General features: G+C 60.5%; 208 protein-coding genes, 5 tRNA genes, 1 other RNA gene and 1 pseudogene (1 of these 215 cut by a window edge). 80 read left to right on the forward strand and 135 right to left on the reverse strand.

What is annotated here, in order from left to right:
• Nucleotides 1-3 precede the first annotated feature (3 nt).
• A complete protein-coding gene (locus GV819_RS02375) occupies nt 4-2,682 on the forward strand; it encodes a DEAD/DEAH box helicase (RefSeq protein WP_256667338.1) in 2,679 nt (892 codons plus the stop codon).
• Between the two features lie 142 nt (nt 2,683-2,824).
• Here GV819_RS02375 and nagZ read toward each other — a convergent pair whose 3' ends face one another.
• Nucleotides 2,825-3,823: a beta-N-acetylhexosaminidase gene (nagZ, locus tag GV819_RS02380; RefSeq protein WP_178125928.1), complete on the reverse strand. Its 999-nt coding sequence runs from the start codon at nt 3,821-3,823 to the stop codon at nt 2,825-2,827.
• Between the two features lie 203 nt (nt 3,824-4,026).
• Nucleotides 4,027-4,734, reverse strand: coding sequence for a TetR/AcrR family transcriptional regulator (locus GV819_RS02385; protein WP_161753135.1), 708 nt, complete (start codon nt 4,732-4,734; stop codon nt 4,027-4,029).
• A 251-nt stretch (nt 4,735-4,985) separates the two neighbouring features.
• On the opposite strand from GV819_RS02385, the gene lexA reads away from it, so the two are divergent.
• Together lexA and sulA are read left to right on the forward strand one after the other, a co-directional pair.
• Nucleotides 4,986-5,591, forward strand: a complete 606-nt coding sequence (gene lexA / locus GV819_RS02390) for a transcriptional repressor LexA (protein WP_161753137.1) — start codon at nt 4,986-4,988, stop codon at nt 5,589-5,591.
• A gap of 10 nt (nt 5,592-5,601) precedes the next feature.
• Nucleotides 5,602-6,075 (forward strand): SOS-induced cell division inhibitor SulA, encoded by a 474-nt coding sequence (gene sulA / locus GV819_RS02395; RefSeq protein ID WP_161753139.1) that lies wholly within the window; start codon nt 5,602-5,604, stop codon nt 6,073-6,075.
• 106 nt (nt 6,076-6,181) lie between these two features.
• Here the strand turns inward: sulA and GV819_RS02400 are convergent, their stop codons facing one another.
• The 8 genes from GV819_RS02400 to GV819_RS02435 all read right to left on the reverse strand — a co-directional run bounded on the left by GV819_RS02400 (nt 6,182) and on the right by GV819_RS02435 (nt 15,694).
• A complete protein-coding gene (locus tag GV819_RS02400; protein WP_011060267.1) occupies nt 6,182-6,415 on the reverse strand; it encodes a hypothetical protein in 234 nt (77 codons plus the stop codon).
• A gap of 142 nt (nt 6,416-6,557) precedes the next feature.
• Nucleotides 6,558-7,577: a hypothetical protein gene (locus GV819_RS02405; RefSeq protein WP_161753141.1), complete on the reverse strand. Its 1,020-nt coding sequence runs from the start codon at nt 7,575-7,577 to the stop codon at nt 6,558-6,560.
• Between the two features lie 50 nt (nt 7,578-7,627).
• A complete protein-coding gene (locus GV819_RS02410) occupies nt 7,628-8,152 on the reverse strand; it encodes a DUF6586 family protein (RefSeq protein ID WP_161753143.1) in 525 nt (174 codons plus the stop codon).
• Nucleotides 8,153-8,310: 158 nt separating this feature from the next.
• On the reverse strand, nt 8,311-10,929 hold the full coding sequence (gene topA / locus GV819_RS02415; protein ID WP_161753145.1) for a type I DNA topoisomerase: 2,619 nt from the start codon (nt 10,927-10,929) through the stop codon (nt 8,311-8,313).
• Nucleotides 10,930-11,043: 114 nt separating this feature from the next.
• Nucleotides 11,044-11,280 (reverse strand): DUF1653 domain-containing protein, encoded by a 237-nt coding sequence (locus tag GV819_RS02420; protein ID WP_161753147.1) that lies wholly within the window; start codon nt 11,278-11,280, stop codon nt 11,044-11,046.
• Nucleotides 11,281-11,376: 96 nt separating this feature from the next.
• Complete coding sequence (gene fadA / locus GV819_RS02425) at nt 11,377-12,552, reverse strand: acetyl-CoA C-acyltransferase FadA (RefSeq protein WP_161753149.1); 1,176 nt, start codon at nt 12,550-12,552, stop codon at nt 11,377-11,379.
• A gap of 28 nt (nt 12,553-12,580) precedes the next feature.
• Nucleotides 12,581-14,728: a fatty acid oxidation complex subunit alpha FadB gene (gene fadB, locus GV819_RS02430; protein ID WP_161753151.1), complete on the reverse strand. Its 2,148-nt coding sequence runs from the start codon at nt 14,726-14,728 to the stop codon at nt 12,581-12,583.
• 561 nt (nt 14,729-15,289) lie between these two features.
• The gene (locus GV819_RS02435; RefSeq protein WP_368668868.1) at nt 15,290-15,694 is read right to left on the reverse strand and encodes a hypothetical protein; all 405 of its coding nucleotides are present in this window, start codon (nt 15,692-15,694) and stop codon (nt 15,290-15,292) included.
• On the opposite strand from GV819_RS02435, the gene GV819_RS33070 reads away from it, so the two are divergent.
• Both GV819_RS33070 and GV819_RS02440 read left to right on the forward strand, forming a co-directional pair.
• Nucleotides 15,600-15,797, forward strand: a complete 198-nt coding sequence (locus GV819_RS33070) for a hypothetical protein (protein ID WP_256667351.1) — start codon at nt 15,600-15,602, stop codon at nt 15,795-15,797. The genes GV819_RS02435 and GV819_RS33070 overlap by 95 nt on opposite strands.
• A 30-nt stretch (nt 15,798-15,827) precedes the next feature.
• Nucleotides 15,828-16,265 carry a universal stress protein gene (locus tag GV819_RS02440; protein WP_161753155.1) on the forward strand — a complete coding sequence of 146 codons (438 nt, stop codon included), beginning with the start codon at nt 15,828-15,830 and terminating at the stop codon, nt 16,263-16,265.
• A gap of 96 nt (nt 16,266-16,361) precedes the next feature.
• On the opposite strand, the gene GV819_RS02445 is transcribed toward GV819_RS02440, so the two are convergent.
• Complete coding sequence (locus tag GV819_RS02445) at nt 16,362-18,281, reverse strand: ATP-binding cassette domain-containing protein (protein ID WP_161753157.1); 1,920 nt, start codon at nt 18,279-18,281, stop codon at nt 16,362-16,364.
• Between the two features lie 213 nt (nt 18,282-18,494).
• Here GV819_RS02445 and GV819_RS02450 point away from each other — a divergent pair, with 213 nt between their 5' ends.
• The gene (locus GV819_RS02450) at nt 18,495-20,423 is read left to right on the forward strand and encodes a transglycosylase SLT domain-containing protein (RefSeq protein WP_161753159.1); all 1,929 of its coding nucleotides are present in this window, start codon (nt 18,495-18,497) and stop codon (nt 20,421-20,423) included.
• A 251-nt stretch (nt 20,424-20,674) separates the two neighbouring features.
• Here the strand turns inward: GV819_RS02450 and GV819_RS02455 are convergent, their stop codons facing one another.
• Nucleotides 20,675-22,450 (reverse strand): ABC transporter transmembrane domain-containing protein, encoded by a 1,776-nt coding sequence (locus GV819_RS02455; protein ID WP_178125922.1) that lies wholly within the window; start codon nt 22,448-22,450, stop codon nt 20,675-20,677.
• Between the two features lie 259 nt (nt 22,451-22,709).
• On the opposite strand from GV819_RS02455, the gene GV819_RS02460 reads away from it, so the two are divergent.
• On the forward strand, nt 22,710-22,889 hold the full coding sequence (locus GV819_RS02460) for a PA1571 family protein (protein WP_011060254.1): 180 nt from the start codon (nt 22,710-22,712) through the stop codon (nt 22,887-22,889).
• Between the two features lie 75 nt (nt 22,890-22,964).
• Here GV819_RS02460 and pdxB read toward each other — a convergent pair whose 3' ends face one another.
• Entirely contained in the window at nt 22,965-24,107 is a 1,143-nt protein-coding gene (pdxB, locus tag GV819_RS02465) for a 4-phosphoerythronate dehydrogenase PdxB (protein ID WP_161753163.1), read from the reverse strand.
• Nucleotides 24,108-24,296: 189 nt separating this feature from the next.
• Here pdxB and GV819_RS02470 point away from each other — a divergent pair, with 189 nt between their 5' ends.
• Entirely contained in the window at nt 24,297-25,706 is a 1,410-nt protein-coding gene (locus tag GV819_RS02470) for an MATE family efflux transporter (RefSeq protein ID WP_161753165.1), read from the forward strand.
• Here GV819_RS02470 and tusA read toward each other — a convergent pair.
• Both tusA and rlmM read right to left on the reverse strand, forming a co-directional pair.
• Nucleotides 25,703-25,954, reverse strand: a complete 252-nt coding sequence (tusA, locus tag GV819_RS02475; protein WP_161753167.1) for a sulfurtransferase TusA — start codon at nt 25,952-25,954, stop codon at nt 25,703-25,705. The two genes, GV819_RS02470 and tusA, sit on opposite strands and share 4 nt — an antisense overlap.
• A 193-nt stretch (nt 25,955-26,147) precedes the next feature.
• Nucleotides 26,148-27,215, reverse strand: coding sequence for a 23S rRNA (cytidine(2498)-2'-O)-methyltransferase RlmM (gene rlmM, locus GV819_RS02480; protein ID WP_161753169.1), 1,068 nt, complete (start codon nt 27,213-27,215; stop codon nt 26,148-26,150).
• A gap of 208 nt (nt 27,216-27,423) precedes the next feature.
• Between rlmM and acnA the strand changes: the two genes are divergently transcribed.
• The 3 genes from acnA to GV819_RS02495 all read left to right on the forward strand — a co-directional run bounded on the left by acnA (nt 27,424) and on the right by GV819_RS02495 (nt 32,921).
• Nucleotides 27,424-30,165, forward strand: a complete 2,742-nt coding sequence (acnA, locus tag GV819_RS02485; RefSeq protein ID WP_161753172.1) for an aconitate hydratase AcnA — start codon at nt 27,424-27,426, stop codon at nt 30,163-30,165.
• 180 nt (nt 30,166-30,345) lie between these two features.
• Nucleotides 30,346-31,137, forward strand: a complete 792-nt coding sequence (locus tag GV819_RS02490; protein ID WP_161753174.1) for a CPBP family intramembrane glutamic endopeptidase — start codon at nt 30,346-30,348, stop codon at nt 31,135-31,137.
• Nucleotides 31,138-31,355: 218 nt separating this feature from the next.
• Nucleotides 31,356-32,921: a methyl-accepting chemotaxis protein gene (locus GV819_RS02495; RefSeq protein ID WP_161753176.1), complete on the forward strand. Its 1,566-nt coding sequence runs from the start codon at nt 31,356-31,358 to the stop codon at nt 32,919-32,921.
• Nucleotides 32,922-33,097: 176 nt separating this feature from the next.
• Here the strand turns inward: GV819_RS02495 and GV819_RS02500 are convergent, their stop codons facing one another.
• Complete coding sequence (locus GV819_RS02500; RefSeq protein ID WP_161753178.1) at nt 33,098-33,793, reverse strand: alpha/beta family hydrolase; 696 nt, start codon at nt 33,791-33,793, stop codon at nt 33,098-33,100.
• Between the two features lie 99 nt (nt 33,794-33,892).
• On the opposite strand from GV819_RS02500, the gene ccoN (GV819_RS02505) reads away from it, so the two are divergent.
• The 14 genes from ccoN (GV819_RS02505) (at nt 33,893) to hemN (ending at nt 48,226) form a co-directional block, all read left to right on the forward strand.
• Nucleotides 33,893-35,317: a cytochrome-c oxidase, cbb3-type subunit I gene (gene ccoN, locus GV819_RS02505; protein ID WP_161753181.1), complete on the forward strand. Its 1,425-nt coding sequence runs from the start codon at nt 33,893-33,895 to the stop codon at nt 35,315-35,317.
• A 10-nt stretch (nt 35,318-35,327) separates the two neighbouring features.
• Nucleotides 35,328-35,936, forward strand: coding sequence for a cytochrome-c oxidase, cbb3-type subunit II (gene ccoO / locus GV819_RS02510; protein WP_161753183.1), 609 nt, complete (start codon nt 35,328-35,330; stop codon nt 35,934-35,936).
• A 3-nt stretch (nt 35,937-35,939) separates the two neighbouring features.
• Entirely contained in the window at nt 35,940-36,170 is a 231-nt protein-coding gene (locus GV819_RS02515; protein ID WP_161753185.1) for a cbb3-type cytochrome oxidase subunit 3, read from the forward strand.
• Complete coding sequence (gene ccoP, locus GV819_RS02520; RefSeq protein ID WP_161753187.1) at nt 36,167-37,114, forward strand: cytochrome-c oxidase, cbb3-type subunit III; 948 nt, start codon at nt 36,167-36,169, stop codon at nt 37,112-37,114. Before GV819_RS02515 ends, ccoP (GV819_RS02520) begins: the two co-directional genes overlap by 4 nt.
• A gap of 499 nt (nt 37,115-37,613) precedes the next feature.
• Nucleotides 37,614-39,056: a cytochrome-c oxidase, cbb3-type subunit I gene (gene ccoN / locus GV819_RS02525; protein ID WP_161753189.1), complete on the forward strand. Its 1,443-nt coding sequence runs from the start codon at nt 37,614-37,616 to the stop codon at nt 39,054-39,056.
• On the forward strand, nt 39,056-39,664 hold the full coding sequence (gene ccoO, locus GV819_RS02530; RefSeq protein ID WP_161753191.1) for a cytochrome-c oxidase, cbb3-type subunit II: 609 nt from the start codon (nt 39,056-39,058) through the stop codon (nt 39,662-39,664). Before ccoN (GV819_RS02525) ends, ccoO (GV819_RS02530) begins: the two co-directional genes overlap by 1 nt.
• 5 nt (nt 39,665-39,669) lie before the next feature.
• Nucleotides 39,670-39,855 (forward strand): CcoQ/FixQ family Cbb3-type cytochrome c oxidase assembly chaperone, encoded by a 186-nt coding sequence (locus tag GV819_RS02535; protein ID WP_011060239.1) that lies wholly within the window; start codon nt 39,670-39,672, stop codon nt 39,853-39,855.
• Nucleotides 39,852-40,829 carry a cytochrome-c oxidase, cbb3-type subunit III gene (gene ccoP, locus GV819_RS02540; protein ID WP_161753193.1) on the forward strand — a complete coding sequence of 326 codons (978 nt, stop codon included), beginning with the start codon at nt 39,852-39,854 and terminating at the stop codon, nt 40,827-40,829. Before GV819_RS02535 ends, ccoP (GV819_RS02540) begins: the two co-directional genes overlap by 4 nt.
• Nucleotides 40,830-41,253: 424 nt before the next feature.
• Complete coding sequence (ccoG, locus tag GV819_RS02545; protein WP_161753195.1) at nt 41,254-42,669, forward strand: cytochrome c oxidase accessory protein CcoG; 1,416 nt, start codon at nt 41,254-41,256, stop codon at nt 42,667-42,669.
• A gap of 13 nt (nt 42,670-42,682) precedes the next feature.
• A complete protein-coding gene (locus GV819_RS02550) occupies nt 42,683-43,219 on the forward strand; it encodes a FixH family protein (RefSeq protein WP_161753197.1) in 537 nt (178 codons plus the stop codon).
• A 97-nt stretch (nt 43,220-43,316) separates the two neighbouring features.
• Nucleotides 43,317-45,767 carry a heavy metal translocating P-type ATPase gene (locus tag GV819_RS02555; RefSeq protein ID WP_161753199.1) on the forward strand — a complete coding sequence of 817 codons (2,451 nt, stop codon included), beginning with the start codon at nt 43,317-43,319 and terminating at the stop codon, nt 45,765-45,767.
• Between the two features lie 21 nt (nt 45,768-45,788).
• The gene (ccoS, locus tag GV819_RS02560; protein WP_161753201.1) at nt 45,789-46,019 is read left to right on the forward strand and encodes a cbb3-type cytochrome oxidase assembly protein CcoS; all 231 of its coding nucleotides are present in this window, start codon (nt 45,789-45,791) and stop codon (nt 46,017-46,019) included.
• Nucleotides 46,012-46,695: a sulfite exporter TauE/SafE family protein gene (locus GV819_RS02565; RefSeq protein ID WP_161753203.1), complete on the forward strand. Its 684-nt coding sequence runs from the start codon at nt 46,012-46,014 to the stop codon at nt 46,693-46,695. Before ccoS ends, GV819_RS02565 begins: the two co-directional genes overlap by 8 nt.
• A 148-nt stretch (nt 46,696-46,843) precedes the next feature.
• On the forward strand, nt 46,844-48,226 hold the full coding sequence (hemN, locus tag GV819_RS02570) for an oxygen-independent coproporphyrinogen III oxidase (protein WP_161753205.1): 1,383 nt from the start codon (nt 46,844-46,846) through the stop codon (nt 48,224-48,226).
• On the opposite strand, the gene GV819_RS33075 is transcribed toward hemN, so the two are convergent.
• Entirely contained in the window at nt 48,223-48,405 is a 183-nt protein-coding gene (locus GV819_RS33075) for a hypothetical protein (protein ID WP_256667326.1), read from the reverse strand. The genes hemN and GV819_RS33075 overlap by 4 nt on opposite strands.
• A gap of 449 nt (nt 48,406-48,854) precedes the next feature.
• On the opposite strand from GV819_RS33075, the gene fnr reads away from it, so the two are divergent.
• The gene (gene fnr, locus GV819_RS02580; RefSeq protein ID WP_161753207.1) at nt 48,855-49,589 is read left to right on the forward strand and encodes a fumarate/nitrate reduction transcriptional regulator Fnr; all 735 of its coding nucleotides are present in this window, start codon (nt 48,855-48,857) and stop codon (nt 49,587-49,589) included.
• Between the two features lie 82 nt (nt 49,590-49,671).
• Nucleotides 49,672-50,220 carry an adenine phosphoribosyltransferase gene (locus tag GV819_RS02585; RefSeq protein ID WP_161753209.1) on the forward strand — a complete coding sequence of 183 codons (549 nt, stop codon included), beginning with the start codon at nt 49,672-49,674 and terminating at the stop codon, nt 50,218-50,220.
• 417 nt (nt 50,221-50,637) lie between these two features.
• On the opposite strand, the gene GV819_RS02590 is transcribed toward GV819_RS02585, so the two are convergent.
• The 5 genes from GV819_RS02590 to dnaX all read right to left on the reverse strand — a co-directional run bounded on the left by GV819_RS02590 (nt 50,638) and on the right by dnaX (nt 56,319).
• Complete coding sequence (locus tag GV819_RS02590; protein ID WP_161753211.1) at nt 50,638-51,786, reverse strand: acyl-CoA dehydrogenase family protein; 1,149 nt, start codon at nt 51,784-51,786, stop codon at nt 50,638-50,640.
• 105 nt (nt 51,787-51,891) lie between these two features.
• Complete coding sequence (recR, locus tag GV819_RS02595) at nt 51,892-52,494, reverse strand: recombination mediator RecR (protein WP_161753213.1); 603 nt, start codon at nt 52,492-52,494, stop codon at nt 51,892-51,894.
• Between the two features lie 57 nt (nt 52,495-52,551).
• Nucleotides 52,552-53,595, reverse strand: coding sequence for an NADP-dependent oxidoreductase (locus tag GV819_RS02600; RefSeq protein ID WP_161753215.1), 1,044 nt, complete (start codon nt 53,593-53,595; stop codon nt 52,552-52,554).
• A gap of 240 nt (nt 53,596-53,835) precedes the next feature.
• Nucleotides 53,836-54,174, reverse strand: a complete 339-nt coding sequence (locus GV819_RS02605) for a YbaB/EbfC family nucleoid-associated protein (RefSeq protein ID WP_161753217.1) — start codon at nt 54,172-54,174, stop codon at nt 53,836-53,838.
• Nucleotides 54,175-54,240: 66 nt separating this feature from the next.
• The gene (gene dnaX / locus GV819_RS02610; RefSeq protein WP_161753219.1) at nt 54,241-56,319 is read right to left on the reverse strand and encodes a DNA polymerase III subunit gamma/tau; all 2,079 of its coding nucleotides are present in this window, start codon (nt 56,317-56,319) and stop codon (nt 54,241-54,243) included.
• Nucleotides 56,320-56,456: 137 nt separating this feature from the next.
• Here dnaX and GV819_RS02615 point away from each other — a divergent pair, with 137 nt between their 5' ends.
• The gene (locus tag GV819_RS02615; RefSeq protein WP_161753221.1) at nt 56,457-57,227 is read left to right on the forward strand and encodes a substrate-binding periplasmic protein; all 771 of its coding nucleotides are present in this window, start codon (nt 56,457-56,459) and stop codon (nt 57,225-57,227) included.
• Here GV819_RS02615 and GV819_RS02620 read toward each other — a convergent pair.
• The 3 genes and pseudogenes from GV819_RS02620 to GV819_RS33610 all read right to left on the reverse strand — a co-directional run.
• Nucleotides 57,200-58,918: a putative bifunctional diguanylate cyclase/phosphodiesterase gene (locus GV819_RS02620; protein ID WP_161753223.1), complete on the reverse strand. Its 1,719-nt coding sequence runs from the start codon at nt 58,916-58,918 to the stop codon at nt 57,200-57,202. The two genes, GV819_RS02615 and GV819_RS02620, sit on opposite strands and share 28 nt — an antisense overlap.
• An 18-nt stretch (nt 58,919-58,936) precedes the next feature.
• A complete protein-coding gene (locus GV819_RS02625; protein WP_434738395.1) occupies nt 58,937-60,046 on the reverse strand; it encodes a methyl-accepting chemotaxis protein in 1,110 nt (369 codons plus the stop codon).
• Between the two features lie 174 nt (nt 60,047-60,220).
• Nucleotides 60,221-60,502: pseudogene (locus GV819_RS33610) on the reverse strand (PAS domain-containing protein); the annotation flags it as partial.
• Between the two features lie 444 nt (nt 60,503-60,946).
• On the opposite strand from GV819_RS33610, the gene GV819_RS02630 reads away from it, so the two are divergent.
• From GV819_RS02630 to GV819_RS02640, 3 genes are all read left to right on the forward strand, one after another.
• Complete coding sequence (locus tag GV819_RS02630; protein ID WP_161753227.1) at nt 60,947-61,261, forward strand: helix-turn-helix domain-containing protein; 315 nt, start codon at nt 60,947-60,949, stop codon at nt 61,259-61,261.
• A gap of 145 nt (nt 61,262-61,406) precedes the next feature.
• Nucleotides 61,407-61,778 (forward strand): VOC family protein, encoded by a 372-nt coding sequence (locus GV819_RS02635; RefSeq protein WP_161753228.1) that lies wholly within the window; start codon nt 61,407-61,409, stop codon nt 61,776-61,778.
• Nucleotides 61,779-61,931: 153 nt separating this feature from the next.
• Complete coding sequence (locus GV819_RS02640; protein WP_161753230.1) at nt 61,932-62,825, forward strand: DUF2167 domain-containing protein; 894 nt, start codon at nt 61,932-61,934, stop codon at nt 62,823-62,825.
• 33 nt (nt 62,826-62,858) lie between these two features.
• On the opposite strand, the gene GV819_RS02645 is transcribed toward GV819_RS02640, so the two are convergent.
• On the reverse strand, nt 62,859-63,791 hold the full coding sequence (locus GV819_RS02645; protein ID WP_178125930.1) for a DMT family transporter: 933 nt from the start codon (nt 63,789-63,791) through the stop codon (nt 62,859-62,861).
• 112 nt (nt 63,792-63,903) lie between these two features.
• Here GV819_RS02645 and GV819_RS02650 point away from each other — a divergent pair, with 112 nt between their 5' ends.
• A complete protein-coding gene (locus GV819_RS02650; RefSeq protein WP_161753234.1) occupies nt 63,904-64,770 on the forward strand; it encodes a LysR family transcriptional regulator in 867 nt (288 codons plus the stop codon).
• A 129-nt stretch (nt 64,771-64,899) separates the two neighbouring features.
• Here GV819_RS02650 and GV819_RS02655 read toward each other — a convergent pair whose 3' ends face one another.
• The 7 genes from GV819_RS02655 to GV819_RS02685 all read right to left on the reverse strand — a co-directional run bounded on the left by GV819_RS02655 (nt 64,900) and on the right by GV819_RS02685 (nt 75,040).
• The gene (locus tag GV819_RS02655; RefSeq protein WP_161753236.1) at nt 64,900-65,403 is read right to left on the reverse strand and encodes a GrpB family protein; all 504 of its coding nucleotides are present in this window, start codon (nt 65,401-65,403) and stop codon (nt 64,900-64,902) included.
• 232 nt (nt 65,404-65,635) lie between these two features.
• Nucleotides 65,636-65,732, reverse strand: an RNA gene (ffs, locus tag GV819_RS02660) — signal recognition particle sRNA small type.
• 274 nt (nt 65,733-66,006) lie between these two features.
• A complete protein-coding gene (locus tag GV819_RS02665; RefSeq protein WP_161753238.1) occupies nt 66,007-67,173 on the reverse strand; it encodes a zinc-binding metallopeptidase family protein in 1,167 nt (388 codons plus the stop codon).
• Nucleotides 67,174-67,291: 118 nt separating this feature from the next.
• Nucleotides 67,292-69,664 carry an NAD-dependent DNA ligase LigA gene (ligA, locus tag GV819_RS02670; RefSeq protein WP_161753240.1) on the reverse strand — a complete coding sequence of 791 codons (2,373 nt, stop codon included), beginning with the start codon at nt 69,662-69,664 and terminating at the stop codon, nt 67,292-67,294.
• Nucleotides 69,665-69,774: 110 nt separating this feature from the next.
• On the reverse strand, nt 69,775-70,632 hold the full coding sequence (zipA, locus tag GV819_RS02675) for a cell division protein ZipA (RefSeq protein WP_161753242.1): 858 nt from the start codon (nt 70,630-70,632) through the stop codon (nt 69,775-69,777).
• Between the two features lie 257 nt (nt 70,633-70,889).
• The gene (smc, locus tag GV819_RS02680; protein ID WP_161753244.1) at nt 70,890-74,378 is read right to left on the reverse strand and encodes a chromosome segregation protein SMC; all 3,489 of its coding nucleotides are present in this window, start codon (nt 74,376-74,378) and stop codon (nt 70,890-70,892) included.
• A gap of 2 nt (nt 74,379-74,380) precedes the next feature.
• Nucleotides 74,381-75,040 (reverse strand): GntR family transcriptional regulator, encoded by a 660-nt coding sequence (locus GV819_RS02685; RefSeq protein WP_161753246.1) that lies wholly within the window; start codon nt 75,038-75,040, stop codon nt 74,381-74,383.
• A 358-nt stretch (nt 75,041-75,398) separates the two neighbouring features.
• On the opposite strand from GV819_RS02685, the gene xdhA reads away from it, so the two are divergent.
• From xdhA to guaD, 4 genes are all read left to right on the forward strand, one after another.
• Entirely contained in the window at nt 75,399-76,853 is a 1,455-nt protein-coding gene (gene xdhA, locus GV819_RS02690; protein ID WP_161753248.1) for a xanthine dehydrogenase small subunit, read from the forward strand.
• Nucleotides 76,846-79,245: a xanthine dehydrogenase molybdopterin binding subunit gene (gene xdhB / locus GV819_RS02695; protein WP_161753250.1), complete on the forward strand. Its 2,400-nt coding sequence runs from the start codon at nt 76,846-76,848 to the stop codon at nt 79,243-79,245. The genes xdhA and xdhB overlap by 8 nt, the downstream gene beginning before the upstream one ends.
• A 96-nt stretch (nt 79,246-79,341) precedes the next feature.
• The gene (gene xdhC, locus GV819_RS02700; protein WP_161753252.1) at nt 79,342-80,184 is read left to right on the forward strand and encodes a xanthine dehydrogenase accessory protein XdhC; all 843 of its coding nucleotides are present in this window, start codon (nt 79,342-79,344) and stop codon (nt 80,182-80,184) included.
• Between the two features lie 23 nt (nt 80,185-80,207).
• Complete coding sequence (gene guaD / locus GV819_RS02705) at nt 80,208-81,512, forward strand: guanine deaminase (protein ID WP_161753254.1); 1,305 nt, start codon at nt 80,208-80,210, stop codon at nt 81,510-81,512.
• A gap of 82 nt (nt 81,513-81,594) precedes the next feature.
• Here guaD and GV819_RS02710 read toward each other — a convergent pair whose 3' ends face one another.
• The 3 genes from GV819_RS02710 to GV819_RS02720 all read right to left on the reverse strand — a co-directional run bounded on the left by GV819_RS02710 (nt 81,595) and on the right by GV819_RS02720 (nt 84,491).
• The gene (locus GV819_RS02710) at nt 81,595-82,428 is read right to left on the reverse strand and encodes a nucleoside-binding protein (RefSeq protein WP_161753256.1); all 834 of its coding nucleotides are present in this window, start codon (nt 82,426-82,428) and stop codon (nt 81,595-81,597) included.
• A 148-nt stretch (nt 82,429-82,576) separates the two neighbouring features.
• Nucleotides 82,577-83,527, reverse strand: coding sequence for a LysR family transcriptional regulator (locus GV819_RS02715; RefSeq protein WP_161753258.1), 951 nt, complete (start codon nt 83,525-83,527; stop codon nt 82,577-82,579).
• A 199-nt stretch (nt 83,528-83,726) separates the two neighbouring features.
• Complete coding sequence (locus tag GV819_RS02720; protein WP_025128787.1) at nt 83,727-84,491, reverse strand: GntR family transcriptional regulator; 765 nt, start codon at nt 84,489-84,491, stop codon at nt 83,727-83,729.
• A gap of 318 nt (nt 84,492-84,809) precedes the next feature.
• On the opposite strand from GV819_RS02720, the gene GV819_RS02725 reads away from it, so the two are divergent.
• Entirely contained in the window at nt 84,810-86,000 is a 1,191-nt protein-coding gene (locus tag GV819_RS02725) for a benzoate/H(+) symporter BenE family transporter (protein WP_161753259.1), read from the forward strand.
• 187 nt (nt 86,001-86,187) lie between these two features.
• Here GV819_RS02725 and GV819_RS02730 read toward each other — a convergent pair whose 3' ends face one another.
• Nucleotides 86,188-86,532, reverse strand: a complete 345-nt coding sequence (locus GV819_RS02730; protein ID WP_161753261.1) for a YggL family protein — start codon at nt 86,530-86,532, stop codon at nt 86,188-86,190.
• 234 nt (nt 86,533-86,766) lie between these two features.
• On the opposite strand from GV819_RS02730, the gene dacB reads away from it, so the two are divergent.
• A complete protein-coding gene (gene dacB, locus GV819_RS02735; RefSeq protein ID WP_161753263.1) occupies nt 86,767-88,227 on the forward strand; it encodes a D-alanyl-D-alanine carboxypeptidase/D-alanyl-D-alanine endopeptidase in 1,461 nt (486 codons plus the stop codon).
• A 45-nt stretch (nt 88,228-88,272) separates the two neighbouring features.
• Here the strand turns inward: dacB and GV819_RS02740 are convergent, their stop codons facing one another.
• Nucleotides 88,273-90,666: a sensor domain-containing diguanylate cyclase gene (locus GV819_RS02740; RefSeq protein ID WP_161753265.1), complete on the reverse strand. Its 2,394-nt coding sequence runs from the start codon at nt 90,664-90,666 to the stop codon at nt 88,273-88,275.
• Nucleotides 90,667-90,803: 137 nt separating this feature from the next.
• Nucleotides 90,804-93,083: a bifunctional 23S rRNA (guanine(2069)-N(7))-methyltransferase RlmK/23S rRNA (guanine(2445)-N(2))-methyltransferase RlmL gene (gene rlmKL / locus GV819_RS02745; protein ID WP_161753267.1), complete on the reverse strand. Its 2,280-nt coding sequence runs from the start codon at nt 93,081-93,083 to the stop codon at nt 90,804-90,806.
• A 545-nt stretch (nt 93,084-93,628) separates the two neighbouring features.
• On the opposite strand from rlmKL, the gene rmf reads away from it, so the two are divergent.
• Nucleotides 93,629-93,844, forward strand: a complete 216-nt coding sequence (gene rmf / locus GV819_RS02750) for a ribosome modulation factor (RefSeq protein ID WP_015634760.1) — start codon at nt 93,629-93,631, stop codon at nt 93,842-93,844.
• A gap of 144 nt (nt 93,845-93,988) precedes the next feature.
• On the opposite strand, the gene GV819_RS02755 is transcribed toward rmf, so the two are convergent.
• Entirely contained in the window at nt 93,989-95,008 is a 1,020-nt protein-coding gene (locus tag GV819_RS02755; RefSeq protein ID WP_161753269.1) for a quinone-dependent dihydroorotate dehydrogenase, read from the reverse strand.
• 228 nt (nt 95,009-95,236) lie between these two features.
• On the opposite strand from GV819_RS02755, the gene GV819_RS02760 reads away from it, so the two are divergent.
• From GV819_RS02760 to cobA, 8 genes are all read left to right on the forward strand, one after another.
• Complete coding sequence (locus GV819_RS02760) at nt 95,237-96,448, forward strand: CmpA/NrtA family ABC transporter substrate-binding protein (RefSeq protein WP_161753271.1); 1,212 nt, start codon at nt 95,237-95,239, stop codon at nt 96,446-96,448.
• Nucleotides 96,449-96,463: 15 nt separating this feature from the next.
• Complete coding sequence (locus tag GV819_RS02765; protein ID WP_161753273.1) at nt 96,464-97,039, forward strand: ANTAR domain-containing response regulator; 576 nt, start codon at nt 96,464-96,466, stop codon at nt 97,037-97,039.
• A gap of 410 nt (nt 97,040-97,449) precedes the next feature.
• Complete coding sequence (locus GV819_RS02770; protein WP_161753275.1) at nt 97,450-98,661, forward strand: nitrate/nitrite transporter; 1,212 nt, start codon at nt 97,450-97,452, stop codon at nt 98,659-98,661.
• Between the two features lie 7 nt (nt 98,662-98,668).
• On the forward strand, nt 98,669-100,339 hold the full coding sequence (locus GV819_RS02775) for a bifunctional protein-serine/threonine kinase/phosphatase (RefSeq protein ID WP_161753277.1): 1,671 nt from the start codon (nt 98,669-98,671) through the stop codon (nt 100,337-100,339).
• Between the two features lie 328 nt (nt 100,340-100,667).
• Nucleotides 100,668-103,121 (forward strand): nitrite reductase large subunit NirB, encoded by a 2,454-nt coding sequence (nirB, locus tag GV819_RS02780; protein ID WP_161753279.1) that lies wholly within the window; start codon nt 100,668-100,670, stop codon nt 103,119-103,121.
• Nucleotides 103,118-103,435 carry a nitrite reductase small subunit NirD gene (nirD, locus tag GV819_RS02785; RefSeq protein ID WP_161753281.1) on the forward strand — a complete coding sequence of 106 codons (318 nt, stop codon included), beginning with the start codon at nt 103,118-103,120 and terminating at the stop codon, nt 103,433-103,435. Before nirB ends, nirD begins: the two co-directional genes overlap by 4 nt.
• Complete coding sequence (locus GV819_RS02790) at nt 103,435-106,152, forward strand: nitrate reductase (protein ID WP_161753283.1); 2,718 nt, start codon at nt 103,435-103,437, stop codon at nt 106,150-106,152. Before nirD ends, GV819_RS02790 begins: the two co-directional genes overlap by 1 nt.
• A gap of 9 nt (nt 106,153-106,161) precedes the next feature.
• Nucleotides 106,162-106,902: a uroporphyrinogen-III C-methyltransferase gene (cobA, locus tag GV819_RS02795; protein ID WP_161753285.1), complete on the forward strand. Its 741-nt coding sequence runs from the start codon at nt 106,162-106,164 to the stop codon at nt 106,900-106,902.
• 78 nt (nt 106,903-106,980) lie between these two features.
• Here the strand turns inward: cobA and GV819_RS02800 are convergent, their stop codons facing one another.
• From GV819_RS02800 to ppsA, 8 genes are all read right to left on the reverse strand, one after another.
• A complete protein-coding gene (locus tag GV819_RS02800) occupies nt 106,981-107,958 on the reverse strand; it encodes an OmpA family protein (protein WP_161753287.1) in 978 nt (325 codons plus the stop codon).
• A gap of 107 nt (nt 107,959-108,065) precedes the next feature.
• Complete coding sequence (gene sigX / locus GV819_RS02805) at nt 108,066-108,656, reverse strand: RNA polymerase sigma factor SigX (RefSeq protein WP_161753289.1); 591 nt, start codon at nt 108,654-108,656, stop codon at nt 108,066-108,068.
• A gap of 89 nt (nt 108,657-108,745) precedes the next feature.
• Entirely contained in the window at nt 108,746-109,570 is an 825-nt protein-coding gene (locus GV819_RS02810) for a mechanosensitive ion channel family protein (protein ID WP_008048604.1), read from the reverse strand.
• A 2-nt stretch (nt 109,571-109,572) separates the two neighbouring features.
• Nucleotides 109,573-109,818 (reverse strand): CrfX protein, encoded by a 246-nt coding sequence (locus tag GV819_RS02815; RefSeq protein WP_161753291.1) that lies wholly within the window; start codon nt 109,816-109,818, stop codon nt 109,573-109,575.
• Between the two features lie 63 nt (nt 109,819-109,881).
• Nucleotides 109,882-110,877, reverse strand: coding sequence for a zinc transporter ZntB (locus GV819_RS02820; RefSeq protein WP_161753293.1), 996 nt, complete (start codon nt 110,875-110,877; stop codon nt 109,882-109,884).
• A 25-nt stretch (nt 110,878-110,902) separates the two neighbouring features.
• A complete protein-coding gene (gene rraA / locus GV819_RS02825; RefSeq protein WP_161753295.1) occupies nt 110,903-111,394 on the reverse strand; it encodes a ribonuclease E activity regulator RraA in 492 nt (163 codons plus the stop codon).
• A gap of 255 nt (nt 111,395-111,649) precedes the next feature.
• Nucleotides 111,650-112,639 (reverse strand): alpha/beta fold hydrolase, encoded by a 990-nt coding sequence (locus GV819_RS02830; RefSeq protein ID WP_161753297.1) that lies wholly within the window; start codon nt 112,637-112,639, stop codon nt 111,650-111,652.
• A 102-nt stretch (nt 112,640-112,741) separates the two neighbouring features.
• Nucleotides 112,742-115,117 carry a phosphoenolpyruvate synthase gene (ppsA, locus tag GV819_RS02835; RefSeq protein WP_161753298.1) on the reverse strand — a complete coding sequence of 792 codons (2,376 nt, stop codon included), beginning with the start codon at nt 115,115-115,117 and terminating at the stop codon, nt 112,742-112,744.
• Nucleotides 115,118-115,291: 174 nt separating this feature from the next.
• Here ppsA and ppsR point away from each other — a divergent pair, with 174 nt between their 5' ends.
• Nucleotides 115,292-116,110, forward strand: a complete 819-nt coding sequence (gene ppsR / locus GV819_RS02840) for a posphoenolpyruvate synthetase regulatory kinase/phosphorylase PpsR (protein WP_161753300.1) — start codon at nt 115,292-115,294, stop codon at nt 116,108-116,110.
• 155 nt (nt 116,111-116,265) lie between these two features.
• Here ppsR and GV819_RS02845 read toward each other — a convergent pair whose 3' ends face one another.
• Nucleotides 116,266-117,690 (reverse strand): PLP-dependent aminotransferase family protein, encoded by a 1,425-nt coding sequence (locus GV819_RS02845; protein WP_161753302.1) that lies wholly within the window; start codon nt 117,688-117,690, stop codon nt 116,266-116,268.
• A 93-nt stretch (nt 117,691-117,783) separates the two neighbouring features.
• Here GV819_RS02845 and GV819_RS02850 point away from each other — a divergent pair, with 93 nt between their 5' ends.
• Nucleotides 117,784-118,734 (forward strand): DMT family transporter, encoded by a 951-nt coding sequence (locus tag GV819_RS02850; protein WP_161753304.1) that lies wholly within the window; start codon nt 117,784-117,786, stop codon nt 118,732-118,734.
• Between the two features lie 56 nt (nt 118,735-118,790).
• Here GV819_RS02850 and prpD read toward each other — a convergent pair whose 3' ends face one another.
• The 6 genes from prpD to GV819_RS02880 form a co-directional block, all read right to left on the reverse strand.
• Nucleotides 118,791-120,275 carry a 2-methylcitrate dehydratase gene (prpD, locus tag GV819_RS02855; RefSeq protein WP_161753306.1) on the reverse strand — a complete coding sequence of 495 codons (1,485 nt, stop codon included), beginning with the start codon at nt 120,273-120,275 and terminating at the stop codon, nt 118,791-118,793.
• Nucleotides 120,276-120,444: 169 nt separating this feature from the next.
• Nucleotides 120,445-121,635 (reverse strand): 2-methylaconitate cis-trans isomerase PrpF, encoded by a 1,191-nt coding sequence (gene prpF, locus GV819_RS02860; RefSeq protein WP_161753308.1) that lies wholly within the window; start codon nt 121,633-121,635, stop codon nt 120,445-120,447.
• Nucleotides 121,636-121,696: 61 nt separating this feature from the next.
• The gene (acnD, locus tag GV819_RS02865; protein ID WP_161753310.1) at nt 121,697-124,291 is read right to left on the reverse strand and encodes a Fe/S-dependent 2-methylisocitrate dehydratase AcnD; all 2,595 of its coding nucleotides are present in this window, start codon (nt 124,289-124,291) and stop codon (nt 121,697-121,699) included.
• Nucleotides 124,292-124,491: 200 nt separating this feature from the next.
• Complete coding sequence (gene prpC / locus GV819_RS02870; protein WP_161753312.1) at nt 124,492-125,619, reverse strand: bifunctional 2-methylcitrate synthase/citrate synthase; 1,128 nt, start codon at nt 125,617-125,619, stop codon at nt 124,492-124,494.
• Nucleotides 125,620-125,688: 69 nt separating this feature from the next.
• On the reverse strand, nt 125,689-126,582 hold the full coding sequence (gene prpB / locus GV819_RS02875; protein WP_161753314.1) for a methylisocitrate lyase: 894 nt from the start codon (nt 126,580-126,582) through the stop codon (nt 125,689-125,691).
• Nucleotides 126,579-127,301, reverse strand: coding sequence for a GntR family transcriptional regulator (locus GV819_RS02880; protein WP_161753316.1), 723 nt, complete (start codon nt 127,299-127,301; stop codon nt 126,579-126,581). The genes prpB and GV819_RS02880 overlap by 4 nt, the downstream gene beginning before the upstream one ends.
• 270 nt (nt 127,302-127,571) lie before the next feature.
• On the opposite strand from GV819_RS02880, the gene GV819_RS02885 reads away from it, so the two are divergent.
• The 4 genes from GV819_RS02885 to pabB all read left to right on the forward strand — a co-directional run bounded on the left by GV819_RS02885 (nt 127,572) and on the right by pabB (nt 132,160).
• The gene (locus tag GV819_RS02885; RefSeq protein ID WP_161753318.1) at nt 127,572-128,108 is read left to right on the forward strand and encodes an ATP-dependent zinc protease family protein; all 537 of its coding nucleotides are present in this window, start codon (nt 127,572-127,574) and stop codon (nt 128,106-128,108) included.
• A 5-nt stretch (nt 128,109-128,113) separates the two neighbouring features.
• On the forward strand, nt 128,114-129,646 hold the full coding sequence (locus GV819_RS02890) for an inactive transglutaminase family protein (protein WP_161753321.1): 1,533 nt from the start codon (nt 128,114-128,116) through the stop codon (nt 129,644-129,646).
• A complete protein-coding gene (locus GV819_RS02895; protein WP_161753323.1) occupies nt 129,646-130,632 on the forward strand; it encodes an alpha-L-glutamate ligase-like protein in 987 nt (328 codons plus the stop codon). The genes GV819_RS02890 and GV819_RS02895 overlap by 1 nt, the downstream gene beginning before the upstream one ends.
• 184 nt (nt 130,633-130,816) lie before the next feature.
• Nucleotides 130,817-132,160 (forward strand): aminodeoxychorismate synthase component I, encoded by a 1,344-nt coding sequence (gene pabB, locus GV819_RS02900; RefSeq protein ID WP_161753884.1) that lies wholly within the window; start codon nt 130,817-130,819, stop codon nt 132,158-132,160.
• Nucleotides 132,161-132,304: 144 nt separating this feature from the next.
• On the opposite strand, the gene thrH is transcribed toward pabB, so the two are convergent.
• The gene (thrH, locus tag GV819_RS02905; protein WP_161753325.1) at nt 132,305-132,922 is read right to left on the reverse strand and encodes a bifunctional phosphoserine phosphatase/homoserine phosphotransferase ThrH; all 618 of its coding nucleotides are present in this window, start codon (nt 132,920-132,922) and stop codon (nt 132,305-132,307) included.
• Between the two features lie 175 nt (nt 132,923-133,097).
• Between thrH and GV819_RS02910 the strand changes: the two genes are divergently transcribed.
• From GV819_RS02910 to GV819_RS02920, 3 genes are all read left to right on the forward strand, one after another.
• Nucleotides 133,098-133,832, forward strand: a complete 735-nt coding sequence (locus GV819_RS02910) for a phosphoadenylyl-sulfate reductase (protein WP_161753327.1) — start codon at nt 133,098-133,100, stop codon at nt 133,830-133,832.
• A 511-nt stretch (nt 133,833-134,343) separates the two neighbouring features.
• Nucleotides 134,344-135,891 carry an NCS1 family nucleobase:cation symporter-1 gene (locus GV819_RS02915; protein ID WP_161753329.1) on the forward strand — a complete coding sequence of 516 codons (1,548 nt, stop codon included), beginning with the start codon at nt 134,344-134,346 and terminating at the stop codon, nt 135,889-135,891.
• Between the two features lie 60 nt (nt 135,892-135,951).
• Nucleotides 135,952-136,680, forward strand: coding sequence for an aspartate/glutamate racemase family protein (locus GV819_RS02920; RefSeq protein WP_161753331.1), 729 nt, complete (start codon nt 135,952-135,954; stop codon nt 136,678-136,680).
• Between the two features lie 39 nt (nt 136,681-136,719).
• Here GV819_RS02920 and GV819_RS02925 read toward each other — a convergent pair whose 3' ends face one another.
• Nucleotides 136,720-137,643, reverse strand: a complete 924-nt coding sequence (locus tag GV819_RS02925) for a LysR family transcriptional regulator (protein ID WP_161753333.1) — start codon at nt 137,641-137,643, stop codon at nt 136,720-136,722.
• Between the two features lie 126 nt (nt 137,644-137,769).
• Between GV819_RS02925 and GV819_RS02930 the strand changes: the two genes are divergently transcribed.
• Nucleotides 137,770-138,516: a 3-oxoacyl-ACP reductase family protein gene (locus tag GV819_RS02930; protein WP_161753335.1), complete on the forward strand. Its 747-nt coding sequence runs from the start codon at nt 137,770-137,772 to the stop codon at nt 138,514-138,516.
• A gap of 73 nt (nt 138,517-138,589) precedes the next feature.
• On the opposite strand, the gene GV819_RS02935 is transcribed toward GV819_RS02930, so the two are convergent.
• From GV819_RS02935 to GV819_RS02955, 6 genes are all read right to left on the reverse strand, one after another.
• Nucleotides 138,590-139,288, reverse strand: coding sequence for an HAD-IA family hydrolase (locus GV819_RS02935; protein ID WP_161753337.1), 699 nt, complete (start codon nt 139,286-139,288; stop codon nt 138,590-138,592).
• A 148-nt stretch (nt 139,289-139,436) separates the two neighbouring features.
• Complete coding sequence (locus tag GV819_RS32905) at nt 139,437-139,607, reverse strand: hypothetical protein (RefSeq protein WP_178125924.1); 171 nt, start codon at nt 139,605-139,607, stop codon at nt 139,437-139,439.
• A gap of 109 nt (nt 139,608-139,716) precedes the next feature.
• Nucleotides 139,717-140,082, reverse strand: a complete 366-nt coding sequence (locus GV819_RS02940; protein WP_015634733.1) for a glycine zipper domain-containing protein — start codon at nt 140,080-140,082, stop codon at nt 139,717-139,719.
• Nucleotides 140,083-140,481: 399 nt separating this feature from the next.
• The gene (locus tag GV819_RS02945) at nt 140,482-140,922 is read right to left on the reverse strand and encodes a hypothetical protein (protein ID WP_161753339.1); all 441 of its coding nucleotides are present in this window, start codon (nt 140,920-140,922) and stop codon (nt 140,482-140,484) included.
• A 523-nt stretch (nt 140,923-141,445) separates the two neighbouring features.
• Nucleotides 141,446-141,637 carry a hypothetical protein gene (locus GV819_RS02950; protein WP_161753341.1) on the reverse strand — a complete coding sequence of 64 codons (192 nt, stop codon included), beginning with the start codon at nt 141,635-141,637 and terminating at the stop codon, nt 141,446-141,448.
• A 165-nt stretch (nt 141,638-141,802) separates the two neighbouring features.
• Nucleotides 141,803-142,030: a DUF2388 domain-containing protein gene (locus tag GV819_RS02955; protein WP_306108849.1), complete on the reverse strand. Its 228-nt coding sequence runs from the start codon at nt 142,028-142,030 to the stop codon at nt 141,803-141,805.
• Nucleotides 142,031-142,660: 630 nt separating this feature from the next.
• On the opposite strand from GV819_RS02955, the gene GV819_RS02960 reads away from it, so the two are divergent.
• From GV819_RS02960 to GV819_RS33085, 4 genes are all read left to right on the forward strand, one after another.
• Complete coding sequence (locus GV819_RS02960; RefSeq protein ID WP_161753343.1) at nt 142,661-142,897, forward strand: hypothetical protein; 237 nt, start codon at nt 142,661-142,663, stop codon at nt 142,895-142,897.
• Between the two features lie 512 nt (nt 142,898-143,409).
• On the forward strand, nt 143,410-145,149 hold the full coding sequence (locus tag GV819_RS02965) for a SulP family inorganic anion transporter (RefSeq protein ID WP_161753345.1): 1,740 nt from the start codon (nt 143,410-143,412) through the stop codon (nt 145,147-145,149).
• 54 nt (nt 145,150-145,203) lie between these two features.
• Nucleotides 145,204-145,593: an amino acid permease gene (locus tag GV819_RS33080; RefSeq protein WP_256667329.1), complete on the forward strand. Its 390-nt coding sequence runs from the start codon at nt 145,204-145,206 to the stop codon at nt 145,591-145,593.
• Nucleotides 145,557-145,790, forward strand: a complete 234-nt coding sequence (locus GV819_RS33085; RefSeq protein WP_256667331.1) for a hypothetical protein — start codon at nt 145,557-145,559, stop codon at nt 145,788-145,790. Before GV819_RS33080 ends, GV819_RS33085 begins: the two co-directional genes overlap by 37 nt.
• 278 nt (nt 145,791-146,068) lie before the next feature.
• On the opposite strand, the gene GV819_RS02975 is transcribed toward GV819_RS33085, so the two are convergent.
• Nucleotides 146,069-146,575 (reverse strand): macro domain-containing protein, encoded by a 507-nt coding sequence (locus tag GV819_RS02975; protein WP_161753347.1) that lies wholly within the window; start codon nt 146,573-146,575, stop codon nt 146,069-146,071.
• A gap of 526 nt (nt 146,576-147,101) precedes the next feature.
• Between GV819_RS02975 and GV819_RS33615 the strand changes: the two genes are divergently transcribed.
• A complete protein-coding gene (locus GV819_RS33615) occupies nt 147,102-147,218 on the forward strand; it encodes a phage integrase central domain-containing protein (protein WP_434738417.1) in 117 nt (38 codons plus the stop codon).
• Nucleotides 147,219-148,288: 1,070 nt separating this feature from the next.
• Here GV819_RS33615 and GV819_RS02980 read toward each other — a convergent pair.
• The 5 genes from GV819_RS02980 to GV819_RS03000 form a co-directional block, all read right to left on the reverse strand.
• Nucleotides 148,289-149,056 carry an ABC transporter ATP-binding protein gene (locus tag GV819_RS02980; protein ID WP_161753349.1) on the reverse strand — a complete coding sequence of 256 codons (768 nt, stop codon included), beginning with the start codon at nt 149,054-149,056 and terminating at the stop codon, nt 148,289-148,291.
• A gap of 19 nt (nt 149,057-149,075) precedes the next feature.
• Nucleotides 149,076-149,789 (reverse strand): ABC transporter permease, encoded by a 714-nt coding sequence (locus GV819_RS02985; protein ID WP_161753351.1) that lies wholly within the window; start codon nt 149,787-149,789, stop codon nt 149,076-149,078.
• Entirely contained in the window at nt 149,786-150,475 is a 690-nt protein-coding gene (locus tag GV819_RS02990) for an ABC transporter permease (protein ID WP_161753353.1), read from the reverse strand. The genes GV819_RS02985 and GV819_RS02990 overlap by 4 nt, the downstream gene beginning before the upstream one ends.
• Nucleotides 150,476-150,567: 92 nt before the next feature.
• On the reverse strand, nt 150,568-151,356 hold the full coding sequence (locus GV819_RS02995) for an ABC transporter substrate-binding protein (RefSeq protein WP_161753355.1): 789 nt from the start codon (nt 151,354-151,356) through the stop codon (nt 150,568-150,570).
• A gap of 59 nt (nt 151,357-151,415) precedes the next feature.
• Nucleotides 151,416-152,537: a M20 aminoacylase family protein gene (locus GV819_RS03000; RefSeq protein ID WP_256667341.1), complete on the reverse strand. Its 1,122-nt coding sequence runs from the start codon at nt 152,535-152,537 to the stop codon at nt 151,416-151,418.
• Between the two features lie 199 nt (nt 152,538-152,736).
• On the opposite strand from GV819_RS03000, the gene GV819_RS03005 reads away from it, so the two are divergent.
• Entirely contained in the window at nt 152,737-153,690 is a 954-nt protein-coding gene (locus tag GV819_RS03005) for a LysR family transcriptional regulator (protein WP_161753359.1), read from the forward strand.
• Between the two features lie 296 nt (nt 153,691-153,986).
• Here the strand turns inward: GV819_RS03005 and GV819_RS03010 are convergent.
• Nucleotides 153,987-154,076: transfer RNA gene (locus GV819_RS03010), tRNA-Ser, on the reverse strand.
• Nucleotides 154,077-154,395: 319 nt separating this feature from the next.
• Here GV819_RS03010 and GV819_RS03015 point away from each other — a divergent pair.
• From GV819_RS03015 to GV819_RS03025, 3 genes are all read left to right on the forward strand, one after another.
• Nucleotides 154,396-155,085, forward strand: coding sequence for a crotonase/enoyl-CoA hydratase family protein (locus GV819_RS03015; protein ID WP_161753361.1), 690 nt, complete (start codon nt 154,396-154,398; stop codon nt 155,083-155,085).
• A 214-nt stretch (nt 155,086-155,299) separates the two neighbouring features.
• Nucleotides 155,300-156,022 carry a lysophospholipid acyltransferase family protein gene (locus tag GV819_RS03020; RefSeq protein WP_161753363.1) on the forward strand — a complete coding sequence of 241 codons (723 nt, stop codon included), beginning with the start codon at nt 155,300-155,302 and terminating at the stop codon, nt 156,020-156,022.
• Between the two features lie 148 nt (nt 156,023-156,170).
• Nucleotides 156,171-157,142: a magnesium and cobalt transport protein CorA gene (locus GV819_RS03025; protein WP_161753365.1), complete on the forward strand. Its 972-nt coding sequence runs from the start codon at nt 156,171-156,173 to the stop codon at nt 157,140-157,142.
• A gap of 43 nt (nt 157,143-157,185) precedes the next feature.
• On the opposite strand, the gene GV819_RS03030 is transcribed toward GV819_RS03025, so the two are convergent.
• From GV819_RS03030 to GV819_RS03040, 3 genes are all read right to left on the reverse strand, one after another.
• The gene (locus tag GV819_RS03030; protein WP_161753367.1) at nt 157,186-157,908 is read right to left on the reverse strand and encodes an amidotransferase; all 723 of its coding nucleotides are present in this window, start codon (nt 157,906-157,908) and stop codon (nt 157,186-157,188) included.
• 105 nt (nt 157,909-158,013) lie between these two features.
• Entirely contained in the window at nt 158,014-160,158 is a 2,145-nt protein-coding gene (locus GV819_RS03035; RefSeq protein WP_161753369.1) for a 3-hydroxyacyl-CoA dehydrogenase NAD-binding domain-containing protein, read from the reverse strand.
• Between the two features lie 25 nt (nt 160,159-160,183).
• On the reverse strand, nt 160,184-161,389 hold the full coding sequence (locus GV819_RS03040; RefSeq protein WP_161753371.1) for an acetyl-CoA C-acetyltransferase: 1,206 nt from the start codon (nt 161,387-161,389) through the stop codon (nt 160,184-160,186).
• Nucleotides 161,390-161,987: 598 nt separating this feature from the next.
• Here GV819_RS03040 and GV819_RS03045 point away from each other — a divergent pair.
• Both GV819_RS03045 and GV819_RS03050 read left to right on the forward strand, forming a co-directional pair.
• Entirely contained in the window at nt 161,988-162,437 is a 450-nt protein-coding gene (locus GV819_RS03045) for a rhodanese-like domain-containing protein (protein ID WP_161753373.1), read from the forward strand.
• The gene (locus tag GV819_RS03050; protein ID WP_161753375.1) at nt 162,434-163,240 is read left to right on the forward strand and encodes a c-type cytochrome; all 807 of its coding nucleotides are present in this window, start codon (nt 162,434-162,436) and stop codon (nt 163,238-163,240) included. The genes GV819_RS03045 and GV819_RS03050 overlap by 4 nt, the downstream gene beginning before the upstream one ends.
• 62 nt (nt 163,241-163,302) lie before the next feature.
• Here GV819_RS03050 and GV819_RS03055 read toward each other — a convergent pair whose 3' ends face one another.
• From GV819_RS03055 to GV819_RS03125, 15 genes are all read right to left on the reverse strand, one after another.
• The gene (locus GV819_RS03055) at nt 163,303-164,076 is read right to left on the reverse strand and encodes a transglutaminase family protein (RefSeq protein WP_161753377.1); all 774 of its coding nucleotides are present in this window, start codon (nt 164,074-164,076) and stop codon (nt 163,303-163,305) included.
• The gene (locus GV819_RS03060; RefSeq protein WP_161753379.1) at nt 164,073-165,023 is read right to left on the reverse strand and encodes an alpha-E domain-containing protein; all 951 of its coding nucleotides are present in this window, start codon (nt 165,021-165,023) and stop codon (nt 164,073-164,075) included. The genes GV819_RS03055 and GV819_RS03060 overlap by 4 nt, the downstream gene beginning before the upstream one ends.
• 11 nt (nt 165,024-165,034) lie before the next feature.
• Nucleotides 165,035-166,444 carry a circularly permuted type 2 ATP-grasp protein gene (locus GV819_RS03065; RefSeq protein WP_161753381.1) on the reverse strand — a complete coding sequence of 470 codons (1,410 nt, stop codon included), beginning with the start codon at nt 166,442-166,444 and terminating at the stop codon, nt 165,035-165,037.
• 440 nt (nt 166,445-166,884) lie between these two features.
• The gene (locus tag GV819_RS03070) at nt 166,885-167,226 is read right to left on the reverse strand and encodes a ribonuclease E inhibitor RraB (RefSeq protein WP_161753383.1); all 342 of its coding nucleotides are present in this window, start codon (nt 167,224-167,226) and stop codon (nt 166,885-166,887) included.
• A 213-nt stretch (nt 167,227-167,439) separates the two neighbouring features.
• Nucleotides 167,440-167,673, reverse strand: coding sequence for a hypothetical protein (locus GV819_RS03075; RefSeq protein ID WP_161753385.1), 234 nt, complete (start codon nt 167,671-167,673; stop codon nt 167,440-167,442).
• Nucleotides 167,674-167,818: 145 nt separating this feature from the next.
• Complete coding sequence (locus tag GV819_RS03080; protein ID WP_161753387.1) at nt 167,819-168,427, reverse strand: START domain-containing protein; 609 nt, start codon at nt 168,425-168,427, stop codon at nt 167,819-167,821.
• Between the two features lie 43 nt (nt 168,428-168,470).
• On the reverse strand, nt 168,471-168,725 hold the full coding sequence (locus tag GV819_RS03085) for a YkgJ family cysteine cluster protein (RefSeq protein WP_161753389.1): 255 nt from the start codon (nt 168,723-168,725) through the stop codon (nt 168,471-168,473).
• A 169-nt stretch (nt 168,726-168,894) separates the two neighbouring features.
• A complete protein-coding gene (locus GV819_RS03090) occupies nt 168,895-169,389 on the reverse strand; it encodes a translation initiation factor 2 (protein WP_161753391.1) in 495 nt (164 codons plus the stop codon).
• 76 nt (nt 169,390-169,465) lie between these two features.
• Nucleotides 169,466-170,905 (reverse strand): PLP-dependent aminotransferase family protein, encoded by a 1,440-nt coding sequence (locus GV819_RS03095; protein ID WP_161753393.1) that lies wholly within the window; start codon nt 170,903-170,905, stop codon nt 169,466-169,468.
• A gap of 205 nt (nt 170,906-171,110) precedes the next feature.
• Nucleotides 171,111-171,923 carry an OmpA family protein gene (locus GV819_RS03100; RefSeq protein WP_161753395.1) on the reverse strand — a complete coding sequence of 271 codons (813 nt, stop codon included), beginning with the start codon at nt 171,921-171,923 and terminating at the stop codon, nt 171,111-171,113.
• A complete protein-coding gene (locus GV819_RS03105; RefSeq protein ID WP_161753397.1) occupies nt 171,920-172,276 on the reverse strand; it encodes a DUF4398 domain-containing protein in 357 nt (118 codons plus the stop codon). Before GV819_RS03105 ends, GV819_RS03100 begins: the two co-directional genes overlap by 4 nt.
• A 9-nt stretch (nt 172,277-172,285) precedes the next feature.
• Nucleotides 172,286-173,110: a substrate-binding periplasmic protein gene (locus GV819_RS03110; protein ID WP_161753399.1), complete on the reverse strand. Its 825-nt coding sequence runs from the start codon at nt 173,108-173,110 to the stop codon at nt 172,286-172,288.
• Between the two features lie 80 nt (nt 173,111-173,190).
• Entirely contained in the window at nt 173,191-174,120 is a 930-nt protein-coding gene (locus GV819_RS03115; protein WP_161753401.1) for an electron transfer flavoprotein subunit alpha/FixB family protein, read from the reverse strand.
• Nucleotides 174,121-174,122: 2 nt separating this feature from the next.
• The gene (locus GV819_RS03120; RefSeq protein ID WP_161753403.1) at nt 174,123-174,872 is read right to left on the reverse strand and encodes an electron transfer flavoprotein subunit beta/FixA family protein; all 750 of its coding nucleotides are present in this window, start codon (nt 174,870-174,872) and stop codon (nt 174,123-174,125) included.
• A 257-nt stretch (nt 174,873-175,129) separates the two neighbouring features.
• Nucleotides 175,130-175,321 (reverse strand): hypothetical protein, encoded by a 192-nt coding sequence (locus GV819_RS03125; RefSeq protein WP_161753405.1) that lies wholly within the window; start codon nt 175,319-175,321, stop codon nt 175,130-175,132.
• Nucleotides 175,322-175,420: 99 nt separating this feature from the next.
• Here GV819_RS03125 and GV819_RS03130 point away from each other — a divergent pair, with 99 nt between their 5' ends.
• On the forward strand, nt 175,421-177,085 hold the full coding sequence (locus tag GV819_RS03130) for an electron transfer flavoprotein-ubiquinone oxidoreductase (protein ID WP_161753407.1): 1,665 nt from the start codon (nt 175,421-175,423) through the stop codon (nt 177,083-177,085).
• 93 nt (nt 177,086-177,178) lie between these two features.
• Here GV819_RS03130 and GV819_RS03135 read toward each other — a convergent pair whose 3' ends face one another.
• The gene (locus GV819_RS03135; RefSeq protein WP_161753409.1) at nt 177,179-178,069 is read right to left on the reverse strand and encodes an AraC family transcriptional regulator; all 891 of its coding nucleotides are present in this window, start codon (nt 178,067-178,069) and stop codon (nt 177,179-177,181) included.
• A gap of 180 nt (nt 178,070-178,249) precedes the next feature.
• Here GV819_RS03135 and GV819_RS03140 point away from each other — a divergent pair, with 180 nt between their 5' ends.
• On the forward strand, nt 178,250-179,302 hold the full coding sequence (locus GV819_RS03140; RefSeq protein WP_161753411.1) for an NAD(P)-dependent alcohol dehydrogenase: 1,053 nt from the start codon (nt 178,250-178,252) through the stop codon (nt 179,300-179,302).
• Between the two features lie 105 nt (nt 179,303-179,407).
• Here GV819_RS03140 and GV819_RS03145 read toward each other — a convergent pair whose 3' ends face one another.
• Entirely contained in the window at nt 179,408-179,887 is a 480-nt protein-coding gene (locus GV819_RS03145; RefSeq protein ID WP_161753413.1) for a GNAT family N-acetyltransferase, read from the reverse strand.
• A 257-nt stretch (nt 179,888-180,144) separates the two neighbouring features.
• Here GV819_RS03145 and GV819_RS03150 point away from each other — a divergent pair, with 257 nt between their 5' ends.
• Together GV819_RS03150 and GV819_RS03155 are read left to right on the forward strand one after the other, a co-directional pair.
• Nucleotides 180,145-180,786 carry an HD domain-containing protein gene (locus tag GV819_RS03150; protein WP_161753415.1) on the forward strand — a complete coding sequence of 214 codons (642 nt, stop codon included), beginning with the start codon at nt 180,145-180,147 and terminating at the stop codon, nt 180,784-180,786.
• A 114-nt stretch (nt 180,787-180,900) separates the two neighbouring features.
• Entirely contained in the window at nt 180,901-182,118 is a 1,218-nt protein-coding gene (locus tag GV819_RS03155; protein WP_161753417.1) for an MFS transporter, read from the forward strand.
• Between the two features lie 286 nt (nt 182,119-182,404).
• Here GV819_RS03155 and GV819_RS03160 read toward each other — a convergent pair whose 3' ends face one another.
• From GV819_RS03160 to GV819_RS03255, 20 genes are all read right to left on the reverse strand, one after another.
• Nucleotides 182,405-183,325, reverse strand: coding sequence for a PfkB family carbohydrate kinase (locus GV819_RS03160; protein WP_161753419.1), 921 nt, complete (start codon nt 183,323-183,325; stop codon nt 182,405-182,407).
• Entirely contained in the window at nt 183,318-184,784 is a 1,467-nt protein-coding gene (locus GV819_RS03165; protein WP_161753421.1) for a purine-cytosine permease family protein, read from the reverse strand. Before GV819_RS03165 ends, GV819_RS03160 begins: the two co-directional genes overlap by 8 nt.
• Before the next feature lie 112 nt (nt 184,785-184,896).
• Complete coding sequence (locus GV819_RS03170; RefSeq protein ID WP_161753423.1) at nt 184,897-185,895, reverse strand: ADP-ribosylglycohydrolase family protein; 999 nt, start codon at nt 185,893-185,895, stop codon at nt 184,897-184,899.
• Nucleotides 185,892-186,605: a GntR family transcriptional regulator gene (locus GV819_RS03175; protein ID WP_161753425.1), complete on the reverse strand. Its 714-nt coding sequence runs from the start codon at nt 186,603-186,605 to the stop codon at nt 185,892-185,894. Before GV819_RS03175 ends, GV819_RS03170 begins: the two co-directional genes overlap by 4 nt.
• Before the next feature lie 69 nt (nt 186,606-186,674).
• The gene (locus GV819_RS03180; protein WP_161753427.1) at nt 186,675-187,238 is read right to left on the reverse strand and encodes a DUF1285 domain-containing protein; all 564 of its coding nucleotides are present in this window, start codon (nt 187,236-187,238) and stop codon (nt 186,675-186,677) included.
• Nucleotides 187,239-187,260: 22 nt separating this feature from the next.
• Nucleotides 187,261-187,863 (reverse strand): DUF4823 domain-containing protein, encoded by a 603-nt coding sequence (locus GV819_RS03185; RefSeq protein WP_161753429.1) that lies wholly within the window; start codon nt 187,861-187,863, stop codon nt 187,261-187,263.
• 99 nt (nt 187,864-187,962) lie between these two features.
• Complete coding sequence (locus GV819_RS03190) at nt 187,963-188,931, reverse strand: GTP 3',8-cyclase MoaA (protein WP_161753431.1); 969 nt, start codon at nt 188,929-188,931, stop codon at nt 187,963-187,965.
• 139 nt (nt 188,932-189,070) lie between these two features.
• Nucleotides 189,071-189,709, reverse strand: coding sequence for a TetR/AcrR family transcriptional regulator (locus GV819_RS03195; RefSeq protein WP_159897239.1), 639 nt, complete (start codon nt 189,707-189,709; stop codon nt 189,071-189,073).
• Between the two features lie 798 nt (nt 189,710-190,507).
• On the reverse strand, nt 190,508-191,299 hold the full coding sequence (locus GV819_RS03200) for a TatD family hydrolase (RefSeq protein WP_161753433.1): 792 nt from the start codon (nt 191,297-191,299) through the stop codon (nt 190,508-190,510).
• An 84-nt stretch (nt 191,300-191,383) separates the two neighbouring features.
• Complete coding sequence (locus GV819_RS03205) at nt 191,384-192,370, reverse strand: DNA polymerase III subunit delta' (RefSeq protein WP_161753435.1); 987 nt, start codon at nt 192,368-192,370, stop codon at nt 191,384-191,386.
• Nucleotides 192,363-192,995, reverse strand: coding sequence for a dTMP kinase (tmk, locus tag GV819_RS03210; protein ID WP_161753437.1), 633 nt, complete (start codon nt 192,993-192,995; stop codon nt 192,363-192,365). Before tmk ends, GV819_RS03205 begins: the two co-directional genes overlap by 8 nt.
• Nucleotides 192,996-193,014: 19 nt before the next feature.
• On the reverse strand, nt 193,015-194,196 hold the full coding sequence (gene mltG, locus GV819_RS03215) for an endolytic transglycosylase MltG (RefSeq protein ID WP_161753439.1): 1,182 nt from the start codon (nt 194,194-194,196) through the stop codon (nt 193,015-193,017).
• 3 nt (nt 194,197-194,199) lie between these two features.
• Nucleotides 194,200-195,015 carry an aminodeoxychorismate lyase gene (gene pabC, locus GV819_RS03220; protein ID WP_161753441.1) on the reverse strand — a complete coding sequence of 272 codons (816 nt, stop codon included), beginning with the start codon at nt 195,013-195,015 and terminating at the stop codon, nt 194,200-194,202.
• Entirely contained in the window at nt 195,015-196,259 is a 1,245-nt protein-coding gene (gene fabF / locus GV819_RS03225) for a beta-ketoacyl-ACP synthase II (protein WP_161753443.1), read from the reverse strand. Before fabF ends, pabC begins: the two co-directional genes overlap by 1 nt.
• A gap of 110 nt (nt 196,260-196,369) precedes the next feature.
• Entirely contained in the window at nt 196,370-196,606 is a 237-nt protein-coding gene (gene acpP, locus GV819_RS03230; RefSeq protein ID WP_003175607.1) for an acyl carrier protein, read from the reverse strand.
• 196 nt (nt 196,607-196,802) lie between these two features.
• Nucleotides 196,803-197,543, reverse strand: coding sequence for a 3-oxoacyl-ACP reductase FabG (gene fabG / locus GV819_RS03235; RefSeq protein WP_161753445.1), 741 nt, complete (start codon nt 197,541-197,543; stop codon nt 196,803-196,805).
• Nucleotides 197,544-197,559: 16 nt separating this feature from the next.
• On the reverse strand, nt 197,560-198,498 hold the full coding sequence (fabD, locus tag GV819_RS03240) for an ACP S-malonyltransferase (protein WP_161753448.1): 939 nt from the start codon (nt 198,496-198,498) through the stop codon (nt 197,560-197,562).
• 126 nt (nt 198,499-198,624) lie between these two features.
• Nucleotides 198,625-199,635 (reverse strand): phosphate acyltransferase PlsX, encoded by a 1,011-nt coding sequence (gene plsX, locus GV819_RS03245; protein WP_161753450.1) that lies wholly within the window; start codon nt 199,633-199,635, stop codon nt 198,625-198,627.
• Nucleotides 199,636-199,638: 3 nt separating this feature from the next.
• Nucleotides 199,639-199,821, reverse strand: a complete 183-nt coding sequence (gene rpmF, locus GV819_RS03250) for a 50S ribosomal protein L32 (protein WP_003179396.1) — start codon at nt 199,819-199,821, stop codon at nt 199,639-199,641.
• Nucleotides 199,822-199,834: 13 nt separating this feature from the next.
• Nucleotides 199,835-200,362, reverse strand: a complete 528-nt coding sequence (locus GV819_RS03255; RefSeq protein ID WP_161753452.1) for a YceD family protein — start codon at nt 200,360-200,362, stop codon at nt 199,835-199,837.
• 105 nt (nt 200,363-200,467) lie between these two features.
• On the opposite strand from GV819_RS03255, the gene GV819_RS03260 reads away from it, so the two are divergent.
• The gene (locus GV819_RS03260; RefSeq protein ID WP_161753454.1) at nt 200,468-201,046 is read left to right on the forward strand and encodes a Maf family protein; all 579 of its coding nucleotides are present in this window, start codon (nt 200,468-200,470) and stop codon (nt 201,044-201,046) included.
• A 55-nt stretch (nt 201,047-201,101) separates the two neighbouring features.
• On the opposite strand, the gene sppA is transcribed toward GV819_RS03260, so the two are convergent.
• The 3 genes from sppA to rluC are packed head-to-tail and all read right to left on the reverse strand — an operon-like array spanning nt 201,102 to nt 203,721.
• Nucleotides 201,102-202,091, reverse strand: a complete 990-nt coding sequence (sppA, locus tag GV819_RS03265) for a signal peptide peptidase SppA (RefSeq protein WP_161753456.1) — start codon at nt 202,089-202,091, stop codon at nt 201,102-201,104.
• A 21-nt stretch (nt 202,092-202,112) separates the two neighbouring features.
• Nucleotides 202,113-202,775, reverse strand: coding sequence for an HAD-IA family hydrolase (locus tag GV819_RS03270; RefSeq protein ID WP_161753458.1), 663 nt, complete (start codon nt 202,773-202,775; stop codon nt 202,113-202,115).
• Nucleotides 202,765-203,721: a 23S rRNA pseudouridine(955/2504/2580) synthase RluC gene (rluC, locus tag GV819_RS03275; RefSeq protein ID WP_161753460.1), complete on the reverse strand. Its 957-nt coding sequence runs from the start codon at nt 203,719-203,721 to the stop codon at nt 202,765-202,767. The genes GV819_RS03270 and rluC overlap by 11 nt, the downstream gene beginning before the upstream one ends.
• Nucleotides 203,722-204,434: 713 nt before the next feature.
• Here rluC and rne point away from each other — a divergent pair.
• Nucleotides 204,435-207,638, forward strand: coding sequence for a ribonuclease E (rne, locus tag GV819_RS03280; RefSeq protein ID WP_161753462.1), 3,204 nt, complete (start codon nt 204,435-204,437; stop codon nt 207,636-207,638).
• Nucleotides 207,639-207,704: 66 nt separating this feature from the next.
• On the opposite strand, the gene GV819_RS03285 is transcribed toward rne, so the two are convergent.
• The 12 genes from GV819_RS03285 to GV819_RS03340 all read right to left on the reverse strand — a co-directional run bounded on the left by GV819_RS03285 (nt 207,705) and on the right by GV819_RS03340 (nt 219,183).
• On the reverse strand, nt 207,705-208,301 hold the full coding sequence (locus GV819_RS03285) for a nucleotidyltransferase family protein (RefSeq protein ID WP_161753464.1): 597 nt from the start codon (nt 208,299-208,301) through the stop codon (nt 207,705-207,707).
• Complete coding sequence (locus tag GV819_RS03290) at nt 208,298-209,293, reverse strand: XdhC family protein (protein ID WP_161753466.1); 996 nt, start codon at nt 209,291-209,293, stop codon at nt 208,298-208,300. Before GV819_RS03290 ends, GV819_RS03285 begins: the two co-directional genes overlap by 4 nt.
• Nucleotides 209,293-211,608: a xanthine dehydrogenase family protein molybdopterin-binding subunit gene (locus GV819_RS03295; RefSeq protein ID WP_161753467.1), complete on the reverse strand. Its 2,316-nt coding sequence runs from the start codon at nt 211,606-211,608 to the stop codon at nt 209,293-209,295. Before GV819_RS03295 ends, GV819_RS03290 begins: the two co-directional genes overlap by 1 nt.
• A complete protein-coding gene (locus GV819_RS03300; RefSeq protein ID WP_161753469.1) occupies nt 211,605-212,075 on the reverse strand; it encodes a (2Fe-2S)-binding protein in 471 nt (156 codons plus the stop codon). Before GV819_RS03300 ends, GV819_RS03295 begins: the two co-directional genes overlap by 4 nt.
• Nucleotides 212,076-212,327: 252 nt before the next feature.
• Nucleotides 212,328-213,347: a UDP-N-acetylmuramate dehydrogenase gene (gene murB / locus GV819_RS03305; protein WP_161753471.1), complete on the reverse strand. Its 1,020-nt coding sequence runs from the start codon at nt 213,345-213,347 to the stop codon at nt 212,328-212,330.
• Complete coding sequence (locus GV819_RS03310) at nt 213,344-213,808, reverse strand: low molecular weight protein-tyrosine-phosphatase (RefSeq protein WP_161753473.1); 465 nt, start codon at nt 213,806-213,808, stop codon at nt 213,344-213,346. The genes murB and GV819_RS03310 overlap by 4 nt, the downstream gene beginning before the upstream one ends.
• Nucleotides 213,808-214,572, reverse strand: coding sequence for a 3-deoxy-manno-octulosonate cytidylyltransferase (kdsB, locus tag GV819_RS03315; RefSeq protein WP_161753475.1), 765 nt, complete (start codon nt 214,570-214,572; stop codon nt 213,808-213,810). The genes GV819_RS03310 and kdsB overlap by 1 nt, the downstream gene beginning before the upstream one ends.
• The gene (locus GV819_RS03320) at nt 214,569-214,754 is read right to left on the reverse strand and encodes a Trm112 family protein (protein WP_161753477.1); all 186 of its coding nucleotides are present in this window, start codon (nt 214,752-214,754) and stop codon (nt 214,569-214,571) included. The genes kdsB and GV819_RS03320 overlap by 4 nt, the downstream gene beginning before the upstream one ends.
• 24 nt (nt 214,755-214,778) lie before the next feature.
• Complete coding sequence (gene lpxK / locus GV819_RS03325; protein ID WP_161753479.1) at nt 214,779-215,789, reverse strand: tetraacyldisaccharide 4'-kinase; 1,011 nt, start codon at nt 215,787-215,789, stop codon at nt 214,779-214,781.
• Nucleotides 215,789-216,217 (reverse strand): ExbD/TolR family protein, encoded by a 429-nt coding sequence (locus tag GV819_RS03330; RefSeq protein WP_161753481.1) that lies wholly within the window; start codon nt 216,215-216,217, stop codon nt 215,789-215,791. The genes lpxK and GV819_RS03330 overlap by 1 nt, the downstream gene beginning before the upstream one ends.
• The gene (locus tag GV819_RS03335) at nt 216,214-216,849 is read right to left on the reverse strand and encodes a MotA/TolQ/ExbB proton channel family protein (protein ID WP_368668862.1); all 636 of its coding nucleotides are present in this window, start codon (nt 216,847-216,849) and stop codon (nt 216,214-216,216) included. The genes GV819_RS03330 and GV819_RS03335 overlap by 4 nt, the downstream gene beginning before the upstream one ends.
• A gap of 102 nt (nt 216,850-216,951) precedes the next feature.
• The gene (locus GV819_RS03340; protein WP_161753485.1) at nt 216,952-219,183 is read right to left on the reverse strand and encodes a DNA internalization-related competence protein ComEC/Rec2; all 2,232 of its coding nucleotides are present in this window, start codon (nt 219,181-219,183) and stop codon (nt 216,952-216,954) included.
• A 139-nt stretch (nt 219,184-219,322) separates the two neighbouring features.
• On the opposite strand from GV819_RS03340, the gene GV819_RS03345 reads away from it, so the two are divergent.
• The gene (locus GV819_RS03345) at nt 219,323-219,838 is read left to right on the forward strand and encodes a DUF2062 domain-containing protein (protein ID WP_161753487.1); all 516 of its coding nucleotides are present in this window, start codon (nt 219,323-219,325) and stop codon (nt 219,836-219,838) included.
• Nucleotides 219,839-219,891: 53 nt separating this feature from the next.
• Here the strand turns inward: GV819_RS03345 and GV819_RS03350 are convergent, their stop codons facing one another.
• The 4 genes from GV819_RS03350 to GV819_RS03365 all read right to left on the reverse strand — a co-directional run bounded on the left by GV819_RS03350 (nt 219,892) and on the right by GV819_RS03365 (nt 223,058).
• Entirely contained in the window at nt 219,892-220,671 is a 780-nt protein-coding gene (locus tag GV819_RS03350; protein WP_161753489.1) for an ABC transporter permease, read from the reverse strand.
• Complete coding sequence (locus GV819_RS03355; RefSeq protein WP_161753491.1) at nt 220,668-221,600, reverse strand: ABC transporter ATP-binding protein; 933 nt, start codon at nt 221,598-221,600, stop codon at nt 220,668-220,670. Before GV819_RS03355 ends, GV819_RS03350 begins: the two co-directional genes overlap by 4 nt.
• Nucleotides 221,601-221,732: 132 nt before the next feature.
• Nucleotides 221,733-222,356 carry a glutathione S-transferase family protein gene (locus GV819_RS03360; protein ID WP_161753493.1) on the reverse strand — a complete coding sequence of 208 codons (624 nt, stop codon included), beginning with the start codon at nt 222,354-222,356 and terminating at the stop codon, nt 221,733-221,735.
• Between the two features lie 42 nt (nt 222,357-222,398).
• Nucleotides 222,399-223,058 (reverse strand): transglutaminase-like domain-containing protein, encoded by a 660-nt coding sequence (locus GV819_RS03365; RefSeq protein WP_161753495.1) that lies wholly within the window; start codon nt 223,056-223,058, stop codon nt 222,399-222,401.
• A 227-nt stretch (nt 223,059-223,285) separates the two neighbouring features.
• On the opposite strand from GV819_RS03365, the gene GV819_RS03370 reads away from it, so the two are divergent.
• On the forward strand, nt 223,286-225,733 hold the full coding sequence (locus GV819_RS03370; protein ID WP_161753497.1) for an acyl-CoA dehydrogenase: 2,448 nt from the start codon (nt 223,286-223,288) through the stop codon (nt 225,731-225,733).
• A gap of 86 nt (nt 225,734-225,819) precedes the next feature.
• Nucleotides 225,820-226,227, forward strand: coding sequence for a PA2817 family protein (locus GV819_RS03375; RefSeq protein ID WP_161753499.1), 408 nt, complete (start codon nt 225,820-225,822; stop codon nt 226,225-226,227).
• An 84-nt stretch (nt 226,228-226,311) separates the two neighbouring features.
• Here the strand turns inward: GV819_RS03375 and GV819_RS03380 are convergent, their stop codons facing one another.
• Nucleotides 226,312-227,265, reverse strand: a complete 954-nt coding sequence (locus tag GV819_RS03380) for a LysR family transcriptional regulator (RefSeq protein WP_161753501.1) — start codon at nt 227,263-227,265, stop codon at nt 226,312-226,314.
• A gap of 89 nt (nt 227,266-227,354) precedes the next feature.
• On the opposite strand from GV819_RS03380, the gene GV819_RS03385 reads away from it, so the two are divergent.
• Nucleotides 227,355-227,981: an alanyl-tRNA editing protein gene (locus GV819_RS03385; RefSeq protein ID WP_161753503.1), complete on the forward strand. Its 627-nt coding sequence runs from the start codon at nt 227,355-227,357 to the stop codon at nt 227,979-227,981.
• A 46-nt stretch (nt 227,982-228,027) separates the two neighbouring features.
• The gene (locus tag GV819_RS03390) at nt 228,028-228,660 is read left to right on the forward strand and encodes a LysE family translocator (RefSeq protein WP_161753505.1); all 633 of its coding nucleotides are present in this window, start codon (nt 228,028-228,030) and stop codon (nt 228,658-228,660) included.
• A gap of 121 nt (nt 228,661-228,781) precedes the next feature.
• Here GV819_RS03390 and GV819_RS03395 read toward each other — a convergent pair.
• From GV819_RS03395 to GV819_RS03410, 4 genes are all read right to left on the reverse strand, one after another.
• Nucleotides 228,782-228,857 (reverse strand) — tRNA-Gly (locus GV819_RS03395).
• A gap of 3 nt (nt 228,858-228,860) precedes the next feature.
• A tRNA-Glu gene (locus tag GV819_RS03400) sits at nt 228,861-228,936 on the reverse strand.
• 104 nt (nt 228,937-229,040) lie between these two features.
• A tRNA-Gly gene (locus GV819_RS03405) sits at nt 229,041-229,116 on the reverse strand.
• Nucleotides 229,117-229,118: 2 nt separating this feature from the next.
• Nucleotides 229,119-229,194 (reverse strand) — tRNA-Glu (locus tag GV819_RS03410).
• A gap of 367 nt (nt 229,195-229,561) precedes the next feature.
• Between GV819_RS03410 and GV819_RS03415 the strand changes: the two genes are divergently transcribed.
• Nucleotides 229,562-230,332 (forward strand): hypothetical protein, encoded by a 771-nt coding sequence (locus tag GV819_RS03415; protein ID WP_161753507.1) that lies wholly within the window; start codon nt 229,562-229,564, stop codon nt 230,330-230,332.
• A gap of 69 nt (nt 230,333-230,401) precedes the next feature.
• Here GV819_RS03415 and GV819_RS33620 read toward each other — a convergent pair whose 3' ends face one another.
• On the reverse strand, nt 230,402-230,686 hold the 3' end of the coding sequence (locus tag GV819_RS33620) for a methyl-accepting chemotaxis protein (RefSeq protein ID WP_434738418.1). The gene runs 597 nt beyond the window's last position; 285 of the gene's 882 nt are visible here — the last part of the coding sequence; its start codon lies off the right edge, out of view; the stop codon is at nt 230,402-230,404.

Raw genomic sequence — 230,686 nt, forward strand, 5'->3', positions numbered from 1 at the left:
CCCCTGACCAAACCCCTCGCCCCGTCCTGGATCAATCGCTTCAAGGAACAAACCTTGGAGCGCGGCCGACGCTACGCCCTGGATAAACGCGTGCGTATCGTCAGCGCTGGAGACAGCGCTATCAATGCCAGCTGCGAAGGCTCTGGCGGCAACGTCTATCGGCAGACCATCAGCCTGCGTGAGTCGAGCAAAGGCAACCTGCTGCTGATCGACGGGCACTGTAGCTGTCCGGTCCACAGCAACTGCAAGCACGTCGCCGCAGTCCTGATGCAAGTGGAAGAAACCTTGGCCTACCCGGCGGCGGCAAAAGACGCCGAGCTGCTGGAGAAACTTTCTGCCGTCCTCGACAGCCGTCGCCCTGCAGCGCTGCCACAACAGTTGCTGGAGGATGTCCAGCCAGTGCCGCGCCTGTGGCTGGCGAGCATCGAATTCAGCGCCTTCGAACCACGCAACGGCAAGATGCAGCGCTATATCCAGCACCGCGCCGCGCTGTCGTTCAACTATAGGGGCGAGTACGTCAGCGGCCAGAAAAATGCCGACCTGATCATCCGCCAGGAACACCAGACCCTGCGGATCAAACGCCAGCCGGAGATGGAACAAGGCTACCGCGAGCAACTGCGGAGCCTGGGCTTCAAGATCGCCACCCGACAGAGCAAGGCCCTGCCGGAAAGCGCCGGCGATCTGTTCGAGATGACCAATGACAGCGCCTGGCTAACCTTCACTCTCAATGAACTGCCCAAGCTGCGCAGCCAGAACTGGGAGTTGCAGATCGATGAAGACTTCGGTTTCGACCTGACAGCAGTGGACGACTGGTACGCCAGTGTCGACGAAGCCCCCGGACGTGACTGGTTCGATCTGGAGCTGGGGATCATCGTCAACGGCGAACGCCTGAGCCTTCTGCCCATCCTGCTCAACCTGATGCGCTCCCACACCGAGATCCTCAACCCAGAGCGCCTGGCCAGGCGTCGCGATGACGAACTGATCCTGGTGAACATTCCCCATCGCCCCAACTCCGCGCATGGCCCGCTGCAAGTGGCACTGCCGTACGGGCGCCTGAAGCCGGTGCTGGCGACCCTGGGTGAGTTCTATCTGCAAGAACCTGGCGAGACCACCCTGCGCCTGAGCAGCGCCGACGCCATACGCCTGAACCCGTTGCAGGACCTGCCACTGCTCTGGGAGGGCGGCGAGCACATCCGCACCTTTGCCCAGCGCCTGCGGGACATCAAGGACTACTCGGCACCGGTCCCGGAGGGTTTGAACGCGACTCTGCGCCCTTACCAGCAGGAAGGCTTGAGCTGGATGCAGTCACTGCGTCAGCTGGAAGTCGGCGGCATCCTCGCCGACGACATGGGCCTGGGCAAAACCCTGCAGACCCTGGCGCACATCCTCAGCGAGAAAAACGCCGGCCGCCTGGACCGACCCTGCATGGTAGTCATGCCCACCAGCCTGATTCCCAACTGGCTGGACGAAGCGGCGCACTTCACCCCGCAGCTCAAGGTCCTGGCCCTGTACGGAGCCGGGCGCAAAAAGCACTTCGGGCAGCTGGCCGATTACGACCTGCTGCTGACCACCTACGCGTTGCTGCCCAAGGACATCGAACAACTGGCCGCACAACCCTTGCATGTACTGATCCTCGACGAGGCGCAGTACATCAAGAACCCGTCGAGCAAGGCCGCCCAGGCTGCCCGGGACCTCAATGCCCGCCAACGCCTGTGCCTGTCCGGCACGCCCCTGGAGAACCACCTGGGAGAACTCTGGTCACTGTTCCACTTCCTGCTGCCGGGCTGGCTTGGTGACGCCAAGAGCTTCAACCGCGACTATCGGGTGCCGATCGAAAAGCATGCCAGTGAAGTACGCCTGCAGCACCTGAATGGCCGGATCAAGCCTTTCCTCCTGCGCAGAACCAAGGAACAAGTGGCAACCGAGCTGCCGCCCAAGACCGAGATCATCCACTGGGTCGAGCTCAACGAAGCGCAGCGTGACGTCTACGAAACCATGCGCCTGGCCATGGACAAGAAAGTCCGCGACGAAATCACCCGCAAGGGCGTGGCCCGCAGTCAGATCATCATTCTCGAAGCGCTGCTCAAGCTGCGTCAGGTGTGCTGCGACCTGCGCCTGGTCAACGATTCGCCACCGGCACGGGGCAGTACATCGGGCAAGCTCGACAGCCTGATGGAGATGCTCGAGGAGTTGTTCGAAGAGGGTCGGCGCATCCTCCTGTTCTCGCAGTTCACCTCAATGCTGAGCCTGATTGAGGCTGAGCTGAAACGACGCAACATCGCCTACGCCCTGCTTACCGGCCAGACCCGGGACCGACGTACACCGGTGCGCGACTTCCAGAGCGGCAAGCTGCAGATTTTCCTTATCAGCCTCAAGGCCGGCGGCGTCGGTCTCAACCTGACCGAGGCCGACACCGTGATTCACTACGATCCCTGGTGGAACCCGGCAACCGAGAGCCAGGCCACCGACCGCGCCTATCGCATTGGCCAGGAAAAACCGGTATTCGTCTACAAGCTGATTGCCCGGGGCACCGTGGAAGAGAAGATCCAGCACCTGCAACAGGAGAAATCGGACCTCGCAGCAGGCGTATTGGATGGCCGCAAGGCCGGTGATTGGAAGCTGCAGAACGAAGATATCGAAGCACTGTTCGCTCCGCTGCCGGATAAACAAGCAGCCCGCTAAACAGCTGAGGACGAGCCAGCGTCCACAGTGCAGCCGACGATGACTGCACTGCGAACGTCATGATCTGTCAGCCATGTCGAGGCAACAGCCTCAACTGCCACCTCGCTCACCGACAAGCGCAAGACACCAATGCCAAGCGCCCTCAATCAATCAGTTGAGCGGCCCTCAGCGCACCCAGTGCGGTAAGCCAGCGAGGTGCCTGCTTGTACTCGACACTGGCAACAGCCTGGCCACGCATTCGCGCGATGCGCGGCGACGGCCGCACCTTCAGGCGCTGCACCGCGCTGAGGGCCAACTCAGCCGCCGCGCGATCGTTGCACACCAGGCCCATGTCGCAACCGGCGGACAGCGCAGCTTCGATGCGGCTCGCCGCATCCCCCACCACATGAGCACCGGCCATGGACAAGTCATCGCTGAAGATGACCCCATCGAATTGCAGCTCGCCACGCAGAATGTCCTGCAGCCAGCGGCGGGAGAAGCCTGCCGGCTGCGGATCGACTTGTGGGTAGATGACATGGGCTGGCATAACTGCCGCCAGTTGCCTGCTCAGGCGGGCGAACGGCAGCAGGTCCTTGGCACGGATTTCATCCAAGCTGCGCTCGTCGCTGGGAATTGCCACATGGGAGTCGGCTTCGGCCCAGCCGTGCCCCGGAAAATGCTTGCCGGTAGCAGCCATGCCAGCACCGTTCATACCACGGATAAAGGCCCCGGCCAGCAGCGCCGCCAGCTCGGGATCCCCCTCGAAAGCACGACTGCCCACCACCGCGCTGCGCTGGTGATCAAGGTCCAGGACTGGAGCGAAACTCAGGTCCAAACCCACTGCCAGCACTTCGGTGGCCATGATCCAGCCACATTGCTCGGCCAAGTACTCGGCATTCGGATTGTCCGCCAGGGCGCGCATGGCCGGCAGGCGGACAAAGCCCTGACGCAGCCGCTGCACCCGGCCCCCCTCCTGATCCACCGCCAGTAGCAGGTCCGGACGAATCGCGCGAATTGCCGCGCTGAGTTCACGCACCTGGCGCGGATGCTCAATATTGCGGGCAAATATGATCAGGCCGCCCACTTCCGGATGACGCAGGAGTTGGCGATCTTCAGCCGTCAGCCAGGTACCGGCGACGTCCACCATCAAGGAGCCTTGCAGGCCAGCGGTCATAAACATTCCTTAAGCACAGATGCGCGCACCATCAACGATGGATTCCAATGAACGCAGACAGGGCCGGATCCGCCACGGATGCAACCGGGCCAATCGGCGTCGGCGAGAGGAGAAGGCACAGGGGGTATAAAACAAGAATCGGCATGGGCGGCTAGCTTAGCGGATGTAAGCTGTCGCGCCCAGCCGTGAGGTCAAGCCTTGGCGACTGCCGGGGCTAACTTGCTGCGCGGCTTGAGCTGGGCGCTGGCCATGGCTTCGTCCGTGACACCGGTTTCGGCACGCATGCCCGCTGCGAGAAACGGCACCATCAAGCGCATGACCTGCTCAATCGAGGTATTGACCCCGAAATCGGTCTCGGCGATGGCCCGCAATGCCTTGATCCCCGACATGCTGAACGCCGCCGCACCCAGCATGAAGTGAACGCGCCAGAACAGCTCGATGGGTGGAATGCGCGGCGCTGCTTCGTTGACCAGCAGCATGTAACGGCGAAACACCTTGCCGTACATGTCTTCCAGATAACGCCGCAAATGCCCCTGGCTCTGACTGAAGGCCAGCCCTAGCAGGCGCATGAAGATCGACAGGTCATTGCCGCTACGCGGCTGCACTACCAACGCCTGCTCGACGAGGATCTCCAGCAGTTCTTCCAGGCTCGGCTTGTTGTCCGGCTTGGACTGGCGTCGCTCCAGCTCGCGATCGAGGCTGATGCAGAACGGCCCGAGAAAACGCGAGAACACCGCCTGGATAAGGGCCTTTTTGGAACCGAAATGATAGTTGACCGCTGCCAGGTTGACCCCGGCCTTGCTGGTGATCAGCCGCAACGAGGTCTCGGCAAAACCTTTTTCCGCGAACAACTGCTCGGCAGCATCGAGAATGCGTTCAACGGTTTCCGACTGGGCCATGGCTACTCCGCCTGACAAACACTTGTTTGAAACATACGTTTCAGGCTCTGCAATGTCAAGCCTGCAAGCCTCCCCAGAGGCCATTCGGCGCGCTATTTAATCACACCTGCCGGCCACTGTAGCCAGCCTTCGGCGGCGGACTCCGACACTTGGATGACAACCTCCCGGCCAACCATGGGAAAAGGAGGATTGCCAAGCGACGTTCACTGTATATAATCCCAGTCACTGTATAAAAAGACAGAGCGATCGACATGCTAAAACTGACGCCACGCCAAGCTGAGATTCTGGCTTTTATCAAACGCTGCCTTGAAGACAACGGCTACCCGCCTACCCGCGCCGAAATTGCGCAGGAACTGGGGTTCAAATCCCCCAATGCCGCAGAAGAACACCTCAAGGCCCTGGCCCGCAAAGGCGCGATCGAGATGACTCCCGGAGCCTCCCGCGGGATCCGCATTCCCGGTTTCGAGGCCAAGACTGACGACTCGCTGCCCATCATCGGCCGTGTCGCTGCCGGCGCACCGATCCTGGCCCAGCAGCACATCGAAGAGTCCTGCAACATCAACCCGGCCTTCTTCCATCCCCGTGCCGATTACCTGCTTCGGGTCCACGGCATGAGCATGAAGGACATTGGTATCTTCGACGGCGACCTGTTGGCGGTCCACACCACTCGCGAAGTCCGCAACGGCCAAGTAGTGGTGGCGCGCATCGGTGACGAGGTCACGGTCAAGCGCTTCAAGCGCGAAGGCAGCAAAGTCTGGCTGATGGCCGAGAACCCTGAATTCGCCCCCATCGAAGTCAACCTGAAAGACCAGGAACTGGTGATCGAAGGCTTGAGTGTCGGCGTCATTCGCCGCTAAAGGAGGCTCCATGCAGTTCCCCCACACACCACAGCAAGCACAACTGCCACTGTTCGAAGCGTTTCTGCTCCAGCCATTGGCGCCAGCGCTCAAGGAAGTAGTCGAATCGCCCTGGAACAAAGATCCAGAAGCTTTCAGCGAACTGTCGTTACGCGGTGCCACCGGGAACTGCCTGAACCTCCTGGCACCGATCCTCAGGGAACTGAGTCAGGATCAGGACGCCCGCTGGTTAACCCTGATCGCCCCTCCCTCTAGCCTGACCCAGAGCTGGTTGCGGGACGCCGGACTGAATCGCGAACGTATTCTGCTGCTACACCCCCGCGGCAACCAGAGCCCGCAACAGCTGGCCTGTGAAGCCCTGCGCCTGGGCCGCAGCCATACGGTGGTCAGCTGGTTGAACCCACTGAGCGGCGGCGCCCGGCAACAGCTGATCAGCGCCGCACGCACAGGCGATGCGCAAAGCCTGAATATTCGCCTGGGATAAACACCGGAAAGTCGCTGGAAATTCGCCTGAATGGCGCAAGGCTTCTCCAGGATTGAGAAGCCGAAACAAATACGACGAGCAGCAAGAAGAAAACCGATAAACGGACTTAGTGAAGAACCCGCGGACCGTCTTCCTTGTCGATTTCACCCTCAACCAAGCGACCAGCCATCTGTACGCCGACGCTCAACATGGCCTTGGCCACTTCCACATGCTGACCTTGCAGAAAGGCTTTGGCGTCCTCGGAGAAATCCAAAGTAACCAGAGAACCCTCGTCCTCAGCTCTGCGCAGCTCGATACGACCGTCTGGCAACTCGACAATTTCTAGAAAGGACGTTGGCATAAAAGTCTGTTCTCCACGAAAGGGCGGGATTATATCAGTCATCGCCCCGCCCTCGCTCGGGATCTTGAGCAAGCTTAACTGACTCACCAGCACAACTCTCCGCCTATATCCCCCTAATCAAGGCCAACCACCCTTCCAGCCGTTACTGCCCTATTCCCTCGGCAACGACCAAGGAAAACTCAGGAGCGGGCTCCTGCAACTCCGCCAGCCGATGCACCAGCTCCAATATCGGGTACAACCCCGGCAATTCGATACCCGCCTTGATCCGCTCACGAAAGGACGGAAGATCGCTGAGCGGCCCGGGATCGGCATAAGCCATGACTTCGGCATCGTCGAAGCTCAGGCACAGTCGCCCCTGGCTGGAAAATTCCAGGTTCACTTTTTCCAGGCGGCGTGCAAGCCCCATCAAGAAGAGCTGGATCGCAGGCGTGGCGAAGCTCGTGCAACAGGCCTGGTCACTGCCGCGCAACACAAAAGCCTGATTGAAATCGTCGCAATCAACCTTGAAGCGCCGACCTGTCAATGATCGTTCCTGGGGGTCGGTCAGGGCCGAAATGCCTCTGACCCAGGGAAAATCCAGTACCAGGCTATAGCGACTGAAGGTCTCATAGACCGTATTGTAGCTGCCGCCTGCTCCACGTTCGCTTCGCGAGCTCACGTACTGCAGATGGTAATACTCGAACGCCAACGAGTGCCGGACTCCGTGGTAAATGCCCTGGATCGACTCCACGATATAGCGACGCTCATTACCTCGGTCGTAATCAACAAACTCGTTGTTCAGCCTCTTCAGGCACCAGTCTGCGTCACTATCGACTTCACTCAGGTCATTACTGAATAGCGCACACTTGCGGGCGATATTCGACGCCAGCCCCGTCAACGAGCCAGACAACCCCTTCCTGACGTAGTAGCTGAAGAAACAGCAAGCCAAGCCCACCCAGAACATGACCCCCATGTCATCCATCAACAGCAAGGCAGCGAACGAAGCAATGGCCAGGACCAGCAGCGCTATTGACTGCACATGGTCAAACTCCAGCCCGCCAGGGAATATCTCGAGCCTGTCGAGCACTTCCAGCAGATCCGCCTTGGACCGGGCGCGAGTGACCCGCACCTGACTATCGTCCAGCAGGCGAACCAGCGCCTGATCACGTAAAAAAAACAGCATGACTCATCCTTGATCAAATCATCGAACGTCGAATCAACCGGCGATCAGCCTCAACACTCGTTCAGACCATCACGAAAGCGAATCGCCAGAGCCTTGAGGTTCTGCCGCCAGCTCTCCAGCTCTTCCCGACTCAGTTCCTCTTCCGGCTCCTGCTCATCCAGGTTGACTGCCACAATCAGTGGCTGAGTCACATCACCCTTGGGCTTGTGCGGCGCACGGGGCGGCTGGAACAGCGCGCCATAGGCCGACAACAGCTGAGCCAGCCAGGTTTGCGGACTATTCGCCAGCTCCAGCAACTCCGCCAACTCAGGAATGGCAATGCTCTCCAGCACCTCACGGCTGAGGATCTGCTCGACACGAGCGGCATTGGCCTGTGGCAACCTGTAGAACCCGGCAATTTCATGGCAAAGCCCCAGCAAGGCTCCGTACAGATGAAACAACACCGACTCACGACCTGCCTGAACCTGCGCCTGAGCATTCATCGCCCGCGCCTCTTCAGCGCGGGCCAAAACCTCCAGCGACAAGCCGGCAAAATAGATTTTCTGATTGGTACGGGTATAGAGCTCGTGGGCCATATAGGCAGCCTCCACCAGGAGAGAGAACCGAATGCGGATGGCACAGTTTCAGGGATCACTCCGACTTGCCGCAAGCCAAAAGAAAGGCCGCATGAGACCTGGGGGCTTCATGCGGCCTTGTCCAACAGCGCGCCGAGAAACAAGTCTCGGCGCCCCTGTCACTTGGTGCGTTTGTCTTCGACCTTCCAGCTGCCGCCGTCGTAGAAGGCACGCCAGCCGGTGGGCTTACCATCGACCTCGGTCTGTACGTACTGCTCCTTAGTCTTGCGGCTGTAACGCACCACTGCTGGACGGCCATCCGGATCCTTCTTCGGCGCTTCGCAGAGAAAGTGATACTTCGGATCGATTTCGTCCTTGTGCGGGATCAGCTCAAGCACCAACGGCGCACGGGTCTCGCGGTTTTTCGGGAACTGGCTGGCGGCCAGGAACAGACCCGATGCACCATCGCGCAAGATGTAGGTGTCGTTGACCTTCTCACACTTCAGCTCAGGCATCTTCACCGGATCCATCTTCGGTGGCGCCGCATCACCACTCTTCAGCAACTTGCGAGTGTTCTTGCAGGTCGGGTTGGTGCAGCCGAAGAACTTGCCAAAACGGCCGGTCTTGAGCTGCATCTCACTGCCGCACTTGTCGCACTCCAGGCTCGGCCCCTCATACCCCTTGATCCGGTAACTGCCTTCTTCGATCTCGTAGCCGGCGCAATCCGGGTTGTTACCGCAGATGTGCAGCTTGCGCTTCTCGTCCAGCAGGTAAGCATCCATCGCCGTGCTGCAGATTGGGCAACGGTGTTTTCCGCGCAGCACCAGGGATTCGGACTCACCCTCATCGTCTGCAGCGATCTCGTCACCCGGCACCAGGTTGACGGTGGCCTTGCAACGCTCCTTAGGCGGCAGGCTATAACCCGAGCAGCCAAGGAACACGCCAGTCGACGCAGTACGGATCTGCATAGGCCGACCGCAGGTCTGGCACGGAATGTCGGTCATCACCGGCTGGTTGGCGCGCATGCCGCTTTCAGCGCTCTCGGCCACTTCGAGCTTCTTCTTGAAGTCGCCGTAGAACTCGTCGAGCACATTCTTCCAGTCGCGCTCGCCCTGAGCCACGTCATCGAGGTTCTCTTCCATGCCGGCGGTGAAGCCGTAGTCCATGAGATTGGAGAAACTCTCGGAAAGACGCTCGGTGACGATGTCGCCCATTTTTTCCGAGTAGAAACGACGGTTGTGCAAAGTCACATAACCGCGATCCTGAATGGTCGAAATGATCGCAGCGTAGGTCGATGGACGACCGATACCGCGCTTTTCCATTTCCTTCACCAGGCTGGCTTCGGAGTAGCGCGCCGGCGGCTTGGTGAAGTGCTGGCTCGGGTCGAGCTTGATCAGCTTCAACACTTCGCCCTGAGCCATTTCCGGCAGCACATCGTCATCGCCCGGCTTGGCCATTTGCGGCATGACCCGGGTGTAGCCGTCGAACTTGAGGATGCGACCCTTGGCACGCAGTTCGAAGCCACCCGCAGCAACACTGACGGTGGTAGACAGGTACTGCGCTGGCAGCATCTGGCAAGCCAGGAACTGACGCCAGATCAGCTCGTAGAGACGCTCAGCGTCACGCTCCATGCCCGACAGCTTGCTTGGCTCGGTGTTGGCGTCGGAAGGGCGAATCGCTTCGTGAGCCTCTTGCGCACCTTCCTTGCTGCTGTAGACATTCGGGTTTTCCGGCAGGTACTTCTTGCCGAACTCGCCTTCAATATAAGTACGCGCCATCGTCACGGCGTCAGCCGAAAGGTTGGTCGAGTCGGTACGCATATAGGTGATGTAGCCCGCTTCATACAGACGCTGAGCCATCATCATGGTCTTCTTCACCCCGAAGCCCAGGCGGTTGCTCGCGGCCTGCTGCAGGGTGGAAGTAATGAACGGTGCCGACGGCTTGCTGCTGGTGGGCTTGTCTTCGCGCTTGGCAACGCTGTAGGCCGACGCCTTGAGCTTCTCCAGGGCAGCCATGGCCTGGGTCTCATTGAGCGGCTTGAAGGCTTCACCGTTTTCACGAGCCACTTCAAAACGCACATTCGAACCCTTGGCGGTACCAAGATCCGCGTGTATTTCCCAGTATTCTTCCGGGATGAAGGCACGAATCTCACGCTCGCGCTCTACCACCAGCTTCACTGCTACCGATTGCACACGACCGGCCGACAAGCCGCGGGCGATCTTCGCCCACAACAGTGGCGAGACCATGTAACCCACAACGCGGTCGAGGAAGCGTCGGGCCTGCTGCGCATTGACCCGATGAATATCCAGCTCACCCGGCTTGGAAAACGCCTCTTGAATAGCTTTCTTGGTGATTTCGTTGAACACCACGCGCTTATAACGGCTGTCATCACCACCAATGGCTTCCCGCAGGTGCCAGGCAATTGCCTCCCCCTCGCGGTCCAAGTCCGTTGCGAGATAGATGGTGTCAGCATCCTTGGCGAGCCGGCGCAGCTCTTCGATGACCTTTTCCTTGCCTGGAAGGATCTCGTACTTGGCTTTCCAGCCATGTTCCGGATCAACACCCATGCGCGAGACCAGCTGCTTGCGCGCTTTCTCTTTAGGCGAAAGCGCGGGCGCCTCACCAGCGGCAGCCTTGCCACGCTTCGCGGCTGGCTCTTTGGCGGCACTTGCCGAACCGCTGGTGGGCAGGTCTCGGATATGGCCGATACTCGACTTCACCACGTATTGGTTACCCAAGTACTTGTTGATGGTCTTGGCCTTAGCCGGGGATTCCACAATGACCAGCGATTTGCCCATGGATCAGAAAATTCCTGAATTCGAGAAGTGAAAGGCGGTTGGCGCCTGACGCGGCACCGCTATATATAGTGGCAACAAGGTGAGGTCAAGCGCAGGGTACTGCGCGACCTGCGCTTATGCCGGTAAAAAAAGACTGGGTTCGACCTGCACCAAAGCAAAGCGCGGGACCTGCTCGCCGTCAACTTCGACCGACTCCAGGAACATGCTCAAGGGCCGCACCCAAAAGCCGTAATCGCCATACAGGGCTTGGTAAAACACCACTTCTTCTTCCGTTTCCGAGTGCCGCGCAACGCTGAAAACGCGGTACTGCGGCCCCTTGTAATGCTGATAGAGCCCGGGTTGTAACTGCATGCTCTGGCCTTCGTGGAAAACTTTTAAAAAAAACAAATAAATCTTCAGAAAAACAAAAACCGGGGCACTGGGCCCCGGCTTCCATCAACCAGACGCTTACACGCGTTCGAAGACGGTCGAGATGCCCTGGCCAAGGCCGATGCACATGGTGGACACACCGAAGGTGCCGCCATTCTGCTTCATGACGTTGAGCAAGGTCCCGGAGATACGCGCACCGGAGCAACCGAATGGGTGACCCAAGGCGATCGCGCCGCCGTGCAGGTTAACCTTCTCGTTCATCTTGTCGAGCACTTTCAAATCTTTCAGCACTGGCAGGGCCTGTGCTGCGAAAGCTTCGTTGAGCTCGAAGAAGTCGATATCGGCGATCCCCAGGCCCGCACGCTTCAGGGCTTTCTGCGTGGCCGGTACTGGACCATAGCCCATGATGGCCGGATCCACACCCGCCACTGCCATCGAACGGATCACCGCCATCGGCTGGATGCCCAGGTCCTGGGCACGCTGGGCCGACATCACGATCATGCACGAGGCACCATCAGTGATCTGCGACGAAGTACCGGCAGTCACAGTACCGCCCTTCGGATTGAACGCTGGCTTCAACGCCGCCAGGCTTTCCAGGGTGGTCTCGGGACGAATGGTTTCGTCGTAGTCGAACAGCTTCAGGAAACCGTTCTCGTCATAACCCTGCATCGGGATGATTTCATCCTTGAACTTGCCTTCCACGGTCGCCTTGTGGGCGAGTTGGTGGGAACGCACGCCAAAGGCGTCCTGGGCTTCACGAGTGATGCCATGCATCTTGCCCAGCATCTCGGCGGTCAGCCCCATCATGCCCGAGGCTTTCGCCGCGTACAGGGACATGTGCGGGTTCGGATCGACACCGTGCATCATGCTCACGTGGCCCATATGCTCGACGCCACCCACGACGAACACGTCACCGTTGCCGGTCATGATCGCTTGTGCAGCAGTGTGCAGAGCGCTCATGGACGAGCCACACAGGCGGCTGACGGTTTGACCTGCAGCCGTGTGCGGGATCTGAGTCATCAGGGAAGCCATGCGGGCGATGTTCCAGCCCTGCTCCAGGGTCTGGTTCACGCAGCCCCAGATCACGTCCTCGACTTCGTTGGGGTCAACCTTGACGTTGCGCTCCAGCAACTTGCTGATCAGGTGCGCAGACATGTCTTCGGCGCGGGTGTTGCGGTGCATGCCGCCCTTGGAGCGGCCCATCGGAGTACGACCGAAGTCGACAATCACGACGTCTCTAGGATTCAAGCTCATATGTTCACTCTCGCTCTAGTGTGGGCGCTTAACCGAAGAAGCTCTGGCCGTTCTTGGCCATTTCACGCAGCTTCGCAGTCGGGTGGTACAGCGCGCCCAGATCGGCGTACTGGTCGGCCAGGGCAACGAACTCGGCGACACCGATGGAATCGATGTAACGCAGCGCACCGCCACGGAATGGAGGGAAACCAATACCGTAGACCAGACCCATGTCAGCTTCGGCCGCAGTTTCAACGATGCCGTCTTCCAGGCAACGAACGGTTTCCAGGCACAGCGGGACCATCATCCAGTTGATGATGTCTTCGTCGGTGACTTCACGCTGCTCGTAAACGATCGGCTTGAGCACTTCCAGTACCGACGGATCGACAACCTTCTTCTGCTTGCCGCGCTTGTCGGTCTCGTAGGCGTAGAAGCCCTTGCCGTTCTTCTGGCCCAGGCGCTTGGCTTCGTAGAGCACGTCCACGGCCGAACGACGGTCATCCTTCATGCGATCCGGGAAACCCTCAGCCATCACATCGCGACCGTGGTGGCCGGTGTCGATGCCGACCACGTCCATCAGGTACGCCGGGCCCATTGGCCAGCCGAATTTTTCCATGATCTTGTCGATGCGCACGAAGTCCACACCGGCGCTGACCAGCTTGGCGAAACCGCCGAAGTACGGGAACAGCACCCGGTTGACCAAAAAGCCCGGGCAGTCATTGACCACGATCGGGTTCTTGCCCATTTTCTTGGCGTAGGCAACGGTGGTGGCAACCGCCAGCTCGCTGGATTTTTCACCACGAATCACTTCAACCAGCGGCATCATGTGCACCGGGTTGAAGAAGTGCATGCCAACGAAATTTTCCGGACGCTTGAGGGCCTTGGCCAGCAGGCTGATGGAAATCGTCGAGGTGTTGGAGGCGAGGATAGTGTCCTCTTTCACGTGCTCTTCGACTTCAGCCAGAACGGCTTGCTTGACCTTCGGATTCTCGACAACGGCTTCGACAACTAGGTCGACGTGGCCGAAATCGCCGTAGGACAGCGTAGGGCGAATGCCATTGAGCACTTCAGCCATCTTCGCTGCAGTCATGCGGCCCTTGTCAACGCGGCCCACCAGCAGTTTCGCGGCTTCCGCCAGCCCCTGCTCGATACCGTGCTCGTTGATATCCTTCATCAGGATCGGCGTGCCTTTGGAGGCCGACTGATAGGCGATGCCGCCACCCATGATACCGGCGCCGAGTACGGCAGCCTGCTTCACGTCCTTGGCGATCTCGTCATAGGCCTTGGCCTTTTTCTTCAGCTCCTGATCGTTCAGGAACAGGCCGATCAGGCTCTGAGCGGCAGAGGTCTTGGCCAGTTTGACGAAGCCTGCGGCTTCCACTTCCAGAGCCTTGTCGCGACCGAAGTTGGCAGCTTTCTGGATGGTCTTGATCGCTTCGACCGGGGCCGGGTAGTTCGGGCCGGCCTGGCCAGCCACGAAACCTTTGGCGGTTTCGAAAGCCATCATCTGCTCAATGGCATTGAGCTTGAGCTTTTCCAGCTTCGGCTGACGCTTGGCCTTGTAGTCGAACTCGCCGGAAATGGCGCGCTTGACCAGGGCCAAAGCGGCGTCCTTGAGTTTATCGGGAGCAACCACAGCGTCGACGGCACCGACTTTCAGCGCATCTTCAGCACGGTTTTCCTTGCCGGCAGCAATCCATTCGATGGCGTTGTCGGCACCGATCAGGCGCGGTAGACGTACGGTACCGCCGAAGCCAGGGTAGATGCCCAGTTTGACTTCCGGCAGGCCGATCTTGGCGCTGGCAGCCATGACGCGGTAGTCCGCCGCCAGGCACATTTCCAGGCCTCCGCCCAGGGCGATGCCATTGATCGCAGCAACGGTCGGTACATTGAGGTCTTCGAAATCGCTGAAGATCTTGTTGGCTTCGAGGTTGCCAGCCACCAGCTCGGCATCCGGCAGCTTGAAGTTGTCGACAAACTCGGTGATGTCGGCACCGACGATGAACACGTCCTTGCCACTGCTGACGATCACGCCCTTGATCGAAGCATCTGCCTTGATGGTGTCAACAGCCTGACGCAGTTCGTTCAGGGTTAGACGGTTGAACTTGTTGACGGACTCACCCTTGAGGTCGAAATTCAATTCGACGATGCCACTTTCAAGAGCCTTAACCGTGATGGCTTTACCTTCGTAAATCATCAACTGATCTCCACGATATGGAAGCTGAACAGTACACGTCGGACGCTGACTTCTGGCATGACACTGACGTCACCGTCGATGCTAACGCCAATCCGCCAGGCACACCCGCCAACGCGATAGTCGGGATTCTGTATAGAGCCGCTTGAGATACAAACGCTCATTTCATACGCCCGTTTGATTTGGGTACGCCACATTCAGGGAAAACCCGACAATTGTCAATCGTACAAAATACCGTTTGAAACGCGACTTTGCGGTCACTTCATCGCCCCGGAATGATCAACACACCCACGCACTTATAACCATTCATAGGATCAATATTTAGAAAAGTCGCCCTAAATCGCCCACCAACAGGGACAAAGAGCAACTAAACTCGGGAAATATCCGAAGAAGAATTGACCCGTCCTTGCACTCGGACAGCGAGGGTGATCAACATGCAGAGAGAGAGCCACTCAAGAGTGGCTCAAGCGAGCTTACCGGCCTGCCTGGCCATCCCGCCCGATGCTGATGTCGGGCTTTTTATTGCCAGGCGTTCGCGATTGCCGCGTGCACCCGCCTACTGTTTCAGGCCAGCGCCTTGAGCAAAGAGGCAATATCCTGCAAAACACTGACTTCGCCACGTTCATTCCAGTACAAGGCGATCATCTGCTTGTCAGCCTCCACCTTGAACACACCCGACGGCAACGACTGCAGATGCTTGAGTAACAACTCATCGACACAAGGCTCACGCCACTGATTGACCCAACTCCCCGGGGCCACCTGCCAATAACTCCAACAGGCCGATTGCTGGCTACGCCGTGGCCGGTGGTACTGCGGACAAGGGTTAGGCGGCTCCTGGCCCAGCCAGTGCGGCCACTCCTGAGGCGCCAACTGCATGGCCAAACCCATGCGGCGCGCCTCCATCCGCAAGGCGATCAGCCCGCTTTGTCGGCGCGAGGGCCGCAGCCACGCCAACGGGCTTAGAACCACTGCAAGGATTGACACCACTATCCAGACCGTCATATCTGTACTCTCGATTCTTGATGAGCGGGGCGACGATGAAACCGACCCGCTTGAAACCAGCCATACTTGAAGCTATTGCAATCCTCAGGAGGAGCGCCTCATGTCCTACCACCATGTTCTGGTCGCCGTAGATCTAACCGAAGAGTGCGATCCTGTTATCCACCGCGCTCGTGAGCTGTCGGTAAGCAATGGAGCCAAGCTGTCCCTGGTGCACATTGTCGAACCCATGGCCATGGCGTTCGGCGGTGATGTGCCCATGGACCTCTCGCAACTGCAACAACAGCAGTTCGACCAGGCCAAGGAGCGCCTGGACCGGCTGATCAACAAGTATCCGGAGCTGACCAAGGAGTACAGCCACCTGACTTATGGCCAACCGCGCCAGGAGATTCACCACCTGGCCAAGGAACAGGAATGCGACCTGATCGTGGTTGGCAGCCACGGCCGTCATGGCCTGGCCCTTCTCCTGGGCTCCACCGCCAATGATGTCCTGCATGGCGCGCCTTGTGACGTGCTGGCAGTGCATCTGGCCAAACGCTGAGCCTACTCCAGGCAGTTACCGATCAGAAAATCCCGGCCTCCACGCCGACAAAAAGCCCGACTATTAAGTCGGGCTTTTTTATCAACCGTCGATCACTCAGGCATCCAGCTCCGCCCAACGCTCGACCATCTGCTCCAGCTCGGCATTCAACTGCTCCAGCCGGGCAATGACAGCAGCGGTTTCTGCCGCTGGGCGCTGATAGAAAGCGCCATCGGCCATTTCCGCCTCGACACCGGCAATCTGCTGCTCCATGGCATCAATCTGCCCAGGCAATGCCTCAAGCTCGCGCTGCAGTTTGTAGCTGAGTTTCTTCTTTGCCGCCGGCTCCTGTGCAGGAGCCGGCGCTTCGGCTTGCACCGACGGCACTACGGCGGAATTCAGCTCGGCCTTGCCGGACTTGTTCTCGCTCACTCCCAGCAGCCGCGGCGAACCGCCCTGGCGCAGCCAGTCCTGATAACCGCCAACGTATTCACGAACCTTGCCCTCGCCTTCAAACACCAGCGTGCTGGTAACCACGTTGTCGAGGAAGGCCCGGTCGTGGCTGACCATCAGCACAGTGCCCTGGAACGTCAGCAGCACTTCTTCCAGCAGCTCGAGGGTTTCCACGTCGAGATCGTTGGTCGGTTCGTCGAGAACCAGCAGGTTGGCCGGCTTGCTGAACAGCTTGGCCAGCAACAGTCGTGCACGCTCACCACCGGACAGCGCCTTGACCGGCGTGCGGGCACGCTGCGGGCTGAACAGGAAGTCACCGAGGTAACTCAGCACGTGACGGCTCTGACCATCGATGTCGATGAAGTCGCGACCTTCGGCGACGTTGTCGATCACGGTCTTTTCCAGGTCCAGTTGGTGACGCAACTGGTCGAAATAGGCCACATCGATCCGCGTGCCCTCTTCTACCTTGCCGCTGCTAGGCACCAGGCCACCGAGCATCAACTTGAGCAGGGTGGTCTTGCCGGTGCCGTTGGCGCCCAGCAGGCCAATGCGATCACCGCGCTGCAGGACCATGGAGAAATCCTTGACCAGGAACGGGCCACCCGGATGAGCGAAGCTGACGTTCTCCAGCACCATCACCTGCTTGCCGGACTTGTCTGCGGTTTCCAGCAGGATATTGGCCTTGCCGGTGCGCTCGCGACGCTCGCTGCGTTCAACCCGCAGTGCCTTGAGGGCACGCACACGGCCTTCGTTACGAGTCCGTCGGGCCTTGATGCCCTGGCGAATCCAGACTTCTTCTTGGGCCAGACGCTTATCGAACAGCGCGTTGGCGGTTTCTTCCGCCGCCAGCATGGCTTCTTTATGCACCAGGAAACTGGCGTAGTCGCCATTCCAGTCGATCAGCCCGCCGCGATCCAGTTCGAGGATGCGAGTGGCCAGGTTCTGCAGGAAGGAACGGTCGTGGGTAATAAAAAGCACCGCACCCTGGAAATCCTTCAGCGCCTCTTCCAGCCAGGCAATCGCGCCGATGTCCAGGTGGTTGGTCGGTTCGTCGAGCAGCAACAGGTCCGGCTCGGAGACCAAGGCCTGGGCCAGCAGTACGCGGCGCCGCCAGCCGCCGGACAGCTCGGCGAGGGTCTTGTCAGCGGGCAGTTGCAGGCGGCTCAGGGTGCTGTCAACCAGTTGCTGCAGACGCCAGCCGTCACGGGCTTCGAGGTCGTGCTGGACATGCATCAGCTTTTCCAGATCAGCGTCAGTGACGATGTTCTGGCTCAAATGGTGGTACTGGGCAAGCAGCTCGCCGACACCGTCCAGGCCCTGGGCGACCACGTCGAACACGGTCCGCTCGTCGGCCACCGGCAATTCCTGGGGCAACTCGCCGATCTTCAGACCGGGTGCACGCCATACGGAGCCGTCATCGGGCTTCTGATCGCCCTTGACCAGCTTCATCATGCTGGATTTGCCAGTACCGTTACGGCCGATGATGCACACCCGCTCACCACGGGCGATCTGCCAGGACACCTTGTCCAACAACGGCATGGCGCCGAAAGCAAGGGACACATCGCTGAATTTGAGCAGGGTCATGTTCTTCTCCAAAAACCGGGCGCGCATTCTACCTGACTTGCGCCCTCAGAAGGCCGGCTATTTCATGCCCGAAGGCCCCGACCACACTTTTGTTGCCAACTGATGCCAGCGGGCCGGCAAAGCTTTCACCGGTTGCTGGCAAAAGGCTAAGCTAGTGAACAATCAGTGCCGGCCCTGTCGGCACTAGTCATGATTTCTCTGCCCGGACGTCTCATGCGCAGTCGCCTTTTCAGCCTTTTATCTTGCCTGCTTCTTTCTGCCACTGCCGTCCAATCCGCCCAGGCGGCGGACCTGACCCTGCAACGTCAGTACTACGATGAAGCCAAGCGCGCCCTGGCCAAGGGTGATTCCGGGCCCTATTTCCGTTATGCCGATGCGCTGCACGATTACCCCTTAGAGCCGTACCTGGCGTACGACGAACTCACCGCTCGCCTGAAGAGTGCCAGCAATCCCGAGATCGAGAAGTTCCTCGCTGAACATGGCGACCTGCCCCAGGCGAACTGGATGAAGCTGCGCTGGTTGCGCTGGCTGGCGGAGCGTGGCGACTGGGCCACCTTCACCAAGTACTACGATCCGAAACTCAACTTCACCGAACTGGACTGCCTCAACGGCCAGTACCAACTGGGCCACAACCTCAAGGCCGAAGGTTACGCAGCCACTGAGAAACTCTGGTTGACCGGCAAATCCCAGCCGGCTGCCTGCGACGCGCTGTTCGCCCAGTGGGCTGCCGAAGGCCAGCTGACCGAACAGAAGCGCTGGCAACGGGCCAAGCTGGCAGCCGAAGCCCGCAACTACCCCCTGGCCAACAGCCTGGTAAAAAGCATGACCAGTCTGGCGCCTCAAGGCCGCCTGCTGGTGGACGTGGCGCAAAAACCCGAACTGCTGAGCCAGCCCTCACGTTTCCAGCCGGCCGATGAAGCCATGTCCGACGTGGTCGGCCTCGGCTTGCGGCGCCTGGCGCGCCAGGACCCGGACAAGGCCATGGCCCTGCTCGACGGCTATGCCAGCAGCATGCACTTCTCTCGTGACGAAAAAGTGGCCATCGCTCGCGAAATCGGCCTGACCCTGGCTCGCCGCTTCGACAGTCGCGCCTTGGACGTGATGACCAAGTACGACCCTGAACTGCGTGACAATACGGTCTCCGAATGGCGCCTGCGCCTGCTGCTGCGCCTTGCACGCTGGGAAGATGCCTATCAGTTGACCCGCAAATTGCCTCAGGACCTGGCCACCACTAACCGCTGGCGCTACTGGCAGGCTCGCAGCCTGGAACTGGCCGAGCCGAAGAACCCGCAGGCCCTGGTACTGTTCAAGAGCCTGGCCCGAGAGCGGGACTTCTATGGCTTCCTGGCCGCTGATCACGCCAAGGCCCCCTACCAGCTGAACAACCAGCCGCTGGTGCTCAGCCAGACCCTCATCAACAAAGTGCGCAACACCCCAGGCGTACGGCGCGCCCTGGAACTCCATGCTCGCGGGCAGATCGTCGACGGGCGCCGTGAGTGGTACCACGTCAGCCGGCATTTCAACCGTGACGAGATGGTCGCCCAGGCCAAGCTGGCCTACGACCTGAAGTGGTACTTCCCGGCCATTCGCACCATCAGCCAGGCCCAGTACTGGGACGATCTGGATATCCGCTTCCCCATGGCCCACCGCGACACCCTGGTGCGTGAAGCCAAGGTTCGCGGCCTGCATTCCAGCTGGGTATTTGCCATCACCCGCCAGGAAAGCGCCTTCATGGACGACGCCCGCTCCGGCGTGGGCGCCAGCGGCCTGATGCAACTGATGCCCGGCACTGCCAAGGAAACCGCACGCAAATTCAGCATTCCCCTGTCCTCCCCACAGCAAGTGCTGGACCCGGACAAGAATATTCAGCTGGGAGCCGCCTACCTGAGCCAGGTCCACAGCCAGTTCAATGGCAACCGGGTACTGGCCTCTGCCGCCTACAACGCTGGCCCCGGGCGAGTGCGTCAGTGGCTCAAGGGCGCAGACCACCTGAGCTTCGACGTGTGGGTGGAAAGCATTCCTTTCGACGAAACCCGCCAGTATGTGCAGAACGTCCTGTCCTACTCGGTGATCTATGGCCAAAAGCTCAATTCGCCACAGCCGCTGGTGGATTGGCATGAGCGCTATTTCGACGATCAGTAATCATTGGCAACCGACAACAATGCCCGCAGCGATGCGGGCATTATCGTTTATGGGCTTGGGCAGAAGCCGGTCCGCGCCAACAGACGCACAACCAGCTGCAGCCACTACCGAGCCCGAGGGGCGGTAGCTGTAACCAGGCGCGACGTGACCGCAAACCCAGCAATGGCGCGCCACCAACCCTCACACAAGCGCAGCTTTGGCGAGGACCGCACCCTCGCAAGTTCGGCGCAGCTACAAGGGCTCGAAAAAAGTCATTCAGCCCGAGCGCCGTCACTGAATTGCAGCGCTGCCAGGCGCGCATACAGCGGGTTGCTGGCAATCAGTTGCTGGTGAGTGCCCACCGCCACCAGCGCGCCTTGATCCATGACCGCGATCCGGTCGGCGTTCTTCACCGTGGCCAGGCGATGGGCAATCACCAGGGTGGTGCGGTTTTTCATCAGGCTGGGCAAAGCTTGCTGGATCAGGTGCTCACTCTGCGCATCCAGGGCGCTGGTGGCCTCATCCAGCAGCAGGATCGGTGCATCCACCAACAACGCTCGGGCAATCGCCAGGCGTTGTCGCTGACCGCCGGAAAGCCCCAGCCCCGCATCCCCCAGGTGAGTCTGGTAACCCTCTGGCATCTGCTCGATGAACTCATGGGCATAGGCGATCTTCGCCGCTTCCTGAACCTGCGCCAGGGTCGCATCCGGATTGCCGTAGCGAATGTTCTCTTCGATGCTGCCGTAGAACAGTGCCGGACTCTGCGACACCAGGGCAAAGCAACGCCGCAGGTCCAACGGATCGAGCTGGGTCAGAGGCACACCATCCAGAAGGATCTGGCCCTGTTGCGGATCATAGAAGCGCAACAGCAGGTCATACAGGGTGGATTTCCCCGCCCCGGACGGCCCAACCAATGCCAGGGTTTCCCCTGCATGGATACTCAGGCTCAGCCCATCGACGGCATAGCGATCCGGACGTGACGGGTAGGAAAAGCGCAGGTTGTCCAGTTCCAGATCGCCGCGCACCCGCGCTGGCAAGCTCACGCGCCCGCTACTGGGTGGCTGGATGATGTTGTCCGCCCGCAGCAGTTCGGCGATCCGTTCCGCCGCCCCGGCAGCACGCTGCAACTCGCCGATCACTTCACTCAAGGTGCCAAAGGCGCTGCCAACGATCAGACTGTAGAAAACGAATGCCGCCAACTCGCCTCCGGAAATCCTCCCGGCGATCACATCCATGCCACCGACCCAGAGCATCACGCCCACCGCGCCCAGCACCAGAACAATCACTAGCGTAATCAGCCAGGCACGCTGGACAATCCGCTTGCGCGCAGTATCGAAGGCCTCCTCCACCGTCACCGCAAAACGTCGCTCGTCCTGGGCCTGGTGGTTGTAGGCCTGGACCGTCTTGATCTGGCCGAGGGTTTCCGACACGTAGCTACCAACATCGGCGATCCGGTCCTGGCTCAGGCGCGACAGGCTGCGCACCCGACGACCGAAAAACAGGATCGGTACCAGCACCAGCGGCAAGGCGATCACCACAATGCTGGTGAGTTTGGGATTGGTGACGAACAGCAGGACGATCCCCCCCAGCACCATCAGCGTGTTACGCAGGAACAACGACAGCGAAGAACCGATCACCGATTGCAGCAAGGTGGTGTCCGCCGTCAGCCGCGACTGGATTTCCGAACTTCGATTGTTCTCGTAGAACCCGGGATGCAGATAAATCAGGTGATTGAACACCTGGCGCCGGATATCCGCCACGCAACGCTCGCCAATCCACGACACCAGGTAGAAACGCACGAAAGTGCCCACCGCCAGCGCCACGACCAGCAGCAGAAACAAGCCGATGGACTGATTAAGCAAATGAGGAGACTGGGTCATGAATCCCTGGTCCACCAACAAGCGAATGCCCTGCCCCATGGACAGGGTAATCCCCGCAGTGAGGATCAGCGCCAGCAAGGCACCCAGCGCCTGCCAACGGTAAGGAGCGATAAAGCGGCTGGCCAGGTGCAGCGCCCGACGGTGACGAGAAGAAAGCATGCAGTTCATCCATTGACGCGCCGACGAGTGACCCGTTGCAGCGACGGCAACGAGATGAATTCGCAGGAACTTTGGTAAATCACAATGAGTCAGGTTGATTATGACCGCTAACACTAGAGCCTAGAGATTATCGGTCTAATCTGTGGCTGGCACTCCCCGGATATTTCTGTTGGAGTGAAGTCACCGGGCCTGCCCTGGCGGCGATCTGTAACAGCTTGGTCACCCGGCCATTCTAAAGTAAGCACACAACCTGATGAGGAGACAGGCCATGTCCTTGCAACACAGCAGCAATGACAAGATTCAAGTGATCCGTACCCAGCCGAACCAGTCTCTGGGGTGTGCCATCATCGACGCCCAGGGTCGCGAAGTACCGATTACTGAAGACATGATCCAGAACGCCTGCCGCGAACTGGAAAAGCGACTGGTCAAGCCTGCTCGGCAAGATTGACACTCAGCCTCACGTCCTCTTGACCCGGCCTTATGGCCGGGTTTTTTATGCACGTTTTCCAGCCGGCGAACGGATTCAGACAGCGCTGGCGCCAAGGGCGTGGACAATCTGACTCAAGGCCGGCGACGCGCCCTGAATCCGCACTTCCAGGCCATCAATCTCGCGACGCTCCGGGTAATGCTTGCGCAGGCCATCGAACGCACTGCGCTGCTGGGCGACATCGTCGACCAGGCTGCGACGAAAATCCGCATCGTCACGCCGCGGGTCGTACACCGCCCGACAGATCATCGCCAGCGCCCAGGTCGGATCTGCGTTGGCATTCAGGCTGACCTGCGGCACCCAGGGTGCCGGCAACAAGGTGGCCAGGCTGACTTGCTCGGCCTGGCCGAGGAAACGGCAATACGCCTGGTAGATCTGCGCAGTCCCGCGCTGCTTGCCGTCCAGGCTGTAGCCGGCAATGTGCGGCGTGGCCAACACACACAGATCCGCCAGGGCGCGATCCACTGCCGGCTCTTCTTCCCAGACATCCAGCACCGCCTGCAGGTCCTCGCGCTCTAGCAGCACTTCACGCAGCGCCTGGTTATCCACCACCGGACCACGGGCCGCGTTGATCAGCCAGGCGCCGTGCTTGAGCCGGTTCAGCCGCTGCCGGTCCAGCAGGTGCCAGGTTGAATGCTCCCCGTGCTTGATCAGTGGCGTGTGCAGGCTGATGACGTCGCAACGCTCGAGCAACTGCTCCAGGCTGACATAGTCGCCGCCTTCAGCCGCCTGCCGCTGCGGGTCACAGACCAGGACCTGCCAACCCAGGCCGCGCAGCACCTTGATCAACCGCCCTCCAACTTCACCCGCACCAACCACGCCATAACAACGACGGGCCAGGTCCACGCCTTCGATTTCGGCCAGGGTCAGCAAGCTGCCCAGTACATAGTCCACCACGCCGCGGGCATTGCAGCCCGGCGCGCTGGACCAGGTGATACCGGCCTGCTGGAAGTAGTCCAGGTCCAGGTGATCGGTGCCAATGGTGCAGGTGCCGACAAAACGCACCGGGCTGCCCTCCAGCAACTGGCGATCAACCTGGGTTACCGAGCGCACCAGCAACACATCTGCCTGCTCGACACTGGCCCGGTCGATAGCGCGGCCGGGGAAGCGCCGAATCTCGCCGAAGCCGGCAAAAAACTCTTCGATCAGGGGGATATTTTCGTCGGCAACAATCAACATGGCAGGCTCCTCTTGCGGAGCCGCAGTGTAGGCGCAGAAGACCGGGCGGGCCAGCACGGCTTGTGCTTGAGCGGCCATTTCCTCCAGGCCCGAGAATTACAAATCCACAACACTGGAGTTTTTCCTGACCACTGTGTCAACGCGTAGACTGTCGCGTCCCGCGCAACACGCCTATGGACGCTACGCCCCGTGAACTCCGTAACCGCTTCCCCCTCCACCCCATCCATCAGCCGCCCTGCCCGAGTTGGCCGCGAACTGCGCGACCTGCTGGTACTGGCCCTGCCCATCATGATTGCCCAGGTGGCCACCACTGCCATGGGTTTTGTCGACGCCGTGATGGCCGGCCGAGTCAGCCCGCGAGATCTGGCGGCTGTGGCCTTGGGCAACTCGATATGGATTCCGGTGTTCCTGCTGATGACCGGTACTCTGCTGGCCACCACGCCCAAAGTGGCCCAGCGCTTTGGTGCCGGCAACTCGCACGAGATCGGCCCCTTGGTGCGCCAGGCCTTGTGGCTGGCCCTGGTGGTCGGTTTGCTGGCAACCCTGATCCTGATCAGTGCCGAGCCAGTACTGCACCTGATGAAGGTCGATCCGGAGCTGATCGAACCCTGCATGGGTTACCTGCGCGGCATTGCCAGCGGCCTGCCGGCGGTGGCGCTGTACTACGTGCTGCGTTGCTCCAGCGACGGCCTGGGGCGCACGGTGCCGAGCATGATCATTGGCCTGTGCGGCCTGGCCCTGAACATCCCTATCAACTACATCTTCATCTATGGCCACTTCGGTGTGCCGGCCATGGGCGGCGTTGGCTGCGGCTGGGCCACGGCCATCGTGATGTGGGCAATGATGTTCGGCATCGCCGGCTGGACCCACTGGGCACCGGCGTATCGGAAGATTGATCTATTCGGCCGTTTTGATAGGCCGCAATGGGCCGTGATCAAGCGCCTGTTGAGCATCGGCCTGCCCATCGGCATCGCGGTGTTCGCCGAGTCGAGCATCTTTGCGGTGATTGCCCTGTTGATCGGTAGCCTGGGCGCCACGGTGGTCGCCGGGCATCAGATCGCCCTCAACGTCAGCTCCCTGATGTTCATGATCCCCTACTCCCTGGCCATGGCGGTGACCGTGCGCGTCGGCCAGGCCCTGGGGCGCGAGCAACCGCGTAATGCGCGCTTCAGTGCCGGGGTCGGCATGGGCACTGCACTGGCTTACGCCTGCCTCTCCGCAAGCCTGATGTTCTTGCTGCGCGAGCCCATCGCGTCGATCTATACCACCGACCCGATGGTGGTCCAGGTGGCATCGATGCTCCTCGTGTATGCGGCGCTGTTCCAGTTCTCCGACGGCATCCAGGTGACGGCAGCGGGCGCACTGCGCGGCTATCAGGACACTCGCGTGACCATGATCCTGACCCTGTTCGCTTATTGGGGGATCGGTTTGCCAGTGGGTTACGCCTTGGGCCTGACCGACTGGTTCGGTCCCGCGCGGGGCCCGAGTGGCCTGTGGGAAGGCCTGATCGTCGGCTTGAGTTGCGCGGCGCTGATGCTGTCGATCCGCCTGACCCGCAGTGCGCGCAGGCAGATCCGGATCAGCCGCTCGGCAGACTAATCGAGCTTCTTGCGAATCCAGTAGAGGTAGGTACCGGCCTCTTCCTGCTGCGCCACCAGTTCATGCTCGAGAAATACGCAGAACTTGGGAATGTCGCGGCGGGTAGAAGGGTCGGTGGCGATCACTTTCAACAGCCCGCCTGCTGGCAGGTCACGGATATGCTGATGCAGCATCATCACTGGCTCAGGGCAATTGAGGCCAGTGGCGTCGAGGGTGCCGTCAACCGGCGTATCAATGATTTGACTCATGGTTCACTCCTGAAACTGGCCGGCATTGTCGCGCAATGGCGTCATCCGGTCATCTGTTGCCACTCACCTATCGGCTGGCGCTAGTGTTGGTGGACGCCACTCACGCCCTGCAGGAGCTGGCTTGCCAGCGAAAGCCCCCTCAAGACCAACACCAGACTCAAGGAACGCTTCGCCAGCAAGCCGGCGCCTACCACTATTTGGACTTTTTCAGGTCCAGGCGTCGCAGGTGGCAGGTCACCTCTTCACGATCGTGATACAGCTGCTTGCAGCCAACAGCGACACGAATCCCCCGAGCCTTGAAGCCCTCCTCGATCCGCTCCAGCAAGCGCTTCACTTCGGCATAGCGCTGCTTCATCGGCAACTTCAGGTTGACCACCGCTTCACGGCAATGGCCCTCGCCGATCCAGGTTTCCAGTAACGCCGCATTGCGCGCCGGCTTCTCGACGATGTCGCAGACCATCCAGTCCACTGGCTGCCGTGGCTTGTAGGTAAAGCCGTCCGCCATCAGGTGCTGCACCAGGCCGGTGTCCATCAGGCTCTCGGCCATCGGCCCATTGTCGATGGCGGTCACCAGCATCCCACGGTTGACCAGTTGCCAGGTCCAGCCACCCGGCGCGGCGCCCAGGTCAACCCCGGTCATGTCGCTATGCAGGCGCTCGTCCCACTGATCCCGGGGGATGAAGTGGTGCCAGGCCTCTTCCAGTTTCAGGGTCGAGCGGCTTGGCGCTTCTCGGGGGAACTTCAGCCGTGGAATACCCATCGGCCACATCGCCGAGTTACCGGAATCAGCCAGTCCAACGAACACCTCCCGCCCACTCTTGAAGGTCAGCAGCAAGCGCGGCTTGGCAGCGTCCTCCACCAGCTTGCCGGCAGCGGTCAGGGCCTTGCGCAGCGGTCCCTCGAACTTCTTGCAGAAATTCGACAGTTCCTTGCCATCGTTGGTATCCACCACCTCCAGCCACAGGCTGCCGCACTGGGGGAAACTCGCCAGGTAGGCCAGGATCACGCTGATGCGATCGGTTTCCGGCAGGTCGATGAAACCGCCTCGCGCCCACTGCCGGGGAAAGATCAGGTCGGCAAAACGCAGCCCTTGCATCAGGCGTTGGGCGCCGTCGTCCTCGGTGCAGATGAACTCGGCGCAGGCGGTGCTGGGCTTGGCCTTGGCGTAGCCGGCGACATTCAGTCGGGCCGCGTGGTCGGCGATCTCGGAGCAGACTTCGCCCTCGAAACCGGGCCGGCAATGGGTAAACAGGGTGTTCATGGAATCTCCTGGGCAACTGGCGATGAATCGATGCGCAAACTTGCCCTGTAGCAAAGCCTGTCACGAAAACCGGCGCATGATAACCGAGTTCGGAACCTTGGACTGAGCCCAGGAGTCCAGTGATTAGCTATAAGCCCCAAACAGAGCTAGGTTAACTCTCTGTCCGTATCACAGGCCCGTAGCCGTGCGGGCCAAAAGGAGTCATTCAATGCCATCCCTTGATAGCCTGAAAACCCTTAAAACCCTAAAAGTCGACGACAAGACTTATCACTACTTCAGCCTGCCGGATGCCGCCAAGAGCCTGGGAGATATCGACGCCCTGCCCATGTCGCTGAAGGTCCTGCTGGAAAACCTGCTGCGCTGGGAAGACGGCAAGACTGTCACCGGCGCCGACCTCAAGGCCCTCGCGGCCTGGCTCAAGGAGCGCCGCTCCGATCGCGAAATCCAGTACCGCCCGGCAAGAGTCCTGATGCAGGACTTTACCGGCGTGCCCGCCGTGGTCGACCTGGCGGCCATGCGCGCAGCCATGGCCAAGGCCGGTGGTGACCCGCAGCGGATCAACCCACTGTCGCCGGTGGACCTGGTGATCGACCACTCGGTGATGGTGGACAAGTTCGCCAGCAGCAGCGCCTTCGAACAAAACGTCGACATCGAGATGCAGCGCAACGGCGAACGCTACGCCTTCCTGCGCTGGGGCCAGAGTGCCTTCGATAACTTTAGCGTGGTACCGCCGGGCACCGGCATCTGCCATCAGGTCAACCTGGAATACCTGGGGCGCACCGTCTGGACCAAGGAGGAGGATGGCCGCACCTATGCCTTCCCCGACACCCTGGTGGGCACCGACTCCCACACCACCATGATCAACGGCCTTGGCGTTCTGGGCTGGGGCGTGGGCGGGATCGAGGCCGAGGCGGCGATGCTTGGCCAACCGGTGTCGATGCTGATTCCGGAAGTCATCGGCTTCAAGCTCACCGGCAAGCTGAGAGAAGGCATCACCGCCACCGACCTGGTACTGACGGTGACCCAGATGCTGCGCAAGAAAGGCGTGGTGGGCAAGTTCGTCGAGTTCTATGGCGACGGCCTGGCCGACCTGCCACTGGCGGACCGCGCCACCATCGCCAACATGGCCCCGGAGTACGGCGCCACCTGCGGCTTCTTCCCGGTGGATGACATCACCCTCGACTACCTGCGCCTGTCCGGACGCCCGAGCGAGTTGGTGAAACTGGTGGAGGCCTACAGCAAGACCCAGGGCCTGTGGCGCAAGCCTGGCAAGGAGCCGTTGTTCACCGACAGCCTGGCACTGGACATGAGCACCGTGGAGGCCAGCCTCGCCGGCCCCAAACGGCCACAGGATCGAGTTGCACTGCCCAATGTGGCCCAGGCTTTCACTGACTTTATCGACCTGCAGTTCAAGCCCACCAGCAAGGAAGAAGGCCGCCTGGAAAGCGAGGGCGGTGGCGGTGTCGCCGTGGGCAATGCGGACCTGGTAGGCGAAACCGACTACCAGTACGACAACCAGACTTACCGCCTGAAAAACGGCGCGGTGGTGATTGCCGCCATCACCTCTTGCACCAACACCTCCAACCCCAGCGTGATGATGGCGGCCGGACTGGTGGCAAAAAAAGCGGTGGAAAAAGGCCTGCAACGCAAACCCTGGGTCAAGAGTTCACTGGCGCCCGGCTCCAAGGTAGTGACCGACTACTACAAGGCGGCAGGCCTGACACCCTATCTGGACCAGCTGGGTTTCGACCTGGTGGGCTACGGCTGCACCACCTGCATCGGCAACTCCGGCCCGCTGCTGGAGCCGATCGAGAAAGCCATCCAGCAAGCCGACCTGACGGTAGCGTCGGTCCTGTCCGGCAACCGCAACTTCGAAGGCCGGGTGCATCCACTGGTGAAAACCAACTGGCTGGCCTCACCGCCCCTGGTGGTGGCCTATGCCCTGGCCGGCACGGTGCGTATCGACATCAGCAGCGAACCCCTCGGTGAAGGCAAGGATGGCAAGCCGGTGTACCTGCGAGACATCTGGCCCAGTAGCAAGGAAATCGCTGACGCCGTGGCCCAGGTCAACACCCGGATGTTCCACAAGGAATACGCCGAGGTATTTGCCGGTGACGCCCAGTGGCAAGCCATCGAAGTACCGCAAGCCGCCACTTATGTCTGGCAGGACGATTCCACCTACATCCAGCATCCACCGTTCTTCGACGACATCGCCGGCCCCCTGCCGCAAATCAAGGATGTCAGCGGTGCACGGATATTGGCACTGCTAGGGGACTCGGTGACCACCGACCACATTTCCCCCGCCGGCAACATCAAGACCGACAGTCCCGCCGGACGGTATCTGCGTGACAAAGGCGTGGAACCACGGGATTTCAACTCCTATGGCTCACGGCGTGGCAACCACGAAGTAATGATGCGCGGCACTTTCGCCAACATCCGCATTCGCAACGAAATGCTCGGCGGCGAGGAAGGCGGCAACACCCTGTACATTCCCACCGGCGAGAAACTGGCGATCTATGACGCCGCCATGCGGTACCAGGCAGCAGGCACACCATTGGTGGTGATCGCCGGCCAGGAATACGGCACCGGGTCCAGCCGCGACTGGGCCGCCAAAGGCACCAACCTGCTAGGGGTCAAGGCAGTAATCGCCGAGAGCTTCGAGCGCATCCACCGCTCCAACCTGGTGGGCATGGGCGTCCTGCCCTTGCAGTTCAAACTCGACCAGAACCGCAAGAGCCTGAAGCTCACCGGCAGGGAAACCCTGGACATCCTCGGCCTCAGCGACACGCAATTGACGCCGCGGATGAACCTGACCCTGGTGATCACCCGGGAGGACGGCAGCCAGGAGCGGATCGAAGTGCTGTGCCGCATCGACACCTTGAACGAAGTCGAATACTTCAAGTCCGGAGGGATACTGCATTACGTATTGCGGCAACTGATCGCGTCCTGATCCCGCGCAAAACCAGACACCGCCTTCGGGCGGTGTTTTTGTTGGGCTGTCGTGTACAACTCAGCTGGTTATACTTGCCGCCGCTCAGAACCTGACTCATCGGTCGCAATAACGACTACAGATTCGGCGCTGAACAACGTTTCAGTAATACCTTTCTTTCTTCCGCAACAAGGATTCCACATGATTGCTCTGCCATGGATGTATCTGGCACTCCTCTCCATTGGCTACGCACTGGCCCTGAGCTACGGGCAACTGGGGCTACTGGCCGCCCTCTCGATCTTCCTGCTGCTGTGTGCCGGGTTCGCCGTGCGCCAGCAACGCAGCCGTATCGGCCAGTACCTGGGCCACGGCCTGTTTGTGGTCGTTGCCCTGGCGCTGGCCATGCACTGGCTGCCCGGTTTCTACAATGGCCGGGGCATTGACCCGCAACGCTTCACGGATGACGCAGTGCCCTTCTCCATGTACCTCAACCAGGACAAGCCGCTGATTGGCTTCTGGCTGCTGCTGGTCTGCCCGTGGATCGTCGGACGCCGCTCGCTACGTCTGTCGGTATACGCAACGGTCCTGGCCCTGACCCTGTGCGCTGTCGCGGCATTGGGTGGTGCACTGCTGCTGGGGATCATCAGTTGGGCGCCGAAGTGGCCGGATCAGGCCTGGCTATGGGTACTGAACAACCTGCTGCTGGTGACCCTGGTGGAAGAGGCCCTGTTCCGTGGCTATATCCAGGGCGGCCTGAGTCGACGCTTCAAGGCCCTGCCCTACGGCGAGAATCTGGCCCTGCTGTGTGCAGCCCTGTTGTTTGGCCTGGTGCACCTGGGGGCCGGTTGGCAATGGACGCTGCTGGCGGCCATCGCCGGAGTCGGCTACGGTCTGGCCTATCGATTTGGTGGCCTGGGCGCTGCGGTGGCCACTCACTTCGGCCTCAACCTTTTGCACTTTGGCCTGTTCACCTACCCGATGCTCGCCGGATAGGCCGCCGGAAATTTGCCCAAACCAGTACTTCAGAACTATTGACTGCCAAGGAAGAAAGTCAATGATTAGCCTCTCGCCAACGCCGGCAAAATCCTGGCGCCGCATTTTGCAAGCGGCCCCTTCCGCTAATGGGATCCAGTGCCGATTATTGAAAAATAATTTCAATAATCGGCTGAAGCGGCCGACAAACCCTCAAAGCCTTGCGGATTGAAAAAGTCATGCGTAATAACCAGCCTGTCACTCAGCGCGAACGTACCTTCCCGGCTCAACAGCGGTTGATTTCCACCACCGACGCCAAAGGCGTGATCACCTACTGCAACGACGCCTTTGTCGAAATCAGTGGGTTTTCCCGTGAAGAACTGGTTCGCGCACCGCACAACCTGGTCCGCCATCCTGATGTGCCAGCGGCCGTGTTCGCGCACATGTGGGGCACGTTGAAACAAGGCTTGCCATGGATGGGCATCGTCAAGAACCGCTGCAAGACCGGTGACCATTACTGGGTCAATGCCTACGTGACACCCGTGTTCGAAGGCAGCCAGGTGGTGGGTTACGAATCGGTTCGGGTCAAACCCACGGCCGAACAGGTGCGTCGCGCAGAAGCCCTCTACCAGCGCATCAACCAGGGCAAGTCGGCCATTCCGAAACGCGACAAGTGGCTGCCGGTGCTGCAGGACTGGCTGCCATTCATTCTGGTCAGCCAACTGAGCTTCATGATCGGTGCCTGGCTCAACTCCCATTGGGGCTTCGCCCTGGCTGCAGCGCTCTCGGTACCGCTGGGCCTGATGGGGCTGAGCTGGCAACAGCGGGGCCTTAAACGCCTGCTGCGCCTGGCCGAACAGACCACCTCCGATCCGCTGATCGCACAAATGTACACCGACAGCCGTGGCGCCCAGGCACGCCTGGAAATGTCGATCCTGAGCCAGGAAGCCCGTCTGAAAACCTGCCTGACCCGCTTGCAGGACACCGCCGAGCACCTCAACGAACAGGCTCGACAGTCCGACGTCCTGGCCCACAACAGCTCCAGCGGCCTGGAGCGTCAGCGGGTCGAGACTGAACAAGTGGCCACTGCGGTCAACCAGATGGCCGCCACCACCCAGGAAGTGGCCAGCCACGTACAACGCACCGCCGATGCCACCCAGGAAGCCAATCGCCTGACCGGTCGTGGCCGGGACATTGCCGGGGAAACCCGCGAAGCCATCCAGCGTCTGTCGGTGGTGGTCGGTGAAACCGGCGTGACCGTGACCCAACTGGCCAAGGACAGCGACGAAATCGGTGGCGTGGTGGATGTGATCAAAGGTATCGCCGACCAGACCAACCTGCTGGCCCTGAACGCTGCCATCGAAGCGGCCCGTGCCGGGGAAATGGGCCGCGGCTTTGCCGTGGTAGCCGATGAGGTTCGCCAACTGGCGCAGCGCACCAGTGAATCCACCGGACAGATCCACACCCTGATCGCCAAGCTGCAGCAGACCGCTGCCAGCGCCGTGCAGACCATGGACGCCGGCCATCGCCAAGCGGAGGAAGGTGTAGCCCGGGTACTGGAAGCCGACCAGGCACTGGTAGGCATCAGCGAAGCGGTGGCCAACATCACCGACATGACCACCCAGATCGCCGCCGCGACCGAAGAGCAAAGCTCGGTGGCCGAAGAGATCAGCCGCAACATCAGCACCATCGCGCAACTGGCGGACCAGACTTCGGAGCAGGCCCAGCACTCGGCCGAACTCAGCGAAGCCCTGACCCGCACCGCGCATACCCAGTACTCGCTGGTGGAGCGTTTCAACCGCTGAGCCCTTGGCCCGGCGACAAAAAACCGCAAGCAGCTGCTTGCGGTTTTTTTATGCCTGGGCCTGAACCCCAGCCATCACTGCAGGAGCGAGCTTGCCGGGCAAAAATCTCGACGCCCGCCCCTGCACTTCAAGTGCCTGAGCACAGCGATATCGAGCCAGCTCGCGCCTCCTGCGTCTTAGCGCAATGCTTGCAGGAACCCGACAACCTTGCCCGCAGCGGAGTCAAGATGCTGCTCATGGGTGAACCCGGAGGCCTTCAGCGGCTTGAGGTCGTGATCAGCAGCCGTCAGCCAATACAGCTCGATACTCGGTGCCAGTGAATAGGCCTCGACCGCCTGGCGATTACCCAAGGCGTCACGCTCACCCTGCACGATCAGCGTCGGGGTAGCCAGTTCTGCCAAGTGCACCACCCGCGGCTTCTCCGGCTTGCCCGCGGCATAGAACGGATAACCCAGACACACCAGCGCATCGACCTGCAGCTCATCCGCCAGCAGACTGGCCATGCGCCCGCCCATGGACTTGCCCCCCACCGCCAACACCCCAGTGACATAAGGTCGCACCCTGGCATACACCTCGCGCCAGCATTCCAGCAGCCTGGGCGTCGGATTGGGGGGGCGCTTGCCACCCTCCAGACGCCGCTGCGCCATGTACGGGAACTCGAAGCGCAAAACGTTCACGCCATGCCCGGCAAGGCGTACAGCCATGTCACTCATAAACCCACTGTCCATTGGCGCGCCAGCACCGTGAGCCAGGATCAAGGTCGGTGCCTGCAGTGGATCGGCAACCCGGGCGACCTCCCACAACCAGCCCTGTTCCTGCACGCACTGCGCCCATTGATCCCCGTCAATACTGGCCTTGTGCTCATTGCTCATGCTTGCCTCGCTTTTAGTCTGCCTATAACTCCAGACGAAGTGAGCGCGCCTTGCCGTGCGCAGTCGCTTTCACTTCAGCTGAACCGTGGATGGGGAACCATGAACACTTCTATTAGTACCGCCTACAACTACAAGGTGGTCCGCCAATTCGCCATTATGACGGTGGTGTGGGGCATCGTCGGCATGGGGCTCGGGGTTTTTCTCGCTGCCCAGTTGGTCTGGCCCGAACTCAACTTCGATTTACCGTGGACCAGCTTCGGCCGTCTGCGTCCGTTGCATACCAACGCAGTGATCTTCGCCTTTGGCGGTTGCGCACTGTTTGCCAGCTCGTTCTACTCGGTGCAACGCACCTGTCAGACCCAATTGTTCGCGCCGAAAATCGCCGCGTTCTGCTTCTGGGGCTGGCAGTTGGTGATTGTGCTGGCCGCGATCAGCTTGCCGTTGGGCTACACCACTTCCAAGGAATACGCCGAGCTGGAATGGCCAATCGCGATTCTTATCGCCATTGTCTGGGTGGCCTACGGCATCGTGTTCTTCGGCACGCTGATGAAGCGCAAGACCAAGCACATCTACGTCGGTAACTGGTTCTTCGGTGCGTTCATCATCACCGTGGCCATCCTGCACATCGTCAACCACGCGTCCCTGCCGGTGAGCCTGGTCAAGTCCTACTCGGCGTACGCTGGTGCGACAGATGCCATGGTGCAGTGGTGGTACGGCCATAACGCGGTAGGTTTTTTCCTCACCGCAGGCTTCCTCGGGATGATGTACTACTTCGTGCCGAAACAGGCCGAGCGTCCGGTGTACTCCTATCGCTTGTCCATCGTGCACTTCTGGGCGCTGATCACCCTGTACATCTGGGCCGGCCCGCACCACCTGCACTACACCGCGCTGCCGGACTGGGCTCAGTCCCTGGGCATGGTGATGTCGCTGGTACTGCTGGCTCCGAGCTGGGGCGGCATGATCAACGGCATGATGACCCTCTCGGGCGCCTGGCATAAGCTGCGCAGCGATCCGATCCTGCGCTTCCTGGTGGTGTCCCTGGCGTTCTACGGCATGTCGACCTTCGAAGGTCCGATGATGGCGATCAAGACTGTCAACGCCCTGTCTCACTACACCGACTGGACCATCGGCCACGTACACGCCGGCGCTCTGGGCTGGGTAGCGATGATCTCTATCGGTGCGCTGTATCACCTGATTCCAAAAGTCTTCGGCCGCGAGCAGATGTACAGCGTCGGCTTGATCAACACGCACTTCTGGCTCGCCACCATCGGCACCGTGCTCTACATCGCTTCGATGTGGGTCAACGGCATTGCCCAGGGCCTGATGTGGCGCGCAATCAACGATGACGGCACCCTCACCTACTCCTTCGTCGAAACCCTGGTGGCCAGCCACCCAGGCTTCATCGTGCGACTGGTCGGTGGTGCGATCTTCCTCAGCGGCATGTTCCTGATGGCTTACAACACCTGGCGCACCGTGCGTGCCGCGGTGCCAGCCGAAGTCACCGCCGCTGCGCAGATGGCCTGAGGAGTTCGCCATGAAACACGAAACGATTGAAAAAAACGTCGGCCTGCTGATGCTGCTGATGGTCTTCGCGGTGAGCATCGGCGGTCTGACTCAGATCGTCCCGCTGTTCTTCCAAGACGTCACCAACAAGCCGGTGGAAGGCATGAAGCCCTACACCGCCCTGCAGCTGGAAGGTCGCGACATCTACATCCGCGAAGGCTGCGTACAGTGCCACTCGCAGATGATCCGTCCGTTCCGCGCGGAAACCGAACGCTATGGCCACTACTCGGTAGCCGGTGAAAGCGTCTGGGATCACCCGTTCCTGTGGGGTTCCAAGCGTACCGGTCCGGATCTGGCCCGAGTCGGCGCCCGCTACTCCGATGACTGGCATCGTGCGCACTTGTACAACCCGCGCAACGTCGTGCCTGAATCGAAAATGCCGGCCTACCCATGGCTGGTGACCGCACCGGTGGACAGCAGCCATACCGAAACCAAGCTCAAGGTCATGCGCACTCTTGGTGTGCCTTACACCGACGACGACATTGCCGGTGCTACCGCCTCACTCAAGGGCAAGACCGAGATGGACGCCCTGGTGGCCTACCTGCAAGTGCTCGGCACTTCGATCAAGAGCAAGAGGTGAACCATGGGTTTTGAACTCGATAGCGGCATGATCCGCGGCCTCGGGACCCTGGTGGTGATGATCGCCTTCATCGGCTTGTCGATCTGGGTGTTCAACTCAAAACGCAATCCCGAGTTTGCTCAGGCACGCCTGCTGCCCTTCGCCGATGACCCGCAAGCGGGCTCGGCACCGGCCGGCAACACAACAGATGACGCTCAACCTCAAGAGCCTGCAACAAGGAGCATTCGGCCATGACCACCTTCTGGAGTACGTGGATCTGCGTACTGACCATTGGCAGCCTGATCGGCCTGACCTGGCTATTGGTCGGCACCCGCAAGGGTGAAACCAAGGGCAGTGTCGACCAGACCATGGGCCACGCCTTCGATGGTATCGAGGAGTACGACAACCCCCTGCCGCAATGGTGGTTCCTGCTGTTCGCCGGGACCCTGGTGTTCTCGGTGGGTTACCTGATCCTTTATCCGGGCCTGGGTAACTGGAAAGGCATCCTGCCGGGCTATGAAGACGGCTGGACCCAGAACAAGGAATGGGAAAAGGAAATGGCCAAGGCCGACGTCAAATTTGGGCCGATCTTCGCCAAATTTGCAGCCATGCCCGTGGAAGAAGTGGCCAAGGACCCACAAGCGCTGAAGATGGGTGGACGCCTGTTCGCCTCCAACTGTTCGGTCTGCCACGGTTCCGACGCCAAGGGTGCCTATGGCTTCCCTAACCTGGCCGATAACATCTGGCGCTGGGGTGGCAGTGCCGAAACCATCAAGGCCAGCATCATGGGTGGTCGTCACGCAGCCATGCCAGCCTGGGGCGAAGTGCTCAAGGAAGACGGGGTGAAAAACGTAGCCGCTTATGTACGTCACGAACTGGCCGGCCTGCCCCTGCCTGCGGACAGCGATGCTGACCTGCAAGCAGGACAGCAAGCCTTCAGCACCACCTGTGTCGCCTGCCACGGCGCCAACGGCAAGGGCACCGAGATCATGGGTGCACCTGACCTGACCCAACCGGCCGGCTTCATCTACGGCACCAGCCTGGCCCAACTGCAACAGACTATTCGCCATGGTCGCCAGGGCCAGATGCCGGCGCAGAGCGAATTGCTCGGCAACGACAAAGTGCAACTGCTGGCCGCCTACGTGTACAGCCTGTCGCACAACAACAGCGATAAGTCGCAAGCAGCAAGCGAGAAGTAAAAAGAGTAACGGCAAGCTGTGAGTTTCAAACTTGCAGCTTGCCGCTTTGAAGCATCCCCCTCCGCTCCTTTGCGACCAAGTGTCGCACCCTCTCTGCCCCTTCGTTTGCACTGATCTGAATCAGGTCTAAGCTTGCCCGGAAGTGGGCTGACAACAGTCAGTCACAGGCCAACGGTATCCGTAACGCTCGAAGCTTCTGCTCGATGACAGGCCGCAAGAGCTGGTTTCTACCGGCTGTCGACTCGCTTACCGCCTGTCAGCTGATCCATCAGCTTCCACACGCCCGGTTACAACTAACCTGAAACCCTGACTTTCTTGTCCACTGCGACAGTTTGTCCGAGGGCATTTTTTTGTCCCTACTCGGCATAGGGAAAGGCCGCAGAATCAGGCATGGAACGCATTGACCCAGGTCATAGCGCGTTGCAATGACCCCCTGCTTTCTCCATACTTGCGGCCGATTTTCATCCCTAATAAAACACCCAAACCGTGGAACCTTAGAATGAGCACAGCAATCAGTCCGACTGCTTATAACTATAAGGTAGTCCGCCAGTTCGCCATCATGACGGTGGTCTGGGGGATCCTTGGCATGGGGCTCGGTGTCTTCATCGCCTCACAATTGGTCTGGCCGGAGTTGAACTTCGGTCTGCCGTGGACGACGTTTGGACGCTTGCGCCCGCTGCACACTAACCTGGTGATCTTCGCCTTCGGTGGATGTGCATTGTTTGCCACTTCTTACTATGTCGTGCAGCGAACCTGCCAGACGCGACTGATTTCCGACAGCCTTGCGGCCTTCACCTTCTGGGGTTGGCAAGCAGTGATCGTCGGCGCAATCGTGACCCTGCCCCTGGGTTACACCACTACCAAGGAATACGCCGAACTGGAATGGCCACTAGCCATCCTCCTGGCGATCGTCTGGGTCGTCTACGGCCTGGTGTTCTTTGGCACCATCACCAAGCGCAAGACCAAGCACATCTACGTGGGCAACTGGTTCTACGGTGCCTTCATCGTGGTTACCGCGATGCTGCACATCGTCAACCACGCCTCCCTGCCGGTCAGCCTCTTCAAGTCCTATTCGGCCTACGCCGGTGCGACTGACGCGATGATCCAGTGGTGGTACGGTCACAACGCTGTGGGCTTCTTCCTGACCACCGGCTTCCTCGGGATGATGTACTACTTCGTACCCAAGCAGGCCGAGCGCCCGATCTACTCCTATCGCCTGTCCATCGTGCACTTCTGGGCGCTGATCACCCTGTACATCTGGGCCGGCCCGCACCACCTGCACTACACCGCGCTGCCGGACTGGGCCCAGTCCCTGGGCATGGCCATGTCGATTATCCTGCTGGCTCCAAGCTGGGGCGGCATGATCAACGGCATGATGACCCTGTCGGGCGCCTGGCATAAGCTGCGCACCGACCCGATCCTGCGCTTCCTGGTGGTATCCCTGGCGTTCTACGGCATGTCGACTTTCGAAGGTCCGATGATGGCGATCAAGACCGTCAACTCGCTCTCGCACTACACCGACTGGACCATCGGCCACGTACACGCCGGCGCTCTGGGCTGGGTAGCGATGATCTCCATCGGCGCGCTGTACCACCTGATCCCGAAAGTCTTCGGTCGTCAGCAAATGCACAGCGTCGGCCTGATCAACACGCACTTCTGGCTCGCCACCATCGGCACCGTGCTCTACATCGCCTCGATGTGGGTCAACGGCATCACCCAGGGTTTGATGTGGCGCGCAATCAACGATGACGGCACCCTCACCTACTCCTTCGTCGAAGCGCTGCAAGCCAGCCATCCAGGCTTCATCGTCCGCGCCGTGGGCGGTGCGTTCTTTGCTGCCGGCATGCTGTTCATGGCCTACAACGTGTTCCGTACCGTTCGCGCCTCGAACCCGGCTGAAGCTGAAGCCGCCGCTCAGATCGCTGTAGTTGGAGCTCACTGATGAAGCACGAAGTAGTCGAGAAGAACATTGGCCTGCTGGCCTTCTTCATGGTCATTGCCGTGAGCATCGGCGGCCTGACCCAGATCGTCCCGCTGTTCTTCCAGGACGTCACCAACAAGCCGGTCGAAGGCATGAAGCCTCGCCCGGCACTGGAACTGGAAGGCCGCGACATCTACATCGCCAACGGTTGCGTACAGTGCCACTCGCAGATGATCCGCCCGTTCCGTGCGGAAACCGAACGCTATGGCCACTACTCGGTCGCGGGTGAAAGCGTTTGGGACCACCCGTTCCTGTGGGGTTCCAAGCGGACCGGACCGGACCTGGCCCGAGTCGGTGGCCGTTACTCCGATGACTGGCAGCGTGCGCATTTGTACAACCCGCGCAACGTGGTCCCCGAGTCGAAAATGCCGGCTTACCCGTTCCTCGTAGAAAACAAGCTCGACGGCAAAGACACCGCGAAGAAAATGGAAGTCTTGCGCACGCTCGGCGTCCCTTACACCGACGAAGACATCGCCGGTGCCAAGGATGCAGTGAAGGGCAAAACCGAAATGGACGCGCTGGTGGCCTATCTGCAAGGCCTGGGCACCATCATCAAAAGCAAACGGTGATCTAGATGGATATCGGGATGATTCGTGGCCTGGGCACCCTTGTTGTGATGGTGGCCTTTATCGGTTTGGCGCTCTGGGTGTTCAGCCCCAAGCGCAAGTCCGAGTTTGAAGACGCGACCTTGTTGCCGTTCGCGGATGATCCCGACGCCATCAAGCACGTCGAGCAAGCTTCTAGGAGTAACAAAGAATGACTACGTTCTGGAGTCTGTACGTTACAGTCCTCAGTCTGGGTACCATCTTCGCCCTGACCTGGCTGCTGCTGTCGACCCGCAAGGGCCAGCGCACCGAGCAGACCGACGAGACGGTCGGCCACTCCTTCGACGGGATCGAGGAGTACGACAACCCACTGCCGAAATGGTGGTTCATGCTGTTCGTCGGCACCATCGTCTTCGCCCTGGGTTACCTGGTGCTGTACCCGGGCCTGGGCAACTGGAAAGGCGTCCTGCCTGGCTACGCCTACCTCGATAACGAGAAGCAGACCCCATTCGCCAACGGCCAGTCCGGCTGGACCGGTGTGCACGAATGGGAAAAAGAAATGGCCAAGTCGGACGCCAAGTTCGGTCCGATCTTCGCCAAGTACGCCGCCATGCCGATCGAAGAAGTGGCCAAGGACCCGCAAGCCCTGAAAATGGGCGGTCGCCTGTTCGCCTCCAACTGCTCGGTCTGCCACGGTTCCGACGCCAAGGGCGCTTATGGCTTCCCCAACCTGACCGACGCCGACTGGCGCTGGGGCGGTGAGCCGGAAACCATCAAGACCACCATCATGGGCGGTCGCCACGCGATCATGCCAGGTTGGCTGGATAGCCTGAAAGAGCAAGGCGTGAGTGACGTAGCCGCTTACGTACTGACCAACCTCGATGGACGCAAGCTGCCGGAAGGCATCAAGGCCGATCCGGTCAACGGCCAGAAGATCTTCGCCACCACTTGTGCGGTCTGCCATGGCCCAGAAGGCAAGGGTACCCCAGCCATGGGCGCGCCCAACCTGACTCACCCGGCAGCGTTCATCTACGGTTCGAGCTTCGCTCAACTGCAGCAGACTATTCGTTACGGCCGTCAGGGCGTGATGCCTGCTCAGGATCATCTGCAAGGCAACGACAAGGTTCACCTGCTGGCGGCTTATGTCTACAGCCTGTCCCACGGTGACAAGCAGGCCGACGCCGAGTAACACCGACGCCTGAAAGCAAAACCCAACGGCCCCGCCAACTCTCATTGGCGGGGCCGTTTTATTTGCGCCACTGCCTTGCGCCCGACTCCATCCACCGAAGCCCGACAATAAACGCGCTACTTACCACAAACACCCTGGCCCATGAGCCAAAGGTGGCATCCCCCGCAAGACAGAGGCACGGTCCTTTAGCAGACGTCTGCTCAACCTGCTGAAAATTTGAACGGCGGGAAGCGCAAAACGGTCCATAATTCACAAGTCAATTGATTCAAGTCATTACACCATCAGTTGATTTCCCCCAACGCGACCAAAGGTCGCACCCTTGCGCTAGAGCTACAGGCGTATCATTGCGCCACCGCAATACCCCTTTTGACCCCGGTCGGCACGTACTGACCGAGGCATTTTTCCACTGCCGTGGGATGCAATGATGAGCAACCAGATTCCCGTACAAAACGTTACCCCGCCTGCAAAAAACACGACTAACAGCGTCGACCTCTACGCCTCCAGGGAAAAAATCTACACCCGCGCCTTTACCGGCTTGTTCCGCAACCTGCGCATGGTTGGCGGCGCCGGATTGTTCCTCCTGTACTTCGGTACCGTCTGGCTCAACTGGGGCGGCCACCAGGCGGTCTGGTGGAACCTGCCGGAACGTAAATTCTTTATTTTTGGCGCCACCTTCTGGCCCCAGGACTTCATCCTGCTCTCCGGCCTGCTGATCATTGCCGCCTTCGGCCTGTTCTTCATCACCGTCTACGCCGGACGTGTCTGGTGCGGCTACACCTGCCCGCAGAGTGTCTGGACGTGGATTTACATGTGGTGCGAAAAGGTCACCGAAGGCGACCGCAACCAGCGTATCAAGCTGGACAAGGCGCCCATGAGCGCCAACAAATTCCTGCGCAAGCTCAGCAAGCACAGCCTCTGGCTGCTGATCGGCTTCCTCACCGGCATGACCTTCGTCGGCTACTTCTCGCCGATCCGCGAACTGGTCATCGACTTCTTCACCGGACAGGCTGATGGCTGGTCGTATTTCTGGGTCGGTTTCTTCACCCTGGCGACCTACGGCAACGCCGGCTGGCTGCGGGAGCAGGTGTGCATCTACATGTGTCCTTATGCACGCTTCCAGAGCGTGATGTTCGACAAGGACACCCTGATCGTTTCCTACGACCCGCGCCGCGGTGAAACCCGTGGCCCGCGCAAGAAAGGCGCCGATTACAAGGCCATGGGCCTGGGCGACTGCATCGACTGCACCATGTGTGTTCAGGTCTGCCCCACCGGCATCGACATCCGCGACGGCCTGCAGATCGAATGTATTGGCTGCGCCGCCTGCATCGACGCCTGCGACAACATCATGGACAAGATGGAGTACCCTCGCGGGCTCATCAGCTACACCACCGAACACAACCTCTCCGGGCAGAAAACCCATAAACTGCGTCCGCGCCTGATCGGTTACGCCCTGGTGCTGCTGGCGATGATCAGCCTGCTGGTCACCGCGTTCGTCATGCGTCCACTGGTGGGCTTCGACGTCAGCAAGGACCGCGTGCTGTACCGCGAGAATGCCGAAGGCCGGATCGAAAACGTCTACAGCCTGAAGATCATGAACAAGGACCAGCACGATCACACCTATCTGCTGGACGCCGCCGGCCTGCCGGACCTGAAACTGCAGGGCAAACGCGAGATCCACGTGGTAGCCGGCGACATCGTCAGCATGCCAGTGGAGCTTTCGGTGGCCCCGGAACAACTGCCGTCGACCACCAACGAGGTGAAGTTCATCCTCAAGGATGCCGACGATGACAGTGTCCACGTTGAAGCCAAGAGCCGGTTCATCGGCCCACAAAATCGTTAACAGAGAAGTGACCATGCCCACAGCCACAGCCACTAGCCCTTGGTACAAGCACCTCTGGCCCTGGATCATCATCGGTATCCTCGCCTGCTCGGTTACCCTGACCCTGTCCATGGTGACCATTGCCGTGAACAACCCGGACAACCTGGTCAACGACAACTACTACGAGGCCGGCAAGGGCATCAACCGCTCCCTGGACCGCGAACTGCTGGCCCAGACCTTGAAGATGCGCGCCAACGTGCACCTTGATGAAGTCACCGGCGAAGTCGATCTGCGCCTGAGCGGCGACAGCCAGCCCAAGACCCTTGAGCTGAACCTGATCTCGCCGACCCAGCCGGAGAAGGATCGCAAGATCAGCCTGACCCGCAGTGAGAGCGAACACGGTCGCTACATCGGCCAATTGACCGACAAGGTCGAAGGCCGCCGCTTTGTCGAACTGCTGGGGATCGAAGGCGACAAGACCTGGCGCATGTTCGAAGAAGAACAGGTCAGCCACGACAAAGACCTGCTGCTGGGTGACGAACCGCTGCAAGGCGCGGAAGATCTGAACTGATCAACACCTGTCATACATCGCCGGCCCGCCGCCCACCCTGTCAGGGTGGAAGTCGACGGGTCGGCGATGAGTTTTTCCCCGACCACAAAGACCGCCGATGACCACGCCACTGCCTTGCTACCACTGCGCCCTGCCGGTTCCCGCCGGCAGCCGGTTCACCGCCGTCGTGCTCGGCGAATCCCGAGAGCTCTGCTGCCCGGGGTGCCAGGCGGTGGCCGAGGCCATCGTCGCGGGCGGCCTGGAGCATTACTACAGCCACCGCAGTGAAGCATCGGCCAACCCGCAAGCCCTCCCCGTCCAGTTGCTAGACGAGCTGGCGCTGTATGACCGCGCCGACGTGCAGCAACCCTTCGTTCGCCACGAAGGCGAATTGGCGGAAACCACCCTGCTCATGGAAGGCATCAGTTGCGCCGCCTGCGGCTGGCTGATCGAAAAACACCTGCGCAGCGTGCCGGCGGTGGCCGAGGTCCGGCTGAATCTGTCCAACCATCGCCTGTATGTGCGCTGGGCAGACGCTCAGTTGCCCCTGAGCCAGGTCCTCAGCGAACTGCGGCACATCGGTTACGCCGCCCACCCCTATCAACCGGACCGCGCCTCGGAACAACTGGCCAGCGAGAACCGCCTGGCCTTGCGCCAGCTGGGAGTCGCCGGACTGCTGTGGATCCAGGCCATGATGGCAACCATGGCCACTTGGCCGGAATTCAACATCGACCTGAGCCCGGAGCTGCACACCATCCTGCGCTGGGTCGCGCTGTTCCTTACCACACCTATCGTCTTCTACAGTTGCGCACCTTTCTTCAAAGGCGCCATGCGTGATTTGCGCACCCGACACCTGACCATGGATGTCTCGGTGTCCCTGGCCATCGGTGGAGCCTATCTGGCGGGCATCTGGACCGCCATCAGCGGGGTCGGCGAGTTGTATTTCGACGCGGTCGGCATGTTCGCCCTGTTCCTCCTCGCCGGACGCTACCTGGAGCGACGCGCCCGAGAGCGTACCGCCGCGGCCACCGCGCAACTGGTCAACCTGTTGCCAGCCTCCTGCCTGCGCCTGAGTGATGACGGCCAGAGCGAACGCATCCTGCTCACCGAGCTGCGCCTGGGCGACCGGGTGCTGGTGCACCCCGGAGCGGTGCTGCCGGCGGACGGCAAGATCCTCGACGGCCAGTCGAGCGTTGACGAATCCCTGCTCACCGGCGAGTACCTGCCACAACCCCGCAGCCAGGGTGACACGGTCACTGCCGGCACCCTGAACGTCGAAGGCGCACTGACCGTGGAAGTCCAGGCCCTGGGCCAGAACACTCGGCTATCAGCCATCGTGCGCCTGCTGGACCGGGCCCAGGCGGAAAAACCGCGACTGGCGGAAGTCGCCGACCGCGCCGCGCAATGGTTCCTGCTGTTTTCGTTGATTGCCGCGGCTGCCATTGGCCTGCTGTGGTGGCAGCTGGACGCATCACGGGCCTTCTGGATCGTCCTGGCGATGCTGGTTGCCACCTGCCCCTGCGCGCTGTCCCTGGCCACCCCCACTGCCCTGACCGCCGCCACCGGAACCCTGCATAAACTCGGCCTGCTGTTGACCCGCGGCCATGTGCTGGAAGGCCTGAATCAGATCGACACGGTGATTTTCGACAAGACCGGCACCCTCACCGAAGGGCGCCTGGCATTGCGCTCCATCCGGCCACTGGGTGGCTTATCCAGCGCTGATTGCCTGAGCCTCGCTGCCGCCCTAGAGAACCGCTCGGAACACCCCATCGCCCGGGCTTTCGGCCGCGCGCCGGTGGCCGCCGAAGAAGTCACCAGTAGCCCAGGGCTGGGGCTGGAGGGTTTGGTCGGTACACAACGCTTGCGCATCGGCCAACCGGCATTCGTCTGTGAACTCAGTGGCTGCGCGGTTCCGCCAATGCCCGACGAACCCGGCCAGTGGCTATTGCTTGGCGACAGCCAGGGCGCCCTTGCCTGGCTGGTGCTCGATGATCGCTTGCGCAGCGACGCCCCAGCCCTGCTAGCGGCCTGTAAGGCCCGCGGCTGGCGCACCCTGCTGCTTTCCGGGGACAGCTCGCCGATGGTTGCCAGCGTCGCCGCCGAGCTGCAGATCGATGAAGCCCACGGCGGCCTGCGCCCGGATGACAAACTGCAGATACTGCAACAACTGCATCAGCAGGGTCGCAAGGTGCTGATGCTGGGTGACGGCGTCAACGACGTACCGGTGCTGGCTGCAGCCGACATCAGCGTCGCCATGGGTTCGGCCACCGACCTGGCTAAGACCAGTGCCGATGCCGTGCTGCTGTCCAACCGCCTGGATGCCCTGGTACAGGCCTTCAGCCTGGCCCGTCGGACCCGTCGGGTAATCATCGAGAACCTGCTCTGGGCCGGGCTGTACAATGGCCTGATGCTGCCATTCGCCGCCCTCGGCTGGATCACCCCCATATGGGCCGCGATCGGCATGTCCATCAGTTCCCTGACCGTGGTGCTCAATGCCCTGCGCCTGACCCGCATGCCGCGGTCGGCCGACAGCGCCAGTACCCCCGAAACCCGCCCGCTGCCGGCCTGAGCCGCCGGGCCTGGAGTCCAGATGCCTGCTCTTTATGTGATGATCCCGGCCGCCCTGTTGATCGTGGCCATCGCTATCTACATCTTCTTCTGGGCCGTCGACAGCGGTCAGTACGACGACCTCGACGGCCCGGCCCACAGCATCCTGTTCGACGACCAGGACCCAAGCCACACTGCAGCGGTGGACGAAGTCAAACGGCCGCCGGCAAACGACGCCGAACCCGTGAAAAAACCGGAACCGCCCCATGCTTGAGCTAGCTCCCCTGCTGGTTTCAGCGCTGATCCTCGGCCTGCTGGGCGGCGGCCATTGCCTGGGCATGTGCGGCGGCCTGATGGGGGCGCTGACCCTGGCGATTCCCCCGGAGCAACGCAGACGACGCTTTCGCCTGCTGCTGGCGTACAACCTGGGCCGCATTCTCAGCTACGCCCTGGCCGGTCTACTGCTCGGCCTGGCGGGCTGGGCGGTAGCCAGCAGCCCGGTAGCGCTGTTCATGCGGGTCCTGGCCGGCTTGCTACTGATCGCCATGGGTCTGTACCTGGCTGGCTGGTGGAGCGGCCTGACCCGCATCGAAGGTCTGGGCAAGGGCCTGTGGCGGCATATCCAACCCGTGGCCAACCGCCTGTTGCCAGTCTCCAGCCTGCCCCGCGCGCTGCTGCTGGGTGCGCTCTGGGGCTGGCTGCCTTGCGGCCTGGTGTACAGCACCCTGCTGTGGTCTGCGAGTCAGGGCAATGCCCTGGACAGTGCCTTGCTGATGCTGGCTTTCGGTCTTGGTACCTGGCCAGTGCTGCTGGCTACCGGCCTTGCGGCGGAGCGGGTTACCGCCCTGCTGCGCCGTCGCAGCGTGCGCCTGGCCGGCGGCCTGCTGGTGATGCTCTTCGGCATCTGGACCCTGCCGGGCCCTCACCAGCACTGGCTGATGGGTCACTGATCCCGGGAAAGTACTCGCCTAAAAGGCCTGTACAGCCCGCCGGTGCTACTCCAGCGGCTCCCGAACACCCTTGATACAAGTCAAGATGGCCAAGGCCTGAACCTCCTAGACTCGCGAACACTGCCAGCCTATCCGGGGGAATTCCCGCATGCTCGACGCCATTCGTTGGGACACAGATCTGATCCGCCGTTACGACCTGGCGGGACCACGCTACACCTCATACCCGACCGCCGTGCAATTCAACAGCCAAGTCGGCGCCTTCGACCTGTTGCACGCCCTGCGTGACAGCCGCAAGGCCCAACGCCCATTGTCGCTGTACGTGCATATCCCGTTCTGCGCCAACATTTGCTACTACTGCGCGTGCAACAAGGTCATCACCAAAGATCGCAGCCGTGCCCTGCCCTACCTGCAGCGCCTGGAACAGGAGATGCAATTGATCGCCTGTCACCTGGCCCCCAACCAAAAGGTCGAGCAACTGCACTTCGGCGGTGGCACCCCGACCTTTCTCAACCACGACGAACTGCGCCAGCTGATGGCCCTGCTGCGCAAGCATTTCAATCTGCTCGACGACGACTCCGGCGACTACGGCATCGAGATCGACCCGCGAGAGGCCGATTGGTCGACCATGGGCCTGCTGAGGGAACTGGGATTCAACCGGGTCAGCATCGGCCTGCAGGACCTCGACCCGGCGGTGCAACGCGCGGTCAACCGCCTGCAGAGCCTGGAAGAAACCCGGGCCGTGATCGAGGCGGCACGCACCCTGCAATTTCGCTCGATCAACATCGACCTGATCTACGGCCTGCCCAAGCAGACTCCAGACAACTTCGCCCGAACCGTGGAAGAAGTCATCAGCCTGCAGCCGGATCGGCTCTCGGTGTTCAACTATGCCCACTTGCCCGAGCGCTTCATGCCGCAACGGCGAATCAACGGCACTGAGCTGCCAGCGCCTGCGGAAAAGCTGCAGATGCTGCAACGTACCATCGAGCAACTGACAGCGGCCGGCTATCGCTATATCGGCATGGACCACTTCGCCCTGCCCGATGACGAATTGGCCATCGCCCAGGAGGAGTCGACCCTGCAACGCAACTTCCAGGGCTATACCACTCACGGTCATTGCGACTTGATTGGTCTGGGGGTGTCCGCCATCAGTCAGATCGGTGATCTCTACTGCCAGAACAGCAGTGACCTGACGCATTATCAAAACGCCTTGGCCGGCGCGCAACTGGCCACTAGTCGTGGACTGGTATGTAATGCCGACGATCGTCTGCGCCGTGAAGTTATTCAACAACTGATCTGCAACTTTAGTCTTAAGTTTGAAGAGATCGAGCAAGCATTCAATATCGACTTTCGCGGCTACTTCAATGAACTTTGGCCGGAACTGGAAGAGATGGCCGACGATGGCCTGATCGAACTCAGCAGCGAAACGATCACCGTGCTGCCCGCCGGGCGTTTGCTGGTGCGCTCGGTGTGCATGGTCTTCGATGCGTACCTGGGCCAGCAGAATCGTCAGCGCTTTTCCCGGGTGATCTAGGACTTCATGAGCAGCGAGGCCGCTTTCATCATCTGCTCAGGACTCAAGCCCGCCCCTTTCATCGCCTTGGCCAGGGAGGCATTGGCGGTTAGTAAACCGCCGTCGAGCGTTGCCAGTGCTGATTGCAGGCTACCGATCCGGACTTTGGCCTCTTCAGGGCTCAAGTGTTTGTCGGCCATGACGGCCTGAAGCTGGACCAGGGTTTCGGCAATCTATTGTTGCAATTTTCTGATCATTTTGAGGAGCTGTTGAATATTCCGGGCAGACCACTTTCCTCGCTATCGCGGTCGCGCCCTTTGGCTACGGCGGATTTCTTCAGCCCCGGCCCTGACAGCGACACTTTGACGCCCTCCTCGAGCGTAGGTTCTGCAACTAATGAGGACACCCTTAGTTGATTGCCGTCAATATTTTTCGAAGGCTCAGGAAGTGACTGCAAGTTATTGCTGCCATTAGCAATACTGCCACCCGACGGTATGTTTTCAGCTCCCCTAGTTACTTTCGTTAACAGGTTATCGACCTACAAAAGGATTGCTTTACGACTAACAGTCAACACGGCACGGACTGGCCGGAACCTCCTCCCGTGAGTTACCCTTACGGCTTATGTGTGTTTTCCCACAAGGATTCTAGAATGTCCGAGCCAGTTAAACTGCGCGCTCATAACCAGGCCCATTGCAAGGATTGCAGCCTGGCTCCTCTGTGCCTGCCACTTTCCTTGAATTTGGAAGACATGGACGCGCTGGACGAAATCGTCAAACGTGGCCGCCCATTGAAAAAAGGCGAGTTCCTGTTCCGTCAGGGTGACGGCTTCGACTCGGTCTATGCCGTACGTTCAGGTGCTCTGAAAACCTTCAGCCTCAGCGACGGTGGCGAAGAACAGATCACCGGCTTCCACCTGCCCAGCGAATTGGTAGGCCTGTCCGGCATGGACACCGAAAGCCACCCGGTTTCGGCGCAAGCGCTGGAAACCACCTCGGTATGCGAAATCCCCTTTGAACGTCTCGACGAACTGGCCCTGCAATTGCCGCAGTTGCGCCGTCAGTTGATGCGAGTCATGAGCCGCGAGATCCGCGACGATCAGCAAATGATGCTGCTGCTGTCGAAAAAAACTGCCGACGAGCGTATTGCCACTTTTCTGGTCAACCTGTCAGCACGTTTTCGCGCCCGTGGCTTCTCGGCCAACCAGTTCCGCCTAAGTATGTCGCGCAACGAAATCGGCAACTACCTGGGCCTGGCGGTGGAAACCGTATCCCGGGTGTTCACCCGCTTCCAGCAGAACGAACTGATTGCCGCTGAAGGCAAAGAGGTGCACATCCTCAATCCGATCCAGCTCTGCGCCTTGGCCGGCGGCTCGGTAGAAGGCTGATCCACACCTCATGCGACTGAGCCAAGCCGCTCGGTCGCAGGTATACTGGCGCGGCCTATTTTGCCCGCCAGGACACCTGAAGATGGCCTTCGACTCCTTCGACATCAAATCCCTGATCCGCCCTGTCATCGACTTCCCGAAAGCGGGCGTAATCTTCCGTGACATCACCCCTCTGTTCCAGTCTCCCCGAGCCCTGCGCCTGGTGGCCGACAGTTTCGCCCAGCGTTATGTCGAAGCAGACTTCAGCCACATCGGAGCCATGGACGCCCGGGGCTTCCTGATCGGCTCGATCATCGCCTACCAACTGAATAAGCCGCTGATCCTGTTTCGCAAGCAGGGCAAACTGCCGGCGGATGTGCTCGCTGAGGGCTACCAGACCGAGTACGGCGAAGCCTTCCTCGAAGTGCACGCCGACAGCCTGTGCGAAGGTGATTCAGTGCTGATGTTCGATGATCTGATCGCTACCGGCGGCACGCTGATCGCCGCGGCCAATCTGGTCCGGCGCATGGGTGCGAAGATCTATGAAGCCGCCGCCATCATCGACCTGCCGGAACTGGGCGGCTCGCAGAAACTGGAAGACATGGGCATCCCGACCTTCTGCCTGACTCAGTTCTCACTGTCCGAACGCTGAGTCGACTGCTGCCGGCCATCCCCAGTCCCTTCCAGGGGCCGGCAGCCCCACCTGCCTCATCACCCACGGTCAACGCACGGGTGATCAGCCGTCCACTGCGTCGCCGTCCTGGAGCGCCAGCTACTGCGGGCTCCCGGCATCAAAGAATGGGCGCTGCCTTATGACTGACTGCTTGGCAGCGATACGGCAATAAAGCGCGCTGAATCGCGCCAGGGAAGGTATGTAGCAACCGCCGACCACGAGGCCGTGTCGACCATCGATCGCGGCGTGGCGGACTCGCCACAGCCCCAGAACGAACCCTTACTCTGTGGCCGCTGAGCGGCACTCCTGACAAAGTCATCAGCACCATGCTCAGGGACTTCCCGCCTTGGGGCCCATACCCTGCGGCACAAAGAACCGCAGACCGCAGGTGACTGCCTAAAGCCCCATCTGCTTGCTGATGATTTCGTTCATCACCTCACGGGTGCCGCCGCCGATGGAGAGAATGCGGTTATCGCGGTACAGGCGTTCCACCAGGCTTTCGCGCATGTAGCCCATGCCGCCAAGGATCTGCACCGCATCGTTGGTAATGCGATCGGCGGTATCAGTGGCGAAGTTCTTGGCCATGGAGATTTCCTTGATCACACTTTTGCCAGCGGCCATCTTCGCCGCCTGGCGGTAGGTGAACTCCCGAGAGACTTCCAGAGCTGTCGCCATCTCCGCCAGACGATGCTTAAGCACCTGGAACTTGGCAATCGGCTTGCCGAAGGCCTCACGCTCTCGGGCCCACTTCAGGCTTTCCTCCAGGGCCATCTGAGCGGTCATGTTGGCCATCAGCGCCAGGGCCAGGCGCTCGCTCTGGAAGTTGCCCATGATGCAGGCAAACCCCAGGTTCTCGGCACCGATCAGGTTACCCACTGGCACTCGACAATCGTCGAAGAACAACTCGGCGGTGTCCGAAGCCCACCACCCCATCTTCTTCAACTGCCGGCCCACGGTGAAGCCTGGGGTACCTTTCTCGATCAACAGCAGACTGATACCGCCATAACCGGGTTCGCCCGTGCGCACCGCGACAGTATAGAAATCGGCGCGTACGCCGCTGGTAATAAAGGTCTTGCTACCACTGACCCGGTAGTGATCGCCGTCGCGTATCGCACGGGTCTGCAGATTGGCCACGTCCGAGCCACCGCCAGGCTCGGTCACCGCCAGGGCACAGATTTTCTCCCCGGACAGCACCAGCGGCGCGACCCGCTCAGACACCTCGGCACGCGCCCATTTGACGATAGGCGGCAGACCGATATCCAGCGAGCCCAGCCCTGCAACCAAACCGCCGGAACCACTGCGCATCAGCTCTTCGCTGGCGGCGATCTTGGCGAACAGGTCACCTTCATGGCTGCCGCCCAGGACTTCGGGATAACCGATACCAAGAATCCCGGCAGCGCCGGCCTTGAGATACAACTCGCGGGGAAAACTCGCGGCCTCCTCCCACTGATCGATCTCGGGGAGGATTTCACGCTCGACGAAACGTCGCACACTGTCGCGGACCAACTGGTGGCTGGGTTCGAAGTATTCCTGGCAGGCAGACATCGGCAAGCTCCTCTGAAGGGTCGAGGAAACTTACCAAGCGCTTGCTTGGTTTTCAACAAAATCCATCTAGCGTTCGCCTGCAGGAGCCGGCGAACGGAGCGTGAACTACAACGCGATGGGTTTACGCCCCGCAAATGAATGCGCCAGGGTGCCGCCATCCACCAGCTCCAGCTCACCTCCCAGCGGCACGCCGTGGGCAATGCGCGAAGTGATCAGACCTTTGTTGGCCAAGAGCTGGGCGATGTAATGGGCCGTCGCTTCACCTTCCACCGTGGGGTTGGTGGCCAGGATCACTTCGCTGAAGCTGTCCTGCTCTGCGATCCGCGCCAGCAACTGGGGAATGCCGATAGCTTCCGGACCCAGGCCGTCCAGGGGCGACAAGTGCCCTTTGAGGACGAAGTAGCGACCGCGATAACCGGTCTGCTCCACTGCGTACACATCCATCGGCCCCTCCACCACGCACAGCAGGCTGTCGTCACGACGCGGATCGGCACACTGCGGGCACAACTCGTCTTCAGTCAGGGTTCGGCATTGGCGGCAATGCCCCACGCCTTCCATGGCCAGGCTCAGGGCCTGGGCCAGGCGCAAGCCGCCGCTGCGATCACGCTCGAGCAACTGCAAGGCCATGCGCTGGGCGGTTTTCTGACCCACGCCCGGCAAAGTACGCAGGGCATCGATCAGTTGGCGAATCAGGGGGCTGAAGCTCATGGGCAAAGGTCCGACAAAACAACGAGACGCGGTTTATACCCGCGCCTCGGGGTAGCGTCAAATGCTCGCGTCCGAGGCGACCTTGATCACCAGCTTGCCGAAGTTGCGCCCTTCCAACAGGCCGATAAAGGCTTGCGGCGCCTGCTCCAGGCCCTCGACCACGTCCTCCTTGAACTTGACCTTGCCTTCGCGCACCCAGGGCGCCATGGCCTTGATGAACTCCGAGTGCCGGTCGCCGTAGTCGTCGAAGACGATAAAGCCCTGGATACGCACCCGCTTGGTCAGCAGCGAGCGCTGCAACAGCGGCAGGCGGTCCGGGCCCGGAGGCAACTCCTGGGCGTTGTATTGGGCGATCAATCCACACAGGGGAATACGCGCCTTGGGATTGAGCAAGGGCAGTACCGCATCGAACACCTTGCCACCGACATTCTCGAAGTAGATGTCCACGCCCTTGAAGCAGGCCTGCGCCAGCTCATCGGCGAAGTCGGCGCTCTTGTGGTCGATGCACGCATCGAACCCCAGCGCCTCAACCACGTAGCGGCATTTCTCGGCACCGCCGGCTACGCCCACCACCCGCAGCCCCTTGAGCTTCGCTACCTGCCCGACCACGGAGCCAACCGCGCCGGACGCAGCGCCCACCACCAGGGTTTCCCCGGCCTTGGGCTGGCCAATGTCCATCAGCCCCATATAAGCCGTCATCCCGGGCATGCCCAGCACACCCAGGGCCATGGACGGGCTAGGCAGGCCCGACGGCACCGGGATCAGGCTACGGCCATCGCAAATGCAGTGGCTTTGCCAACCGGTGGCGCCCACCACCAGATCGCCCTCCTGGAACTTCGGGTTCAGCGAACGCTCGACCCGACTGACAGCTCCACCGGTCATGACCTCGCCTATCTCCACCGGGGCGGCATAGGACGGCGCGTCACTCATGCGCCCGCGCATGTAGGGATCCAGGGACAAGTAGAGGGTCTTCAATAACACCTGGCCATCCGCCAGTTCCGCCAAGGCCACGCGCTCCAGGCGGAAGTTTTCCGGAACCGGCGCGCCCTGGGGACGGGACACCAGCACCACACGCTGATTGAGGGTCAATGTCTGCGGCATCCTGGACACTCCTTTAAGCAAGCTTGAATGAAACTGCATAGGGTGCAGACCCTGGGCGGGCCCTGGCGTTCGATGTTTCTAGCAAAGGGCGTGATCCAGCCTTCACCGAACAATCAGCGCCTACAACAGCTCAAGCCCAGGCAAGAGCTGTCTTGCCTGGGACGATGCGCTTATCGACAGCACAAAAAAAGCCAGGCTCGAGGCCTGGCTTGTTTAATCCATCCAATGCACCTGGACGAATCAGAATGGCAGCTTCATGCCGGGTGGCAGTTGCATGCCAGCGGTCATGCCGGACATTTTGTCCTGGCTGTTGGACTCGATCTTGCGGACCGCGTCGTTCACTGCAGCGGCGAACAGGTCTTCCAGTACTTCGCGGTCGTCTTCGCTGACACCTTCCAGCAGGCTCGGATCGATGCTCACACGCTTGATGTCGTGACGACCGGTCATGACCACAGTGACCATGTCGCCGCCGGCCTTGCCGGTGACTTCAGCGTTGGCCAGTTCTTCCTGCATCTTGGCCATTTTTTCCTGCATCTGCTGTGCCTGCTTCATCAGGCCGGCCATGCCACCTTTCATCATGGGAATTACCTCAAATTACGCGGATAGAAACAGCGCCCGACCCGTGGCCCGGCGCCCTTTAAGTGATCAGCCCTGGGCGGCCAGGGCCTCGACAGGTTCAATAGTATCGTGACGCACCACCGCACCGAACTCCTTGACCATCTGCTGGATGAACGGATCCGCGTGGATCGATTCCTCCGCCTCGCGCTGGCGGTTGGCACGGCGTCGTGAGGCTGCCTGGGCCGGGGTTTCCTGCTCGGGTTTGATCAGCTCGATCGCGAGGTTCAGGGTGCGCCCATGGTGCTGGTTCAACGCATCGTTGAGCCGGCGCTGCTGGGTGGCGTTGAACAGTGCGCTGTGGGCCGGGTCCAGGTGCAGCAACCAATTGTCACCGTCCACAGCCATCAGTGTGCAGTTGGCGGCGATGCTCCCGGTCATGCCGGAGATCGGCAATTTCGGAAACAGTTGCAACCACTCCAGGGCCAGGCCGGTGGCCGGCTGGGCAGCAGGTTCCGGTTCGGGTTCAGGAGCTGGCTCGGCGGCGTGCTCACTGGCCAGCTCATCGAGGTAGCTGTAGGCCGAATCCATATCCGGCTCGATGTAGTCCTCGTCCAGCGGCGGCTCATCGTCCAGGTCGATCCCCGGAGTGGCGGCATCGACATCGGCAACGCTTGGCTCGGGCACCGGTGCATTGACCCATTCCGGCGCATCCGGCACCACGCTGTCCGGGGTAGGCGTCGGCATCGGCGTCAGTTCGGGCTGTTCGGCGGCCACCTCCAACACCGGTTCCACAGCCGGTTGCTGTTCGATCGGCGGCTCCGCCGGGTCGTTCCATGGCAGATCGATCACCGCTTCGGCGACCACCGGTTCAGGCGCGACTGCAACCACCTCGGCAACAGGCTGCGCGACGGTTTCAGGCGCGACCACAGAAGCCACCGCCGGAGCAACCGGGGCACTGGCAACAGGAGCAACAGCAGTTACAGGCACAGCAGGTGCTGGTACCGCCACGGCTTGGGCGGAATCAACTGTGGCCTGGCTGATCCCCACTGGCTTTAGTAGCTGTCTCGGTGCATCTGCGGTATCCGCCGGGCGGAACGCCAGCATCCGCAGCAGGACCATTTCGAAGCCTCCTCGCGGATCCGGCGCCAATGGCAGGTCGCGACGGCCGATCAGGCCCATCTGGTAATAGAACTGCACGTCTTCGGCTGGCAGCGCCTGGGCCAGGGCCAGCACCCGGTCACGGTCGCCCTGTCCGTTGTCGACCCCTTCCGGCAGCGCCTGGGCAATCGCTACCCGGTGCAAGACGTTGAGAATTTCCGAAAGCACGCCGTTCCAGTCCGGGCCCTGCTCCGCCAGATGACGCACCGCTTCCAGCAATGCCTTGGCGTCGCCGTTGATCAGCGCATGCAGGACGTCGTAGACCTGACCGTGATCAAGGGTGCCGAGCATCGCCCGTACATCGGCGGCCATGACCTTGCCTTCACCAAAGGCGATGGCCTGGTCGGTGAGACTCATGGCATCACGCATCGAGCCGTCGGCAGCGCGACCCAGCAGCCACAGCGCGTCGTCTTCGAACGGCACATTCTCCACGCCGAGGACGTGGCTCAAGTGCTCGACCACGCGCTCGGGGGTCATGTTCTTCAGGGAGAACTGCAAGCAGCGGGACAGGATGGTCGCCGGCAGCTTCTGTGGATCAGTGGTCGCCAGGATGAACTTGACGTAGGGTGGCGGCTCTTCGAGAGTCTTGAGCAAGGCGTTGAACGAGTGGCTGGAGAGCATGTGCACTTCGTCGATCAGGTAGACCTTGAAGCGCCCGCGGCTCGGTGCGTACTGCACGTTATCCAGCAGTTCACGAGTGTCCTCGACCTTGGTCCGGCTCGCGGCGTCGATCTCGATCAGGTCGACAAAACGCCCCTCATCGATCTCGCGGCACACCGAACAGGTGCCACACGGCGTGGAAGTGATGCCAGTTTCACAATTCAGGCATTTGGCAATGATTCGCGCGATGGTGGTCTTGCCCACCCCGCGAGTGCCGGTAAACAGATAGGCGTGGTGCAGCCGTTGGCTGTCCAAGGCATTGATCAGAGCCTTGAGCACATGGGTCTGGCCGACCATTTCGCGGAACGAGCGCGGACGCCATTTACGTGCAAGAACCTGATAACTCATCGAAAACCGTCGCAACTGGAAAGCGGAAGCCGGTAATGCTAGCGGAGCAAGGGCGAAATTGCATCCGGCGCGCTCGTCTAATCTGTCTAAGCTGCATTTTGCAAAGGATTGCCCGCCCGTTGAGCCGTGGAGATCATATGCGTTTGACTTGGGGCGCCCTGCTTCTCCTCAGTACCGGCCTGGAGGCCGCAGAGCCGCCTTTGCGCTTTGTCATCGCCGACAGCTGGGCCATGCCGACCATCCAGGTCGAGGGTGATCAACCCACCGCCGGTATCCTCTACGACACCATGAACAGCCTGGCCCGGCACTTGGGCACCCACGCCGAGTTCCACGTCCTGGCCCGGGCCCGGGTGCAAAACGCCATGGCCCAGGGTGAAGTCGATATACGCTGCTACGCGGCCCAGGCCTGGTTGCCGAACCTGTCCGGGGATTATCTATGGAGCGTGCCACTGTTCGAGCAACGCAACCTGCTGGTGAGCAGCAGCCAGATTCCCGCCGTGGTCAATCTGCAGGAGTTGTCCCGCCAGCACATCGGCACCGTCCTCAGCTACACCTACACCCCCTTGCAGCCGTTGTTCGACGCCAACCAGCTGATTCGCGATGACGCCCGCAACGAGGAACAGGTATTACGCAAGCTAGTGGTCGGGCGTTACCGCTACGCCATCGCCAGCCAATGGACCTTGGACTGGTTCAACAAGACCCAGGCATCAGGCAACCCGCTGTACAGCGTCGCCATGCTCCAGGAGCAAGCCGTCAGCTGCTATGTGCGCAACGACCCGGCGGTGCCTGCACAGCGGATTCTGCGGACCCTGCAGAAAATGAAGGTGTCCGGCGAGATCGATGCCATCGTCCAGCGCTACGTCGACCTGCAGCCCCACGCTCAAGCCTCTGGCACTGCCTCACCCTGAACTGCGCCGCAGCGCCATGGCCGTGGTGGCTCGAAGCTCAGCACCCAGGTCAAAACCGCATCGGCCGGCATCGGCGCGGCAATAAAGTCTCCCTGAACCACCTCACAGCCCAGAGCCATCAGTTGCTCGCCATGCGCCAGGCTCTCCAGCCCCTCGGCGACCACCTGCCGGCCAAATGCCCGGGCCAGGCCCACCAAAGCCTGGATCAGCGCCTGATCGTCCCTGTCGTGAAGTATGTCGCGGACAAACAGCCGGTCGATCTTGATGGTCTGGGTGCGCAGTCGCTTGAGGTAGCTGAGGGATGAATTGCCGGTGCCGAAATCCCCCAGGGAAAACTGCACGCCAAGGCCCTGGCACGCATCGAGGCAATCGCTGACCCGCTGGATATTGTCGACCGCCACTGACTCGACGATCTCCAGGTCCAGCAATTGCGGCGAGACATCCGGGTAATGATCGAGCATGCCCTTGAGCCGCTCGACAAAATCCGTGCGCTGAAAATGCCGCGCCGCGATATTCAGGCTTACCGGCCAGGCATGCCCCGCCGCTTGCCAGCATTGCACCTGGGTCATTACCTGGTCCATGACCCACTCGCCGATGTCGACGATCAGGTCGGTCTCCTCCACCGGTGGCAGAAACTCCTGGGAGGCGAGCATGCCGCGCTGCGGGTGCTGCCAGCGCAGCATTGCCTCGAACCCCACCACCGCACCGCTACGCATATTGACCTTGGGCTGGAAATACAGGTGCAGCTCGCCAGTATTCAACGCTTGGCGCACCTGTTCGACGGTCTGGTAGGTGACCATCACCTCGCGATCACGCAGGACATCGAACAAATGGAAGCGATTGCGCCCGCTTTGCTTGGCTACGTACATGGCCTGGTCGGCGTGGCGCAACAAGGTGTCGGCGTCATGGTTATCGGTGGGGAACAGGGTCACGCCAATGCTGGCAAAGACGTTGATGTCCTTGCCCTGGATCGTATACGGCTGGGAAATGGTGGTCAGCACCCGCTGCAACGCTGCGCGCAACTCAAGCATGTCGCGCACATAACGCAGGATCAGCACAAACTCGTCACCGGCCAGCCGCGCCACCACATCCTCACCACGGATGATCGAGCGCAGGCGCGCAGCCACTTCCACCAGCAGCAGGTCACCGCAGGCGTGTCCGTAGCCATCGTTGACTGCCTTGAAGCCGTCGAGATCAAGCATGCACACCGCCAGGGGAATATCCTCCTGACGGGAGAATTCCAGGGCCTGATGCAGCAAGTCCGACAGAAAGGCCCGGTTGGGCAAGCCGGTAAGTACGTCATGTCCGACCCGCCATTGCAGCGAGTGCAGCAACTGGCGCTTCTCGCTGACATCGAAACGGATCGATACGTAACGCACCACCTTGCCAGAGCGCTGATCCACCAGCGGCACCATGGTGCTGTCGACCCAGTACAGGCTGCCGTCCTTGGCGCGATTACAGATCTCGCCCTTCCACACCTGTCCCTGGGTGATGGTCTGCCACAGCCCGGTAAAGAACTCTTGCGGGTGCAGCCCGGAACTGAGCATCCGGTGGTTGGCACCGATCAGCTCTTCGCGGCTATAGCCCGACACCTGGCAGAACAGGTCATTGACATAGGTGATGCTGCCGCCGAGATCAGTCTCGGAGAAGATGGCGGCGGCATCGACGGCCCTGCGGTATTTCTCATCCATGAGTCAAACTCACTGTCGCTAGCGGTTGAACCGCTCGACCAGGGCACGCAACCCGGAAGAGATGTTTTCCAGCTCAGCGCCGCGAACCACTCCGGCGCTGGCATTCTCGGCAGTGCGCTGCACCGTGGCAGCAACACTGTTGATCTGTTCGGAAACCGATTCGGCTACATGTGACTGCTCCTGGGATGCCGCGGCCATTTGCTGGCTCATGTCAGTAATGCGCTCAACCGCCGCGCCGATCCCCTGCAAGGCCTGCTGCGCCTGCAACACCTGTTGCACGCCCTGTTCGGCTTCCTCTATGCCCAGGCTGGCAATTTGCACCGCTTCATCGGCACCGGCCCGCAGGCTCTGGATGATCCCCTGAATCTGCTGGGTCGATTCGCGAGTCTTGCCGGCCAGGGCCCGCACCTCGTCGGCGACCACGGCAAATCCGCGGCCTTGCTCACCGGCCCTGGCGGCCTCGATCGCGGCATTCAGGGCCAGCAGGTTGGTCTGGTCGGCAATCGCCTGGATCATGCTCGCCGCCACCATGATGTCCTGGGTCTGTCCGGCCAGGTCGCCCACCGCCTGGTTGATCTGGGTGACGGTGCGGGCCAGCAGCTGGATGGCATCGCGCGAAGTGCCCGCCACCTGGCTGCCCTGCTGGGCCAGGAGGTTGGCGGTATGGGCCTCGCTGGCGGTGTGCTGCACATGTTCGGCCACCTCGGTGATCGAGGCGGCCATCTGGGTCATGGCGGCAGCGGTCATGTCGGTCTCGGCCCGCTGCTCCAGCAGGGCCGACTCGGTGCGACTGGACAGCAGGCTGGAGTCGGCCGCCGCCGTAGCCATCTGCCGCGCCAGATCGCTGAGACGGGTCAAGGCGGTTTTCAGCCGCGCCTCTTCGCTGACCAGGACCATCTGCAACTGCGCCGCCGGCCCCAGCGCTTCGCTGTAGGCCAGGGCACAGATCGGATCGGCAAAGGTGTTCGGGGTGCTGCTGACAATCTGCTTGAGCTGCTGCCCCAAGCGCCGCTGGGCCAGCAGCCCGACAGCGACGAACCCCGCAACCGTCACCCCTTGCGCCGCCGCCGTTGGCAGCCAGTTGAACGCCGCCAGGCAACCCACCGCCACTGCCACCGGCAGCAGCAGCGGACGGGCTGCGGCTTCCATGCGTCGCCAGACCGAGACCGGCGACTTGTCGGCCCGCAACCGCGCATACAGGACCTCGGCGCGACTCACCTGCTCCCGGGTCGGCTTGACCCGGACCGACTCGTAACCCACCAGCCGTCCATCCTCGAGAATCGGCGTGACATAAGCACTGACCCAATAGAAATTGCCGTTCTTGCAGCGGTTCTTCACCACGCCCATCCAGCTCTGGCCGGCCTTCAAGTAGCCCCACATCGACTCGAATACCGCCGCCGGCATATCCGGGTGGCGCACCAGGTTATGGGGGCTGCCAACCAGCTCGGCCTGGCTGAAACCACTCATGGCAGCGAACTCGGCATTGCAATAGGTAATCTGACTATTGGTATCGGTGGCGGATATGAGCCGCTGCTGGTCGGGAAAGGTCTGCTCAATAGAGGTGACCGGCAAATTGAGACGCACTTTAGAACTCCATAGACAGCCTGCGATCAATAGTTACCGGAGCCCGGCAATAGATTGATTCGCGATGTACTTTCCAGGCAGTACGACTCAATCGAAAGGGTCGCCCTGATTGCAGCCGTACAGCGGTTTGCGCGGCAGTTGACCGTCGATTCGACGGAGATCAACTAGGATCAGATAAGGCGTCAGGCAGGGACGACAGACGGACTGTTGGCGGGATTAACGAGACGTTCTAGCCTCTACCAAGTCCTCGGTTTAGGTGAACAAGGGAAATGCAATGATTTCTTGTTTCATAAACCTGCCTTCTGAAACTAGATCACCAAATACCTGTTCGAAGCGCCGATTCTACGAAATACATCACATTTTGCAAAGCAAGGTGATGAATCATGGTGTTGTCTAATGCAAAGATTTATCGTTAAGTTCTTGATTCTAAATGGGAATTGAGCGATGCAAATTTCAAGTTTGGGTGCAGCCATCAGGCGCTATCGAAAGTTAGCGGGGCTTACTCAGGCTGAACTAGGTGAAAAAACCGGTTTTGACCCAAAAACCATCAGCCGCTTCGAAACCGGCACCTACACCCCCAGCGTTGAAGCTCTATTTCTGCTAGCCGAAGTACTGGGAGTGAAGCTGAAAGCCTTCTTTGCCGATCTGGGTGACGAAGAGGAACAGCGGGCTTATTTGTTCGGTGTCATTCATAAAGCCACCCCGAAGGATCTGGGAAAGCTGATAGCAGCGGTAGACCAGGCCTTGTCCAAGCCTTGAGCCCCGCAACAAATCAACAAGAAGAGGCACACTTATCAACCCTGATAAGTTGGCCTCTTTTTTAATCCATGACTCCTGACAGGAACTGACAGCCTCCGCGCATAAGCTCGTGCCTGCAGCACAGCCCAAGGACCCTGGAGTCGTCATGATCAGCAACACCTATTTCCTGCTCTATGTGGACAGCCCCGCCGTCAGTGCGGAGTTCTACCGCCGCCTGCTGGATAAACCGCCGGTGGAGTCATCGCCGACCTTTGCCCTGTTCATTCTCGACTCGGGGATCAAGCTCGGCCTGTGGTCCCGCCATACCGTGGAACCGAGCGCCCAGGCTGCCGGGGGTGGCGGCGAACTGGGCTGGGCAGTGGACAGTCGCGAAGCGGTGGATGAACTTCATCGGCACTGGCAAGCCCTGGGAATGACCATTGCCCAAGCGCCGAGCGTGATGGATTTCGGCTACACCCTGGTCGCCCTCGATCCGGACGGGCATCGCTTGCGCGTGCTGCACCTGACTGCCGACTAGGCCGATGACAATCAGCCGGCGCGAGCCCCAGCACCGCCCTTCTACTGCCAGCTCTTCGCCGGCTGACAGAAATAAATAGAAACGTCTCATTGAGCCGACCGGTACTCATCGTTATCCTCCCCGCCGACTTGTCACCGTTTGTAAGGGAATACGATGAAGTACCTGCACCTCCTCATGGCGGCGGCCATCCTCTGCGCCACACCATTCTTTGCTTGTGCCGCCACCTCGAATGAGGGCAAGGACGCCGAGCCCCAGACCGCCGAGCAATTTCTCGCCTCGCTCTCCCAGCGCCACGGCAACATCAAGCTGCCCGGGGATATTGCCAGCCTCGACCTGAGCAACGAGTTTTACTACCTCTCTCCCAAGGACACCGAGAAGCTGCTCACTGAAGGCTGGGGCAACCCGCCAGGCTTCAGCACCCTGGGCATGATCGTGCCCAGCGCGGTCAGCCCGCTGTCCGCCGAAGGCTGGGGCGTGATCATCAGCTACAAGGATGACGGCCACATCTCCGACGCCGACGCAGAGAAGATCAACTATCAGGACCTGCTCAAAGAGATGCAGGAAGCCGACAAGGAAGACAATCAGCAGCGCAAGGAACAGGGCTACAGCGCCATCCACCTGCTGGGCTGGGCCGAACAGCCGAGCTACGACGCGCAGTCCCACAAGATGTACTGGGCCCGCGAGCTCAAGGCCGAAGGGGCAGAGAGCAACACCCTGAACTACAGCATCCGCGTGCTGGGGCGCGAAGGCGTGCTGGAACTCAATGCTGTCGCCTCCATGGACGACCTGGCCACCATCAAGCGCGAAATACCCAAAGTGCTGGCCTTCACCAACTTCACCGACGGCAACCGTTACGCCGACTACAACCCGAGCACCGACAAGCTGGCCTCCTACGGCCTGGCCGCACTGGTAGCCGGCGGTATCGCCAGCAAGGCCGGGCTGTTCGCCAAACTCGGGGTATTGCTCCTGGCCGGCAAGAAATTCATCGTCCTGGGCGTACTTGCCATCGCCGCGTTCGCCGGCAGGCTGTTCAAGAAAAAGAGCTGATCTACCGAGCACGACGCCCCGCTCCCAGGGGCGTTATGGCTTATCAATCACCCCGCGCGCGTCCTGACGCGCCCTTGGCAAGATCGTCGATCGGCCGAGGCGCCGCTGCCGCCAACGCCCCTCCAACTGCATGGCCATCACACTGCCCAGCACCACCGCCGCCCCCAGCACCACGCCAGATTGCACTGATTCACCCAGTACCGTTGCGGCCAACAGCATCGCCACCGGCGGGATCAGGTACATGGCGATTGACGCCCGACTGACCTCAACCCGCGCCAACACATAAGCCCAGGCCAGATACGCCAACGCACTGGGAAACACCCCCAGCAGCAACACCGCCACATTCACCCGCCACGACGCCTGGAGCACTGCCTGCGCCAACCCCGGCGTATACACCGACAATAACAACGTACCGCACCAAACCATGTAGCAGACCGTGGTCAAGACCCCGTAGCGTCCGGAAAAGCGCCGCTGCAAGACGAAGTACAGCCCCCAGGAGAACGCCGCCAACAACACCAGCAAGCCGCGAGGCTCGATCGCCCCTAGCCCCTTGTCACCCACAACCACCAGCACCGCCCCCGCCAGCCCCATCACCACACATCCCCAGCGCCAACCGCTGACCGGTTCCTTGAGCCAGAAAAAGGCAATCAGCGAACTGAAGATCGGCGCCGATTGCGCCAGCACGCTGGACGCCCCGGCACTCAACCCTTGCTGCCCATAGTTGAGGCTGACGTGATGCAGAGCGATGGCAAAGAACCCCAGCACCAGCAACCAGGGCAGATCGCGCCAGTGCGGCCGGGATATTTTCATCAGCAGTGCGATCCCTGCCATGAACAGCGAAGCAATCAAAAAGCGCAGCAGTGCCAAATGCCCAGGGCTGTAGCCCTCAAGGCCGATATGAATGCCCACCGGCGAATAGCCCCAACAGAGAATGACCGCAGCAGTAGCCAGCACCAGCTTGAACATCGGCGAAATCGTCACAAGGAAGACACCCTGATAGAAAGAACAGCAGTGTCCCGCCCTCTACAGCTCACCACAATTAACCGATACTGAGCTCATTCCTCACTGGAAATGAGCAATGGAACTGACCCAACTGAAGATGGTGAAGGCCGTAGCCCGCACCGGCAGCATCGCCCGCGCGGCCGAGCAACTGCATTGCGTGCCGTCCAACATCAGCAATCGCCTCAAGCAACTGGAAAGCGAACTCGGCACCCCGCTGTTCACCCGCGCCGGGCACGGCCTGAAAATCAGCCCTGCCGGGGAAATCTTCCTTGGCTACAGCGAGCGCATCCTGGCCCTGGTGGACGAAGCCAAGCGCGCGCTGGACAGCCAGGCCGAACCCTGCGGCCTGCTGCGCCTGGGCTCGATCGAATCCTGCGCAGGCGGACGCCTGCCGCCACTGCTGGCGGAATACCATCGGCGTTACCCACAAGTCAGTGTGGAATTGGTGACGGGCACCTGGTCGCAACTCTTTGATGAACTGCAGCACCAGCGCATCGACGGCGCGCTGGTGGCCATCGACAGCCTGCCGGCGAAACTGCAGCAGACGGTGCTTTACCGCGAACCCCTGGTGCTGATTTCCAGCGCCGCCAGCGCGCCGATCCGCAGTGCCAATGACCTGCAGGGGCAAACCCTGTTCATGTGGCCACCAGGCTGCCCCTATCGCCGCGCCCTGGAAACCTGGCTGGGTAAACATGGGCTGGACCTGCCGATTACCGGCTATGCCAGTTGGGGCACCATCATCGGCTGCGTCAGCGTGGGCGCGGGTGTCTCGCTGATTCCGCAAGGCGTGCTGGAACGCTACTCGCAATCGGCGACGCTGACCGTGCAGCACTTCAGCGACCTACTGCCAGTGGACAACCGCTTTGTCTGGCACAAGGATGTGCAACGGCATCCCGCGAGGGATGCGTTTGCACAATTGTTGCGGGAAAAACTGGGGGCATGACAGGGGCCGTTTCACCCCGCAAACGAACCAAGCGATTCGGCGTCGCATATTGCGGTGCGATTTCACAAGCACTACGGGCTATCACCCAGAGAGTTGCGAGCGGTGACTTAACCGGGAGTCAGGCACTCGTCATTGCGGATGCCGCTCCAACACAGCCGCGATGAAGGGTGCCTTTTGTGCGAGATATTCGCCAATACCCTGCCGATTGCTTGCTTCGAGCCGAAGCTTCAGGTCCTGGTATTGCTGGCGGAGGTCGCCGTCCTGTCGCAACAAATCGCGAAAACGCAGCATACGCCCAATCTGCTCATGGCCGCCGGTGCAGACATGCACCTTGTGGGTTCGCACACCGTCGACATCTCGCCGATAAAAGTGATGCCCCACTGAAAGATCGCTGCCCCGGACATAACCCAACGTGCTCATGAAAGCATTGCGCGCCGCTTCCCCCCGGTGCTCCGAGACCACAACCAAGAGATCGATCTCCGGCTTGGCCGCCAGCCCAGAGACCGCGGTGCTACCGACATGATGAATAGCCACCAGCTCGCCGCCAAATCCCTTGGCTATGCGGTCTTTCTCGGCGAGGAATCCAAGTGGCCACTGACAGTCGTAAAGGGAAATTTTACTGGTTAACGCCATTACCACTCCTTTCTCCGCAGAAGCATCTCGAGAGATCAATCTCGGCTAGCAATCCCTGGCATCTCGGCTGAGGCCTGTGTCCAGCGTTTTCGAACAGCCCGGAGTTGAAAATATGGCGGCGATTAAATCACAGGCACGAAAAAATCCACGCAGCCAGGACGCTGTGCAGAGACGAAATTTTATGGGTTCTGATCAAACTCGTTGAGGACCAACGAGAGCGTTATGGAGGCAACCCCACCAGCCACACCCCGGCACACAATGTTCCCGCTGTGGCTGCTGCCTTCCGGCTCTGACCAGGTTCACGGGTAATCGTTGCGGGGGGACCGATGGGGTCACCATAACGACGCTTGCCTGTCGGCGAGCCGCGCCATTGTACCTATCTGAGTTGAACTTACAACCGCTCGTTGCAGATTAAAAAATCTGATGAGCTTCAAGCACTTGGATGCCGCACCGAGTAAACCCCACTGCCCTCCCCCGACACACGCCTGCCACACCTGCAGAGCCCCCTCCGTAGTGCAGGAACAATCCTGCTCGCGATGCAGGGGCTGCGGAATAACGTTGATACCTTCGCGAGCAAGCTCGCCCCTCTACCACAGCCAGCGGTCAATCCAGGGACAGTACCTCGTCAGCACAGCCACCTTCCTGCTGGATCACCAAGTGGATGAAATGCAGTTTGGCGATCACCGCAGGGGGCAGGATGAAAGGGTAGAAGTCCGGCTGCCCCATGCTGCGTGACAACTCGTTGAGCATGCCCGCCAGTTCGATCCAGGCATTGACGAAGGCCAGGAACGCCGGACCACCGGGATGCTGCGGATCGTACAGGGTGGCCAGGAGAAATGGCTGGTAGTCGAGATCCATGTCGCGAGCGCTCATGCCGAAACCAAGGGCGGTGTCCACCGCGTCCATCATGTGCAGGTAGTGGGCCCAGGTTTCTGCCCAGTCTTCCCAGGGGTGCATCGTGGCATAGGCGCTGACATGGCTCTGTTGCCAGCCAATCGGTGCGCCTTCCTGGTAGTGCCGGTCCAGGGCTTCGGCGTAGCTGTAGCGCTCGTCACCAAACAGGCTGCGAAAGGGTTCCAGCCACTGGCTATTGGCAATCAAGCGGTCCCAGTAGTAGTGCCCCACCTCATGGCGAAAATGCCCAAGCAGGGTACGATAAGGCTCGTGCATCTGCGCCCGAACCTGTTCGCGATGGGCGTCGTCAGCTTCCTTGATATCCAGGGTGATCAGGCCATTGGCATGCCCGGTAATAGGCGCCCTGCCCTCCAGGTCGATACCGATGAAGTCGAAGGCCAGCCCAGCATCTTCGTCTTCGCTCTTGGGGATGACCTGCAGCCCCAGGTCAACCAATTGCGCCACTAGCCGGCGCTTGGCGATTTCCACCTTGCGCCAACGCTCAGGATTCTCAGGCACCGAAAGATCGGGAATAGTGCGATTCAGACTACAGGCCACACACAGGCTGCCGGTCAGGTGGGCAGGCAGCAACCAGTTGCAGGCTGCAGGGGTATCGAGATTGGCGCAGCGTTTGAACGCACCCGCTTCGGGCTTGGCATCGAACACCCAGGTTTCAGCCGCAGGCCCTGGCTGCAGAGAGGATAAACAACTCAATGGCGCGGCATAGCCAAGCATGGCCGAACAGGCCAGGCACTGGCTGTTGCGAAAGAACAGCGACTGCCCGCAGCGGCACGACCAGAGCTTGCCATTGCGTGAACGATCACCCACAAAGGGCGCGGCGATTCGGGAACTGAGCTGCTCGAAGAAACGGTACATGACGAATCCTCCCTGAGGCTGCCAAGACTAGATCATCCCGGCTGCGTCATCGTTCCCTCAGCCTTGTAGGAGACGGCTTACCGGCGAAAGGCTTCACCGGCAAGCCGCCCCTTGCCACTCAGGCCGGAATGGAGATGCCGTGCTGCGCAAGGAACGCAACGAAAGCCTCTTCGTCCAGCACCTTGAGGCCCAGCTCGCTGGCCTTGGCCAGCTTGGAACCCGCGCCAGGACCGGCCACCACACAGTGGGTTTTCGCCGAGACGGACCCTGCCACCTTGGCACCCAGGCTTTCCAATTTGTCCTTGGCCACATCACGGCTCATCAGCTCCAGGGAGCCGGTGAGCACCCAGGTCTGCCCTGCCAAAGGCAAGCCCTCAACGACCTTCTTCTCGCTTTGCCAGTGCATGCCGAACGCCTTGAGCTGGTCCTCAATGGCCTGGGCCAGCTGGGCGTTGCTCGGGTTGTCGAAAAACTCGCGTACCGACTTGGCCTGTTTCTCTGGCAGAGCCTGGCGCATATCCAGCCAGTCAGCAGCAATCACCCCCTGCAGGGAGCCGAACTTGTCCGCCAGTTTCTGCGCGGCGCCCGGGCCCACCGAGGGGATATTGAGCTTGTCGAGCATGCCGCCCAGGGTGGTACTGGCGGCGAACTCCGCGCCCAGATCGCCCTGATCCTGCAACACCAGGCCGCACTGGTCCTCGGCCAGCAAGGCACCGATCACTTGCTGGTTATGGCTGTCTTCAAAGAAGCTATGAATCTCGTGAGCCACTTCCAAGCCCACGTCCGGCAGATAGGTCAGCACCTGGGGCAGTGCCTGCTGGACCCGCTCCAAAGCTCCCAGGGAACGTGCCAGCACCTTGGCGGTTTCTTCACCGACATCCGGGATACCCAGGGCATAGATGAACCGCGCCAGCGCCGGGCGCTTGCTGTCCTCAATAGCCTTGAGCAGCTTGTTGCTGGAAACCTCGGCAAAGCCTTCCAGGTCGATGATCTGTTCGTACTTGAGCTGGTAGAGATCTGCCGGCGAGGCAATGAGCTTTTCATCCACCAATTGCTCGATGGTCTTGTCCCCCAGGCCTTCAATGTCCATGGCGCGACGGGAGACGAAGTGGATGATCGCCTGCTTGAGCTGGGCAGCACAGGCCAGGCGGCCGACGCAGCGATACACCGCACCTTCGCTGACGGTTTCCCGGCCTTTGCTGCGCTTGACCAACTGCGTGCGCTCAACGTGGGAACCACAGACCGGACAGCTCTCGGGAATCTGCACCGGCCGGGCATTCTCGGGACGCCGCTCGGCGACCACCTGCACCACTTGCGGAATCACGTCGCCGGCGCGACGGATGATCACCGTGTCACCAATCATCAGACCCAGGCGCGCCACTTCGTCCATGTTGTGCAAGGTGGCATTGGATACGGTGACCCCAGCCACCTTGACCGGCTTCAAGCGCGCGACAGGAGTTACCGCGCCAGTGCGGCCGACCTGGAACTCCACGTCCAGCAGCTCAGTAAGCTCCTCCATCGCCGGGAATTTATGGGCAATGGCCCAGCGCGGCTCCCGGGCACGGAAGCCCAGCTCACGCTGGGAGGCAATGCTGTTGACCTTGAACACCACGCCGTCGATTTCATACGGCAGCGCATTACGTCGCTCACCGATCTCACGGTAATAATCCAGACACTCATCGATACCCTTGGCCAGCCGCAACTCATGACTGATGGGCATGCCCCAGCGCTTGAGTTGCTCCAGGTTGCCGATATGGGTGTCGGCGATATCGGCGCTCACCTGGCCCAGCCCGTAGCAGCAGAATTCCAGGGGCCGGCTGGCGGTGATCTTCGAATCCAGCTGGCGCAGGCTGCCTGCGGCGGCATTGCGCGGGTTGGCGAAGGTCTTGCCACCCGACTCCAGCTGCGCGGCGTTCAGGCGCTCGAAACCGGCCTTGGACATGAACACTTCACCGCGCACCTCCAGAGTTGCCGGCCAGCCGCTGCCTTGCAGCTTGAGCGGAATGTTGCGCACGGTGCGCACGTTGACGCTGATGTCTTCACCGGTGGTGCCGTCGCCACGGGTAGCGCCACGCACCAGCACACCGTCCTGGTACAGCAAGCTGACCGCCAGGCCATCGAGCTTGGGCTCGCAACTGTACTCCACCGCCGCACCACCACCGAACAGGTCGCCCGCCGGCAGATCCAGGCCTTCGGTGACCCGTCGATCGAACTCGCGCATGTCGACTTCTTCGAAGGCGTTGCCCAGGCTGAGCATAGGGACTTCATGACGCACTTGAGTGAAGGCCGAGAGCGCTGCACTGCCGACGCGCTGAGTAGGCGAATCGCTGGTTACCAGTTGCGGATGCTCGGCTTCCAGGGCCTTGAGCTCGTGGTACAGCCGGTCGTACTCCACGTCCGGGATGCTCGGCTCGTCGAGCACGTGGTAGCGGTAATTGTGCTGGTCCAGCTCAGCGCGCAGCTCAAGAATGCGGGTTTCGGCGGCGGTCATGGGAGGTTCTCTCAAAAAGCAAAAGAGCAGCCTAGGCTGCTCGATCTGAAGATAGGGGCACAGGCGTCGCTGGCAAGCCAGCACCTACAAGAGGAGCTGGCTGCGAGAGCTTAGCGCTTTTGGGTCAGGGCACGGCGCTCGAATTCGACGATACGCTGACGGTAGTGCTCGATGGTCTGGGCGGTCAGGACGCTGCGCTGATCATCCTTGAGCTCGCCGTTGAGTTCCTGGGACAACTTGCGGGCCGCCGCAACCATCACGTCGAAGGCTTGCTTCGGGTGACGCGGGCCAGGCAAGCCAAGGAAGAAGCTCACTGCCGGAGTACTGAAGTGGTCGATGTCGTCCAGGTCAAACACGCCGGGCTTGACTGCGTTAGCCATGGAGAACAGCACCTCGCCATTACCGGCCATGCTTTCGTGGCGATGGAAAATATCCATCTCGCCAAAGCGCAGGCCGCTTTCAAGGATGTTCTGCAGCAGTGCCGGGCCTTTGAAGCCGGCGGTGTCACGGCAAATAACGCTGATCACCAGCACTTCTTCGGCTTGCGGTTGTTCCTTGTCGATATGACTGGCGGACTTGCCTTCATCGGCCGGGAAGTCGTCGTCGCGGCTGCTGAAGCTCGGGCCGTTGTCCAGGTCCAGATCCAGGTTGAGGTCGCCCTGATGAGGCTCACCACCACGCTTGCTGCGCTTGGACGAAGAGTTTTCCCGTGGCTCGCGGGCAGACATGCTCACCGACGGCAGATCATGCTCGTCCAGTTGTGGCTCTTTATGGTTGTCCAGCACCCGAGGCGGACCCAGCAACTCGGCACCGCCGCCTTCCTCATCCGGCAGATTGGAAAGACTTCGATCAAGACGGAATTTCAACTTCCCCTTGCCGCCGCGCATACGCCGCCAGCCATCAAAAAGAATACCGGCGATAACAATAATGCCGATGACGATCAGCCACTCGCGCAGACCGATTTCCATGTAATCCCGTGCCTCTATAAAAAATGCTGAAAAATAAGGGGTTTACAATCTGCAAACCGCTTTAAAACGTGGCGCCAACTCTATGTTCTGAATGGCGTTTTGCCCACGCATAGGAAAAATTGACATTAAATTAGCACGACCAAAGGCAACTTTACACCGTCTGTCACAACGGTTACGGCCAATATATCGATTGGCCAGCTTGGCAATGGGAAAAATCCTCGATTTATCCCCCCAACAGTCGCCTCAGTCATACAGACTCAAGCGTCCACCATCGCCATCGCCTCCTCGACATCCACGGCTACCAGGCGCGAACAACCGGGTTCGTGCATCGTCACCCCCATCAATTGATCGGCCATTTCCATGGCGATCTTGTTGTGGGTGATATAGATGAACTGCACAGTCTGCGACATCTCTTTAACCAATCTTGCATAACGTCCAACGTTAGCGTCATCCAGCGGCGCGTCAACTTCATCGAGCATGCAAAACGGCGCGGGGTTCAACTTGAAGATAGCGAACACCAACGCCAATGCGGTCAATGCCTTTTCGCCACCGGAGAGCAAATGAATAGTGCTGTTCTTCTTGCCCGGCGGACGCGCCATGATCGTTACCCCTGTATCGAGTAGATCTTCGCCCGTCAGTTCCAAATAAGCGCTGCCACCACCGAAAACTTTTGGAAAGAGTGCCTGCAAACCAGCATTAATCTGATCAAAGGTATCTTTGAAACGATTACGGGTTTCCTTGTCGATCTTGCGAATCACGTTCTCCAGGGTTTCCAGGGCCTCTACCAAATCGGCATTCTGGGCATCCAGGTAGCGCTTGCGCTCGGACTGCTGCTGGTATTCGTCGATGGCCGCGAGGTTGATCGCCCCCAGGCGCTGAATCCGCGCCGCAATACGCTCCAACTCTTCTTCGGCGGCCTGCTCGCTGGCATCGCCCGTCAGGGTCGCCAGCACCCCGTCGAGGTCGTAGCCGTCGGCCAGCAACTGCTCCTGCAAGGTCTTGCGGCGCACGCTCAAGGCTTGCCATTCCATGCGCTGCTGTTCGAGCTGGCCACGGATCAGCTGGGATTGCTGCTCGGCCTGGTTGCGGCGCTTCTCGGCATCGCGCAGTTCACGGTCGGCATCTTCCAGGGCGATCTGTGCGGTCTTGAGCTCGACGTCCACGGTCATGCGCTTTTCCAACAGCTCTTCGAGCTTGAGGCGCAATTCCTCCAGGGGAGCCTCACCCTCCTCCAGGTTGAGGCTGAGCTGTTCGCGCTTCTCGGTCAGGCGCTCGGATTGCAACTCCAGGCGTTCCAGGGCCTGACGGGTGGAATCGTGCTGGGCCTTGAGCGAGCCCATGCGCACCGCCAATTGATGAGCGTGATCCTTATGCTGGCGCGCCTCCTGGCGCACCCGATCGAGGCGCTCGCGCAGGCTGTCGCGCTGGGCCAGGAGCAGTTCTCGCTGCTCGGTGTCCAGGGCCATGCTGTCGAGGGCATCCTGCAACTGCAGGCGTGCCTCGCCGACGTGTTCATGCTCCAGCTCACGCTGCTCACCGAGCTCGACCAACTCTTCATCGAGGCGGGTACGGCGCAAACTCAACTGTTCGGCCTTGGCCTTGCCCGCGGACAACTTGGCTTTCAGTTCCCCTTGTTGCCGAGCTTCATCCTGCAACAGGCGGCGCAGGTGTTCGCGGCCGTTCTCCTGCTGACGCTGCTGCGCCCGCAGATTGAGCAATTGGCTCTCCAGGGTCTCGACACTGGCTTCGCGCTCATCACGCTCCAACGTCAGTTGCTGGATTTCCTGACCCCGGGCCAGCACGCCACTTTCCGCTTCACTGGCACGCCGGACCCGCAGGAAATGCCGACCAACCCAGTAGCCGTCGCGACTGATCAAGCTTTGCCCTGGGGCCAGTTGCCCGCGCAAGGCCAAGGCCTGCTCGAGGGTTTCCACCGGTTTGATCTGGCCAAGCCAGGGCGACAGGTCCACCTGGGATTCAACCTTGTCCAGCAGGCTGCCAGGCACGCGCAAAGCATCCCCCTGCAGGCTCAGCAAACGCAGATCACCCTGGGCAAAACCTGCCAGATCGATACCGGCAAAATCGTCCACCAGAACCGCCTGTAGATCGGCGCCGAGCACGGTTTCTACCGCCAGTTCCCAACCCGCTTCCACGTGCATGCCATCGGCCAGACGCGGACGCTCGGATAACTGCTGTTCACGCAGCCATTGGGCAGTGCCGGTACCTGGGTCGAGCGCCGCTTGCTGCAAAGCCTCCAAGGACGCCAGCCGGCCGTTGAGCCGCTGCAGCTCACCCTGTGCCTGCTGCTGGGCCTGGGTGGCCTGCTGCAATTGCTGGCGCAGTTGCTCCAGGCGCTCGACCTGTGACTCCTCGCTGGCCTGCAAGTCTTCCAGGGTCGCCTCGCTGGCAGCCAGTTGTTCATTGAGTTCGAGGATCGCCGCATCTTCCGGGTCGGCCGAGAGCAACTCGCGCTCCTCGGTCAAGCGCCGTTGCCGTTCGGACAAGCGCTCCATGCTGCTTTCCAACTGCTGGATACGTGACTGCTGCACTTCCGCCTGGCGCCGCGGCTCGGCGGAACTCAGGTTGAAGGCGTCCCACTGTTCCTGCCAACCGTGCATGGTGGTTTCGGCGTCTTCCAGGGTCGCTGCCGCTTCCTCGGCTGCCGCCGCAGTGACTTCCTGCTCGGGCTCGAGCATGCCCAGCTCTTCCCCCAGGGTCGCCAGCAACGTGCGATCGTGCCCCAGATGCGACTCGGTTTCCAAACGTGCGCGCTCGGCTTCCTTGAAATCCTCCTGCAACTGCCGCAGACGCTGCTGGCCGTGCTGGATGCTCTGCTCGACCCGGGCAATATCACCGCCCACCGAGTAGAAACGGCCCTGCACCAGATTGAAGCGCTCGGACAGCTCATGGTGACCATCACGAAAGCGTTCGATAGCGGCATCGGCATTGCGCTGATCGGCCACCAGCGCCTCGAAACTGACTTCCTGGCTGCCAATCACCGACTCACGCTGGCCCACCTGCTCATTCAACGCCTGCCAGCGCAGGGCCGACAATTGCGCCTTGAGCTGACGCTCCTCGGCCTTGTACTCCTGATACTTCTCGGCGGCCTGGGCCTGGCGATGCAGGCGTTCGAGCTGGCGCTCCAGCTCATCGCGCAAGTCGGTCAGGCGTGCCAGATTCTCGTGAGTGCGGCGGATGCGATTTTCCGTCTCGCGCCGGCGCTCCTTGTACTTGGAGATGCCCGCGGCTTCTTCGATGAAGTTGCGCAGGTCCTCGGGCTTGGCCTCGATCAACTTGGAGATCATGCCCTGCTCGATGATCGAGTAGCTGCGTGGCCCCAGGCCGGTGCCAAGGAAGATATCGGTGATGTCCCGACGGCGGCACTTGGTGCCGTTGAGGAAGTAACTGTTCTGGCTGTCGCGGGTCACCTTGCGGCGGATGGAAATCTCCGCGTAGGCGGCGTATTCGCCCACCAGGGTGCCGTCGGAGTTGTCGAACACCAGTTCGATGCTGGCCTGGCTCACCGGCTTGCGGCTGGTGGAGCCGTTGAAGATGACATCGGTCATCGACTCGCCACGCAGGTTCTTCGCCGAGCTTTCACCCATCACCCAGCGCACCGCGTCGATGATGTTCGATTTGCCGCAGCCATTGGGCCCGACTACCGCCGCCATGTTACTGGGGAAGTTCACCGTGGTGGGGTCGACGAAGGACTTGAACCCCGCCAGCTTGATGCACTTGAGTCGCACGTTTACGCATCCGCCAACGCAGATACCACCAGATCGCTGCTGCGCTGGGCATACGCCGTCAGCACCTGACGGATCTGCTCCAGGTCACGAGCCAGCACCGCGGCCAACAGTTGCTCGAACAGTGCCAGGTACTCGCTCATCGATGCCTTGCGCTGCTCCAGTGCCAGGTAATAGGCACGGCTCATGGCCGGTTGCAGGTTCTCGACGGTTTCCTGCAGGTACGGATTGTTGGCGAAGGGATAGGCCGCGCGCATCACGCTGAAGCTGTCTTCGACAAAGGCGCGGATGTCCTGGCGCTCGTAAGCGCTCACCAGCCGTTGCTGGATCTGCAGGAACGGCGCCATGTCGCTCTGCTGTGCCCAGCCACTGGCCACCGAGTTGCCCAGCAGGATGTACAGCTCGCTCATCAGGGTGCAGAGGCTGCGGACCTTGTGCTCGGTAAGCTCGGTCACGTGGGCACCGCGGCGCGGCAGGATCGCGATCAGATGGCGACGCTCGAGAATCAGCAAGGCCTCGCGCACCGATCCACGGCTGACATTGAGGGCCAAGGTGACCTTCTGTTCCTGAATCCGCTCCCCAGGCTTGAGATCCCCGCGAATGATACGTTCGGCGAGGTGGTGAGCAATTTGCTCGGCGAGGCTGTCCGGCGCCTTGAACGTCATGGTTTTCCTTCAAAATCTTTAATCGGCACAAGCCGCGCAGTGTAGCGCAATTGATACCTCATGGCGGAGTGCCCCAACAGGGGAATTTGGCATGAAACAAGCAGATTGATACGGACTCTGTAGCCGCTGCCGCGGGCTGCGATCGCTTCCAGGGGCAGTGACCCTGTCGATAATGCACAAGGCCCTTCAGGCCTTATCGCAGCCCGCGGCAGCAGCGACCGGGATACCGTTCATACTTGAAATGTTGACCATCGAAATTTCCTGACCTTAAAGTCAGAAAATCATTGACCGAAAAGTCAGACATGACTAAATTCGGCTCACGTCGGTTAACAATAATAATGAGTCTGCGAGGCCTTCCGTGATCCAGTTTTTACTCAACCAGGAACTCCGTAGCGAGCACGCCCTGGACCCCAATCTGACCGTGCTCAACTATCTGCGCGAGCACTTGGGCAAACCCGGCACCAAAGAAGGTTGCGCCAGCGGTGACTGCGGCGCCTGCACCGTGGTGGTGGGCGAGCTGCAGGTGGATGCCCAGGGCAGCGAATCCATTCGCTATCGCAGCCTCAACTCATGCCTGACCTTCGTTTCGTCCCTGCACGGCAAGCATCTGATCAGCGTCGAAGGGCTCAAGCACCAGGGTCAACTGCACAGCGTGCAACAGGCCATGGTCGACTGCCACGGCTCGCAGTGCGGCTTCTGTACCCCGGGCTTCGTCATGTCACTGTTCGCCCTGCAAAAGAACAGCTCTGAACCCGACCTCCACAAGGCCCACGAAGCCCTGGCCGGCAACCTCTGCCGCTGCACCGGCTACCGGCCGATTCTCGCCGCAGCCGAACAATCCTGCTGCGGCCAGCAGCGCGATCAGTTCGATGCCCGCCAGGCCGAGACCATCGCCCGCCTCAAGGCCATTGCGCCCAAGGACACCGGCGAGCTCAACAGCGGTGACAAACGCTGCCTGGTGCCGCTGACCGTCGCCGACCTGGCCGACCTCTACGACGCCTATCCGCAAGCCCGGCTGCTGGCCGGCGGCACCGACCTGGCGCTGGAGGTGACCCAGTTCCATCGAACCCTGCCGGTCATGATCTACGTCGGCAACATTGCCGAGATGAAGCGCATCGAACGCTTCGACGATCGCCTGGAAATCGGCGCCGCCACCGCCCTCACCGACTGTTATGACGCACTGCATGCCGAGTACCCGGATTTCGGCGAACTGCTGCAGCGCTTCGCCTCATTGCAGATCCGTAACCAGGGCACCCTGGGCGGCAATATCGGCAATGCTTCGCCGATCGGCGACTCGCCGCCCCTGCTGATAGCCCTGGGCGCGCAGATCGTACTGTGCAAGGGCGACGTACGCCGGACCTTGGCCCTGGAAGACTATTTTATCGATTACCGGGTCACCGCCCGCCAGGACAGCGAGTTCATCGAAAAGATCATCGTGCCCCGGGCCAGTGCCGAACGGCTGTTCCGCGCCTACAAGGTGTCCAAGCGCCTGGATGACGATATTTCTGCGGTCTGCGCGGCCTTCAACCTGCGGATCGAAAACGGCATGGTCAGCGATGCCCGCATTGCCTTCGGCGGCATGGCGGCGATTCCGAAACGGGCCAAGAGCTGTGAAGCCGCCCTGGTCGGCGCGCCCTGGAACCAGGCCACCGTAGAACGCGCCTGCGCGGCTCTCGCGCAAGACTTCACCCCGCTCTCGGATTTTCGCGCGAGCAAGGAATACCGCCTGCTCAGCGCACAGAACCTGCTGCGCAAATACTTCATCGAACTGCACACACCGCACATCGAGACCCGGGTGACCGCTTATGTCTAATCATCACAAAGTCGAGAAGACCCAAGCCGAACTGACGGCCCTGTTTCACCAGGACCTGACCACCGGCGTCGGCCGCAGCGTCAAGCACGACAGCGCCGCCAAACACGTGTCAGGTGAAGCGGTGTACATCGACGACCGCCTGGAATTCCCCAACCAACTGCACGTCTTTGCACGACTCTCGGACCGTGCCCATGCCCGGGTCATCAGCATCGACACCGCGCCCTGCTACGCCTTCGAAGGGGTGCGCATCGCCATTACCCACGAGGATATTCCCGGCCTCAAGGACATTGGCCCGCTATTGCCCGGCGACCCGTTGCTGGCCATCGACACCGTCGAGTTTGTCGGCCAGCCGGTGCTGGCCGTAGCGGCCAAGGACCTGGATACCGCGCGCAAGGCGGCGATGGCCGCAATCATCGAATACCAGGACCTGGAGCCGGTGCTGGATGTGGTGGAAGCCCTGCGCAAACGCCACTTCGTGCTGGATAGCCACACCCACCAGCGCGGCGATTCGGCCGGCGCACTGGCCAGCGCCGAACACCGCATTCAAGGCACCTTGCACATCGGCGGCCAGGAACATTTCTACCTGGAAACCCAGATCTCCTCGGTGATGCCTACCGAAGACGGCGGCATGATCGTCTACTGCTCGACCCAGAACCCCACCGAAGTACAGAAACTGGTGGCGGAAGTGCTCGACGTATCAATGAACAAGATCGTGGTCGACATGCGGCGCATGGGCGGCGGTTTTGGCGGCAAGGAAACCCAGGCCGCCAGCCCCGCCTGCCTGTGCGCGGTGATCGCACGCCTCACCGGCCAGCCGACCAAGATGCGCCTGCCGCGGGTCGAAGACATGCTGATGACAGGTAAGCGTCACCCCTTCTACGTCGAGTACGACGTCGGCTTCGACAATAACGGTCGCCTGCACGGCATCCAGCTGGAGCTGGCGGGCAACTGCGGCTGCTCGCCGGACCTCTCGGCGTCTATCGTCGACCGGGCGATGTTCCATGCCGACAACGCCTACTACCTGGGCGATGCCACCATCAATGGCCATCGCTGCAAGACCAACACCGCGTCGAATACCGCCTACCGCGGCTTCGGTGGCCCGCAAGGCATGGTCGCCATCGAGGAAGTGATGGACGCCATCGCCCGCCACCTGCACCTGGACCCGCTGGCGGTGCGCAAGGCCAACTATTACGGCAAGACCGAACGCAACGTCACTCACTACTACCAGACCGTCGAGCACAACATGCTCGAGGAAATGACCACCGAACTGGAAGCCAGCAGCCAGTACGCCGAGCGCCGTGAAGCCATCCGCCGGTACAACGCCAACAGCTCGATCCTGAAAAAAGGCCTGGCGCTGACCCCGGTGAAATTCGGCATTTCCTTCACTGCCAGCTTCCTCAACCAGGCCGGCGCGCTGATCCACATCTACACCGACGGCAGCATTCACCTGAACCACGGCGGCACCGAAATGGGCCAGGGCCTGAACATCAAGGTGGCCCAGGTGGTGGCCGAGGTGTTCCAGGTGGACATCGACCGGGCACAGATCACCGCCACCAATACCGACAAGGTGCCCAACACTTCGCCCACCGCTGCGTCCAGCGGCGCCGACCTGAATGGCAAGGCGGCGCAGAATGCTGCGCAGACCATCAAGACACGCCTGGTGGAGTTCGCTGCGCGGCACTACAAGGTCAGCGAGGAGGATGTGCAGTTCCACAACGGCCATGTACGCGTACGTGAACATATCCTGACCTTCGAGGAGCTGATCCAGCAGGCGTATTTCGCCCAGGTTTCACTCTCCAGCACCGGCTTCTACAAGACCCCGAAAATCTACTACGACCGCAGCCAGGCCCGGGGCCGGCCGTTCTACTACTTCGCCTTCGGTGCGGCCTGTGCCGAGGTGATCGTCGATACCTTGACCGGCGAGTACAAGATGTTGCGCACCGACATCCTGCACGACGTTGGCGCCTCGCTGAACCCGGCCATCGACATCGGCCAGGTCGAAGGCGGGTACATCCAGGGCATGGGCTGGCTGACCACCGAAGAGCTGGTGTGGAATGCCAAGGGCAAACTGATGACCAATGGCCCCGCCAGCTACAAGATCCCTGCGGTGGCCGATATGCCCCTGGACCTGCGGGTCAAGCTGGTGGAAAACCGCAAGAACCCGGAAGACACAGTGTTCCACTCCAAGGCCGTGGGCGAACCACCGTTCATGCTCGGCATCGCCGCCTGGTGTGCGATCAAGGACGCAGTGGCCAGCCTCGGCGACTACCGGCACCAGCCGCAGATCGACGCGCCGGCCACGCCGGAGCGGGTGTTGTGGGGCTGCGAGCAGATGCGCCGCTTGCAGGTAACCAAGGCCGCGGACCCGCAAACCGAGCTGGCGCCGCTGTAACGGCCTGCGCCGACAAGCCGGCTCCTACAACACACCTGTAGCAGCCGGCTTGCCGGCGAAAAGGCCCGGACAGACAACCAAGATGTCGAGGTGAACATGTACAACTGGATCAGCGCCCTCGCCGACCTGCAAACCCAGGGGGAACCCTGTGTGCTGGTGACCATCATCGAGGAGCTCGGCTCGACGCCACGCAACGCCGGCTCGAAAATGGTGGTCAGTGCCAACCAATCCTTCGACACCATCGGCGGCGGCCACCTGGAATACAAGGCCATGCAGATCGCCCGGGAGATGCTGTCCAGCGGCAAGCAGTCCACTCACCTGGAGCGCTTCAGTCTCGGCGCCAGCCTTGGCCAGTGCTGTGGCGGGGCCACAGTGCTGCTGTTCGAACCCATGGGCCAAGTGCAGGCGCACATTGCCGTGTTCGGCGCCGGACACGTCGGGCGCGCCCTGGTGCCGCTGCTGGCCAGCCTGCCCTGCCGGGTGCGCTGGATCGACTCGCGGGAACAGGAGTTCCCGGAACAGATTCCCCCAGGCGTACGCAAGATCATCAGCGAAGAACCGGTGGACGAGGTCGATAACCTACCCCCTGGCAGCTATTGCATTGTCATGACCCATAATCACCAACTGGACCTGGAGTTGACCGCAGCCCTGCTCAAGCGCAACGACTTCAGCTATTTCGGCCTGATCGGCTCGAAGACCAAGCGGGTCAAGTTCGAACACCGCCTGCGCGATCGCGGTTTTGACGCCGCCACCTTGCAACGCATGCGCTGCCCGATGGGGCTTGGCGAAGTCAAAGGCAAGCTGCCTGTGGAAATCGCCATTTCCATCGCCGGTGAGATAATCGCCACCTATAACGCACATTTCGGCCAGCCCAGCGTCAGTGCCGAACCGATTGCCAAACTGCTGCCGGCCTCGCGCCGCAGCCACGCTTCAAACTGACAAGCCACACACTGAGAACGACAATGCCCCTGACTCGCAAAGCCTACCGTGCCGCCATCCTGCACAGCATCGCCGACCCGGCCGAAGTCGGAATCGAAGCCTCCTATGAGTATTTTGAAGACGGTCTGCTGGTGGTCGAGGACGGTCGGATCAGCGCCCTCGGCCACGCCAGCGAACTGCTCGCCGGCCTGCCCGCAGACGTGCAGATCAACCACTACCCGGATGCCCTGATCACCCCGGGTTTCATCGACACCCATATCCACCTGCCCCAGACCGGCATGGTCGGGGCTTATGGCGAACAGTTGCTGGACTGGCTGAACACCTACACCTTCCCCTGTGAAAGCCAGTTCGCCGATCAGGACCACGCCAACCAAGTGGCGGACATCTTCATCAAGGAACTGCTGCGCAACGGCACCACCACCGCCCTGGTGTTTGGCAGCGTGCACCCGCAGTCCGTCAACGCATTCTTCGCCGCTGCCGAGAAACTCGACCTGCGGATGATTGCCGGCAAGGTGATGATGGATCGCAACGCCCCGGACTACCTGACCGATACTGCGGAATCGGGCTACCAGGAAAGCAAGGCACTGATCGAGCGCTGGCACGGCAAGGGCCGCTTGCACTACGCGGTGACCCCACGTTTCGCGCCAACCAGCACTCCCGAGCAACTGACCCTCGCCGGCCAGCTGCTAACCGAGTACCCCGACCTCTACATGCAGACCCACATCAGTGAAAACCTGCAGGAGATCGAATGGGTCAAGGAGTTGTTCCCGGAGCGCAAGGGTTACCTGGACGTCTACGACCACTACCAGTTGCTGGGAGAGCGCTCAGTGTTTGCCCACGGCGTGCACCTGTGCGATGAGGAATGCGCGCGGCTGGCGGAAACCGGCTCGGCCGTGGCCTTCTGCCCGACCTCGAACCTGTTCCTCGGCAGTGGCCTGTTCAATCTGCCGATGGCGGAAAAACACAAGCTCAATGTCGGCCTGGGCACCGACGTCGGCGGCGGTACCAGTTTCTCGCTGCTGCAAACCCTCAACGAAGCCTACAAGGTCATGCAGCTGCAAGGTGCGCGCCTGAGCGCCTTCAAGTCGCTGTACCTGGCCACCCTCGGCGGTGCCCGGGCACTGCGCCTGGAAGATCGGATCGGCACCCTGCACCCCGGTACCGATGCCGACTTCGTGGTCCTCGACTACAACGCCACACCACTGCTCAGCTACCGCCTGAAGCAGGCCAACAACATCGCCGAAACCCTGTTCGTGTTGATGACCCTGGGGGATGACCGTACCGTGCTGCAGACCTATGCCGCCGGCCAGCAAGTTCACCAGCGCTAAGCCCTGAAAGCAGAAATCCCCCGTTCGCGGCAAGCCGAACGGGGGATTTTTTATGCCTGAAGCCCAAGTGGCAAGGTGCAGGCTAGAAGGTCACTTCCATGTTCAAGGTCGGTGCTGAAGTGCGGGTACCACGCCCACCGTCCACCCCGAACTTGTTGTGCCAATACTCGTAACCGACCCCCAGGTAGAGGTTGGGCTTGACGTTCTTGCCCGGTAATACGGCAAACATCAACGAGGTGCGCATCAGGGTTTCCGGGGCAGTATCGCGATAGTTGTAATCGTGGCCCTTTTCCCCGGTGTAGTTGACGAAGCCCTGGAACTTGGCTGCGTGGCTACCGACCTCGAACGGACGCATCCAGGCCAGGTTGAGCAGATAGGTATCGTCGAAGGTGTGATCCGGATCCTTCGCCCCGGGAATACCGGAATGGTTGTTTTCCTTGTAGTACAACAAGCTCAGGTCGAGTACGCCGACCGTGTTGAACTTCAGGGTCGGACCAAAGACCAGGGCACGCTTTTTCGCTGAGCCCAAGTTATTGTTGCGGCTGGCATCAAAGCCCATGGTCAACGCGTAGTCCTTGATCAGGCCTGTACCCACAGGCGTATCGAATACCCGGGAGGCAAAGAGCTGGTGACGGTAGACACCATAGACTTCACTGCTGCCCTTGTTGGTGCCTTTGCGCGGATCGTCGTTGTCGGAGAGCAGTACGTCCAGGTGCAGGTAGTTGCTGCCGTACTGGTACCCACTGGCATGGGTGAAGCTGTAGATGCGCTTGCTGATGTAGTGCGGGTTGTTCGGGTTGGTGAACTCCTTGCCGTACCGAAAGCCGACGCTGTTGTTCATCCACTCCACGGCGGCGGCTTCCCCTGCGCCGATCAATGTCATCAGCAGGGTTGCGCCTTGTAATGCCTTTTTCATTTTTATTATGTCCTGTGGCGGTGTGGCTTATGGCAGCTTCGCTGGCTGCCGACCGGACGCAGTATCGGCACAAGCACCACAGGGCCCAAAGAACAGAATATCGACCAGCGCGCTGCCAAAATGGCAACAGCCGCCCACAGCCATGGACTCAGAGCACTGGCTGGCCGAAGGCGCGCTCGGCCCGTTCGCGTATGGCAATCTCTTCACTGAGCAGATGCGCCAGCGCCTCCACGGCGCTGGGCAAGTCGCGCCCGCTGCGGGCATAGAGCCCCAGGTCACTGTAGATGCCGCCCTGGTCGCTCAGCGGGATATGCAGCAACTCGCCCTTGCTCAGGTCCGACTCGACCCCGACCCGAGTCTGAAACGCCACGCCCATGTTGTGCCGGGCCATCTGCCGCGCCAGCTCCATGGAATTGCTCTGCAGTGGCGGCTTGTCCAGCAGGCCCAGGCGCTTGTGCAACGGCGCCAACAGGTGGTGGATCGACAGATCGCTCTTGGCCAGGATCAGCCCGTGCTCGGCACAGGTGGCAAAGTTGACGCTGCCCCGCTCGGCCAGCGGGTGATCGGGGCTGACCAGCGCGCCGAGGCGAAAATGGCCGACGCTCAATTGACGTATTTCCGCAGCCCTGGGCAAGGCGAAGGCCAGGCCCAGGTCCGCACGACTGTTGATCAAGGCCAGAGGAATCGATTGCGAACCTTGCACCGTGACGCCGATGGTCACCTGCGGGTAGTGATCGCGCATGCGCTTGAGCACCGAGGGCAGCAGGTCCACCGTGGCGCCCTCTACAGTGGCGATCTCCACGTGCCCGCTTTTCAGCCCCCGCAACGCATCGAACTCCAGGCGCACCCGCTCCAGGTCCTGCAACACCAGGTTGACGTGACGACTGAGAATTTCTCCGGCCAGGGTCAAGCGCAACCCTCCGGGCAGGCGTTCGAACAGCGGCGCCCCGATTTCATCCTCGATCTTGAGAATCTGCCGGTTCACCGCCGAGGAGGCGACATTCAGGCGCCGGGCGGCCTCGCGGATCGAGTGACAGCGCCGCACCATGTCGAAGTAGTGAATCGCGGAGGAATGAATACGTAGCGTTCTGCCGCTCATGCCGCGGGCTCCTTTCGCAGGGCGAGAGGCGGGCCTTGGCGGGCTGTTCTTCCGCCACGCGCCTCGAAGCGGGCACTGTATACAACTTGAAATAAAAACCGCAACAATCGATCAGGTCCAGACTCAATCGCCTTCCCCAAACAAAAATCCCCCGCTCCGTGCAGCGCACGTAGCGAGGGATTTCTTCAAGTCTGCGGCCTCAGAGCTTGGCGGTCGGCCGCCCCGGCTTCTTGGTCTGCAGCAGGTGCGAGAACACCGCATGCAGATCGTCCGAAGCGCTTTCCTCGTCAAGGTTGAGCTTGCTGTCGATGTGATCCATGTGATGCATCATCAGGTTCACTGCCAACTCGCCATCTCGCGCTTCGATGGCATCGATCAACTGGGTGTGCTCGTCGTAGGAACAGTGAGAGCGGTTGCCACTTTCATACTGGGCAATGATCAACGAAGTCTGGGACACCAGGCTGCGCTGGAAACTGATCAGTGGTGCATTCTTCGCCGCCTCCGCCAACTTCAGGTGGAACTCGCCGGACAAGCGGATACCCGCACCCCGGTCACCTCGGGAAAAGCTGTCGCGTTCCTCGTTGACCATCTGCCGCAGTTCCAGCAACTGCTCGGCGGTAGCGTGCTGCACCGCCAGTTCGGTAATGGCCCGTTCCACCAGGCGCCGGGCGAGAAACACCTGACGGGCTTCCTCGACACTCGGACTGGCTACCACCGCACCACGGTTGGGGCGCAACAGGACCACGCCTTCGTGGGCCAGACGCGACAAGGCACGACGGATGATGGTCCGACTGACTCCAAATATTTCTCCCAGCGCCTCTTCACTCAACTTGGTGCCGGGCGCCAGGCGCTGTTCGAGGATGGCCTCGAAGATATGCGCGTAGACAATATCGTCCTGGGTTCCGCTGCGACCGGCTTTGCCTGCTCGCGGTTGTTTCTTGAGAGGTTGCAACTGTTCGTTCATGGGCACTCGGGTCGGAAGGACTGCGGCGATTTCGCGTGACTTTAATACGTCACGATGGGTCGCTGGCAAGTATCGCGTTAAAACAGGGACACATTGTACACAACCCATGGGGATCATTAGTAAAAACTGTTACTGCCCCGCCACTTATTCAGCGACTGTACGGCTATTTGTAGTCGCGGCTGTATTGCAATGCAAAGTTGCTTTTAAGTTTAGGCTTGGACCCTGAACCCCATTTCCGGCCCACCGATCGAAGCATGCTTCGCTCAGTGCGGGCTGGATATGCCTGGTTGCGCCTTTCAAGAACAAGGAATAGCAGTAATGTCCGATGCCACCCCCGCGCAGTTACGCCCCCTGGCCGACACTTCGCCCTCAGCCATCGTTGCCGGCTTCATCGCCATGATGACCGGCTATACCAGTTCCCTGGTGCTGATGTTCCAGGCTGGACAAGCCGCCGGCCTGACCAGCGGTCAAATTTCCTCCTGGATCTGGGCCATCTCCATCGGCATGGCGGTGTGCAGCATCGGGCTGTCCCTGCGCTATCGCACCCCCATCACTATCGCCTGGTCGACACCCGGCGCCGCCCTGCTGATTACCAGCCTGTCCGGAGTGACCTACGGCGAAGCCATTGGCGCCTATATCACCTGCGCGGTATTGGTCACGGTCTGCGGGCTCACCGGCAGCTTCGAGCGCTTGATGAAAAAAATCCCGGCCTCCCTGGCAGCGGCCTTGCTGGCAGGGATTCTGTTCAAGATCGGCAGTGAGATTTTCGTGGCCGCTCAACACCGCACCGGCCTGGTACTGGGCATGTTCTTCACCTACCTGGTGGTCAAGCGCCTGTCGCCGCGTTATGCGGTGCTGGCGGCGCTGTTGACCGGCACCGCCCTTTCCGGGCTGATGGGCTTGTTGGACTTCAGCGGCTTTCACCTGGAAGTGGCAACCCCGGTCTGGACCACGCCGCACTTCTCCCTGGCAGCCACCATCAGCATTGGCATCCCGCTGTTCGTGGTGGCCATGACCTCGCAGAACATGCCCGGAATCGCCGTGCTGCGCGCCGACGGCTACAACGTTCCGGCCTCGCCGCTGATCACCGCCACGGGCCTGGCCTCACTGCTGCTGGCACCCTTTGGCTCGCACGGCATCAACCTCGCGGCCATCAGCGCAGCAATCTGTACCGGCCCTCACGCCCACGAAGATCACAGCAAGCGTTATACCGCGGCAGTCTGGTGCGGGATTTTCTACGGCATCGCCGGGGTCTTCGGTGCCACCCTGGCCGCGCTGTTCGCCGCGCTGCCCAAGGAACTGGTGCTGTCCATCGCGGCTCTGGCGCTGTTTGGCTCGATCATCAATGGCTTGAGCATCGCCATGAGCGAAGTGAAGGAACGGGAAGCCGCACTGATCACCTTCATGGTGACGGCATCGGGGCTGACGCTATTTTCCATCGGCTCGGCATTCTGGGGAATTGTCGCCGGGGTGGTGACCTTGATGATCCTGAATTGGCGCAGTGCCTGAAGCGCTTCGCTGGCAAGCCTGCTTTTGCGCCCACCCACTGTAGAAGCCGGCTTGCCGGCGAAATGCCGCCCACGACAAAACCCGGGACCAGCCCGCGGCAGATGCAAAAAACCAGAAGGGAAAATTCGACAGGTTGCCCTGAGGCAACAACGCATGAGCGGCCCGGACGGGCCGCCCATGCATGACATTACGCGACTGGGTTGATCGCGTTGTCCGGGTACCACACGTCCAGCAGCGGGCTGACTTCAACGCTGGTCAGCTCGGTGCGAGCCTTGAGCCAGGCTTCAACAGCGGCACGTTGCTCTTCGCTAACGCAGCCGCGCTTGCTCAGGCAAACCAAACCGAAGTCATCGCCACCTACATAGCCCAGGCCGTTGGCTTCCATCGCTTCTTTGAGGAATGCGTCGAGGAAAGCGTCAATAGCTTCGTCAGCCAGATCTTCTTTGAAATCCAGGTTCAGCTCAAAACCCAGCTCCTGAAATTCATCTACGCAGAGTTTTTTGCGCAGACGGCGGGAACGGTTAGTGGCCATGGAACAATCCTCATAAGTAATAACGGGCGGCACTTTACCAGTTTAGGCGGGCGATTGCCTGACTCTATGAGGATGCCGGAGTGCCATTGGTAAAAAAAATACCGCTCCTGCGGCCCGTGGCACGGCACAAGCCGCTATACCTTGGGGCATAATGCCGACACTTTCATGACCACTGAGGGATTTTATCTGCATGCCCTCGCCTTTTTTCCCCTCGACTGCAGGGTTCCATTTCATATGATCAAATCGTTGCGTCCTCTACTGCTTGCCAGTGTTTTCCTCCCCCTGGCATTCCAGGCCTCCGCGGCCCCGGTCAACACCACCCTGACCCCCAAGGTTCAACAAGCCCTCAAAGCCAGCAAACTCCCGGACAATGCCCTGTCGCTGGTGATGATTCCCCTGAACGGCCCAGGCACCCCGACCATCTTCAACGCCGACGTGTCGGTCAACCCAGCCTCCACCATGAAGCTGGTGACCACCTACGCCGCCCTGGAAATGCTTGGTCCGACCCACCAGTGGAAGACCGAGTTCTACACCGACGGCACCCTCAGCGGCGGCATCCTCAATGGCAACCTCTACCTCAAGGGCGGCGGCGATCCCAAGCTGAACATGGAGAAGCTCTGGCTGCTGATGCGCGACCTGCGGGCCAACGGTGTGCAGCAAGTCACCGGTGACCTGGTGCTGGACCGCAACTTCTTCGTGCAACCCCAGTTGCCGGAGTTCAATGATGACGGCAACGACGAGAACAAGCCGTTCCTGGTCAAGCCCGACTCACTGATGGTCAACCTCAAGGCCCTGCGCTTTGTCGCTCGCAACGATTCCGGCCGGGTGCTGGTGTCAGTGGAGCCGCCGATTGCCAAGATTCGCATCGACAATCAGATCAAGGCCGTCAACACCAAGCAATGCACCGGCGATGTCCGCTACAACCCGGTGACCCAGGCCGATGGCAGTGTGATTGTCACCGTCGGCGGTCAACTGGGTGATGGCTGCAGTTCCCAGACCTACCTGTCGCTGCTGGACCATGCCACCTACACCGCCGGCGCCGTGCGGGCGATCTGGAGCGAGCTGGGTGGCAGCATCCAGGGCCAGGACCGCCTGGCAGTGGTACCCAAGGACGCCAAGGTACTGGCCCGCGCATTCTCCCCGGACCTGGCGGAAATCATCCGCGACATCAACAAATACAGTAACAACACCATGGCCCAGCAGCTGTTCCTGAGCCTGGGAGCGAAGTACCGCAACGACGCCGATGGCGACGACGCCAAAGCCGCCCAGCGCGTGGTGCGTCAGTGGCTGGCGAAAAAAGGCATCACTTCACCGCACCTGGTGATGGAGAACGGTTCCGGCCTGTCCCGTGCCGAACGGGTCAGCGCTCGGGAAATGGCGGGCTTGCTGCAAGCTGCGTGGAAAAGCCCCTACGCCGCGGAGTTCATCAGTTCGATGCCGATTGCCGGCATGGACGGCACCATGCGCAAGCGCTTGAAGCGCACCGCCATGTCGGGTGAAGCCCATATCAAGACCGGTACCCTGAACACCGTCCGCGCCATTGCCGGCTACAGCCGCGATGACAACGGCAACACCTGGGCGGTGGTGGCGATTCTCAACGATCCACGTCCGTTCGGCGCCTCATCGGTGCTGGACCAGGTGCTGCTGGACCTCTATCGCCAGCCCAAGCTGGCCACCAGCGCCTCGGTGTTGTAAAGGCCTGCATCGAGGGCGGCGAGGACCACTCACCGCCCTCGGCAATCAAGGCAACTCCGCTTGCACCCGGTCGCGCCCGGCCTGCTTGGCGGCATAGACCCCGGAGTCGGCCCGCAACAACAAACCATCCGCGCCCTCGCCTTCACGCCAACTGGCAATACCGAAACTGGCGGTGACGATGCCCACCGGTTCAATCGGTGAACTACGCAAGCCTTGCCACAGCTCCTCGGCCAGGATCAGCGCTTGCTGACCATCAGTGTCCGGGCACAGGACCATGAACTCCTCCCCGCCCAGGCGACAGAACACATCGGTACGCCGCAGGCGCCGAGCGGTACGCTCGCACAGCCCCTTCAATACCTGATCGCCCACGCCATGCCCGTGCAGATCGTTGACCCGCTTGAAATGATCGATATCCAGCATGATCACTGCCATCTTGCCGCCACCACGTTCCAGGCGCTGCATTTCGCTTTGCAGTTGCTCCTGGAAATAGCGCCGGTTGTGAATCCCGGTCAGCGAGTCCGTGACCGACAGCGCCCGCAGTTCTTCCTCGACCCGCTTGAGATCGGAGATGTCCGAGATATAGCCGTGCCATAACACCCCGCCGCCCGGCAGTCGCTCCGGCGTCGCTGCACCCCGCATCCAGCGCAGACCACGCTGGGGCAGGCAGACCCGGAACTCTTCGCGCCAGGGACTGAGTTGCTCCGCCGAGGCCTGGATCGACGCTCGCACCCGCCGCACATCCTCAGGATGAATGCGCTCGAACGCCGGCGCGGCATTCTCCTGCAATTGCTGCGGCTCGATCTCGTAGATCTCGCGAATACCGTCGCTGGCATAAGTGAAACTCGCATGCCCTTCGGCATCCAGCTTGAACTGGTAGATCCCCCCCGGGACATGGGCACTGAGTCTTTTCAGCAGGCGATCCCGGGCTGCCAGGGCCTCGTGTACGCGCTTGCGCTCGGTGATGTCGATGCAAATGGCCAGGTGGCCGATCCACAAGCCCTGATCATCCAGTACCGGGGTCGCCAGCATGTTCACTTGCAAGTGGCTGCCGTCCTGGCGCACCAGGGTCCATTCCCGGGCTTCGTGGCCGCCGGCCATGCCCGCCTCCACCAACATCGCCTGGGACATCGGGATCGGCTTGCCATACCGCTGACTGAGGCTATGGGCCCAAGGCTCGAGCTCGCTGGGCAGATGCAGGCTTTCCAGGGTCAGGTGCCCCACTGCCTCGCTGCTGCTGTAGCCGAGCATCTGCTCGGCCCCGGCATTGAAGGTGCTGATGACCCCACGCAGGTCCGTGGCGATGATCGCCACCTGGGTGGCGGCATTCAGCACGCTACGCAACTGACTGTGGGTACCGCGCAGCTCATGCTCGCGACTGCGCAACTCTTCAGTTTGCTGTTCCACCAGGGCCAGGGCCCGTTGCCGCTGGCTCACCAATACATAGAGCAAGGCACTGAGCAGCACGCTGAGCAAGCCGCCGAGGACCACCAAGCTGCTCAGGGAAGAATGGTTGGCATGCACGAATGCAGCGCTGGGACGGATGTCCACCTGATAGTCGCGATCCGCCAGGCGCAACAGTCGGCTGGCGATCAGTGGGCTGCTGATCGGCGGATTGTTCGACTCATAGAGCACCTCATGCTGCCCCTCGCTGGAGAGGTCGAGAATCCGCACCGACAGATTGTCTCTGGCCGGCACCGGCAAGCCATCTGCCACCAGTTGTCGCAAGCTGATCACCGCCAGCACATAGCCTTCTGGCCGGGCAGCGGCATTGCTTGCAGAGCGCCGAACCGGAGCGGCCAACACCACGCCACGGGCATACGCCGGATCGACCGCCACCAGATGCACCGGAGGAGAAACCGCCAGCCCGTCGAGTTCACGGGCTCGCTCCAGGGTAATGCGGCGCTGGGGTTGAGCCAGCAGGTCATACCCCAAAGGCGAACCTAGCAAGCTCTGGGTCTGGCTGTACAGGACCGGCACATACTCTTCACGCACGCCGGCCGGCTCCATCTGGCCACTGGAGGCCAACTGGCGGATGGAGAATCCCGACAGTCCCTGGTCCCGCACCGACTGCTCGAACGCCGGGCGCTGGGCAAGACTGACCAGCGGCGCCCAGGCATAGGCTTGGGTGCGACGTAGCAGGGGTTTGGCGTAGCCATCGAAGTCCTGGCGCGACACCAGATCGGAATTGACAAAGAAACGCCGCAGGCCATCCAGGCGTTGCTCCTGGTCCTGAAAACGTTCTTCGATGCGACTGTAGCGTTCGCCAGCGAGCAACTGGAAACGCTGTCGCAGTTGCTGCTGGTTCACATTGAAAGTGGACCAGGCCAACAGCCCGGTCAGAATGCCGCCCGCAAGCAATACCAGTAAGGCTACCAGCCAGGCAGAGACCTCTTCACTTATGAAACCCAGGATTTTCGGGCGTACCACTTGCAACGGCATAAGCAGAACTCATCACGCCAACGAGTTTGGGTGTCATCTGGACTTGGTGAGAGTTATAGCTATTAGCCACTAATTTGACCAGTGCTAAACAGCCGCCGAAGCCTTAAAAAATCGGGCTTCGGGAGCTGATCCGATGATTAGCGGGCGGTGATTTTCCAGGCGCGGTGAATTTTGCTGTTACGGGCAAAATCCGGGTCGATGGTTTTCGCCGTGATCTCCTCGACCTGATAGCGCGTGGCAAGATTTTCATCCAGCTGGAACTTGCGGAAGTTGTTGGAGAAGTACAGCACGCCACCCGGCGCCAGGCGCGCCATGGCCAGGTCGAGCAACTGCACCTGGTCACGTTGCACGTCGAACACCCCTTCCATGCGCTTGGAGTTGGAGAAGGTCGGCGGATCGATGAAAATCAGCTCGAACTCGTCACGGCAGGTTTCCAGCCAAGCCATCACGTCACCCTGCTCCAGACGGTTCTTGTCGGAAAAACCGTTGAGGGAGAAGTTGCGCCGTGCCCAGTCCAGGTAGGTCTTCGACAGGTCGACGCTGGTGGTGCTGCGAGCTCCGCCCTTGGCCGCGTGCACACTGGCGGTAGCGGTGTAGCAGTACAAGTTGAGGAAACGCTTGCCGGCAGCCTCTTTCTGGATACGCATGCGCATCGGCCGGTGATCGAGGAACAGCCCGGTGTCCAGGTAGTCGGTCAGGTTGACCAGCAGCTTGACCCCGCCCTCGGTGACCTCGGTGAACTTGCCTTGGGCGCTCTGGCGCTCGTATTGCTTGGTGCCGCTCTGGCGTTCGCGACGCTTGATCACCACCCGGCTCTTGTCGACGTTCAACGCTTGCGGAATCGCCGCCAGGGCATCAAACAGGCGCGCCTGGGCCTTCTCAGGATCCACCGACTTGGGGGCTGCATATTCCTGGACGTGGACCCAATCGTGGTAGAGGTCGATGGCCAGGGAGTATTCAGGCATGTCGGCGTCGTAGACCCGATAGCACTCCACGCCTTCGCGCTTGGCCCACTTGCCCAACTGCTTGAAGTTCTTCTGCAGACGGTTGGCAAACATCTGCCCGCCTTCACTCAAGCGCGCCTGTTCCACCACCGGGGCGGGCACTGGAGCCGGTTTGATCGGGTTGCCATTCTTGTTGTACTGACGCTCTTGCGGCGCGGTGTCGGCCTGGCTTTCAGCCTGGGCCTGGGCTTGTTCGCGCTCGATCTGGCGTTGTTCCGGGGTGCGGCGCTCACCGGTGACGAACTGATCCGGCAGCACCTTGATCAGCAACAGCTTGCACGGCAGCGCACCGTTCCAGAACGAATACTGCTTGTGGCTGCGGATCCCCATGCGCTTGCCCAGGTCCGGGGCACCGGTGAATACCGCGGCTTCCCAGTTCAGGCAGGCCTGGCGCAAGCGCTCGCCAAGGTTCTGGTAGAGGTACAAGAGGCTGGCCTCGTCTCCCAGGCGCTCGCCGTAGGGAGGGTTGCAGATCACCAGGCCTTTCTGGTTCTGGTCCGGGCGCGGTTCAAAGGTCGCCACTTCGCCCTGGTAGATTTTGATCCACTCGCTCAAACCGGCACGTTCGACGTTGTTACGCCCCGGCTGGATCAGGCGTGGGTCGGCTTCATAGCCGCGAATCCACAGCGGTGGCTTGGCCAGGCCTGCGTGAGCGCGGGCCTGCGCTTCGTCGTGCAGCTTGCGCCACAGGGCCGGCACGTGACCGAGCCAGGCAGTGAAGCCCCATTGCTCACGCTTGAGGTTCGGCGCGATATCGGCGGCGATCATCGCCGCTTCCACCAAAAAGGTACCCACACCGCACATCGGGTCAGCGAGCGCGCCGCCGTCAGCGGCAATTCGCGGCCAGCCCGCGCGGATCAGGATCGCCGCCGCCAGGTTTTCCTTCAGCGGCGCAGCGCCTTGCTGCAGGCGATAACCGCGCTGGTGCAGGCTGTGGCCGGAGAGGTCCAGGGAGAGAATGGCTTCGCCACGATCCAGGCGCAGGTGAATGCGCAGGTCCGGGTTGAGCTTGTCCACCGACGGACGCTCGCCGGACGGCGTACGTAGTTTGTCGACGATGGCGTCCTTGACCTTCAGGGCGCCGAAGTGCGTGTTGTCGATTCCCGAACCGTGGCCGCTGAATTCCACTGCCAGGGTGCCGTCAGCCAGCATGTGGTCCTGCCACTCGATGTCCAGCACACCGTGATAGAGATCCTCGGCATCCTTCATCGGGAAGCGCTTGAGCACCAGCAGCACCCGGTTGGCCAGGCGTGACCACAGGCACAAGCGATAAGCCGTCTCCATGTCGGCCATGCCGCGCACCGCGGAAGTGTGCTCGCGGGCTTCCTCAAGGCCAAGCCCGACGGCTTCCTCGATCAGCAGGCCTTCGAGGCCTTTGGGGCAAGTGAGGAAGAGTTCGTAACGATCCGACATGGGAATTCCAGGGCCTTTGGCAATTAATGAACGGGCAACGCATCGCCCGCTCGGTTTTCAATCAAGCGCTTTTCTTCAAGAGCGCTCGTGTGGCACGAAACTGTGCCGTCCCACCCCGGCTGGAAAGCTGTCTTGCAGGGCAAAAGAGCTTAGAGGCCAGGGCAGATAAAAAGTCAGGGCAACAAAATGACATAAGTCGACCCTTCGTCGAATAGTAGTTGAGTGCAACCGCTCGACATTCTCACTAAAGCATTAACCTCATCATCTAGTGAGAGGCCGATCACAGCAGGCTTTGCATGACAACGCGGATACAAAACCATTCCCGGCTTATGGCCGGGACAACATTAACGTTACGTCCTTATGACAAAACGATCATTCACTTGCTGTGACCTATTGGTTAGAACTCAACACAGGTTGGCGCCGCAACGGTGTCAACATCAAGGCTCGCGACGCCGGCAGCGAGCACCAACGGCAGAAGCAATCTGCCCGACCCTAAACGAAGGTCGATAGGACATAAGACAGTCAACAAGTGAGGGAAACACCCTATGAGAAGACTAAAGCGTGATCCGTTGGAAAAAGCATTTTTACGCGGATATCAGTATGGCGTTAATGGCAAATCCCGTGAGCTTTGCCCATTTACTCTACCGTCGGTACGCCAAGCCTGGATCAACGGCTGGCGAGAAGGACGCGGCGACAACTGGGACGGTATGACAGGCACTGCGGGCATCCACAGACTCAACGAACTTCGCGCTGTCGGCTGATCAGGGCACACTCCGACACCTAAAACTTGAATAGATGACGACTTAACCACGCACGCCCCATCCGGGCGGCGGGCTTCGGCCCAGGGGCTCCTTCAAGGAGCCCTTTTTTATTGCCCGCTTTCAGCCCGTCAGCAGCAAATTTTCTCAGCCCATGGCCGCGATGGCATCCACCGACTCGCGAATCAATGCCGGGCCTTTGTAGATGAACCCCGAATACAGCTGCACCAAGCTGGCGCCTGCAGCGATCTTCTCAGCCGCGTGCTTGCCTTCGGTGATGCCGCCTACCGCGATGATCGGCAAACGCCCGGCCAGTTCAGCTGCCAGGACCTTGACCGTGTGGGTGCTCTTCTCGCGAACTGGGGCGCCAGACAGACCGCCCGCCTCGGCACCGTGCTCCATACCTTCGACACCTTCACGACTCAAGGTGGTGTTGGTGGCAATGACTGCATCCATGCCGGTTTCCAGCAAGGCCCTAGCCACATCCATGGTTTCTTCATCGCTCATGTCCGGGGCGATCTTGATCGCCAGCGGCACGCGCTTGCCGTGAATCGCCGTCAACTCCTGCTGGCGCTGGCTCAAGGCCGACAACAGCTGCTTGAGCGACTCGCCAAACTGCAGGCTGCGCAGACCCGGAGTATTGGGCGAACTGACGTTGACCGTAACGTAGCTGGCATGGGCATAGACCTTGTCCAGGCAGATCAGGTAGTCATCCACCGCCCGCTCCACCGGTGTGTCGAAGTTCTTGCCGATATTGATCCCCAGCACGCCCTTGTATTGTGCGGCGGCGACCCGTGCCAACAGATTGTCGACCCCGAGGTTGTTGAAGCCCATGCGATTGATGATGGCTTCGGCCTGGGGCAGGCGGAAAATCCGTGGCTTGGGGTTGCCCGGCTGCGGGCGCGGAGTGACGGTCCCGATTTCGACGAAACCGAATCCCAGTTGGGCGAAGCCGTCGATGGCCGCACCGTTCTTGTCCAGGCCGGCAGCCAGCCCCACCGGGTTTGCAAACTCCAGGCCCATGACCTTGACCGGCATTTGCGCCGGTGCCTTGCACAACAGACCGTTGAGGCCCAAACGCCCGCCCGCGCCGATCAGGTCCAGGGACAGATCGTGGGAGGTTTCCGGGGAGAGTTTGAACAACAGCTGGCGGGCCAGGGTATACATGGGCGGGGTGAACTCGGTTGGCGGCGAAATTAAGGCACCGATTATAGCCGCGCCCGAGGCTTGCAGGCGAGGCGCAGAGTGAAATCCCCCAGCAATGGCATATGCCTTGCACCCACTTGCCCCATCAAGCCTCGGCCAATGGCGGTCCAGGTCAAAGGACAACGGCGTCGTCACCCGTCCAGGCTCTGCCCGGCCGCGGGGACGACGCCTTTTCATGCAAGGTGCCCCATGAGCGAACTCCCACATGACCCATTGGCCTGGGTCAACGGCAGCGATGCCGTGGAAAAATCCGTGATCAACCTGGGCTTCATGGCATTGACCGATTGCGCCTCGGTAGTGGTCGCCGCCACCCAGGGGTTTGCCCAGCCCTACGGGCTGACCCTGAACCTCAAGCGCCAGAGTTCCTGGGCCAATCTGCGGGACAAACTGGTGAGCGGCGAACTGGATGCCGCCCACAGCCTGTATGGCCTGATCTATGCCGTGCACCTGGGCATCGGCGGAATCAACCCCTGCGACATGGTAGTGCTCATGGGCCTGAACCAGAACGGCCAGAGCATCAACCTGTCCCGGGAACTGCAAGCGCTGAAGGTGACCAGCCCTGAAGCACTCGATCGCCACGTGCACCAAAGCCGGGCAAGAATGACCTTCGCCCAGACCTTCCCCACCGGCACCCACGCCATGTGGTTGTACTACTGGCTGGCCAGCCAGGGCATCCACCCGTTGCAGGATGTCGACAGCGTAGTGGTGCCGCCGCCACAGATGGTTGCCCACCTGCAGGCCGGACGCATCGATGGCTTCTGCGTCGGCGAACCCTGGAGCGCCAGCGCGGTGCAACAGGATCTCGGTTTCACCCTGGCCACCAGCCAGACGATCTGGCCCGACCATCCGGAAAAGGTCCTCGGCTGTACCCGTGCCTTCGTCGAGCAGAACCCCAACACCGCCCGCGCCCTGGTGATGGCGATCCTCGAGGCCAGCCGCTTCATCGAGCAAAGCCCGGAAAACCGCCGCAGTACCGCACAGCTATTGAGCGCCACGGACTACCTGAATGCCCCGCTGGACTGCATCGAGCCGCGGCTGCAGGGTGACTACGCCGACGGCCTGGGCAATCGCTGGCAGGATCCCCACGCCTTGCGCTTTCACGACCACGGCGCGGTCAACCTGCCCTACCTGTCCGACGGCATGTGGTTCATGACCCAGTTCCGCCGCTGGGGCCTGCTGCGCGAAGATCCAGACTATTTGGGCGTCGCCCGCCAGGTGCAACAGCTTGAACTCTATCGAGACGCAGCCTCCGCGCTGGGCGTCGCCGCCTGGGGCCAGGACATGCGCAGCAGCCAGTTGATCGACGGCAAGGTCTGGGACGGCTCGCAACCGGCCGCCTATGCCCGCAGCTTTCGCCTGCACGCCCTGAGCGACAGCCCTCCCCTTGTCGCCCAGCGCTGACCGGAGCCCGCGAACATGCTGCGTATCCTGTTGATCAACGACACCGCGAAAAAAGTCGGACGGCTCAAGGCCGCCCTCAGCGAAGCCGGCTTCGAGGTCATCGACGAATCCGGCCTGACCATCGACCTGCCGGGCCGCGTCGAAACAGTGCGCCCGGACGTGATCCTGATCGATACCGAGTCACCCAGCCGCGACGTCATGGAACAAGTGGTCCTGGTGAGCCGCGACCAACCGCGCCCCATCGTGATGTTCACCGACGAACACGATCCGCTGGTGATGCGCCAGGCGATCAAATCCGGGGTCAGTGCCTACATAGTCGAAGGCATCCAGGTCCAGCGCCTGCAACCGATCCTCGATGTGGCCATGGCTCGCTTTGAAAGCGACCAGGCCCTGCGCGCGCAACTGCAGGCCCGGGACCAGCAACTGGCGGAACGCAAGCGCATCGAGCTGGCCAAGGGCCTACTGATGAAAATGAAGGACTGCAACGAAGAACAGGCCTACACCCTGATGCGCCGGCAGGCCATGAGCAAACAGCAAAAGCTGATCCAGGTGGCGGAACAAATCATCGCCATGCAGGAACTCCTCGGCTGACCGCCCCCCGGTAGGAGCCGGCTTGCCGGCGAATAGGCCTCTGAACCTTGTGCCAGTCTTGAGGGCGCCTTCGCTGGCAAGCCAGCTCCTACAGCCAGCTCCTACAGCCAGTTCCACAGTCAGCTCCACAACCAGTTCCACAGCCAGTTCCACAGCCAGGTCCTGAGCCAGTTCCTGCTGCAGGGGTCGACAAGGGTTGGCCCGGCTCTTGCTGTCAGATCCGCACCGGTAACCAACGGCGGTTGCCCACCTACGACAAAGACGTCGCGCACCCTGCTCACCCACAGCGAGCCAGGTGCCGACGTCTTTTCGTTTTGGCCCCACTGCACGGGGCCGGTGGCGCGGCCAGGGCGGCGCTCCACCTGCAAGCTCATGACGACTCCAACGACTCTTATCAGCTGAGGTGCGCGATGAATTCAAGCTTCTGGAAATCCGGCCATACCCCGACCCTGTTCGCAGCCTTCCTGTATTTCGACCTGAGCTTCATGGTCTGGTACCTGCTGGGCCCCCTGGCGGTGCAGATCGCCGCGGACCTGCACCTGAGCACCCAGCAACGCGGGCTGATGGTGGCGACGCCGATCCTCGCCGGCGCGGTATTGCGCTTCATCATGGGCCTGCTGGCCGATCGCCTGTCACCCAAAACCGCCGGTCTGATCGGCCAGGTGATTGTGCTAGTGGCCCTGTTCGGCGCCTGGCAGATGGGCATCCACAGCTATGAGCAGGCCCTGCTCCTGGGGGTATTTCTCGGCATGGCCGGGGCCTCCTTCGCCGTGGCCCTGCCCCTGGCATCGCAATGGTATCCGTCGCAACACCAGGGCAAGGCCATGGGTATCGCCGGCGCCGGCAACTCCGGCACCGTGTTCGCTGCGCTGATCGCCCCGATGCTGGCGGCGGCCTTCGGCTGGAGCAACGTCTTCGGCTTTGCCCTGATCCCGCTGATCCTGACCCTGGTGCTGTTTGCCTGGCTGGCGAAAAACGCGCCCGAACGGCCCAGGGCCAAGTCCATGAGCGACTACTTCAAGGCCCTTGGCGACCGCGACAGCTGGTGGTTCATGTGTTTCTACAGCGTCACCTTCGGTGGCTTCATCGGCCTGGCCAGCGCCCTGCCCGGCTACTTCAACGACCAGTACGGCCTGAGCCCGGTAACCGCCGGCTATTACACCGCCGCCTGCGTCTTCGGCGGCAGTCTGATGCGCCCCTTGGGCGGCGCCCTGGCGGACCGTTTCGGCGGCATCCGCACCTTGCTGGCGATGTATAGCGTCGCGGTGGTCTGCATCGCCGCCGTGGGTTTCAACCTGCCCAACTCCTATGCCGCCCTAGCGCTGTTCGTCTGCACCATGCTTGGCCTGGGAGCGGGCAACGGCGCGGTGTTCCAACTGGTGCCGCAACGCTTCCGCCGGGAAATCGGGGTCATGACCGGACTGATCGGCATGGCCGGCGGCATCGGCGGTTTTGCCCTGGCAGCGGGCATGGGCGCAATCAAGCAAAGTACCGGCAGCTATCAACTGGCACTGTGGTTGTTCGCCAGCCTCGGGGTACTGGCCTGGTTCGGCCTGCATGGGGTCAAACGTCGCTGGAGAACCACCTGGGGTTCCGCCGCTGTGACTGCGGCGCGAGTCTGAGACCGTCATGGGCCTGCAACTGAGCCACGCCCAGGCCAGCGCCACCGGCCCTCGCCCGGAGAATCAGGACGCCCTGCGCCGGGTGACGCCGGCGCCAGCCCTGGCGGCGAGCAAAGGCCTGCTGTTCGCCATCGCCGACGGCGTCAGCCAGTGTGCCGATGGTGGCCTGGCCGCGCGCTCGAGCTTGCAGGCCCTGGCCCTGGACTACTACGCCACGCCAGAAACCTGGGCCGTGGCCGAGGCCCTGGAACGCCTGCTGATCGCCCAGAACCGCTGGCTCCAGGCCAACGGCGGCGGCCAGCCCCTGCTCACCACCCTCAGCGCCCTGGTGCTGCGGGGACGGCGCTTCACCCTGGCCCACGTCGGCGACTGCCGGGTCTATCGCTGGTATCAACAGCAGTTGCAACGCATCAGCGAAGATCACGTCTGGGAACAACCGGGCATGCAGCATGTGCTCAAGCGCGCCCTGGGCCTGGATCAGCATCTGGTAGTGGATTTTCGCGATGGTGAACTGCGCCAGGGAGAATCCTTCCTGATGCTCAGCGACGGGGTCTGGGCCACCCTGGGCGACACCGCGATTGCCGCCATCCTGCGGGACCAGCTGGACCTGGACAGCGCGGTCAACACCCTGGTCAGTGCGGCGCACCTGGCCGGCAGCCAGGACAACGCCAGCGCCCTGCTGGTCCGGGTCGACGCACTGGGAGAAAGCAGCATTGGCGATGCCCTGCTGCACCTGCAGCGATGGCCCCTGCCACCGCCCCTGAAGCCCGGGCAGCGCTTCGAGGGCTGGCAGATCGAGGCGTTGATCAGCCACAGTCAGCAATCGCTGCTGTATCGCGTGCGTGACGAGCAACAACAGGCCTGGCTGCTGAAAACCCTGCCCGCGGTCTTGCACGACGACCTACCAGCCTGCCAGGCGCTGCTGTCCGAGGAATGGCTGCTGCGCCGGGTCGCCGGGCGGCACTTTCCCCAGGTGCACGGCGGCACCTCGCGCCAGCACTTGTATTACCTGATGCGCGAATACCCCGGCCTGACCCTGGCGCAGCTGTTTCACCAGAACGGGCCGCTGCCCCTGGCCCAATGGCAGACCCTCGCCGAACACCTGCTGCGGGCCGTCGGCCTGCTGCATCGACGACAAATCCTGCACCGGGATATCAAGCCGGAGAACCTGCTATTGGGGGACGATGGCGAACTGCGAGTGCTGGATTTTGGCCTGGCCTACTGCCCTGGGCTGTCGGCAGATCCCGCGCATCTGCTGCCCGGCACCCCGAGTTTCATCGCCCCCGAGGCCTTCAGCGGCGAACCTCCCAGCCCTCAGCAAGACCTGTATGCCGTGGGCGTCTGCCTGTATTACCTGCTGAGCGGGCACTATCCCCACGGCGAGATCGAAGCCTTCCAGCGACCACGCTTCGGCCTACCGGTGAGCCCCGGCCGCTACCGCCCGGACCTGCCGGAATGGCTGGAGCAATGCCTGGAACGCGGGGTCAGCGCCAACCCGGCGCAGCGCTATGAAACCGCCGAGGAATGGCTGCTGGTACTGGAACAAGGCGAGCGGCGCAGCTTGAGCCTGCGCCCACTGCCCCTGCTGGAGCGCGAGCCGTTAAAGGTATGGCGCGGGGTGGCCCTTGCCGCACTGTTGCTCAACCTGGTGCTGTTGTTGCTATTGCTGCACCAGTGACGCCACACCAGCACTGCCGACTTCGTCTGCGCCTACGCAGCGCCGAAAGAGAGCGTGCTGCCTTGATTCGGTGCAGTCATCACCATCGACAAGGGCAAAACTTGCGCCAGCCCCTTTAAAACCGGGCCTTCGGCAACTTGGCACAGGCACTGCATTACTCCACGCAACAGACATAAAGCCCGGCCTTCAACGACGAAGACGGGCTTCCCGAGAGAACGGGATCGGACAAAGGCGTCCTCGTCAGGCCACTGACGGGACGCCTTTTTTGTTTGCGCGCATTTTGTCGAGCCAGGCCTCACCCCCTCTGCCTGTGCTCCCGGAGCAGCCCATGAAAAAACTCAAACTGGTGATGATCGGCAACGGCATGGCCGGGGTACGCACCCTGGAAGAGCTGCTCAAGCTGAGCGACGAGCTGTACGAGATCACGATCTTCGGCGCCGAGCCCCACCCCAACTACAACCGTATCCTGCTATCGCCAGTGCTGGCCGGTGAACAGACCTTCGAGGAAATCGTCCTCAACGACCTGGACTGGTACCTGGACCACGACATCAAGCTGCTGCTCAACCGCAAGGTGCTGCACATCGACCGGAGCCGGCGCCGGGTGATCGCCGAGGACGGCAGCGAGGCCGAGTACGATCGGCTGCTGATCGCCACCGGCTCAACGCCCTTTATCCTGCCGATCCCCGGCAACCAGTTGCAGGGGGTGATCGGCTATCGCGATATTGCCGATACCCAGGCGATGATCGATACCGCGAAAATCCACCAGCATGCGGTGGTGATTGGCGGTGGGCTGCTGGGCCTGGAAGCTGCCAACGGTCTCAAGCTGCGGGGCATGGACGTGACCGTGGTGCATATCGGCGAATGGCTGCTGGAACGACAACTGGACCAGACCAGCGGCCAGTTGCTGCAAAACGCCCTGGAAAACCGCGGCCTGAAGTTTCGCCTGTGCGAACAGACCCAGGCCTTGCTCGATGCCGGCAATGGCCGGGTCGGCTCGGTACAGTTCAAGAACGGCGAGATCATCCCCGCCGACCTGGTGGTGATGGCCGCCGGCATCCGTCCCAACACTGAACTGGCAGAGCGGGCCGGCCTGCCCTGCAATCGCGGGATCCTGGTCAACGACACCCTGCAGACCTACGACCCGCGCATCTACGCCATCGGCGAGTGCGCCAGCCACCGCGGCGTCGCCTACGGCCTGGTGGCACCGTTGTTCGAACAAGCCAAGGTCTGCGCCAACCACCTGGCCCAGTTGGGTTTCGCCCGCTACCAAGGCTCGGTAACGTCCACCAAATTGAAGGTCACCGGCATCGACCTGTTTTCCGCCGGGGATTTCATGGGTGGCGATGGCACCGAAACCATCACCCTCGCCGACCCCATTGGCGGGGTCTACAAGAAATTGGTGATCAAGGACGACGTACTGGTCGGCGCCTGCCTGTACGGCGATACCGCAGACGGCGGCTGGTACTTCCGGCAGATCCGCGAGCAACAGACTATCGGCGAGATTCGCGACCACCTGATGTTCGGCGAGAACGCCTTGGGCGATGTCGGCCATCAGGGCCAGGACAAAGCCATGAGCATGGCCGACACCGCCGAAGTCTGTGGCTGCAACGGTGTGTGCAAGGGCACCATCGTCAAGGCCATCCAGGAACAGGGGCTGTTCAGTGTCGACGAGGTCAAGAAACACACCAAGGCCGCCAGCTCCTGCGGCTCCTGTGCCGGCCTGGTGGAACAGATCCTGATCAACACCGTGGGCGGCGCGGCGGACGTCAAACCGAAAAGCGAAAAAGCCATCTGCGGTTGCAGCGACTTGACCCACGGGCAGATCCGCCAGGCGATTCGGGAGCAGCGCCTGCTGACCATTGCCGGCACCATGAGCTACCTCAACTGGCGCACCGCCAACGGCTGCGCCACCTGCCGCCCGGCGCTGAACTACTACCTGATTTCCACCTGGCCGGGCGAGGCCAAGGACGATCCACAGTCGCGGCTGATCAATGAACGGGCCCACGCCAATATCCAGAAGGACGGCACCTACTCGGTAGTCCCACGGATGTGGGGCGGCGTGACCAACCCGTCCGAGCTGCGGCGCATCGCCGATGTCGCCGACAAGTACCAGGTGCCCATGGTCAAGGTCACCGGCGGCCAGCGCATCGACCTGCTGGGAATACGCAAGGAAGACCTGCCCGGGGTCTGGAAGGACCTGGACATGCCCTCCGGCCACGCCTACGGCAAATCCATTCGCACCGTGAAGACCTGCGTCGGCAGTGAGTTCTGCCGCTTCGGCACGCAGAACTCCACCCAACTGGGCATCGAGCTGGAACATGACCTGTTCAACATGTGGTCGCCGCACAAGGTCAAGCTGGCGGTCTCCGGCTGCCCGCGCAATTGCTCGGAAGCAGGAATCAAGGACGTGGGCATCATCGGCGTCGATTCCGGCTGGGAGATGTACATCGGCGGCAACGGCGGGATCAAGACCGAAGTCGCGGAGTTCTTCGTCAAGCTCAAGACCGCCGAGGAGGTGCGCGAGTACAACGGCGCCTTTCTCCAGCTGTACCGCGAAGAAGCCTTCTACCTCGAACGCACCGTGCATTACCTGCAGCGGGTCGGCATGGAGCACGTAAAAAAGGCCGTGCTGGAGGACCCGCAACGGCGCAAGTCGCTGAACGAGCGCCTGCAATTCTCCCTGTCCTTCGAGCAGGACCCGTGGCAGGAGCGACTGACCCAACCGCAGTTGAAAAAAGAGTACGAGCCCATTGTCGTGAAACAACTGGAGGTGTCGATATGAACTGGCTGGATATCTGCGCCCTGGAAGAAATCAACACCCTGGGCTCGCGCATCATCAAGGGCCCCAAGGGCGATATCGCGATTTTTCGCACGAGTGACGATCAGGTCTTTGCCCTCGACGATCGCTGCCCGCACAAGGGCGGTCCGCTGTCCCAGGGGCTGGTCTATGGCAAACGGGTGGCCTGCCCGCTGCACAACTGGCAGATCGACCTGGAGTCCGGCGCGGCCCAGGCGCCAGACACTGGCTGCGCCCATCACCATTGCGCGCGGGTGGAAGCTGGCAGGGTGCAACTGGCCCTGCGGGATGCCGGGTGATGAAGCGCCAGAGCACCGCCTCGACCTGTTGCTATTGCGGGGTCGGCTGCGGCGTGCTGATCGAGCATGACGGCCGGCAGATCTTCGGAGTGAGTGGCGATCCTGCGCACCCAGCCAACTTCGGCAAGCTGTGCAGCAAGGGCGCCAGCCTGCACTTGACCGGCGACCCCGCTGCCCGGGCCTTGTACCCGGAGCTACGCCTGGGCAAGACCCTGGCCCGTGATCGTTGTGACTGGGGCAGCGCCCTGGAACATGCCGCCGGGGTATTTGCCGAGACCATCGCCGAACACGGCGCCGACAGCGTGGCGTTCTACATTTCCGGGCAGTTGCTGACCGAGGACTACTACGCCTTCAACAAGCTGGCCCGGGCCTTGGTGGGCACCCACAACATCGACAGCAATTCCAGGCTGTGCATGTCCTCGGCAGTGGTCGGCTACAAACGCAGCCTGGGGGCCGATGCGCCGCCCTGCAGCTACGAGGACTTGGAGCAGAGCGATTGCGTGATGATCGTCGGCAGCAATATGGCTTATGCCCATCCGGTGCTGTTTCGCCGCCTGGAGCAGGCGAAAAGCCTGCGCCCGCAGATGAAAGTCATCGTCATCGACCCGCGCCGTACCGATACCTGCGATCTGGCTGACCTGCACCTGGCCATTCTGCCCGGCACCGATGTCGCCCTGTTTCATGGAATTCTCCACCTGCTGCTGTGGGAAGACTGGATCGACCGCGACTTCATCCTGGCCCATACCGAGGGCCTGGCCGAGCTCAAGGCACTGGTCCGCGACTACACCCCACCGATGGTGGCGCAACTCTGCGGTATCAGCGTCGAACAGTTGCAGCAATGCGCCCATTGGGTCGGTACCACAGCGAGTTTTCTGTCCCTGTGGTGCATGGGGCTGAATCAGTCCAGTGCCGGTAGCGCGAAAAACAGCGCACTGATCAACCTGCACCTGGCCACTGGGCAGATTGGCCGTCCCGGTGCCGGCCCCTTCTCTCTCACCGGTCAGCCCAATGCCATGGGCGGGCGCGAAACCGGCAGCCTCAGCAACCTGCTACCCGGGCACCGCGAAGCCACCGACCCTCAGCATCGCGCTGAAGTTGCCGCCTACTGGGGCGTGGACCAGCTCCCCGAGAGCTCCGGGCTGACGGCCATCGAGTTGTTTGATCAGTTGCACAATGGCCGTATCAAGGCGCTGTGGATCGCCTGCACCAACCCGGCGCAATCGCTACCCGACCAGAATCGTATACGTGCGGCCCTGCAGAACTGCCCTTTTGTTGTCCTGCAGGAAGCCTTCGCCACCACTGAAACGGTCGCGTTTGCCGATCTGCTGCTGCCCGCGGCCAGCTGGGGCGAAAAGGAAGGCTCGGTGACCAACTCGGAGCGACGTGTTTCCCACGTACGCCAGGCAGTAATCGCACCCGGCGAGGCACGCGCGGATTGGGCGATTACGGTGGATTTCGCCCAACGCCTGGAACGTCGCCTGCGGCCCGGTCGGCCCAGCCTGTTTGCCTTCGACAATGCCGCTCAGTTGTTCGATGAGTACAAGGGATTGACCCGGGGCCGGGACCTCGACCTGTCCGGTCTCAGTCATGAACTGATCGACCGCCTCGGCCCACAGCAATGGCCCTTCCCAGAAGGGGCCACACAAGGCACTCCACGTTTGTATGAAGATGGTCGCTTCCCTACCGCCAATGGTCGTGCGCGTTTCGTCAGCGACCCCTACGTAACGGCCAAGGAACAACGGGATGCACGTTTTCCCCTGACCCTGATCACCGGCCGGCTGCGAGATCAATGGCATGGCATGAGCCGCACCGGCACCGCCGCGCAGCTGTTCGGTCATGTCAGCGAAGCGCTGCTGAGCCTGCACCCGGACGAACTGCGACGCCAACGTCTGCGCGACGGTGCCCTGGTGAACCTGAAGAGTCGTCGTGGCAGCGTAATTGTCGCGGTGGCCAGTGATGACAGCGTGCGACCCGGACAGGCTTTTCTGCCGATGCACTGGGGGGATCGCTTTCTCAAGGGTGGCGTCAACGCCGTTACCCAACCAGCCTTTGACCCACTGTCAAAGCAACCAGAGCTCAAGCACAGCGGCGTGCGCTTGGAGCCGGTGCATCTGCCCTGGCAGCTGTTCGCACTGATCGAAGGCGATGTACAGGCTCACTTCAGCGTGCTGCGCCCACTGTGCGAGTCCTTTGCCTATGCCAGCCTCAGCCTGGTCGGTCGCGAGCGCCCGGCACTGGTGATCCGTGCGGCCCATCAAGAGGCGCCACAAGCACCGTTACTCCAGGCCATCGACCGGCAGCTGGGGCTCGTCGTTGGGCCGGTGCTGGCCTACGACGACCCACGCCGGGCCATCGGCAAGCGGGTACGTATCGAACAGGGCCGAATCACCGCCATCCGCCTGGCAGGGGAAACCCTGGCCCAGCACTGGTTGCAGGAGCTGTGGCTCGAGGGGCGCGCCGATGAACAACTGCGGCGCTGGTTACTGGCCCCAATGAGCACGCCCCCCGAGGCCAGCGGCTTGGGCGGAGCACGGGAGCGCACACTGTGCAACTGCAAGAACGTCAGCTACCGCACGGTCTGTGCCGGTATCGCCGCGGGGTTGGACCTCGATCAACTGAAACAACAATTGGGTTGCGGCAGCCAATGTGGCTCCTGCGTGCCGGAGATCAAGCGCCTGCTGGCGGCTCCGGTGCACCCTGTCACCGTCCCTGTGTGAGGAAACCCCATGAGTGCAAAAGTCTGGCTGGTAGGCGCGGGTCCCGGAGATCCGGAACTGCTGACGCTGAAGGCTGTACGCGCCCTCGGCGAAGCCGACGTGGTGCTGATCGACGATCTGGTGAACAACGCGGTACTGGTGCATTGCCCCTACGCGCGGATCATTCCGGTGGGCAAGCGTGGCGGCTGTCGCTCCACGCCTCAGGCCTTCATCCATCGCCTGATGCTGCGCTATGCGCGCCAGGGCCGCTGCGTAGTACGTCTGAAGGGCGGTGATCCGTGCATTTTCGGACGTGGCGGAGAAGAGGCCCAATGGCTCAAAAAGCATGGAATCGAGGTGGAATTGGTCAACGGCATCACTGCAGGCCTGGCCGGCGCTACTCGATGCGATATTCCCTTGACCCTGCGCGGCGTGGCGCGAGGCGTGACCCTGGTGACTGCCCACACTCAAGACGACAGCCGCCTGAATTGGCAGGCCTTAGCCCAAAGCGGCACAACCCTAGTGATCTACATGGGCGTGGCGAAGCTGGCGGAGATCAGCGAGCAGTTGCTAAGCGGCGGGCTGGCAGCCGATACAGCAGTGGCGATGATTGAAAATGCCTCACTGCCTGAACAACGGGAATGTCGCAGCAATCTGATGCGAATGGAGCAGGATGCCCAGCGCTTCGAACTCAAGAGCCCAGCGATCCTGGTGATTGGTGCAGTCGCGGCAAGCGCCTCTGCCGGCCAAGCATGCATGTTGCAGGCCTGAGCCGCGCTGATCGGCAGAGCAAACTGCAGACAAAGAAAAACCCGGCCTAGGCCGGGTTTTTCCAAGCTACAAAGCTAATTACTTAGCTTGAGCTTCTACCGAGGCTTCTACGCGACGGTTGATAGCGCGACCAGCTTCAGTTGCGTTGTCGGCAACTGGGCGGGACTCACCGTAACCAACGGATTGAACGCGGTTAGCGCCAACGCCGTACTGGTTGACCAGAACTTGTTTAACGGCGTTTGCACGACGCTCAGACAGTTTCTGGTTGTAAGCGTCAGGACCGACGGAGTCAGTGTGACCTTCAACAACGGTGGTGGTCTGTGGGTACTGCTTCATGAAGTCAGCGAGGTTCTTGATGTCAGCGTAGCTGTTAGGCTTGACGACCGACTTGTCGAAGTCGAACTTCACGTCCAGCTCAACACGAACAACTTCAGCAACCGGAGCTTCTGGAGCTGGTTCTGGAGCAGGTGCTGGTGCTACTGGGGCTGGAGCAACTTTGCCGCCGCTGCCACCGAAGTTCACACCCAGACCGATAGTAGGAGCGTAGTCCCACTTGCCGTTGTCCAGCTTGTAGTCAGCTTCAACGCCAGCACGGGCGAACAGGTTGTCGGTGAAGTAGTACTTAACACCGGCGCCTGCAGTCAGGAAAGTCGACTGGTCGCGACCGCTGTGGCCGTCGGCCACAACGTTGGTCATGCTCTTGTGAGCAACACCGCCAGAAACGTATGGACGCAGAGCGTCACCCACAGTACCAAAGTGGTACTGAGCGTTCAGGCCGAAGTTGTCGCCCTTGATTTTCTGGTTACCAGTACCGTCGTTAGAACGGGTGTGGTTGGTAGTGTCGTAGGTGGCGTTCAACGACAGGTCGTCGGTCAGGAAGTAACCGATCGATGCGCCAGGGTTGAAGCCGTCTTCAACGTGCTTAACGCTGTCGTTGTACTGTTTTTTGTAAAACAGTTCACCCTCGACCGCGCCTTGGCCTTGCGCCAGAACGCCGAACGAAGTCACGGCAACAATAGAACCAATGGCAATGCCCAAGGTGTTTTTCAGTTTCATCCGTTAAATCCCCATCTGGTGATTGTAAAGCAGTCCCACATACCGGGGGACAACTCGGCGGTAAGTCTATCAGAACTCACCTAGACGTAAGAGATATTTGCGCCGAACTAAGTTTCAGCAATACCTGCAAATTTCTCACGCAATTTATCAAGAGCACGTTTGTACCGCATCTTTGTAGCACTCAATCCCATGTGCATGATGTCCGCAATTTCCTGAAATTCCAGCTCTGCGACAAATCGTAGCACCAGAATTTCCCGGTCAATCGGGTTCACATACACCAACCAGCGGTCAAGTCCGCCCTTCTCCTCAGGTTTCGGCATCTTCTCTTCAGAAGCCTCCTCGAGGGGGTCAAGACTTAAAGCGTCCATCAACCGACGCTTGCGCCGCTCCTTGCGATACTGCGTGATGCATTCGTTGTACGTGATGCTATATAGCCATGTCTTGAACTTCGATTTACCCTCAAAGTTCTTAAGGCCATACAACACCTTCAACATCACTTCCTGACAGACATCATCCGCATCCCGATCGTTCCCCAGATAACGTGCACAAACATTAAATAGGGTCCTCTGATAGCGTCGCATCAACTCTTCATAGGCGCGGGTTACGTGAAACAGCTCCGTATGTGAGCGCGCAACCAACTCCTCATCAGAGAGCTCACGGGGGTCATAGCGCATGGATAACGATTGGGTTTTATTCAAAACGAGTCGTGCCGACAGTCAGGTCAATGTCCGCCGCTGCCCGGTGAGGGGTATTTTCGCGGCGGCATACATTAGCAGGGTTTGCCGGGTTAGCGGCTACTTACATGCTGCTCCAGCAGGATCCGATTGGAGAGAGAGACTAGCTCACCCTCATCGGTCAGCAATGTAGTTTTAACCGTGCCGATCTCTTCGATCTGGCCTTCGACCTCACCAACACGTACTTGTTGCCCAACCTGATACAACTCACGCACATAGATTCCCGCAAGAATCTGTCCGGCAATTTCCCGGCTTCCCAAACCCATGGCCAATGCAACGGCCAGACCAACGGTAATCAAAACAATGACGATCACATGGTTGAGCAGGTCGGTTTTGACCTCCAACTGGCTGATCGCCACGGAAATACTGATGATGATCACCAGTCCCTGAGCAATCCGCCCCAGGCCACTGGCGTAATCCAGGCCCACACCTTCTGCCGCTCCGCGCACCAGCCCGTTGGCCAATTGCGCCAGCAAAACGCCCACCAACAACACCAGCGCAGCACCAAAAACCTTCGGCAAATACAACGCGAGCATGTCGAGCGTAGCCGAAACTCGCTCAAGACCAAGGGATTCAGCAGCAGAAACCAGGAAAATCAGCAGTACAAACCAATAAACAATCTTGCCGATCAAGGTCGAGATCGGTACTTGCAGGCCGGCACGCGACAACAACTTGGTCAAGCCGGTGCCACCCATCAGGCGATCCAGGCCCAGCTTGGCGAGCAATTTCGACAGCAGGGTATCCAGCAGTTTGGCTACCACGAAGCCCAGCAACAGCACCACCAACGCGCCGAACAGGTTCGGAATGAAGTTCGCCACTTTGGTCCACAAGGCAGTCATTGCCGTGACGAGGCTCTGCGTCCAGAGATCAAGTTCCATATTCAATCAGCCTTATCAGCAGTGCGAGCAGTAGATTTACGACGGGAAACCGGCGCGATATGAGCCGATCCGTTATTCAGGGCAATCATCAGTGCCGGCAGCCAACGGCCCAGCAGACTGAATAGATCCCCCGCACCCACCTGACGGTTGGCGGTTTTCAATACGCGGCCCAGGCAGGCATCGTCATCGCGGCTCGATGGCGAGGCTTTGAGCATGTCACGCAAAGACTGTTCAAACGGATCGTGCATACGCACCTCTGGTGATGTCTGAAAAAGACGCGATCAGATTTATTCGGGTCACATGAAGCCTCATCACACCCAGCGCAAACGTCGAAACAACCACCATTGTCCCAGAGCCACCGCCACCAATAGCAGGCAGGCACCAACGAATCCATAGGGGCTGGCGGAGAACGGAATACCGCCGACATTGATCCCCAAAAGCCCGGTGAGAAAACTCATGGGCAGGAAGATCCCGGTAATGATTCCGAAGCGGTACATGGTGCGATTCATGCGTACGCTCAAACGCCGGTCTTCGGCCTCGAGCACAAGCCCCACGCGCTCTCGAGTCAATTCCAGCTCTTCCAGGTAACGGGTCAGGCTGTTGTGCAACTCGTTCCAGTAATCACCATCATCGGCCGCAAACCAAGGCAGTTTTATCCGGCTCAGTTGCGCGAAAATATCCCGCTGCGGCGCCAGAAAACGCTTCAGTCCAGCAGCCCGTCGACGGATCTGCAAAATGCTGCCGTGCTCGGGGGTATACCGTTCGTCGGTATCCAGCTTTTCCTCTTCGTCATCGACCACTTCAGAGAGGTCGCTGACCAGATTTTGCACTTTGTGGGTCAGGTACTCGGCCATATAAAGGAGGAGTTCGGCGGCAGTTTTCGGTCCCTTGCCTTCTGCCAACTGCATAAGCAGTTCATCGGTGGCCCGCAAGGGGCGCAAACGCAGAGAGATCACACGCTGGGCGGAAGCAAAAATGCGCACCGAGACCATGTCTTCAGGTTCAGCCCCCGGATTTAGGTTGATGCCCCGCAAAAACAGCAACAGTTCCGCGTCCGGCAGCGCCAACAGGCGCGGCCGGGTATTCTCCTCCAGCAGCAGATCACAGCTGAACTCGCTCAAGCCGCTGGAACGGCGCAGCCAGGTCTGGGTTTGCGGATGACTGCGATCCCAATGCAGCCACAGGCTCTCGTGGGCCTGCAGTTGCAGATCGTCGAGCTCAGTCCGGGCAATTGAACGCGCACCGCCTTCACCATCCAGTACCAGGGCATGCACCAGCCCCCATTGCGCGTTTTCTTCCTCGAACATCCTCATCCCTTGTCAGGCCGATTGTTTATTCAGGCATTTTCAGCAGGCTTGGCGAAACGATCACGCCATTGTTATCGGCATAGACATACTCGCCCGGACGGAAAGTCACACCGGCAAAGGTGACCGCCACGTTGAGGTCGCCGATGCCGCGCTTGTCGGTCTTCATCGGATGACTGGCCAGGGCCTGAACCCCCAGATCGGTCTGTGCAATGACATCCACGTCGCGGATGCAGCCATAGATCAGCAGGCCTTCCCAGCCGTTTTTCGCGGCCTTCTCGGCCAGCATGTCGCCCAACAACGCGCGACGCAGGGAACCGCCCCCATCGACCACCAACACCTTGCCGTGTCCCTTGAGTTCCACCTGCTCCTTGACCAGCGAGTTGTCTTCGAAGCACTTGATGGTGACGATTTCACCGCCAAAGGAATCGCGACCACCGAAATTGCTGAACATGGGCTCAACCACTTGCACCAGGTCCGGGTAGGCGTCGCACAGGTCGGGAGTGAGGTAATGGTTCATCGAGAAACTCCTGTAACAGAAAGAACACGATAGAGGGTGTCGGTTATTCCAGGGGCAGTCCTGGAAATACGAGCCCAAGCAGCAGATGCTTAAACCACGCGGCCTGAGCACCTGATCAGCCTGTCGGGTATTTTCACAGCCATGCCAGCGGAACGGAAAACCGACTCAACAACTGAATATGACCAAAATAGCGTAATGCGTCATATCTTAGCCGCAAGCGCTATCGAGCGAAATGCCCTTCTCAGAGCCTTCGCGTCAAACTGCAGCCACCTGCTCTGGAGCACAAACCAGTAACGGCGTCTGCTGATCCTTGAGCCAGCGCGCCACTAGCGGCCAGACCTCAGTCTGCGCCTGTTTGCTCACCAGCATCTCGACATGGTCGAAATTACCGCTGAACCCTTGCTCACGTCCCAGACAGACAAACTGTTTCTGTTCGCTTCCCAGTTGTTCGAACAACTTGCGACAGGCCCAGGTCGGATCCTGATGATCCCCTGCAGCACTGACCGCCAGCGCCGGTACCGCCACCTCCGCCAGCCCAGCCCACCAATCTTTGTCAGCGTCGCCAAAGCGTCCGAACAGCCCGTGCCAGCGCATGCTTTCCAACGCCAGGCCAATAGGTTCGTCTTCTGGCCCACGCTTGAGCCGAGAACCGGACAACTGGGCAAAACGCTTGATCACCAGACGCCCGCCCCACTCCACCAAAGGAACCTTCAAGGGCCAATAGGTACGACTGACTTGAGTGCCGAAAAATGCCGCTGAGGCTACGCTCGCATCCCCCAGGTACTGCCCGCCGAGGGCCGCCGCCAAGGTAGTGCCGCCCAGGGAATGACCGAGCCAGTGGGGAATCTGCGCGCTTTGCTCGCGAACGAAAGCGGCAATCGCCGGCAGATCGTAACGCGCGTAGTCGGCCACTCGGTTCTTGCGGTAATCGGCATTGCGTCGCGATAAACCATGGCCGCGCATTTCCGGGATCCACACATCGAAACCGGCGCGAGCCAGATAGGCCCCCAAACCTATGCCCTTGGGTGAATACCAGAAGCGTCGGTTGGAAAAACTGCCATGTAGCAGGATCACCGGAACGCCCCGAGGCTCGGCCTCATCGGCCAGCCCCAGGCGGGTGACTGCCAGTTCCACTGAAGGATCAGGGCTGTTGCCAGGTTTTAAGCGATAGACATCTTCGCTGAGGTCGCCTCGACGCTCGGCACTGGTCAAGGCGACGGGAAATAGATTGCTGCTGCTTTGCATATTCTTCTTGCACAAAAAAGGGCGGCATCCAGAAGAAGCACGCCCTGCTTGAATCTTCAAGAGCCGACCAGCCTCACGACCGATCGGCTCTGCATTCAGCGATTACGCCGCGCCCTGACCTTCAGCCAGGAAGAACCAGGTTTCCAGCACCGAATCCGGGTTCAACGAAACGCTTTCGATGCCCTGCTCCATCAGCCATTTGGCCAGGTCCGGGTGGTCGGAAGGCCCCTGGCCACAGATGCCGATGTACTTGCCGGCCTTGTTACAGGCAGCAATGGCATTGGCCAGCAGTTTCTTGACCGCGGGATTACGCTCGTCGAACAGGTGGGCGATGATCCCCGAGTCACGGTCCAGGCCCAGGGTCAACTGAGTCAGGTCGTTGGAGCCGATGGAGAAACCATCGAAGTACTCGAGGAACTCTTCGGCGAGGATGGCGTTGGACGGCAGTTCGCACATCATGATCACGCGCAAGCCGTTTTCGCCGCGCTTGAGGCCATTTTCAGCCAGCAGGTCAACTACTTGGCTGGCTTCGCCGAGGGTACGTACGAACGGCACCATGATTTCAACGTTGGTCAGGCCCATCTCGTTGCGCACGCGCTTCAGCGCACGGCATTCGAGCTCAAAGCAGTCACGGAAGGATTCGCTGATGTAACGCGAAGCACCGCGGAAGCCCAGCATCGGGTTCTCTTCTTCCGGCTCATAGAGCTTGCCGCCGATCAGGTTGGCGTATTCGTTGGACTTGAAGTCCGACAGGCGCACGATGACTTTCTTCGGCGTGAAGGCTGCCGCCAGGGTGCTGATGCCTTCAACCAGCTTGTCGACATAGAAGTCCACCGGATCGTGGTAGCCGGCGATGCGCTTGTCGACGCTGTCCTTGATCTCTTGTGGCAGCCCGGCATAGTTCAGCAGTGCCTTGGGGTGCACACCGATCATGCGGTTGATGATGAACTCCAGACGGGCCAGGCCCACGCCGGCGTTCGGCAACTGCGCGAAGTCGAAGGCACGATCAGGGTTGCCGACGTTCATCATGATCTTGAACGGCAGTTCCGGCATGGCATCCACGGAGTTTTTCTTGATATCAAAACCCAGTTCGCCTTCGAAAATGAAACCCGTGTCGCCTTCGGCGCAGGAAACAGTCACGCCCTGGCCATCTTTCAGCAACTGAGTGGCGTTACCGCAACCCACCACCGCAGGAATGCCCAGCTCGCGAGCGATGATCGCCGCGTGGCAGGTACGACCGCCACGGTTGGTGACGATGGCGCTGGCGCGCTTCATCACCGGCTCCCAGTCCGGGTCGGTCATGTCGGAGACCAGCACGTCGCCGGGCTGGACTTTGTCCATTTCCGAAACGTCCTTGATGATCCGCACCTTGCCGGCGCCGATGCGCTGGCCAATGGCACGACCTTCCACCAGCACGGTGCCGGTTTCCTTGAGCAGGTAGCGTTCCATGACATTGGCCGAAGTACGGCTCTTCACGGTTTCCGGACGCGCCTGAACGATGTACAGCTTACCGTCGTCACCGTCTTTGGCCCATTCGATGTCCATCGGGCACTGGTAGTGCTTCTCGATGATCATGGCCTGCTTGGCCAGCTCGCTGACTTCCGCGTCGGACAGGCAGAAACGTGCGCGATCGGCCTTGTCCACGTCCACGGTTTTCACCGAGCGGCCGGCCTTGGCTTCGTCGCCGTAGATCATCTTGATCGCCTTGCTGCCCAGGTTGCGACGCAGGATCGCCGGGCGGCCAGCTTCAAGGGTGTTCTTGTGAACGTAGAACTCGTCCGGGTTGACTGCCCCCTGGACCACGGTTTCACCCAGGCCGTAAGCACCGGTGATGAACACCACGTCACGGAAGCCCGACTCGGTATCGAGGGTGAACATCACGCCGGCAGTGCCGGTTTCCGAACGCACCATGCGTTGCACGCCAGCAGACAGGGCTACCAGCTTGTGGTCGAAACCCTGGTGCACGCGGTAGGAAATGGCGCGGTCGTTGAACAAGGAAGCGAACACTTCCTTGGCGGCGCGAATCACATTCTCCACGCCACGAATGTTGAGGAAGGTTTCCTGCTGGCCGGCAAAAGAGGCATCCGGCAAGTCTTCGGCGGTGGCCGAAGAACGCACGGCCACGGCCATCTCGGGATTGCCTGCCGACAGCGCGGCGAAAGCCGTACGGATCTCGGCATTGAGGCGCTCGGGGAACTCGGCCTCCATGATCCACTGACGGATCTGCGCGCCGGTCTTGGCCAGAGCGTTCACGTCATCGACATCCAGCGCGTCGAGCGCCGCATGGATCTGGCCGTTCAGACCACTCAATTCAAGAAAATCACGATAAGCCTGAGCTGTCGTGGCGAAGCCACCAGGGACCGATACGCCCGCACCTGCGAGGTTGCTGATCATCTCGCCCAGGGATGCGTTCTTGCCCCCCACATGCTCAACATCGTGTTTGCCGAGCTTATCGAGGGAAACTACGTACTCTACCAAGGTGATCTCTCCACTAACTGTGTTGGAAAAGCTCAGAAGCCGGCTGCTCTATGGAGCATTTGCCCGCTATATGGCCTGGACCTGGAAAATAAGTGAGAATGCGGGCCATTCCCGGCCGACAAATCGCGCCTATCATATCCAAGAATCGTCACTAGCTTAAGGCCCAAGCCTCAAATGAAACGATCTGCTTTCTTTATCTCCGACGGTACCGGTATCACAGCGGAAACCCTCGGCCAGAGCCTGTTGGCGCAGTTCGAAAACGTTACCTTCAGCAAATTCACGCGCCCGTACATCGACAGCATGGAAAAAGCGCGGGCCATGGTACAACAAATCAATATAGCCGCCGAAAAAGACGGTCATCGACCAATTATCTTCGACACCATCGTCAATCAGAACATTCGTGAGATTCTCGCAACCTCCAATGGTTTCATGATCGACATCTTCTCGACCTTCCTCGCGCCCCTGGAACAGGAGCTGAGCGAGCACTCCTCCTACTCCGTCGGCAAATCCCATTCCATCGGCCACAACTCCAACTACATGGAGCGGATCGAGGCGGTGAACTTCGCCCTGGACAACGACGACGGCGCCCGCACCCACTATTACGACAAGGCCGACCTGATCCTGGTGGGCGTATCCCGCTGTGGCAAGACTCCGACCTGCCTGTACATGGCCATGCAATTCGGCATCCGCGCGGCCAACTACCCGCTGACCGAAGAGGACATGGAGCGCCTGCAACTGCCCAATGCCCTGCGCGCCCACAAACACAAGCTGTTCGGCCTGACCATCGACCCCGACCGCCTCACCGCGATCCGCAACGAGCGCAAACCCAACAGTCGCTATTCGAGCTACGCCCAGTGCGAGTTCGAAGTCCGCGAAGTGGAAAACCTGTTCCGCCGCGAGAATATTCCCCACATCAACTCTACACATTTCTCGGTGGAGGAAATCTCGGCCAAGATCCTGGTGGAAAAAGGCGTGGAGCGGCGTTTCAAGTAACCCCCCAAGCCCCTTCCCTGGCTATGTATCGTGGCGAAGGGCTTATCACCCGGAGCGGTCAACCGGGCTCTCCAGGCAGATCGCAGACTCAGGAACTGCGACTGCTTCACACTCGTGTACGAGTCATTGCCCTCACCACTGCCCGCTCCCGCACCTTACCAACCCGCTACTCCACGCTCCTGGCTCAAGGCCGCAGCCAGCGCGGCAAACCCTTCGATCAATTTCCGATCATCCGCCGTGGTGTTGCAGACACTCGCCCGAATGAACTGCGGCACTGCCGCCTGCCCTACGGCAAAGGCTTCGGCAGTCGCCACCAGGTACCCCTGGCGCTTCAACTGCTGCTCGATTTCCGAAGCTCGCCACGGCTCGGGAACCCTGATCCAGAAATGCGGACATCCATTCGGGCTGCGCCATTCCAGCCCTTCCAGCAGGCCCGTGAGCCGGTCCTTGCGCCGGGCGATCTCGGCCATCTGCTGCTGTCGCAGGCGCTCGGCAACCCCAGTGTCGATCCACCCAGCCGCCAACTCCAGCGGCAACGGCGTAGCCATCCAGCAGGTGGCGCGCAGCGCTGCGGCTAATCGCCCCACCAGAGACGGTGGTGCATGAACAAAGCCGACCCGTAGTCCCGAAGCCACGGCTTTGCTCAGGCTACTGATCAGCACCGTACGTTCCGCCGCGAAATACGCCAGCGGCGCCGGGCGTTTATCCACCAGCACAGCGTGGGTTTCATCTTCCAGGATCAATAGATTATGCCGCCTGCAGACCTCGGCAATCGCCGCACGCCGCGCCGCCGACTGCACCGCCGTGGTGGGGTTCTGCAACGTCGGCGTGCAGTACAAGGCCGATACCCGGTGATGCTGGCAGGCCTCATCCAGCGCCTCGGGCAGCAAGCCCTGTTCATCCATGGCCAAGCCCAGCAGCTTGATGCCCAGCATCCGCGCCGTGCTGATCAACCCCGGATAAGTCAGGTGCTCGGTGGCCAGGGTATCCCCGGCCTTGAGCAGCGCCAGCAAGGCAATATGCAACCCGTGCTGGGCGCCGTTGACGCAAATGACCTGCCCGGGATCAACCTGCAGTCCTTCCTGCGCCAACCAGCGTGCTCCCGCTTCACGGTAACGCGCCAACCCGGCCTCGGGACTGTAGCGACTGATCTCCAGCAAGCCATCAGGGTCTTGCGCCAGCGCACGCAGGCTCTGGGCGATGAAGTGGCTCTCCGGCCCGGGAATATGGGTGTTGCGGCTCATGTCGAAAGCCGCTGGCGGCTCATCATCGACGTTGCGAAACCCTGAATCACGCTGGCGCTGCAAACCGTCCTGGCGCACATAAGTGCCAGCCCCGACTCGCGCCACCACCTGCCCCAGGCGCTCCAGCTCGGCGTAGGCCCGACTGATGGTGCCAATCGTCACCCCCAACTGGTCTGCCAGCAGGCGATGCGGTGGCAGCTTGCTGCCTGCGGCAAGGCTGCCCTGGTCAATCGCCTGGTCCAGGGCTTCAGCCAGTCGCTTGTACTTGGCGCCAACGCCATCCTGCAGCGCAGAACGCAACATTGACACCATGTCAATACTTACTTTGACAGCCATCAATTCACCCAATAGCTTGGTTAACGGGTTCAATTACCGAAAATGACTCGCTCAATATAGGGGTCAATTACCAATCACGGAAGGAATGTCAGCGTGAGCACTACCACGGCCGTACCGAATAACGAGGCGTTACCCCGTCACTGGCTCGGCACCCTGGTGACCTGCGTCCTGTTCCTGGTTGTCTGCCTGAGCTGGGGCACCACCTGGCTGGGGATCAAGATTGCAGTGGAAAGCGTGCCGCCGCTGACCGCTGCCGGGCTGCGTTTTCTGATCGCCTTCCCACTGTTTGCCTGCTTCGCCTGGATGCGCCGCGAGCCGCTGATGTTTCCCAAGGGCAGCCGGGGCTTCCTGGTGTTCGTCACCCTGTGTTATTTCAGCCTGCCCTACACCTTGCTCAACTACGGAGAACTGCACGTCTCTTCCGGCCTCACCGCGCTGCTGTTCAGTTGCATGCCGGTGTTCATCCTGATCTTTTCCGCCCTGCTGCTGCGGGAAAAAATCCACTTCACGCAGATGCTCGGCATCGCCATCGGTTTTGCCAGCCTGTACCAGATCATCCGTGGCCAAGGCCTGCACCTGGAGCACAGCGGACTCTCGGGAATACTGGCGATTCTCGCGGCGGCACTGATGCACGCCCTCTGCTACGTGGTCACCAAGAAACACGGCAGCGCCATCAGCGTCATCACCTACAACACGCTGCCCATCGGCATCGCCGGGCTATTGCTGTGCCTGTCCGGACTCTGGTTGGAAAGCCCTGACTTCAGCGCCATCAGCCCACGCTCCTGGGGCGCCCTGCTGTACTTGGGACTCGCCGCCTCGGTGGGTGGGTTCATCGTCTATTTCTTCTTGCTCAAACGCCTCAGCCCGGTGATCCTGTCCTTTGTCTTCATCATCTTCCCGGTGTTCGCGGTGATGATCGGCGCCTGGTACGAAGGCCAGAGCCTGTCCCGTGACTTGTTGCTGTATTCCTCGACCCTGCTCGGCGGCTTCGCCATCACCAAACTGCCCCTGGAAAAATGGCTGTCCCGACGAACGAAACACTGAAATAGCGCCCATGAAAAAGCCCGCTCATGCGGGCTTTTCCGTCACCACCAACAACGTCAGATCACCAGCAAATCGACAAACCGCTGCACCGGCGTGGCCGAGAGTTGCACCTGGTCCTTGCACAGGGCAAAGATCTGCGCCGAACGCTGGGCGGTGAAGCGCGTGGCAAGGTTGGCCTTGAACTTGTCCTCCAGCAGCGGAATGCCTTCGGCACGCCGGCGCCGGTGACCGATGGGGTACTCCACCGCCACCTGCTCGGTGCTCGAACCATCCTTGAAAAACACCTGCACCGCGTTGGCAATGGAACGCTTGTCGGCTTCCAGGTATTCGCGGGTGTAACGCGGGTCTTCGACGATCTCCATCTTGCCGCGCAACTGATCGATGATCGGGTGCGCAGCGTGGAAATCATCTTCGTACTGCTCAGCCACCAGGGTGCCGAACGCCAGGGGCACGGCGGTCATGTATTGCAGGCAGTGGTCACGATCAGCGGCGTTGGCCAGCGGGCCAACCTTGGAAATGATGCGAATCGCCGACTCATGGGTGGTAATCACGATCCGCTCGATCTCATGTAGGCGATTACGTACCAGCGGGTGCAAGGTCACCGCAGCTTCACAGGCGGTTTGCGCGTGGAACTCCGCCGGGAAGCTGATCTTGAACAGCACGTTTTCCATCACGTAGCTGGCGTATTTCTGCGACAGGCTGAAGCGCCGCTGATCCTCGGGCTTCAGCGCCAGATCCTTGTTGGTGTGACTGAACAGCACATCGTAGAACCCCCATTGCGGCGCACTGAGCACCCCGGGAATGCCCATTTCACCGCGCAGGGCGATGTCGGCCAGGCGCACCCCGCGACTCGAGGCATCCCCCGCAGCCCAAGACTTGCGTGAACCGGCGTTGGGCGCATGGCGATAGGTACGCAGCGCCTGACCGTCGACAAACGCATGGGACAGCGCAGCCAGCAACTGCTCGCGATTGGCCCCCATCAGCTTGGCGCAGACCGCAGTGGAGGCAACTTTCACCAGCAGCACATGATCGAGACCGACCCGATTGAAAGAGTTTTCCAGAGCGATCACGCCTTGAATCTCATGAGCCATGATCATGGCTTTCAGCACATCCCCCATGGTCAGAGGCGCCTCAGCATTGGCCACGCGTTTTTGCGAAAGATGATCGGCCACCGCCAGGATGCCGCCGAGGTTGTCCGAAGGATGCCCCCACTCCGCCGCCAGCCAGGTGTCGTTGTAATCCAGCCAACGCACGATGCAGCCGATGTCCCAGGCAGCCTTGACCGGATCCAGGCGATAACTGGTGCCCGGAACCCGAGCGCCGAAGGGCACCACGGTGCCTTCGACAATGGGCCCCAGGTGCTTGGTGCATTCAGGGAAACGCAGGGCCAGCAGGCCACAGCCAAGGGTGTCCATCAGGCAATTGCGGGCAGTGTCGAGGGCTTCTGGTGAGTCGATGCAATAGCTCAGGACATAGTCGGCGATGTCCTGCAGGACCTGGTCGTAATCGGGACGGTTGTTCAGGTCAACGTTGGCGCTCATGAGTGATTCACTCCTGTTACAGGGTTGAAGGTGCGTGTGATTCCTCAGCTACAGGTTCAGGTCAATAACGGCATCGCAGGTCTGCGCCTGCTCAGCAATTCAATTATCGGGCAGGGCTTGCCCAAGCAAGTCCTGCCCCGGTGGCTCCGATCAATCCACGTCCGCCAGGTTAAAAACTGTCGCCTGGCACCCGCACCCAGCCTTCCATCAGCACGCGGGCGCTGCGGCTCATGATCGCCTTGAGCACCGTCCACTCACCCTTGGCCTGGGTCGCCTCGGCGCCCACTCGCAAGGTGCCCGAAGGGTGACCGAAACGCACCGCGCTACGCGAACCGGCGCCGGCCGCGAGGTTGACCAAAGTGCCCGGGATCGCCGCCGCAGTACCGATGGCCACCGCCGCCGTGCCCATCATCGCGTGGTGCAGCTTGCCCATGGACATGGCCCGCACCAGCAGGTCGACATCAGCAGCCTTGATCGCCTTGCCACTGGAAGCCTGGTAATCCGCCGGCGCGGCGACGAAAGCCACTTTCGGTGTGTGCTGGCGCTGGGCGGCTTCATCCAGGTGCTTGATCAAGCCCATGCGCAGAGCGCCGTGGGCACGAATGCTTTCGAACATCGCCAGGGCCTTGGGATCACCGTTGATATCGCCCTGCAACTCGGTGCCGTGATAACCGATGTCTGTCGCATTGACGAAGATGGTCGGAATCCCGGCATTGATCAGGGTCGCCTTGAACGTGCCAACGCCGGGCACTTCCAGGTCATCCACCAGGTTGCCGGTGGGAAACATCGAGCCAGCACCGCCCTCTTCTTCGGCCGCCGGATCAAGGAACTCCAGTTGCACTTCGGCCGCCGGAAAAGTCACCCCATCCAGTTCGAAATCACCGGTTTCCTGGACCGCGCCATCGGTGATCGGCACATGGGCAATGATGCTCTTGCCAATGTTGGCCTGCCAGATGCGCACCACCGCCACACCGTTCTGTGGAATACGGCTGGCATCCACCAGACCGCTGCTGATGGCAAACGAACCCACTGCCGCCGAGAGATTGCCGCAGTTGCCACTCCAGTCGACAAACGCCTTGTCGATCGCGACCTGGCCGAACAGGTAATCCACGTCGTGATCGGCCTTGATGCTCTTGGACAGGATCACCGTCTTGCTGGTACTGGAGGTTGCACCGCCCATCCCATCGATCTGCTTGTCGTAGGGATCGGGGCTGCCGATCACCCGCAGCAGCAGGGCATCGCGGGCCGCGCCCGGGAGCTGCGCCGCCTCGGGCAGGTCCTGCAGATTGAAGAACACGCCCTTGCTGGTGCCGCCACGCATGTAGGTGGCGGGAATCTTGATTTGCGCTACAAATGCCATGGTTTTCAGATCCCGATAAAGACCGGGGACGGCGCCTGGCGGCCCGCCCCCGGTACGTCACTTAACTGGCCACTGCCGATTCCAGGAAGTCCTGGGCGAAGCGTTGCAACACACCACCCGCCTCGTAGATCGATACCTCTTCGGCGGTGTCGAGGCGGCAGGTCACCGGCACCTCGAGCCGCTCGCCGTTGCGGCGGTTGATCACCAGGAGCAGTTGCGCCCGGGGCGTACGCCCGCCGATCACGTCGTAGGTTTCAGTGCCGTCGATGCCCAGGGTCTTGCGATTGGTGCCTGCAAGGAACTCCAGCGGCAGCACGCCCATGCCCACCAGGTTGGTCCGGTGGATACGCTCGAAGCCTTCGGCGACGATGGCCTCCACACCGGCCAGGCGTACGCCCTTGGCTGCCCAGTCGCGGGACGAGCCCTGGCCGTAGTCGGCACCGGCAATGATGATCAAAGGCTGCTTGCGCTGCATGTAGGTTTCGATGGCTTCCCACATCCGCGTCACCTGGCCTTCCGGCTCGATCCGCGCCAGGGAACCCTGCTTGACCTGGCCGTTTTCCTTGACCATTTCGTTGAACAGCTTCGGGTTGGCGAAGGTCGCGCGCTGGGCGGTCAAATGATCGCCGCGGTGGGTCGCGTAAGAGTTGAAGTCCTCTTCCGGCAGGCCCATTTTCGCCAGGTACTCGCCCGCCGCGCTGTCGAGCATGATGGCGTTGGACGGCGACAAGTGGTCAGTGGTGATGTTGTCCGGCAGCACCGCCAGCGGACGCATGCCCGTCAGGCTGCGTGCACCGGCCAAGGCCCCTTCCCAGTACGGCGGACGGCGGATGTAGGTGCTCATTTCGCGCCAGTCGTACAGCGGCTCGACTTTCGGACCGGTGTCTGGGTGAATCGCGAACATCGGGATATAGACCTTGCGGAATTGCTCCGGCTTCACCGAGGCCTTGACCACCGCGTCGATTTCCTCGTCGCTCGGCCAGATGTCCTTGAGACGGATTTCCCGGCCTGCGGCATCCAGGCCCAGCACGTCCTTCTCGATATCGAAGCGGATGGTCCCGGCAATCGCGTAAGCCACTACCAGGGGGGGCGACGCCAGGAACGCCTGCTTGGCATACGGGTGGATGCGTCCATCGAAGTTGCGGTTACCCGACAACACCGCAGTGGCGTAGAGATCACGGTCGATGATCTCTTTCTGGATCACCGGGTCCAGCGCGCCGGACATGCCATTGCACGTGGTGCAGGCGAAAGCCACCACGCCAAAACCCAGCTGCTCCAGTTCATGATCCAGGCCGGCCTCTTCCAGGTACATGGCCACGGTTTTCGAACCTGGGGCCAGGGACGACTTGACCCATGGCTTGCGGGCCAGGCCCAGCCGGTTGGCATTGCGCGCCAGCAGGCCGGCGGCAATCACGTTGCGCGGGTTGCTGGTGTTGGTGCAGCTGGTAATGGCTGCGATGATCACCGCACCGTCGGGCATCTGCCCCGGGGTTTCGGACCATTGCCCAGCAATACCCTTGGCCGCCAGATCGCTGGTGGCGACCCGGGCGTGAGGGTTGCTCGGCCCGGCCATGTTGCGCACCACCGACGACAGGTCGAACTGCAGGCCGCGCTCGTAACGGGCACTCTTCAGGCTGTCGGCCCAGAGGCCGGTGTGCTTGGCGTAAGACTCCACCAGGCGCACCTGCTCATCTTCACGACCGGTGAGTTTCAGGTAGTCGATGGTCTGTTGGTCGATGTAGAACATCGCCGCGGTGGCACCGTATTCCGGGGCCATGTTGGAGATGGTCGCGCGGTCACCGAGGGTCAGCGCCGCAGCGCCTTCGCCGAAGAACTCCAGCCAGGCCCCGACCACTTTCTGCTTGCGCAGGAACTCAGTCAGCGCCAGCACCATGTCGGTGGCGGTGATGCCCGGTTGCAACTTGCCGGTGAGCTCGACACCGACGATTTCCGGCAGGCGCATCCACGACGCGCGGCCCAGCATGACGCTCTCGGCTTCCAGGCCGCCAACGCCGATGGCGATCACCCCCAGGGCATCCACATGGGGCGTGTGGCTGTCGGTACCGACGCAGGTATCGGGGAAGGCCACACCGTCGCGCACCTGGATCACCGGAGACATTTTCTCCAGGTTGATCTGGTGCATGATGCCGTTGCCCGGCGGAATCACATCGACGTTCTTGAAGGCCTTCTTGGTCCAGTTGATGAAGTGGAAACGGTCTTCGTTGCGCCGATCTTCAATGGCCCGGTTCTTGTCGAAGGCATCCGGATCAAAGCCCCCGCACTCTACCGCCAACGAGTGGTCGACGATCAGTTGGGTCGGCACCACCGGGTTGACCAAGGCGGGGTCGCCGCCCTGATCGGCGATCGCGTCGCGCAAGCCGGCCAGGTCCACCAGCGCGGTCTGGCCGAGAATGTCGTGGCACACCACACGGGCCGGAAACCAGGGGAAGTCCAGGTCATCGCGACGTTCGATCAACTGGCTCAGGGAAGCATTCAGGGTTGCCGGATCACAGCGGCGTACCAGGTTTTCCGCCAACACCCGCGAGGTGTAAGGCAGGCTGTCATAGGCACCGGGCTGGAGGGCATCGACCGCCGCCCGGGTGTCGAAGTAGTCCAACCGGCTGCCGGGCAGCGTCTTGCGAAATTCAGTGTTCATGGTCTGGGCTCGGTCACGGTAGTTTCAAAGGGAGCGCCTGGCACTGGCTTGAATGGCCTCCATCCCTTGTAGGAGCGAGCTTGCTCGCGATGACTCGATCAGCTCCGGCATCGCCGTTGGCTGATCCATGGCGATCGCGAGCAAGCTCGCTCCTACAGGGTTTGTGGTTCATTCAAGCAGCAGTGTCGGCGCCCTCCCGGTCAGCGACGTTCGATTGGCACGAACTTGCGCTGTTCTACGCCGATGTATTCGGCGCTTGGACGGATGATGCGGTTGTTGCCACGCTGCTCGAACACGTGGGCGGCCCAGCCGGTCAGGCGCGAGCAGACAAAGATCGGCGTGAACAGCTTGGTCGGGATGCCCATGAAGTGGTATGCCGAAGCGTGGTAGAAGTCGGCGTTGGGGAACAGCTTCTTCTGCTCCCACATAGTCTGGTCGATGGCCTCGGAGACCGGGAACAGCACCTTGTCACCCGCTTCGTCGGCAAGCTTTTTCGACCATCCCTTGATCACCTCGTTACGCGGGTCGCTGTCTTTGTAGATCGCGTGGCCGAAGCCCATGATCTTGTCCTTGCGCTCAAGCATGCCGAGGGTGCCCTTGATCGCCTCTTCCGCCGAGCCGAAGCGCTCGATCATTTCCATCGCCGCTTCGTTGGCGCCACCGTGCAGCGGGCCGCGCAGTGAACCGATGGCCGCAGTGATGCAGGAATACAGGTCGGACAAGGTCGAGGCACAAACCCGGGCGGTAAAGGTCGAGGCGTTGAACTCGTGCTCGGCGTAAAGGATCAGCGATACGTTCATCACCTTGACGTGCAGGTCGCTGGGCTTCTTGCCGTGCAGCAGGTGCAGGAAGTGGCCGCCGATGGAGGGCTCGTCGCTGACGCAGTTGATGCGCGCGCCTTCATGACTGAAGCGATACCAGTAGCACATGATCGCCGGGAAGGCCGCCAGCAGGCGGTCGGTGACGTCATGCTGCTGGGAGAAATCCTTCTCCGGCTCGATATTGCCGAGGAACGAGCAACCGGTTCGCATCACATCCATCGGGTGAGCCTGGGCGGGAATACGCTCCAGCACTTCCTTCAGGGCCTGGGGCAGATCCCGCAGTTTGCTCAGTTTGCTGACGTAGGCCGCCAATTGCTCGGTGTTCGGCAGTTCGCCGTACAGCAGCAGGTAGGCCACTTCTTCGAACTGCGCATCGGCGGCCAGTTCGCGTACGTCATAGCCGCGATAGGTCAGCCCGGCACCGGCCTGGCCCACGGTGGACAACGCGGTTTGCCCGGCCACCTGGCCGCGCAGACCTGCGCCACTCAATACTTTTGCTTCGGCCATTGCTCTCTCCAATCTTGAATTTGTTAGGGATGTGGCAACTTCATCAACGGTCAGGTCGTGGTTCGCGGATCAGCCTTTCTTCTGTGCGAACAATGCATCGAGCTTCTGCTCAAAGCTGTGGTAGTCGATGCGCTCGTACAGTTCCATGCGGGTCTGCATGGTGTCGATCACGTTCTGCTGGGTGCCGTCACGACGAATCGCGGTGTAGACGTTTTCTGCCGCCTTGTTCATCGCACGGAACGCCGACAGCGGGTACAGCACCAGGGAAACATCCACAGATTTCAACTGTTCGGTGGTGTACAGCGGGGTGGCGCCGAACTCGGTGATGTTGGCCAGAATCGGTGCCTTCACCCGATCGGCGAAGATCTTGTACATCTCCAGTTCAGTGATGGCTTCCGGGAACACCATGTCGGCGCCGGCCTCGATGCACGCCGCGGCGCGTTCCAGGGCCGACTCCAGGCCTTCCACCGCCAGGGCGTCGGTACGCGCCATGATCACGAAGCTGTCGTCGGTACGGGCATCCACCGCAGCCTTGATGCGGTCGACCATTTCCTGCTGGGACACGATCTCTTTATTGGGCCGATGACCGCAGCGCTTGGCGCCCACCTGGTCTTCAATGTGAATCGCCGCGGCGCCGAACTTGATCATCGACTTGACGGTGCGTGCCACGTTGAACGCCGAGGAACCAAAGCCGGTGTCCACGTCCACCAGCAAGGGCAGGTCGCAGACGTCGGTGATGCGGCGTACGTCGGTGAGGACGTCATCGAGGCCGGTGATACCCAGGTCAGGCACGCCGAGGGAACCGGCGGCGACCCCGCCACCGGAGAGGTAGATCGCCTTGAAACCGGCGCGTTTGGCCAGCAGGGCATGGTTGGCGTTGATCGCGCCGACCACTTGCAGTGGCTGTTCGCTGGCGACCGCATCGCGGAAACGCTGACCTGGAGTGCTTTTGTTGAAACTCATGACTCACCTCGTGGAGTGGCTGTCTGATGGGCGCTGTCCTGATAGTGACGCGCGATGTTGCGTTTCGAAGCGCCGATGTGGCGGCGCATCAACAACTCGGCCAGTTCGCCGTCGCGATCGGCAATGGCGTCGAGAATCCGGTGGTGTTCGGCAAAGGCCTGGCGCGGGCGATTGGGGGTCGCGGAGAACTGGATGCGGTACATGCGCACCAACTGATACAACTCGCCGCAGAGCATTTGCGTGAGGGTGCGGTTGCCGGCGCCCTGGATGATCCGGTAGTGGAAGTCGAAATCCCCTTCCTGCTGGTAATAGCCGACGCCAGCCTGAAACGCCGCGTCCCGCTCATGGGTATCCAGCACCTGGCGCAGCTCGTCGATTTCCTCGGCCGTCATGCGCTCCGCTGCCAAGCGACAGGCCATGCCTTCCAGGGATTCGCGGATTTCGTAGAGTTCGATCAGCTCGGCATGGCTCAGTGAGACCACCCGGGCACCGACATGGGGCACTCGCACCAGCAGGCGCTGGCCTTCCAGGCGGTGGATGGCCTCGCGCAGCGGACCCCGGCTGATGCCGTAGGTGCGGGCCAGTTCCGGCTCGGAGATCTTGCTGCCCGGGGCGATCTCGCCCTTGACGATGGCGGCCTGGATACGCCGAAAGACGTTTTCAGACAAGGTTTCCGAATCGTCCTGCACCGGCATCGGGTGTTCGAGTTGATCCAGCATATTGTCGACACCTTTAAAATCAATGAGGCAAAAATTAGCCAATAGCCCCATAACAGTCAAAGGAAAAATGCAGATTGTCGACAATCGTCTAATAGGCTCTTGCACCAAGATGCAACAAAAGGCCCGTTCCCGACGCTGGCGCCATAAAACCAGCATGCTAGAATGCCGCCCGCATCGGCCTGTCATCTTTTTATGGCAAGCACACGAGGGAGCTTGCGCAGCAGTGCCGGTCGCCTTGAACTGAAGAACCCATGTCATGCATCAGGATCTATGAGACTCAAGGCACTCCCCCCTCTGCTCTGCCTGCTGGCCCTGCCCGGCATCAGCATCGCCGCCGGCAAGACCGTGTACGGATTGAATGAATACGCGCGCCTGTCGGGCATCGACCTGGAGGTCGCCGCCAAACTCGACACCGGCGCCAAGACCGCTTCCTTGAGTGCCCGCGACATCAAGCGCTTCAAGCGCAATGGCGAATCCTGGGTGCGTTTCTACCTGGCCATCGACACCGCCCATTCCCACCCCATCGAACGGCCTCTGGCCCGGGTCAGCAAAATCAAGCGCCGCGCCGGCGACTATGACCCCGATGAGGACAAGAACTACACCGCACGGCCTGTGATCGCCCTGGATGTCTGCATGGGCAGCGCTTTACGCAGCATCGAAGTGAACTTGACCGACCGCAGCGCATTCCAATACCCGCTCCTGATTGGCTCCGAGGCTCTGAAACGCTTCGATGCGCTGGTCGACCCCAGTCTTAAATACGCTGCTGGCAAACCCGCCTGCGCCACCGACGCTCATACCGCAGAGTAATTCCAATGCGCTCTCTTACCCTTCATCTGAAAGTCCTGATCGCGATCCTGGTGGTGCTGGGCATTTCGATCACGGCCTATCAGATTTTCGTGCTCGGCATTCCGGTGACTGAAGACGCCACCGACGATCTGTGGAACATCGATGCCAAGGTCGAGTTCGTCGCCAACGGCAAGGACCCGATCAAGATCCAGATGTTCGTGCCACCCCTGAGCCGCGACTATGTGAGCCTCAACGAGAGCTTCATTTCCAATAACTACGGGGTCGCGGTGAACCGCGTCGACGGCAACCGCAAGGTCACTTGGTCGGCACGCCGAGCCAAGGGCAACCAGACCCTGTACTACCGCCTGGTACTGACCAAGCGCTACAGCGCCGAGAAATCCAAGGTCAAGGGCCCGACATTCCGCGACAGCATGGCCGTGGAAGGCCCGGAAAAAATTGCCGCCGACGCCCTGCTGGCGCCGATCCGCCAGCACTCGGCAGACGTCGAGACCTTCATCAGCGAGGCCATCAAGCGGGTCAACAACAGCAGCGACGACAATGCCAAGCTGCTGCTGGCCGGAGATACCTCCAGCGCCAACAAGGCCAAGATCGTCGAGTTGCTGCTGTCCATTGCCCACGTACCAATGGAAAAGGTCCACACCATCCGCCTGGTGGCCGACCAGCCGCAAACCCCGGAACTCTGGCTGCGCAGCTTCAACGGCACCGACTGGTTGTACTTCAACCCGGAAACCGGTGAACGGGGCATGCCCAGCGACCGCCTGCTGTGGTGGACCGGTGACGACAACCTGATCAGCGTCGATGGCGGCAAGAAAGCCAACGTCACCTTCAGCCTCAACAACAGCGAAATGAACGCCATTCGCCTGGCCAAGCTGACCGACGAGAACACCGACGCCAACTTCCTCGAATACTCGCTGTATGGCCTGCCGCTGCAGACCCAGCAGACCTTCATGATCATGGTGATGATCCCGATTGGCGTACTGGTGATCCTGGTGCTGCGCAACCTGATCGGCCTGCAGACCCTGGGGACCTTTACCCCGGTACTGATCGCCCTGGCCTTTCGCGAGACGCAGCTGGGCTTCGGCATCGTGCTGTTTACCGTGATTACCGCCCTGGGCCTGTCGCTGCGCTCCTACCTTGAGCACCTCAAGCTGCAAATGCTGCCGCGACTCTCGGTGGTGCTGACCTTCGTCGTGGTGCTGATCGCCGCCATCAGCCTGTTCAGCCACAAGCTGGGCCTGGAACGCGGCCTGTCGGTGGCGCTGTTCCCGATGGTGATCCTGACCATGACCATCGAACGCCTGTCCATTACCTGGGAAGAGCGCGGCGGCGGCCATGCGATGAAAGTCGCCATCGGCACCCTGTTCGCCGCCTCCCTGGCACACCTGATCATGAGCGTGCCGGAGCTTACGTACTTCGTCTTCACCTTCCCGGCGATACTGCTGATCCTGGTGGGCTTCATGCTGGCGATGGGTCGCTACCGCGGCTACCGCCTGACGGAACTGGTGCGTTTCAAAGCCTTCCTCAAGGCTGACTCCTGATGTTCGGCCTGTGGAAGACCTGGAAAGCCCTGGAAGCGCGAGGAATCATGGGCATCAACCGGCGTAATGCCGACTACGTGCTCAAGTACAACAAGCGCAGCCTGTACCCCATCGTCGATGACAAGATCATCACCAAGGAGCGGGCGATCAAGGCCGGCATCCATGTGCCGGAACTGTACGGGGTGATCTCCACCGAGAAGGAAATCGACAAGCTCGGCGAGATCATCGGCGAGCGCAACGACTTCGTGATCAAGCCGGCCCAGGGCGCCGGCGGTGACGGCATCATTGTGATTGCCGACCGCTTCGAGGGCCGTTATCGCACGGTGTCGGGCAAGATCATCAGCCACGAGGAAATCGAGCACCATATTTCCAGCATCCTCACCGGCCTGTACTCCCTGGGCGGCCACCGCGACCGGGCGCTGATCGAGTACCGGGTGACCCCGGACCAGATCTTCAAGAGCATCAGCTACGAAGGCGTGCCGGACATCCGCATCATCGTGCTCATGGGCTACCCGGTGATGGCCATGCTGCGCCTGCCGACCCGCCAATCCGGGGGCAAGGCCAACCTGCACCAGGGCGCCATCGGCGTCGGCGTCGACCTGGCCACCGGCCTGACCCTGCGCGGCACCTGGCTGAACAACATCATTACCAAGCACCCGGACACCACCAATGCCGTGGACGGTGTGCAACTGCCCTACTGGGACGGTTTCATGAAGCTGGCGGCCGGCTGCCACGAACTCTGCGGCCTGGGCTACATCGGCGTGGACATGGTGCTGGACCAAGACAAAGGCCCGCTGATTCTCGAGCTCAACGCCCGGCCGGGGCTGAACATCCAGATCGCCAACGATTGCGGTCTGACCCTTCGCACCCATGCCATCGAAGCCCACCTGGAACAACTCAAGGCCCGTGGCATCGTGGAAACCGTTGAACAACGGGTGCGTTTCGCCCAAGAGCTGTTCGGCCACATCCCTGCCGTCGAAGGCTGATACCTGTAGCCGCTGGCTCGGACCACGTTCGGACGATCAAATCCGCAGCAGGTACCGCTCTAGCGGACCTTGTCCGAGCCAGCGACAGCAGCTACAGGTCAATCAATACGTCGCATCCCTCTAGGAGCAACTCCAGCAGAGGATTACAATCGCCAGCCGCGCTCCGATGGCTGATCTGCCCCGCATGTTGACCTGTTCCGTACACCCGCTTCCCTATCGCGCCAACCCCGCCGAGTATTTCGCGGCCATCGAACACGCCCCCGGCGCCGTGCTGCTGGACAGTGGCCGACCCAGCGCCGAGCGGGGCCGGTATGACTTGCTCAGTGCCTGGCCCCTGGCGGAACTGACGGTGGCCGCCGACGAAAACGGTAGCGGATTCCTGCAGCGCCTGCGGGACAACCTGACGCTGCTGGGCCAGGCGCAAGTGCCCGCACCTTATGAACTGCCCTTCGCCGGCGGCCTGATCGGCTACCTCAGTTATGACTTCGGTCGTCATCTGGAGCGCCTGCCGAGCCAGGCCCGGGACGATCTGCAACTGCCCGACGCACGCTTTGGCCTGTATGCCTGGGCACTGATCAACGACCACCAAGCGGGCACCAGCCAACTGCTGTTCCACCCCCACCTGGAGGCAGCCGAGCGCCAGCGGCTGATTGAGCTGTTCAGCCAGCCGCCGGCAACCACGACGGGCTCGTTCAAGCTGAGCGGCCCCATGCTTGCCGACCTGACGGCCGACGACTACCGCCAGGCGTTCCAGCGCATCCAGCACTACATCCAGGCTGGCGACTGCTATCAGGTGAACTTCGCCCAGCGTTTTCGCGGCCAGTACCAAGGTGATCCCTGGGTCGCCTACTGCGCCTTGCGCGCCGCCTGCCCAACACCCTTTTCGGGCTTCCAGCGCCTGCCGGACGGCGGCGCGGTGCTCAGCCTGTCACCGGAGCGCTTCGTTCACCTCAGCCAGGGGCAGGTGGAAACCCGGCCGATCAAGGGCACCCGTCCTCGCGGCCAGGACGCCGTCGAAGACGCGGCCAATGCCGCCGAGCTGTTGGCCAGCCCCAAGGACCGGGCGGAAAACCTGATGATCGTCGACCTGTTGCGCAATGACCTGGGACGCACCTGTCGTACCGGCTCGGTACGAGTGCCGGAGCTGTTCAGCCTGGAGAGCTACCCCAACGTGCACCACCTGGTGAGTAGCGTCACCGGTGAGCTGGCGGACGATAAGGACGCCCTGGACCTGATCGCCGGCAGCTTTCCCGGCGGCTCGATCACCGGCGCACCGAAAATCCGCTCGATGCAGATCATCGACGAGCTGGAACCCACCAGGCGGGCGCTGTATTGCGGCTCCTTGCTGTACCTGGACGTACGCGGGGAAATGGACAGCTCGATTGCCATTCGCAGCCTGCTGGCCAAGGACGGGCAAATCTGCTGCTGGGGCGGCGGCGGGATTGTTGCGGACTCGGACTGGCAGGAGGAGTACCAGGAATCCATCACCAAGGTGCGGGTGTTGCTGGAAACCCTGCAGGGGCTTTAGGGCCTCTTCGCCGGCAAGCCGGCTCCTACAAGAGCACGTCGTTCACCAGCCCGTAGGAGCTGGCTTGCCAGCGAAGGCGTCGGCAGGATTTGCGCAAAATCCAAGGACCCCTTCGCCGGCAAGCCGGCTCCTACGAGAACGGCTTTACAGGCTCAGGGGGCGATTGGAAGCCTTGATGAATTCCTGCTTCAGTTCGGCAAAGCTGTGCACCGCCGGGAACTGCGGGAATTCGCGGATCACGTTGTCCGGCGCATGGAACAGGATGCCGGCATCGGCTTCGCCGAGCATCGTCGTGTCGTTGTAGGAATCCCCCGCCGCAATCACCCGGTAGTACAGGCTCTTGAAGGCCAGCACCGACTGGCGCTTGGGGTCCTTCTGGCGCAGCTGATAGCCAGTCACCCGGCCGCCGTCATCGGTGATCAGGCGGTGGCACAACAGAGTCGGGAAACCCAACTGGCGCATCAAGGGCTGGGAGAATTCATAGAAGGTGTCGGAAAGGATCACCACCTGGAAACGCTCCCGCAGCCAGTTGACGAACTCCACCGCACCATCGAGAGGCTTGAGGGTGGCGATCACTTCCTGGATGTCCGAGAGCTTCAGGCCGTGCTCGTCGAGAATCCGCAAGCGCTGCTGCATCAGTACGTCGTAGTCGGGAATATCCCGGGTGGTTGCCTTGAGGGATTCAATCCCGGTTTTTTCGGCAAAGGCGATCCAGATTTCCGGGACCAGCACACCTTCCAGATCGAGACAGGCAATTTCCACAAGACACTCCCATTGGTTCTGATTATTTAAATTGAGCGAGTAAAAGGACTGCCGAACTCTAGCGATTCGCCCCCGCAGGCGCAACGCAGACGAGCGCGCCAGGGCCCCATGGATTTTGCTAAGATCGCTCCCCTATAGAGCGCACAGCGCCACCGACTTGTAGGAAACCGCCCTGATGAGCCAACCATTCGACGTCGTTGAACTTGCCACGACCTATGCCAACAAGTCCGCCCAGGACATCCTCAAGCTGGCCTTCGCCCAGTTTGGCGATGACTTGTGGATCTCCTTTAGCGGCGCCGAGGACGTGGTGCTGGTGGACATGGCCTGGAAGCTGAACAAGAACGTCAAAGTGTTCAGCCTCGACACCGGTCGCCTGCATCCGGAAACCTATCGCTTCATCGATCAGGTGCGCGAACACTACAAGATCGACATCGAACTGATCTCGCCGGACCACAGCAAGCTCGAACCTTTCGTCAAGGAAAAAGGCCTGTTCAGCTTCTATAAGGACGGCCATGGCGAATGCTGCGGCATCCGCAAGATCGAGCCGCTGCGGCGCAAGCTGTCCACCGTCCGCGCCTGGGCCACCGGCCAGCGCCGAGACCAGAGCCCGGGCACCCGCAGCCAGGTGGCGGCGCTGGAAATCGACAGCGCCTTTTCCACCCCGGAACGCCCTCTTTACAAGTTCAACCCGCTGGCACAGATGAGCAGCGAAGAGATCTGGGGCTACATCCGCATGCTCGAGCTGCCGTACAACAGCCTGCACGAACGCGGCTTCATCAGCATCGGTTGCGAACCCTGCACCCGTCCGGTGCTGCCGAACCAGCACGAGCGTGAAGGCCGTTGGTGGTGGGAGGAAGCCACCCAGAAGGAATGCGGCCTGCACGCCGGCAACATCATCAGCAAAGCCTGACCCCTCCCCCGGCAAGAACCGGCTTGCCAGCGCAAGGCCCTTGGGCCTTGCGCTGTCCATGCGCACGCCTGCGCAATCGACAAATGTGTACACAATAACCTCACCAAAAGTGCCATTTTTGTGTGCACTTCAAATAATTGTCGCCCCAAAAAGTTACACGCCTTTCGACCGTCGATATCCGCACGGCACACTCTTTCGTCTGGTGAAAAATAAATACCTGTTCAATCTGTCAATTTTTAATTTCTGTATTTCAGCAAGTTATGAACAATCAATAACAAAGCAAAATCAGTAAGCGGTTTTATAGTTTCAGAACTGGCATAGAAGTGGCTTTAGTGAACTTATGTTTTGTATACAAAATCAATCAAAACATACATACACTTAATGTCCGCATGCCTGATTCCTCGATTCAAGCTGCAGATGCCCCGAACCCAGTGATTCCCACCTGCGACGAAGATTGTCGAGCCTGCGCTCAAGCACAGTCATCCAGGGAAAGAGTCAGGAGCCTGCCGGAATGCACACCAGCTCTTCGAAAAAAATCGCCCTGGATCTGCCCGCCACGCTGCATTCGCACACCGTTCAACAGCCCCTCGCCGGAACCCATCCGGACCGCATCACGCTCAGCCCGCGCCTGCACAACCGCGACCTGGCACCCACCAAAATCGAGGGCCGTCGCTGGGGCCGCTACAGCATCTTCGCCCTATGGACCAACGACGTGCACAACATCGCCAACTACTCCTTTGCCATTGGCCTGTATGCCCTGGGCCTGGGTGGCTGGCAGATTCTCCTGTCGCTGGGGATAGGTGCAGCGCTGGTGTACTGCTTCATGAACCTGTCGGGCTACATGGGCCAGAAGACCGGGGTGCCGTTCCCGGTGATCAGCCGCATCAGTTTCGGCATCCATGGCGCGCAGATTCCGGCGCTGATCCGGGCGGTGATTGCCATCGCCTGGTTCGGCATCCAGACCTATCTGGCCTCGGTGGTGTTTCGCGTGCTGCTTACGGCGATCCATCCGGGTTTCGCCGACTATGACCACAATTCGATCCTCGGCCTGTCGACCCTGGGCTGGGCCTGCTTCGTGGTGATCTGGCTGGTGCAGCTGGCAATCCTCGCCTACGGCATGGAGATGATCCGGCGCTACGAAGCCTTCGCCGGGCCGATCATCCTGCTGACGGTCGCCTGCCTCGCCGCCTGGATGTACACCCAGGCCGACGGACGGATCGCCTGGTCGATCCGCGAGCCACTGACGGGAGGCGAAATGTGGCGGCAGATCTTCGCCGGCGGCGCTCTGTGGCTGGCGATCTACGGCACTCTGATTCTCAACTTCTGCGACTTCTCCCGCTCCTCGCCGTGCCGCAAGACCATCAGGGTCGGCAACTTCTGGGGCCTGCCAGTAAACATCCTGGTGTTCGCCAGCATCACCGTGCTGCTGTGCGGCGCGCAGTTCCAGATCAACGGACGGATCATCGAAAGCCCTACGCAAATCATCGCCTCGATCCCCAACACGCTGTTCCTGGTCCTTGGCTGCCTGGCCTTCCTGATCGTCACTGTGGCGGTGAACATCATGGCCAACTTCGTCGCCCCGGCCTTTGTCCTCAGCAACCTGGCGCCCAAGTACCTGAACTTCCGCCGCGCCGGCCTGATCAGTGCCGCCATCGCGGTGCTGATCCTGCCGTGGAATCTCTACAACAGCCCACTGGTGATCGTGTACTTCCTGTCCGGTCTCGGCGCGCTGCTGGGCCCGCTGTACGGGGTGATCATGGTGGACTACTGGCTCCTGCGCAAAACCCAGGTCGACGTCCCACAGCTGTACAGCGAAGATCCGCAAGGTGCCTATTTCTACAGCCGCGGAGTCAATCTGCGGGCGGTAGCGGCGTTTATTCCGGCGGCGCTGATCGCCATTGTCCAGGCCCTGATGCCAGGCTTTGCCAGTGTCTCGCCATTTTCCTGGCTGATCGGCGCCGGTATCGCCGGCCTGCTGTACCTGATCATCGCCAAGCGCCACCCCGAGTACGCGGATGTCAGCGGCGAATCGATCGCTGTGGACAACGTCAGTCATTGATTGAATTTGAACGGCCCGGTTACCCCGGGCCTTGAATGATCCAACCGGCAAGGAACCCTCATGCGAATTCTCGTGGTCAACGTCAACACCACCGACAGCATCACCCAGGCCATCGCCCGGCAGGCACAAAGCGTGGCGGCACCCGGCACCGAGATTGTCGGCCTGACCCCCTATTTCGGCGCCGAATCGGTGGAAGGCAACTTCGAAAGCTATCTGGCGGCCATCGCCGTGATGGATCGGGTACTGGCCTACGACCAGCCCTACGACGCGGTGATCCAGGCCGGTTATGGCGAACACGGTCGTGAAGGCTTGCAGGAATTGCTCAACGTACCGGTGGTGGACATCACCGATGCCGCCGCCAGCACCGCGATGTTCCTCGGCCACGCCTACTCGGTGGTGACCACTTTGGATCGCACCGTGCCGCTGATCGAAGATCGACTGAAACTTTCCGGTCTGTATGAGCGCTGCGCCTCGGTGCGGGCCAGCGGCCTGGCGGTGCTGGAGCTGGAAGAGGATCCGCTGCGCGCAGTAGCGTCCATCGTGCGCCAGGCCGAGTTGGCGGTGACCGAGGACAAGGCGGAAGTCATCTGCCTGGGTTGTGGCGGCATGGCCGGGCTGGATGAACAGATCCGCCAGCGCACCGGGGTGCCAGTGGTGGACGGGGTGACCGCAGCAGTGACCATCGCCGAATCCCTGGTGCGCCTGGGATTGTCGACCTCGAAGGTGCGGACCTATGCACCGCCGCGGACCAAGAAAGTGCTTGGCTGGCCGCTGCGCCTGGGGCGCTGAGGCCCACGGCGGCGCCCGGGCTCAGCGGCAAACCGACGACTACAGGGCGCTGAAGGCTTGGGCCAAGCCCTGTTCGGCGAACTGCTCGATGACGAAATCGACAAAGGCCCGGGTCTTGCCCGGCAGCATCTTGTGCTCGGCGTAATAGATTGAGGTGAAGCCATCATCCACGTACCAATCCGGCAGGACTCGTTGCAGCGCTCCGGAGCGCAGGTAATTGACCGCAAACGGCATGCTCACCAAGGCCAGGCCCAGCCCCTGGGCCGCAGCGATGCAGGCCGCCTCCGAATCGCTCATGGTCATGCTGGCCTTGAGCTCCAATGGCCGCATATCCCCCGCCCGCCCAGTCATCTGCCAGGTGCGGATGCGCCCGGTTTGCGGTGAACGGATAAGGATCCCACGACAATGCCGCAGGTCCTCGGGCTCGCGAACTGGCGCGCGCTCCCTGAGATAGGCTGCACTCGCCACCAGCACCCGATGAGCAGGTGACAGTCGGCGAGCGACCACTCCTTGCGGCAATTCGAAACCGCCGCCGATGGCGGCATCGAAACCCTGGCCGATCAGGTCCACCTGGCGATTGTCGAAATGCCAGTCCGGGTGAATATCCGGGTAACGCTGCAGAAAAGCGCCAAGCATGGGCACGATGTACAACCCTCCAAAGACCGTGCCCATGCTGACCTTGAGTGTTCCCGCCGGGCGCCCCTGAGCATCGGACAAGGTACTCACGGCATTCTGGATGGTCTGCAGGCTGTCGGCGACTTCAGCAAGAAACACTCGCCCAGCCTCGGTCAAGGTCAGGCGCCGGGTACTGCGCTGGAACAACCTGACGCCCACTCGGGTTTCCAGCTTGGCCACACTCTTGCCCACTGCCGCCGGGGTCAAGCCGAGGCGGCGGGCGGCCTCGGCAAAACTGCCAACTTCAGCACTGCGGACAAAACACTCGATACTGCTGAAGGCTTCCATAAACGCCGACTCTAAACTTTTGGTTTACACAGAGTATAGGAATTACCCGCTACACAGAGGTTAATCAGCGGTCGATACTCGACCCCATGCACAAGGCAACCCGGCCTTGAAGCTCTGGAGAGATACATGAACAAGCACACCCTCAGCGGCAAAGTGGCCTTGATCCAAGGCGGTTCCCGCGGTATCGGCGCAGCCATCGTCGAACGCCTGGCGGCCGAAGGCGCCAGCGTCGCTTTCACCTACGTCAGTTCGGCAAGCAAGGCGCAGGAGCTCCAGGAGCGCATCATCGCCAAGGGTGGCAAAGCTCTGGCGATCCACGCCGACAGCGCCGATGCCGAGGCCATTCGCAACGCCGTGAACAGCACCGTCAAAACCTTCGGACGCCTCGATATCCTGGTGAACAACGCCGGCTTCCTGGCCGTCGCACCGCTGGACGAGTTCAAGCTGGAAGACTTCGACCAGACCCTGGCCGTCAACGTCCGCAGTGTGTTCATCGCCACTCAGGAAGCTGCGCGACACATGGGCGAAGGTGGACGCATCATCAACATCGGCAGCGCCAACGCCGATCGCATGCCCTTCGCCGGTGGCGGTCCCTATGCCATGAGCAAAGCTGCGCTGGTAGGCCTGACCAAGGGCCTGGCGCGGGACCTGGGCCCACGGGGCATCACCATCAACAACGTCCAGCCTGGCCCGGTGGACACCGACATGAACCCGGCCGACAGCGATTTCGCCGAAAGCCTGATGGATTTCATGGCCGTCCGTCGTTATGGACGAGTTGAAGAGATTGCCGGTTTCGTTGCCTATCTGGCCGGCCCTGAAGCCGCCTACATCACCGGTGCCAGCCTGACCATCGACGGCGGTTTCAGCGCCTGAGCCGCTGCCGGGATAAAAAAGCCGGACCCGGTCTCATCACCGGGTCCGGCTGGTTTACAGCAGGCGCTCAAGGTTAATCAGGCCAGTCCAGCCTCGGCAGGCCACAAGCCGCCGGCTGAAAAGCCATCAACGAACGCAAGATCGCATCGGCATGAGCAAACTTGGTATCCGCCATGGCCGGATCGGGTATCGCAATCGCGCTCATGCCAGCCGCCTTGGCCGCAGTCACACCGAAGGGAGAGTCTTCGAACACCAGGCACTCCTCAGGCGCGACCCCCAAGCGACGGGCGGCAGTGAGGAAGATATCCGGCGCCGGCTTGGCTGCGGTCACTTCCGGATCGTCTGCGGTAACGATGGTGTCGAACAGCGCGAACCATTCGCCATGCCGGGTGGTTTTCTCAGTAAAGGACATCTGCGACGAGCTGGTACCCACCGCAATGGGGATACGGTGCGCCTTCAAGTGCCGGACCAACTGCTGCGCCCCGGGCATCGCCTGGGCCCGCGGGAAACGCTCGCGCATCAAGGGCTCGCGCATGACCAGGAACTCCTCGGCGCTGATCGGCAAGTCCAGGGCCTGCACCACGTACTGCGCCAGATCAGCGGCACCGCGGCCGATGATGTGCTGCTTGATGCTCCAGTCGTAGGTACGCCCGTAACGCTCGGCGATCATTTGAGTGATCTCGGTGTAGATGCCCTCGGTGTCCAGGAGCAAGCCATCCATGTCGAAAATAACGGCCTTGATCGGCGCCAAATCGTTCAACTGTGCATTCATCGCATCGGATCCGTTAGCAAAAATACATTCCAGGGAGCGGCCCAGGTACGGCCCGTTTTCGCGGTGAGTCAGCAATTAAAGGATTCAGCAGCATAGCGGCGAGGCGAGGCCAGGAGCAACCAAGGGGCAGGCAGATACGGTTCAGGAGTCAAACCGGACCGAGCGACTCGCTGTCGCCCTCTTGCGGCGCCTGCTGCTCCTCCAGCAGTGGCACTCGCGCATCATCCATCAAGGACCCTGGGTCTTCATTCCCCGGGTCGTTGATATTCGACAGATCCTCCGGATCTTGCTCTTCATCGCCTGGGATTTCACGGTGCATGCTCGCCTCCTGGGTCTACGGGACAGGCCCACTGGAGTATGGCTCCGCCCCCACAAGGCGCGCACAAAAAACCCGGCACCAGGCCGGGTTTGCCAACGTCACGCGACGATCAATGACGCTTCTTGTGACCCATGCTGCTACCCAGAGCACCGCCCGCCGCGCCGCCGATACCGGCGCCCACGGTGGAGCCGGTGCTGCCACCCAGGCGATTGCCGATCAGCGAACCACCGGCTGAACCCAACCCACCACCAATCGCCGCTTTGGCTCGGCTGCCCTTGCGCGCGCCAGCCGCACTGCCCGCAGCCCCGGCAACACCCGCGCCGATAGCCGCCCCGGTGCTACCACCGAGCTTCTGCCCGACCACGTTACCCAGCGCGCCGCCGAGACCGCCGCCAATAGCCGCGGTGCCATCACCGGCCATTGCACCCTGAGCCAGCAAAAGGCCCACAACCAGGGCAGGTAGAGTTAAACGCATGACTTGAACCTCAAGAAAAGATTGTCGAACTGACATGAAAGCCCAGCGCCGCAACGCCCGATATGGACTGTCACAGCGACACTCGGTTACTTACCGGTGGCTTGGACCGCTGATTTTAAAAGAGTTTTATCATCGCGCAAAAAAAAGCCCGCTGGGGAACGGGCTAGGGGTATTGCTTTTTAACGGATGGCTTGAGCGTACTCAGGCAGATGTGAAGATTATGTGAAAAGAATCGGCACATGGGAGCAACACAAGCCGATCCCGAATTCCACCAATCCCGAGGCATCTTCAGCTCACCTTACCGAAGATGTTCAGACCGAATCGGTTGCAGGCAGCCCCTTGGAAGGTGGCTCCTGCATCAACCCGATATCCACCTCAGACGCTCGAGCGCAGCAGCAATTAACGAATGCTGCGGATGTTGCCTTTATTACCTTTGACCGTGACGGAAACTTTCTTGAAGACGAAGTAGTTTTCTTCGCTCACTTCATAACGCGGAGCAACGATCAGGTCGGCACCCGAAGATTTGACCGCCTTGAAGGCCGCAGCGGACTTGACCGAGCTGACCGGGTCGAAGCCCAGGCCACCCAGAGCACCACCGCCGTCACCGCCGTAAGCCACACCGTCAGTAAACTGGCTGTCACCACCGAACTGCAGGAAGCCAAACAGGATGTTGACCGACGACTGGCCCGAAATCGCTTCACCCACTGCCACGTCTGCCTTCAGGTCGGCTTTGACCTGGCTGTCGATGGGCGAAGACGGTTGGCTGATGTTATAGCTGGTGCAACCTGTGGCTGCGGCTACAAGAGTGGACAGTGCGAGGAGCTTGAAAATGGCTTTCACGTTTATTTCCTTATCGCTTTTCATATAAAGGCATCATCGCTGGATGCGCAGCCCCGCTTTAATCGGGATAAAGAACATATCTTCAGTTATCACCAATTGAGATAAGAAAATTCCGAAAAATATAAAAGAACATTCTTAATCCATCCATTTCATTGGCAAAAAACAATTAATACGGCTACTCAAAATCAATAAAAAACCAATACGCAAACAACAGCTAGAAAAACGCTTACATCAACCAGCATTTCCAGTGAGCCTGGCTACTGCGCAAAAATATTTCCTGCCACCAAAACAGTACAAAACAGCTCATGAAGTGCTCTTCGACAAAACGTTCCAGAGTCGATCCAGGCAAAGCGCACGCTTGAAAAACCCACCCCTGTCGCCGACAGAGCCTGCCGCCAACACCTTAATATTCTCGAACTATTGGCGCTCTCGGATTAACGCCTGGACTTTCATAAACAACGCTCATTGATAATCTCCAGGCAATAAAAAGCCCCGCATAAAGCGGGGCTCTCAGAACTCAATTTTACTTTCTCTTCGGCAATGCGCTGGGAAAGAACATCGTATTACTGGCTACCGGCACCGTCGCAGTTTTTTTCTTGCTGACGATACCGCCAGGAGATTTAACTTCGGCTTCAAATGCGGCTTGGCCACAGCGCACCAAATTGTTGATTGGAAACTCATCCCCATTGTCTTCGATATAGGCAAGACCCCTCATATCCCAGCTCCCTTCAGCCACCGACGCGTACCGGCAAGCTCCTGGTTGCCTGAGAAATACGCGTCGTCATGGCGATTCAGACTAGACGGTCACTTATCGACCTGCCGTCCAGAAACAGCCGATGCCGACAGGCGGCTACAAGTCGGTGCTCAAGGCTGATCCACATCAACGGTGCGCGCTGAGGTAGTGCTGCAACAGCAAATCCCAAGGCAAGACAGCGAGGGCTTGCGCCAGCTGCATTTGATTCATCTCAGGCGCGACATCCATCGAGCGACAGGCACACAGCGCCTGCTCGAACTGCGTGCCACGGTTCTCAGCAGCGGAACCAATGAAGGCCAGTGCATCACCTTTGGCCGCACAAAAAACTTCGCCAGGACTCAAGTCGGCCTGCAAGGTGGCGAAGTCGGTCAGCCCGTCACTCCGGCCACCATTATCGTGGCCTGACCCAGAGGGTTCTTGCTCTCACCCGCCAGGACCTGCAGGCGCGGCCATCGAACGGCTGTATCTTGCCGCTGTTTCGTCCTCCGCCCACCAACCTTTACCGCCAAAGCCAGGCTCAAGTGCCCTCGACAACAAAGAATGTGCTGAAGGCAACAAAGATGACTCCGCTCAAAAAAATGGCACAACCTCTGCTGTGTGCCAGACAGCCAACAAGCTGGATAGCGAAGGGAAATTCGTCCATACCGAATAGCGTGCTTACCGCAGAACATCTGCCACTCCTTACGGACATAGGACTGGAGATAACCTGAAAATTGACAATGGATCAGCCGCTCTTTTAAACCGTCAGCGGGCAAGAAAAAAATCCGCTGCCAGAACACCTGACTGCAACCCATCGGCCTTAGCTCAAGTACTGGCTTCCACCTCGGCCACCCCGCCTGCAGCAAAAGCCCCAACAACCAATCCCCCCTTCCAGCCTCAGGTCAGTGTCGGCAACTATCGAAACGATCGGGTCAATATCGCCAGAGCGGATGGTGCCGAGGCCGAAAACTGCTGGGCTTCACTACCCAAAGCCCCTTCCAGCCATTGATCGACATTTCCAATTGGCCTGCGGTCAGCGACTCCGTCATCGGGGAGGCACAAACTCCGGAATCGATGAAGTACTTTGCACAAATCAACGCATCATCGATGAAAGAAGGTACGGCACTCGTACAAACGGCAAGAGCCAAGGGCACTCCCGCAGCAGAAATACTGGATAAAGTCCTGGCGCTTAATAGTCAACTGCCTTCGCGTGTCAAAGACACGGCCAACATCTTCTACTGAAGCGACCCACTGAAAACGACCCTGGCGTCATCACAATGCTGCAGTGCGCCTTCAATCTTTCAGGCCAGTTCCTTCGTACCGCCATAGACTTTTTTAACCCTCTAACACGACAAAACCCTGATCTTCTCCAAGAAACTCAGAGGTTTTGCTTGTATCGAATATGGCGGTGAAGGAGACTGCCGACGACTTAGTGCCCGACGATACCCAGCGGGGTATACCACTCCTAGATAATTCAAGGACTGTATCCCGAGTTCATCCACTTGCTCCCACATTCATTGAGAGGAGCAAGTGGTGGAAAAACTCTTTGGGCCAACAACCTCTGGTGATTGAGTTTCCTTGGGACGCCAATTATAAAGCGGACCATAAACCTGACTCTAGTTGTCAACTAATCCCTGACTACTACAATCCTGTTGCAATGGATGCAAAGAAAAATCAGTCTATTTATCTCACACTAGGGCGCGACTATTTCACCCACGACGCCCCTCTCCGTCAGCGCATCGTAAAGGCCTCTCATGTCACTTGCCCGCTGGTTGCCAGGTTTGGCCAACCTCCTGCAGTACCGCCGCGAATGGTTCAGGTACGACCTTATGGCCGGACTCTCGGTCGCAGCCATTCAGATTCCCATTGCCATCGCCTACGTGCAGATCATCGGGCTCCCTCCGCAGTACGGCTTGTATGCCTGCATTTTGCCGATGATCGTCTATGCATTGGTGGGAAGCTCGCGGCAGTTGATGGTAGGACCTGATGCGGCCACCTGCGCGATGGTGGCCGGAGCGATCGCCCCCCTGGCGTTGGGCGACCCCGAGCGTCTGGCGCAGTTGGCGGTGATCGTTACCGTGCTGGTCGGCCTGATGCTGATCGGTGCTGGCGTCGCGCGCCTGGGGTTTATTGCGAGCTTTTTCTCGCGCCCTATTCTGATCGGCTACCTGAATGGAATCGGCTTGAGCCTACTGGCCGGGCAACTGGACAAGGTGCTGGGTTATAAAATCGAAGGCGATGGTTTCATTCTCAGCCTGCTGAACATGCTGCAGCGGCTCGGAGAAACGCACTTGCCGACCCTCGCCGTCGGGGCCAGCGCCCTGGCACTGTTGATCTGGCTGCCGCAGCGCTTCGCCAAGCTCCCTGCCGCACTGGTGACGGTGGCCGTCGCCACGCTGTGCGTCGGGCTCCTGGGTCTGGATCGCTACGGGATTTCCGTGCTCGGCTCGGTACCGTCAGGCATTCCCCAATTGGCCTGGCCCGAAACCAATCTGGCAGAAATGAAAAGCCTGTTGCGCGATGCACTGGGTATCGCCACGGTGAGTTTTTGCAGTGCGATGCTGACCGCACGCAGCTTCGCCGCCAAGAACGGTTACTCGATCAATGCCAACCACGAATTCCTTGCGCTGGGCGTGTCCAATATTGCTGCCGGGGTTTCCCAGGGCTTCGCCATCAGCGGCGCCGACTCGCGTACCGCGGTGAACAACATGGTCGGCGGCAAGAGCCAACTGGTAGGGATTGTCGCTGCCCTGGTGATTGCACTCATCCTGATGTTCTTCACCGCACCCATGGCCTGGATTCCTCAGGCGGCACTGGGAGCCGTGCTGTTAATGGCTGGCTGGAGCCTGATCGACATCAAGGCGATGCAGGCCATCCGCAAGCTCAGCCGTTTCGAATTCTGGCTGTGCGTGCTGACCACCGTCGGCGTACTCGGCGCTGGCGTGCTGCCGGGCATTATCATCGCGGTGACACTGGCGATCCTGCGCCTGCTCAAAAGCACCTATCAACCTACCGACGCGGTACTTGGCTGGGTGCGTGGAATTGAAGGCCAAGTGGATATCAGCCAGTACAAAGAGGCGCGCACGCTACCGGGGCTGGTGGTTTATCGCTTCGATGACGCCATCCTGTTTTTCAATGCAGACTACTTCAAGTCACGCATCCTGGAGGCTATCGAGCGAGACCCTGCACCCCGTGCAGTGCTGTTCGTCGCCGAGGCGGTAACCTCAATCGACGTTAGCGGCATCGCCGCACTCAGGGAGGTGCGCGACACTCTCCGCGCCCGAGGGATCGAACTGAGTATCGCCCGAGCCCGTGGGAAGTTTCTGCGGATGCTGGTGCGCTCAGGGCTGGCACGCGAGATGGAGCAAAAGTTGTTGTTCGGCTCAGTACGCGAGGGCATTCGTGCTTACCGGATCTGGCGCAACAAAGTCAGCGGCAGGTCGGCACGCCTGCCTAAGCCCGAGGCCAAGGGTGATGCTGTCCGCGTCATTTGAGCGGACGTTGGCGCGCGCACCCAGCATGAACTGGCGTAGATGTAGAATCCGACCATGGCTCATGGCAATGCCGCGGTAGTCGGCCCCAGGGCAGCGATCCTGGTCAACATCGGCCTGATCATCTGGGTGGGCTGGGCGCTGCTGGCCTGGACAATGCTGGTGGTGGAGATGCTCTATCTGGCCAGTTGCGGTGACAATCACACTGCCCCGGCGCAGCTCAGCCGCATCAATGCGGTGGAAACTCCCGTGCCAGCGCTCTGGCTGACCAACACACTGATTTCGATGCTGTTCCTGCTCGCCTTCCTCAATGCCTCGAGCTACAACGCCCTGATCCGGCCGGCCACCTCAATGGCACTGCCTGCTAGCTGGCCGCACGCCATTCGCGGGCCGTCCCGGCATCGCTGGCAATGGCCTCCTTGGGAACCATCTACGACGTCTGGCTGATCTACGCCGCCGGGCTGGAATACCTGCTGCTGTCGATGATTTTCTACGCGCCGGAGCTCGATGGCTTCATGTACGCCCACCGCCAGCGCGGCCCGCCATCATTCGGCAACACCACCGAACGCGTCATCGGCCTGCTGGTGCTGGCCCTTGCATTAGTCACGCTATGGATAATCAGCAGAGGCCGACTGAGCCTCTAGCTCAGTACTTGAGCCTATGTGCCAACGTCGTCGAGCTGAGCGACTGACGCTAGCAGTGGGTTAGCCAAGTACGGGCAGTCGTCCTTGACCCAGCCATACCGGAGGTCTCTCGAGCCACTGATTGATGCTCGCCGTCAGTTGCACCTGAGGCTCTGGCGCTACCTCATTCGCCAGAACATAGACAGACCCCGAAGGTACAACTGTAAGCGTGCAGCGAATACCGGCTTTCATTAACCGCAGTGCCTCAACAAAAGGCTTCGATTACGGCAATACGGTGGTTAGCCAAGACGCTCATCAGCCTGGAAATTTTTACGATAGACCTCATAGACGATCACATCGACATTGAGCTCGCCCAGATGCTTTTCAATCAACGGTTTGACATCACTCCAATCCAGACCGCCCACCCCCGTCGCCAAGCGTGGCAGAGCCACGCTTTTTACATTTTCACTGGTGATGTATTTGGCAAGCTCGCGTAGCGTGTGACCCACGTTTTTCAGGGTTGCCTTTCCAGGCTTAGCCGAATGCCCCGCGTGCAAAGAGTCCTGTGTCAGCAGGTTGACGATACTGCGCACACCGCCTTTGTCATCAACGCCTGACCAACACCAGATATCACCCGGCTGATGGGCCTTGCCATGGGCAGCATGACGATAATCGGCAACCAAAGAAGGCCAGCGCTCGCGCAAAGCAAGTGCCAGACCTGTATCGAACGGATCTTGAGGTGCAATGCCATGTGCAATGACCTGAGTTTGGCTCAGTAAAATGTCACCTTCGACTTCACGGATCATGGGCGTTCCCTCTTCAGTCTATAGATTGACAAGAGTCAGCAGCCGACTCGGCGACCTCCCCCTCTAGCATCCAGACTAAGCGAGGAACAACGGCGCTACGTTGATACAGGTCAGCGCTGACCGAGCAGGGAGGAAAGGCGAACGCCTCATCCGATGATGAAGCGAGGAGACAGGTCGGGGGGACAAAAGGGACGCTAGGGGAAATCCAAAGGGTAATCTGATACCGACACAAGTCGAAAACCTGACAGAACCTGGCCACCTATGAAGATGGTGATGGGCTAAGGTTGGTCATCAAACCAACTGGGTGTAATTCAACTGGCGGGCCGCCGTAGAGAGAAGGGTCTGGGTTCATTCCCTGAAGTGAGCCTCAAGAAGGTCAGACGAGATGCCAGTGCTAATCGCAGCCAACTAGTGATGACATCGATCCCTTGGCAGCAAGAGACGTAGAGCGCGTAGTTCAAGGGGAAGCCAAGCAACTAAAATTCAAAACCCTCGCAACGGAATACCGTGATATTTACCAAGCGGTGTGGCCGGTAAGCCGCGTAAAGGGTGGTTGCGAAAGCTGGAGCCGTATGCGTTTGATCACATAGGCAAGCTGTCAGCCGAAGACATAGACACTCCCGAAGTGCTTAAGGTGTTGTAACTCATCTGGGCCATTAAGACTCGAACGGCTCGATCAGCCCAGCAGGCCACTCCAGAGCACAACCTGATCCATCTCGGCGAGAAACCGTTCGCGGCGGGTTTGCTTACGCTTACCGCCGACGACAGACAAAGCCGAGCGACTTTACTTCACTCCGCAGGTTCGTTGACCAAACAGAAACCCGAAAAACAAACCCTTTCTTTTATCCTTCCTGCCAGTACGCATATCGCCGGTTTTCATCTAGGTCGAGCACTTGATTTGCGCCACATTGTGAAGCAGGCCAAAGCTACTACCAGGAACGCTGAGATTAATATTCCAACTGCGGCCACGTGTGAGTTGATGCGACGATGAGCGTTGTGCTTGCTTACAACTAAGCACGTTCTCTTTTAGTTACAAGAGTGCTTCCAGCTCACCCTCCTGTTACCTCTAGTATGTGCGCAATCACACTACAGGCCCTGCAAGAGGGCAGATCTCCTCGCACTTGTTGCAACAAAAATACTCACAAGAGCTTGCAAAAGTGTAAGAGAGCCGCACAAAAAGTCATGCATCCTTTTCCGGTGTCAGCTCGACTGAACATAATCACCTATATACACCAACTGCTACGCCATTCACTCTGCGACAAATCAACCATACCCAACGAAGACTTGCTTTCTTCACTCCTTTCAGAGCCGGACGGAAACTAGCTAGCCTGCGAAGCTCCCAGCGTGGAATTATTACCGTGATTCCCTTAGGAGAGCAGAGAACGTGTGCGAAGCTCCGCACAAGGTTCCTTACAAACCGATCAAATAGTTTTTCCGTGAAATACTCAAATACATCAGAAGGCACACGAGCACTTTACGCATTTATCTATGCATAGCGCCCCAAATGAAACACTCATGAGCCCTATCAAAGCCATATATAGGACACCAAGTTATACCAACCTTTAGATTTAGCGCCAAAATGACATTATTAAATCTTTTATGCATTGATATTTACTAAACTCCGGACGCTACGCAGGACTTTTTAGCACCATATAAAATACACACCCACCAAACTCCGCTTATCAAACTACTCTCCCTAAAAGTCCCATATTGTTATTTTAAAGAGCCTGCCAGAAACTGCTTCAGCCGCTCGCTTTGGGTATGGTCAAACACGCTGCTGGGTGAACCTTGCTCCTCCACTCGTCCCTGATGCAGAAACATAACGTGATTGGAGACCTGCCGTGCAAAGGCCATTTCGTGAGTCACCACAATCATCGTCCTGCCCTCCTCGGCCAGTTGCTGCATGACCTTGAGTACTTCGCCCACCAGCTCTGGGTCCAGCGCGGAAGTCGGCTCATCGAACAGCATGACCTCCGGCTCCATCGCCAGCGCTCGGGCAATGGCCACGCGCTGCTGCTGACCACCGGACAACTGAACCGGATACTGTGCCTCGACCCGTTCCGCCAGTCCCACCTTGGATAAGTACTTGCGTGCACGCTCCAATGCTTGCTGGCGACTGATCCCCAGCACCCTGATCGGGCACTCGATGATGTTGTCCAGCACCGTCATATGGCTCCATAGATTGAAATGCTGGAAAACCATCGACAACTTGCTACGCATGATTCTCAGTTGTTTGGGGTCGGCGGCACATTGCTCACCCTTTGCGTCCCGGCGGGTCAACAGCTCTTGTTGATTAACGATAATGCGTCCGACGCTGGGTTGTTCGAGGTAGTTAATACAGCGTAAAAAGGTGCTTTTTCCCGACCCGGAAGAACCTATGATGCTAATCACATCGCCCGCCTTGGCCTTGAGTGATACGCCTTTCAATACTTCATGGCTGCCGTAGTTCTTGTGTACATCATCAACGATCAATTTATACATACGAGCATTTCCAGTGAGGTCAGTGCGTGCGGGGTTTCAGGTAGGCCAGCCAATGCAGCTCGCCACGGCGAAACAGCCAGATCAGCAAAAATGAGCTACAGGCATACAGCACCCCGGCAATCCCGAATGCAGCAAACGAGGCGTAGGTCGCCGAGTTGACGTCCCGGGCAACCTTCAGCAAATCAGGCACCGTGGCGGTGAACGCGACGGAGGTTGAATGCAGCATCAGGATTACTTCATTGCTGAACAATGGCAGCGCCCGACGTAACGCTGAGGGCAACACAATCCTCCGGTACAGCGTGAACGGGGTCATCCCATAGGCCCTGGCGGCCTCGACTTCACCGTGCGGGGTGGCTCTGATGGACCCGGCAAAAATCTCGGTCATGTAGGCACAGGTATTGAGCCCGAACGCGAGGACCGTGCAGTTGAAGCCATCACGAAAAAACGCATTGAGAAAATCCTGCGCCCGAATCACATGCAGGCTGTACACCCCGGTGTAAAAGAACAGCAACTGGATGTACAACGGCGTACCGCGAAATACGTAGGTGTAAAACCAGACCGGTGTGCGAATCAGCGGGTTGGCGCTGACGCGGGCAATGGAGAGCGGAACGGCCAACAGAAAACCGATCAAAACCGAAAGGATCAGCAGCCACAAGGTCACCGCCAACCCGGACAGATGTGCTCCGTCGCTCCAAAGGTAGGCCTGCCAGTAGTCCTGGAGAATCGTGGTCATAGCGCGGCCTTCCTGACACCCACGGAATAGCGGTGTTCGAGCCACATCAACAGAACGTTGGAAACGGTAGTGATCGCGAGGTAGATCAGGCCGCCGACCAGCGTAAAATAGAAGAACTGCATTGAGCCTTTGCCCGCATCCTGCGTCGCCTTGACCACATCGGTCATGCCAATGATCGACACCAGCGCGGTCGACTTGATCAGTACTTGCCAGTTATTGCCAATCCCCGGCAACGCATGGCGTAGCATCTGCGGGAACAAGACCTTGCGAAAGGTTTGTGCTCGCGTCATTCCGTAGGCCCTGGCGGCTTCAATCTGGCCGGCTGGAACCGCCTGAAAAGCACCGCGAAAGGTCTCGGTAAAGTACGCCCCATAAATAAATGCCAGGGTCACGACACCGGCCATAAAAGGTTCGATATCGAGCTGGGCAACGCCCAGCCAATCGGTCAGTTGGTTGAGCAACATTTGCAGGCTGAAAAACAACAACAGCATGATCACAAGGTCCGGCATGCTGCGGATCAGCGTCGTGTAGCTCGTCGCAGACATACGCAGTACACGGTTTGAAGACAGCTTCGAACTGGCCCCCATCAGCCCTATCAAAACGGCGAACACTAATGATCCTAACGCCAGTTTGATCGTGGCCAGGGTGCCCAACAGAATCTGTGGAGCAAAACCTTCCAGAAGCATTTCACTCTCCTTATTTTTATTAGGTTGAGGTGAAGGTAAAGCGGTAACAGAGCAGCCTGGGCGACTGCTCTGCACAGGGTTTCGAGCGGGGGTTATTTCGCGCCGTAGACGTCGAAATCGAAGTACTTTTTGTTGATCCGAGCGTAGGTACCATTGGCGATGATTGTCGCCAGGGCTTTGTTCAAGTCTTCACGCAACTCGACATCCTCCTTGCGCACACCGATGCCGTCACCTACGCCGAAAAACTCTGGGTTATCCAGGGTACCGCCGGAAAACTCGTAGTCCTTGCCTGCCGGTTTATCCAGAAAACCGTAGCTGGCTTGAATGGAGCCCTGCAATGAGGCATCAAGCCGCCCGACCGTGAGGTCGGCGTAGACTTGGTCCTGATTTTGATAAGAGAGAATATCCACGCCCTGGGAACCCCAGACAGCTTTCGCGAAAGCCTCCTGGGTCGAGCCTTGCTCCACGCCGACACGCCTGCCTTTGAGCGACTCGACGGTGGGTTCCAACCCCGACCCACGCTTGCTGACCAAACGTGCCGGGGCGTTTGAGATTTTGTCGGTGAACGCAATCTGGCCCTGGCGCTTGGGGGTGATGGTCATCGATGAGGCCACTGCGTCGAACTTGCGAGCCAGCAATGCCGGAATCATCCCGTCCCAGCTGCTTTCAACCCAGATGCACCTGGCGTGCAGCTCTGCACAGAGCGCCTCGGCGATATCGACCCCAAAGCCCGTCAGCGTGCCATCCTGGTTTTTGTACTCCAGTGGCGGATACGTCGGATCAACACCCAACTTCAGTACTTTCCCGCTCCAGTCAGCCGCGCCAGCCAAGCCGGATGCGGTCAAGAACGCCAGGGAAACAGCCGCGATTATCTTATTCATTGTTATCTTCCTCGATGGCTCGCAGAGCCAGGTTACCGATAGCATCTATGCAGCTCTGCTTAGCGCAGAAACCGCTCTACCAACTTGACCCAGTAACTGGCGCCGATGGGTAGGCAGACGTCGTTGAAGTCGTAACCGGGGTTATGCAGCAAGCACCCACTGTCGCCCTGGCCATTGCCTATCACCAGATAACTGCCCGGACATTTTTCCAGGATGAAGGCAAAGTCCTCGCTGGCGGTAAAGGGCCGCAAGTCCTCGATCAATTGCTCGTCGCCCAACCACTCGCTGGCAACTTCACGCGCGAACGCCGTCTGCTCGGGATCGTTGATCAACACCGGATGGCAATGCTGGTAGTCGATATGCGCCTGTGCACCGAAACTCGCCGCCTGGCCCTTGACCAGTTCAGTGATCCTGGCTTCGAGCAGTTGGCGAATATGCGGCGTCAGCGCTCGCACGCTCAGGATCATTTCAGCGGAGGCGGGAATGACATTCGACGCGGTCCCGGCATGAATGCTGCCAACAGTGATAATCGCTGTTTCTTGAGGGTTGACGTTGCGCGCTACGATACTTTGCAACGCCATCACGATGGACGAGCAGACCACCACCGGGTCAACCGCCTTGTGCGGGACCGCACCATGACCACCCGTACCGATGACCGTGATTGTCACCGTATCGGCAGACGCCATGAACGGCCCGCTGTAGAAGCCCAAATGCCCGGCCGGATAACCCGGGACGTTGTGCATGGCAAATATCGCATCGCAGGGGAAACGTTCGAGCAGCCCATCCTCCAGCATTTTCCGGGCACCACCCAGCCCCTCTTCGGCCGGCTGGAACACCAGATGCACCGTGCCGTTGAACGCTCGGGTTTGTGCAAGGTATTGCCCCGCTGCCAGCAACGTGGCCGTATGACCGTCGTGACCGCAGGCATGCATCACGCCATCATTGCGACTGGCATACGGTAAGCCGGTGGTTTCCTGAATCGGCAGCGCATCCATATCCGCGCGCAACCCAATAGCGCGTCCGAGGCCGTTTTTCAGGGTTCCGACCACACCGGTCTTGCCCACCCCTCGGCTCACCTCAAACCCCCACTGCGTCAAACACTGCGCCACCAGTTCAGCCGTGGTGAACTCTTCAAACCCCAGCTCGGGGTGGGCATGAATACGGTGACGCAGGGCAATCATCTCATTTTGAGATGCAGCTATTCCCGGCAGGACATGGTTAGCATGCACGGTTGTACTCCTCGATAAGATCATTCAGTACCCCTGGCTCAGTGGTGAGTCCGGTGGGTGCTGCCGAATCGATCTTAAGGAGCAGGCCCTGAGCCAGGAAGACTCAGTTTGGTTATGATGACAACCATTGGTTGTCCCAAAGGTGAACCTATTGAAGCTGCATCAACTGCAAGCGCTGATTGCCAGTGCCGAGACCGGCAGCATACGAGCGGCCGCGCGCTCGCTGGATATCTCCCAGGCCGCCGTGACCAAAGCCCTGCGTGAACTGGAAACGGCTCAGCAGTTGCCGCTGTTCGTCAGGACCCCCAGTGGCTTGAACTTCACTGAATACGGAAAAGTGCTGCTGACCCACGCCAAGCTGGTACTCAAGCAACTGGAACATGCGCAGGCCGAGCTTGATCAGTTGCGCGGCAAAGCCCAGGGGCGACTCTGCGTCGGCGTCACGCCCTGGATTGCACTGACGTTTCTACCGGAAGTGGTGTTGGACTTTCGGCAACGCATGCCGGACATCCAACTGGAGTTGTTCGAAAGCCTGATGGCGGTGGCCCAACCGCTGCTGCGTGACGGCAGCATGGACTTCGCCATTGGCCAGTTACATCCGGCGCAGGCGACCCCGGAATTTACCTGCGAAACGTTGCTGGACTACCAAACCTCAGTATTGATTCGAGAGGGCCACCCTCGACAAAAAGCGCAATCCATCCACGATCTGCTGGACCAGAACTGGACGCTGAACTATGCCCCAGACGGCCGTGACGTCCTGATGCAGGAGCTGTTCGGCAGGCACAACGCACAGATTGATAGCAATCGCATCGTGCGCGCACACTCACTGGCGATCCTGCAGATGATGGTGGAGCGAGCCGACATGTGCACCTGGGGGCCGACCATCATGAGCACGGCCCCCCCCTTCCTGGGGCGCATTGTTGCCCTGGAGTTGAGCGAAGCATTCGAGCCGCGGCAGTTGAGCATCGTCACACGGCGCAATGGCTCGCTGAGCAATGCCGCACAGTGTTTCACCGACTGCCTAATAGGGGTAATTCGGCGCCACGCCCGCTCAGCGAAAAAGGAGGATCGCGAGCTGTTTAAGACCCTGCAATTATTAGTTTGAAGGTGCCCGCCGGTACTCATAGTCAGACCGGCGAAAGAACTCATCGTGTCCGAATAACCTTGCCGGGCTAAGTGAAAAGATCTCTAGAAAATCCGGGGCGATTCAGCAGACCACAACTTAGAAGCACAGCGATGGCAGAGATTAGCCCTTTCTGTGGCGCATGCTGACGCTGATTCTGAAGAGCGGAAAACCACCCATCCGTCCCAGATCTGTCCCATATGAGAGTTTTTCAGACGCCAGAAACCACAAACCCCCGACTTTCACTAGGAAAATCAGGGGTCTGTGTTTGCAGAATGTGGCGGTGAAGGAGAGATTCGAACTCTCGATACAGTTTCCTGTATACACACTTTCCAGGCGTGCTCCTTAAGCCACTCGGACACTTCACCGTATCTCTTCAAACATGTTCTGTCTGTCGAGGCGCGCTAATGTAGTCGAAAGCTTTTCTGATGGCAAACATTTTTTTCAGAATTTTCATGCGCTTAAGAACGTTCCGTCCTGGAGGGTGACTCAACCTGAGACGGGAACAAGGCAAACCAGCCATTCTCCAGCCTTGCCCACAGCTATATAGAAGAAACCATGCGCTGTCCGCTGCGCCATGCAAGCCAACATCCTGGCCAAAGCCTGACTCATCAGTCAGTCACGGCGCTTTACCAGATCTGTCGTGGTGGGTAACTTCTGCTGCACTTCAACATAAGGAATTGCGTCATGAGTGAATTGATTTCCTACCATCTCGAAGACGGTATCGCGACCCTGACCTTGAGCAATGGCAAGGTCAATGCCATCTCCCCGGACGTGATTGCCGCCTTTAATGCCGCGCTGGATCAGGCCACCACTGATCGCGCGATTGTGATCATCACCGGTCAGCCGGGGATTCTCTCTGGCGGCTACGACCTCAAGGTCATGACCGCAGGCCCCAAGGAAGCCGTGGCGCTGGTCACCCTGGGCTCGACCCTGGCACGCCGCCTGCTGTCCCACCCTTTCCCCGTGATCGTCGCGTGCCCCGGGCACGCGGTGGCCAAAGGTGCCTTCCTGCTGCTGTCGGCGGACTACCGGATCGGGGTTGAAGGCCCCTTCAGCATTGGGCTCAACGAGGTGCAGATCGGTATGACCATGCACCACGCCGGGATCGAGTTGGCTCGTGACCGCCTGCGGCGCTCGGCTTTCCATCGCTCGGTAATCAATGGCGAGATGTTCGATCCGCAAAGCGCCGTGGATGCCGGCTTCCTCGACAAGGTGGTGAGCGCCGATGCATTGCAAGGTGCAGCCCTGGCTGCTGCGCGCCAACTGAAGAAGATCAACATGCTGGCCCACAAGAACACCAAGTTGAAGGTGCGCAAGGCCCTGCTGGAAAGCCTCGACAACGCCATCCTCCTTGATCAGCAACACATAGGCTGAAGCCATCGGCCGTGAATCAATCAGCCCGACCTGCGTGTCGGGCTTTTTCCTGGCGCACCAAAATCCATCGTCAAAAGGCTCTAGACCGCCGCTGTCGCTCGCAGTTGGAAACATGCACTTAAACATCGCCCATCTCCGGGCTGAGAACGGCAATTGCCGAAAATAGTGCACATCCGTACACTGCGCCACCTTTTGTCCCAGGTGGGCCGTTTAGATGCTGTATCTGTTTCGCATGTCGTTGATGAGCCTGCACTTTATCGTGGCAGGCAGCCTGGGCCTGTTGCTCGGGCTATGCCGACCGTTCAACCCGGACAACAGCCGCCTGTGCGCCCGCCTCTACGCCTGGCCGGCCATGTGCATCTTGCGCCTGCGGGTCAAGGCCGAAGTCGGTCCGCTGATGGACAAGCCGCAAAGTTGCGTGATCATCGCCAACCATCAATCCAACTACGACCTGTTCGTGTTCGGCAACGTGGTGCCACGACGCACCGTGTGCATCGGCAAGAAGAGTCTGAAATGGGTGCCGCTGTTCGGCCAGTTGTTCTGGTTGGCGGGTAACGTCCTGATCGACCGCGGCAACCCGCAAAAAGCCCGCAACTCGATGCTCACCACCACCCACACCCTGCAACACAAAGACACTTCGATCTGGGTTTTCCCGGAGGGCACGCGCAACCTCGGCGAAGATCTGCTGCCGTTCAAGAAGGGTGCGTTTCAGATGGCCATCGCTGCCGGCGTGCCGATCGTGCCGGTGTGCGTCAGCAGCTACATCAAGCAGATGCGCCTGAACCGCTGGAACAGCGGCAAGATCCTGATCCGTTCGCTGCCGGCAATCCCCACCGCCGGACTGACCCTGGACGACATGCCGCTGCTGATCGCCCAATGTCGCGAACAAATGCGCGACTGCATCGCCAGCATGGATCGCCAGCTGCAATCGGCCTGAGCCCGATCAACGCCAGAAAGCCCGCCTTGTGCGGGCTTTTATTTGTCTGCGAACTCAGGCCTCGACTGTGACTCTGATGGTGCATTGCAGGCTAAGCTGCACATCGTCTGTCACCACCCTCCTTGATAAGAAGAAGTGAATCGGAACCATGGGTAGAGTTGTTGCGGCCGCCGTGTACAGCGGCGGAAAGAAAGTCACTGATATCAGCCTCGACGAGGGGGCCGCCTGGGCCGCAAAACCCGAGCACTTTGTCTGGATCGGCCTGGAAGAACCCAACGCCCATGAACTGGCCAACCTGCAACGCCAGTTCAACCTGCATGAACTGGCCATCGAGGACGCGCTGGAAAAACACAGCCGGCCCAAGCTGGAAACCTTCGGCGACGCGCTGTTCATCGTCACCTACTCGCCGGTGCGGACCGAGGGCAAGCTGGAGTTCATCGAGACCCACATCTTTGCTGGCAACGGCTACATCATCACCGCCCGCAACGGCCACTCGGCTTCCTACGGTTACGTCCGCCAGCGCTGCGAGGCGCGCCCACTGCTGCTAGAGCACGGCGAAGACTTCGTACTCTATGCCCTGCTGGATTTCGTCACCGAGAACTACCAGCCGGTCAGCGAGGCGATCCACGCAGAGATCGACGAGTTGGAGCGCAACGTACTGTGCAATTCGTTGAATGAGCGGGATATCCAGAATCTCCACGGCCTGCGCCGCGACGTACTGCGCCTGCGCCGCCATGTGGCGCCCATGGTGGAGATCAGCGAGGAGCTGCAGAAGCTCAGCTTTCCGTTCATCGACAAAAATATGCGGCCGTATTTCCGTGACGTGCAGATTCACGTCACCCGGCAGATGGAAGATCTCTCGACCCTACGCGATATCGCCAGCCAGACCATCGAGATCGGCGTGCTGCTGGAGGCTTCGCGACAGAGCATCGTGCAACGCAAGTTCGCCGCGTGGGCGGCAATCCTGGCGTTTCCCACAGCAGTGGCAGGGATCTACGGGATGAACTTCCAGAACATGCCGGAGTTGAGTTGGCACTACGGCTACTTCAGCGTCCTGGGCTTCATCAGCGTAGGTTGTGTCGGCCTCTGGGCCAGCTTCAAGCGTTCAGGCTGGCTCTGAAGGGATAGCGGCCCTGCACACTTAAGCAGGGCCACAGCCATTGTCAGGCCGCTTCGGGCTTGTGAGCGACAAAACGCATCATCCACTCCGCGACGGTGGCGCCGTGGTGGTCATGCTCCAGGCTGGCAACGCCCTTCTGGTAGATCTGCTCACCGAGAAACTCCTGGCGCAGGTCCAGCAGGGCCCGGGAATAATCGTGGATGAACTCAGGGTGGCCCTGGAAGCACAGCACCTGGTCATTGATGTGATACGCAGCATAAGGACAGAAATCGCTGGAGGCGATCACCGTGGCGTTTTCCGGCAAGGCGGTGACCTGGTCCTGGTGACTGATCAGCAACGTCAGCTCTTCCACCACCGGACTCATCCACGGCGCCTTGGCAGCCAGTGTGTAGTTATGGGTACCAACGCCCCAACCCTGGCTCGCACGCTCGCTTTTGCCACCCAGGAGCAACGCCAGCAATTGGTGGCCGAAGCAGATGCCCAGCAGCTTGTCGCCACGTTCATAGCGCCCCAGCAGGTAGGTCCTGAGGGTTTCAATCCAGGGGTCGGTGCCAAAGGAATCGGCCTTGCTACCGGTCACCAGGTAGGCGTCGAACGCCAGTTCATCAGCGGGGTATTCACCCTGAACCACGTTGTAGACGCTGAACTCGGCGGCGATGGGCTGTTGCGAGAACAGGCGCCGGAACATCTGCCCGTAACCCTGATATTGATCGACCAGCTCGGGACGCAGGATATCGGTCTCAAGAATGCAGATGCGTAGCGACATAAAAAATTCCTGACAAGGCGATGGCAATAATGAACACCCCAGAGCCTGCCTTGAAATACTACGGCAAGGCAAGCCCCGGAGCGGGTCATTTATTGCCTGCCCGGGTCAGAACAGCTGACCTTGGCGGGCCTTTTCCAGGAGCAGGGTCGGCGGGGTGAAACGTTCACCATATTGCTCCGCCAGGTACTGTGCACGGGCGACAAAATCCTGCACCCCGTACTGATTGATGAACTGCAGGGCGCCACCGCTCCAGGCGGCGAAGCCTATGCCGAAGATCGAGCCGATATTGGCGTCTGCGGTGGACTGCAACACGCCCTCCTCCACACAACGCACGGTTTCGATGGCCTGGATGAACAGCAGACGGTCGCGCACATCCTGGGCTGAAATCTGTCCATCGGCCTTATAGAAGTGCGTACGCAACTCCGGCCACAAGTGCTTCTGGCCGCCAACCGGATAATCGTAGAAACCGCCGCCGGCAGCCTTGCCCGCACGCTGGTAGTCGTTGAGCAGCAGATCGATCACGGCAAACGCCGGGTGCTTGATCAGTGGCTTGCCTTCGGCCTGCAGGTCCTTGGCGGTCTGCTGACGAATGTGGCTCATCAGGCTCAGGGAGACTTCATCGGAAATCGCCAGCGGCCCCACCGGCATCCCGGCCTTGCGCGCCTCGGTCTCGATCATCGGCGCCGCAACGCCTTCGCCAAGCATGGCGATGCCTTCGTTGGTAAAGGTGCCGAACACCCGGGAGGTGAAGAAACCGCGACTGTCGTTGACCACAATCGGGGTTTTCTTGATCTGCAGGACGAAGTCAAAACCCCGCGCCAGGGTTTCATCGCTGGTGTGCGTGCCCTTGATGATTTCCACCAGGGGCATTTTCTCCACCGGGCTGAAAAAATGCAGGCCGATGAATTTGTCCGGATTAGGCACGGCAGTGGCCAGCCCGGTGATGGGCAGGGTCGAGGTATTGGAAGCGATCACCGCCCCCGCGCCAACCACTCGCTGCGCAGCCTTGGACACCTTGGCCTTGAGTTCACGGTCTTCGAACACCGCTTCGATGATCAGGTCGCAACCGTCCAGATCGGCGTCCTCGACAGTGGGGAGAATCCGCGCCAGGGTCGCATCCCGCTGCTCACTGCTCAGTTGCCCGCGAGCGACCTTTTTCTCCAATAGTGCTGCGCAATGAGCCTTGCCCTTCTCCGCGGCTTCGCGACTGATGTCCTTGAGCACTACGTCGATGCCCGCCACGGCGCTGACGTAGGCAATGCCCGCGCCCATCATGCCGGCACCGAGGACTCCGAGCTTGTTCGTCGTCTGAGTCGGTATGCCTTGAGGACGCGAACCACCGGCATTGATCTCGTTGAGCTGGAACCAGAAGGTGCCGATCATGTTCTTCGCCACCTGGCCAGTGGTCAGTTCGGTGAAGTAGCGGGTCTCGATTAATTGCGCGGTGTCGAAATCCACCTGGGCACCCTCGACCGCGGCACAGAGAATCTTCTCCGGCGCCGGGAAACAACCCTGGGTCTTGGCCCGCAGGATCGATGGGGCAATGGCCAGCATTTGCGCGACTTTCGGGTTCGCAGGCGTCCCTCCGGGAATCTGGTAGCCGCGTACATCCCAAGGCTGCTTGACCGCCGGGTTGGCCAGGATCCAGGCCCGCGCCTTGCCCAGCAGCTCGTCTCGGTCGGTTGCCAGCTCATCGATCAAACCGGCCTGCAACGCTTGCTGCGGGCGGACTTTCTTGCCTTCCAGCAGATACGGCAGGGCCTTTTCCAAGCCCAGCATACGCACCATGCGCACCACTCCACCGCCACCAGGCAGCAAGCCCAGGGTGACTTCCGGCAGGCCGATCTGCAGCGCCTTGTCGTCGATGGCGATGCGGTGATGGCAGGCCAGGCAGATCTCCCAGCCCCCGCCCAGGGCCGCGCCGTTGATCGCGGCGACCACTGGCTTGCCCAAGGTCTCCAGGGCCCGCAGCTGCCCCTTGAGGGTCAGCACCATGGCATAGAAGGCCTTGGCTTCGGGCTTGCCGACCTTGATCAGCTCATTGAGGTCGCCGCCGGCAAAGAAGGTCTTTTTCGCCGAGGTAATGATTACCCCGGCAATCGACTCCTGCTCGTCCTGCAGGCGAGCCACGGCACCCGCCATGGCATCGCGGTACACAGCGTTCATGGTGTTGGCGCTCTGGCCCGGCATATCGATGGTCAGGACGACGATCTGGTCCTGGCCTTTTTCGTAACGAATGGCATCGGTCATGAAGGAGATTCCTTGAAATCGGGGCTCAGAGGCGTTCAATGATGGTGGCAATACCCATGCCGCCGCCGACACAGAGGGTCGCCAGGCCATAGCGCTGGCGCCGGGTTTCCAGCTCGTCGAGCAAGGTGCCGAGAATCGCGCAGCCGGTGGCGCCCAGGGGATGGCCCATGGCGATGGAGCCGCCATTGACGTTGACCTTGACCGGATCGATGGCCATGTCCTTGATGAACTTGAGCACCACCGACGCGAAGGCTTCGTTGACCTCGAACAGGTCAATGTCCTCGACCCGCAGCCCAGCCTTGGCCAGGGCCTTGCGGGTAGCTGGCGCGGGACCGGTGAGCATGATGGTCGGGTCGGTACTGGTGACCGCCGTGGCAACGATCCGCGCCCTGGGCTTGAGCCCCAGTTCGCGGCCCTTGGCTTCGGAGCCGATGAGCATCAGCGCCGAACCGTCGACGATGCCCGAACTATTGCCCGGGGTGTGCACGTGATTGATCCGCTCCACGTGGCTGTAGACCCGCAATGCGGTGGCGTCGAAGCCCATCTGCCCCATCATCTCGAAGCTCGGCTTGAGATTGCCCAGGCCTTCCAGGGTCGAATCGGCCCGAATGAATTCGTCATGGTCCAGCAGCACAATGCCGTTCTGATCCAGCACCGGCACCAGGGACTTGCCGAAAGCGCCACTGGCCCGCGCCCGCGCCGCCTTCTGCTGGGATTGCAGGGCGAACCGGTCGACATCCTGGCGCGAGAAGCCTTCCAGCGTTGCGATCAGGTCGGCGCCGATCCCCTGCGGGGTGAAATGGCTGTGCATATTGGTCTCGGGGTCCAGCACCCAAGCACCACCGTCGCTGCCCATGGGCACCCGCGACATGGACTCGACGCCCCCGACCACCACCAACTCTTCAAAACCCGAGCGTACTTTCATTGCCCCCAGGTTGACCGCTTCCAACCCCGAAGCGCAGAAACGGTTGATCTGCAACCCGGCCACGCTCACATCCCAATCCGCCGCCTGGACCGCAGTCTTGGCAATGTCGGCGCCCTGGTCGCCGATGGGCGTCACGCAGCCCAGGACCACATCGTCCACCTGGCTGGTATCCAGCTCGCAGCGTTGCTGCAAAGCCCGTAGCAGGCCTGCCACCAGGTTTACCGGCTTGACGCTGTGCAAAGCGCCATCGGCCTTGCCTTTGCCGCGGGGCGTGCGTAACGCATCGAATATCAAAGCTTGGGTCATGACGTCCTCGAACCGCTGTGCAGGGGAAATGTCGAGCTCCCACCTTAGGCGTGGCAGCCCTGGATTCAATGACCGATGCGCTCAGCCGCCTTGACGGTGACGCTCAGACGAACGGTAGGCAGCTAAGGGATGCTCCGATGAAGGGTCACGAACCGTCTAGCCAAGGGTCGGCAAAGCAGTATTCGGACTGATTTATAGCTTTTTAATCAAGCTCAACTATAACTTCATACGAATTGGATCTAAGCCAGAGGATTCAAGGCCCCTAAGGTGAAAACTGCAGGAGGTCTCAGACGGATGCTGCGCTGGGACAGGTAAGAAAAAGGACACATTGCCGGCTCATAGTGAAGTACGCCAACCGGTTTGCATTGATGCTCAGGAATAACAACAAAAGGCATTCAGCCATGTTCAAACATTCGAAAGTACGTCAGGCGGGGCTCATTCTCTTCGCAACCACACTGCTGTTGATCTTGCCGAATCTCACCAAAGTGATCGGCTGATCCGTGGCGACTCGATTAACGGGTCAAAAAATTGTCCCCGGTTCCTACCGGGGTACCGACTTGTGTGCCAGTCTTCCTGAGGAACACCACGGGGAAGATTCATGCGCCATTGGATTGCATTTGCCGCGCTCTTGAGCGCTTTCAACGCTCACGCCGGAATCATTGACGTCAACCGCGCAGTGGATGAAATCAATGACGGTGCACTGATCCTAGACCTGCGTAACGAGAGTGACTTTGCCGCCGGCAACGTTCATAACTCACTGCAGGTCAATCTCGAGCTGGAGGACGGCACCGGCATCAGCGCCGAGGGCCTGGCCTATCAGTTGCGCAAGGTGGTGCTGGACCCCAACGCCACGGTGGTGATCTACAGCGACACCGACCAACACGCACTGGAAGCTGAAGACACCCTGGTCAAGCACGGCTATTTCGGTATCGTGAACGGCGGTAACTACGAAGAACTCCGGGACGCCCTGTTCGACCACGTGTCGCGACCAGACGACGTGCTTCCCGGCGACGAACCCACTGACGACAACCCGACGGCCATCAATTGAAAGCTTTCCTATTGGGTGCTGCTCTGCTGTTGAGCAGCCCGCTGTATGCCGCGCAACTGCTGATCGACCTAGGCTCAGGCAGTCATGCCTGGCGGACCGAAGAACTACTCAAGCACCCTGAAGCCCGAAACATCACCATCAAGGACGACGTGTCCTACAAACGCGACATGCAGTACCGCGCCGTGCCCATGGCCGCCCTGCTCCAGGGCCTCAAGGCTGAGGATCATCTGCAAGCCGTGGCCCTTGACGGCTTTGCCGCGGAGCTGAACGCGGGGCCCCTGCTCAACCGCAAGGGTGCCCAGGCTTGGCTGGCCATTGAAGACCCGAGCAAACCCTGGCCGACGCTAGCGCCAGACAAGCCCAGCGCAGGGCCCTTCTATCTGGTGTGGAGCGATCCTGCAGCCGGGCATGTCAGCCCTGAGCAATGGCCGTTCCAGGTTGCGCGGATCCAGCGCCTGGCACCGGTGGCGGAGCGCTTCCCGGCCCTGGCGCCAGACCCGAAGCTGGCGGCCAATGATCCGATCAACCAGGGCTTTGCCCTGTTCCAGAAGAACTGCCTGGCCTGCCACCGCCTCAATGGTGCCGGCGACTCGCAATTCGGTCCGGATCTGAATATTCCCTACAGTCCCACCGAGTACTTCGGCAGTGACTTTCTCAAGCGCTATATCCGCGACCCACAAAGCCTGAGGCGCTGGCCGCAGGCGAAGATGCCTGGGTTCAACAACAGCGTCCTGCCGGATGAAGAGTTGGTGTTGTTGCTGGGGTATCTCAAGCACATGGCCGGGCGCAAGCAGACTCCCTGAGGATCGTGGAAGCGCCCTGGATGCGTTTCGCCCGCACCCTGGCGCCTAGCTGAAGAGCAGCATCACTGCTGCAACACCTTGGCATGCATCTGTTCGCCAGCGCCGCCTCGGCGCATGCCCCGGACCGGGCAGGCATCCAGATAGTCCAAGCCCACCGCCAGCTTCAGGTGACGCTCGGGTCGTACCAACTGGTGGGTCACGTCAAAGCTGTACCAGGCATTGTCCAGCCAGGCTTCGGCCCAGGCATGGCTGGCCAGTGCCGCACTGTTTTCACGGTACAGATAGCCGGAGACAAAGCGTGCAGGAATCCCCAGGCTGCGGGCACAGGCGAGAAAGGTATGGGTGTGATCCTGGCAAACGCCGCAACCTCCAGCGAAGGCCTGGGCGGCGCTGGTGGCCACATCCGTCGCCCCCGGCGTGTAGGTCATATGCTGGTTTAGCCCGTGCATCAGGTCGATCAACCCTGTGCGATCACGTCGTTGCCTGCACTGTTGGCCGGCGAACGCGCGCAATGCCTCATCGGCTTCGGTCAGACGAGTGAAACGCAGGAACGGCAGGGCCGATTGATGCTCATGCTCGGCCTCGCGCAACTCATCGATATCCACTTGACCACGGGCGCCAATAATCACCGAATCGTGGGGCTCATCCAGGGTCAGCACGTGCAGAATATTGCCAAAAGGATCCAACTGCGCTCGTACCGGCCGAGGCAGGTCGAGCTGCCAGCTCAGCACCTGCTGGCGCTCGCTGTCGTGGGGCGTCAGGCGCAAGTACTGGATGCTGGCACGTACCGGGTCTTCGTAGTGGTAGGCGGTTTCATGGCTAATGGAGAGTCTCATGCAGCCTCCAGGTAGGAACGGTGAATGGCGTTGCCCAACTGGCGTACCAGCGGGATAAAGTCGGTCAGCCAGGCATGCAGGCCCTCGTCGAGGATCTCGTCGATTCCGGTGTAGCGCAGGCGCGCGTCGATTTCCGCTGCCAGGCGCTGGGCCGGGCGTCCATTGATCCCGGGCAGGCTGGCGAGGATCTGATCGATCTCTTCGGTGCAGGCCCGCAGCGAGCGCGGTACGTCGGCACGCAACAGCAGCAATTGCGCGACATGCCGTGCGCCGGGGGCTTCGCGGTAGATCTCGGTATAGGCCTCGAAGGACGAAAGGGCGCGAAGCAAGGCACTCCACTGGTAATACGCGTGGGCGGTACCATCGCTGACCGCGGCAGCTTGATCGCCGGCCATCTCGTAGCGGGCATCGAGCAGGCGCAAGGTGTTATCGGCGCGCTCGATGAAGGTTCCCAGGCGGATAAATCGGAATGCATCGTTGCGCATGATGGTGCCGTAGGAGGCCCCGCGAAACAGATGGGAGCGTTCCTTGATCCACTCACAGAAGCGGTGCATGCCATAGGCACCCAGTCCTTGCCTGGCAATCTGGTGAATATCCAGCCAGGTGGCGTTGACGTTTTCCCACATGTCCGCGGTGATGCGCCCACGTACTGCATGAGCACAGCTGCGGGCCGACCCCAGGCAGCTGTAGATACTGGCGGGGTTGGCCGCGTCCAGGGCGAAGAACTGCAACAGTCGTTCGGCGTGCAACGCGCCATGACGGGCCAGGTAATCCTCCAGGGTGCCAGTGATGCGCAGCGGCATGGCCAGTTCGTGCAGACCGTCGCCCCGTCCGTCCTGGGGCATCAGTGACAGCGAATAGCTGACATCGAGCATTCGCGCGAGGTTTTCCGCGCGCTCCAGATAACGCGACATCCAGTACAGATCCGAAGCGGTTCGACTCAACATGGCAGGCTTCCTTAATCCTCGACCACCCAAGTGTCCTTGGTGCCGCCGCCCTGGGAGGAATTCACCACCAGAGAACCTTCACGCAGGGCCACACGGGTAAGACCTCCAGGCACCACGCGGGTTTCACGACCGGAAAGGACAAACGGACGCAGGTCGATATGCCGTGGAGCAATGCCGTTTTCGACAAAGGTCGGGCACGTGGACAGGGACAAGGTGGGCTGGGCGATATAAGCCTGGGGCCGGGCCTTGATCCGCGCGCGGAAGGCTTCGATCTCCGCGGCGCTGGCGGCCGGCCCCACCAGCATGCCGTAGCCGCCGGAACCCTGGGTTTCCTTGACCACCAGTTCCGGCAAATGCGCCAGCACATGGGACAGCTCATCAGGCTTGCGGCACTGCCAGGTGGGCACATTCTTGAGGATCGGCTCCTCGTCCAAGTAGAAGCGGATCATCTCTGGAACAAAGGGGTACACCGACTTGTCATCCGCTACCCCCGTGCCAATCGCATTGGCCAGCACCACATTGCCCGAACGGTAGGCCGCCAGCAGCCCTGGCACGCCCAGCATGGAATCCGGGTTGAACGCCAGGGGATCGAGGAAGGCGTCGTCCAGACGCCGGTAGATCACATCCACCGCCTGAGGGCCGTCGGTGGTGCGCATGAAGACCCGATCATCACGCACCAACAGGTCGGCACCCTCCACCAGCTCCACTCCCATTTCCCGGGCCAGGAATGCGTGCTCGAAGAAGGCGCTGTTGAAGCGGCCCGGGGTCAGTACCACGACACTCGGATCGTCCAGCGGGCTGGAGCTCTTCAAGGTATCCAGCAACAGGTTAGGGTAGTGATCGACGGGAGCGATGCGCTGGGCAGCGAACAGCTCAGGAAACAGGCGCATCATCATCTTGCGGTCTTCGAGCATGTAGCTGACGCCGCTGGGAGTGCGCAGGTTGTCCTCCAGTACGTAGTAACTGCCGTCGCCGTCGCGCACCAGGTCCACGCCGCAGATATGCGCATAAACGTCGCCATGCAGATCCAGACCCTGCATCGCCAATTGATACTGATCGTTGGCCAGGACCTGCTCGGCGGGAATGATTCCGGCGCGGATGATCCGTTGCTGGTGATAGAGGTCGGCGAGAAACAGGTTCAATGCCCGCACCCGCTGAATGCAGCCACGCTCGATGACCCGCCACTCACTGGCCGGAATGCTGCGGGGGATGATGTCGAAGGGAATCAGGCGTTCGGTGCCCTGCTCGTCGCCGTACAGGGTGAACGTGATACCGGCGCGGTGAAATAACAGGTCAGCCTCACGGCGGCGCTGAGCCAGGAGCTCGTCGGGGGTATGCGCCAACCAGCGAGCGAACTCTCGATAGTGTTCGCGGACCTGGCCATCGGCCGTATACATCTCATCAAAACCGCGGCGGATCATGCCGTGCTCCTTGCCACCCGGGCACTTGGGCTTCACAAGCCCCGTGCCATCGGCATAAGCGCTTTGGTATCAGATAGTTACTGACTGCGCGGCATCCATCCACCCGTTCAGTGCAGCCGGTGCGTCAATCTCGCCCTCCCCGCACCATGGCGAAGCAAGGCTTTGGCTATCACCAGCATAGTCAGAGTTGATTTCACTGCCCGGTCGCACATGCAGATAATCGCCTCCATCGAGCAAACACTTCACCAAGCCTGATGAAGCCGCTGCTGCAACGTTGATGACAAGCGGATCCGGATACTCCCTACCGGCTGCCTCTCCTGACCGACCTTCCCTTTTAGCCACCCAATCGGGTGGCTTTTTTTGCCTTTTTCATCCCCCATAAAACGCAACTGGCCGACCCAGGGGTCAGCCAATTGTCAGTCTCGAGAAGATTGCGCAGGCTATACCAGCCGCCCTCGAACCTCCTGCTTCACTCCCCACCCCTCAATAATGCCGCCCAGGGGCTCGACCACCGCCTCGAAGTCCTGTTCAAAATCCCCGATGCCGCCATGGGTGGCGTACATCACCTTGCTCAGTTCCAGATACCAGGCGCCATCGTCACGCACGCTGATCTGGGCATTCAAGGATTCACCGCGAAAATGTCCTGCCGCCCTGCGCGCCCGCTCCTCATCCGGGAAAATGGCGTAGAACTCGATGGGATGGAATCGTGAAAAGTCAAAACCGCCTTCTTTCATGCGGCGCAGCACACTGCTGCTGATGTCTTCTTGAAAGGCTGTGCTCATGAAACGTCCTCCTCAAACCGATGGATAGACTTTCCGTGCTTCCCGACCCGCCGGCCAAAGTAACCGGCATCACGACCCTGGGCGGGTCGTCAGGAAACAAGCATGGAGCTGACAAGATCAGAGCTTAGCGAAGAATTCGCTGATCTCGTTTGCAGATTAGCGCCAACCTCTGGACGCCGCCAGAAATTGCTGCCGGAACGACCTCTGCCCTCTCTAGATCGGCGTGATGCCGAGAATCTGAATGCTGTTCTGCTCTTTCAGGCTCTTGAGCGTGGGCGCCTCGATACGCCCATCCAGATCGTTGAGATCCAACTCGGCACTCACGGGCAGCAATTTGGCCCGCACCAGTTGTGCGGCTCGCTCCAGCGTCGGTTGCTGGTCGCAATCAAAGTGTTCGACGGACTGGACACCATGATCATCAACGAAAGTGACTTGCCACTTTTGCATCAGTGCCTCCTCGATAGCCCCAAGAGTGGGCTTACAACATCTCGACCTTGAGCCTTGGGCAATCGTTCCACCAGGCGGGCCTGCGGACACCAATAAAAAGGCCGCCCGAAGGCGGCCTTGGTGAACCCGGTGAATACTTAGCCGATCACGGCTTTTCAGCACGGGCCTTCAGCGCCTTCAAAGTATTGAAGGGTGCATCCACCACGAACTTGTTGGCCAACCAGGACGGCACGCTGCCACCCGGCTCGGTGTGCACCTGGTAGGTCACTTCAACCTGGTCGGCCCCCTTGGGGACGAACTTCCAGTAACCCTCAACCTGGGCCACACGTACGAAGCCTTTCTCTTCGGGGATGTAGCTCGGCACGCCTTCAAGCTTGCGGGTAAGACTGCCGTCAGCGGCCTCGCTGGTGGTGATGTGCAGCACCGAATCACGGGCGGTGACCGGCCACGGGGTATTGAACTGGGTATAGGTCCAGCTTTGATCGCCCTCATGCTTGAGCAGTTTCTGGGTCTTGCACTCGTGAATCCAGGAACAGGCGCCGGCCACGTCTTCCTGCAGTGCGCGGAGCTTGGCGATGGAGGTCTTCATGGTAGTCACACCACGGTAGGCCTTGTATTTGGAGCCGGCCACTTCGCTCAAGGAAATCTTGATGCCGTCTTCATCCTTGGCCGTTTGCCAGTCTTCGGCGTGAGCCGTTGCCGCCAACAGCACGGTTAAACCACAGAGCACAGCAATTCGATGCAGCGAACCCATTGTCTTATTCCTTATTGTTGAAGTTCCGTTCATTGAGAACACCTTAAGCCGCTGTCATTTGTTCCCACCAACCGATCAAGCGGATGGCTTCTTCACGACTTTCGCCACAAACCTCAGGATCTGCCTGGAACGCGCCACACACTGCTGGTCGCTCTGGCATGCCGAAAAGACCGCACAGGTGTTCGACAGAAAGATGCAGGCAGCGTTCTCCCGCCGGTTTGCCCTGGGGCATTCCGGGAAGCGGTGTACTGATGGAGGGGGCAATACAGCAGGCGCCACAACCTTCACGGCAGTTCATGACGAAAAACTCCTCGCGACAAGCAAAGTGTCGAATGACTCCCGGTAAGAGTAACCGCTAAAACAGCCGTTTTAAATTACTCAAAGAACGGATTTGACGCACAACCGTGCGTGACTGATCAGTCTCCGACAAAGTGTCGACCCAGCCAGTCACGGCAATGCTGAAATTTTTACTGTTTGAACTCGAAATCCAGGGCAGCGCCTTCGATTTCCCGACGCTCCTCATTGCGCAACTGCAATTGCATTTCGTTGCTGAGCAAGCGGCCATTGAGCTGGAACGGGCTGCTTTCCTTGGGTTTCTCGCCGAACATCTGCGGCAGCAGCGGCTCACGCTTGGGCAGTGGCACGCTACCGACAGGTTGCAGGTGCTTGACCATCTCCGGCGGCAGGCTCAAATCCAGCTTGGGGCTGGTCAAAGGCGTCTTGATGTCTTGATAGGCCCACTTGGATTTCGACGTGGCCTTCTTGTTCGCCGGCTTGGCCTTTGCGGCACTGGCTGGCGCCTTGTTTTTGCTCGCAGGCGTTTTCTTGGTGGTAGTCGGCTTGCTCGGGTGGGAACTACTGGCTGCCGGTTTGTCCGAAGCCGAGTCTGCCTGGACGGACGTGACGGGGGCAACTCCCAACAGGCAGACGCATAACCAGAAGGCAGGAAGAAAGGCTTTCATAAAGGCAGGTAGATCGACAAAAGGTGCCCTATGCTCGCTTGTTGCAAGCCCCATGACAAGCACGGGGCTTGATTGTTTAAAATCCGCCGGCCGCTTCCTGGCATAACTGGCTGGCAAGCATTCCCAAGGTCATCAACGCTCGTTCGGCTTCACGGTTCCAGGGAGTGCCACAGTTCAAGCGCACACAGTGATTGAATTGCTCGGTGTTACTGAATATCAATCCGGGGGCAATACTGATGCCTTGCTGCAAGGCGCGCACATGCAGCTCCTGGGTGTTGACCCGGCCCGGCAGGCTGACCCACAAGATGAACCCCCCATTGGGCCGAGTGATCTGCGTACCCTCAGGAAAGTACTGCTGCACCGCCAGTTGAAAGGCACTGAGGTTCTTGCGGTATTCCTGGCGAATGTAGCGCAGATGCCGGTCATAACCACCGTTCTCCAGATAGGCCGCGACGCCCATCTGAGTCACGCTGCACGCCGAATGGGTACTGAACGTCTGCAGGCGCTGGATCTCCTGCTGATACTTGCCGGCGATCATCCAACCGATGCGCACTCCCGGCGACAGGGTCTTGGAAAAGCTCGAACAGTAGATCACCCGATCCAGGCGGTCATAGGCCTTAAGAGCCTTGGTGCGCCCCACCTCGAACATCAACTCACCGTAGATATCGTCCTCGACCACCTGGATATCAAAGTCCGAAGCCAGGCGCAGCAGTTGCTTCTGCCGCTCTTCCGGCATGGTGCCGCCCAGGGGGTTGCTCAGGCGCGTGGTCAGCACCAGGGCCTTGATCGACCATTGGTTGGCCGCCAGCTGCAAGGCCTCAAGACTCATGCCGGTAGAGGGATCGCTGGGAATCTCGATGACCTTGAGCCCCAGCAGGTCCGCCAGTTGCAACAAGCCGTAGTAGGTCGGCGACTCCGCGGCAATCAGATCACCCGGCCGGGTCAGCACCCGCAGCGACATCTGTAGCGCATCCACGCAACCGTGGGTGATCACCACTTCCGAAGGATCGACCACCACCCCGGCATCGCGCATGCGAATTGCCACCTGGCGCCGCAAGGGCTCGAACCCCGGACTGAACATATAGCTGAATGCCCGAGGGCTATGAAAACGCGTGACCTTGGCCAATTGCTGGTGCAGCGCCCGCACCGGCAGGTAGTCGACGCTGGGTACTGCAGCGCCCAGAGGAAAGACCCCTTCGCGACGGGATTCCACCAACACCTGCTGGATAATACTGCTGCGGGTCACCAGTCCCGGGCGCTCGACCCGAGCGATGTCCGGCGTCGACGCGGTCAGCGCCGGCGTCTGGTGCACGTAGTAACCCGACTGTGGGCGCGCACGGATCAACCCCTGATCCTCCAGGTTGGCGTAAGCCTGGAGCACCGTGGCGTGGCTGACATTGAGCTGCGAGCTCATCTTGCGCACCGACGGTACACGCTCGCCCGGCTGGTAGACACCACGGCGAATATCCTCAGCCAACTGCTGAGCGATACGTTGATAGAGCAAGAGATTGGTCATTGCGCAGCACTCGATTTCACGGCGTTTTATTCTTGTGTGAAACAATACCGGCACAGTTTAGAAGTGTACTGGGACAGTTTCTACAATAGTCGAGGATGTGGGGCAGTGAAAAGTAGAACTGTAGGGTTTTTGCGAACCCCGTGGCAGGCATAAAAAAACCCGACGCTTGCGAGGCGTCGGGTTTTCCCAGGGCAACAGGTTGGTTTCAGCGAGAAGCGCCGAGCTGGCCCTTTTCGTCAGAGAAGACGATTTCTACCCGACGGTTCTGCGCCCGGCCCCGTTCGGAGGCGTTGGCTTCAACCGGATAGTCGTCGCCATAACCCTCGACCTGGATCCGCTTCTCATCAATCCCCAGGTCCACCAGCACATCCGCCACCGCTTGAGCGCGATCCCGGGACAGTTGCAGATTGCTCTGGCGCTCGCCGGTATTGTCGGTGTAACCCTCGATACGCACCACGCGCTTGGGGTTGAGCTGGAGAAATTGCACCACCTTGAGCACAGTACGGTTGGCCGAATTCTTCAGCTCCGCCTCCCCGGTATCGAACAGCACATCGCCCAGGGTCATCACCAGGCCACGATCAGTCTGGGTGGTGGCCAGGCTGATGATCTGCTCTTCCAGCCATTTGCCCTGCTGTTGCACGCTCAGCAGCTTGGCTTCACGCAGGGCCAGTTGCAGGCGCTGGCGCTCCAGCTCAAGCTTGGCCGCGCGTTCCTGATTCAACATCTGCTCGGTGTGTTCGCGAGCAATTTCGCTGTAACGGCGGCTCAGATAGGCATAGTGCTCAACGTCGCCACCGCTGCCCCAATAGGTCGACAGGCGATCGGCACGGGCCAGGGACTCACCGGCGCGGATCACGTCCTTGGGCGCTATACGCAGCACATTGGAATCTTCCTTGACCTTCTGGAAGTCGATACTGGCTTGCTGCAAGGCTTCCTCGCTGTGCTGACCGGCACAGCCATAGAGACTGGCGCAGGCCAACAGCACTGTAGCGCCGAACATGGGTTTGAAGAGCTTCATTGGGCATCTCCCAATTGCTTGCGCAGGCGAGTGATGCGGGTATTGAGTACGTCTACCTGCTCCTGGCTCTTCTGGGTCAGGACTTTGGCCTCGGCCAAGCGTGCATCCAGTTCGGCCTGCTCGGCACGCATCCGCGCCTTCTTGTAGGACTCATCCTGCATGTTGCCCTGGGCTCGGGAGAACTTGTCTTCGGCCAGTTTCAACTCAGGCACATCCTCGCTAGAGGCCCCTACGGCCTTGGCTTGCTCCAACGCCTGGGCAGTGAGGCGCATCTGCTCGTTGGGTGCTGGATCGGTTGCACAACCCGCCATGGCCAACAGGGCCACGGCAGCGAAAAGAGGTCGAATAGTCACACAAGATTCCTACGGTTTTGGGCTGTTGACGGGTTGCTGCAACTGGGCCTTCCAGCGCTCAAGATTGCGCTGCAGCAAGGCCTCCGTCAGACCGGACGCCGGCAATTCTGTCATCTTTTTTGCCAACTGTCCGCGCAACCATGGGTCATTGCAGGCCGAGTTGTGGGAGAGCGCGAGAAACAGTCCCGGTTTGTCGATAGGTTGGGGAAATGCTGCCAGATCCGCTTCCATGCCCAAGGACTGGGCCATGGCCATGCCGGCATAACGCGGCGCCAGGACATAATCCACCTCTCCCAGAAGCAAGGTCTGAAAGACCTGGGTCAGGTTCGGTAGGCGCTTGAGCTGCAAGTGGTCCTTGGCCATAGCGACAAAAGGCTGGGTCAACCGGGCCTTTTCCGATACAGCGCCAGGATGCCCAGCAAGATCCGCCGGCTGGGTGTAGCTCAGGGTCGAATCCTTGCGGGTCCAGACCAGGTAGTCGTTCTGCACCAGGGCCGGATGGATGTAGTCCAGGGACTCCAGTTCATCCAGGGTCAACGGCGCATCGGCAAGCAGGTCCATGCGCCCGGTACGTACTTCCTCCAGAGCCTCGGAGCGTTTGCCGGCGTACAGCAACTCGACCTTCAACCCCATCTCCCCCGCTACCTGCTGTAACAGGTCGGCGCTGGCACCCATCAGATGCTTGGGATTCTGCGGGTCACGCCACAAGTAAGGCGGCGCATCAGGACTGCCCGTAACCACCAGCCGCTCGCACTTGCCCGCGGCCATCGACAGCGACGGCAACAACGTCAGGCCCAACAGTGCTGACCAGCCACTCATGCGGCGCAGATCCATGGCAAAACTCTCCCCCAGCAAACAGCAGACAAAAAAAACCCGGCCAAAGGGCCGGGCTCTTTATAAGTGAAGCCGCCGGATTAGACCAGCTTCTCCAACTCGGGTACTGCTTCGAACAAGTCCGCCACCAAGCCGTAATCAGCCACCTGGAAGATCGGTGCTTCTTCGTCCTTGTTGATCGCAACGATCACCTTGGAATCTTTCATACCGGCCAAATGCTGGATCGCACCGGAAATACCGACGGCGATGTACAGCTGTGGCGCAACGATCTTGCCGGTCTGGCCGACCTGCATGTCGTTGGGTACGAAACCTGCGTCGACCGCCGCGCGGGAAGCGCCGACAGCTGCGCCGAGCTTGTCGGCCAGGGCGTACAGGTGCTTGAAGTTGTCGCCGTTCTGCATGCCGCGGCCGCCGGAAACGACGATCTTGGCAGCAGTCAGCTCAGGACGATCGGACTTGGCCAGCTCTTCGCCAACAAAGCTGGAAGTACCCGCATCCTTGGCAACAGATACAGCTTCAACCGCAGCCGAACCACCTTCACCGGCAACCGGGTCGAAACCGGTAGCGCGGACGGTGATGACTTTTACCGCAGCGCTCGATTGCACAGTAGCGATTGCGTTACCGGCATAGATCGGACGCTTGAAGGTATCAGCGCTTTCAACCGAGATGATCTCGGAGATCTGATCAACATCCAGCTGAGCGGCAACCCGCGGCAGGATGTTTTTACCGTTGGAGGTCGCGGCAGCCAGGATGTGGCTGTAGCCAGCGCCCAGCTCTACCACCAGCGGAGCAACGTTTTCCGGCAACTGGTGCGCGTAAGCGGCGTTATCAGCCACCAGCACCTTAGCCACGCCAGCCACTTTCGCAGCCGCTTCAGCCACGGCGCCAACGCCCAGGCCTGCAACCAGCACGTGGATGTCGCCACCGATTTTCGCGGCCGCAGCCACGGTGTTCAGCGTGGCCGGAGCCAGCGCCTTGTTGTCGTGTTCAGCGATTACCAAGATAGTCATGATTAGATTACCTTCGCTTCGTTTTTCAGTTTCTCGACCAGTTCAGCCACCGACTTGACCTTGATGCCCGCGCTGCGTGCAGCCGGCGCTTCGACTTTCAGGGTCTTGTTGGTGGAGGCGGTGGAAACGCCCAAAGCATCAGGAGTCAGCACTTCAAGAGGCTTCTTCTTGGCTTTCATGATGTTTGGCAGGGACGCGTAGCGCGGCTCGTTCAAACGCAGGTCGGTGGTGACGATGGCCGGCAGCTTCAGCGAAACCGTCTGCGCACCGCCGTCGACTTCGCGGGTTACAGCAACGCTGTCGCCGTTGACTTCGACTTTGGAAGCGAAAGTGCCCTGACCGTAGCCGCTCAATGCAGCCAGCATCTGGCCGGTCTGGTTGTTGTCGCTATCGATGGCCTGCTTGCCGAGGATCACCAGCTGTGGCTGTTCCTTGTCGACCACAGCCTTGAGCAGCTTGGCCACGGCCAGGGAGTTCAGTTCATCGGCAGATTCGACGAGGATGGCACGGTCAGCACCCAGAGCCAGCGCGGTACGCAGCTGCTCTTGAGCGGTGGACGGGCCGATGGAGACGACGACGATTTCAGTCGCCACGCCTTTCTCTTTCAGGCGTACGGCTTCTTCCACTGCGATTTCGCAGAAAGGGTTCATCGACATCTTGACGTTGGCGAGGTCGACGCCGGAGTTGTCCGCTTTGACGCGAACCTTGACGTTATAGTCGACCACTCGTTTGACAGCTACAAGAACCTTCATGGATTCCTCGTTACTCTCCGGTGAAAAGAAAGTCGCCTAGGCGAGAACCTGGCGGTTGATGCTCATCGGCACAAGGGCACCTCCAAAAACGCTGGCGTACATCAGGTTGACCTTGCTCACGGGGTGATGACCGTTCGTCAGTGGTGACCGACGAGTCATTCATTATCGCGGCGTGTAAACTGCGCACTTTCAAGCTGCGCGGTGCGTCACCTTTACTGCCTTTGCCCTGTCTTTAGAGGTGCTCTTGAAACCAACAGTCAGCCTACGGCGAGCGCAAAACCGACCGTATCTTGACCGGAACGCCTTTTCCGGTCAATACGGCAAAATAGCCGTTCATGAGCCGCGCTTCTTTGATTTATCTGGGCTGCGGCAAATTCAAACAAACGTTTGTATTGGACGCTGAGAGTGGTGTAGATATAATGCGCCGCCCAGAGAGAAAGGTCGGCCATCCTCACCTCCTCCCCCCATGTGTGATGGGAGAAAGCGCGGATGCAACGCCAAACCTCCAATTAGAAAAAACCGTTGAGCCTTGAGTAGGAGATAGCCTAGTGGAACGCGAATACATGGAATTCGACGTGGTCATCGTCGGTGCCGGCCCCGCAGGCTTGTCCGCCGCTTGCCGCCTTAAGCAGAAGGCCGCTGAAGCCGGTAAGGAAATCAGCGTCTGCGTGGTTGAAAAAGGCTCCGAAGTCGGTGCTCACATCCTTTCCGGTGCCGTGTTCGAACCTCGGGCCCTGAACGAATTGTTCCCGGATTGGAAAGAACTGGGCGCCCCGCTAAACACCCCCGTGACCCGCGACGACATCTATGTCCTGCGCAGCGGTGAAGCCGCCACCAAGGTTCCAGACTTCTTTGTGCCCAAGACCATGCACAACGAAGGCAACTACATCATCTCCCTGGGCAACCTGTGCCGCTGGCTGGCCCAGCAGGCCGAGAACCTGGGCGTGGAAATCTACCCGGGCTTCGCCGCCCAGGAAGCCCTGATCGACGAAAACGGCGTGGTCCGCGGGATCATCACCGGTGACCTGGGTGTCGACCGTGAAGGCCATCCAAAGGAAGGTCTCTATACCCCAGGCATGGAACTGCGCGGCAAATACACCCTGTTCGCCGAAGGCTGCCGTGGCCATATCGGCAAGCAGCTGATCAAGCAGTTCAACCTGGACAGCGACGCCGACGCCCAGCATTACGGCATCGGCCTCAAGGAAATCTGGGAAATCGATCCGGCCAAGCACCAACCGGGCCTGGTGGTGCACACCGCCGGCTGGCCGCTGGACATCATGAGCAACGAGAACACCGGCGGCTCCTTCCTCTATCACCTGGAAAACAACCAGGTGGTGGTGGGCCTGATCGTCGACCTGTCCTACGCCAACACTTACCTGTCGCCGTTCGACGAGTTCCAGCGTCTCAAGCATCACCCGGTGCTCAAGCAATACCTGGAAGGCGGCAAACGCATCAGCTACGGCGCCCGCGCACTGGCCAAGGGCGGTATCAATTCGCTGCCGAAGATGGTCTTCAAGGGCGGTGCACTGATCGGTTGCGACCTGGGCACCATGAACGTGGCCAAGATCAAGGGCAGCCACACCGCGATGAAGTCCGGCATGCTCGCCGCCGATGCGGTAGCCGACTCGCTGTTCGCCGGTTCCGAAGGCGCCGACGAGCTCAAGAGCTATGTCGACTCGTTCAAGGCCAGCTGGCTGTATGAAGAGCTGTTCGCCAGCCGCAACTTCGGCCCGGCCATGCACAAGTTCGGCCCGATCATCGGCGCCGGCTTCAACTGGTTCGACCAGAACATCCTCGGCGGCAAAATGCCGTTCACTCTGCACGACACCAAGCCGGACTACGCCTGCCTGAAGCTGGCCAAGGACTGCACGAAGATCGACTACCCGAAACCCGACGGCAAGCTGAGCTTCGACAAGTTGAGCTCGGTGTTCATCTCCGGCACCAACCATGAAGAAGAACAGCCTTGCCACCTGAAGCTGACCGACCCGAGCATTCCGTTGGGCCGCAACCTACCGCTGTACGATGAGCCGGCTCAGCGTTACTGCCCGGCCGGCGTGTATGAAGTGATCACCCAGGAAGACGGCGAGAAGCGCTTCCAGATCAACTCGCAGAACTGCGTGCACTGCAAGACCTGCGACATCAAGGATCCTGCGCAGAACATCACCTGGGTCACCCCGGAAGGCTCCGGCGGCCCGACTTACCCGAACATGTAAGTCACCGCTGTGCCAAAGAGGCTCCCAATGAAGGGAGCCTTTTTTATGCTTGCGATTCTCTGGCAATCCAACACCTACCTGCGAGCAGCGATTTCAAGCCGTGCGTTCATCACCCGGATTACGCTCGAAGTAGCGCTTGTACTCACGACTGAACTGCGACGTACTCTGATACCCCACTCGATGCGCCACCTGGGCCACGCCCAACCCCTCCCCCAACAGCAACTGCTGGGCCTTGAGCAACCGCAGGCGCTTGAGGTACTGCACCGGCGACAGCAAGGTGCTGCGCTTGAAGTGCTCATGAAAGGTCGAAGTACTCATGTTGGCGCAACGGGCCAGGGTCTCGACATTCAACGGTTCGGTGTAATGTTCGTGCAGGTGATTGAGCGACGCCGCCACCCTGGCGAATTGCCCCTGCTGCTCCACCAGTGCCCGTAACGCATCGGCCTGAGGCCCGCGCAAGGCGGCGAACAGCAACTCTCGCACCCTTGAAGCACCCATGATCTTGCACTCCAGAGGATCGTGCAGGCAGCGCAGCAACCGCTCCACGCACCCGCGCATGGCGTCATCGAGCACCGCCGAGGTCATGGACTCCAGGGTCTGCGCCGAAACCGTGCGACCCTCGGTGATGCCCATGGCCAGTACCAGTTCCCCCAACATCGCCCGATCGATGGCAATCGAAACCCCCAACAGCGGCGCATTGGGCAAGGCAAAGGTTTCGCATTCGAAGGGCACCGACAGCGCCTGGATCAGGTAATGCCCGGCACCGTACTCCAGGGTCCGCGTGCCCAGGTAGGCCAGCTTGCTGCCCTGAACGATGATCATCAGGCTCGGCTCGTAGATCTGTGGTCCCCGGGCCACATCACGGCTGGCCCGCAGCACCTGCACCCCAGGCAATGCAGTGGGGATAAAGCCGTCACGACTGGCAAGGGGCTGGAGCAACGAAACCAGAGGGGCATTGGCGTCGAGGTGACGGGTCAGCAGCATGGGGAAAACTTCACGGAAAAAGGGATGAAAACATCATCGCAGGTCTGCTGGCCAATGCCGCGCAAAAACCGCCAATGACGGAGGAATAGGCATGACATGCCGAGGAATCGCCATGGCTGCAACGACGCTCGACGCCGAAAATGCCTCGCCTCACTTGTCAGCGCTTTTGCGAGGTTCACCATGTACACCGCCATCGGTTATGCCACCCAATCGGCCACCACTCCCCTCGCCCCCATGAGCTTCCAGCGACGCAGTCCACGTGCGGACGACGTCGCCATCGAGATCCTCTACTGCGGCGTCTGCCACTCCGACATCCACCAGGCCCGCAACGAATGGGGCATCGCCGTGTACCCGCTGATGCCCGGCCACGAGATCGTCGGCAAGGTCACCGCTGTCGGCGCCAACGTCAGTCGGCACAAGGTCGGCGACCTGGTGGGCGTCGGCTGCATGGTGGACTCCTGCCGCCACTGCGAGGCCTGCGCTGCAGATCTGGAACAGTACTGCCTGGAAGGTCCGACCATGACCTATGCCACCCCGGACCGGGTCGACGGCAGCAACACCATGGGCGGCTACTCCGACAGCATCGTGGTCAGCGAGCACTTTGTCGTACGTATCCCAGAGAAGCTCGACCTGGCCAGCGCCGCACCGATTCTCTGTGCCGGCATCACCACCTACTCGCCACTCAAGCATTACGGAGTCAAGGCCGGGGACAAGGTGGGCATTCTCGGCATGGGCGGCCTGGGCCACATGGGCATCAAGTTCGCCAAGGCCCTGGGAGCCGAAGTGACCCTGTTCACCCGCTCGGCGGGCAAGGCCGAAGAAGCCCGGCGCCAGGGCGCCGATCATGTGATCGTGTCCACCGACCCGGCGCAGATGCAGTCAGTGGCCGGGCATTTCAACTTCCTCCTGGACACCATTCCGGTGCCCCACGATCTCAACCCTTACCTCGACACCCTGCGCTTTGACGGCGTGCATATCCTGGTGGGCCTGATCGAACCGGTGGACCCGGCACTCCACGCCGGCAAGCTGGTCATGAGCCGTCGCGTACTAGCCGGCTCGCTGATCGGCGGCATTGCCGAGACCCAGGAGGTGTTGGATTTCTGCGCCGAACATGGCATCACCTGCGACATCGAAATGCTCGACATCCGCCAGATCAACGAGGCCTACGAGCGCATGATCAAGGGCGATGTGAAGTATCGCTTCGTGATCGACATGGCGACCTTGAAAGCCTGAGCCACGGTTTTTGCAAGCATGGCTTGCCAGCGAAATGCGCATTTGTAGCCTGGGCCAGGCTGTCGTGCACTGGCGCTGGCACTCCAGAACCTGCGCCGGGGAACTTCAACCGCGGGCGAAAGCCCGCAGCACTTCACCGTCCATGCGGTACTTGACCCATTCTTCCTGAGGCTGCGCGCCAAGGGACTTGTAGAACTGGATCGCCGGTTCATTCCACTCCAGCACGCTCCATTCGAAGCGCCCGCAGTCGTTATCACAAGCAATCTGCGCCAAGTGCCGCAGCAGTTGCTTGCCCGCTCCGCCACCCCGTTGTTCCGGGGTGATGTAGAGATCTTCCAGGTACAGGCTGTTGCTGCCCAGCCAGGTCGAATAACTGAAGAAAAACACCGCAAAGCCGATCGGCAGACCCTCGCGCAGGCAGATCAGCCCGTGGGCCGTTGCTCCTTCGCTGAACAGACTGCGCTCGATGTCGGCGACGCTGGCGATCACTTCATGGCGAGCGCGCTCGTAATCGGCGAGTTCGGTGATGAAGGCAAGAATCTGCGGGGCATCACTGGGCAGCGCAGGACGGATTTCGACGGTCATCGACGGTTCTCATGGCGGAATCAGGCGGCCATATTAGAACGACAGGAGAAAAACATGCACGGGCATTTATGCACCTGGGCGAACCTCTGGACCCGACCGGTGCTGCCAAAGGCTGCGATCAGCCTGGGCGGCACCGCGACGTAACAAGCGTTGCTCTTGAGCACCTCGGAACACCCTGCGGACCTGATCATCCGAACGCGGCCCGAGCCTGCGGCAACTGCTACAGTGACGCCGAACTGGCTATCGCGGAACGCCGAATGACCTTCGCCCCCCTGCAAACCCTGGCAGCAACCCTGCTGCCTCACGCCCTCGCCCCCGTCGATGACGGCGCCCATGACCTGTCTCATCTGCAACGAGTGTGGACCAACGTAAAACGCATTGCTGAAGAGGAAGGCGGCGACCTCAAGGTGTTGCTGGCCGCGACCCTGCTCCACGATTGTGTGGCCGTGGAAAAAAGCTCGCCGCTGCGCTCCCAGGCTTCACGGCTGTCGGCGGACAAGTCCCGCGAAATTCTCGAAGAGCTCGACTGGTCGAGCCCAGAGATCGACGCCGTGGCCCACGCCATCGCCGCCCACAGTTTTTCCGCCGCCATTGCTCCCACGACTCTGGAAGCCAGGATCCTTCAGGACGCCGATCGGCTGGACTCCCTCGGGGCCCTCGGCGTAGCGCGCACCTTCTATGTCGCTGGGCGCCTGGGCCGAGTCCTTTACGACCCAGCGGATCCCTGTGCCAGCCAGCGCGATCTGGATGACTCGCGTTTCACCCTGGATCACTTCGAGACCAAGCTGCTGCACCTTGCCGCAGGTTTTCAAACCCCGACCGGTACCCGCCTGGCGCAGATCCGCCATGAGCGCCTGCAACACTTCAGGCAAGCGTTGCTGGAGGAAATCGGCCAGTAAGGCCAGTCCTTACTCCGCTGCCAACTAACCCTGAGACCAGCAGGAACACAACAAACACCTGGCATCGCCATGTTAGAAAGCCCGGCATAACTCCAAGGATAAAGAGGCGCTTTCATGTCCGCGCGTGCTACGCAGGAATCCCAGGGGGCAGGCCCCCTGTTCGGGCTGTTCTGCCTGGGCAGCTATCTGCTGTCACTGTCTTACGGTTCGACCTTTCTCTTGTCGCTGCTGATCAGCACCCGCGGCGGCAATGAGCACGACGCCGGCAGCGTGATTTCCGCAGCGATGCTCAGCACCTTTGTCGCAGTGATCGGCTCCGGGCACCTCTCGGACTGGCTTGGCGCCGCCCGTTCGGTAGCCCTGTTCGGCTGCCTGCTGGCGCTGGCCAGCCTGGGCTTCGCCCTGACCCCGGGGGTCGGCCACGCCTTGCTGTTCTTCGGCCTGACCCTGGGCCTGGGCTGGGGGGTGTTTTACACCCTGGGACCGATCATCGTGGCGATGCTGGTGGAGCCCGTACAACGGGCACGCTACTTCGCCCTGCTGTCCGGCAGCATGATGAGCGGGATTGGTTCCGGGCCCCTGCTGGGTCGCCTGGGCAGCGCCCTGGGCTTTCCATTGACCAGCGCCTTTTTCATCGCGGCGGTGGCCAGCCTGCTGGGGGTGCTGATCTTCTGGAAGCTGGATGCCCGCTTGCGCCAACGGACCAATCACCTGGGCGCCTCAGCCGCGAGAATCACCTGGGTCGGCATGGCTCGGGTACTGTCCTCCAAAGCGCTGTTGCCGATCATCATGGTGGGCCTGGGAGGCTGCGTATTCGGCGGCCTGTCGAGCTTCCAGACCAGCTACGGGCCTTCCCGCGGCGTGGACTACTCACTGTTCTTTCTCGGCTTCATGAGCGCCGCCATCGCCAGCCGGATGCTGATCGCCGGCATCGTGGTCAAGCGCGATCCTTACCGTGCCTCCTGCCTGCTGTCAGGATTGATGGTGGTGTCGATCCTGCTGTTCCTGTTTGCCGTGGACAGCAGCGCCAGCTACCTGCTGGCTGCGGTGGTACTGGGAGTCGGCTACGGCCTGACCTATTCGGTGATCAATGGCCTGGCAGCCAACGAAGCACCGGCCGGCAGCACCTCACAAGCGTTGCTACTGTTCAGCCTGTCCTACTTTATCGGGGTATTCGGGTTTCCCTTGCTGGCGGGGAGGATCATTGTCGATGCTGGCATGCAGACACTGCTGTTCACCGTGCTTGGCATTGCCTTGCTGAACTGGCTGATAACCCTCGGGCGCCTGGGCTGGCGCCGCATGTACCATCCACGGACTGCACGCAGCACCTGACACCGCTCGTCGATCCCCAGGCACCAAGCGCAACCCGGCACCGACCAACATCAGGTAACGGCTCTAACCCATGGAGGCGACACCATGATCAAGGTCCAATTCTCTGCCCTTGCCCTGGCCGGACTGCTTCCACCGCAGCACTGGCCGATGCCAGCGGACCGACCGCCCCCGTGGAAGGTCCGAGATACCCCGCCACCCAGGGCACGCCGAAGATCAACATCGACCCGCCAGCTATGGACGAAGGCTCGTTGCCGCCGACCACCGGCAGCGAGCTCCCTCGCGACAATCACTGGGCGTCGAGCAGCGCATCCACTTCGGCACTGCCCGGTGCCGTGGCCGGCCCACGGCGGGTAACCGCAATGGCCGCTGCCGCGTTGGCACGACGGGCCGCCGCCAGAGGCTCATGGCCGGCCGCGAGCGCGGCGATAAAGACCCCGGCATGGGCGTCACCGGCGCCATTGCTGTCCACGGCCTCGACCTTGAATCCCGGGACCTGAACTTGATGTCCGTACTGACTGATCCAGCAGCCCTGAGGGCCGTCCCGCACCACCAGCAAGGTGCTAGGTGACAACCATGATCCAAGTCGCGGCAACGCCTCGGCAATCGTTGAGGTAGCAGTGAAATGCAGCGCTTCGATCCGGTTACTACTCCAAATATCGATCCGCGGCAACAACGCCGCCATCAGCGGCGAGTCCGCCGAATCCACCAGGGGGCCTGGGTCGAACATCAGCGGCACCGAACGGGGCAACCCCAGCAACCAGTCGATCAGGGCCTGGGCCTTGCTCGCCTGCAGCAGGCTGTAGCCGCTGACGTAGAGATAATCCCCAGCGGTCACGGCGACCTGTGCCAAGTCCTGCGCCGACAACTCGCCCTCGGCACCGATATGGGAAATGAAGGTGCGCTCGGCGGACGCTTCAGTCACCGCCACGCACAAACCGGTGTCGGCGCCAAGGCTGCGCGCAAGGCTCACCTGAATGCCTTCGGCCTGCATGGCCTCCCGCGCCAGGTCGCCAAAACGCCCCTGACCGTGACGGCCGAGATAGACCACCGGCAAGCCGTTGCGCGCAGCTGCGGCCATGACGTTGAAGCCGCCACCGGCCTCGAAGCACGCCGACTCGGCCAGCACATCACCACCGGAGGCCGGCAGACGGTCTACGGCCATCACCAGATCGACGATCACCTGGCCACTGTGGAGCAACCTAGGCATTGGCATTCTCGACAAAGCCGCTACGCCGGTCCCGGGCTCCGCCGAGCAAGCCATAACCGCCGCCGGCCACCAGGAAGGTGACGATCCAGCCCAGGCCGTTATGGCCCAGCCAGGAGTCGGCCAGCGGCCCGTTGAACCAGACGTCTTCAGCGGTGGTGCCAATGCTGGTGAAACAGAACCCCAGGACGATGGCCAGCACCCAGGCGCCAAAGGCGCGCCACTCGATACCACCCTGGTACCAATAGGCACTGCCAGGGCCGACATTCAGCAAGTCCTCGGCGCTGTAGTAGTGACGGTGGATCAGGTCCACCACGAAGATCCCCACCCAGGCGGTGATCGGTACCGCCAGCAACGAGATGAAGCTGATGAAAGGACCGTAGAAACTGTCGGCGATCAGCATGAAGTAGATCGAGCCGATGAAGATCGCCACGATGTCCACCAGCACTGCATAGACCCGCTTGACCTTGAGGCCCAGGGTCAATGCGGTGAGGCCGGCGGAATACACCGAAAGGTTGTTGGACAGCAGCAAGCCACCGAAGGCGGCGATCAGATAAGGCACGGCCATCCAGGTCGGCAGCATGCCGCGGATTGCGATGATCGGGTCGACTGCCGAGGCCAGTTGGTCATTGCCTACCGACAGCAGCCCTCCCAGGGTAATCAGCAGCACCAACGGGATACCTGCACCAAAAGCCGCCGAGGCGACCAACCGCCCGGCGCTGACCGAACGCTGCTGATAGCGCGACATGTCTGCCCCGGAGCTGGCCCAGCCAATCCCGGTGCCGGCAGCCATGGTGCCGATACCGATGATCATCGCGCTCAGGGGCGCAGGGGATGCATTGAACACTGCGGCCCAGTCGATGGTGGCGCAGAGAAAACCGCCCACCAGTACGTTCAACGCGCCGAAGCCGTAGGTGGCCCACTTCTGGATCACCAGCAAGGTGGCGTGACCCAGGCCGGAGACACTCAAGGTCATCAACACGAAGATGCCGATGAACAGCAGGGTCAACAGTGGCGCATCCTTGGCGGATGCCGGGGTGTGGAACAGGATCGAACTCAGGGACAGCAGGACAAAGGCCGCAGTGGTGGTATTGACCGTCTCCCAGCCGACCCGCGAAAGCATCGACACCAGGGTCGGGCCGATGTTGCCGCGCACGCCGAAGATCGCCCGGGACAGAGTCAGGCTTGGTGCCCGCCCACGGCGGCCAGCCACCGAGATCAACCCGACCACGGCGAACGAGCCCACCGAACCAAGGATCGCCACCAGCAGTACCTGCCAGATCGACAGGCCGCGGAACGCCACCAGGGTCGCCCCCAGGGGCAAACCGAGGATGCTGATATTGGCCGCGAACCAGACCCAGAACAGCTGTAGTGGATGCCCGTTGCACTCCGCCTCGGGAACCGGCTCGATACCGCGGGTCTCTAGTTGCCCGGCGCCTGGCCCGGCGGTCGATGAACTCATGAAGAAGGCTCCTGTTGCCGTTGTTATGGTTTTAGGCAATTTCGGAAGTCACTGAACATCCCGGCATTCCTGGCCGTAATCAAGCTTTCCATAGCGTTCGGCGCCAGCCAACTCAGCGCAGGGCCAACAACTCTTTTACCAGCGGCTGCAGATCCAGTTGATTGACCTGCTGAACCTGGTCAATCAACGCTGCGGGCCATACATCCAACCCCAGACACGCACCGAGCATCGCCCCGAGAATCGCCGCGATAGTGTCAGTGTCGCCGCCCAGGCTGGCGGCCATGCACAGCGCCTCGAAGGCCTGCAACTGCCCAAGGGCGACCTGCCTGGCCAGGGCAAAACAGACCACCACCGATTCCTGGGACGCCACCGAAGTACCGACCAGCTCATACAGCATCCGCGCGAACCGCTCCTTGTCGCGGTCAACCGTCAGGGTGCTCGCCCACTCCAGGCGGGCAGCGATGCTCGCGCCTGCCACCCAGTGGCCATGAGTTTCTGCCTGGCGGGCAATCTGTATACCAAGAGGTAAGGCCTCGCTCAGGGCAGCGCCGTTGATCCCGGCGGAAACCACCGCCGCCACTGCCGCCGCACTGGCAATCCCCAGGCTGGTGTTATGAGTCACCTGGCACGCCTGAACCACTGCCAGGATAAAGTCCTCGGGCACCGCCACGTTGGCCGCGATCCCCACTGGCGTGATGCGCATGGCCGCGCCATTAGTGGTGCCGTAGCGGCCGGCCTCTTCCACCGAGTGGCCGGCAAGAATCATTTCGATGGCGCGCTTGGTGGACGGACCGAGCAGATCCTGGGATCCCTTGGCCTGCATCACCGCCTCCCACTCGATCAGAGTCCGAGCCAAGGTCGCTGGGGCGATCCGCCCCTTGCCCTGCACCAGTAGACGGCCCACCAGGATCGCCTGCTCGGTGTCGTCGGTGATCGAGCCTCCGGGCATGTTGGCAGCAATCGGCTGATCGGGACCGGCGTCTTCCAGGGTGCGGATGGCGCCGAAGCGCTGCAGGATCTGTTCGCGGCTCAAGGACTGGGTCGGCATGCCCAACGCGTCGCCCAAGGCCAGTCCGTAGAAGGCCCCGAGCCCGCGCAGGAGCTGGCTCATCGCGACTTTCCAAATTGCAGGTGCATACGAAAATGCTGCGGGTCCAGCAAACTCTCGACCTGCTCCATGAAGCGTCCCTGGCGGTCATAGGTGGTGCACAGAGCCTTGAGAAACACCTCACCCGGTGCGCGCCCCAGCAATTGGGCATCTTCGGCGCTCAACGGCTCGGCGCTGACCCACTGGTCGCCGCGCTCGCCAATATAGCCGTAGGCGGCCAGGGTAATGGTCAAGGAATCATCGATCAGACCGACCCGAGGCAAGCCTTCCAACTCGCCGGAGGCCGGGATCAGAGAACGCTCGAGGGACAACACTCGGCCATCAGTACTGCGCCGGCGGCGATCAAGGGCAATGAACTGGTCGGTGCCCAGGCGATGCTTGAGATCCGGCCGCAGGATTGGCTCCAGGCGCAACACCTCGGTATTGACCAGCGTACCGCTGTCGGCCAGGGCCTGGGCCCAGCCGTGATGCTGGTCCAAGGCCACGCCGTCGAAGGTGACGATCGAGCCGACGCCGCTTTGCGTGGCAATGTAGTTACGACGCTTGAGCTCAGCCAGGGCCTCACGCAAGGTACCGCGGCTGACACCGAATTCCTGAGCCAACTGGTGCTCACCCGGTAGCTGAAAACCGTCTTCCAGCAGACCGCTTTCAATGCGCCGGATCAGTTCGTCGACCACGCGTGTTTTCTTATCAAATCGAACATGTCTAATCATGTCCGGCTTGATACATGAAACGTCGGATCCAGATCAAGAAATATCTTTTGCAGAGACCGGAGCCTCTATCTAGGGCTCGAGATCAATTGGGAAGAACTTCCCGCCGCTCCACACACCAAGCCAGCGTTGGCCATCAACGACACGAATCTGTGCCAGATCCACCAGTTGATAAAAGACATTGCGATGGATCAGCGCTTCAAGATTGTGTCGAACCAGGAGGTAAGGCGCCGGCTCCTGAGTCACCGGATCGATCATCACCCGCAACGGGTGCTCGCCACCGGCAACCACTTGCTCATCGACGTTGGTGGTAAAGCGCAGCACCTGGCTTTCGCCCTGCCCTTCGACCTCCAGAGTCACGGCAACGAAGGGTGCGTCATCGATCTTTATACCGACCTTCTCCACCGGCGTGATGAGGAAATAGTCGTCGCCATCGCGGCGGATAATAGTGGAGAACAGCTTGACCATGGGTTTCCGCCCAATGGGCGTCCCCTGGTAATACCAAGTGCCGTCGCGGGCGATACGCATGTCGATATCACCGCAGAAATCAGGGTTCCACAGGTGGACCGGCGGCAGCCCCTTCTCGGCCTTGGGAATCTGCGCCAACAGATCATTAGCCTTGCCTGGACCACTCATGCCTACCTCCTTAATCTCTCACTCAGTCGCTCAGGCCCAACAAACCCCGAGCGTATTGCTGCAAGGGCGGGCCCAGCAGGTCCTGTGGCTTGTTGTCATGGAACGTCAGTAAACCGCCACGACTGCGAATCCGTGCCGAATCGATCAGATACTGGGTGCTGGTTTCAATCAGCATGATCTGGATGGTACTGGTATCGATACCCAGACGGTCCAACGCCTCTTGATCCAGCCACTCATCAGAGTTGCCAATACGGTCATCGGCCTTGGCAAACCGGGCGTATAGCAAATAGTGCGCCCCGACTTCACGAGCTTCGGCCATGGCTTCGTTCAGGCCTTCAGGTGCCCGGGCCCGACGCACCATGGGGAAATATTCGACAAAGCCATTGAAGGCTTCTTCAGCCACCACGTTGGGCCGTGGATAAGCACCACCAGGCGGTACGAAATGCCCTTGGGCAATGAAAATGAACGAATCCGGCTGAATGCGAAATGAGCTGGTACGGCGAGTGTCACTGTGATCAAGCACTCCCGCATCACTCAGGTGGTAACGGACACCTTCGCCCATATCACTGACATTCATGCAGCCGCCGAGCGCCAAAAAGGCCAGCAGCAAAACCAGGCTACGCATCCTACCCTCCAAAATCCGGTGACGGAAAACCGCCGAATGGCCACAAGATGCAGCTTCCGCGCCAGCTCCGAAGCTGAAGGGAATTACGCAGGAACAGAATTAACCGCCGATGATCTTCATCACCGTGGCGCCACCGGAAAAGGCCACATCCTGCTTGTCCCCCAGGGCTTTGACCAACAGGCGCTGCAAGGCTGGCAATGCTTGATGCCGCGGCTTGTCCAGAAGATCGCCAACATAGTGACGATTGCTCGATGACAGGCAGCCATGCAACCAACCGGTGGAGGACAACCGCAAGCGTGAGCAGGTCCGGCAAAATGGCACGCTTTCATTGGCGATCACCCCAAAATGGCCAAGCCCGGGAATCTCGTAGCGCACGGCGGTAGCGTCCACCGGTGCATCGGCCTGAAGGTACTCATAACGTTCGCCGATCAGCTCCAGCAGTTGCTGCAGGCTGACAAACTGTTGCAGGAAGGCGTTGCCGTCACTGGCCAGGTGCCCCATGCGCATCAACTCGATGAAGCGCAGCTCATAGCCTTGCTGCAGGCAGTAATCGAGCAGTGGCATGACCTGATCCAGGTTCTGCCCGCGCAACGGCACCATGTTGACCTTGATCTTCAGGCCCGCGGCCCGGGCCTGCTGCATGCCGTCGAGCACCGTGGCCAGATCGCCGCCACGGGCGATGCTGCGAAAAGCCGCGGCGTCCAGCGTATCGAGGGAAACGTTGATCCGTCGGATCCCGGCGTCCACCAGCAATGGCAGCTTGCGCGCCAGGAGCTGGCCATTAGTGGTCAAGCTGATGTCCTCCAGGCCCATCTGCCCCACCGCCCCCATGAAAGCCTCCAACTTGGGACTGACCAGAGGCTCGCCACCGGTGATGCGCAAGCGCTCGATGCCCGCTGCTTCCATCAGGTACGCCACGCCCCGGGCCATCGCCTGGGCCGACAACTCGTCCTGGGCAGCCACCAGCCGCTTGCCGTTGGGCACGCAGTAGGTACAGGCATAGTTGCAGGCAGACGTCAGACTGATCCGCAAGTTGCGAAAGCGCCTGCCTTGACGATCGACGATCATGGATGACTCCGGCGTAGGAAGGAGGAACCGGGCAAAACCTGACTTATAAATCAGGTTTTAGCAAGTCCCATGCCTGAGTATATTCCCCGGACACTGCGCCATACAGTTTCCCGATAGCGCCATACAACGGCTGAATGCCTCAGCCGTTGGAGGTGTCGGGGTCGCGCTTGCGCTTGTTGCCCATGCGCACGCCGATGTCCATCAGGAACTGGAAGAAACCTTCCTGGTCCTCCAGCACATTGCTCCAGAACGGCGAGTGGTACAGCGCCACCGCTCCATGCACCAGCGCCCAGGAAGCGCAGTAGTGGAAGTACGGCGGCACGTCTTCAAGCTTGCCTTCGCTGATACGGCCCTTGATCAACAGGGTCAGGCGTTCGAAGTTGGAAGCGCGGATCTTGTGCAACTCCTCGACCATCTCCGGCACCTGGTTGCCCTTGACCACCTTCTCTTCCAGGCGATCGAACAACCGGTAGCGCTGCGGATCACGCATGCGAAATTCGAAGTAGGCCCGGGACAGGGCTTCCTTGTCCTTGTCGACATCGGCAGAGTGCAGCAGCTCGTTCAGGTCACGCTCGTAATCGAGCATCAGGCGCAGATAGATCTCTGCCTTGGACTTGAAATGCTTGTAGATGGTCCCTTTGCCGATACCCACGGCATCCGCAATCATCTCGACGGTGACACTGTCTTCACCTTGTTCGAGGAACAGCTTGAGCGCGGTATCGAGAATTTCTTGCTCGCGGCGACGAAACTCACGGACCTTACGAGGTTCTTTCTGCATAAGAAAAGGTCTGTTCGGGGTCAAAATCGAAGCCGCGTATTATGCCTAACTTGCGCAAAAATGCACGGATCATCCATCGTGGCTGCTGTTTCTGACGAAAAAACCGACCTGCCGAAACGGCTGGCACCGGCCTCAAAAACCCGGAAAAACCAGTGAATACTGGGCTGGCAAGCGGTCAAAACAGGAAACACCGCGTGATGCAAAGCCCAAGTTCAGACCATAAAGTCTTGGCCTTCCCGCAATAGGCGCCATATACCACCTCAAGCCCCACACTCGACGAAAACAGCTCAACGAGTCGTAATTCCACCACTATCCAATAGCCCGTAGCCTGCCCCTGGCGTGAAAAAGCGCCTGAATAGCTTCGGAAAAAAACGCCAACAATGGGTGATCGCTCTGAAAGTATCGATGATATTGATGAAGATCCGCCTCTCAGGAAATTTAATCTGCAACGGCGTATGTGCGAAACAAACGGGTAAAATCGCTTATTCCCAGCAAAAATCGCCTTAATTCAGTAAATATCCATGATTTTTCGCGGAATACTCATCTATACACGGCAAATGAGAACCCAACCGAAGCGCGTGTATTCCAAATTTGTTTAAAAAACGAGCAGGGGTAACTGGACTGAACGTAATAGTGATCAATACTTGAACTGTCGGCGGGACATCTCCCCCAAGTGGAACGCCGATGAAGGTACCGAAGGACCGCGTGCCTTAGTTTTACTCCTAATGGTCTTAACCCGGATTCACCCCCCAGAACCCGGGTTTTTTTTGCCTGGGATTTACCTTCCCGACTTGCAACTCAAGCGCCGCTCTTGACCCGAGCCAGGGGAAACAGGCGCTTGAAGTTTGCCGTGGTCTGTTCGGCGAAGGCTTCATAGGCTTCGCCCCGCAGCATCGCCAGGAACTCCGCCACTTCACGCACATACTGCGGCAGGTTGGGCTTGCCGCGATAGGGTATCGGCGCCAGGTAAGGCGCATCGGTTTCCACCAGCAGCCGATCGGCCGGCACCTGGCGCGCCACGTCCCGCAAGGCGTCGGCATTGCGGAAGGTGACAATCCCTGACAGGGAAATATAGAACCCCAGGTCCAGGGCCGCCTTGGCCATATCCCAGTCCTCAGTGAAGCAGTGCAGCACGCCGGCATTGGGCAGCGCCGCTTCACGCAACAACGCCAGGGTATCTGCACGAGCGCCGCGGGTGTGCACCACCACCGGCTTGCCGGTTTGCTGCGCGGCCTGCAGATGCAGGCGGAAGGACTGCTGCTGCAGTTCAGCGGCCTCGGGCTCGTAGTGATAGTCCAGACCGGTCTCGCCGATGGCCACCACTCGCGGATGGTTCAGCTCGTCCAGCAACCAGTCCAGCGCTGGCGCCGCACCCGGTTGCACATCCAGCGGGTGCACCCCCACCGAACAATCGACATCGTCATAGCGATCGGCCAGGGCCTTGACGTCTGCCGCGTTGTCCGCGCTGACGCCAATGCACAGGAAATGGCCGACACCGCGCTGGCGAGCCGCCGCAAGCGCAGCATCCAGAGAGCCATCGTGGGCAGCAAGGTCGAGACGATCAAGGTGGCAATGGGAATCTACGAGCATAGGAGGCTACAACTACATCCGATAAATGAAAGAGCCGGACTTCACCGTCCGGCCGGATACAAGCTTGATTCTAGGCGCCGCACATCAGTTCTGGGCAGGCAGTGCCGCCCATTGCACCAGCAGCGCTTCCAACAGCAGTACACGATTGAGGTTGGCCTTGCTCAGGACCTTTTGGCGCTGCGCCAGGATCCAGTCCTGAATGCTCAGCACCTTGGGCTGGCTGGACTTTTGCGCGAGGTACTGCACCACCTTGCGCATATCCTGCAGCCCCAGCCCTTGCTCATCCTGGGTCAATTGATAACGCAGGACCAGGCTCGACCAGTCGCAAAACCAGTCGAACAGCAACAGCAAGGGAATGCTATTCCAGGACTCGGCCAACTGAGTCGGCGACTGCTGCTGCTTGAGCAACTTCTTCACCCCTTCCACCACCAGCGCCCGCTGTTCGCGAACGCCCTGGGCCTGCAAGCTGACCGCAGCCAACGGCGAGCCGGCGGCCAGGGTCAACAGCTCTCCTCGCTCCTCCTCGGTACACTCGGGCAAGGCATGGGACAGCCACTGCAGGCTCACCGCCTGGCTGGGCAATGGGCACGCCTGCTGCACGCAACGGCTCTTGATGGTGGGCAACAGCCGGCTCGGCTGGTGACTCACCAACAACAGCACGGTATTCCCGGAAGGCTCTTCAAGGCTCTTCAACAACGCGTTGGCGGCGTTGATATTCATCGACTCCACCGGCTCGATCAGCACCACCTTGCGGCCGCCCAACTGCGCGGTCTGGACCACGAAGCTCACCAGATCACGAACCTGGTCGACCTTGATCGCCTTGTCCGCCTCCTCAGGCTCCAGCACGTAGTTGTCCGGGTGGCTTCCTGCCTGCAATAGCAGGCAGGACTTGCACTGTCCACAGGCATCCAGCCCATCCGGACGCTGGCACAGCAGCCGGGCCATGAGGCGCTCGGCCAGCGCCCGCTTGCCGATACCCGCCGGGCCATGCAGCAGGTAGGCATGAGCATGCTGCGCGCGCCCCGCCAGTTGCTGCCAGAGGGCATCCTGCCAGGGAAAGACCTCAGCCACGGGCGCGCTCCAGCAATTGCGGAAGCAAAGCATCCAGGGACTGCTGGACCTGAACCAGGGGCTGCGCCGCATCTACCAGAAAATAACGCTGCGGGGCAGCTTCAGCGCGCTTCAGGAAAGCCTCACGGACCTTCTGGAAAAAAGCCTGGCCTTCCTGCTCGAAACGGTCCAGTCGACCCCGGGCGCTGGCCCGCGCCAGGCCGACCTCCACCGGCAAGTCGAAGACCAGGGTCAGGTCCGGGCGCAATGCGCCCTGGACGAAATCCTCCAGGGCAGCGATACGCTCAAGGCTCAGACCGCGACCGGCACCCTGATAGGCATAGGTCGAATCGGTGAAACGGTCGCACAGCACCACCGCCCCGCGAGCCAACGCCGGGCGAATCACCGCTGCCAGGTGCTGGGCTCGGGCCGCAAATACCAGCAGCAGTTCGGTATCGGCATTCATGACCTCCTCACCCGGGGTCAGCAACACCTCGCGAATACGTTCGGCCAAGGGCGTACCACCAGGCTCACGGGTCAACAACACTTCGATACCCGCATCGCGCAGACGCTCGGCGAGGTACTCGCGGTTGGTACTTTTGCCGGCGCCTTCCGGGCCTTCCAGAGTAATAAACAAGCCAGTCACAGGCAGTCCTTAATCAAAGTCATTGCGGGCTTTTCGGCACAGGCTCGAGCTCGCTGGGCGCAGGAGTCACGACCGGCACTGACGGTGCATCCGGCATGCTGGGCGGAGCAACTTCCGGCGTGACCGCCGGTGCTGGACTCGTAGCCTCGGGAGCCACCGGGCTGGTTGCAGGCGCAGGGCTGGAGCGATAGTCGGCACGACGCTTGAGCTGGAACTCGCGCACAGCGCTGTTATGAGCATCCAGATCGTCGGAGAACACATGACTGCCATCACCCCGGGCAACAAAATACAGGCTCTTGCCCGGCACCGGATTGAGCGCCGCATGAATCGCTTCGCGCCCGACCATGGCAATCGGTGTCGGCGGTAACCCAGCAATCACGTAGGTGTTGTAGGGCGTGGCCTCCTTGAGATGCGCCCGGGTCAGCTTGCCGGTGTACCGCTCCCCCAGGCCATAGATGACCGTCGGATCGGTCTGCAGCAGCATGCCGATCTGCATGCGCCGCACGAACACTCCGGCGATCTGCCCGCGTTCCTGAGGTACGCCGGTTTCCTTTTCCACCAGCGACGCCATGATCAACGCCTGATAGGGGTCGTTATAGGGCGCATTATCCGCACGCTTGCTCCACTCCTTGGCCAGCACATCATCCAGGCGGTCGTAGGCTTTTTCCAGAAGCTCGGCATCCGTCATGCCTCGCACGAAACGATAGGTATCGGGAAAGAAACGCCCCTCGGGAAACACTCCGGCATGCCCGAGTTTTTCCATCACCTGGCTGTCACTGAGGCCGACCAGGGTCTGTTGCAACTTGTCACTTTTGGCCAACGCGTTGCGCACCTGGCGAAAGTTCCACCCCTCCACCAGAGTCAGGCTGTATTGCACCACTTCGCCACGCTGCCAGAGGCCGATCAGCCCTTCGGCAGTCATGCCGGGGGTCATGCGGTACTCACCGCTGTGCAGAGGCTGGCCCGGCAGATTGAAGCGCCAATACAGGCGTAGCCACAACGCATCCTTGATCACTCCGTCGGCTTGCAGACGATTGAAGGTGCCAGTGGGGGTAGATCCAGCAGGAACATCGAGCAATTGTTCCTGGCTCAGGTTCAGCGGTTGGTCCAGGGCCGAGTACAGTTTCCAGGCACTCGCGCCCAACAGCAGCCCTGCCAGGACCAGTCCGGTTTCCAGCAGGAGCAGTAATTTACGTCTCACGAATCAAGCATCCAGTAGTGCACGGGTAATGACCTGCAGTTTACGGGTGAGCGGTCCTGCCGACCAGCTCATCCCGGCGCAGGCACGTACCGGCCAGATGCCATAGACGCTGTTGCAGACGAACACTTCATCCGCCTGCTCCAGCTGAACAAGACTGATATCGGCGACTTGTGTAGGGATGCCCTGTGACTCGGCCTGAAACAATATTTCAGCCCGCATCACCCCGGCTACGCCACAGCGGCTCAGATCCGCCGTCAGCAGACGCCCCTGACTGATCAGGAACAGGTTGCTGAACACACCCTCGACCACTCTCTCGGCGGCATCCAGCATCAAGCCTTCGGCATGCTCGGCGTCGCGCCATTCAGCACGGGCCAAAACCTGCTCCAGGCGATTGAGGTGCTTGAGACCCGCCAATAGCGGCTGCTCGGACAGACGCGTAGCGCAGGGAAACAGACGAACCCCCTCCTCGGCATGGGCCGGCGGATAGATCGGGAATGCGCTGCCCAGGAGAATCCGCCGCGCGGTAGCCGCTGGATCGGCGGCATACCCTCGCAGGCTGTCGCCCCGAGTGAGGATCAGCTTGAGTACGCCATCCCCCAGAGCCGCCGCATAGGCCAGCACTTCACTGCGAATCAGTGACTGATCCGCAGTGAGCGCCAGACGCCGGCAACCTTCAGCCAGGCGCTGCAGATGCCGCTCCAACAGTTGCGGCCGTCCAGATTTGACCGCGATGGTCTCGAACAGACCATCACCGTAGGCCAGGCCACGGTCCCTGAGCGACGATGTGTCAGCCGGCTGACCGTCGACCCAGCTGTGCATTACTCGGAGAACCGGCGGAACACCAGGGAACCGTTGGTGCCACCAAAGCCGAAGGAGTTGGATAGAACCACATCGATGTCCATGCTGCGCGCAGTGTGCGGCACGAAATCAAGGTCACAACCCTCATCCGGCTCATCCAGGTTGATGGTCGGCGGCGCCACCTGGCTGTTGATCGCCAGCACGCTGAAGATTGCCTCGATGGCCCCGGCGGCACCCAGAAGGTGACCGGTCATGGACTTGGTGGAGCTGATCGCGAGCTTGTAGGCATGATCGCCGAACACGCTCTTGATCGCCGCGGACTCCGCCAGATCGCCGGCAGGCGTCGAAGTGCCATGGGCGTTGATGTACTGCACCTGGTCGACATTGAGCTTGGCGTCGCGCAAGGCGTTGGCGATACAGCGAGCGGCACCGGCGCCATCGGCTGGCGGCGAGGTCATGTGATAGGCATCACCGCTCATGCCGAAGCCAATCAGTTCGGCGTAGATCGTGGCACCACGGGCCTTGGCATGCTCCAGCTCCTCCAGGACCAACGCACCGGCACCATCGGACAGCACGAAGCCGTCACGCCCCTTGTCCCACGGACGACTGGCACGAGTCGGCTCGTCATTGCGGGTCGACAATGCACGGGACGCGCCGAAGCCGCCCATACCCAGACCACAGGCAGCCATTTCAGCGCCGCCGGCAATCATCACGTCGGCTTCGCCGTAGGCAATGTTGCGTGCGGCCATGCCAATGCAATGAGTACCAGTGGTACAGGCCGTGGAAATTGCGTAGTTCGGCCCCTGGGCACCCAGATGGATGGACAGGAAACCGGAAATCATATTGATGATCGAGCCAGGCACGAAGAACGGAGAAATCCGTCGCGGGCCGGAATCATGCAGGGTGCGACTGGTTTCTTCGATATTGGTCAAACCACCAATACCCGACCCCATGGCCACGCCGATGCGCTCACGATTGGCATCAGTGACTTCCAGGCCGGAATTGCGCACCGCCTGAAACCCGGCCGCCAGACCGTATTGAATGAACAGGTCGAGTTTGCGAGCCTCTTTGGCCGACAAGTACTCCTCGACATTGAAGCCCTTTACCGAGCCGCCAAAACGGGTGGAATAGGCAGAAAGGTCGGTGTGCTCGATCAGACCGATGCCACTTTGGCCAGCCAGAATGCCCTGCCAGCTACTCGGTACATCCGTACCCAATGGCGACAACATACCCATACCGGTGACTACGACGCGTCTACGCGACACAGCACTCTCCTTTTTCTAATGACGACACTTTGTATCAGGCCTAAAGAAAAAACCGCACGCCGTAACGGCAGTGCGGTTTTTCCATGACAGCAAAAGACGACTACAAACGATTAAGCCTGGTGGCTAGTAACGTAGTCGATAGCTGCTTGAACGGTAGTGATTTTTTCAGCTTCTTCGTCAGGGATTTCGGTCTCGAATTCCTCTTCCAGAGCCATCACCAGCTCAACGGTGTCAAGGGAGTCGGCACCCAGGTCTTCAACGAAGGAAGCGGTGTTCACAACTTCTTCTTCTTTAACGCCCAGTTGCTCAGCAACGATTTTCTTGACGCGCTCTTCGATGGTGCTCATACCTTGTTTTCACTCCTAATGGACAAATTCAGGCAGCTGGCCAGTGGGTAAGTGTATAGAAAGACTTTTCAGCTTTTCAACTGAAAGCTTTGCTCCTCAAACCCTTTGGCCATCTGCCTATAAATAGATTGCAGCTTTATAACGGATTTTAGACAGCTCGTATGACATTTTTTTGAAGCAATCCGTCACATTTGACTTACATATACATCCCGCCGTTGACCGGGATTGTAGCCCCGGTAACGTAGGCCGCACCGTCCGACGCCAGAAAAGCGACCACTTGCGCGATCTCTTGAGCCTGACCCAGACGACCCAGCGGAATTTGTGTCAGCAGGGCTTCACGCTGCGCTTCCGGCAGCTCACGGGTCATATCGGTATCGATAAAACCTGGAGCCACCGAATTCACAGTGATCGACCGCGAACCGACTTCACGCGCCAGAGCACGGCTGAAACCTTCCAGACCGGCCTTGGCGGCGGCGTAGTTTACTTGGCCAGCGTTGCCCATGGCACCCACTACCGAGCCAATACTGATAATTCGACCCCAACGAGCCTTGGTCATGCCGCGCAGAACGCCCTTGGACAGGCGAAACAGACTATTGAGGTTGGTATCGACTACGTCGTACCACTCGTCATCTTTCATGCGCATCATCAGGTTGTCGCGGGTGATACCGGCGTTGTTCACCAGGATCGTCGGCGCACCGAACTGCTCGCTGATGCTGGCCAGGACTGCAGCCACGGACTCATCGCTGGTGACGTTGAGCTCAAGGCCAGTGCCTTGAATGCCGTTTTCCTTGAGGGTGGCAGCAATGCGCTCGGCCCCCGAGGCGGAAGTGGCAGTACCTACCACGATCGCACCCATACGCCCCAACTCAAGCGCGATGGCCTGGCCGATACCGCGGCTGGCGCCGGTCACCAGTGCAACTTTACCTTGCAGACTCATGCAAGCTTCTCCTAGTTCAGGCCAACGCTGCACGGGCAGCAGCGAAAGCATCTGGGGTATTCAGGTTAGAGGTCGACACGCCTTCGGCGCAGCGCTTGTTGAGGCCGGCCAGGACTTTACCCGGGCCACACTCGACCAACTGAGTGGCGCCATTGGCCGCCAGGGCCTGCACCGACTCGACCCAGCGCACTGGCTTGTACAACTGCTCCAGCAAGTCGCGCTTGAGGGTATCCAGATCAGCCGCTACCGCAGCGCTGACGTTCTGTACCAATGGAATCTGCGGCGCCTGCCAGTTGATCGCCGCGATCGACTCAGCGAAACGCTCAGCTGCCGGGCGCATCAGCTCGCAATGGGACGGCACGCTGACTGGCAGCGGCATGGCGCGCTTGGCGCCACGAGCCTTGCAGCCTTCAATAGCCCGCTCCACCGCCGCCTTGGCACCGGCGATCACCACCTGGCCCGGGGAGTTATAGTTCACCGCGCTGACTACTTCACCCTGAGCCGCTTCGACGCAGGCCGCCACCACATCAGCGTCGTCCAGGCCGAGAATCGCCGCCATACCGCCCTGCCCCGCAGGCACAGCTTCTTGCATCAACTGGCCACGACGCTCCACCAACTTGACCGCTTCGGCCAAAGTCAGACTGCCTGCGGCCACCAGGGCGCTGTACTCGCCCAGACTATGACCGGCAACAAAGGCCGGGCGCGCGCCCCCCTCAGCCAGCCACACACGCCACAAGGCAATGGAAGCGGTAAGGATCGCAGGCTGGGTTTTATCGGTTTGATTGAGCAGCTCTTCAGGACCTTGCTGGGTCAACGCCCAGAGGTCGTAGCCCAGAGCATCGGAGGCTTCTTTGAAGGTTTCGAGGACCAACGGGTACTGCGCGCCCAACTCGGCCAACATGCCGAGGGACTGCGAGCCCTGCCCTGGAAAGACGAATGCGAGGGATGCAGACATGTAACAAGCCCCTAATGATCTTGTCGTCGGAGAATTGACGTCACACCGCGGTGGACGCAAGAAACTGACAGTTGGATGGCGAATTGAACTGAGCGGTCACATTTAAGCACTCCACAGGAAAAACGCCTAAAGCAACAAGTCTTCAAGACGCCCATGCAGACGTCTCGGCAAGTCTTCCTGAATCTCGATCAGCGCCCGCTGAATGGCACTTTGAAACCCCTGCACTCCTGCCGAACCGTGGCTTTTCACCACAATCCCCTGCAACCCGAGAAAACTTGCACCGTTATGCCGGGCCGGCGCCAGATCCGCCTGCAACCGACGCATCAACGGCATCGCCAGCGCGCCCACGACCCGCGACAACAGATTCTGCCTGAACAGCGCCTCGATACGAGCAGCAATCATGGTGGCCAGACCCTCGCTGGACTTGAGCAGGATATTGCCAACAAACCCGTCGCACACCACCACGTCGGCCTCACCGCGATACAGCCCATCACCCTCGACAAAGCCGATGTAGTTCAAACCGCGGGCTTGCTGCAGCAGACTCGCCGCCAGCTTGACCTGCTGGTTGCCCTTGATGTCTTCGGTACCGATATTCAGCAATGCCACTCGCGGTCGCACAATGCCCAGGGTTTCTGCCGCCACCGAGCCCATGATTGCAAACTGCAACAAGTGCTCGGCACTGCAGTCGACGTTGGCCCCCAGATCGAGCAATTGGCAGTAACCACGCTGAGTCGGAATAGCCGCCACCATCGCCGGACGATCAATACCGGGCAGGGTTTTCAACACGTAACGCGACAGCGCCATCAGCGCCCCGGTATTGCCGGCACTGACACAGGCCTGGACCTTGTCATCGCGCAGCAGCTCAAGCGCCACCCGCATCGAAGAGTCTGGCTTGCCACGCAGGGCCTGGGCTGGCTTTTCGTCCATGGTGATCACTTCGCTTGCCGGGGTAATTGACAGGCGCGAGCGGTCCACAGCCGATTGGCCGGAAATCAGTTCTTCAAGGAGAGAGGGTTGACCCACCAGGGTCAGATGCAGCGAGGGGGTAGCAGACAGGCAAGCAATACTGGCCTGAACAATGCTGCGGGGACCGAAGTCCCCGCCCATTGCGTCAATCGCGATGACTTGAGCGGACAAGGATTACTCGTCAGCGCCCTTGTCGATCACTTTACGACCACGGTATACGCCTTCTGGCGATACGTGGTGACGCAGGTGAACTTCACCAGTGGTCTTTTCTACGGACAGGGTGCTAGCCTCGAGGGCGTCGTGGGAACGACGCATGTCACGGGCAGAGCGGGATTTTTTGTTCTGCTGAACAGCCATAATTGATTAACTCCTAAACGTTTGGGTCACGCTTTAACTGCGCCAATACACTGAACGGGTTGGACCGCGTTACCTCGTCCTCGCTCGGTTCGGGCTCTTCGAGCCCTCCCGGCTGCTGGCATTCTTCCGGATGATGAGCAGGCACGATTGGCAAGGCAAGCAAAAGCTCTTCCTCGACCAATGCCTGCAGATCCAAAGGATCTTCGCCCAGTTCCAGCACGTCATAACCTTTCGGCAACGACTGGGTATTCGCACCCTCCTTCACCACAGCGTAACTGCACTCACTGTGGATCGGCAGGGTGACCAGCTCAAGACAACGCTGGCAAACCATTTTGACTTCGACGTCGATGCAGCTGTGAATAACCACAGCTTTACGCTCGTCACGCTCGAAAACGAATTTAGCCTGCACCGTACCGACATTGTCGGAAAGCGGGTCGCAGAGTCTCTCCAAATCGGCCAGCAGCAGTTCACCTTGAAGGGTGGTGCCACGATCAGCCAATTTGCGCGGGTCAACGTGAGGTGGAATCGGGTCATTCAACATAGGCGCAGCATTATAGGGATGCCCCCAGCCATGTCAAAGGAAATTCAAGCCTGTCCGTCACTTGCAAGCCCCGCTAGAATTCCGACCCTGCCTCAGGAGATGCGCATGCTGCCTTTATTACTCGCTTCAAGCTCGGTCTATCGCCGGGAATTACTGTCCCGCCTGCAACTACCCTTCACCTGCAGCTCTCCTGATATCGACGAAAGCCACCGCCCAGGCGAGACCGCCATAGCACTGGTGAAACGCCTGGCCGAGGCAAAGGCCCGCGCCCTTGCCGACACACATCCGGCGCACCTGATCATCGGCTCGGACCAGGTCGCGGTGCTGGGGTCGCAAATCATCGGCAAGCCCCATACCTTCGACAAGGCTCGCCAACAGCTGCTGGACGCCAGCGGCGCCAGCGTGACCTTTCTCACTGGCCTAGCACTGCTCAACAGCCAGACCGGCCGATACCAGGTCGACTGCATCCCCTTTACGGTCAACATGCGCACCCTTGATAGCACCCGCATCGAGCGCTATCTACACGCAGAGCAACCCTTTGACTGCGCTGGCAGCTTCAAAGCGGAAGGCCTAGGGGTCAGTCTATTCCAGAGCACCGAAGGCAGCGACGCCACCAGCCTGGTCGGCCTGCCACTGATCCGCCTGGTGGACATGCTGCTCGCCGAAGGCGTGGAGATCCCATGAGCGAACATAAAAAAGCCGGCACTCAGGCCGGCTCTTTTTGTTCAATACCACCCGATCAGCGCAAGGTCGGCCCCTGAAACCCCATCCACATTGCGATCTGCTCAGCCACACTAGCACCGAGCTTCTTCGAGAAGCGATCGAACGGTGACTCCTGAACAGTGAAGTCCACCACTTCCTTCTCGCCAATCACGTCTCGCGCCACCGAACTGGTATTGCCCAGACCGTCGATCAACCCCAATTGCAGCGCCTGCTCGCCTGACCACACCAACCCCGAGAACAGCTCAGGGTGATCCTTGTCCTTGAGGCGGTCGCCACGCCCCTGCTTGACGCTGGCAATGAACTGACGATGGGTAGTGTCCAGCACACTCTGCCAAAACTGAGTCTCTTCGGGCTTCTGTGGCTGGAACGGATCAAGGAACGACTTGTGCTCACCCGAGGTATAGGTTCGGCGCTCGACCCCCAGCTTTTCCATGGCCCCAACAAAACCGTAACCAGCAGCCGTCACACCAATAGAGCCCACCAGGCTCGCCTTGTCAGCGTAGATCTGGTCAGCCGCACTGGCGATATAATAGGCGCCGGACGCCCCTAGATCGGAGATAACCGCGTAGACCAGAGTGTCCTTGTGCAATGCCCGCAACCGACGAATTTCATCATATACGTAGCCAGACTGCACCGGACTGCCACCAGGACTATTGATGCGCAGGACAATACCCTTGACCTTGGGATCGTCGAAAGCAGTACGCAAACTACCAACAATATTGTCGGCACTGGCAGATTCCTTATCGGCAATCACTCCAGTGACATCGATTACAGCGGTGTAGCTACCACCACGAGTGGCATTCTTTTCCATGGTCATCAGCGGCGTGAACAGCGCCAGCGCCACAAACAGATAGACAAAGGTCAACAGCTTGAAAAAGATCCCCCAGCGACGCGAGCGACGCTGCTCCTGAACACCGGCCAGCAGAGTCTTTTCCAACAGCTTCCAGCTTTTATCATCAGCACCTTCAGCGCCCGACTTGCTTGGCGCTTTCCATTCGTCGGTCATGCCTGCTACCCCAGCAAAAACTTAATCAGCACCCTGGCTAAGCCAGGCATGCAGTTCAGGAAAATGATCAATGGACAATCGCGGCTCGAATGCCTGCAAGGCCTCAATGGATTGAGCGCCGTAGCTCACGGCAACCGAATCCATGCCAGCGTTGCGCGCCATCAACAGATCAAAGGACGAATCCCCGACCATCAATGCCTGCCGAGGCTCGACACCGCAATGAGCAAGAATTTCCTCCAGCATCAACGGATGAGGCTTGCTGGCGGTTTCATCGGCGGCCCGGGTAATATCGAAATACCCCTCCCAACCATGAGCCTTCAACACTCTATCCAGCCCCCGCCGCGCCTTGCCGGTGGCGACCGCAAGATGATAACCCTCACCCCTGAACGCTTCGAGAGACCGCGCCACCCCAGCAAACAAGGGCGAAGGCTCGGCATCAAGCGCCATGTAGTGATCGGCGTAGCGCTGACGAAAGGCAATCACTTGCTCGTCATCAATTTCTGGATACAAGGTCCGAATCGCCTCCGGCAAGCCGAGGCCAATGATGCCTTTGACGGAAAAGTCATCCCGACGCGGGAAACCGGAGCGATCGGCAGACACATGCATCGACTCGACAATCCGACCAATGGAATCCGCCAGAGTGCCGTCCCAGTCAAAGATCAGCAGCTTGTAATCAGGGTGCACTCAGGCGCTCCACGGTTTTGGCCCACATTTCATCCACCGGAGCCTGCAACTTCAACTCACCACCATCCGGCAGCGGCACCGTCAACATATAGGCATGGAGAAACAGACGCTTACCGCCCAGATCGCGAATCTCGCGAGTAAAGTCATCATCGCCGTACTTGCTGTCACCGGCGATGCAATGTCCGGCATGCAAGGTGTGCACACGAATCTGGTGAGTCCGCCCAGTTACCGGCTTGGCCTCAACCATGGTGGCGAAATCACCGAAGCGGCGCAGCACCTTGAACATCGTCAAGGCCTCCTTACCCTCCTCATTGACCTCCACCATGCGCTCACCGGAACGCAGGTTGCTCTTGAGCAGCGGCGCGCGCACCTGCTTCACCGCAGTCGTCCAGTGGCCACGGACCAAAGCCATATAACGCTTGTCCACACCATCGCCGCGCAACGCAGCGTGCAGATGGCGCAACATGCTGCGTTTTTTCGCAATCATCAGCAGGCCGGAAGTATCACGGTCAAGGCGATGCACCAGCTCCAGCTCCTTGGTATCCGGGCGCAACTGCCGAAAGGCCTCGATCACCCCGAAGTTCAAGCCGCTGCCGCCATGCACGGCAATGCCGGCCGGCTTGTTGATCACAATCAGAGCCTTATCTTCGAAGACAATCGAGGCTTCCAGGCGCTGCAACAACCCTTGGGCCAAAGGCACCGGCTCATCGCGCTCAGGCACGCGCACCGGCGGCACGCGCACCACATCACCGGCCTGCAGCTTGTACTCAGGCTTGATCCGACCCTTGTTCACTCGCACTTCGCCTTTGCGCAAAATGCGATAAATCAAGGTCTTGGGCACGCCTTTGAGCCGAGCAAGAAGGAAGTTATCAATACGTTGGCCGGCATATTCCGGCGAGACCTCAAGCAATTGAACGCCAGGGGTCGAGGGGGCAGTAGTCGTCATACCGCGAATGATAACAATTTTTTATGGATTTGAAGCACTTAATGATTGCTGCTATAGTCGCGAACGCCGCCAAAAGCGGCTGGACAGCGGAACAGCGGCAACTAGCCGGCCCTGACCAACGCAATTCATAAGGGCGCAAGGCCGTCCTACGCAGCTCTCGCTACATACCGGAAGAGTTTGACGTTGTAACAAGCGCAGGTGACATGAGGCCTGAAACCCGTAGAAAGCAGAGTGATCACTCGCCTTTTACGCAGCGATTAACGGCCAGTTCACAAAGTGCAGTCAGCGACTAACAACCCCAAGCGAAGGTTGTGGAAACAATGCCTTTAGCCATGATGCGTGACCTCCCCTTTCGGAGTTCACGGTAAATGCCAACCCGCTGCGGATTCTGCGCGCGGCAGCACCCGAATTATCAGGGATACGTGTAGGGTGGAGATGCACAACCGTCGGACTGTGTAGCATTAGGCTTTATCAAGACGCTTCATCTCGTCCACAGTTGCCGGTTGATTCCTCCTCCTGACAGACTTTTGCTTAAGCGGTGCCTTAGTCACCACAGCAAGCAGGACGCGTGAGTCGCGACTTCGTCCTTGTTACTTGGATGATTCTCGCCAGACACTCGAGTGGACAACCACTCCTGACGCACCTGACACCGACCGTGAGAAGTCGTGTGTGCCGAACGCCGTTTCCGGCAGCCCGGAAACCGACGGTACTACATGAAAAGAATGCTGATTAACGCAACTCAACCCGAAGAGTTGCGTGTTGCTCTGGTAGACGGCCAGCGCCTCTACGATCTGGACATCGAGTCCGGTGCACGCGAGCAGAAAAAGGCCAACATCTATAAAGGCCGAATCACTCGTATCGAACCTAGCCTCGAGGCTGCCTTTGTCGATTTCGGCTCTGAGCGCCACGGCTTCCTGCCCCTTAAAGAAATCTCCCGCGAATACTTCAAGAAAGCCCCCGAAGGCCGCGTCAACATTAAAGACGTCCTGAGCGAAGGCCAGGAAGTCATCGTTCAGGTCGAGAAAGAAGAGCGTGGCAACAAGGGTGCAGCCCTGACCACCTTCATCAGCCTGGCAGGTCGTTACCTGGTACTGATGCCGAACAACCCGCGTGCCGGCGGCATCTCCCGTCGCATCGAAGGCGAAGAACGCAACGAACTGCGTGAAGCCCTGAACGGCCTGGTAGCACCTGCCGACATGGGTCTGATCGTGCGCACTGCCGGCCTGGGCCGCAGCAGCGAAGAAATGCAGTGGGACCTCGACTACCTGCTGCAACTCTGGACCGCCATCAAGGAAGCGTCCCTGGATCGCTCCGCGCCATTCCTGATCTACCAGGAAAGCAACGTGATCATCCGCGCGATCCGCGACTACCTGCGCCAGGACATCGGCGAAGTGCTGATCGACAGCGTTGAAGCCCAGGACGAAGCCCTGACCTTCATCCGCCAGGTGATGCCGCAGTACGCCAGCAAGATCAAGCTCTACGAAGACAGCGTTCCGCTGTTCAACCGTTTCCAGATCGAAAGCCAGATCGAGACCGCTTTCCAGCGTGTGGTCGAACTGCCTTCCGGCGGCTCCATCGTCATCGACCCGACCGAAGCCCTGGTGTCCATCGACATCAACTCGGCGCGCGCCACCAAAGGCAGCGACATCGAGGAAACCGCTCTGCAGACCAACCTGGAAGCAGCGGAAGAAATCGCTCGCCAACTGCGTCTGCGGGACATCGGTGGCCTGATCGTCATCGACTTCATCGACATGACCCCAGCCAAGAACCAGCGCGCCGTGGAAGAGAAAGTCCGCGAATGCCTGGAAGCCGACCGCGCTCGCGTGCAGATCGGCCGCATTTCGCGCTTCGGCTTGCTGGAAATGTCTCGTCAGCGCCTGCGTCCGTCCCTGGGCGAAAGCAGCGGCATCGTCTGCCCTCGCTGCAACGGCACCGGCATCATCCGGGACGTCGAGTCGCTGTCCCTGGCGATCCTGCGCCTGATCGAAGAAGAAGCCCTGAAAGACCGCACCGCCGAAGTCCGCGCCCAAGTTCCGATTCCGGTTGCAGCCTTCCTGCTTAACGAAAAACGCAACTCGATCACCAAGATCGAACTGCGTACCCGTGCTCGCATCGTCATTCTGCCGAACGACCACCTCGAAACTCCGCACTTCGAAGTTCAGCGTCTGCGCGATGACAGCCCGGAAGCCAGCACCAACCAGTCCAGCTACGAAATCGCTGCTGCCGCTGCCGAGACCGAGGAAGTTCAGCCTGTCGCCGCTACCCGCACCCTGGTTCGCCAGGAAGCGGCAGTGAAGACCGCACCGGCCCGCGCCAATGCACCAGTACCAACCGAAGCGCCTGCTCCAGTAGCCGCCCCAGCTCCGGTTATTGCTGAGCCAAGCCTGTTCAAAGGCCTGGTGAAGTCCCTGGTCAGCCTGTTCGCCACCAAGGAAGAGCCAGCGGCTCCAGTTGTGGTCGAAAAGCCAGTGACCGAGCGCGCACCTCGCAGCAATGAAGAACAACGTCGCAATGGCCGCCAACAGAGCCGCAACCGTAACGGTCGCCGCGATGAAGAGCGTAAGCCACGCGAAGAACGTGCTCCGCGTGAAGAACGCGCACCACGGGAAGAGCGCCAGCCACGTGAAGCTCGCGAAGCCCGTGAAGAAGTTCAAAGCGTAGCCCGCGAAGAGCGTGCACCACGTGCACCGCGTGAAGAACGTCAACCACGTGCCCCTCGTGAAGATCGCAAGCCACGCGGTGAGCGTGAAGAGCGCGTTCGCGAACTGCGTGAGCCTCTGGATGCCGCTCCAGCTGCAGCCGCCGCTACCGCAGCAGTTGCTGTTGCCGAAGAACGTCCGGCTCGCCAGCCTCGTGAAGAGCGCCAGCCGCGTCCGCCACGTGAAGAGCGTCAACCACGTGCCGAGCAGGCTCAAGCCGCAGACATCAGCGAAGAAGAAGCTCTGCCGAACGAAGAGCAATTGCAGGAAGATGGCCAGGACAACGCCGAAGGCGAACGTCCACGTCGTCGCTCCCGCGGCCAGCGTCGTCGCAGCAACCGTCGCGAGCGTCAGCGTGATGCCAACGGCAATGAGATCGAAGGCTCGGAAGAAAACGCCGAAGAGCCAAGCAGCGCCGATCTGGCCACAGGCCTGGCGGCTACCACTAGCGTTGCCAGCATCGCCAACACTGCAGCCGAAGCGCACCAGCAAGCCGAACGCGCTACCGCTACCGCTGCAGAGCAGGCTCCAGAAGCGCCTGCAGTCGAAGCTACAACACCGGTGGAAGCAGCTGCTGCCCCGGCAATCGAGGTCGCTCCAGTTGTTGAAGAGCCCGCCCAGGTTGAAGCTGCTGCCGAACCAGCGGTAGTTGTCGAAGCTCAGCCAGTGGTTGCCGAACAGCCTGCAGAACCTGCGGTTCAAGCACCAGTCGCTGAAGAAAAAACCAGCGCGCCGACTCAGGAAGCTCCAGCCCCTGCTGCTGAGCCTGTAGCAGTCGAGCAACCTGTGGTTGCCCAGCAGCCAGCTCAGGTTGAAGAACCTGCTCCGGTTGTAGCCCCTGTAGTTGCCGAAGCTCCAGCTCCGGTGGTCGAGGCGGCTCCGGCCAGTGCCCTGACCAGCAACGGCCGTGCACCTAACGACCCACGTGAAGTGCGTCGTCGCAAGCGTGAAGCCGAGCGCCTGCAGAAGGAAGCCGAACTAGCTGCCGCTGCCGCCCCGGTGGCCGCTGTGGTCGCTGCCGAGCCCGCTCCGGTAGAAGCACCAGTGGTCGTCGAGGCCGCTCCTGCTCCTGTCGAAGTGGCTGAAGCTGCACCAACCGCAGAGCCTGTGGCAGAGCAACCGGCCCCAGTGGTCGAGGCTCCACACGCTGTCGAGCACGCAGTTGAGCACGCAGTACACACCGAGGAAGAACAGCACGAGCCTAAACCTCTCGCCTGATTCCATCGGCCAATGAAAAAGCCCCGCCCGGGTAACCGGGCGGGGCTTTTTTTATCTCTGTACGATTCAACGATCCCGATAGATCAATGCCTGGGGCAGGTCCACATCCCATACCACGCCCGGATCCGTCACCGGCACCTCGATCACGCTCCCCGAAGCGAACAGGAGCCTGGCACCGCGATCACCGGACAAGCCTTGCAACGCTGCACCATAGGCCCGGCCGAACCCCACCGGATGCCCCAGATCAGCACCCAGCCGTGGCACGCTGATACCGTCCTCGGTTAGCGCCTCGATCACCTGCCTCACCGTAGAGGGCAAGATAAAGGGCATATCTCCCAGCAACACCAGCCAGCCATCGGCATCGGCACAAGCAGCGACCGCCGCCGCCAGGCTATGCCCCATCCCGGCAGAATCCAGCAACAACACCTGGCAGCCGTAGGCCCGCGCCAGATCCGCCACCTGCGGTCGATCCGCAGTGGTTACCAGCACTCGCCGAAGCACTTGCGCAGGCAGATTGACCAGCACCTGTTCCAATACAGAACGCACCACGCCATCACGCCCTCGACAAGGTGCCAGCAACTTGTCCTGATCAGCCCCCGCCGCCTGGCGATAACGACGGCCCTGCCCTGCCGCCAGAATGACTGCACTTGGCGCTGGGCTCACGTCGTAGCCTCGCCGACTCGCAGCAGCGACTTCTTTTGCAAGAGCTCAACGCCATTCTTGATCGCTACGATTTCTGCCATCAGCGACAACGCGATCTCCGCCGGCGTATGACTGCCGATATGCAGGCCAACCGGCCCGTGCAAACGCTCAATGGCTTGCTCCGACAAACCCAGCAGAGCCAGATGGCCTCGGCGCTTGCGAGTGTTGGCCCGAGACCCCAGGGCTCCGACATAAAACGCCCGGGAATCGAGCGCCGTCAGCAGGGCCATGTCATCCAGACGCGGATCATGGGTCAAGGCGACCACAGCAGTACGCTCGTCAGGCTCGATACTCAACACCGCATCGTCAGGCATGCCGGCAACAAATCGGCCATCCCGGTCGTCCCAGCCGTGAACAAACTCCTGTCGCGGGTCGCAGACCAATACCTCGAAATCCAGCAAGCGAGCCATTTGCGCCACATACCGGGACAACTGCCCCGCGCCGATCAGCAGCAGACGCCAGCGCGGCCCGTAAATCGCCCGCAAGGTAAGTCCGTCAAACGCCAGTTCATCGGTCTTGCTTGCCGCCTTGAGCTGTACCTCACCACTGCTCAGGCTTAACTCCCGAGCCACGATCTGATGCGCCTCGCAACGCTCCAGCAACTCAGCAACCCAACCCGGATCGCCGACCGGCTCTTCAGTCAGGCGCAAAGTACCACCGCATGGCAGACCGAAACGCGCCGCCTCCTCCAGGGTCACGCCATAGGTCACCAACTGCACTGGTGGCCCAGCCCCGAGCAAGCGCTCACGTCCCTGGCGCGTAATCAGGTCGTCCTCGATACAACCGCCAGACACCGAGCCGATCACCACCCCATCATCGCGCAAGGCCAGCATGGCTCCCGGTGGGCGGGGTGCACTGCCCCAAGTCTGAACCACGGTATAAAGCACCACCGCCCGCCCGGCACGGCGCCATTCCAGGACACTGCGCAGGACATTCAGGTCGACGCTGTCCATCAGGCGCTCCCCTGCCGCCAGCCCTGCAGCTGGTAGCGCACCGGCAGGTTGCGAATACGCTTGCCGGTAGCCGCGAAGATCGCGTTGCACAGCGCCGGCGCAATGGGCGGCACGCCAGGCTCACCGACACCGCCCAACGGCACATCCCCTGGTGGCGTGACCAGATGCACCTGCACCTGTTTCGGCGCCAGGGACATGCGCGCCACTTCATACATATGGAAGTTGTCCTGCTGGACCTTGCCGTCCTTGAAGCTGATTTCCCCCAGCACCGCATTGCCCAAGCCCATGACGCAGGCACCCTCGAACTGCGAGCGGATACGTTCGGGGTTGATCTGCGGACCACAATCCACGGCGATATCGGCCTGGTGCACGATCAACGTGCCATCTTCCTTGACCTCCACCTCGATCACCGCCGCTACATAGGTCACGAAACTGTAATGCACCGCCAGCCCCAGACCTCGCCCCTTGGCCAGAGAGCGCCCCCAACCGGCAGCCTTGGCCGCGGTTTCGAGCACCGCGCGCAGACGCCCGGTATCGATGGGATAGCGCTCGGGGGATTCACCGTAGTTCCACTCTTCGCTCAAGGTTCGCGGATCAATCTGACGATCCGCCCCCAACAACTTGAGCTGGTACTGCAACGAGTCCTGGCCGGCTTTATGAGCCAGTTCATCGACAAAGCTCTGGATGGCGAAGCCATGGGGAATGTTCGACACCGAACGGTACCAACCGACCCGGGTATGAGCGACGGCCTCAGGATTCTCCAGGCGCACGTTGGGAATCGCATAGGCCATGTTGGTGAAGCCCATCCCCAGTTCGAAGGCGCCCTCATGGTTCATCCCCGGGGCGAACAACGCGGTGATACTCGGCGCCACGGTGCGATGCAGCCACGCCACTGGCATGCCGTCCTTGTTCAGCCCGGCCTTGAGGTACTCCGCCGACACCGTATGAAAGTAGGAGTTGTGGATATCGTCTTCCCGGGTCCATTGCACCCGCACCGCCTTGCCGGGAAACGCCTTGGCCAGGATCGCCGCCTCAAGAATGAAGTCCGGCTTGGATTTGCGACCAAAGCCACCACCCAACAAGGTGACATTCACAGTGACCTGCTCAAAGCCTATTCCCAGCCTCTCGGCAATCCGCTCACGGGTAACCTGAGGCGCCTGACTCGGCGCCCAGACCTCACATCGCCCCCCCTCGAAGCGGGCCACGGCGACCATCGGCTCCATCGGTGCCTGGGCCAGGTGCGGCAGGTAATAGGTCGCCTCCAGGCTGCTCTCAGCACTCCCCAGAGCCTCATCGAGACTTCCGGTGCTGCGCACCACCTTGCCCGGTTTTTGCGCCGCCGCCTCCAGCGCCTTGCGGTACTCAATGGAGTTGTAACCGGCATTGACCCCGTCGTCCCACTCGATCAGCAACGCATCGCGGCCCTTGATCGCCGCCCAGGTATTGCTCGCCACCACGGCCACGCCGCCCAGGGGCTGGAACTCGGAAGGCAGAGGACGACTGTCAATGGGCATGACCTTGATCACCCCCGGAACCTTCAGCGCCGCACTGTCATCGACGGACTTGACCGTGCCGCCATAAACCCGGGGACGGGCCACTGCCGCGAACAGCATGCCGTCAAAATGCACATCCGCGCCGTACACCGCGCGCCCATTGACGATGTCCTGCCCATCAATCGCGCGGGCGGCCTCCTTGCCGATATAGCGAAACTCCGCAGGCTGCTTCAGTCGCAAGCTGTCTTGCGCCGGGACTGCCAAAGCCCCTGCTGCAACGGCCAGGGCGCCATAACCCAGCTCACGCCCCGTGGGCTGGTGAACAACCTTGTGCAACTGCGCCCGGCATTCCGCCAGCGGTACCTGCCACTGTTCGGCGGCCGCCTGCTCCAACATCGCCCGCGCCGCAGCACCGCAACGGCGCATGGGTTCATACCAGTGGCGCATGCTGCGGGAGCCGTCGGTGTCCTGGTTGCCAAAACGCACCTCGTCCCCCGGTGCCTGGCTGACCTTGACCAGCGCCCAGTCAGCGTCCAGTTCGTCGGCCACCACCATGCTCAGGCTGGTGCGCACGCCCTGGCCCATTTCCGAGCGATTGCAGACCACAGTCACGCTGCCGTCAGCGGCGATGCTCACATAAACCTTGGGATCATCGACCCAACCATGGGGCATGCCATCGGCACCGAACTTCTTGTCCTCGGCGAATGCGTCCTGCCACCCCCAACTGGCCGCCAGCACCAGGGCCCCGGTGGCGCCCACGCCTTTGAGAAAGCCCCGACGACTCAGGTTGCCGAGGGCAAAATCACTCGGTAAACGGTTCATGCCTTGGCCTCCTGCAGATGGCTGGACGCCCGGCGGATCGCAGTCTTGATCCGGTTGTAGGTACCGCAGCGACAGATATTGCCAAGCATCGCTTCTTCGATCTGCTCGTCGCTGGGATTGGGGTGAGTCTTGAGCAAGGCAGTGGCGGACATGATCTGCCCGCCCTGGCAGTAACCGCACTGGGCCACCGCCGTATCGAGCCACGCCTGTTGCACCACCTGCCCCACCGGATCGGTGTGCAGGTTGTCGATGGTGCTGACGTTCTTGCCCTGCACCGAGCCGATCGGGGTGATGCAGCTGCGTGCCGGGGAACCGTCGATGTGGATTGTGCAGGCACCGCACAGGCCCATGCCGCAGCCGAACTTGGTGCCGTTGTAGCCCGCCACGTCGCGGATTACCCACAACAGCGGCATGTCCTCGGTAACGTCCAGTGGATGATCTTGACCGTTGAGCTTCAGGGTAATCATGGGCACGCCCGCATTCTGTGAGGTGATGGGGTCAAGCCATCTGCCGCGCAATACCGCGGCTGCGGTGCACGCAGATCGGCTCAGGCTAATCAGGCTCTCTTATGAAGGCTGGGCTTCACTGGGCCTTTGAGAAGAACAAACATTGCATTCTTGGCTTGCTAAGTTAAGCCGCAATTAACAAAAAAGCCTTGCCCGAACGTCAGCCGGGCAAGGCTCTTGATGATTCCTGAAAGCGCTATCAGCGGACCATGCCTAATAAAGGTTGGGCTCCATCTCCAGCTCGACGCCGAACCGCTCGGCGATATCCCGCTGAATCCGCCGTGCCAGTTCAAGCAGTTGCAAACCAGTGGCCGTGCCGTAGTTGACCAGCACCAAGGATTGCAGGCGATGGACCCCGGCATCCGCGTCACGGAAACCCTTCCAGCCTGCCTGCTCGATCAACCAGCCGGCAGCCAGCTTCACTCGTCCGTCGGCTTGGGGATAACCCACCAGCCCCGGGTGCGACTGCTTGATCTGCGCTGCCAACACTGCCGATACCACCGGATTCTTGAAGAAACTGCCGGCATTGCCGAGCACCGCTGGGTCCGGCAGTTTTTCGCTGCGGATACCACAGATCGCCCGACTGACGTCGCTGGCGGTAGGTCGCTCGATGCCCTGCTCGCTCAGGCGCTGACGCACCGGACCGTATTCAAGGCGCAGGTGATCGACACGGTTCAGGGCAAAACGTACCCGCAGGATCAGCCAGCGACCTGCCTGGTGCTTGAACAGGCTGTCACGGTAAGCGAACTGGCACTGCGCCAGATCGAAGTCCCGCAATTCACCGGTCTGCCGGTCAAGGGCGGTCAAGCCAGCGAACACGTCCTTGATCTCGACCCCATAGGCACCGATGTTCTGCATCGGCGCAGCGCCGACCGTACCGGGGATCAAGCTGAGGTTCTCCAACCCGGACAAGCCCTGCTCGAGGGTCCACTGGACAAAGGGATGCCAGGTCTCACCGGCCTCGGCCTCCACCACCACCCGCTGCCCGTCATCACTGAGCAGGCGAATGCCACGGCTGGCCATGCGCAACACCAGGGCCTGGATATCCGCCGTCAGCAGCAGGTTGCTGCCACCGCCGATCACCAGCAGCGGCAACTGCTGCTCGGCACAATAGGCCAGCGCCTCACGCACGTCGTCATCGTTGTGAGCCTGAGCGAACAACCGAGCTCTGACCTCGACCCCGAAGCTGTTGAACGGCTTGAGGGACACATCGGACTGAAGGTGCAGGGTCATAACCGCCCCTTCAATTCGATCACCAGCCGATCACAGGCGCTCTCGATCAAATCCAGTACCTGCTCGAAGCCCTGCTCACCGTCGTAATAGGGATCCGGGACCTCGTCCAACGGCGCCTCGTAGCGGCGCAGGAACAGATCCAGTTCGGCCTTGCCCCGGGCTGGCTGCAAGGCCTTGAGATTACGCAGGTTGCTCTGGTCCATGGCGAAGATCAGGTCATAGCGCGCAAAATCGGCACTGCTGACCTGCTGCGCCCGTTGCGCCGAGAGGTCGTAACCACGCTGCAACGCCGCATGCTGGCTGCGCGTATCCGGCGCCTTGCCGACATGCCAGTCGCTGGTGCCGGCAGACGCCACCTGGACCTGGTCAGCAAGGCCAGCATCACGCAACTTGCGGCGTAGCACGCCTTCAGCGGTGGGTGAACGACAGATATTGCCCAGGCAGACGAACAGAACCTGCATCAGGCCTCCAGCAAGCGCCGAACGCGCTCAAGGTCTTCGGCGGTATCAACGCCCGTGGGCGGTGCTTCCAGGGCATCGGCAACGTGAATCCGCACGCCGTGCCACAAGGCACGCAACTGCTCCAGAGACTCGGTGTTTTCCAGCCAGCACGGGCCCCAACTGACGAAGTCATGGAGAAAGCCGGCGCGGTAGGCGTAGATGCCGATATGACGGCGATAAGGCACGCCTTGCGGCAGCTCGTCACGACGCTTGGCAAAGGCATCCCGTGCCCAGGGCAAGGTGGCGCGACTAAAGGTCAGCGCCAGGCCGTTGAGATCACTGACCACCTTGACCACGTTCGGATTGAACAGGGTCTCTACATCCTCGATCGGCTCGGCCAGGGTGGCCATGCGCGCCTCGGTGTGCGCCGCCAGGTTGGCCGCCACCTGATCGATCACAGCCGGCGGGATCAACGGTTCGTCGCCCTGGACATTGACCACGATTGCATCCGCGGCCAGGCCGAGCTTGCCGGCGACTTCCGCCAAGCGGTCGGTACCGGAGTTGTGATCTTCCCGGGTCAGTACTGCCTCAGCACCAAAACCCTGGCAAGCCTCGACGATGCGCTGGTCATCGGTGGCCACCACTACCCGCTCGGCGCTGCTCTTGCAGGCCTGCTCCCAGACCCACTGGATCATCGGCTTGCCGGCGATCAGCTGCAGGGGCTTGCCCGGCAGGCGGGTAGAGGCAAAACGCGCCGGGATGACCACGGTAAAGGCGTTGCTCATTTGTCCAGACGCTCTTCGGTGGTCAGGGTGCGGGCCTCGGTTTCCAGCATCACCGGGATGCCATCACGAATCGGATAGGCCAGGCCGGCGCCCTTGCTGATCAGCTCGGTCTTGTCGGCGCTGAGTTTGAGGGGACCTTTGCAGATCGGGCAAGCAAGGATGTCGAGCAGTTTGGTGTCCATGAGGATTCCCTGAATAGAAGCGTATTAAGGCAATAGACGATCAGGCAGCAGGCGCATCAACTGGGTATCGAACCAGGCGATGAAGGCCGGTGACGGCACCGCGTCGACCGCCAGGTACCACCAGTCGGCCGCCGCGAAAGCACGGCACTTGACCGCATCTTTCTCGGTCATGACCAACGGCAATGACGGGGTGAAAGCCAAGGCCTGCGCACTGTATTGGGCGTGATCGGCAAATGCATGGGGGACAGGCCGCCAGTGTAGCGTTTCGAGGGTATTGAAGAAACGCTGAGGGTTGCCGATACCGGCCACCGCATGCAGCGCCTGCCCTGGAGCAAAGTGTTGCACCGGGTAGCGCTCGCCGGTCTGTAGATTGACCAGCGCCGAAGGCTTGAGGTGAAAGGCGAAACCGTCGGCGCGATCATCGGCGGCGCCGTTGTACAGCAGCGCATCGACGCTTTGCAGGCGCTCCACCGGCTCACGCAGGGGACCGGCAGGCAGGCAGCGACGATTGCCCAGACCGCGGGCGGCATCGATCAGCACCAGCTCCAGGTCACGGGCCAGGCGGTAATGCTGCAGACCATCGTCAGAGAGAATCAGGTCCAGCCGCTCGGCAGCCAACAGGGCCTGCACTGCGCGACTGCGATCCGGGTCGATCATCAAGGGCACACCGCAGCGCTGGACAATCAGCAGCGGCTCGTCGCCGGCCACCTCGGCAGCGTCTTCGGCGCCAACCCGCCAAGGCAGCTGTGGCGGCTTGGCACCGTAGCCCCGACTGACCACCCCGACCCGCAGGCCAAGGCGCTGGCAGTGCTCTACCAGCCACAGGATCAACGGCGTCTTGCCGGTGCCACCGACAGTGATATTGCCCACAACAATCAATGGCACCGGTGGTTGATAGATCTCCCCTTCGCCGGCCAGGAAACGTTGGCGCTTGCCCACCACTACGCGGCGGTACAGCCATTCCAGGGGCTGCAGCAATTTCAGCGCGGGATGGCCGTTGTACCAGGCGGCGAGCAGACGATCGGAAAGTGCCATCAGGGTGCCGCAGCCGCCTCGACGGTGGTCATGCGCAGGTGGCTGAAGCCGAGCTTGCCGGCCGCATCCATGGCAGTGATCACCGCTTGATGTTGAGTCTTGCCATCGGCACTGATGGACAGCGGCAGGTTGGTGTCGCCTGCGGACTCCTTCTGTAGCGCATCGATCAGGGTTGTCAGATCGTTCTTGGGCAGCACCTGATTGTTCACCGAGAACACCCCGTCGGCGCTGATGGCGATGTCCAGTTGCTTGACCTGCTGGTCTTCGGCCGGCGAGCCACTGACCGCTTCCGGCAGGTCGACACGCAACTCGGTCTCCCGGGTGAAGGTGGTGGTCACGACAAAAAACAGCAGCAGGATAAACACCACGTCAATCAGTGACGCAAGGTTGATGTCCACGGTTTCCCGGGGTTTGCGCCGAAATTTCACGCTTTGCCCTCAGCCAGGTCGACATCACGGTCGCCCTGGATCACTTCCACCAGCTTGATCGCTTCCTGCTCCATGCCCACCACCAGCTCATCGACCCGACGCTGCAGGAAGCGATGGAAGAACACCGAAGGAATCCCCACCATCAGGCCCGCAGCGGTGGTGATCAAAGCCTTGGAAATACCACCGGCCAGCACATGGGCGTTAGTGGTCATGCCCGAGCCCATGAACGAGCTGAAGATATCGATCATGCCCAACACGGTGCCCAGCAGGCCCAACAAAGGAGCCATGGCGGCGATGGTGCCGAGGGCGTTGAGGTAGCGCTCCAGTTCGTGAATGACTCGGGCCGCGGCCTCTTCGATGCATTCCTTCATGATCTCGCGACCATGCTTGGAGTTGGCCAGCCCTGCCGCCAGGATCTCACCCAAGGGCGAGTCGGCGCGCAGAGCCTTGAGCTTTTCCTTGTCGAGCTGCTTGTCCTTGATCCAGCGCCAGACCTGGCCCAGCAGATGGGGCGGGGTGACACGGCTGGCCCGCAAGGTCCACAAACGCTCAGCAATGATGCCTACAGCCGCGATGGAACTCAGAATGATCGGCAACATCATCCAGCCGCCAGATTTGACCAATTCCCACACAGTGACAGTCCCCTCGAAAAAGTGCGCCACTCTAACATAGGGGCTGGACGCACCGAAGACCGTGATGTCGCATGTTCACGGGGTTTAATAACTCTCGGTTATTTAAGGTATTGCTGGTGACTCGCGCCAGAAACGCCGCTGCGCCCGCAGGCTTTCAGGTGGAGCGAAAGTGCCCAGTTGCAGCTTCAGTGCGCCGTGCTCGGCGCTGTCATAAATCGCTACACCCAGCCGTTGGTAGCGTGCCAACACTTGGGCATGAGGGTGGCCAAAGGCGTTGCCCTGCCCCCGGGAGATCAGTACCGCCGCCGGCATCAGGCGCTGGAGCAAGGCCACGGATGACGAGGTGCGACTGCCATGATGGGGCGCCTGCAACCAGTGAGTGTGAAGCGCCAGCGGGCTATCGAGCAAAGCCCGCTCGGCACGGGCATCGATATCGCCGGTGAGCAACAGGCGTTCACCGCCCGCCTCGACCTGCAATACACAGGAGGCCTGGTTGCCGTCCGTGGCGGCCGACCATTGCCATTGGGTGAAGTTAACGCCGTTCCATCGCCAGCTCAGGCCGGACTCGCAAGCAACCGACTGCAGGGAGACGGGCAACCCCTCGGGCTCGCCGCTGCGCACCTGGGCCACCGGCATGCCCCGCTGGACCGCCAGCGCACCACCGGCGTGATCATTATCAGCATGGCTGAGCAACATCAGGTCCAAACGCTTGATTCCGAGCCGATGCAGGGTCGGTAGCACCACCCGCTCCCCCAGGTCGAAATCGGCGACCCGTGCACCGACGTCATACAGCATCGCGTGATCACGGGTACGCAGGATGAACGACAGCCCCTGCCCCACATCCAGCTGCCAGACCTCCACCTCGCCGTGGGGCACCCGGTGCTGCGGCGGCCAGACCGCCAGCAACAACAGCGGCCAGCCCAGGACCCGCAGCGGTATCCCTTTGGGCAGTAGCAACAACAACGCGCCCAAGGTACTGAGGCCCCATAACCAAAGGGGAATCAGCGGCGCCACCCAGGCCGGCCACAACCCGGCGATCCACCCCAACAAGCGGAACAACAGATCCAGCAGCCCACCGGCCAGCCATAACAACCCTTCACCTACATAAGGTACAGGCAGCAACAAACAGCCCAGCAAAGCCGGCGGCAGGACCAGCAGACTGATCCAGGGCACAGCCAGCAGGTTGGCCAGCGGCCCACTGAGGCTGATAGGCAAGCCAAGGGCCAGCAGCGGCGGCAACAGGCCAATGGCAATCAGCCATTGGGCTCGGGTCCAGCTCTGCCACCAGCGCCAGGTACCCAGGCGACCGGCGAAGGTGAAAATCAGGATCGCCACGGCCGCAAAGGACAGCCAGAACCCGGGCTGCAAGCTGGCTAGGGGCTCGAACAGCAGCACTGCGTTCAGCGCCAGCAACCAGGGCCACCATGCCCCCAGATGACGGAAGCGTAAACGCCAGAACAGTACCAGGGCGACCATCATGCAGGCACGTTGCACCGGCACCTCAAACCCCGCCAACAGGCCATAACCCAGCGCCCCGAGAAAGGCCAGGGCACAGGCCCAGGGCAGCCACGGCCAGCGCTGGGGCCAGGCACCATAACGGGCCAGCCCGGCCACCCCGAGGTAGATCACGCCGGCCAACAGGCTGATGTGTTGCCCGGAAATCACCATCAGATGGACAGTGCCGGTGTCCTGCAACAACTGCCATTCTTCCCGCGTCAGCCCTGAACCATCGCCCATCACCAGCGCCGCCAGACCACCGGCCCGACCGTGGGCCTCTACCCCGAGCACTCGCTGACGCAACCCGTCGCGCCAGGCCTGAGCAGCCGGCGCCAACAATTGCCCATCCTTGACCGTACCGGTAGCACCGATGCGCCGGGCCAGTAGCCAGGCCTGGTAATCAAAGCCGTGAATATTCAACAGTCCCGCCGGGCGCCGGAGCTTGACTGCCAACCGCCAGCGCTCACCGCTGCTGACTGCCGGGCCGCCGTGCCAGGCCAGACGAATCAGCCGCGGCAGACGCTCGCGCCGGGACTGGGAATCTTGCAGCTCGAAACGCACCACACCCGTTCCCCGCTCCGGCAAGCCGCTGACCCGCCCCTCCAGCCAGCGGGTTTGCGCGTCCAGGCGCACAGGTAAACGATCGTCCAGTGCCCATTGCGCGGACACACAAGCCCAAGTGAAACCGAAGAGAAAAAATGCCACTGGATGTGTACGAAACGGCAGCAGCATCAGTGCCAGTATCGCCATCAGCAGCAACAGCCAGCCCGGCGGCAATACCGGCAGAAAACCCAGTGCCAGCAGCCCCGCAGCCAGCGCCAGCATTCCTGTACGCATCAGCCAGCCCATCCTTGGCAGTCCCTACTCTTGGCTTAGCCGAGAATGCGCGGGGCGGCTTTATCATTTGTCACAATGTCTGAATTTTCGCCGACTAGAATCCGGTCATAATCGCGGCCTGACCCGACCGAGAAGCCTTATGCCCCGGCGCTTATTCAAACGCTACATGCCAGATCCGACCAGCATCCGGGAACACAAGTCCTTACGCTTTCTCGGCACTCTGCTGCATGACGCCAACCTCTGGCACCTCAATCGGCATTCGGTGGCCCGAGCCATGGCCATAGGCCTGTTCGCCGCCTTTATCCCGATCCCGATGCAGATGCTGCTGGCGGCAGTTCTGGCCATCTGGCTGCGCGGCAATATGCCCATCAGCGTCAGCCTGGTCTGGCTGACCAACCCTATCACCATGCCGCCGGTGTTCTTCTGCACCTATCAACTGGGCGCCTGGATGATGAATGTACCGCCACGCAGCCTGCCCGACGAGCTGACCTGGGAATGGATCAGCAGCCAGCTCAGCACCCTGTGGCAGCCCTTCCTCCTCGGCTCGGTAGTGGCTGGACTGGTGCTGGGGGCCATCGCCTATTGCCTGACCATGCTGTATTGGCGCTGGTGGGTAGGACGCCAATGGCACAGACGCAAGCAAAAGCGCCAGTAACCAACGAAAACGGCCTCCCAAGGGAGGCCGTTTTCATCACTCGGCGAAACGGTTTACTGACGCATGCCACGCCCGCTGACCAACAGCCGGGCACATCCGAGATACAGCACGACAGTGGCCACCAGCATGAAGGTAATGGCCACGCTGATCTTGATGTCCGAGACCCCCAGGATGCCGAAACGGAAGGCGTTGACCATGTGTAGCACCGGGTTGGCCAGGGACACCGTCTGCCAGAACGGCGGCAGCAGGGTGATCGAGTAGAACACCCCGCCCAGGTACGTCAGAGGCGTCAGCACGAAGGTCGGGATGATCGAGATATCGTCGAAGTTGCGCGCAAACACCGCGTTGATAAACCCCAGCAGCGAGAAGATCGTCGCCGTCAGCACCACCACCAGTACAGTCACGCCCAGGTGATGCACCTGCAGCGAAGTGAAGAACAGCGACAGCAGGGTCACGATGACCCCCACCATCAGACCCCGCAGGACCCCGCCCAGGGTGTAGCCGACAAGAATGGTGTGAGGCGACACCGGCGATACCATCAACTCCTCGATGGAGCGCTGGAACTTGCTGCCAAAAAAACTCGATACCACGTTGCCGTAGGAGTTGGTGATCACCGACATCATGATCAAGCCCGGCACGATGTACTCCATATAGGTGAAACCACCCATATCGCCGATCTGCCGACCGATCAGGTTACCGAAGATGACGAAGTACAGGACCATGGTGATAGCCGGAGGCAGCAGGGTCTGCGGCCAGATCCGGGTAAAACGTCGGACCTCGCGATAAACGATCGTGTTCAAGGCCACCAGGTTGGGTTGCAGCTCGGAACTCATACCGCCACCTTCGACAGATTCTTCTCCACCAGGGACACGAACAGCTCCTCAAGTCGGTTGGTTTTGTTACGCAGGCTCAAGACCTCGATGTTCAGCAAGGCCAGCTGGCCGAACAGCGCGGTAATACCCACGGCTTTGTCCACCTGGACTTCCAGGGTGTGGCTGTCCACCAGTCGATTCGGGTAGCCCACCAGTTGTGGCGCCACGCTCATGTCGTGCTTGAGGTCGAGAAGGAAGGTCTCCACATGCAGCTGGCTCAGCAACTGGCGCATGCTGGTGTTCTCGACAATGGTGCCGTGATCGATGATGCCGATGTTGCGGCACAGTTGCTCAGCCTCTTCCAGATAGTGGGTGGTGAGGATGATGGTGATGCCTTTCTGGTTGAGCTCGGTGAGGAAGGTCCACATCGAACGACGCAGCTCGATGTCGACCCCGGCGGTGGGCTCGTCGAGGATCAGCAGACGCGGCTCGTGAACCAGCGCGCGGGCAATCATCAGTCGGCGCTTCATCCCGCCGGACAGGGAGCGCGACGGCACATCGCGCTTGTCCCACAGGCCGAGCTGGGTCAGGTACTGCTCGGCCCGCTCCTTGGCGATTTTCGCCGGAATGCCGTAGTAGCCGGCCTGGGTCACGACGATGTCGAAGGTTTTCTCAAACTGGTTGAAGTTGAACTCCTGCGGCACCACGCCGATACAGCGCTTGAGCGCCGCCGGCTGACGATCCAGGTCGTGGCCGAAGATATTCACGCTGCCGCTGGTCTTGTTCACCAGGGTCGAGAGAATGCCGATGGTGGTGGATTTACCCGCCCCGTTAGGGCCGAGCAAGGCGAAGAAGTCACCTTCGGCGACGTCCAGATCGATACCACTCAGGGCCTGGAAACCGTTGCCGTAGGTTTTGGTTAGCTGCCGGATGGACAGAGCGGAACTCATATCGGATTTACGCACCAAGAAGGGGGAGTTTTATAAGTAAGGGCAGCCCGGCTGGATTGCAACGACGCTGGACGCACGCCATGTTGCGTGCCGACGCCGTGCAAGTACAGTCACGCGTGTTGATAGTGGGTATTAAGTCAACGCGGTCATCACCGCCTGGCGATAGGCCGGACGTTGTTTCAGACGCAGGTACCAAGCCTCCAGATGCGGCAGCGACGGTCGCTCGATGGGCATCTCGAACCAAGCGTAGATGAAACTGCCCAAGGGAATATCACCGACACCGATTTCCGTTCCCGACAGATAAGGTTGCTCGGCCAGCGCCTGATCAACCCGAGACAGCAGGTCGCTGCAAATGGCTTTGGCGGCGTTGATCTGCTCCCAGTCCTGCTGCGGCGCCGGGGTGCGCAACACGCCCCAGAACAGTTGCCGGAAAGGTTCGGCGAATGTCGAGGTGGTCCAGTCCATCCACTTCTCGGCACTGGCCCGAACCTGCACATCGGCGGGATACCAGTGAGTGTTCGCGGCATGCCGGGCTGCCAGGTAACGCACGATGGTGTTGGATTCCCAGAGGACGAAACCTTCGTCTTCAATCAGCGGGATACGCCCGTTGGGGTTCAGCGCCCGGTACTCCGGGGTATCCACCACACCGAAGGCACCACCGGCGTCCAGGGACTGGTAGACCAGCCCCAGCTCCTCAGCGCACCAGAGTGCCTTCCTGACATTCGACGAGTTCTTGCGACCCCAGATCTTCAGCATGACCATCCCTCAGTAATGAATGCCGGGGCAGTCTACGCCTGATCAGCCACGACTCAAATCGCCGTGCATATCCCCCAATGAGCCAGTCAACGGCTCGCCGAACAGGTGCGGATAGCATTTTTCCAGGTGGGCAAAGAAGAAGTTTTCCGGCACATCGGCGAACTGCCCGTGGTCCACCAGATACTCCATCGATTGCTCACCCTGGCGGTTGAAGGGATGAAAAACGCTGTCCTGCACGCCATCAAAATCCAACGGCGCCACATCGAACAACTCGCACAGGCTCTGATTGAACGCCGGAGTGGCCTTGACCCAGCGTCCTTGCAAGAACATCTCGGTATAGCCGTGCATGGCGAACACATCACTTCGCAGCAATTCCAGCAGACGTGGCGTCGACAGATGATTGCGTACGTCTGCCAGGCCGATGCGCGCCGGAATCCCGCAGTGCCGGGCACAGCCGGCCAGCAATGTGGCCTTGGGCACGCAATAGCTTTCGCCGCTGGCCAGAGCATGGCTGCCCCGCAGGGTCTCGGGATCGCGATTGAAGGAGTAGAAGTTGTAGCGCACGGCTTCGCGCACTGCGTAATAGAGGCTCACCGCTTGCTGCACCGGGTCACGGTCCGCACCGCGATGAGATTCGGCGAACTCCACCACCGCCGGGTGGTCACTATCGATGAAGCGGCTGGGACGCAGATACTCGAGCATGGGCATAACCTCCGAGTGAAGCCTGGAGTCTAGCGAGGCACCCGGCCCAGAGATAACGACGTTTCGGCCAAAGATCATGGCCTGCTTGATCAAACGAACCGGGCTTGAAACGCCTGGCCCACCCACAAAGGCTAGCGCTGCACCCACAGCGCCCTGATCACCCGCTTTGTCGGAGGCCGACTAAGCTCTGAGGTGATTTGGACCCCTGGCTTCATGGAGGATTGAATATGCTGTTGTTGTGGATACTGGTTCTGCTGGTTGGCGTTGCCTATCTGGCGCACCGTCGCATCTCTCCCCTGCCCGCCATGGGCGCAGTCGCTGTGTACCTGCTGGCCATGGGCGCGTTCAACCATGCTCCCGGCTGGCTGCTACTGGTTTTCTGGGTACTGCTGGCAGCGGTTGTCGCCCCTCTGCTGCTGCCCGACCTGCGGCGTAAATACTTCAGCGCACCGTTGTTCAGCTGGTTTCAAAAGGTCTTGCCGCCAATGTCGCAAACCGAGCGCGATGCCATCGATGCCGGCACGGTCTGGTGGGACGGCGAACTGTTCAGCGGTCGTCCGGACTGGAACACCTTGCTGGCCTACCCCAAGGCTCAGTTGACTGCAGAAGAGCAGGCCTTTATCGACGGCCCCGCCGAAGAACTCTGCGCCATGGTCAGCGACTGGCAGATCGGCCAGCACATGGACCTGCCAGCCCAAGCCTGGGCGCACATCAAGGAACATGGCTTCTTTGCCCTGATCATTCCCAAGGAATTCGGCGGCAAGGGTTTCTCCGCCTACGCCCACTCTCAGGTGGCGATGAAACTGGCCACCCGCAGCGGCGACCTGGCGTCCACCGTGATGGTGCCCAACTCTCTCGGCCCGGCAGAACTGCTGTTGCATTACGGCACCGATGAGCAGCGCAATCACTACCTGCCGCGCCTGGCCCGAGGTGACGACATCCCCTGTTTTGCCCTCACCGGCCCACTGGCCGGCTCCGATGCCGGGGCCATGCCCGACACCGGGATCATCTGCAAAGGCCAATGGCAGGGTGAAGAAACCATCGGCCTGCGCCTGAACTGGGAAAAGCGCTACATCACCCTGGGGCCGGTAGCGACCTTGCTCGGCCTGGCCTTCAAGGCTCACGATCCGGACCATCTGCTGGGCGATCAGGAAGACCTGGGCATCAGTCTGGCACTGATTCCCACCGATACTCCCGGGGTGGAAATCGGCCGTCGCCACCTGCCCCTGGGCGCCGCCTTCATGAACGGCCCGAACTCCGGCAAGGACGTGTTCATTCCCCTGGACTTCCTTATCGGTGGCCAGGAGATGCTCGGCAAGGGCTGGATGATGCTGATGAACTGCCTGTCGGTGGGCCGCTCGATCTCGCTGCCCGCCGTGGGTACCGGCGCCGCCAAGTTCACCAGCCTGGTGACCGGCCAATACGCTCAGGTACGGGAACAGTTCAATGTGCCACTGGCCGCCTTCGAAGGAATCCAGGAAGCTCTGGCCCGCATCGGCGGCAACGCCTGGCTGATGGACAGTGCGCGCATGCTCACCGCCAATGCCGTGGACCTGGGGGAAAAACCCTCGGTGCTGTCGGCGATCCTCAAATACCACCTCACCGAGCGTGGCCGCGAATGCATCAGCCACGCCATGGACGTGCACGGCGGCAAGGGCATCATCATGGGGCCCAACAACTATCTGGGCCGCAGTTGGCAGGGAGCGCCGATCTTCATCACCGTGGAAGGCGCCAACATTCTCTCGCGCAACCTGATGATTTTCGGCCAGGGGGCGATCCGCTGCCATCCGTTCGTACTCAAGGAAATGGCCCTGGCCGGACGCGAAGACCATGCGCAGGCACTGCAAGAGTTCGACTCCCTGCTGCTCAAGCACATCGGTTTTGCCGTGAGCAATGCCGCCAGCACCCTGGTGCTGAACCTCGGTCTCGGCCACTTCGAACACGCCCCTGGCGACAAGATCAGCCAGGGTTATTTCCGTGCGCTGAACCGTCAGGCGGCGGCCTTCGCCCTATTGGCCGATCTGTCCATGATGCTCCTGGGAGGCGAACTGAAACGTCGCGAACGCCTGTCCGCACGCCTGGGCGACGTGCTCAGCCACCTGTACCTGGCCTCGGCGGCACTCAAGCGCTATCACGATCTCGACTCCCCGGAATACCTGCATCCCCTGCTGGCCTGGGCCATGGAAGAAAGCCTCGGCCATTCCGAGCGCGCCCTGGATGAATTGCTCAACAACTTCCCCAATCGCGTCTTCGGCTGCCTGCTGCGAGTGCTGGTGTTCCCCTTCGGCCGTCGCCATACAGGCCCCTCGGACCAGTTGGATGCCGAAGTGGCGGCGATCATCGGTCGCGCCCAGGGCGATCCGGCGCTGGAAGCGGTACTTGCCGGTTGCTACCGCCCACAATCCACAGACGACCCGGTGGGCGCCCTGCAACACGCCTGCAACCTGCTGAGTGCAGCCCAGCCACAGCAGAAGAAACTCCACGAAGCGCTGAAAAGTGGCCAGGTCAAACCAGCTGCTGGCGAATCGGCCATCGACGCAGCACTGGAGGCCGGTGTGCTGCAGGCGGCCGAGGCACAAACCTTGCGCGAAGCCGAAGCGGCGCGGCGCAAAGTCATCGATGTGGATGACTTCGCCAAGGAACAACTGACCTTGAGCGAGGGCAAGACCCGCTAGGCGGGCGCCCTCGCGGCAGGTCGATTATGAAACCGGGCGCGGGAGCTATATACTCCCGCGCCCGTTTTGCTCTTGAGGACCCTGTCATGTCCAACGTCGTCGCCGATCACCTCGTCCTCCTGGACCACCTGCGCAGCATCCTGGTAGCCGTGGGAGAAGCCGAACAGGTTCCCGAAGAAAGCCACGCCCTGTTCCTGGAACGTTTCGATGAACTGCGTGCGTCGCTGCCGATCGACCCGATCGAAAGCCAGTACCTGGGCCAGGACCTGCTGTGCCAGATCATCCAGCGCTATCCGCAGATCGCTCACCTGGTGCCTCGCGACCTGTTGTGGTACTTCGCCGGTGACTGCCTGCACTACATGCCCGATGATGAGATCGACCTGTACCAAGCCCTGGAAGAGCGTCGCTTCGAAGCCGAGCAGAACGACGAACCCTTTGACTGGAACCAGGAAAAGCAGCTGCTGGCACTCTCCGCCCAAGACAGCAAGCACTGATAGCTGCGCCTGCCGCAGCCAAGGCCCGTCCGGTTTGACCGACGGGCCTTTTTTTGTGCCGGGCTTTCGCTGGCAAGCCTGCGCCTACGGAGCGCGCTCCGCTTTGCCCGGCCGATTCAGGGTTGGCTCCCTGGCCAGGCATTCCACCAGGTAGTCGATGAACACCCGTAGTTTCGGCGGCAGGTAGCGGGTCGGCGAATGCAATAACCAGGCGCCGCCGTGGTAGGACGCCAGGAAGGTCCACTCCGGCAGCACCTGCTCGATCAACCCCTGCTCCAAGGCATGACGTGCGGTGAAATACGGCAGGCTGCCAATGCCCAGATGCTGCAGCACCGCATCCAGGCGCACCCCGGTGTGGTTGGCGGCATAACGCCCGCGCACACCGACCGTCACCGCCTTGCTGCCCTGGGTGAATTTCCAGCGCGCATCGCTGGAGGTTTCCCCCAGGTAGATGCAACTGTGCTGGCGCAGATCCTGAGGGTGAACGGGCGTGCCATGCTCCGCCAGGTACTGCGGCGTGGCGCAAAGCAGGTGATCGATGCGCAACAACTGACGACCGATCAACCCCGGCGGCGGACGATCGGTGATGCGAATCGCCAGGTCGACATTGTCATCAATCAGGTCGACATCGCGGTCCTCATGCAGCAACTCCACATCCACCTTCGGGTAGCGCCGAAGAAACTCCGGCATGTGCGGGTGCACCACGAAACGCCCCACCGCCTTGGGTACACTGACCCGTACCACGCCTTCGGCCTCATGGGTGAACTGGCCACTGATCTCCATCACCGAACGGGCGGCGCTGACCATCTCGCTGCAGCGCTTGAAAACCTCCTCGCCGCCATCGCTCAAACGCAGCTTGCGGGTGGTGCGCTGCAGCAGACGCGTGGCCAGGGCCTTCTCCAGGCGCGAGATGCTGCGACTCACCGCCGACGGTGACGAGCCCAACTGGCGCGCAGCCTCGGAGAAGCTGCCGGTCTCCACGACCCTGACGAAGATCGCCATTTCCGCCAGCAAAGGCAGGGATAGATTTATGCTCATGACGCAATAGTCCATTGAGTTTCGAACGGATTATCACGCAATTATCCAACCCGCATAATAAAAAAACACTTCGCTCCAGGGTTTGAGAAATGACGCTTCGCCTGTATTACCAACATGACCAATTGACCGCCCAGGTAGAAGTACTGAGTTGCACGCCCCACGACGACCTGTTCGCCACGACACTGGACGCCACACCCTTTCATCCCCAGGGCGGCGGCCAACCCAGCGACACCGGCTGGATCGGTGCAGCTCAAGTGCAGCGCGTAATGCAGGAAGGCGAGCAGATCGTGCATTACCTAGACCAACCCCTGAAGCCAGGGGTCTTTGAGGCGCTGGTGAATGAGACGCAGCGCCTGTTCAATAGTCGCATGCATTCCGCCGGACACCTGATCGGCCACTTCGTGCAGAGCCAGGGCTGGACACCAATCAAGGCCCATCACTGGCCGGGAGAGGGACGGGTGTCGTTCAAGCCGAGAGAACAGCCCGAGGAAATTGATGGTGCCAGCGTGCAGAGCGCCATCGAGCAGTGGGTCAACGCAGATTTAGAGCGCCACATCCTGATGGAGAGCGGATCGCGCCAGATCAGTTTTGGCCCATTGCCGGCTTATGGCTGCGGCGGCACTCACGTACGCCACCTGCAAGCACTGGGACAGGTAACCATCAGCTCGATCTCGGAGAAGAAAGGCATCCTCTCGGTCTGCTACAGCCTCGACTGAAAAACCTCGCACTCACCTACCTAGCTACCAGCCTTGCGGAGTCAGCATGCTGTCCAATTATCTCGGCGAGTTTCTCGCCCTGGCTGTCGTTCACTTTCTCGCCGTGGTCGCACCCGGACCGGACTTTGCCGTCACCATCCGCCAGAGCGTGCGCTTCGGTCGCATGACCGGAGTCTGTACGGCCCTGGGGATCGGCGCAGGAATTTCCGTGCACGTGCTCTACACCCTGCTGGGGGTCGGCGCACTGATGCACGCCACGCCCTGGTTGCTGAGCGCCGCCAAACTGCTCGGTGGTGCCTACATTCTTTACTTGGGCGTCAGCTTGCTGCGCAGCAAGGCCAAGACCACAGTTCCAGGCGATAGCGCGCAGGACGAGCCACGGCAAACCTTGCTGCGCGCATTTGCCACCGGCTTTCTGACCAACGCCACCAACCCCAAGGCGACACTGTTCTTCCTGGCAATCTTCACCACGCTGGTCAGCGCCACCACCCCATTGAGCATCCAGGCTTTGTATGGCGCCTGGATGTGCCTGGTGAACGCCCTGTGGTTCGTCACCGTTGCGCTGTTCTTTTCCAGCGCCCGGGTACGCCTGCAGTTCATGCGCCTGGGCCACTGGTTCGAGCGTTGCATGGGGCTGATCCTGGTGTTGTTTGCCGGGCGCCTGCTGTTATCGCTGTAAGCGCCACAACGACGAAGGCCCGCACAGCCAGGCTGGCGGGCTTTTTTATTGCGCAACAGCGCGAAAAGCTGAATCGCAGACAAACAAAAACGCCACTCAATGAGCGGCGTTTTTGTGAAATTGGAGCGGGAAACGAGACTCGAACTCGCGACCCCGACCTTGGCAAGGTCGTGCTCTACCAACTGAGCTATTCCCGCAAATGGCGTCCCCTAGGGGACTCGAACCCCTGTTACCGCCGTGAAAGGGCGGTGTCCTAGGCCACTAGACGAAGGGGACACGCTACCCGGAACACATGGTGTGTGTTTCGGTGTCCAGCCCCGCATCCGAAGATTTGGTTCTGGTTTCACTCAGCCCTGCCCGAGAGCAGTGCTGTTTAAAATTGGAGCGGGAAACGAGACTCGAACTCGCGACCCCGACCTTGGCAAGGTCGTGCTCTACCAACTGAGCTATTCCCGCAATGGCGTCCCCTAGGGGACTCGAACCCCTGTTACCGCCGTGAAAGGGCGGTGTCCTAGGCCACTAGACGAAGGGGACACGCTAAAACATTCACTTCCTTCAACGTTTCGCTATTTGCTTTCCATTGAAAGTGGCGCGCATTCTATGGATGCTTTGGGGGGCCGTCAAGCCCCAGATATATTTTTATTTAAATCAATGACTTCGGGGTAGTTTGAGGCCCGCTTCGGGCTTTTCTGCCGTCCGTGCTTTGACGCCTATATTCTGGCACTCGACAAGGCGTTATAGTCCTCCGCAGTCGATGATGGCAATTTGAACCCAGGGAGCTCCTGGTCGTTTGCCACCTAATATAAGCAGCGCTATTGATGCTCTGCTCGTCGAGCGACGCTATGCGTCTAAATGCCAAGCCACTACACTCGCACGCGAATCCTATAACGAGGTTTTAACGGTGACACCACTCATGATCACCCTGCTGGTAATAGCCGGGATCGCACTATTGATCGCCATTGGCTACATGAACCATGTGGTGGAAAACAACAAACTGGAAAAAGCCCGTACCAAGGTCGAACTCAATGATCGCCTGCGTCGCTGTGGCGAAATCACCGAAACCTTTCCCGGCCAATTCATGTCGCCAGCTCTCAAGCTGCTACTGACACGCCTGGAACTCAATGTTGTGCAGCGCATGCTCAACCTCGACAAGACAGATACAGCCCTCAAGGCGCGTCAGGCCGAGCTCAATACGCTGATCGGCCAGGGTGAGTCGATCCCGGTGAACAATCCGCCGGCGCCAATCCAGACCGAAGCCAAGGCCAAGGATGTACGTTTCCTGCTGGAAGCCATGCACGGCCAGGTGACCCGTGCCGCCCATGACGGTTTCCTGCAGCCCAACGAAGCCAAGCGCTGGATCAAGGAAATCCGCCATATCCTGGTGCTGCTGCATATCGAGTTCTTCAACAACCTGGGCCAATACGCCCTGCAGCAGAACCAGCCGGGCCAGGCGCGCCTGGCCTTCGAACGCGGCGTGCAATACCTGCGTAAACAGCCGGACCCGGCGACCTACAAGGAACAGCTGGAGTACCTGGATAAACTCCTGGCACGGGCCAACTCCATGGTGCTGTCCACCCTTGAGCCGGCGCAAGATGAGGTCAATGAACTGACCCAGGGCCTGAAGACCGTGGAAGCCGACGCCGACTGGAAGAAGAAAGCCATCTACGACTGAGATGAAAAACCCTTGCCCGACGCGTCAATCGCCGGGCAAGGGTTCGATAGCGCAGCGCCCTCCCCACCGCTACAAGCGGAAATGCCCCACCATCCCTTTCAACTCGACGCCCAACTGCGCCAGCTCAATGCTCGACGCAGCGTTGCCCTGCATGGCCAGGGAAGACTGATCGGCACTGGCACGAATGCTGGTGACGCTGCGATTGATCTCTTCGGCCACCGAACTCTGCTGCTCGGCAGCGGCGGCGATCTGCTGGTTCATCTGTTGGATCAGTGACACCGCTGCAGCAATGCTGCCTAGGGCGCTTTCAGTTTGCAGGGCATCGCTGACCGCCAGCTTCACCAGTTCACCACT

It is taken from the genome of Pseudomonas sp. Fl5BN2 (assembly GCF_009908205.1).
Classification (GTDB): Bacteria; Pseudomonadota; Gammaproteobacteria; order Pseudomonadales; family Pseudomonadaceae; genus Aquipseudomonas.

Excerpts from the sequence above, each read along its gene's own strand:
- GV819_RS02440 (WP_161753155.1), top strand. The coding sequence starts at position 15,828 with ATGTCCTACCACCATGTTCTGGTCGCCGTAGATCTAACCGAAGAGTGC.
- GV819_RS02990 (WP_161753353.1), bottom strand. The coding sequence starts at position 150,475 with ATGCTTCTGGAAGGTTTTGCTCCACAGATTCTGTTGGGCACCCTGGCC.
- GV819_RS03025 (WP_161753365.1), top strand. The coding sequence starts at position 156,171 with ATGGGTAGAGTTGTTGCGGCCGCCGTGTACAGCGGCGGAAAGAAAGTC.
- GV819_RS02925 (WP_161753333.1), bottom strand. The coding sequence starts at position 137,643 with ATGGAAGCCTTCAGCAGTATCGAGTGTTTTGTCCGCAGTGCTGAAGTT.
- GV819_RS02500 (WP_161753178.1), bottom strand. The coding sequence starts at position 33,793 with ATGAGCAATGAGCACAAGGCCAGTATTGACGGGGATCAATGGGCGCAG.
- GV819_RS02565 (WP_161753203.1), top strand. The coding sequence starts at position 46,012 with ATGCTTGAGCTAGCTCCCCTGCTGGTTTCAGCGCTGATCCTCGGCCTG.
- GV819_RS03195 (WP_159897239.1), bottom strand. The coding sequence starts at position 189,709 with ATGCAGAAAGAACCTCGTAAGGTCCGTGAGTTTCGTCGCCGCGAGCAA.
- GV819_RS03000 (WP_256667341.1), bottom strand. The coding sequence starts at position 152,537 with ATGATTGCCCTGCGTCACCGTATTCATGCCCACCCCGAGCTGGGGTTT.
- GV819_RS02765 (WP_161753273.1), top strand. The coding sequence starts at position 96,464 with ATGCTGCGTATCCTGTTGATCAACGACACCGCGAAAAAAGTCGGACGG.
- GV819_RS02490 (WP_161753174.1), top strand. The coding sequence starts at position 30,346 with ATGATTGCTCTGCCATGGATGTATCTGGCACTCCTCTCCATTGGCTAC.
- GV819_RS02755 (WP_161753269.1), bottom strand. The coding sequence starts at position 95,008 with ATGTATACCCTGGCCCGCCAGCTGTTGTTCAAACTCTCCCCGGAAACC.
- GV819_RS03065 (WP_161753381.1), bottom strand. The coding sequence starts at position 166,444 with ATGATCCGCCGCGGTTTTGATGAGATGTATACGGCCGATGGCCAGGTC.
- ccoG (WP_161753195.1), top strand. The coding sequence starts at position 41,254 with ATGAGCAACCAGATTCCCGTACAAAACGTTACCCCGCCTGCAAAAAAC.
- GV819_RS02895 (WP_161753323.1), top strand. The coding sequence starts at position 129,646 with ATGTTCGGCCTGTGGAAGACCTGGAAAGCCCTGGAAGCGCGAGGAATC.
- GV819_RS03260 (WP_161753454.1), top strand. The coding sequence starts at position 200,468 with ATGCTGCCTTTATTACTCGCTTCAAGCTCGGTCTATCGCCGGGAATTA.
- GV819_RS03015 (WP_161753361.1), top strand. The coding sequence starts at position 154,396 with ATGAGTGAATTGATTTCCTACCATCTCGAAGACGGTATCGCGACCCTG.
- GV819_RS03385 (WP_161753503.1), top strand. The coding sequence starts at position 227,355 with ATGACGCTTCGCCTGTATTACCAACATGACCAATTGACCGCCCAGGTA.
- GV819_RS02775 (WP_161753277.1), top strand. The coding sequence starts at position 98,669 with ATGGGCCTGCAACTGAGCCACGCCCAGGCCAGCGCCACCGGCCCTCGC.
- GV819_RS02935 (WP_161753337.1), bottom strand. The coding sequence starts at position 139,288 with ATGAATGCACAGTTGAACGATTTGGCGCCGATCAAGGCCGTTATTTTC.
- GV819_RS02985 (WP_161753351.1), bottom strand. The coding sequence starts at position 149,789 with ATGACCACGATTCTCCAGGACTACTGGCAGGCCTACCTTTGGAGCGAC.
- fadA (WP_161753149.1), bottom strand. The coding sequence starts at position 12,552 with ATGAGCTTGAATCCTAGAGACGTCGTGATTGTCGACTTCGGTCGTACT.
- rmf (WP_015634760.1), top strand. The coding sequence starts at position 93,629 with ATGAGAAGACTAAAGCGTGATCCGTTGGAAAAAGCATTTTTACGCGGA.
- GV819_RS02845 (WP_161753302.1), bottom strand. The coding sequence starts at position 117,690 with ATGGCTGTCAAAGTAAGTATTGACATGGTGTCAATGTTGCGTTCTGCG.
- prpD (WP_161753306.1), bottom strand. The coding sequence starts at position 120,275 with ATGAGCGCCAACGTTGACCTGAACAACCGTCCCGATTACGACCAGGTC.
- GV819_RS03145 (WP_161753413.1), bottom strand. The coding sequence starts at position 179,887 with ATGACCGTCGAAATCCGTCCTGCGCTGCCCAGTGATGCCCCGCAGATT.
- GV819_RS03360 (WP_161753493.1), bottom strand. The coding sequence starts at position 222,356 with ATGCTGAAGATCTGGGGTCGCAAGAACTCGTCGAATGTCAGGAAGGCA.
- GV819_RS03185 (WP_161753429.1), bottom strand. The coding sequence starts at position 187,863 with ATGCGTAGCCTGGTTTTGCTGCTGGCCTTTTTGGCGCTCGGCGGCTGC.
- GV819_RS03035 (WP_161753369.1), bottom strand. The coding sequence starts at position 160,158 with ATGACCGATGCCATTCGTTACGAAAAAGGCCAGGACCAGATCGTCGTC.
- lexA (WP_161753137.1), top strand. The coding sequence starts at position 4,986 with ATGCTAAAACTGACGCCACGCCAAGCTGAGATTCTGGCTTTTATCAAA.
- ccoP (WP_161753187.1), top strand. The coding sequence starts at position 36,167 with ATGACCACCTTCTGGAGTACGTGGATCTGCGTACTGACCATTGGCAGC.
- GV819_RS02880 (WP_161753316.1), bottom strand. The coding sequence starts at position 127,301 with ATGCTGGATCAACTCGAACACCCGATGCCGGTGCAGGACGATTCGGAA.
- GV819_RS02910 (WP_161753327.1), top strand. The coding sequence starts at position 133,098 with ATGAGCCAACCATTCGACGTCGTTGAACTTGCCACGACCTATGCCAAC.
- GV819_RS03300 (WP_161753469.1), bottom strand. The coding sequence starts at position 212,075 with ATGATTACCCTGAAGCTCAACGGTCAAGATCATCCACTGGACGTTACC.
- GV819_RS02890 (WP_161753321.1), top strand. The coding sequence starts at position 128,114 with ATGCGCTCTCTTACCCTTCATCTGAAAGTCCTGATCGCGATCCTGGTG.
- ccoO (WP_161753191.1), top strand. The coding sequence starts at position 39,056 with ATGAAGCACGAAGTAGTCGAGAAGAACATTGGCCTGCTGGCCTTCTTC.
- GV819_RS03070 (WP_161753383.1), bottom strand. The coding sequence starts at position 167,226 with ATGAGCACAGCCTTTCAAGAAGACATCAGCAGCAGTGTGCTGCGCCGC.
- GV819_RS03115 (WP_161753401.1), bottom strand. The coding sequence starts at position 174,120 with ATGACTATCTTGGTAATCGCTGAACACGACAACAAGGCGCTGGCTCCG.
- fabG (WP_161753445.1), bottom strand. The coding sequence starts at position 197,543 with ATGAGTCTGCAAGGTAAAGTTGCACTGGTGACCGGCGCCAGCCGCGGT.
- fabD (WP_161753448.1), bottom strand. The coding sequence starts at position 198,498 with ATGTCTGCATCCCTCGCATTCGTCTTTCCAGGGCAGGGCTCGCAGTCC.
- GV819_RS03020 (WP_161753363.1), top strand. The coding sequence starts at position 155,300 with ATGCTGTATCTGTTTCGCATGTCGTTGATGAGCCTGCACTTTATCGTG.
- GV819_RS03095 (WP_161753393.1), bottom strand. The coding sequence starts at position 170,905 with ATGACCAATCTCTTGCTCTATCAACGTATCGCTCAGCAGTTGGCTGAG.
- GV819_RS03365 (WP_161753495.1), bottom strand. The coding sequence starts at position 223,058 with ATGCTCGAGTATCTGCGTCCCAGCCGCTTCATCGATAGTGACCACCCG.
- pabB (WP_161753884.1), top strand. The coding sequence starts at position 130,817 with ATGTTGACCTGTTCCGTACACCCGCTTCCCTATCGCGCCAACCCCGCC.
- ligA (WP_161753240.1), bottom strand. The coding sequence starts at position 69,664 with ATGACCGCCGCCGAAACCCGCATTCTTGAGCTGCGCGCTGAGCTGGAC.
- GV819_RS02725 (WP_161753259.1), top strand. The coding sequence starts at position 84,810 with ATGTCCGATGCCACCCCCGCGCAGTTACGCCCCCTGGCCGACACTTCG.
- GV819_RS02915 (WP_161753329.1), top strand. The coding sequence starts at position 134,344 with ATGCACACCAGCTCTTCGAAAAAAATCGCCCTGGATCTGCCCGCCACG.
- tusA (WP_161753167.1), bottom strand. The coding sequence starts at position 25,954 with ATGAGTCAAATCATTGATACGCCGGTTGACGGCACCCTCGACGCCACT.
- ccoO (WP_161753183.1), top strand. The coding sequence starts at position 35,328 with ATGAAACACGAAACGATTGAAAAAAACGTCGGCCTGCTGATGCTGCTG.
- GV819_RS03200 (WP_161753433.1), bottom strand. The coding sequence starts at position 191,299 with ATGCTCGTAGATTCCCATTGCCACCTTGATCGTCTCGACCTTGCTGCC.
- GV819_RS02410 (WP_161753143.1), bottom strand. The coding sequence starts at position 8,152 with ATGGCCCACGAGCTCTATACCCGTACCAATCAGAAAATCTATTTTGCC.
- GV819_RS03075 (WP_161753385.1), bottom strand. The coding sequence starts at position 167,673 with ATGCAAAAGTGGCAAGTCACTTTCGTTGATGATCATGGTGTCCAGTCC.
- GV819_RS02445 (WP_161753157.1), bottom strand. The coding sequence starts at position 18,281 with ATGACCCTGCTCAAATTCAGCGATGTGTCCCTTGCTTTCGGCGCCATG.
- pdxB (WP_161753163.1), bottom strand. The coding sequence starts at position 24,107 with ATGTTGATTGTTGCCGACGAAAATATCCCCCTGATCGAAGAGTTTTTT.
- GV819_RS02740 (WP_161753265.1), bottom strand. The coding sequence starts at position 90,666 with ATGCCGTTGCAAGTGGTACGCCCGAAAATCCTGGGTTTCATAAGTGAA.
- ccoS (WP_161753201.1), top strand. The coding sequence starts at position 45,789 with ATGCCTGCTCTTTATGTGATGATCCCGGCCGCCCTGTTGATCGTGGCC.
- GV819_RS03320 (WP_161753477.1), bottom strand. The coding sequence starts at position 214,754 with ATGGACACCAAACTGCTCGACATCCTTGCTTGCCCGATCTGCAAAGGT.
- GV819_RS02535 (WP_011060239.1), top strand. The coding sequence starts at position 39,670 with ATGGATATCGGGATGATTCGTGGCCTGGGCACCCTTGTTGTGATGGTG.
- GV819_RS33075 (WP_256667326.1), bottom strand. The coding sequence starts at position 48,405 with ATGGCCGACAAACACTTGAGCCCTGAAGAGGCCAAAGTCCGGATCGGT.
- GV819_RS02640 (WP_161753230.1), top strand. The coding sequence starts at position 61,932 with ATGAAGTACCTGCACCTCCTCATGGCGGCGGCCATCCTCTGCGCCACA.
- GV819_RS03355 (WP_161753491.1), bottom strand. The coding sequence starts at position 221,600 with ATGAGTTCCGCTCTGTCCATCCGGCAGCTAACCAAAACCTACGGCAAC.
- sulA (WP_161753139.1), top strand. The coding sequence starts at position 5,602 with ATGCAGTTCCCCCACACACCACAGCAAGCACAACTGCCACTGTTCGAA.
- GV819_RS02645 (WP_178125930.1), bottom strand. The coding sequence starts at position 63,791 with ATGTTCAAGCTGGTGCTGGCTACTGCTGCGGTCATTCTCTGTTGGGGC.
- sppA (WP_161753456.1), bottom strand. The coding sequence starts at position 202,091 with ATGACCGACGAATGGAAAGCGCCAAGCAAGTCGGGCGCTGAAGGTGCT.
- fnr (WP_161753207.1), top strand. The coding sequence starts at position 48,855 with ATGTCCGAGCCAGTTAAACTGCGCGCTCATAACCAGGCCCATTGCAAG.
- GV819_RS03030 (WP_161753367.1), bottom strand. The coding sequence starts at position 157,908 with ATGTCGCTACGCATCTGCATTCTTGAGACCGATATCCTGCGTCCCGAG.
- topA (WP_161753145.1), bottom strand. The coding sequence starts at position 10,929 with ATGGGCAAATCGCTGGTCATTGTGGAATCCCCGGCTAAGGCCAAGACC.
- GV819_RS02495 (WP_161753176.1), top strand. The coding sequence starts at position 31,356 with ATGCGTAATAACCAGCCTGTCACTCAGCGCGAACGTACCTTCCCGGCT.
- rluC (WP_161753460.1), bottom strand. The coding sequence starts at position 203,721 with ATGACGACTACTGCCCCCTCGACCCCTGGCGTTCAATTGCTTGAGGTC.
- GV819_RS02590 (WP_161753211.1), bottom strand. The coding sequence starts at position 51,786 with ATGTCTGCCTGCCAGGAATACTTCGAACCCAGCCACCAGTTGGTCCGC.
- GV819_RS02460 (WP_011060254.1), top strand. The coding sequence starts at position 22,710 with ATGTCCTTGCAACACAGCAGCAATGACAAGATTCAAGTGATCCGTACC.
- xdhB (WP_161753250.1), top strand. The coding sequence starts at position 76,846 with ATGTCTAATCATCACAAAGTCGAGAAGACCCAAGCCGAACTGACGGCC.
- dacB (WP_161753263.1), top strand. The coding sequence starts at position 86,767 with ATGATCAAATCGTTGCGTCCTCTACTGCTTGCCAGTGTTTTCCTCCCC.
- ccoN (WP_161753181.1), top strand. The coding sequence starts at position 33,893 with ATGAACACTTCTATTAGTACCGCCTACAACTACAAGGTGGTCCGCCAA.
- GV819_RS03180 (WP_161753427.1), bottom strand. The coding sequence starts at position 187,238 with ATGAGTGGTCCAGGCAAGGCTAATGATCTGTTGGCGCAGATTCCCAAG.
- GV819_RS03090 (WP_161753391.1), bottom strand. The coding sequence starts at position 169,389 with ATGAAAGCCTTTCTTCCTGCCTTCTGGTTATGCGTCTGCCTGTTGGGA.
- GV819_RS02800 (WP_161753287.1), bottom strand. The coding sequence starts at position 107,958 with ATGAAACTGAAAAACACCTTGGGCATTGCCATTGGTTCTATTGTTGCC.
- prpF (WP_161753308.1), bottom strand. The coding sequence starts at position 121,635 with ATGGCATTTGTAGCGCAAATCAAGATTCCCGCCACCTACATGCGTGGC.
- GV819_RS02760 (WP_161753271.1), top strand. The coding sequence starts at position 95,237 with ATGAGCGAACTCCCACATGACCCATTGGCCTGGGTCAACGGCAGCGAT.
- nirB (WP_161753279.1), top strand. The coding sequence starts at position 100,668 with ATGAAAAAACTCAAACTGGTGATGATCGGCAACGGCATGGCCGGGGTA.
- recR (WP_161753213.1), bottom strand. The coding sequence starts at position 52,494 with ATGAGCTTCAGCCCCCTGATTCGCCAACTGATCGATGCCCTGCGTACT.
- GV819_RS02885 (WP_161753318.1), top strand. The coding sequence starts at position 127,572 with ATGAGACTCAAGGCACTCCCCCCTCTGCTCTGCCTGCTGGCCCTGCCC.
- GV819_RS02930 (WP_161753335.1), top strand. The coding sequence starts at position 137,770 with ATGAACAAGCACACCCTCAGCGGCAAAGTGGCCTTGATCCAAGGCGGT.
- GV819_RS03380 (WP_161753501.1), bottom strand. The coding sequence starts at position 227,265 with ATGAGCATAAATCTATCCCTGCCTTTGCTGGCGGAAATGGCGATCTTC.
- GV819_RS03055 (WP_161753377.1), bottom strand. The coding sequence starts at position 164,076 with ATGAGACTCTCCATTAGCCATGAAACCGCCTACCACTACGAAGACCCG.
- hemN (WP_161753205.1), top strand. The coding sequence starts at position 46,844 with ATGCTCGACGCCATTCGTTGGGACACAGATCTGATCCGCCGTTACGAC.
- pabC (WP_161753441.1), bottom strand. The coding sequence starts at position 195,015 with ATGCACAGCTGGGTCGACGGTCAGCCGGCTGACACATCGTCGCTCAGG.
- GV819_RS02685 (WP_161753246.1), bottom strand. The coding sequence starts at position 75,040 with ATGACGTTCAAGGCGCCGGACAGCCTCGCCGAGCAAATTGCTCACCAC.
- GV819_RS02630 (WP_161753227.1), top strand. The coding sequence starts at position 60,947 with ATGCAAATTTCAAGTTTGGGTGCAGCCATCAGGCGCTATCGAAAGTTA.
- ccoN (WP_161753189.1), top strand. The coding sequence starts at position 37,614 with ATGAGCACAGCAATCAGTCCGACTGCTTATAACTATAAGGTAGTCCGC.
- GV819_RS03345 (WP_161753487.1), top strand. The coding sequence starts at position 219,323 with ATGCCCCGGCGCTTATTCAAACGCTACATGCCAGATCCGACCAGCATC.
- guaD (WP_161753254.1), top strand. The coding sequence starts at position 80,208 with ATGCCCCTGACTCGCAAAGCCTACCGTGCCGCCATCCTGCACAGCATC.
- GV819_RS02715 (WP_161753258.1), bottom strand. The coding sequence starts at position 83,527 with ATGAGCGGCAGAACGCTACGTATTCATTCCTCCGCGATTCACTACTTC.
- acpP (WP_003175607.1), bottom strand. The coding sequence starts at position 196,606 with ATGAGCACCATCGAAGAGCGCGTCAAGAAAATCGTTGCTGAGCAACTG.
- GV819_RS03155 (WP_161753417.1), top strand. The coding sequence starts at position 180,901 with ATGTCCGCGCGTGCTACGCAGGAATCCCAGGGGGCAGGCCCCCTGTTC.
- GV819_RS02400 (WP_011060267.1), bottom strand. The coding sequence starts at position 6,415 with ATGCCAACGTCCTTTCTAGAAATTGTCGAGTTGCCAGACGGTCGTATC.
- rraA (WP_161753295.1), bottom strand. The coding sequence starts at position 111,394 with ATGAACCATTACCTCACTCCCGACCTGTGCGACGCCTACCCGGACCTG.
- rlmKL (WP_161753267.1), bottom strand. The coding sequence starts at position 93,083 with ATGTCGGATCGTTACGAACTCTTCCTCACTTGCCCCAAAGGCCTCGAA.
- GV819_RS33080 (WP_256667329.1), top strand. The coding sequence starts at position 145,204 with ATGGCTCATGGCAATGCCGCGGTAGTCGGCCCCAGGGCAGCGATCCTG.
- lpxK (WP_161753479.1), bottom strand. The coding sequence starts at position 215,789 with ATGGCACTTTCCGATCGTCTGCTCGCCGCCTGGTACAACGGCCATCCC.
- GV819_RS02770 (WP_161753275.1), top strand. The coding sequence starts at position 97,450 with ATGAATTCAAGCTTCTGGAAATCCGGCCATACCCCGACCCTGTTCGCA.
- rlmM (WP_161753169.1), bottom strand. The coding sequence starts at position 27,215 with ATGAACACCCTGTTTACCCATTGCCGGCCCGGTTTCGAGGGCGAAGTC.
- acnA (WP_161753172.1), top strand. The coding sequence starts at position 27,424 with ATGCCATCCCTTGATAGCCTGAAAACCCTTAAAACCCTAAAAGTCGAC.
- GV819_RS02665 (WP_161753238.1), bottom strand. The coding sequence starts at position 67,173 with ATGTACCGTTTCTTCGAGCAGCTCAGTTCCCGAATCGCCGCGCCCTTT.
- GV819_RS02965 (WP_161753345.1), top strand. The coding sequence starts at position 143,410 with ATGTCACTTGCCCGCTGGTTGCCAGGTTTGGCCAACCTCCTGCAGTAC.
- murB (WP_161753471.1), bottom strand. The coding sequence starts at position 213,347 with ATGACCCTGCACCTTCAGTCCGATGTGTCCCTCAAGCCGTTCAACAGC.
- acnD (WP_161753310.1), bottom strand. The coding sequence starts at position 124,291 with ATGAACACTGAATTTCGCAAGACGCTGCCCGGCAGCCGGTTGGACTAC.
- xdhC (WP_161753252.1), top strand. The coding sequence starts at position 79,342 with ATGTACAACTGGATCAGCGCCCTCGCCGACCTGCAAACCCAGGGGGAA.
- rpmF (WP_003179396.1), bottom strand. The coding sequence starts at position 199,821 with ATGGCTGTTCAGCAGAACAAAAAATCCCGCTCTGCCCGTGACATGCGT.
- GV819_RS02550 (WP_161753197.1), top strand. The coding sequence starts at position 42,683 with ATGCCCACAGCCACAGCCACTAGCCCTTGGTACAAGCACCTCTGGCCC.
- GV819_RS02420 (WP_161753147.1), bottom strand. The coding sequence starts at position 11,280 with ATGCAGTTACAACCCGGGCTCTATCAGCATTACAAGGGGCCGCAGTAC.
- GV819_RS02810 (WP_008048604.1), bottom strand. The coding sequence starts at position 109,570 with ATGGAACTTGATCTCTGGACGCAGAGCCTCGTCACGGCAATGACTGCC.
- GV819_RS02555 (WP_161753199.1), top strand. The coding sequence starts at position 43,317 with ATGACCACGCCACTGCCTTGCTACCACTGCGCCCTGCCGGTTCCCGCC.
- GV819_RS02950 (WP_161753341.1), bottom strand. The coding sequence starts at position 141,637 with ATGAGGGGTCTTGCCTATATCGAAGACAATGGGGATGAGTTTCCAATC.
- prpB (WP_161753314.1), bottom strand. The coding sequence starts at position 126,582 with ATGAGTTTCAACAAAAGCACTCCAGGTCAGCGTTTCCGCGATGCGGTC.
- GV819_RS03120 (WP_161753403.1), bottom strand. The coding sequence starts at position 174,872 with ATGAAGGTTCTTGTAGCTGTCAAACGAGTGGTCGACTATAACGTCAAG.
- GV819_RS02995 (WP_161753355.1), bottom strand. The coding sequence starts at position 151,356 with ATGAATAAGATAATCGCGGCTGTTTCCCTGGCGTTCTTGACCGCATCC.
- GV819_RS02450 (WP_161753159.1), top strand. The coding sequence starts at position 18,495 with ATGCGCAGTCGCCTTTTCAGCCTTTTATCTTGCCTGCTTCTTTCTGCC.
- GV819_RS03080 (WP_161753387.1), bottom strand. The coding sequence starts at position 168,427 with ATGGGTTCGCTGCATCGAATTGCTGTGCTCTGTGGTTTAACCGTGCTG.
- GV819_RS02730 (WP_161753261.1), bottom strand. The coding sequence starts at position 86,532 with ATGGCCACTAACCGTTCCCGCCGTCTGCGCAAAAAACTCTGCGTAGAT.
- GV819_RS02515 (WP_161753185.1), top strand. The coding sequence starts at position 35,940 with ATGGGTTTTGAACTCGATAGCGGCATGATCCGCGGCCTCGGGACCCTG.
- kdsB (WP_161753475.1), bottom strand. The coding sequence starts at position 214,572 with ATGAGCAACGCCTTTACCGTGGTCATCCCGGCGCGTTTTGCCTCTACC.
- GV819_RS02920 (WP_161753331.1), top strand. The coding sequence starts at position 135,952 with ATGCGAATTCTCGTGGTCAACGTCAACACCACCGACAGCATCACCCAG.
- ppsR (WP_161753300.1), top strand. The coding sequence starts at position 115,292 with ATGAAACGATCTGCTTTCTTTATCTCCGACGGTACCGGTATCACAGCG.
- GV819_RS03170 (WP_161753423.1), bottom strand. The coding sequence starts at position 185,895 with ATGAGCCAGCTCCTGCGCGGGCTCGGGGCCTTCTACGGACTGGCCTTG.
- GV819_RS03060 (WP_161753379.1), bottom strand. The coding sequence starts at position 165,023 with ATGTTGAGTCGAACCGCTTCGGATCTGTACTGGATGTCGCGTTATCTG.
- GV819_RS03160 (WP_161753419.1), bottom strand. The coding sequence starts at position 183,325 with ATGCCTAGGTTGCTCCACAGTGGCCAGGTGATCGTCGATCTGGTGATG.
- GV819_RS03125 (WP_161753405.1), bottom strand. The coding sequence starts at position 175,321 with ATGGCCGACCTTTCTCTCTGGGCGGCGCATTATATCTACACCACTCTC.
- GV819_RS02815 (WP_161753291.1), bottom strand. The coding sequence starts at position 109,818 with ATGCACGATCCGTTTGAACAGTCTTTGCGTGACATGCTCAAAGCCTCG.
- GV819_RS03255 (WP_161753452.1), bottom strand. The coding sequence starts at position 200,362 with ATGTTGAATGACCCGATTCCACCTCACGTTGACCCGCGCAAATTGGCT.
- GV819_RS33085 (WP_256667331.1), top strand. The coding sequence starts at position 145,557 with ATGGCCTCCTTGGGAACCATCTACGACGTCTGGCTGATCTACGCCGCC.
- GV819_RS02940 (WP_015634733.1), bottom strand. The coding sequence starts at position 140,082 with ATGCGTTTAACTCTACCTGCCCTGGTTGTGGGCCTTTTGCTGGCTCAG.
- GV819_RS03370 (WP_161753497.1), top strand. The coding sequence starts at position 223,286 with ATGCTGTTGTTGTGGATACTGGTTCTGCTGGTTGGCGTTGCCTATCTG.
- GV819_RS02830 (WP_161753297.1), bottom strand. The coding sequence starts at position 112,639 with ATGCAAAGCAGCAGCAATCTATTTCCCGTCGCCTTGACCAGTGCCGAG.
- GV819_RS33070 (WP_256667351.1), top strand. The coding sequence starts at position 15,600 with ATGGCCAAACCCATGCGGCGCGCCTCCATCCGCAAGGCGATCAGCCCG.
- GV819_RS32905 (WP_178125924.1), bottom strand. The coding sequence starts at position 139,607 with ATGCACCGTGAAATCCCAGGCGATGAAGAGCAAGATCCGGAGGATCTG.
- GV819_RS02650 (WP_161753234.1), top strand. The coding sequence starts at position 63,904 with ATGGAACTGACCCAACTGAAGATGGTGAAGGCCGTAGCCCGCACCGGC.
- GV819_RS03045 (WP_161753373.1), top strand. The coding sequence starts at position 161,988 with ATGCGCCATTGGATTGCATTTGCCGCGCTCTTGAGCGCTTTCAACGCT.
- GV819_RS03110 (WP_161753399.1), bottom strand. The coding sequence starts at position 173,110 with ATGGATCTGCGCCGCATGAGTGGCTGGTCAGCACTGTTGGGCCTGACG.
- zipA (WP_161753242.1), bottom strand. The coding sequence starts at position 70,632 with ATGGAAATCGGTCTGCGCGAGTGGCTGATCGTCATCGGCATTATTGTT.
- GV819_RS02605 (WP_161753217.1), bottom strand. The coding sequence starts at position 54,174 with ATGATGAAAGGTGGCATGGCCGGCCTGATGAAGCAGGCACAGCAGATG.
- GV819_RS02720 (WP_025128787.1), bottom strand. The coding sequence starts at position 84,491 with ATGAACGAACAGTTGCAACCTCTCAAGAAACAACCGCGAGCAGGCAAA.
- GV819_RS02980 (WP_161753349.1), bottom strand. The coding sequence starts at position 149,056 with ATGTATAAATTGATCGTTGATGATGTACACAAGAACTACGGCAGCCAT.
- GV819_RS03135 (WP_161753409.1), bottom strand. The coding sequence starts at position 178,069 with ATGCTGCTGACCCGTCACCTCGACGCCAATGCCCCTCTGGTTTCGTTG.
- GV819_RS03150 (WP_161753415.1), top strand. The coding sequence starts at position 180,145 with ATGACCTTCGCCCCCCTGCAAACCCTGGCAGCAACCCTGCTGCCTCAC.
- GV819_RS03340 (WP_161753485.1), bottom strand. The coding sequence starts at position 219,183 with ATGCGTACAGGAATGCTGGCGCTGGCTGCGGGGCTGCTGGCACTGGGT.
- cobA (WP_161753285.1), top strand. The coding sequence starts at position 106,162 with ATGAGTGCAAAAGTCTGGCTGGTAGGCGCGGGTCCCGGAGATCCGGAA.
- ccoP (WP_161753193.1), top strand. The coding sequence starts at position 39,852 with ATGACTACGTTCTGGAGTCTGTACGTTACAGTCCTCAGTCTGGGTACC.
- GV819_RS02790 (WP_161753283.1), top strand. The coding sequence starts at position 103,435 with ATGAAGCGCCAGAGCACCGCCTCGACCTGTTGCTATTGCGGGGTCGGC.
- GV819_RS02385 (WP_161753135.1), bottom strand. The coding sequence starts at position 4,734 with ATGGCCCAGTCGGAAACCGTTGAACGCATTCTCGATGCTGCCGAGCAG.
- GV819_RS03190 (WP_161753431.1), bottom strand. The coding sequence starts at position 188,931 with ATGATCGTCGATCGTCAAGGCAGGCGCTTTCGCAACTTGCGGATCAGT.
- GV819_RS03175 (WP_161753425.1), bottom strand. The coding sequence starts at position 186,605 with ATGATTAGACATGTTCGATTTGATAAGAAAACACGCGTGGTCGACGAA.
- GV819_RS03350 (WP_161753489.1), bottom strand. The coding sequence starts at position 220,671 with ATGAGTTCCGAGCTGCAACCCAACCTGGTGGCCTTGAACACGATCGTT.
- GV819_RS02710 (WP_161753256.1), bottom strand. The coding sequence starts at position 82,428 with ATGAAAAAGGCATTACAAGGCGCAACCCTGCTGATGACATTGATCGGC.
- GV819_RS03295 (WP_161753467.1), bottom strand. The coding sequence starts at position 211,608 with ATGAACCGTTTACCGAGTGATTTTGCCCTCGGCAACCTGAGTCGTCGG.
- GV819_RS02600 (WP_161753215.1), bottom strand. The coding sequence starts at position 53,595 with ATGCCGCAGACATTGACCCTCAATCAGCGTGTGGTGCTGGTGTCCCGT.
- GV819_RS02455 (WP_178125922.1), bottom strand. The coding sequence starts at position 22,450 with ATGAACTGCATGCTTTCTTCTCGTCACCGTCGGGCGCTGCACCTGGCC.
- GV819_RS02820 (WP_161753293.1), bottom strand. The coding sequence starts at position 110,877 with ATGTTCGAGGAAGAAAACGCGCAATGGGGGCTGGTGCATGCCCTGGTA.
- fadB (WP_161753151.1), bottom strand. The coding sequence starts at position 14,728 with ATGATTTACGAAGGTAAAGCCATCACGGTTAAGGCTCTTGAAAGTGGC.
- prpC (WP_161753312.1), bottom strand. The coding sequence starts at position 125,619 with ATGGCCGAAGCAAAAGTATTGAGTGGCGCAGGTCTGCGCGGCCAGGTG.
- GV819_RS03390 (WP_161753505.1), top strand. The coding sequence starts at position 228,028 with ATGCTGTCCAATTATCTCGGCGAGTTTCTCGCCCTGGCTGTCGTTCAC.
- GV819_RS02975 (WP_161753347.1), bottom strand. The coding sequence starts at position 146,575 with ATGATCCGTGAAGTCGAAGGTGACATTTTACTGAGCCAAACTCAGGTC.
- GV819_RS03040 (WP_161753371.1), bottom strand. The coding sequence starts at position 161,389 with ATGACCCAAGCTTTGATATTCGATGCGTTACGCACGCCCCGCGGCAAA.
- GV819_RS02585 (WP_161753209.1), top strand. The coding sequence starts at position 49,672 with ATGGCCTTCGACTCCTTCGACATCAAATCCCTGATCCGCCCTGTCATC.
- GV819_RS03100 (WP_161753395.1), bottom strand. The coding sequence starts at position 171,923 with ATGAAGCTCTTCAAACCCATGTTCGGCGCTACAGTGCTGTTGGCCTGC.
- GV819_RS02615 (WP_161753221.1), top strand. The coding sequence starts at position 56,457 with ATGCGTTTGACTTGGGGCGCCCTGCTTCTCCTCAGTACCGGCCTGGAG.
- nirD (WP_161753281.1), top strand. The coding sequence starts at position 103,118 with ATGAACTGGCTGGATATCTGCGCCCTGGAAGAAATCAACACCCTGGGC.
- rne (WP_161753462.1), top strand. The coding sequence starts at position 204,435 with ATGAAAAGAATGCTGATTAACGCAACTCAACCCGAAGAGTTGCGTGTT.
- GV819_RS03290 (WP_161753466.1), bottom strand. The coding sequence starts at position 209,293 with ATGGACAGCGTCGACCTGAATGTCCTGCGCAGTGTCCTGGAATGGCGC.
- GV819_RS02405 (WP_161753141.1), bottom strand. The coding sequence starts at position 7,577 with ATGCTGTTTTTTTTACGTGATCAGGCGCTGGTTCGCCTGCTGGACGAT.
- GV819_RS03310 (WP_161753473.1), bottom strand. The coding sequence starts at position 213,808 with ATGCAGGTTCTGTTCGTCTGCCTGGGCAATATCTGTCGTTCACCCACC.
- GV819_RS03085 (WP_161753389.1), bottom strand. The coding sequence starts at position 168,725 with ATGAACTGCCGTGAAGGTTGTGGCGCCTGCTGTATTGCCCCCTCCATC.
- dnaX (WP_161753219.1), bottom strand. The coding sequence starts at position 56,319 with ATGAGTTATCAGGTTCTTGCACGTAAATGGCGTCCGCGCTCGTTCCGC.
- GV819_RS03375 (WP_161753499.1), top strand. The coding sequence starts at position 225,820 with ATGTCCAACGTCGTCGCCGATCACCTCGTCCTCCTGGACCACCTGCGC.
- GV819_RS02635 (WP_161753228.1), top strand. The coding sequence starts at position 61,407 with ATGATCAGCAACACCTATTTCCTGCTCTATGTGGACAGCCCCGCCGTC.
- GV819_RS03140 (WP_161753411.1), top strand. The coding sequence starts at position 178,250 with ATGTACACCGCCATCGGTTATGCCACCCAATCGGCCACCACTCCCCTC.
- GV819_RS03165 (WP_161753421.1), bottom strand. The coding sequence starts at position 184,784 with ATGAGTTCATCGACCGCCGGGCCAGGCGCCGGGCAACTAGAGACCCGC.
- GV819_RS02620 (WP_161753223.1), bottom strand. The coding sequence starts at position 58,918 with ATGGATGAGAAATACCGCAGGGCCGTCGATGCCGCCGCCATCTTCTCC.
- GV819_RS02655 (WP_161753236.1), bottom strand. The coding sequence starts at position 65,403 with ATGGCGTTAACCAGTAAAATTTCCCTTTACGACTGTCAGTGGCCACTT.